Origin of the sequence: Pelomonas sp. Root1217, assembly GCF_001425705.1 — a bacterium.
Lineage (GTDB): Bacteria > Pseudomonadota > Gammaproteobacteria > Burkholderiales > Burkholderiaceae_C > Pelomonas.
Map to the genome: position 1 here is coordinate 281,548 of NZ_LMDC01000012.1, position 194,600 is coordinate 476,147.

At 66.1% G+C, this 194,600-nt stretch carries 189 protein-coding genes, 5 tRNA genes and 2 pseudogenes; 91 read left to right on the forward strand and 105 right to left on the reverse strand.

Annotation, left to right across the window (positions count from 1 at the left end; translation table 11 throughout):
- Nucleotides 1–29 precede the first annotated feature (29 nt).
- Entirely contained in the window at nucleotides 30–557 is a 528-nt protein-coding gene (locus ASC95_RS10180; RefSeq protein WP_082567671.1) for a DUF4124 domain-containing protein, read from the reverse strand.
- Between the two features lie 127 nt (nucleotides 558–684).
- On the opposite strand from ASC95_RS10180, the gene ASC95_RS10185 reads away from it, so the two are divergent.
- Nucleotides 685–2,175, forward strand: coding sequence for an SIR2 family protein (locus ASC95_RS10185; RefSeq protein WP_057297614.1), 1,491 nt, complete (start codon nucleotides 685–687; stop codon nucleotides 2,173–2,175).
- A gap of 1 nt (nucleotide 2,176) precedes the next feature.
- Nucleotides 2,177–2,653, forward strand: coding sequence for a TIR domain-containing protein (locus ASC95_RS10190; protein WP_057297615.1), 477 nt, complete (start codon nucleotides 2,177–2,179; stop codon nucleotides 2,651–2,653).
- 236 nt (nucleotides 2,654–2,889) lie between these two features.
- Here the strand turns inward: ASC95_RS10190 and ASC95_RS10195 are convergent, their stop codons facing one another.
- Together ASC95_RS10195 and ASC95_RS30520 are read right to left on the reverse strand one after the other, a co-directional pair.
- Nucleotides 2,890–3,126 carry a hypothetical protein gene (locus ASC95_RS10195; RefSeq protein ID WP_057297616.1) on the reverse strand — a complete coding sequence of 79 codons (237 nt, stop codon included), beginning with the start codon at nucleotides 3,124–3,126 and terminating at the stop codon, nucleotides 2,890–2,892.
- Nucleotides 3,123–3,308: a hypothetical protein gene (locus ASC95_RS30520; protein WP_157256079.1), complete on the reverse strand. Its 186-nt coding sequence runs from the start codon at nucleotides 3,306–3,308 to the stop codon at nucleotides 3,123–3,125. The genes ASC95_RS10195 and ASC95_RS30520 overlap by 4 nt, the downstream gene beginning before the upstream one ends.
- 215 nt (nucleotides 3,309–3,523) lie before the next feature.
- Here ASC95_RS30520 and ASC95_RS10200 point away from each other — a divergent pair, with 215 nt between their 5' ends.
- On the forward strand, nucleotides 3,524–3,799 hold the full coding sequence (locus ASC95_RS10200; protein ID WP_057297617.1) for a hypothetical protein: 276 nt from the start codon (nucleotides 3,524–3,526) through the stop codon (nucleotides 3,797–3,799).
- Between the two features lie 335 nt (nucleotides 3,800–4,134).
- Here ASC95_RS10200 and ASC95_RS10205 read toward each other — a convergent pair whose 3' ends face one another.
- Together ASC95_RS10205 and ASC95_RS10210 are read right to left on the reverse strand one after the other, a co-directional pair.
- On the reverse strand, nucleotides 4,135–4,392 hold the full coding sequence (locus ASC95_RS10205) for a hypothetical protein (protein WP_057297618.1): 258 nt from the start codon (nucleotides 4,390–4,392) through the stop codon (nucleotides 4,135–4,137).
- Entirely contained in the window at nucleotides 4,389–4,838 is a 450-nt protein-coding gene (locus tag ASC95_RS10210; protein ID WP_057297619.1) for a hypothetical protein, read from the reverse strand. The genes ASC95_RS10205 and ASC95_RS10210 overlap by 4 nt, the downstream gene beginning before the upstream one ends.
- 91 nt (nucleotides 4,839–4,929) lie before the next feature.
- Here ASC95_RS10210 and ASC95_RS10215 point away from each other — a divergent pair, with 91 nt between their 5' ends.
- The 6 genes from ASC95_RS10215 (at nucleotide 4,930) to ASC95_RS10240 (ending at nucleotide 10,610) form a co-directional block, all read left to right on the forward strand.
- Nucleotides 4,930–5,823, forward strand: coding sequence for a hypothetical protein (locus ASC95_RS10215; RefSeq protein WP_157256081.1), 894 nt, complete (start codon nucleotides 4,930–4,932; stop codon nucleotides 5,821–5,823).
- 47 nt (nucleotides 5,824–5,870) lie between these two features.
- The gene (locus ASC95_RS30525; protein WP_157256083.1) at nucleotides 5,871–6,170 is read left to right on the forward strand and encodes a hypothetical protein; all 300 of its coding nucleotides are present in this window, start codon (nucleotides 5,871–5,873) and stop codon (nucleotides 6,168–6,170) included.
- Between the two features lie 314 nt (nucleotides 6,171–6,484).
- The gene (locus ASC95_RS10225) at nucleotides 6,485–8,200 is read left to right on the forward strand and encodes a TaqI-like C-terminal specificity domain-containing protein (protein ID WP_082567672.1); all 1,716 of its coding nucleotides are present in this window, start codon (nucleotides 6,485–6,487) and stop codon (nucleotides 8,198–8,200) included.
- A gap of 3 nt (nucleotides 8,201–8,203) precedes the next feature.
- Nucleotides 8,204–8,974, forward strand: a complete 771-nt coding sequence (locus ASC95_RS10230; RefSeq protein ID WP_057297622.1) for a PaeR7I family type II restriction endonuclease — start codon at nucleotides 8,204–8,206, stop codon at nucleotides 8,972–8,974.
- A gap of 147 nt (nucleotides 8,975–9,121) precedes the next feature.
- Nucleotides 9,122–10,117: a PaeR7I family type II restriction endonuclease gene (locus ASC95_RS10235; RefSeq protein ID WP_082567785.1), complete on the forward strand. Its 996-nt coding sequence runs from the start codon at nucleotides 9,122–9,124 to the stop codon at nucleotides 10,115–10,117.
- A 262-nt stretch (nucleotides 10,118–10,379) separates the two neighbouring features.
- On the forward strand, nucleotides 10,380–10,610 hold the full coding sequence (locus ASC95_RS10240) for a hypothetical protein (RefSeq protein WP_157256085.1): 231 nt from the start codon (nucleotides 10,380–10,382) through the stop codon (nucleotides 10,608–10,610).
- Nucleotides 10,611–10,774: 164 nt separating this feature from the next.
- On the opposite strand, the gene ASC95_RS29885 is transcribed toward ASC95_RS10240, so the two are convergent.
- Nucleotides 10,775–11,182: a helix-turn-helix domain-containing protein gene (locus ASC95_RS29885; protein WP_082567786.1), complete on the reverse strand. Its 408-nt coding sequence runs from the start codon at nucleotides 11,180–11,182 to the stop codon at nucleotides 10,775–10,777.
- Between ASC95_RS29885 and ASC95_RS10245 the strand changes: the two genes are divergently transcribed.
- From ASC95_RS10245 to ASC95_RS31830, 4 genes are read left to right on the forward strand one after another with little or no spacing between them, the layout of a single operon-like run.
- The gene (locus ASC95_RS10245; protein WP_057297625.1) at nucleotides 11,175–11,771 is read left to right on the forward strand and encodes a hypothetical protein; all 597 of its coding nucleotides are present in this window, start codon (nucleotides 11,175–11,177) and stop codon (nucleotides 11,769–11,771) included. The genes ASC95_RS29885 and ASC95_RS10245 overlap by 8 nt on opposite strands.
- A 27-nt stretch (nucleotides 11,772–11,798) precedes the next feature.
- Entirely contained in the window at nucleotides 11,799–12,272 is a 474-nt protein-coding gene (locus ASC95_RS10250; protein ID WP_057297626.1) for an RNA polymerase sigma factor, read from the forward strand.
- 26 nt (nucleotides 12,273–12,298) lie between these two features.
- Entirely contained in the window at nucleotides 12,299–12,607 is a 309-nt protein-coding gene (locus ASC95_RS32475) for a DUF4880 domain-containing protein (RefSeq protein ID WP_369820603.1), read from the forward strand.
- A 60-nt stretch (nucleotides 12,608–12,667) separates the two neighbouring features.
- A complete protein-coding gene (locus tag ASC95_RS31830; RefSeq protein ID WP_057297627.1) occupies nucleotides 12,668–13,276 on the forward strand; it encodes a FecR family protein in 609 nt (202 codons plus the stop codon).
- 13 nt (nucleotides 13,277–13,289) lie between these two features.
- On the opposite strand, the gene ASC95_RS10260 is transcribed toward ASC95_RS31830, so the two are convergent.
- The 5 genes from ASC95_RS10260 to rtcR all read right to left on the reverse strand — a co-directional run bounded on the left by ASC95_RS10260 (nucleotide 13,290) and on the right by rtcR (nucleotide 22,205).
- Nucleotides 13,290–14,474, reverse strand: a complete 1,185-nt coding sequence (locus ASC95_RS10260) for a Wadjet anti-phage system protein JetD domain-containing protein (protein WP_057297628.1) — start codon at nucleotides 14,472–14,474, stop codon at nucleotides 13,290–13,292.
- A complete protein-coding gene (locus ASC95_RS10265) occupies nucleotides 14,471–18,106 on the reverse strand; it encodes an ATP-binding protein (protein ID WP_057297629.1) in 3,636 nt (1,211 codons plus the stop codon). Before ASC95_RS10265 ends, ASC95_RS10260 begins: the two co-directional genes overlap by 4 nt.
- A 1-nt stretch (nucleotide 18,107) precedes the next feature.
- Nucleotides 18,108–18,791 (reverse strand): DUF4194 domain-containing protein, encoded by a 684-nt coding sequence (locus ASC95_RS10270; protein ID WP_057297630.1) that lies wholly within the window; start codon nucleotides 18,789–18,791, stop codon nucleotides 18,108–18,110.
- Complete coding sequence (locus tag ASC95_RS10275) at nucleotides 18,788–20,215, reverse strand: Wadjet anti-phage system protein JetA family protein (protein WP_057297631.1); 1,428 nt, start codon at nucleotides 20,213–20,215, stop codon at nucleotides 18,788–18,790. Before ASC95_RS10275 ends, ASC95_RS10270 begins: the two co-directional genes overlap by 4 nt.
- A gap of 391 nt (nucleotides 20,216–20,606) precedes the next feature.
- Nucleotides 20,607–22,205 (reverse strand): RNA repair transcriptional activator RtcR, encoded by a 1,599-nt coding sequence (gene rtcR / locus ASC95_RS10280; protein ID WP_057297632.1) that lies wholly within the window; start codon nucleotides 22,203–22,205, stop codon nucleotides 20,607–20,609.
- A 206-nt stretch (nucleotides 22,206–22,411) separates the two neighbouring features.
- Between rtcR and ASC95_RS10285 the strand changes: the two genes are divergently transcribed.
- The 4 genes from ASC95_RS10285 (at nucleotide 22,412) to rtcA (ending at nucleotide 27,735) form a co-directional block, all read left to right on the forward strand.
- A complete protein-coding gene (locus tag ASC95_RS10285) occupies nucleotides 22,412–23,986 on the forward strand; it encodes an RNA-binding protein (RefSeq protein WP_057297633.1) in 1,575 nt (524 codons plus the stop codon).
- Nucleotides 23,987–24,644: 658 nt separating this feature from the next.
- Nucleotides 24,645–25,415, forward strand: a complete 771-nt coding sequence (locus ASC95_RS10290; RefSeq protein WP_057297634.1) for a hypothetical protein — start codon at nucleotides 24,645–24,647, stop codon at nucleotides 25,413–25,415.
- Nucleotides 25,416–25,428: 13 nt separating this feature from the next.
- The gene (locus tag ASC95_RS10295) at nucleotides 25,429–26,646 is read left to right on the forward strand and encodes an RtcB family protein (protein ID WP_057297635.1); all 1,218 of its coding nucleotides are present in this window, start codon (nucleotides 25,429–25,431) and stop codon (nucleotides 26,644–26,646) included.
- Nucleotides 26,647–26,697: 51 nt separating this feature from the next.
- Nucleotides 26,698–27,735: an RNA 3'-terminal phosphate cyclase gene (rtcA, locus tag ASC95_RS10300; RefSeq protein WP_057297636.1), complete on the forward strand. Its 1,038-nt coding sequence runs from the start codon at nucleotides 26,698–26,700 to the stop codon at nucleotides 27,733–27,735.
- A gap of 41 nt (nucleotides 27,736–27,776) precedes the next feature.
- Here rtcA and ASC95_RS10305 read toward each other — a convergent pair whose 3' ends face one another.
- Entirely contained in the window at nucleotides 27,777–28,139 is a 363-nt protein-coding gene (locus ASC95_RS10305; protein WP_057297637.1) for a hypothetical protein, read from the reverse strand.
- A gap of 548 nt (nucleotides 28,140–28,687) precedes the next feature.
- Between ASC95_RS10305 and ASC95_RS10310 the strand changes: the two genes are divergently transcribed.
- The 8 genes from ASC95_RS10310 (at nucleotide 28,688) to ASC95_RS10335 (ending at nucleotide 32,324) form a co-directional block, all read left to right on the forward strand.
- Nucleotides 28,688–28,764 (forward strand) — tRNA-Arg (locus ASC95_RS10310).
- An 8-nt stretch (nucleotides 28,765–28,772) separates the two neighbouring features.
- A tRNA-Glu gene (locus tag ASC95_RS30530) sits at nucleotides 28,773–28,847 on the forward strand.
- Between the two features lie 109 nt (nucleotides 28,848–28,956).
- Nucleotides 28,957–29,033, forward strand: a tRNA-Pro gene (locus tag ASC95_RS10315).
- An 11-nt stretch (nucleotides 29,034–29,044) separates the two neighbouring features.
- Nucleotides 29,045–29,120: transfer RNA gene (locus tag ASC95_RS10320), tRNA-Asp, on the forward strand.
- 31 nt (nucleotides 29,121–29,151) lie between these two features.
- A tRNA-His gene (locus ASC95_RS10325) sits at nucleotides 29,152–29,224 on the forward strand.
- A gap of 122 nt (nucleotides 29,225–29,346) precedes the next feature.
- A complete protein-coding gene (locus tag ASC95_RS10330) occupies nucleotides 29,347–29,907 on the forward strand; it encodes an HNH endonuclease (protein ID WP_057297638.1) in 561 nt (186 codons plus the stop codon).
- A gap of 274 nt (nucleotides 29,908–30,181) precedes the next feature.
- The gene (locus ASC95_RS29895) at nucleotides 30,182–30,424 is read left to right on the forward strand and encodes a hypothetical protein (protein WP_082567674.1); all 243 of its coding nucleotides are present in this window, start codon (nucleotides 30,182–30,184) and stop codon (nucleotides 30,422–30,424) included.
- Nucleotides 30,417–32,324 carry an AAA family ATPase gene (locus ASC95_RS10335; protein WP_057298322.1) on the forward strand — a complete coding sequence of 636 codons (1,908 nt, stop codon included), beginning with the start codon at nucleotides 30,417–30,419 and terminating at the stop codon, nucleotides 32,322–32,324. Before ASC95_RS29895 ends, ASC95_RS10335 begins: the two co-directional genes overlap by 8 nt.
- A 386-nt stretch (nucleotides 32,325–32,710) precedes the next feature.
- On the opposite strand, the gene ASC95_RS10345 is transcribed toward ASC95_RS10335, so the two are convergent.
- Entirely contained in the window at nucleotides 32,711–32,878 is a 168-nt protein-coding gene (locus tag ASC95_RS10345; RefSeq protein ID WP_157256087.1) for a hypothetical protein, read from the reverse strand.
- A 34-nt stretch (nucleotides 32,879–32,912) separates the two neighbouring features.
- Nucleotides 32,913–33,254 (reverse strand): hypothetical protein, encoded by a 342-nt coding sequence (locus tag ASC95_RS30535; RefSeq protein ID WP_157256089.1) that lies wholly within the window; start codon nucleotides 33,252–33,254, stop codon nucleotides 32,913–32,915.
- 598 nt (nucleotides 33,255–33,852) lie between these two features.
- Here ASC95_RS30535 and ASC95_RS10355 point away from each other — a divergent pair.
- Together ASC95_RS10355 and ASC95_RS10360 are read left to right on the forward strand one after the other, a co-directional pair.
- Nucleotides 33,853–34,731, forward strand: coding sequence for an RNA ligase family protein (locus tag ASC95_RS10355; RefSeq protein ID WP_057297642.1), 879 nt, complete (start codon nucleotides 33,853–33,855; stop codon nucleotides 34,729–34,731).
- Nucleotides 34,732–34,754: 23 nt separating this feature from the next.
- Complete coding sequence (locus ASC95_RS10360) at nucleotides 34,755–35,912, forward strand: AAA family ATPase (RefSeq protein ID WP_057298323.1); 1,158 nt, start codon at nucleotides 34,755–34,757, stop codon at nucleotides 35,910–35,912.
- Between the two features lie 365 nt (nucleotides 35,913–36,277).
- Here the strand turns inward: ASC95_RS10360 and ASC95_RS10365 are convergent, their stop codons facing one another.
- From ASC95_RS10365 to ASC95_RS10375, 3 genes are all read right to left on the reverse strand, one after another.
- Nucleotides 36,278–37,369 carry an oxidoreductase gene (locus ASC95_RS10365; RefSeq protein ID WP_057297643.1) on the reverse strand — a complete coding sequence of 364 codons (1,092 nt, stop codon included), beginning with the start codon at nucleotides 37,367–37,369 and terminating at the stop codon, nucleotides 36,278–36,280.
- Nucleotides 37,370–37,479: 110 nt separating this feature from the next.
- Complete coding sequence (locus ASC95_RS10370) at nucleotides 37,480–37,992, reverse strand: O-acetyl-ADP-ribose deacetylase (protein WP_057297644.1); 513 nt, start codon at nucleotides 37,990–37,992, stop codon at nucleotides 37,480–37,482.
- 36 nt (nucleotides 37,993–38,028) lie between these two features.
- Nucleotides 38,029–38,772, reverse strand: a complete 744-nt coding sequence (locus ASC95_RS10375; protein WP_057297645.1) for an NUDIX domain-containing protein — start codon at nucleotides 38,770–38,772, stop codon at nucleotides 38,029–38,031.
- Nucleotides 38,773–38,862: 90 nt separating this feature from the next.
- Here ASC95_RS10375 and ASC95_RS10380 point away from each other — a divergent pair, with 90 nt between their 5' ends.
- The 4 genes from ASC95_RS10380 to ASC95_RS10395 are packed head-to-tail and all read left to right on the forward strand — an operon-like array spanning nucleotide 38,863 to nucleotide 41,767.
- The gene (locus tag ASC95_RS10380) at nucleotides 38,863–39,915 is read left to right on the forward strand and encodes an SPFH domain-containing protein (protein WP_057297646.1); all 1,053 of its coding nucleotides are present in this window, start codon (nucleotides 38,863–38,865) and stop codon (nucleotides 39,913–39,915) included.
- 10 nt (nucleotides 39,916–39,925) lie between these two features.
- The gene (locus ASC95_RS10385) at nucleotides 39,926–40,831 is read left to right on the forward strand and encodes a sugar kinase (RefSeq protein ID WP_235537884.1); all 906 of its coding nucleotides are present in this window, start codon (nucleotides 39,926–39,928) and stop codon (nucleotides 40,829–40,831) included.
- A 19-nt stretch (nucleotides 40,832–40,850) separates the two neighbouring features.
- Nucleotides 40,851–41,402, forward strand: coding sequence for an RNA 2'-phosphotransferase (locus ASC95_RS10390; RefSeq protein WP_057297648.1), 552 nt, complete (start codon nucleotides 40,851–40,853; stop codon nucleotides 41,400–41,402).
- Nucleotides 41,399–41,767 (forward strand): hypothetical protein, encoded by a 369-nt coding sequence (locus ASC95_RS10395; protein ID WP_200960119.1) that lies wholly within the window; start codon nucleotides 41,399–41,401, stop codon nucleotides 41,765–41,767. Before ASC95_RS10390 ends, ASC95_RS10395 begins: the two co-directional genes overlap by 4 nt.
- Nucleotides 41,768–42,025: 258 nt before the next feature.
- Here ASC95_RS10395 and ASC95_RS10400 read toward each other — a convergent pair whose 3' ends face one another.
- Both ASC95_RS10400 and ASC95_RS10405 read right to left on the reverse strand, forming a co-directional pair.
- Complete coding sequence (locus ASC95_RS10400) at nucleotides 42,026–42,850, reverse strand: SOS response-associated peptidase (RefSeq protein WP_082567675.1); 825 nt, start codon at nucleotides 42,848–42,850, stop codon at nucleotides 42,026–42,028.
- Between the two features lie 57 nt (nucleotides 42,851–42,907).
- Entirely contained in the window at nucleotides 42,908–43,207 is a 300-nt protein-coding gene (locus tag ASC95_RS10405; protein WP_057297650.1) for a hypothetical protein, read from the reverse strand.
- 617 nt (nucleotides 43,208–43,824) lie between these two features.
- On the opposite strand from ASC95_RS10405, the gene ASC95_RS10410 reads away from it, so the two are divergent.
- Together ASC95_RS10410 and ASC95_RS10415 are read left to right on the forward strand one after the other, a co-directional pair.
- A complete protein-coding gene (locus ASC95_RS10410; RefSeq protein ID WP_057297651.1) occupies nucleotides 43,825–44,487 on the forward strand; it encodes a hypothetical protein in 663 nt (220 codons plus the stop codon).
- Entirely contained in the window at nucleotides 44,484–44,759 is a 276-nt protein-coding gene (locus ASC95_RS10415; RefSeq protein WP_057297652.1) for a hypothetical protein, read from the forward strand. The genes ASC95_RS10410 and ASC95_RS10415 overlap by 4 nt, the downstream gene beginning before the upstream one ends.
- Nucleotides 44,760–45,433: 674 nt before the next feature.
- On the opposite strand, the gene ASC95_RS10420 is transcribed toward ASC95_RS10415, so the two are convergent.
- A complete protein-coding gene (locus ASC95_RS10420; protein WP_157256095.1) occupies nucleotides 45,434–46,327 on the reverse strand; it encodes a hypothetical protein in 894 nt (297 codons plus the stop codon).
- 89 nt (nucleotides 46,328–46,416) lie between these two features.
- On the opposite strand from ASC95_RS10420, the gene ASC95_RS31840 reads away from it, so the two are divergent.
- Entirely contained in the window at nucleotides 46,417–46,827 is a 411-nt protein-coding gene (locus ASC95_RS31840; RefSeq protein WP_057297654.1) for a hypothetical protein, read from the forward strand.
- 319 nt (nucleotides 46,828–47,146) lie between these two features.
- Here the strand turns inward: ASC95_RS31840 and ASC95_RS10430 are convergent, their stop codons facing one another.
- The gene (locus tag ASC95_RS10430; RefSeq protein ID WP_057297655.1) at nucleotides 47,147–47,422 is read right to left on the reverse strand and encodes a hypothetical protein; all 276 of its coding nucleotides are present in this window, start codon (nucleotides 47,420–47,422) and stop codon (nucleotides 47,147–47,149) included.
- 222 nt (nucleotides 47,423–47,644) lie between these two features.
- Between ASC95_RS10430 and ASC95_RS10435 the strand changes: the two genes are divergently transcribed.
- The 4 genes from ASC95_RS10435 to ASC95_RS31145 all read left to right on the forward strand — a co-directional run bounded on the left by ASC95_RS10435 (nucleotide 47,645) and on the right by ASC95_RS31145 (nucleotide 50,969).
- The gene (locus tag ASC95_RS10435; protein ID WP_057297656.1) at nucleotides 47,645–47,824 is read left to right on the forward strand and encodes a hypothetical protein; all 180 of its coding nucleotides are present in this window, start codon (nucleotides 47,645–47,647) and stop codon (nucleotides 47,822–47,824) included.
- Between the two features lie 78 nt (nucleotides 47,825–47,902).
- Nucleotides 47,903–48,202: a hypothetical protein gene (locus tag ASC95_RS10440; RefSeq protein WP_157256098.1), complete on the forward strand. Its 300-nt coding sequence runs from the start codon at nucleotides 47,903–47,905 to the stop codon at nucleotides 48,200–48,202.
- A 398-nt stretch (nucleotides 48,203–48,600) separates the two neighbouring features.
- Entirely contained in the window at nucleotides 48,601–49,851 is a 1,251-nt protein-coding gene (locus tag ASC95_RS10445; RefSeq protein ID WP_057297658.1) for a CHASE2 domain-containing protein, read from the forward strand.
- A gap of 788 nt (nucleotides 49,852–50,639) precedes the next feature.
- Nucleotides 50,640–50,969 carry a hypothetical protein gene (locus ASC95_RS31145; protein WP_162250750.1) on the forward strand — a complete coding sequence of 110 codons (330 nt, stop codon included), beginning with the start codon at nucleotides 50,640–50,642 and terminating at the stop codon, nucleotides 50,967–50,969.
- A 337-nt stretch (nucleotides 50,970–51,306) separates the two neighbouring features.
- Here the strand turns inward: ASC95_RS31145 and ASC95_RS32480 are convergent, their stop codons facing one another.
- The 11 genes and pseudogenes from ASC95_RS32480 to ASC95_RS10485 all read right to left on the reverse strand — a co-directional run bounded on the left by ASC95_RS32480 (nucleotide 51,307) and on the right by ASC95_RS10485 (nucleotide 60,173).
- A complete protein-coding gene (locus tag ASC95_RS32480) occupies nucleotides 51,307–51,438 on the reverse strand; it encodes an energy transducer TonB (protein ID WP_162250751.1) in 132 nt (43 codons plus the stop codon).
- Between the two features lie 84 nt (nucleotides 51,439–51,522).
- Nucleotides 51,523–51,732, reverse strand: a complete 210-nt coding sequence (locus ASC95_RS10450) for a hypothetical protein (RefSeq protein ID WP_200960120.1) — start codon at nucleotides 51,730–51,732, stop codon at nucleotides 51,523–51,525.
- A gap of 11 nt (nucleotides 51,733–51,743) precedes the next feature.
- Nucleotides 51,744–51,896 (reverse strand): annotated as a pseudogene (locus tag ASC95_RS29905) (transposase domain-containing protein); the annotation flags it as partial.
- Between the two features lie 329 nt (nucleotides 51,897–52,225).
- The gene (locus ASC95_RS10455; RefSeq protein WP_157256107.1) at nucleotides 52,226–52,858 is read right to left on the reverse strand and encodes a hypothetical protein; all 633 of its coding nucleotides are present in this window, start codon (nucleotides 52,856–52,858) and stop codon (nucleotides 52,226–52,228) included.
- The gene (locus tag ASC95_RS10460) at nucleotides 52,855–53,370 is read right to left on the reverse strand and encodes a hypothetical protein (RefSeq protein WP_057297660.1); all 516 of its coding nucleotides are present in this window, start codon (nucleotides 53,368–53,370) and stop codon (nucleotides 52,855–52,857) included. The genes ASC95_RS10455 and ASC95_RS10460 overlap by 4 nt, the downstream gene beginning before the upstream one ends.
- Nucleotides 53,371–53,867: 497 nt before the next feature.
- Nucleotides 53,868–54,038 (reverse strand): annotated as a pseudogene (locus ASC95_RS29910) (transposase domain-containing protein); the annotation flags it as partial.
- A gap of 219 nt (nucleotides 54,039–54,257) precedes the next feature.
- The gene (locus ASC95_RS10465; protein ID WP_057297661.1) at nucleotides 54,258–54,503 is read right to left on the reverse strand and encodes a YkvA family protein; all 246 of its coding nucleotides are present in this window, start codon (nucleotides 54,501–54,503) and stop codon (nucleotides 54,258–54,260) included.
- Between the two features lie 97 nt (nucleotides 54,504–54,600).
- Nucleotides 54,601–56,055, reverse strand: a complete 1,455-nt coding sequence (locus ASC95_RS10470) for an RNB domain-containing ribonuclease (RefSeq protein ID WP_057297662.1) — start codon at nucleotides 56,053–56,055, stop codon at nucleotides 54,601–54,603.
- 405 nt (nucleotides 56,056–56,460) lie between these two features.
- Nucleotides 56,461–57,039, reverse strand: a complete 579-nt coding sequence (locus ASC95_RS10475) for a hypothetical protein (RefSeq protein WP_157256110.1) — start codon at nucleotides 57,037–57,039, stop codon at nucleotides 56,461–56,463.
- A 54-nt stretch (nucleotides 57,040–57,093) separates the two neighbouring features.
- Complete coding sequence (locus tag ASC95_RS10480) at nucleotides 57,094–59,514, reverse strand: hypothetical protein (RefSeq protein ID WP_157256113.1); 2,421 nt, start codon at nucleotides 59,512–59,514, stop codon at nucleotides 57,094–57,096.
- A gap of 392 nt (nucleotides 59,515–59,906) precedes the next feature.
- Nucleotides 59,907–60,173: a helix-turn-helix domain-containing protein gene (locus ASC95_RS10485; protein WP_057297665.1), complete on the reverse strand. Its 267-nt coding sequence runs from the start codon at nucleotides 60,171–60,173 to the stop codon at nucleotides 59,907–59,909.
- Between the two features lie 128 nt (nucleotides 60,174–60,301).
- Between ASC95_RS10485 and ASC95_RS31845 the strand changes: the two genes are divergently transcribed.
- Nucleotides 60,302–60,907, forward strand: a complete 606-nt coding sequence (locus ASC95_RS31845) for a transposase (RefSeq protein WP_057297666.1) — start codon at nucleotides 60,302–60,304, stop codon at nucleotides 60,905–60,907.
- 22 nt (nucleotides 60,908–60,929) lie between these two features.
- Entirely contained in the window at nucleotides 60,930–61,403 is a 474-nt protein-coding gene (locus ASC95_RS10495) for an RNA polymerase sigma factor (protein WP_057297667.1), read from the forward strand.
- Between the two features lie 80 nt (nucleotides 61,404–61,483).
- On the opposite strand, the gene ASC95_RS10500 is transcribed toward ASC95_RS10495, so the two are convergent.
- Nucleotides 61,484–62,221: a UPF0149 family protein gene (locus tag ASC95_RS10500; RefSeq protein ID WP_157256116.1), complete on the reverse strand. Its 738-nt coding sequence runs from the start codon at nucleotides 62,219–62,221 to the stop codon at nucleotides 61,484–61,486.
- 923 nt (nucleotides 62,222–63,144) lie between these two features.
- Here ASC95_RS10500 and ASC95_RS10505 point away from each other — a divergent pair.
- The 11 genes from ASC95_RS10505 to ASC95_RS10555 all read left to right on the forward strand — a co-directional run bounded on the left by ASC95_RS10505 (nucleotide 63,145) and on the right by ASC95_RS10555 (nucleotide 73,354).
- Nucleotides 63,145–65,166 (forward strand): type IV secretory system conjugative DNA transfer family protein, encoded by a 2,022-nt coding sequence (locus ASC95_RS10505; RefSeq protein WP_162250753.1) that lies wholly within the window; start codon nucleotides 63,145–63,147, stop codon nucleotides 65,164–65,166.
- 125 nt (nucleotides 65,167–65,291) lie between these two features.
- On the forward strand, nucleotides 65,292–65,909 hold the full coding sequence (locus tag ASC95_RS10510) for a hypothetical protein (RefSeq protein ID WP_235537885.1): 618 nt from the start codon (nucleotides 65,292–65,294) through the stop codon (nucleotides 65,907–65,909).
- Between the two features lie 2 nt (nucleotides 65,910–65,911).
- Nucleotides 65,912–66,901, forward strand: a complete 990-nt coding sequence (locus ASC95_RS10515; RefSeq protein ID WP_057297671.1) for a hypothetical protein — start codon at nucleotides 65,912–65,914, stop codon at nucleotides 66,899–66,901.
- Nucleotides 66,902–67,282: 381 nt separating this feature from the next.
- Complete coding sequence (locus ASC95_RS10520; protein ID WP_157256125.1) at nucleotides 67,283–68,170, forward strand: hypothetical protein; 888 nt, start codon at nucleotides 67,283–67,285, stop codon at nucleotides 68,168–68,170.
- A 15-nt stretch (nucleotides 68,171–68,185) separates the two neighbouring features.
- A complete protein-coding gene (locus tag ASC95_RS10525) occupies nucleotides 68,186–68,641 on the forward strand; it encodes a hypothetical protein (protein ID WP_057297673.1) in 456 nt (151 codons plus the stop codon).
- A 54-nt stretch (nucleotides 68,642–68,695) separates the two neighbouring features.
- Entirely contained in the window at nucleotides 68,696–68,968 is a 273-nt protein-coding gene (locus tag ASC95_RS10530) for a YlcI/YnfO family protein (RefSeq protein WP_057298325.1), read from the forward strand.
- Entirely contained in the window at nucleotides 68,965–69,279 is a 315-nt protein-coding gene (locus ASC95_RS10535) for a type II toxin-antitoxin system RelE/ParE family toxin (protein WP_057297674.1), read from the forward strand. Before ASC95_RS10530 ends, ASC95_RS10535 begins: the two co-directional genes overlap by 4 nt.
- A 629-nt stretch (nucleotides 69,280–69,908) precedes the next feature.
- Nucleotides 69,909–70,391, forward strand: a complete 483-nt coding sequence (locus tag ASC95_RS31355) for an H-NS family nucleoid-associated regulatory protein (RefSeq protein WP_057297675.1) — start codon at nucleotides 69,909–69,911, stop codon at nucleotides 70,389–70,391.
- 356 nt (nucleotides 70,392–70,747) lie between these two features.
- Entirely contained in the window at nucleotides 70,748–71,353 is a 606-nt protein-coding gene (locus ASC95_RS10545; protein ID WP_057297676.1) for a plasmid pRiA4b ORF-3 family protein, read from the forward strand.
- Between the two features lie 131 nt (nucleotides 71,354–71,484).
- Nucleotides 71,485–72,006 (forward strand): hypothetical protein, encoded by a 522-nt coding sequence (locus tag ASC95_RS10550; protein ID WP_057297677.1) that lies wholly within the window; start codon nucleotides 71,485–71,487, stop codon nucleotides 72,004–72,006.
- A 94-nt stretch (nucleotides 72,007–72,100) separates the two neighbouring features.
- Complete coding sequence (locus ASC95_RS10555) at nucleotides 72,101–73,354, forward strand: D-alanyl-D-alanine carboxypeptidase family protein (protein ID WP_082567680.1); 1,254 nt, start codon at nucleotides 72,101–72,103, stop codon at nucleotides 73,352–73,354.
- A 22-nt stretch (nucleotides 73,355–73,376) separates the two neighbouring features.
- Here ASC95_RS10555 and ASC95_RS10560 read toward each other — a convergent pair whose 3' ends face one another.
- From ASC95_RS10560 to ASC95_RS10570, 3 genes are all read right to left on the reverse strand, one after another.
- A complete protein-coding gene (locus ASC95_RS10560) occupies nucleotides 73,377–74,747 on the reverse strand; it encodes a HipA domain-containing protein (RefSeq protein ID WP_057297678.1) in 1,371 nt (456 codons plus the stop codon).
- A gap of 1 nt (nucleotide 74,748) precedes the next feature.
- Nucleotides 74,749–75,003, reverse strand: coding sequence for a helix-turn-helix domain-containing protein (locus ASC95_RS10565; RefSeq protein ID WP_057297679.1), 255 nt, complete (start codon nucleotides 75,001–75,003; stop codon nucleotides 74,749–74,751).
- Nucleotides 75,004–75,104: 101 nt separating this feature from the next.
- The gene (locus tag ASC95_RS10570) at nucleotides 75,105–75,878 is read right to left on the reverse strand and encodes a ThuA domain-containing protein (protein WP_057297680.1); all 774 of its coding nucleotides are present in this window, start codon (nucleotides 75,876–75,878) and stop codon (nucleotides 75,105–75,107) included.
- Nucleotides 75,879–75,986: 108 nt separating this feature from the next.
- Between ASC95_RS10570 and ASC95_RS10575 the strand changes: the two genes are divergently transcribed.
- Both ASC95_RS10575 and ASC95_RS10580 read left to right on the forward strand, forming a co-directional pair.
- Nucleotides 75,987–76,271 carry a helix-turn-helix domain-containing protein gene (locus ASC95_RS10575; protein WP_057297681.1) on the forward strand — a complete coding sequence of 95 codons (285 nt, stop codon included), beginning with the start codon at nucleotides 75,987–75,989 and terminating at the stop codon, nucleotides 76,269–76,271.
- Nucleotides 76,268–77,596 carry a type II toxin-antitoxin system HipA family toxin gene (locus ASC95_RS10580; RefSeq protein WP_057297682.1) on the forward strand — a complete coding sequence of 443 codons (1,329 nt, stop codon included), beginning with the start codon at nucleotides 76,268–76,270 and terminating at the stop codon, nucleotides 77,594–77,596. Before ASC95_RS10575 ends, ASC95_RS10580 begins: the two co-directional genes overlap by 4 nt.
- On the opposite strand, the gene ASC95_RS31850 is transcribed toward ASC95_RS10580, so the two are convergent.
- The 5 genes from ASC95_RS31850 to ASC95_RS10600 all read right to left on the reverse strand — a co-directional run bounded on the left by ASC95_RS31850 (nucleotide 77,593) and on the right by ASC95_RS10600 (nucleotide 80,922).
- Nucleotides 77,593–77,877 carry an alpha/beta hydrolase family protein gene (locus ASC95_RS31850; RefSeq protein ID WP_369820610.1) on the reverse strand — a complete coding sequence of 95 codons (285 nt, stop codon included), beginning with the start codon at nucleotides 77,875–77,877 and terminating at the stop codon, nucleotides 77,593–77,595. The genes ASC95_RS10580 and ASC95_RS31850 overlap by 4 nt on opposite strands.
- Nucleotides 77,878–77,893: 16 nt before the next feature.
- Nucleotides 77,894–78,031 carry a hypothetical protein gene (locus ASC95_RS31855; RefSeq protein ID WP_235537886.1) on the reverse strand — a complete coding sequence of 46 codons (138 nt, stop codon included), beginning with the start codon at nucleotides 78,029–78,031 and terminating at the stop codon, nucleotides 77,894–77,896.
- Nucleotides 78,028–78,966, reverse strand: a complete 939-nt coding sequence (locus ASC95_RS10590) for an alpha/beta hydrolase (protein ID WP_057298327.1) — start codon at nucleotides 78,964–78,966, stop codon at nucleotides 78,028–78,030. The genes ASC95_RS31855 and ASC95_RS10590 overlap by 4 nt, the downstream gene beginning before the upstream one ends.
- Nucleotides 78,967–79,010: 44 nt before the next feature.
- Nucleotides 79,011–79,892 carry a S9 family peptidase gene (locus tag ASC95_RS10595; RefSeq protein WP_057297684.1) on the reverse strand — a complete coding sequence of 294 codons (882 nt, stop codon included), beginning with the start codon at nucleotides 79,890–79,892 and terminating at the stop codon, nucleotides 79,011–79,013.
- Nucleotides 79,893–79,965: 73 nt separating this feature from the next.
- Nucleotides 79,966–80,922, reverse strand: coding sequence for a DMT family transporter (locus ASC95_RS10600; RefSeq protein ID WP_057297685.1), 957 nt, complete (start codon nucleotides 80,920–80,922; stop codon nucleotides 79,966–79,968).
- 132 nt (nucleotides 80,923–81,054) lie between these two features.
- On the opposite strand from ASC95_RS10600, the gene ASC95_RS10605 reads away from it, so the two are divergent.
- Both ASC95_RS10605 and ASC95_RS10610 read left to right on the forward strand, forming a co-directional pair.
- Complete coding sequence (locus ASC95_RS10605; RefSeq protein ID WP_057297686.1) at nucleotides 81,055–81,936, forward strand: LysR family transcriptional regulator; 882 nt, start codon at nucleotides 81,055–81,057, stop codon at nucleotides 81,934–81,936.
- A 168-nt stretch (nucleotides 81,937–82,104) separates the two neighbouring features.
- Entirely contained in the window at nucleotides 82,105–82,428 is a 324-nt protein-coding gene (locus tag ASC95_RS10610) for a hypothetical protein (protein WP_157256131.1), read from the forward strand.
- A 25-nt stretch (nucleotides 82,429–82,453) separates the two neighbouring features.
- On the opposite strand, the gene ASC95_RS10615 is transcribed toward ASC95_RS10610, so the two are convergent.
- Both ASC95_RS10615 and ASC95_RS10620 read right to left on the reverse strand, forming a co-directional pair.
- Nucleotides 82,454–83,488, reverse strand: coding sequence for a hypothetical protein (locus ASC95_RS10615; protein WP_057297688.1), 1,035 nt, complete (start codon nucleotides 83,486–83,488; stop codon nucleotides 82,454–82,456).
- A 113-nt stretch (nucleotides 83,489–83,601) separates the two neighbouring features.
- Complete coding sequence (locus ASC95_RS10620; protein ID WP_057297689.1) at nucleotides 83,602–84,297, reverse strand: hypothetical protein; 696 nt, start codon at nucleotides 84,295–84,297, stop codon at nucleotides 83,602–83,604.
- 184 nt (nucleotides 84,298–84,481) lie between these two features.
- Here ASC95_RS10620 and ASC95_RS10625 point away from each other — a divergent pair, with 184 nt between their 5' ends.
- Complete coding sequence (locus tag ASC95_RS10625) at nucleotides 84,482–85,852, forward strand: ethanolamine ammonia-lyase subunit EutB (protein WP_057297690.1); 1,371 nt, start codon at nucleotides 84,482–84,484, stop codon at nucleotides 85,850–85,852.
- Nucleotides 85,853–85,949: 97 nt separating this feature from the next.
- Nucleotides 85,950–86,741 carry an ethanolamine ammonia-lyase subunit EutC gene (eutC, locus tag ASC95_RS10630; RefSeq protein ID WP_057297691.1) on the forward strand — a complete coding sequence of 264 codons (792 nt, stop codon included), beginning with the start codon at nucleotides 85,950–85,952 and terminating at the stop codon, nucleotides 86,739–86,741.
- 12 nt (nucleotides 86,742–86,753) lie between these two features.
- Here the strand turns inward: eutC and ASC95_RS10635 are convergent, their stop codons facing one another.
- From ASC95_RS10635 to ASC95_RS10650, 4 genes are all read right to left on the reverse strand, one after another.
- On the reverse strand, nucleotides 86,754–86,948 hold the full coding sequence (locus tag ASC95_RS10635) for a hypothetical protein (RefSeq protein ID WP_057297692.1): 195 nt from the start codon (nucleotides 86,946–86,948) through the stop codon (nucleotides 86,754–86,756).
- Between the two features lie 71 nt (nucleotides 86,949–87,019).
- Complete coding sequence (locus tag ASC95_RS10640; RefSeq protein WP_057297693.1) at nucleotides 87,020–87,370, reverse strand: PRC-barrel domain-containing protein; 351 nt, start codon at nucleotides 87,368–87,370, stop codon at nucleotides 87,020–87,022.
- 408 nt (nucleotides 87,371–87,778) lie between these two features.
- The gene (locus ASC95_RS10645) at nucleotides 87,779–88,231 is read right to left on the reverse strand and encodes a RidA family protein (RefSeq protein WP_235537887.1); all 453 of its coding nucleotides are present in this window, start codon (nucleotides 88,229–88,231) and stop codon (nucleotides 87,779–87,781) included.
- Nucleotides 88,228–89,091: a PD40 domain-containing protein gene (locus ASC95_RS10650; RefSeq protein WP_057297694.1), complete on the reverse strand. Its 864-nt coding sequence runs from the start codon at nucleotides 89,089–89,091 to the stop codon at nucleotides 88,228–88,230. Before ASC95_RS10650 ends, ASC95_RS10645 begins: the two co-directional genes overlap by 4 nt.
- Nucleotides 89,092–89,476: 385 nt before the next feature.
- Between ASC95_RS10650 and ASC95_RS10655 the strand changes: the two genes are divergently transcribed.
- The 3 genes from ASC95_RS10655 (at nucleotide 89,477) to ASC95_RS10665 (ending at nucleotide 91,927) form a co-directional block, all read left to right on the forward strand.
- A complete protein-coding gene (locus ASC95_RS10655) occupies nucleotides 89,477–90,367 on the forward strand; it encodes a Ku protein (protein ID WP_057297695.1) in 891 nt (296 codons plus the stop codon).
- A 142-nt stretch (nucleotides 90,368–90,509) separates the two neighbouring features.
- The gene (locus tag ASC95_RS10660) at nucleotides 90,510–91,268 is read left to right on the forward strand and encodes a cytochrome c oxidase assembly protein (RefSeq protein ID WP_057297696.1); all 759 of its coding nucleotides are present in this window, start codon (nucleotides 90,510–90,512) and stop codon (nucleotides 91,266–91,268) included.
- The gene (locus ASC95_RS10665) at nucleotides 91,265–91,927 is read left to right on the forward strand and encodes a cytochrome b (protein ID WP_057297697.1); all 663 of its coding nucleotides are present in this window, start codon (nucleotides 91,265–91,267) and stop codon (nucleotides 91,925–91,927) included. The genes ASC95_RS10660 and ASC95_RS10665 overlap by 4 nt, the downstream gene beginning before the upstream one ends.
- Here ASC95_RS10665 and ASC95_RS10670 read toward each other — a convergent pair.
- Entirely contained in the window at nucleotides 91,851–92,531 is a 681-nt protein-coding gene (locus ASC95_RS10670) for a c-type cytochrome (RefSeq protein WP_157256134.1), read from the reverse strand. The two genes, ASC95_RS10665 and ASC95_RS10670, sit on opposite strands and share 77 nt — an antisense overlap.
- Between ASC95_RS10670 and ASC95_RS30560 the strand changes: the two genes are divergently transcribed.
- The 3 genes from ASC95_RS30560 to ASC95_RS10685 are packed head-to-tail and all read left to right on the forward strand — an operon-like array spanning nucleotide 92,521 to nucleotide 96,414.
- Complete coding sequence (locus ASC95_RS30560; protein WP_235537888.1) at nucleotides 92,521–92,883, forward strand: cytochrome c family protein; 363 nt, start codon at nucleotides 92,521–92,523, stop codon at nucleotides 92,881–92,883. The two genes, ASC95_RS10670 and ASC95_RS30560, sit on opposite strands and share 11 nt — an antisense overlap.
- On the forward strand, nucleotides 92,846–93,826 hold the full coding sequence (gene coxB, locus ASC95_RS10680; RefSeq protein ID WP_057297700.1) for a cytochrome c oxidase subunit II: 981 nt from the start codon (nucleotides 92,846–92,848) through the stop codon (nucleotides 93,824–93,826). The genes ASC95_RS30560 and coxB overlap by 38 nt, the downstream gene beginning before the upstream one ends.
- Nucleotides 93,823–96,414: a cbb3-type cytochrome c oxidase subunit I gene (locus ASC95_RS10685; RefSeq protein ID WP_057297701.1), complete on the forward strand. Its 2,592-nt coding sequence runs from the start codon at nucleotides 93,823–93,825 to the stop codon at nucleotides 96,412–96,414. The genes coxB and ASC95_RS10685 overlap by 4 nt, the downstream gene beginning before the upstream one ends.
- 22 nt (nucleotides 96,415–96,436) lie before the next feature.
- Here ASC95_RS10685 and ASC95_RS10690 read toward each other — a convergent pair whose 3' ends face one another.
- Nucleotides 96,437–97,447, reverse strand: a complete 1,011-nt coding sequence (locus tag ASC95_RS10690) for an NADP-dependent oxidoreductase (RefSeq protein WP_057297702.1) — start codon at nucleotides 97,445–97,447, stop codon at nucleotides 96,437–96,439.
- Nucleotides 97,444–98,679, reverse strand: a complete 1,236-nt coding sequence (locus ASC95_RS10695; protein ID WP_369820604.1) for an MFS transporter — start codon at nucleotides 98,677–98,679, stop codon at nucleotides 97,444–97,446. Before ASC95_RS10695 ends, ASC95_RS10690 begins: the two co-directional genes overlap by 4 nt.
- A gap of 76 nt (nucleotides 98,680–98,755) precedes the next feature.
- On the opposite strand from ASC95_RS10695, the gene ASC95_RS10700 reads away from it, so the two are divergent.
- Genes ASC95_RS10700 through ASC95_RS31360 form a run of 3 tightly spaced genes read left to right on the forward strand, consistent with a single transcriptional unit; the run spans nucleotide 98,756 to nucleotide 100,590 of the window.
- Nucleotides 98,756–99,718: an AraC family transcriptional regulator gene (locus ASC95_RS10700; protein ID WP_057297703.1), complete on the forward strand. Its 963-nt coding sequence runs from the start codon at nucleotides 98,756–98,758 to the stop codon at nucleotides 99,716–99,718.
- Between the two features lie 3 nt (nucleotides 99,719–99,721).
- Nucleotides 99,722–100,243 (forward strand): hypothetical protein, encoded by a 522-nt coding sequence (locus ASC95_RS10705; RefSeq protein ID WP_057297704.1) that lies wholly within the window; start codon nucleotides 99,722–99,724, stop codon nucleotides 100,241–100,243.
- 50 nt (nucleotides 100,244–100,293) lie between these two features.
- Nucleotides 100,294–100,590 (forward strand): hypothetical protein, encoded by a 297-nt coding sequence (locus tag ASC95_RS31360; RefSeq protein WP_057297705.1) that lies wholly within the window; start codon nucleotides 100,294–100,296, stop codon nucleotides 100,588–100,590.
- Here the strand turns inward: ASC95_RS31360 and ASC95_RS29915 are convergent.
- Nucleotides 100,543–102,072 (reverse strand): hypothetical protein, encoded by a 1,530-nt coding sequence (locus tag ASC95_RS29915; RefSeq protein WP_235537889.1) that lies wholly within the window; start codon nucleotides 102,070–102,072, stop codon nucleotides 100,543–100,545. The two genes, ASC95_RS31360 and ASC95_RS29915, sit on opposite strands and share 48 nt — an antisense overlap.
- Entirely contained in the window at nucleotides 102,053–102,619 is a 567-nt protein-coding gene (gene ssb / locus ASC95_RS10715; protein WP_056191367.1) for a single-stranded DNA-binding protein, read from the reverse strand. Before ssb ends, ASC95_RS29915 begins: the two co-directional genes overlap by 20 nt.
- A 156-nt stretch (nucleotides 102,620–102,775) precedes the next feature.
- Between ssb and ASC95_RS10720 the strand changes: the two genes are divergently transcribed.
- From ASC95_RS10720 to ASC95_RS10730, 3 genes are read left to right on the forward strand one after another with little or no spacing between them, the layout of a single operon-like run.
- Nucleotides 102,776–103,879 carry a sensor histidine kinase gene (locus tag ASC95_RS10720; protein WP_157256137.1) on the forward strand — a complete coding sequence of 368 codons (1,104 nt, stop codon included), beginning with the start codon at nucleotides 102,776–102,778 and terminating at the stop codon, nucleotides 103,877–103,879.
- Nucleotides 103,876–104,619, forward strand: a complete 744-nt coding sequence (locus tag ASC95_RS10725) for a LytTR family DNA-binding domain-containing protein (protein WP_057297707.1) — start codon at nucleotides 103,876–103,878, stop codon at nucleotides 104,617–104,619. The genes ASC95_RS10720 and ASC95_RS10725 overlap by 4 nt, the downstream gene beginning before the upstream one ends.
- Nucleotides 104,616–105,515, forward strand: coding sequence for a head GIN domain-containing protein (locus ASC95_RS10730; RefSeq protein ID WP_082567684.1), 900 nt, complete (start codon nucleotides 104,616–104,618; stop codon nucleotides 105,513–105,515). Before ASC95_RS10725 ends, ASC95_RS10730 begins: the two co-directional genes overlap by 4 nt.
- A gap of 54 nt (nucleotides 105,516–105,569) precedes the next feature.
- On the opposite strand, the gene ASC95_RS10735 is transcribed toward ASC95_RS10730, so the two are convergent.
- The 3 genes from ASC95_RS10735 to ASC95_RS10745 form a co-directional block, all read right to left on the reverse strand.
- Nucleotides 105,570–106,880: a type II toxin-antitoxin system HipA family toxin gene (locus ASC95_RS10735; protein ID WP_057297709.1), complete on the reverse strand. Its 1,311-nt coding sequence runs from the start codon at nucleotides 106,878–106,880 to the stop codon at nucleotides 105,570–105,572.
- Nucleotides 106,880–107,221 (reverse strand): helix-turn-helix domain-containing protein, encoded by a 342-nt coding sequence (locus ASC95_RS10740; protein ID WP_057297710.1) that lies wholly within the window; start codon nucleotides 107,219–107,221, stop codon nucleotides 106,880–106,882. The genes ASC95_RS10735 and ASC95_RS10740 overlap by 1 nt, the downstream gene beginning before the upstream one ends.
- A 206-nt stretch (nucleotides 107,222–107,427) precedes the next feature.
- Nucleotides 107,428–108,327 (reverse strand): PEP-CTERM sorting domain-containing protein, encoded by a 900-nt coding sequence (locus tag ASC95_RS10745; protein ID WP_057297711.1) that lies wholly within the window; start codon nucleotides 108,325–108,327, stop codon nucleotides 107,428–107,430.
- Between the two features lie 227 nt (nucleotides 108,328–108,554).
- Here ASC95_RS10745 and ASC95_RS10750 point away from each other — a divergent pair, with 227 nt between their 5' ends.
- From ASC95_RS10750 to ASC95_RS10760, 4 genes are all read left to right on the forward strand, one after another.
- On the forward strand, nucleotides 108,555–113,624 hold the full coding sequence (locus ASC95_RS10750; RefSeq protein WP_082567685.1) for an alpha-2-macroglobulin: 5,070 nt from the start codon (nucleotides 108,555–108,557) through the stop codon (nucleotides 113,622–113,624).
- 170 nt (nucleotides 113,625–113,794) lie between these two features.
- The gene (locus ASC95_RS30570) at nucleotides 113,795–114,958 is read left to right on the forward strand and encodes a hypothetical protein (protein WP_235537890.1); all 1,164 of its coding nucleotides are present in this window, start codon (nucleotides 113,795–113,797) and stop codon (nucleotides 114,956–114,958) included.
- A gap of 164 nt (nucleotides 114,959–115,122) precedes the next feature.
- A complete protein-coding gene (locus ASC95_RS10755) occupies nucleotides 115,123–115,347 on the forward strand; it encodes an AbrB/MazE/SpoVT family DNA-binding domain-containing protein (protein WP_057297712.1) in 225 nt (74 codons plus the stop codon).
- 15 nt (nucleotides 115,348–115,362) lie between these two features.
- The gene (locus ASC95_RS10760; protein ID WP_082567686.1) at nucleotides 115,363–115,767 is read left to right on the forward strand and encodes a PIN domain-containing protein; all 405 of its coding nucleotides are present in this window, start codon (nucleotides 115,363–115,365) and stop codon (nucleotides 115,765–115,767) included.
- 4 nt (nucleotides 115,768–115,771) lie between these two features.
- On the opposite strand, the gene ASC95_RS10765 is transcribed toward ASC95_RS10760, so the two are convergent.
- The 3 genes from ASC95_RS10765 to ASC95_RS10775 all read right to left on the reverse strand — a co-directional run bounded on the left by ASC95_RS10765 (nucleotide 115,772) and on the right by ASC95_RS10775 (nucleotide 119,243).
- A complete protein-coding gene (locus tag ASC95_RS10765; RefSeq protein WP_162250754.1) occupies nucleotides 115,772–116,776 on the reverse strand; it encodes a PEP-CTERM sorting domain-containing protein in 1,005 nt (334 codons plus the stop codon).
- Nucleotides 116,777–116,942: 166 nt separating this feature from the next.
- Nucleotides 116,943–117,917: a PEP-CTERM sorting domain-containing protein gene (locus ASC95_RS10770; protein ID WP_162250755.1), complete on the reverse strand. Its 975-nt coding sequence runs from the start codon at nucleotides 117,915–117,917 to the stop codon at nucleotides 116,943–116,945.
- Between the two features lie 222 nt (nucleotides 117,918–118,139).
- Nucleotides 118,140–119,243 carry an SRPBCC family protein gene (locus tag ASC95_RS10775; RefSeq protein ID WP_200960121.1) on the reverse strand — a complete coding sequence of 368 codons (1,104 nt, stop codon included), beginning with the start codon at nucleotides 119,241–119,243 and terminating at the stop codon, nucleotides 118,140–118,142.
- A gap of 75 nt (nucleotides 119,244–119,318) precedes the next feature.
- Between ASC95_RS10775 and ASC95_RS10780 the strand changes: the two genes are divergently transcribed.
- Nucleotides 119,319–119,699 carry a DUF5329 domain-containing protein gene (locus ASC95_RS10780; RefSeq protein ID WP_057297715.1) on the forward strand — a complete coding sequence of 127 codons (381 nt, stop codon included), beginning with the start codon at nucleotides 119,319–119,321 and terminating at the stop codon, nucleotides 119,697–119,699.
- A 28-nt stretch (nucleotides 119,700–119,727) separates the two neighbouring features.
- On the opposite strand, the gene ASC95_RS10785 is transcribed toward ASC95_RS10780, so the two are convergent.
- From ASC95_RS10785 to ASC95_RS10800, 4 genes are all read right to left on the reverse strand, one after another.
- Nucleotides 119,728–120,147, reverse strand: a complete 420-nt coding sequence (locus ASC95_RS10785) for a type II toxin-antitoxin system VapC family toxin (RefSeq protein WP_057297716.1) — start codon at nucleotides 120,145–120,147, stop codon at nucleotides 119,728–119,730.
- The gene (locus ASC95_RS10790; RefSeq protein WP_056192548.1) at nucleotides 120,144–120,431 is read right to left on the reverse strand and encodes a type II toxin-antitoxin system Phd/YefM family antitoxin; all 288 of its coding nucleotides are present in this window, start codon (nucleotides 120,429–120,431) and stop codon (nucleotides 120,144–120,146) included. Before ASC95_RS10790 ends, ASC95_RS10785 begins: the two co-directional genes overlap by 4 nt.
- Before the next feature lie 119 nt (nucleotides 120,432–120,550).
- Nucleotides 120,551–121,090 (reverse strand): PEP-CTERM sorting domain-containing protein, encoded by a 540-nt coding sequence (locus ASC95_RS10795; RefSeq protein ID WP_057297717.1) that lies wholly within the window; start codon nucleotides 121,088–121,090, stop codon nucleotides 120,551–120,553.
- A 20-nt stretch (nucleotides 121,091–121,110) separates the two neighbouring features.
- Entirely contained in the window at nucleotides 121,111–122,667 is a 1,557-nt protein-coding gene (locus tag ASC95_RS10800; RefSeq protein ID WP_057297718.1) for a DUF4331 domain-containing protein, read from the reverse strand.
- Nucleotides 122,668–122,804: 137 nt separating this feature from the next.
- Here ASC95_RS10800 and pbpC point away from each other — a divergent pair, with 137 nt between their 5' ends.
- From pbpC to ASC95_RS10815, 3 genes are read left to right on the forward strand one after another with little or no spacing between them, the layout of a single operon-like run.
- Nucleotides 122,805–125,138, forward strand: coding sequence for a penicillin-binding protein 1C (gene pbpC / locus ASC95_RS10805; protein WP_082567687.1), 2,334 nt, complete (start codon nucleotides 122,805–122,807; stop codon nucleotides 125,136–125,138).
- A 5-nt stretch (nucleotides 125,139–125,143) separates the two neighbouring features.
- Nucleotides 125,144–125,365 carry a SlyX family protein gene (locus ASC95_RS10810; RefSeq protein WP_057297719.1) on the forward strand — a complete coding sequence of 74 codons (222 nt, stop codon included), beginning with the start codon at nucleotides 125,144–125,146 and terminating at the stop codon, nucleotides 125,363–125,365.
- 56 nt (nucleotides 125,366–125,421) lie between these two features.
- Complete coding sequence (locus tag ASC95_RS10815; protein WP_157256146.1) at nucleotides 125,422–126,090, forward strand: hypothetical protein; 669 nt, start codon at nucleotides 125,422–125,424, stop codon at nucleotides 126,088–126,090.
- 37 nt (nucleotides 126,091–126,127) lie between these two features.
- Here ASC95_RS10815 and ASC95_RS10820 read toward each other — a convergent pair whose 3' ends face one another.
- Nucleotides 126,128–126,613 (reverse strand): cupin domain-containing protein, encoded by a 486-nt coding sequence (locus tag ASC95_RS10820; protein ID WP_057297721.1) that lies wholly within the window; start codon nucleotides 126,611–126,613, stop codon nucleotides 126,128–126,130.
- Between the two features lie 33 nt (nucleotides 126,614–126,646).
- Between ASC95_RS10820 and recQ the strand changes: the two genes are divergently transcribed.
- On the forward strand, nucleotides 126,647–128,536 hold the full coding sequence (recQ, locus tag ASC95_RS10825; RefSeq protein ID WP_057297722.1) for a DNA helicase RecQ: 1,890 nt from the start codon (nucleotides 126,647–126,649) through the stop codon (nucleotides 128,534–128,536).
- A gap of 9 nt (nucleotides 128,537–128,545) precedes the next feature.
- Here recQ and ASC95_RS10830 read toward each other — a convergent pair whose 3' ends face one another.
- The 3 genes from ASC95_RS10830 to ASC95_RS10840 all read right to left on the reverse strand — a co-directional run bounded on the left by ASC95_RS10830 (nucleotide 128,546) and on the right by ASC95_RS10840 (nucleotide 130,436).
- On the reverse strand, nucleotides 128,546–129,379 hold the full coding sequence (locus ASC95_RS10830) for a sterol desaturase family protein (protein ID WP_082567688.1): 834 nt from the start codon (nucleotides 129,377–129,379) through the stop codon (nucleotides 128,546–128,548).
- Nucleotides 129,380–129,395: 16 nt separating this feature from the next.
- Nucleotides 129,396–129,986 (reverse strand): hypothetical protein, encoded by a 591-nt coding sequence (locus ASC95_RS10835; protein WP_157256149.1) that lies wholly within the window; start codon nucleotides 129,984–129,986, stop codon nucleotides 129,396–129,398.
- Nucleotides 129,987–130,157: 171 nt separating this feature from the next.
- Complete coding sequence (locus tag ASC95_RS10840) at nucleotides 130,158–130,436, reverse strand: hypothetical protein (RefSeq protein WP_057297724.1); 279 nt, start codon at nucleotides 130,434–130,436, stop codon at nucleotides 130,158–130,160.
- A 206-nt stretch (nucleotides 130,437–130,642) separates the two neighbouring features.
- Here ASC95_RS10840 and ASC95_RS10845 point away from each other — a divergent pair, with 206 nt between their 5' ends.
- Entirely contained in the window at nucleotides 130,643–134,191 is a 3,549-nt protein-coding gene (locus ASC95_RS10845) for a Dyp-type peroxidase domain-containing protein (protein ID WP_057297725.1), read from the forward strand.
- Nucleotides 134,192–134,741: 550 nt separating this feature from the next.
- Here ASC95_RS10845 and ASC95_RS10850 read toward each other — a convergent pair.
- From ASC95_RS10850 to ASC95_RS10875, 6 genes are all read right to left on the reverse strand, one after another.
- Nucleotides 134,742–136,172, reverse strand: coding sequence for a polysaccharide lyase family 1 protein (locus ASC95_RS10850; protein WP_157256152.1), 1,431 nt, complete (start codon nucleotides 136,170–136,172; stop codon nucleotides 134,742–134,744).
- A 278-nt stretch (nucleotides 136,173–136,450) separates the two neighbouring features.
- Nucleotides 136,451–139,420: an AAA family ATPase gene (locus ASC95_RS10855; RefSeq protein WP_162250756.1), complete on the reverse strand. Its 2,970-nt coding sequence runs from the start codon at nucleotides 139,418–139,420 to the stop codon at nucleotides 136,451–136,453.
- Between the two features lie 96 nt (nucleotides 139,421–139,516).
- Nucleotides 139,517–140,767 carry a hypothetical protein gene (locus ASC95_RS10860; protein ID WP_057297727.1) on the reverse strand — a complete coding sequence of 417 codons (1,251 nt, stop codon included), beginning with the start codon at nucleotides 140,765–140,767 and terminating at the stop codon, nucleotides 139,517–139,519.
- 152 nt (nucleotides 140,768–140,919) lie between these two features.
- The gene (locus ASC95_RS10865) at nucleotides 140,920–141,144 is read right to left on the reverse strand and encodes a hypothetical protein (protein ID WP_057297728.1); all 225 of its coding nucleotides are present in this window, start codon (nucleotides 141,142–141,144) and stop codon (nucleotides 140,920–140,922) included.
- Between the two features lie 139 nt (nucleotides 141,145–141,283).
- A complete protein-coding gene (locus ASC95_RS10870; protein ID WP_057297729.1) occupies nucleotides 141,284–143,233 on the reverse strand; it encodes a S9 family peptidase in 1,950 nt (649 codons plus the stop codon).
- The gene (locus ASC95_RS10875; protein ID WP_057297730.1) at nucleotides 143,230–145,209 is read right to left on the reverse strand and encodes an alpha/beta fold hydrolase; all 1,980 of its coding nucleotides are present in this window, start codon (nucleotides 145,207–145,209) and stop codon (nucleotides 143,230–143,232) included. The genes ASC95_RS10870 and ASC95_RS10875 overlap by 4 nt, the downstream gene beginning before the upstream one ends.
- 71 nt (nucleotides 145,210–145,280) lie before the next feature.
- Between ASC95_RS10875 and uvrA the strand changes: the two genes are divergently transcribed.
- Nucleotides 145,281–148,193, forward strand: a complete 2,913-nt coding sequence (gene uvrA, locus ASC95_RS10880) for an excinuclease ABC subunit UvrA (protein ID WP_057297731.1) — start codon at nucleotides 145,281–145,283, stop codon at nucleotides 148,191–148,193.
- Here the strand turns inward: uvrA and ASC95_RS10885 are convergent, their stop codons facing one another.
- Entirely contained in the window at nucleotides 148,194–149,000 is an 807-nt protein-coding gene (locus ASC95_RS10885) for an MHFG family PEP-CTERM protein (RefSeq protein ID WP_235537891.1), read from the reverse strand.
- A 223-nt stretch (nucleotides 149,001–149,223) separates the two neighbouring features.
- Here ASC95_RS10885 and ASC95_RS10890 point away from each other — a divergent pair, with 223 nt between their 5' ends.
- On the forward strand, nucleotides 149,224–149,616 hold the full coding sequence (locus ASC95_RS10890; protein ID WP_057297733.1) for a two-component system response regulator: 393 nt from the start codon (nucleotides 149,224–149,226) through the stop codon (nucleotides 149,614–149,616).
- A 117-nt stretch (nucleotides 149,617–149,733) separates the two neighbouring features.
- On the opposite strand, the gene ASC95_RS10895 is transcribed toward ASC95_RS10890, so the two are convergent.
- From ASC95_RS10895 to ASC95_RS10925, 7 genes are all read right to left on the reverse strand, one after another.
- A complete protein-coding gene (locus ASC95_RS10895; protein WP_057297734.1) occupies nucleotides 149,734–150,171 on the reverse strand; it encodes an SWIB/MDM2 domain-containing protein in 438 nt (145 codons plus the stop codon).
- Nucleotides 150,172–150,393: 222 nt separating this feature from the next.
- Nucleotides 150,394–150,939: a cytochrome b/b6 domain-containing protein gene (locus tag ASC95_RS10900; protein ID WP_200960122.1), complete on the reverse strand. Its 546-nt coding sequence runs from the start codon at nucleotides 150,937–150,939 to the stop codon at nucleotides 150,394–150,396.
- 6 nt (nucleotides 150,940–150,945) lie between these two features.
- Complete coding sequence (locus ASC95_RS10905; RefSeq protein WP_057297735.1) at nucleotides 150,946–151,230, reverse strand: PepSY domain-containing protein; 285 nt, start codon at nucleotides 151,228–151,230, stop codon at nucleotides 150,946–150,948.
- A gap of 10 nt (nucleotides 151,231–151,240) precedes the next feature.
- Entirely contained in the window at nucleotides 151,241–152,368 is a 1,128-nt protein-coding gene (locus ASC95_RS10910) for an alpha-hydroxy acid oxidase (RefSeq protein ID WP_057297736.1), read from the reverse strand.
- Nucleotides 152,365–153,060, reverse strand: coding sequence for a Fe2+-dependent dioxygenase (locus ASC95_RS10915; RefSeq protein WP_057297737.1), 696 nt, complete (start codon nucleotides 153,058–153,060; stop codon nucleotides 152,365–152,367). Before ASC95_RS10915 ends, ASC95_RS10910 begins: the two co-directional genes overlap by 4 nt.
- A gap of 28 nt (nucleotides 153,061–153,088) precedes the next feature.
- Complete coding sequence (locus tag ASC95_RS10920; RefSeq protein WP_057297738.1) at nucleotides 153,089–155,404, reverse strand: TonB-dependent siderophore receptor; 2,316 nt, start codon at nucleotides 155,402–155,404, stop codon at nucleotides 153,089–153,091.
- 97 nt (nucleotides 155,405–155,501) lie between these two features.
- The gene (locus ASC95_RS10925; RefSeq protein ID WP_057297739.1) at nucleotides 155,502–156,152 is read right to left on the reverse strand and encodes an energy transducer TonB; all 651 of its coding nucleotides are present in this window, start codon (nucleotides 156,150–156,152) and stop codon (nucleotides 155,502–155,504) included.
- A 250-nt stretch (nucleotides 156,153–156,402) separates the two neighbouring features.
- Between ASC95_RS10925 and ASC95_RS10930 the strand changes: the two genes are divergently transcribed.
- On the forward strand, nucleotides 156,403–156,759 hold the full coding sequence (locus tag ASC95_RS10930) for a phage holin family protein (RefSeq protein ID WP_057298336.1): 357 nt from the start codon (nucleotides 156,403–156,405) through the stop codon (nucleotides 156,757–156,759).
- 185 nt (nucleotides 156,760–156,944) lie between these two features.
- Here ASC95_RS10930 and ASC95_RS10935 read toward each other — a convergent pair whose 3' ends face one another.
- Nucleotides 156,945–157,574: a TetR/AcrR family transcriptional regulator gene (locus ASC95_RS10935; protein ID WP_057297740.1), complete on the reverse strand. Its 630-nt coding sequence runs from the start codon at nucleotides 157,572–157,574 to the stop codon at nucleotides 156,945–156,947.
- Nucleotides 157,575–157,643: 69 nt separating this feature from the next.
- On the opposite strand from ASC95_RS10935, the gene ASC95_RS10940 reads away from it, so the two are divergent.
- A complete protein-coding gene (locus ASC95_RS10940) occupies nucleotides 157,644–158,276 on the forward strand; it encodes a glutathione binding-like protein (protein ID WP_057298337.1) in 633 nt (210 codons plus the stop codon).
- Here ASC95_RS10940 and ASC95_RS10945 read toward each other — a convergent pair.
- The gene (locus tag ASC95_RS10945; RefSeq protein WP_057297741.1) at nucleotides 158,273–159,865 is read right to left on the reverse strand and encodes a M48 family metalloprotease; all 1,593 of its coding nucleotides are present in this window, start codon (nucleotides 159,863–159,865) and stop codon (nucleotides 158,273–158,275) included. The genes ASC95_RS10940 and ASC95_RS10945 overlap by 4 nt on opposite strands.
- Nucleotides 159,866–159,939: 74 nt before the next feature.
- Between ASC95_RS10945 and moaC the strand changes: the two genes are divergently transcribed.
- Nucleotides 159,940–160,440: a cyclic pyranopterin monophosphate synthase MoaC gene (moaC, locus tag ASC95_RS10950; RefSeq protein WP_057297742.1), complete on the forward strand. Its 501-nt coding sequence runs from the start codon at nucleotides 159,940–159,942 to the stop codon at nucleotides 160,438–160,440.
- Here the strand turns inward: moaC and ASC95_RS10955 are convergent.
- From ASC95_RS10955 to recA, 15 genes are all read right to left on the reverse strand, one after another.
- On the reverse strand, nucleotides 160,432–162,282 hold the full coding sequence (locus tag ASC95_RS10955) for a PglL family O-oligosaccharyltransferase (protein ID WP_057297743.1): 1,851 nt from the start codon (nucleotides 162,280–162,282) through the stop codon (nucleotides 160,432–160,434). The two genes, moaC and ASC95_RS10955, sit on opposite strands and share 9 nt — an antisense overlap.
- Nucleotides 162,283–162,344: 62 nt before the next feature.
- Entirely contained in the window at nucleotides 162,345–164,075 is a 1,731-nt protein-coding gene (locus ASC95_RS10960) for a phosphoethanolamine transferase (RefSeq protein ID WP_057297744.1), read from the reverse strand.
- A gap of 40 nt (nucleotides 164,076–164,115) precedes the next feature.
- Complete coding sequence (locus ASC95_RS10965; RefSeq protein ID WP_057297745.1) at nucleotides 164,116–165,927, reverse strand: phosphoethanolamine transferase; 1,812 nt, start codon at nucleotides 165,925–165,927, stop codon at nucleotides 164,116–164,118.
- Nucleotides 165,928–166,014: 87 nt separating this feature from the next.
- The gene (locus ASC95_RS10970; protein WP_057297746.1) at nucleotides 166,015–166,500 is read right to left on the reverse strand and encodes a prepilin-type N-terminal cleavage/methylation domain-containing protein; all 486 of its coding nucleotides are present in this window, start codon (nucleotides 166,498–166,500) and stop codon (nucleotides 166,015–166,017) included.
- A 135-nt stretch (nucleotides 166,501–166,635) separates the two neighbouring features.
- On the reverse strand, nucleotides 166,636–168,243 hold the full coding sequence (locus ASC95_RS10975; RefSeq protein WP_057297747.1) for a phosphoethanolamine transferase: 1,608 nt from the start codon (nucleotides 168,241–168,243) through the stop codon (nucleotides 166,636–166,638).
- Between the two features lie 101 nt (nucleotides 168,244–168,344).
- Nucleotides 168,345–169,130: an MBL fold metallo-hydrolase gene (locus ASC95_RS10980; protein ID WP_057297748.1), complete on the reverse strand. Its 786-nt coding sequence runs from the start codon at nucleotides 169,128–169,130 to the stop codon at nucleotides 168,345–168,347.
- Between the two features lie 165 nt (nucleotides 169,131–169,295).
- On the reverse strand, nucleotides 169,296–169,946 hold the full coding sequence (locus ASC95_RS10985; RefSeq protein WP_057297749.1) for an FHA domain-containing protein: 651 nt from the start codon (nucleotides 169,944–169,946) through the stop codon (nucleotides 169,296–169,298).
- Nucleotides 169,947–169,998: 52 nt separating this feature from the next.
- A complete protein-coding gene (locus tag ASC95_RS10990) occupies nucleotides 169,999–170,796 on the reverse strand; it encodes a Stp1/IreP family PP2C-type Ser/Thr phosphatase (RefSeq protein ID WP_057297750.1) in 798 nt (265 codons plus the stop codon).
- Nucleotides 170,793–171,932 carry a serine/threonine-protein kinase gene (locus ASC95_RS10995; RefSeq protein ID WP_082567694.1) on the reverse strand — a complete coding sequence of 380 codons (1,140 nt, stop codon included), beginning with the start codon at nucleotides 171,930–171,932 and terminating at the stop codon, nucleotides 170,793–170,795. The genes ASC95_RS10990 and ASC95_RS10995 overlap by 4 nt, the downstream gene beginning before the upstream one ends.
- Before the next feature lie 10 nt (nucleotides 171,933–171,942).
- The gene (locus ASC95_RS11000) at nucleotides 171,943–172,638 is read right to left on the reverse strand and encodes a TerC family protein (protein WP_057297751.1); all 696 of its coding nucleotides are present in this window, start codon (nucleotides 172,636–172,638) and stop codon (nucleotides 171,943–171,945) included.
- Between the two features lie 70 nt (nucleotides 172,639–172,708).
- Nucleotides 172,709–173,602, reverse strand: a complete 894-nt coding sequence (sucD, locus tag ASC95_RS11005; protein WP_057297752.1) for a succinate--CoA ligase subunit alpha — start codon at nucleotides 173,600–173,602, stop codon at nucleotides 172,709–172,711.
- An 18-nt stretch (nucleotides 173,603–173,620) separates the two neighbouring features.
- Nucleotides 173,621–174,781, reverse strand: coding sequence for an ADP-forming succinate--CoA ligase subunit beta (sucC, locus tag ASC95_RS11010; protein ID WP_057297753.1), 1,161 nt, complete (start codon nucleotides 174,779–174,781; stop codon nucleotides 173,621–173,623).
- Nucleotides 174,782–174,806: 25 nt separating this feature from the next.
- Nucleotides 174,807–175,385, reverse strand: coding sequence for a DUF2889 domain-containing protein (locus tag ASC95_RS11015; protein WP_057297754.1), 579 nt, complete (start codon nucleotides 175,383–175,385; stop codon nucleotides 174,807–174,809).
- A 176-nt stretch (nucleotides 175,386–175,561) separates the two neighbouring features.
- Nucleotides 175,562–176,092 (reverse strand): RecX family transcriptional regulator, encoded by a 531-nt coding sequence (locus ASC95_RS11020; protein WP_057297755.1) that lies wholly within the window; start codon nucleotides 176,090–176,092, stop codon nucleotides 175,562–175,564.
- A gap of 17 nt (nucleotides 176,093–176,109) precedes the next feature.
- A complete protein-coding gene (gene recA, locus ASC95_RS11025; protein WP_057297756.1) occupies nucleotides 176,110–177,150 on the reverse strand; it encodes a recombinase RecA in 1,041 nt (346 codons plus the stop codon).
- 201 nt (nucleotides 177,151–177,351) lie between these two features.
- Here recA and ASC95_RS11030 point away from each other — a divergent pair, with 201 nt between their 5' ends.
- Both ASC95_RS11030 and ASC95_RS11035 read left to right on the forward strand, forming a co-directional pair.
- The gene (locus ASC95_RS11030) at nucleotides 177,352–178,023 is read left to right on the forward strand and encodes a response regulator transcription factor (protein WP_056191475.1); all 672 of its coding nucleotides are present in this window, start codon (nucleotides 177,352–177,354) and stop codon (nucleotides 178,021–178,023) included.
- Between the two features lie 96 nt (nucleotides 178,024–178,119).
- The gene (locus ASC95_RS11035) at nucleotides 178,120–179,571 is read left to right on the forward strand and encodes a sensor histidine kinase (RefSeq protein WP_057298339.1); all 1,452 of its coding nucleotides are present in this window, start codon (nucleotides 178,120–178,122) and stop codon (nucleotides 179,569–179,571) included.
- On the opposite strand, the gene rodA is transcribed toward ASC95_RS11035, so the two are convergent.
- From rodA to ASC95_RS11060, 5 genes are all read right to left on the reverse strand, one after another.
- Nucleotides 179,549–180,703: a rod shape-determining protein RodA gene (rodA, locus tag ASC95_RS11040; RefSeq protein WP_057297757.1), complete on the reverse strand. Its 1,155-nt coding sequence runs from the start codon at nucleotides 180,701–180,703 to the stop codon at nucleotides 179,549–179,551. The genes ASC95_RS11035 and rodA overlap by 23 nt on opposite strands.
- Complete coding sequence (mrdA, locus tag ASC95_RS11045) at nucleotides 180,700–182,694, reverse strand: penicillin-binding protein 2 (RefSeq protein ID WP_057297758.1); 1,995 nt, start codon at nucleotides 182,692–182,694, stop codon at nucleotides 180,700–180,702. Before mrdA ends, rodA begins: the two co-directional genes overlap by 4 nt.
- Nucleotides 182,695–182,697: 3 nt before the next feature.
- On the reverse strand, nucleotides 182,698–183,219 hold the full coding sequence (gene mreD, locus ASC95_RS11050) for a rod shape-determining protein MreD (protein WP_057297759.1): 522 nt from the start codon (nucleotides 183,217–183,219) through the stop codon (nucleotides 182,698–182,700).
- A gap of 100 nt (nucleotides 183,220–183,319) precedes the next feature.
- On the reverse strand, nucleotides 183,320–184,312 hold the full coding sequence (gene mreC, locus ASC95_RS11055; protein WP_082567696.1) for a rod shape-determining protein MreC: 993 nt from the start codon (nucleotides 184,310–184,312) through the stop codon (nucleotides 183,320–183,322).
- Nucleotides 184,313–184,345: 33 nt separating this feature from the next.
- Nucleotides 184,346–185,389 carry a rod shape-determining protein gene (locus ASC95_RS11060; RefSeq protein WP_056191483.1) on the reverse strand — a complete coding sequence of 348 codons (1,044 nt, stop codon included), beginning with the start codon at nucleotides 185,387–185,389 and terminating at the stop codon, nucleotides 184,346–184,348.
- 210 nt (nucleotides 185,390–185,599) lie between these two features.
- On the opposite strand from ASC95_RS11060, the gene gatC reads away from it, so the two are divergent.
- The 3 genes from gatC to gatB are packed head-to-tail and all read left to right on the forward strand — an operon-like array spanning nucleotide 185,600 to nucleotide 188,833.
- On the forward strand, nucleotides 185,600–185,899 hold the full coding sequence (gatC, locus tag ASC95_RS11065; protein ID WP_057297760.1) for an Asp-tRNA(Asn)/Glu-tRNA(Gln) amidotransferase subunit GatC: 300 nt from the start codon (nucleotides 185,600–185,602) through the stop codon (nucleotides 185,897–185,899).
- Entirely contained in the window at nucleotides 185,896–187,383 is a 1,488-nt protein-coding gene (gatA, locus tag ASC95_RS11070; RefSeq protein WP_057297761.1) for an Asp-tRNA(Asn)/Glu-tRNA(Gln) amidotransferase subunit GatA, read from the forward strand. The genes gatC and gatA overlap by 4 nt, the downstream gene beginning before the upstream one ends.
- Before the next feature lies 1 nt (nucleotide 187,384).
- The gene (gene gatB, locus ASC95_RS11075; protein ID WP_057297762.1) at nucleotides 187,385–188,833 is read left to right on the forward strand and encodes an Asp-tRNA(Asn)/Glu-tRNA(Gln) amidotransferase subunit GatB; all 1,449 of its coding nucleotides are present in this window, start codon (nucleotides 187,385–187,387) and stop codon (nucleotides 188,831–188,833) included.
- 24 nt (nucleotides 188,834–188,857) lie between these two features.
- Here the strand turns inward: gatB and ASC95_RS11080 are convergent, their stop codons facing one another.
- From ASC95_RS11080 to ASC95_RS11090, 3 genes are all read right to left on the reverse strand, one after another.
- Nucleotides 188,858–189,541 (reverse strand): hypothetical protein, encoded by a 684-nt coding sequence (locus ASC95_RS11080; protein ID WP_057297763.1) that lies wholly within the window; start codon nucleotides 189,539–189,541, stop codon nucleotides 188,858–188,860.
- Entirely contained in the window at nucleotides 189,541–190,221 is a 681-nt protein-coding gene (gene pyrE, locus ASC95_RS11085) for an orotate phosphoribosyltransferase (protein ID WP_057297764.1), read from the reverse strand. Before pyrE ends, ASC95_RS11080 begins: the two co-directional genes overlap by 1 nt.
- A gap of 109 nt (nucleotides 190,222–190,330) precedes the next feature.
- Nucleotides 190,331–192,649: a TonB-dependent receptor gene (locus ASC95_RS11090; RefSeq protein WP_057297765.1), complete on the reverse strand. Its 2,319-nt coding sequence runs from the start codon at nucleotides 192,647–192,649 to the stop codon at nucleotides 190,331–190,333.
- 181 nt (nucleotides 192,650–192,830) lie between these two features.
- Between ASC95_RS11090 and ASC95_RS11095 the strand changes: the two genes are divergently transcribed.
- Nucleotides 192,831–193,613 carry an exodeoxyribonuclease III gene (locus ASC95_RS11095; RefSeq protein WP_057297766.1) on the forward strand — a complete coding sequence of 261 codons (783 nt, stop codon included), beginning with the start codon at nucleotides 192,831–192,833 and terminating at the stop codon, nucleotides 193,611–193,613.
- Nucleotides 193,614–193,730: 117 nt separating this feature from the next.
- The coding region (locus ASC95_RS31150; protein WP_057297767.1) for a PKD domain-containing protein at nucleotides 193,731–194,600 on the forward strand (870 nt) is incomplete at its 3' end.

The window sequence follows — 194,600 nt, forward strand, 5'->3', positions numbered from 1 at the left end:
GGCTTGATTCTGAAAGATCGCAACACCGCTCAGTCCTTGGCCACATGTACGTGGATGATGGACTTCTCGCTCAGATCGAACTCACATACCGCCAGCTTGAAGCCCGTGTAGCCTCCATAGCTGTTCTTGCCGTTCACTTGCGCCGCATACCTGATGACCGAGCTGCCATCCATCTTGAAGGACGTGCCCTGACCCAGCCGCACAACATCCTTGATTTGAATGCTGTCGGGGTCTTTCCACAGCACGCCGCCCTTCAGCATCTGGATGCACTGCTGCTTGCGTTTCTCCAGTTCCTCGCCTTTCGGCGCTGGACCGACTGATGCCACGCCCACATTGACCGCTTGTGCCGCCTTGGCCGTCCCAGGGCAAGCGGTCTCCTGATAGGTCACGGTGCCATTTGCGTCAACGCACTTGTTCACCGCGTACGCGTTCATGGCGAGCACAAATGCCGCGGTGCCGACAGCTATTTTCTTCATAAGCCTCTCTCCCTGGTCGAGATGGTAGCCATCCGCGGCCCGGACTTTCCGCGAGCCCTGTTGGTCGACAAAGAGCGGCATGCCGGAGTTGATCGCTCCCGGAATGCAGGAACAAGGCGAAACGGAGCCCGCTATGGGCGCCTACCTACAAGCGGTGGTTGCAGGGCTATGCCCGCATGGCTGACACTGGCCGGTGGGGGGGCAGCGCGTGGCAAGTAGCAAGGGTCCGAAGAAGTTCACGCCGGATATCGAGGCGTTCATCGTCAGTTTCGCCGCGGACATCCGCGATGGCGCGGCCGCAATCTTTGCCGGGGCGGGGCTATCGGTCGAAAGCGGCTTCGTGAACTGGTCAGCGTTGCTGCGCGACATTGCCCACGAGCTTGGGCTCGACGTCGATCGCGAAACCAACCTGGTCGCGGTGGCGCAGTACCACCTCAATGAGCGTCGCAACCGCAGCCGGATCAACCAGAAGATCGTCGACGAGTTCAGCGCCGGCCACTCCATCAATGAAAGCCACGAGATCCTGGCGAGGCTGCCGATCGCGACGTACTGGACCACCAACTACGACGCGATGCTTGAGACCGCGCTCGCGGCAACCGGCAAGATTGTCGACGTCAAACATTCCGTGCCGCAGCTGAAGACCGTCAAGCGCGGGCGTTCGGTCATCCTCTACAAGATGCACGGTGACGCGTCGGACCCGGACAACGCGGTGCTGACGAAGGACGACTATGAAGGGTACTTTCGCGACCGGGAACCGTTCGTGGCGGCGCTGTCGGGCGACCTCGTCGCAAAAACGATGCTGTTCCTCGGCTTCAGCTTCACCGATCCGAACATCGACTATGTGCTGAGCCGCGTGCGAGTCGTGCTGCGCAGCGCCCCGAAGCAGCATTACTGCATCCTGAGGCGTGAGCAGCGCCGCACGGGCGAGAAGGTTGAGAACTTTCACTATCGTCAGCGCCAGCAGGACTATTTCGTGAAGGACCTGGCGCGTGTGGGCATTCACGCGCTGATGGTCGATGAGTATGGCGATGTGAAGCGCATCCTGCGGGCTGTCGAGGAGCGCTACCGCAACCGCAGCGTCTTCATCGCGGGCAGCGCCGCCGAATTTGATCCGTGGGACACGGACACGGCGAATCGCTTTCTCGAATCGCTTGCCAAGGCGCTCATCGGCAAGGGCATGGACATAGTCACCGGCTTCGGCCTCGGCGTCGGTCCTCCGATCATCGCAGGCGCCTACGGCGAGATCCTGCTTCACCCCGGCGCGCGCAGCTTGTCGCAGCTGCAGGCGCATCCGTTTCCGGCGGACACCGGCACCGCCCCTGCCCGGCTCGCGCTCTACCAGCAGCACCGCGAGCGGATGATCGGCGCGGCGGGCGTCATCGTCCTTGTCTTCGGCAACAAGCGGGACGGATCGGGTGCGCTGGTGCCGGCCGACGGCATGCGCGCCGAGCTGGAGATCGCGCGGGCGATGGGGCTGCACGTGATCGCTGCTGGCGCTACAGGCTGGGTGGCGAAGGAGATCGCGGCGGCGCTGTCGCCGCCGCCCGGCGCCACCGAGAGCTACAGGAAGGCCTTCCTGGCCGCCAACGACCCGAAGAGCAAGCCCGACCAGATCGTGCGGGCTATCGTGTCGATGATTGAGGAGTTCGCGAAATCAACTACTGCGGGCGGCCGTCCGCCTGCTAAGCGAGGGAAGTGACATGGCACGGAGAGTCTTCTTTAGTTTCCATTACGAGCGTGATGTGCGCCGCATCGTGCAGGTCCGTAATTCTTGGGTGGTCAGGCCCGGAGACGATGCGCAGCCCTTCTACGACAAGGCGGAGTTTGAGGAGGCGAAGAAACGCGCCGGCGGCATTGAGCAGTGGATCGAGGAGCAGTTGAAAGGCTGCTCCGTCACGGTGGTGCTCTTCGGGGCCGAGACCTACGAGCGCGACTGGGTCAAGCACGAGATCCTGCGCAGCTATCAACTCGGCAAGGGAATGCTTGCCATCGACCTCCAGGGCGTCAAGGACCCGCAGAAGGGAGTCGACGTACAGGGTCGCAATCCGCTTCTGCACTGGCAGGCCAACAATGTTCCGTTCACGCAGCTCTACAAGACCTATAGCTGGGTTCGCGACGACGGTTATCACAACATGCCGGCTTGGATTGAGGCTGCTGCCAAGACCGCAGGACGGTAGCGGTCGCCCTTGCCAACCGATTCGCGTCTGCTACACGGCAGAGCCGTGTTGAGCCGCCAGATCGAAACTTTGACATCTAGCGTAGTCTTGGAGCGAAGCTCAGTTTCGAACTGAAGGTCAATGCACTCTGCCCCTCCGGCCACGCCATCTGCAACGTGGCGTGCAGAGCCAGCTTATCGGGCATGACACTTTGACGATCAGCATGCTAGAGATAAGACTGCCGATAGGACTTTCTATCAAGCAGTCCCGTGGTCTTCTCCGCTCCTGGCGTTGAACTGGGCGACTGTGTCCTGCCATTCTTCCCAACCGCTGTCTTTGACTTCGACAGCGCAGAGAAATTCCAGCTCGAACCGCTTGGCCAGAGCCTCGCGCCTGAGCCGGGCTCGCTCTTCGACACGCTCGGCTTGAGCCTTGAACCGTCGAGGCATCTTCTCCAGCAGAGCCGCGAAGCCAACAGGTTTGTTGGGCTTCACAGCACCATCCTGCGAGGATCCATTTCGGTGCCTTCCCAAACTTCCTCGTCGGGTTTCGGGACAATGATGCGTCGGGCAGCCTCAGCTTCCCAAGCTCTAAGCTGGCTGACGGTGACGTGCATCAGGCCGGCGCTGGCCAGGCGGAATGGATCGGTAGAGGGCGGGGTTGTTTGGGCTGTCATGGCGGCTCCTGTTTCGATGACGCCAGTCTCCAAGTCAGCCGGCCGAGGGGGTATCGCCCTTTGGGGGCATCGAGGGGGGATGAGCCGATGCCTATCCCCCTCGCATCCCCCAAAAGGGGGAGGCTCCTCGCACAAATCCCCATTCAGGGCGATGGTCTGAACTTGGTGCGATCGAGACACTGACGACCGTCGAAAGCAGTCAACCCGGAGCCACCATGACAGCCATTGCCACCGTTGCCGCCCACCGCGCCATCCAGTTCCCTGGCCTCTTCACGCGCTCCGTCGACAAGATCCAACCGATCCAGCGCAATGTGCAGCGGACCTATGCCAACGAGGTCCGCGACAGCATCCTGCGCTGCACTCGCCAGATGGCCGGCGCGCACTCCCATAACCGGCGAGTGAAATTTCTTTCCGGCGTTGAGGTGCGCGAGATCAGCATGGCGGACTGGGTCAAGGCCAACGAGGAGTACCAGCCCGTCTGGTTCGGCTGAACTTCCGACGGCCGTAAACGCTCAGGAAACAGACAACGCCATGTCGCCAGAAGTCACCCGTCGTTGGAGTGGTTCGCGGACTCCGTGTTCTCGTCAGAGGCAGGGTCATCCTTGGCTCCAGGCGCAGGCAGGTTCGGTTTCTTTTCAGACCGCTGAGCGCCTCCTTGCTTGTTGTCGCTTTGGCCTGCGGCATCCGAGTCCACCGGATAGACCTGGCGTCTGCCAGGCTGAGGTTGAATCGGCTCATTTGCCATGCGGCCTCCAAAAGGCAAGTGGAAGCCCGGTTCGGCAATCGGCGCTCCTCCTGGCGCACGCAACCAGCTGGACAGCCTGTCCTAGAAGGGTACGTCCAGCAGTTCCACACCCAAGGCGTCAAGCAGCCGCTGTGAAAGGCCAGGGGCGCCGCAGTCGGAGACGTGCACGACAAGCCGACGCCACAACTCCCGAGGCCTGTAAGGCACGCCCAACGGTGGACTGCTGTAGAGGTAGCGCATCGGCTTGCCCGACTCGTCGACCATCACCGCCAGGTCAAAGTCGCCCCCACGGACCACACTGAGCGCGGCCTCGTTCACGTGCGTGTCGTCGTATTTCATCTGAACTCCGGTGCGCCCTGGCTGACCCAAGCGGGCTCGACGTTTGATTGCTGCTGCGATGCCCGCCTGATCTTCCCTATAGACGGTGGGAACCGCGCCTTGGCTCGGGCCTCCTGTTCATCGACAGGATCCCGAACGGGGTCGCACCACCACACCTGAGGAACAGGCTTGGGGCTCTTGGCGCAGAAGCCGTGGTCCTCGTAGCCCAACACCATGATTTGGCCGTCACGGATCTTGACCCGGGCCCGGTCGAGCTGGCGCCAACGCAGCTCAGGGCCGCCGCGGATGCCGAGCAGGGAGGCCGTCATGGGTCGGCGCTCGCCGTCCTCCGCCCAGCCGCGCATCACCGTCACCCACAGGCGTCCCCGCACAGGGTCGAGCGATTCAAGGTGTTGCTGTGGCAGCTTGCGCCCGTGCTGCCTCGTCTGAATTGCGTCCACCCACATGATGCCTGTTGCCCTCCTTCGGTTCGTGGCGGTTGAAGACTGTAGATATGTACAGTATTCTGACACCTCGCAACCGCTCTTGGAGCCGCTCATGGCAACCGACACATCCTGGCGCACGCTGTGGGAAATCAGAGAGCACAGCAAGCCGCTTCCGACGGCGTGGCACCGCTGCGGCTGGTGCATTCAATTCGAGTACGACGCTATCGACAACGAAGGCACGCCGGGATGGGTGCTCGGCGACGCGGAGATCTCAGAGAGCCGCGTCCTTGAGTTGTCCGAGGAGATGGGCGAGGAGGCATTCCGCGCGTTTGGTGGCGAACTGCATCGGCAGGCCAAGGAACTTTGGGCCGAACTCGGCTACACCAATGAATCCTCGCGGCGTAGCGCCATCCTGAGCGTCGACGACTGGCGACGGCAGTGGGTTCTCGATGTTGAAGAAGGTGCGCTAGCCCAGGCGGTGCACTCCTCCGGCCTAGGCATCACGATCTTTCCGGCGAAGGAAGCGGAGGATCGACATATCTGGCGTTCGATGGTTTCGGCTGACTATGAAGACGAGCGCCAACGGCTATTGTTTGAGCTTGGCCCCGAAGCCATGGCTGTGCTGGAAGCTCGGCTCTGCGAGGAGGCCTTGCGGCTTTGGCGCGAGTGTGGCCACGAGGATGATGGCCACTTTCAAGAAGGGCGGCTGTATGGCCCGCTGCCATGCAAGGTCGTGTCTTGGCGCTCGCAGTGGAAGGTGGGCGAGGACGAAGGCCTCGGGCTGCCGGATGCGTTGCACGCCAGCGGGCTCGCAATCAGCTACGTCTACACCGATGTCGATGAGGATCAAATGGGCTGGGTCGCCACGACGCCCAAGCCGTTCGCGGCTCGTGAGGCAGAGCTGCGCGCGGTGCTCGGTGACAGTGGAGTGAACCGGCTTTACAAGGAAGCTCGCCAGCTCTGGACTGAGCTGGGTTACCGCGATAACTCACCGGTGAAGCTGTAGGTCTAGCAGGCTCATCCTGTGAGCTGCCGTCTGGCCAACATTGCGCCATGACTGAAGCCTCCGAACACATCACCCCGCTCTCATCCACTCACGTCGATAACGGCATCCTGGGCCGCGTGCCTAGTGAGCACGTCGGAAGGCCCCAATGCTCGTTGCCCGATGCGGCACTGGTTCCTGACAATGAGGTTCGCGTTGAGGTGGACGCCGGCTGGCTCGGCCGCGTGCGGCTGACCTTCAGGAAGTACCGGTACACCCGCCCCAAGGGCAAGTTCTCGGCTGTGGCCTGGAGTTGCCGCCATGCGGAGCCGGTCGAACCCGACGCCCATGGCGCGGCTGAGGAAAACTGAGGACTCTCCGTACTTGGATGTAGGCTCGGCCGCGTTGACCTAGCCCATCCGGACAACCATGTGCTCCAACTACGAGCCCGTCACCAGGACGACCGCCTGATGGCGCACTTCGGTGTGTCCAGGCCGTCCGACGTTGAGCCGCCCGAGTCAGCGTTCCCCGGGCTGAAGGCCTTCTTCATCCGCGCTGAGGACAAGGCGGATCCTGACCGCCGCCAACAAGGGGAAGCCGTCCAACCGGTGATCTTGCGTGCGCTGGTTAAGCCGGGAGCGCCTTATCAGGCTGGGATAATGCCCAGGTCGCGTCAAAGGCTCCCATGACACCGTCCGAATTGCTGCTCGATCAACCGGCCCTCCCGGGAATGTGCCCCGTGACCGATGCGGTGGACGCGCTGGCCCGTAAGTCGGGCATCGAGGAGCGAGGCGCAATTTTCACTCGCCCGGAAGTGGTTGAGTTCATCCTCGACTTGGTCGGCTACGCACCAACCTCAGCCTTGTATCGCAAGACACTGTTGGAGCCGTCCTGCGGTCAGGGGGAATTCCTGATGGCCGCAGTTTCTCGTCTGCTGACTTCAGCGGCCGCGGCACGCAAGCGCGGGGTCAAGGTTCCCCCGCTGGACGACTGCATTAGGGCCGTCGAGCTCCATGTCGACACGCTCAAGCGTACCCGGGCGGGGCTGCTGGCGTTGATGAGGGAACGCGGAGTTGACGAGGCCGAAGCGGCGCAGCTCGCGGGCAAGTGGCTGATCCAAGGTGACTTTCTTCTGGAGCCGCTGCCCAAGGGCTTCGACTTCGTGATCGGCAACCCGCCCTACGTGCGGCAGGAGCTTATTCCGGAAGCGCTGCTCCGCGAATACCGCCGCCGCTATGCGACCCTTTACGACCGCGCCGATCTCTATATCCCTTTTATCGAGCGCAGCCTTGGCCTCCTAAACGATGGCGGGAAGTTCTCGTTCATCTGCGCCGATCGCTGGACGAAGAACAGGTATGGCGGCCCACTGCGCGCGATGGTGGCGCGCGACTTCCACTTGCAGGCCTACGTGGACATGGTCGACACGCCGGCATTCCACGTCGAGGTGGTCGCCTACCCTTCCATCACCATGATTGAAAAGGCGGCGCCCGGCCCAACGCTGGTAGCCGCCAGACCGCAGGTGGAGCCCAGGTATCTTCGGGACTTGGCCAAGGCCCTACGCGGCGACGTGAACGAGCTGCCGGCGACAGTGCACAAGCTCGACGACGTCACGAAGGGCGATGAGCCGTGGGTGCTTCAATTCTCAGACGCCCGAGAGCTGATACGGCGTATCGAACGTGACTTCCCGGCCCTGGAGGAGACCGGCTGCAAGGTGGGCATCGGCGTGGCGACTGGAGCCGACCGCGTCTACGTCGCCAAGTTCGACGAACTCGACATCGAACCGAGCCGCAAGCTTCCGCTAGCGATGACGCGCGACATCCTCACTGGCTATGTGGCGTGGCGGGGTTATGGCGTCGTAAACCCGTTCACCGATGAGGGGCCGCTTGTCGATCTCAAAGACTTCCCCAAGCTCGCTGCCTATCTCCAAGCACACAAGCCCGCGATCGCTGGCCGGCACGTGGCCAAGCGCGACGAGAAGCGTTGGTATCGCACGATCGACCGCATCACACCCTCGCTCGCCAGCCGACCGAAGCTGCTCATCCCGGACATTAAGGGCGAGGCCCAAGTCGTCTACGAAGAGGGGAAGCTTTATCCGCACCACAACCTCTACTACGTGGTTTCGGATACATGGGAATTGAAGGCGCTGCAAGGCGTCTTGCTGTCGAGCCTGACGCGGCTTTTTATCGCAACCTATTCGACGAAGATGCGAGGCGGCTTCCTACGGTTTCAGGCCCAGTATCTTCGTCGCATCAGGCTCCCCAGGTGGGAAAGCGTACCGAGCGCCCTGCGCTCGAAGCTCGCCAAGGCCGCGGAGGCGCTTGATGTCTTCGCGTGCGATGAGGCGGTGTCGGAGCTTTATGGGCTGACGCCGGACGAGAAGAAGATCATCACAGGGAGTTGAGCGATGGCGCTCGAGTTGGCGAACTACAAAGAACAGGCACGCGACGCGGTCAAGGCATTCTGGGGAAACCGGGAGGCAGCGCGGCGCAAGCAAGCCGAGACGGGAAACATCGACGCCGGCACGCGCGGCGCCGTCACGGCGGGGAAGAACCTCGACGGTTTCGTGGCGTTGATCCAAAGCCTCGTGAAGGCCAACGGCCTCGGACACGCGGAGATCCACATCAGCAAGGGCTTGGTGGTGCTACCAGGCTACTTCCGACCGACCAAGCAATGGGACTTGCTGGTGATGAACGGAAGACGCCTCGTCGCGGCGCTCGAGTTCAAGTCCATGGTGGGTAGCTTTGGCAACAACTACAACAACCGCACTGAGGAGGCTATAGGCACGGCGCATTGCCTGTGGACGGCCTACCGCGATGGGGCGCTCGGCGCCGAGCCTCAGCCGTTCCTTGGCTGGCTGATGGTGGTCGAGGACGCACCGGGCTCGCGAGCGCCTGTGCGCAATGACGAGCCGCATTTCAAGGTCTTTCCCGAGTTCAAGGAGGCCTCCTACTTGAAGCGCTACGACTTGCTGTGCCAGAAGCTGGTCAAGGAGAAGCTTTACTCGGCGACGGCGCTACTGGCGACGCCGGCCTCAGCTGCGACGACAGGTGAGTACCGAGATCTCTCGGCCCTCTCGAGCCTCGACAATTTCGTAACCTCGTTCGCTGGACACGTCGCCGCGGAAGCCGCGCGATCGCCAGCTCCGGTCAAGTCGGTGAACAGCAGTCTCTTCTAAATTGGTCGTTGGCCTCGACAAAGTGGTGATGCGCTGTGAACGGCGCCGCGAACTTGAGCGCGCATCATCAATTTTTCGCGTCCTTTGGATGCCTCCACAGAGTGTGGTGCAGGGCGCCGCATCTGCGCCACCTTGGAGCCGAGTAGCGTGACTGTCAACGTAGATGGATATGAGGACTGCGTGCGGCTGGCCGTCCGCGGATTTTGGACGGAGCGCGCCGAGGCAGCTGCGAAGGCCAAGGCAAAGAAGCAGGCGGCGGCGCTAGCTGCGGCGAATGGCGGCATGCCGACAACATCGCAGGAAGGTAAGCGAGCGACCGTGATCTCCGGCCAGCATCTGAGAGGGTTCGAGGAGCTGATTCGGCTGATCACGCGCACCAACGGATTGCCGAACGCGGAGATCATGGTGGGCTCGCAGCTCGTCACCTTGCCGGGCTTCTTCCGCCCGACCAAGCGTTGGGATGTCCTGGTCATGAACGGCAACCGCCTCCTTGCGGCGTTCGAGTTCAAGTCGCAGGTGGGCAGTATTTCGAACAACTACAACAATCGAACCGAAGAGGCGATCGGCTCCGCTCACTGCCTCGCGACCGCCGCGTACAAAGGCGCCCTGGGCGCCGACCTCATGCCGCCGTTCCTTGGATGGCTGATGATCGTGGACGACTCGAACGAATCGAACCATGTTCCCGACATCGCCGAGACGGACTTCAATGTCTTTCCCGAATTCGAAGGCACCTCGTATCTCGATAGGTATGACCTGTTCTGCCAGCGGCTGATTTCGGAAAAGCTCTATGACGTCGCGGCTGTGATCGCAACTCCCGAGACCGGTGGCGGCATCGACGGCCGGTTCATCGACGTCGCGCAAGTCCGATGCGAAAGGGCGAGTCCGGGATCTAAGACGCACTTGGGGCTGTTGCACTTCGTGGCCGCTTTCGCTGGACGCGTAGCTATCGAAGCTGCTCAGAATCCGAGTCCGCCGCCTAGGCCTCCGCGCCAGTCCCAGATCAAGGCGGCGATGGAGAAGGCCGCGAAAGAAGCCGAGAAGGCCAAGAAGAAAGTCGATAGGGCAACCAAGAAGGCGGAGCAGGACATTGCCAAGGCGGCGAAGGCGGCTGTCGCAGCCCGATCACAGCCTGACCTATTTTGATTCGTATGCGTGGCGTCACGGCCCTCTGATGTGCCGACGGCGTCATGACCACGATCGGCTGATTCTGCGCACCCGAGATGGGGCGCATCAGGCAGCGCTCATGTAGAGGCGTACCTGCTGATCGGTGATTCACGTACCTGGCACTGGATCGACCTCTTCCCGAGGCATGAATCCGCCAGTCTGAATCCCTCCAACTCGGCACTGCCGGCGGATCGGAGCCGATCACGGCTACGCCGTCATCGGCTCCGATCCGCCGGCCATCATGAATGTCGTTCAACCGGACAAGATGATTGTCGTCACCCAGCAAAACCTACAAGTTGGCCGGGATAGCTCAACGCTGGCTAAATACGCCGCCGACGGCTGGACCAAGAGCCCGTCCCTGAAGCAAGCGAAATGGGGCCTTGAACTCGCGCATGAGTGGAGAAGCCAGCGCCGACTGACCAGGTTCCCCTGGCAGGTGATCAATGGCAGCGCTTGCGGAGTGAGCGTCTAGCGACGCCTTCTTGACCCTGGCTCAGTCTTTTCGGTCGGCGCCAACACTCCTGGGTCTGGTGCAGCGCCGGGACGGCGCCGCTGGTAATTCGACGGTACTGCGCAGCAACCTGGCGGTGCGCGAACGCAAGAAGGGTGCGGCGCCCGGTTGCCGAGCGCAACTGGCTACTTTGATACACGGCCGCGAGACGGTCTCGACAAAGGCTTGGCTCTTTTTGGCGCCATAAGCACGGGCTGCTCGAATAGCGCCGCAGGCGCAACGTCCAATGCGGCCGCCAGCACGAGCAAAGCATCGAAGGTGGGATTCGCCGCCCCGGTTTCAAGGCGAGACATGTAGGTTCGAAAAAATCCTGTGCGATCTGCCAACTCTTCTTGCGTCAAGTCGCGAGCAACGCGTAACTCTTTAAGGCGCAGTCCGAAGGCAACGCGGGGAGTAGGTTTTTTCACAGCTTCATGCTGCTTTTTGTACACTAGCTCATACACACACCAATTCGTACATTTGAAGATGAGCGTTTGATGCTTAGAAACATGCAGCCGAGTCGGTGGCTGCTCACAGGAGCAAGCGATGAACATCTCTCCGATCAACGCCGAATCCCAACGCGAGCCGCTCTGCCGCTCGTACGTCTGCGCTGTATTCGATGTGCTCAGGCTACAGATTCAGAGTGAAGCCGGTCCGCGTCCCGTGCAACTGCTCTGGGCCGTTGGTGTCCTGTCGGACCATCTGCCGCACTACCTGGGCACCTGGCTCCTGCACGATCCTGAAGGTGCGTGGCGCGCCATCGCCGACGATCTGCACGACCGCGGCATCGACCGACTCCGCATCGTGTTCGCACCCGACCCGGTCGAAGCCCAAGCCGATTTGGCGCGGCACTACCGCAACCTCACCGTACTGCCAACGCCCGTCGAAGCCGTGATCGACTCGACCTTGTCCGGCCATGGCCAGTACATGAAGCGGGCGCTGGAAGTGGCGAACCCTCTGAGTCTTCGCCTGAAGCGAGCCGTGGCTCGCCACGGGCCCTTCGCCGAGGCGGCTGCCGCCGCAGAGCTTCTGCGTCGATCCGCCAGCAGCTACATCTACGCCAGCTGGACGGACCACCTTGAACCACCCATGCGCGTCCGGTGCGCGACGGCCTCCTGGCCGCCGGCTGCTACGGACGGCTGACCAGCCTCTCCGCGCGGTCTGAAACCCATGAACATCAAGAAGACCCTGGCCAGCATCCGGGCTGCCCTGCTGCGCCGCGGGAACTCGGCGCAGGACGCCGAGGACCTGATCCAGGAAGCCTGGGTGCGCCTGGCCGGATACCAGGGCGAACAGGTGGTGGAGCAGCCCGAGGCCTTCATGATGCGTACTGCGCTGAATCTCTCCATCGATGCTCACCGGGCCCGGATGACGCGGGGCGACGAAGTGCTCGTGGAGGAAGCGGTCATCATCGATCTCGCGCCCACGGCCGAGGATGCGATGCTCGCCAAGGAGCGCCTCGCGCGGCTCAGCGAGGGCCTTAGCCGGTTGAGCGAGACAACCCGGGCCATCCTGCTGGCCCATCGCCTGGACGGCCTGACCTATGGCGAGATCGCTCGGGCACGAGGCGTGAGCATCACCACCGTGCATTCGCACATAGCCAAGGCCACTCTCCAGCTCACCAGTTGGATGCAAGGCTGGTAGCGGTGCCAGCAGAGGGAGCGTCCGGGGTGCCGCGGACAGCGAGAACGACGCAACCGCAGCCGCTTGTCACGCCGGAGATCGCTGCCGAAGCTGCCGTCAGGGTGGCGCGCCTGCACGGGCCCGACCGGTCACCCGCCGTGGACCGCGCCTGCCTTGCGTGGCAGGTGCGCTCGGTGGTGCACCGCCTGGCCTTCGAGCGCTGTACCGACACCTGGCAGGACGTCCGAGGCGTCACCCTCAGCGGGTACGCCGCAGCCGTCGGTGCGGCGCGCCGTGCTGGCCTGTGCGGCGCTGGCCAGCGTCGCCTTGGTGGTGTGGCGGCCTTGGTCGTCTGACGACGCTTTTGAGACGGGCGTCGGTGAGCAGCGCGCTGTCATGCTGCCGGATGGCACCGCGTGACGCTGAACACGGCGACGCTTGTGCGCGTGACTTTGACCCACGCGAAACGCACCGTCCAGGTGAGTCGCGGCGAAGCCTTGTTCGAGATCGCCAAGGACGCAACTCGGCCATTCGTCGTGCAGGTGGCCGACGCGAACGTGACAGCCACTGGTACGACGTTCCTGGTTCGAGGCACGCCGCAGGCTCGCGACGAGGCATTCGGCGTCACGCTGATTGAAGGCCAGGTGATCGTGCGCCGATCCGGCGGCGCTGCGAATGGCCGCCAGGACGAGCAATTCGTGATGGCGCCGGGAGAGCGTCTGCCTGGCGGGAACGCAGGCAATCTGCCGGGCTTGCGGCTGGACCGGCCCAAGATCGAGAACCTCACCGCATGGAAGCGCGGGGAGGTGGTCCTTGACGACGTCCCGATGGCGGACGCGGTTGCAGAGATGAACCGCTACAGCAACCTGCCCGTCGGCATCGCCGACTTGGAAGTGATCGGCGCCTTGCGCGTCAGCGGCGTCATGCGCGCGGGTGACAGCGAGGCATTCGCGCACGCCGTTGCCAGCCTTCATGGCCTGAGCGTGCGAACAACTGGCGGCCGCATCGAGCTTCACGCCAAATAGGCGGACGGCCTTGTCAGCACAGCCCCTCAGCTCTCTGGAGGTTTGCAACGCCGTCGGGCCAGGACTCCTGATCGACGCATCGGTTCTTGTTTCGCAACGCCGGCAGCAGCACCTCGTCCGCGAACGGGCAGCCGGTGATGCCTGGATCCTGCTGCCGTTCCTTGCCGGCCTCGTCGGGCGCATGCCCTGAGTCGATCCTTGCTAGCAGCGCTTCGTAGCCCGGCCGCCATGCGGTGCAGGCAGGAAAACTCGCGCGCAGTTGCGCCAGGATGGCCAGGCCGGCGAAGTCAAGATCGCCGTAGAAGCTCACCGCGGGCGCGCCCAGTTGCCCATACAGCCAGTCCTCGAAGCGTTGGGCATCCGTGTCGGACACGCGACCGCGCCAGTACAGCGATGAGCCTGTGTGCTCGCGCAAGCGACGTGCCCCACTGCGAAAGCCTGCCGCGTACAGCAATGCAGCGCGCGCCCAGGCCGGCTGGCGGTGCCCTGCCATGCGCTCGAAGCTCACGCCGTTCTCGATGAACAGGACTTCTTCGCCCGTCCAGTCCCTGGGCAGGTCGACAAGCAGCTGGATCGGTGCCTCCAGAAACCGCCCTTCGTCAGCGCCCAGCAGTCGCAGCAGTTCCTCCCGCGCATCCAGTACCTTGCTGTGCCCGCGGAAATGCCGGGCCGACAACTCGCGCAGGTAAGGCGTTGTCTGCGCCGGGTGCCCCGCCAGGTCAGCGGCAAGTGCGTTCAGGAGGGCGGCACAGTCTCCTGGCTCCCGCCCCTCGAGGGCGGGCAGCGGGTTGCGCAGCAGATAGTCCAGCAATGCAGGCGCATCGGGCACGGCCAGCAATGTCGGCTGCTCGCGCAGCGCCTGCACCAGCACACGGCTCCAGCGCGGCGCGGCGGGCTCGAAGCCGCTCCACTCGGCCAGCGCCTGTGCATCGAGCAGCAACAACGCCGGCCTGCGATCGGCCAGCGTCTGGAAAGCCCGCGCCTTGTCCGCCTTCAGCCGAACCCAGCCGGTCGCGCCGAGGTCGTCCAGCAGCAGTTCCAGGTGTGCCAGCGCCTCTGGCGACGCCGCGCTGTGAAGTTCCGGCAGCTCAGTTGCGTCAAGCGCCAGAGAGACAGCCCGTCCGCCCTCGCTGCGCTCGGCCTTGCGCAGCAACGCATGGGCCAGGCGCAACTGGAGTGGGTGCGGCGGCGGCTTCATGCCGTCCGCTCTGCGTTCTGTTGGTCTTCGAAGGCCAGCGTCGCCTGGGCCCTGGCGGCCTGGGCATGCGCATCCCACAGCGCCGACAACGCCTCGCGCTTGAAGTCCTTCTCCTGGACCTCGCTGATGTGCACGACCTGACCGTCGGCTTCCGCTTCCAGCTTCGAGAAGGTGTATTCCTTGTCGAACTCGGGCTTGATCGCGCCGGACTTCGACGTGGGCATCGCCACGATCAGTTGCAGGCCCATGTTCTGCGCGAGAAAGCGCATCACGGCCCGCGAACGCGCCTCGTCCATCTTCGAGAAGGCCTCGTCGCTGAGCATCAGCCGCAGCGCCGGTGCGTTTGGCGCGCGGCCGAAATGCCCGAGCGCATGGGCCAGCACGGCGGCGCGGATCACGTAGAACGGCGTCTCCAGCTCGCCGCCGGAGCCGGTGCCCCAGGTGGACATCGGCGTGCGGTGGCCGCCGGCGATGCGGTGGATGTCGTAGCGGCGGTAGTTGCGATAGTCGGCCAGCTCCTTGAGCGCGCGCTCGGCGGCGATCTGGTCCTGCGACAGCAGCAGCCGCTTGATCTCCTGGGCCGTGGCGCGGTGCTCGGGCGAGAGCTGGGGGGCGTCGAAGATGGCAGTGCGGTCCTTCTCCAACTGGTCGACCACGCCGTCCAGCGCCTCGAAGAAGTCGTAGTAGTCCTTGTAGCGCGGTACCCAGTCCTGCACCACGTCGTAGGAATCCACCCCGAACTGGATCGCCTTGAGCTCCTGGCTGAGCTTGCGCAGCGTGTTGGAACCATCCTTCACGTCGCGCCTGACCTTGAAGCAGAAGTCGCTGGTGAAGACATGGTTGAAGGTGCCCTCGGCCTTCTCCAGCCGCGCAACGTTCTCGGCCAAGCCGATGCCATCTTGCCTGCGCATCTGCTCGCGCGCGGCCTGCTGCACGGCCAGCACCGACTGCAACACGGCCTCGATCTGCTCGACACTGCGCGGCGGCTCGGTCCAGCCGAAACGCTCTTCATCGGTGCGCGCGCCCGCCAGGTAGGTGGCGATGTGGTTGCGCAGCGTCTTGAGGCGGTCCGGCAGGTTCTCCGAGGCATTCGTCGCATGGTTCTGCAAGGTGGCAGCGCTGGGCAGGTCGGCTTCTCCAAGCGAGCGGGCCTCGTCCAGCAGTTGCAACTCGCTGGCCACCGCGCCGCCGGCGTCTGCAAAGCGGCTGATCCAGACCTGGGCCGTGACGATGTTCTGCGCCAGCTCGGGCAGCCGGCCCTCGAGGTCGCCAAGTGCCTTGAGCACCTGGCCGAGTTCCTTGTTCTGCACGCCGACCGCCTGCTGCTCGGCGTCCCACTGGGCCTGCTTTGCATCCAGGCGCTCGTGCAGCGCGTCGCGTCGCTGCTCCTGCGCCTCGATGCTGGAGGTGTCCAGCTGCTGCAGATGAAACTCGACGTCGACATGCCGCAGCCGTGTCTCCAGCGCCTCGCCCAGCGTTTGCGCCAGCGAGGCGGCGCTGCTCTGGCTGAACCAGCCCTGCACCGTCGTCAGCGACTGCGCCATGCTTTTGAGCCCCTGCAGCTCGGGCACCAGGGTATCGAGCCGCGCATTGACCCAGGCCAGCCGCCGCTTGCGGCTCTCGACGCCGAAGGCCAGCTCATGTTCGGCCGCCAGGCAAGCGAACATGCCGTAGGCACGGCTGCCCAGGCCCTGCTGCATCAGGCCTTGCGGCGTGCGGCGCAGTTCCGCTTCGCTGGCGACCTGGCGCACGCGCCCATACAGCGCCAGCAGGTAGGCCTTGGCCACCGGGTGCTCGCAGACCAGTTCACTGAGCAGGCTGCGCGGTGCAACGGCCATGCCACGCGTGTCCTCGATGGCCTTGGCGCCTTGCACGACCTTTGGCGAGCGGCGCGCGAAATGGCGCTTGACGAGCCGGATCGCGTCTTCCTCGAAGTCCGGTTCCACGATCAGCGCGAAGCGATCGCGTCCCATATAGCCTTCCACGGCAGCCTGCCAGGCGCTGCCCGGGCGCGGCTCGATCAACGCGGCCAGCAGGCGCGGCCGGCTCTCGGGCAGCTCAGCCTCCAGCAGCCTCAAGGCCCGCTGCACGTCGTCCGGCGCGGACGTGCGCCCCTCGAGCAGCTGCGCCTGCTCGGCGCGCAGGCCGGTCTGCTCGTCCAGCAGTTGGGACTGCTGCCTCAGCAGCTCGCTGCGCGCCGTCACCAGCGCGGACATCACGGTCGTCTCGTCGGCGCCGAGCAGCACCGCCTCCAGCGCCCGCAGCGCCTGATCCAGCGGCTCGAGCTCGAACGCGGCCAGCTCGTCCCCGAGCCGGGCATCGGTCAGCAGCGCCACGCGAGCCGGCTGCCACTGCTTCGTCGCCCGAAAGGCGGCCGAGCCCAGCCGCTGCACCGCTGCCTGCAGGGCCGGCAGCAGTGACAGGTCCAGCGCCAGCAGCTGGTTCACATGGTCCAGCACCTGATCCATCTGCCGGGCGGACTGCTGCACCCGGCTCCAGTCCTTGCGGAACTGTTCGGCGTACTGCGCCTCCAGCGTCGTCAGACGCTGCTTTTCCTGGGCGATGCCGCTTTGCGCCAGTTCGCCCTGCACCAGCGCCAATTCATGGTCGAGCGTCTTGCGCTCGAGGGCGATCGCGTCCAGGCGCCGCTGCGACTCGGTGGCGTGGCCCTGGAGCTGCGCGCGGCGGCGTTCGGTGCGCTCCCGCTCGGCCAGGGTGTCAAGCTGCATGCGCAGCGCATGGGCATTGAGCATCACGACGTGGCGGCGCAGCAGCGCCACAACATCGCCGGCCGCCTCGTCCACCAGTTTGAGCCGATCGATGTTCAGCTTCAGGCGCTCGGCGTCGGCCTTCAGCCGGGCGATCTCCTGCATGAGCTGGCGCATCTTGCCGACTTCCTGGCTGAAGTCGTGCGCGTCGAGAATCTCGTCGCGCACCAGTTCGTTGACGTTGCCGATCTCGCGGTAGGCCATGGCCTTGACGATCGCGCGGGCGCAGCGTGTGGCATCCGCCTCGGGGACGAACTTGCGGCCGAGCAGGTGGCCGTACAGATGCTGCAGATAGCTGTCCTTGCCTTCGAAGCGCATCAGCTGCTCGGCCTGCAGGCCCAGCCTCAGCTGCAGCTGGGCGTAGGCTTCCTTCAGCGGCAGAGGCCGAACGCGCCCTGGCACGGATTCGCCCGAAGACAGATGCGACAGCGTCAGACTCGCCCCGCGCAGCAGGTAGAACAGCGGCTTGCCGCCTTCGGCGCGGCCGCCGTCCACATGGGCCTCGACACCCAGCAGCGCGCTGAACGGCACGGCGTCCTTTTCCTGGTCCGACGGTTCGAAGCACAGCCCCACGTAGCTGGTCGAGCGCTGGCGCAGGAAGACGTCGCTGCCGCACTGGCCCAGCGCGTAGGCATGCAGGGTTCGCGGCTCCTTGCCGCCGCGACGGCCCTGGGTCGACTCGTTCTGCCCGGCATTGAAGTGAAAGACCCCTTGGCGGGCCGCCGTGAGCACGGCCTGGATGGCATCCAGCAGCGTGGACTTGCCCGAGCCGGATTCGCCGGTCAGCAGCGTGGCGTCGGCCAGCGGCCAGTCACGCGTCTCCAGCGTGCCCCAGTTGACAGTGATCAGTCGTTGCAGCCGCATGTCAGGCGTCCCCAGCGGCGACCGGCAAAGGCACGTCTTGCGCCTTGGTCTGCATCAGCTGGCGCACTTCAAGCAGCGCCTCGTCGCTGACGAAAGAAAGGATGGGCCGCAGCACGCCCAGCAGCATCTCCATCTGGCCGAACCCGGCATCGGCTTCCCGAAAGCGCACCAGCCGGTGCTTGCGCAGCTCGCGCAGCAATTGACCGCGCTCTGCCGCCGAGCCCGGCAGCGTCGTGCCCAGCAGCGACACCAGCGTCTGCGACAGCTCCTCCAGGCTGATGGCCAGCTCCTGGTTGACCAGTTCGCGCTTTCCGGTCAGTCCCTCGGTGTAGAGAAAGCGCAGGCCCAGCGCGGCGGCGACCATGTCCTTGGACAGCCGCGCGCGCAGTCGCTTGACGCCGTCCTCGTCTTCCTGGTCGTCGCCCGGCGGGTAGAGCCGCATCAGGTTGGCATCGACGTCATGCGTGAGCGTGAACCCCAGCACGTCAAACCATTCGCGCAGCAGTTCCTCGGCCAGCGTGGCGTCGTCATAGAGCGCCTGCTCCGGTTTGGAATAGTCGCGCCAGAGGATGCCGGCCGCCAGCAGGCGGTTGCAGATCTCGGCGAAGCGCCGGCGCGAGACATTGCCAGCGGTACGGTCGGCAAGGCGAGTCTCGAGCAGGGCGTGGAAGGTATCGGTGGTCATGTCTTTGGCAGGCGGCGCAGCTCGAAATCGTCTGCGATGAAGCTGGTTGTCTCGAAGCGTTCGTCGAGCTTCTTGACCTGCCAGCGCTGGCGTCCCTGCGCGGAGCGCGCCGCGCCCACGGCATGCAAGCTGGTCAGGACTTCGTCCGCGCGCCGCGCCGCGAGATCGGACAGGCGCAGCGACACGGCACCCGAGTGGCCCAGTTGCCGCAGCACCGCCTCCTCACTGATGACGAAAGCCTCGGCCTCGGCACGGCGCAGCGCCGCCTCGAGCCGGCTGTCCGCGCGGATCCGCCATTCGGTGTCGTCGCCCTCGAGCTGCTGGCGCTCGCGCTGCGTCCAGCGCAGGCCGCCGGCGGGCAACAGGCGCAGCTCGGTCGTGGCCAGGCGCCGGCCCAGCAGTTCGAGCCAGGCTTGCTTGCCCGCGGCGTCAGCAGCCTTGATGCCGTCCAGCGTGAGGCCCATCGGAGATTCCGCGCCGTAGTCCAGCGAGAGCGCCTGGCGCAGCAGGCTGGTGAAGCGGCGCACGTAGTTGTGCATCTCGCTGCGCAACATCGGCAGTTTCAGCTCGCAGGCCGCGTCGATCAGCTTTTCAATCCGCTGGCATAGCCACAGCGTGGCGCTGCGTCCGTTGCCGAGCACCGGCTCCAGCCAGTCGGCACGCTGGTGCAGTGCGGCGTCGGCGCGCTCGCGCTGCTCGGCGGGCCAGGCGCGAATCTGGTCCAGCAGCTCGATGATCTGGCCGCGGTGGCGGTCCACCGAATCGGCCACCAGCCGCACGGACATTTCCTTGCCGAAACGGCGCTCCAGAAAATCGTTGAACTCGTCCCAGGCCAGCTTCTGCGTCAGCGCCTCGCGGGTGAGGCTCTGCATCAGCGCGCGGAAGTACTCGATGTCGTCCTGCAGGTCCTGCACGACGCGGCTGGCGTAGTCGTGTGCGTCCAGCAACTCGTCTTCGTCATGGTTGTCCAGGAACGCCAGCAGCGCCTTGCGGGCCGAGCGCATATTGCGCTGGCGGGTCTTGTGGCGGGCGTTGTCCAGCTCGGCGAAGGTCTCGGCGAAGGCTTTGCCAGCACGGGTCAGCTTGAGCACCGGTTGCAGGTCGATGGGATCCTTGTAATCCTCCAGCCAGCCGTGCTCCTTCAGCGCACGTAGCAAGTTCAGCGCGTAGCCGCGCTCGGCCTCGGCATTCACCGCCTGGGCGGCGGAGAGTGCTCCCTCGCGGTAGGCTGGTTGGGCGATCACGCCCAGGCAGATCTCCAGCACCAGGTCCTTCGTCAGCGCCTGCGCGTAGTCGGCCTCCGGGCCATGCACGCGCTCGTGCAGGCCGCGCAAGACCGCAGCGCAGGCCTCGCGATCTGCCCAGGTCAGCGGGCGAAAAAAATGTTCACAAGCGCCGTGAAAGAAGATCGCCGACGCGGACATGGATGTCCTCCCCAATTCATGCGGCCTGCCGGATTGGCCTTTGTCCGGCGGCGCTGGTGCCGATTATCACGGCGAGGATGTTCCTGCCCCAGGGCGATACGCGGCGATACGCAGCCCAAGGAAAACTCCCTGCCGCGGCCCAATTGCAATGCTGCGAACTTGCGCACAAAGCGAACTTCGTGCTGCGACAAGAGCTTACGTCGCTCGGCCGATGCGAACTATTTCGACCGTCGAGGCCTCGCCAGCCCGTAGATCGTGGCGGGCCGACCTGGCCAAGCATGCGGCCTCGCCTGTGCCTCGACACGAACGTCTGCTGGTGCGTTGTCGATCCGAAGCGCTATCGCCGCGGCGACGAGTGCAGCGGGCTGATGACGGCCAAAGCGGCCGGCTCTCAGGAACGCACCATCTCCCACGTGAGCCCAAACTTCAGCAGATATTTGCGCAGCCGGTCTGCGTCGTTGATGACAGCGCGCTGCTTTCGCGATCGATCAAACAGCCGGCGGCCAGCATCGGACAGGGTTTGCGCCTGCCGGCAAACACTCACAACGGCCTCAAGCTGGAGACGATCAAAGAGATCCAGGTCCTCTGCCGTGCCTTCAGGCAGCAGTTCATCGAGCCGGACGTCCGACTGCCGAGAGTCGCCCGCGGGCTGCCACAGCCATTGAAGGCGCTGGATTTCGGCCTCGACCAGGCTGGTTGAAATTCGCCCACCATCCGCCAGCGTGGCCATCCGTGTCACGCTGGCCATCAGGTCGCGGAAGTTGCCGCTCCAGAGTGCGCCCGCGGATTTGGCGAACCGCAGATAGTCGGCCTTGGCCTCGGCATTGAATCGCACCGCTCGACCTGACTCTGCCACGTAGCGGGCAAGCAGGTGGTCGACATTGGGCTCAATGTCCTCGGGCCGCTGCGCGAGACCAGGCAGCGTGTAGGCCCAGAGGTTGATACGGGCGAACAGGTCCTCGCGAAAACGCCCCTGCGCGACATCGACGCGCAAGTCCCGGTTGGTGCCGGCGATCAGTTGGAAGTCGCTGCTAACCTCACGGTCGCTACCCATCGGGAAAAAGCGCTTCTCTTCCACCGCCTTGAGCAGCATGGCCTGCTCATCGAGGCCCAGCTCACCAATCTCATCGAGGAAGAGAACGCCCTGATGCGCCGTGCGCAACAGGCCAGCCCGGTCCGCCGCAGCACCGGTGAACGCGCCCTTCTTGTGGCCGAACAGCGTTGACGCTGCGCCGTCACCGCGCAGCGTGGCGCAGTTGACCTCGACGAAGTCGCCCTGGACCTGGTGACGCGATTTCTTGAGCTCGAACATGCGCCGCGCCAGGTGCGACTTGCCTGCGCCCGTCGGGCCGGTCAACAGGACGGGTGCCTGTGAGCGCACGGCCACTCGCTCGATTTCCTCGATGAGGGCATTGAAGCGCTTGTTGCGGGTGGGGATGCCACTTTTAAGGAACTCCAGCGCCTCCGCATGGGCTTGGCTGAAGCGCTGGGCCAGCACGTCGTACCGCGAAAGGTCCAGGTCGATCAGCGTGTAGCTGCCTGGGTTGTCCCGCTGCTGCTTCTTTGGCGGTGCCGTCTGCAAAAGCACGCCAGGGATGAAGCGCGACTCCACCATCAGGAACATGCAGATTTGCGCGACGTGCGTGCCAGTGGTGATGTGGGCCCAGTACTGCTCGTGGGCCGGATCGAAGCGGTAGCTTCGCGCCCAGTCATAGAGGGCGGCGTACATCACGCCGAAATCCCACGGGTCCCCTACGTCGAAGGGCACCAAATTGACGACCGTGTCTGGCGACACGTTGGCGATATCGCTCGCCAGGACATGGGCCAGCGCCTCGTGCTTCGTCGAGTAGAGGAGCTCCAGCCGGTCGATGACGGTGTCTTCGTGCTGCACCAGCGAGATCGTCGGACGCCATTTCTCCCAACGACCTGCACCCTGTCCCGAATCCAGCTGGGTGCCCATGAATCCGATGACGACGTTCTTCTTGGTCATATCTAAATTGATACCAGACTAGCCAATAGTCTAGTTCGTCTGGATTTCATCGCGGTCCCCCATTGAGTCGTGAGCCCCGCGAAAAAGTACTTTTGTATTGCTAATCAATAGCTTGCAAGTTTTCACCTCGGACAGACGAGGAGCTGGCACACCCGTTGCAATAAGGAGAGCGCGAACAACAAGTTAAATGCAACGAGGAGAACCTCATGGTCAACACGCAGCTCTTCCACACGATCAAAGGCGCCCTGCTGCCCGCAGCCACGGCGCGCAACGCTGAGCAGGCTCCGGCCTACGCCTTCAGCCCGCGTCATCAACTGGCGCAGCTGGCGGCCACGGGCTGCCTGAGCCAGACCTTCTACGCAAACGCCGAGGACCAACTCGACCAAGTTCTGGCGCTGACCCAGAAGCTCGAGCCCGTCTTCATTGCCAAGACCGCGATCTATGGTCGCCAGTCGGGCCACATGAAGGACATGCCGGCTTTGCTCGCGGCGAGCCTCGCCGTTCGCGACGTCGCGCTGCTGAGCCAGGTGTTCTCTCGCGTCGTCGACAACGGCAAGATGCTGCGCAACTTCGTGCAGATCCTGCGCAGTGGTGCCGTGGGCCGCAAGTCGCTGGGTTCCCGCCCGAAGAAGCTGGTTCAGCACTGGCTGCTGACGGCCTCCGAGAAGCAACTGTTGAACGCCGCGGTGGGCAACACGCCCTCGCTGGCGGACGTGGTCAAGATGGTTCACCCCAAGCCCGCTGAGGCATGGCGTGCCGCTTGGTTCGCATGGCTGATCGGCAAGCCGGTCGATGAAGCGGCACTGCCGCCCATCACCCAGGCGTTCGAACGCTTCAAGCGCGACATCGCCCAAGGCGTGGCCACCGAAGTGCCGGACGTGCCGTTCCAGATGCTGACCGCGCTGGAGCTGATCTCAGCGCAATGGGCGCAGATCGCTCGCTCGGGCTCGTGGCAGATGGTGCGTCAGAACCTGAACACCTTCGCCCGGCATGGCGTGTTCAACCTCCCCGGCATGGCCAACGCGGTGGCCGCCAAGCTGAGCGATGCGCAAGCCGTGGCCAAGGCACGGGTGATGCCGTACCAGCTGATGTCGGCCTTCATGGCGGCCGGCGAGTCGGTGCCTGCCCAGGTTCGCGATGCGTTGCAGGATGCGATGGAACTGGCTCTGGTCAACGTGCCCAGCCTGGCGGGTCGTGTCGTGGTGTGCCCTGACGTGTCGGGCTCAATGAGCTCGTCCGTGACCGGTTATCGCGGCTCGGCGACCTCCAGCGCGCGTTGCATCGACGTGGCTGCCCTGGTGGCTGCTGCGGTGCTGCGCAAGAACCCGCAGGCCCGTGTGCTGCCGTTCGAACAGGATGTGGTGAAGCTGTCGCTGAACGCTCGTGACTCGGTCATGACCAACGCCCAGGCGCTGGCCAAGATCGGTGGCGGCGGTACCAACTGCAGCGCGCCGCTGGCTCTGCTGAACCGCCAAGGTGCGGAGGTGGACCTGGTGATCCTGGTCTCGGACAACGAGTCCTGGGTCGACGCCAACCGGCGCGGTGCGACGCAGACCATGCGCGAGTGGGAAGTGCTGAAGCAGCGCAACCCGAAAGCGCGCCTGGTGTGCATCGACATCCAGCCGACGGCGACCACGCAGGCGGCCGAGCGGCACGACATCCTGAATGTCGGCGGCTTCTCGGATGCGGTGTTCACGATGGTGGCGAATTTCGCCGCCGGCAACATGGACGCCGAGCACTGGGTCGGTGAAATCGAAAAGGTGTCGTTGGCCGCCCAGTAGGGCCGCGACACAGGAAGTTGGACGGTGTCCCAGGCGAATGCCTGCAGGAGTACAGCACCTTTGGCCGCGCGGGCATGCAAGCCCGCAACGGAGAACCGGTAGGCCGCTCTTGCAACTCTTGTCGCCTGAGGCACCAACCTCACAACAGAACATGCGTCGTCGCGTGGCGAATGCAGGTGGGACTACATCCAAAACGTGTCTCACCGACTGTTTGTCGCCACGCGGGGGCCACCAGTTTTTGCGCGAATGCTGGCAGGACTACATCTGGAACGCCGGGGGTTCGAATCCTCAACCGGGAAACCGGTGTGGCAGTGTCTTGCCCCTCTTGTCGCGCTTTTTTGAGATGCCTTGCTGCGAATGCAGGTGGAACTACAGATAACGACTCTCGTGGTCGCGGGTTCGAGTCCCGCCGGTCCCAAATCAGGGGGACCGTAGCTCAGTGGTAGAGCACGACGTTTCACCAATCCTTGTCGCAGCGGGGCATCACCCGCTTTTGCGGTGAATGCAGATGGAACTACAGGTAGACGCACGCGGCGAAAGCTGCGTGCTCTGTGAGTGATCACAGAGCGCCCGGGTTCAAGTCCCGGTCCAGCAATGGATGGCGGAGCAAATGTTTCATCAAACCTAGTCACCCCTCTTCTTTGATCGACCAATCGTCATGAGCCTCGCAGCAATTGACCCGCAATCCGTGGATGCCGTCATCGCCGACGCCTACAAGGTGTTCGGTCGATACCGGGCGCCCACCGTGCAGCTCGACGCATGTCTCTGCTGCATGTGCCCCACGCTGGAGGAGCAAATGCGCAAGCTGCCTTTGCGCAGGCTCACCCGAGAGCATTTCTATGAGTACAACACCGCCGCCAAAGGCGAGGTGCAGCCCGTATGGGAGGTCCTGTACTTTCTGCCGCGACTGCTCGAGCTGATCGCTCATGGGGAAGACGTGCACCACTCCACCGAGCTCTACCTGGACCGCGTCGGCCGCTGCCCGCCGCAAACCTTCAATGAAGCTGAACGCGAAGTGCTCAATCGGTTCGCGATCAACTACTTCGCCGGCCATCTGGCATCCCGTGACCAGCGTCCGCTCGAAGACGCCTTGACCGTGCTGCTGATGTTCCATATCGGTGGGTTTGACCTGCCACCGCTACTGGACTATTGGCTGCATTGCCAGGACCCGTGGTCGACGGTGCACTATGTCGAAGCCGGTTACTGGCACTTCTGGGAGGACCGAGAGGTCACCAACGCCTTTGCGCAAGATCGCATCGAGTTTCGGCAGAGCATCCGCCAATGGATGCTGGCACCGGCTCACCGCAACATCTTCGCTGACAAGCTGATGCGCCCCGACTTTCTGAACCTGGTTGAGAACCAGCCCGACAGTGGACGCATGCCGTTCAAGCTCCTTGTCGATGCTGTCTTCGACAACCTGATCGAGTAAAGAGAACCAAACCATGAACTACAACATCGAACAACCCGAAGGCGGCGTGCCCATCAAGATGTGGACGCAAGGCGTCCCCGTGGAGCCCGAGGCCAAGCAGCAACTCGCCAACGCCGCCAAGCTGCCCATCGTGTTCAAGCACATCGCGGCTATGCCCGACGTGCACTTGGGCATCGGCGCAACCGTTGGCTCGGTGATTCCGACGCTGAAGGCCATCATCCCGGCCGCCGTGGGGGTGGACATCGGCTGCGGCATGATGGCCGCGAAGACCACGCTGCGCGCTGAAGACCTACCGGACAACCTCGGCCCGCTGCGCTCGGCCATCGAGAAGGCTGTGCCGCACGGCTCGGCGCCCAAGCACCGCGGCCGTGACCCCGGCAGCTGGGAGAACCCGCCCGAGACGGTGGACCAGATCTGGGCCACGCTGGTCGACGAGTTCAACGCGCTGTGCGAGCTGCACCCGCGCCTGAAGAACACGAACAACCGCAAGCACCTGGGCACGCTGGGAACGGGCAACCACTTCATCGAGGTGTGCCTCGACGAGGCTGGTTTCGTCTGGTTCATGCTGCACTCGGGCTCGCGTGGCGTGGGCAATGCCATCGGCACGCACTTCATCGAGCTGGCCAAGAAGGACGCGGAGCGCAACATGCGCAACCTGCCGGACAAGGACCTGGCCTACTTCGAGGAAGGCGCCCAGTACTTTGGCGACTATGTGCGCGGCGTGTCCTGGGCTCAGAAGTTCGCGATGAAGAACCGCGAAGTGATGATGACCAACCTGATCGCCACCGTGCGCTCGGTCATCGCCAAGCCCTTCGAAGCTCATGTCGAGGCGGTGAACTGCCACCACAACTATGTGCAGCAGGAGCGCCACTTCGGCCAGGATGTGTTCGTCACCCGCAAGGGCGCGGTGAGCGCCAAGCGCGGCGAGATGGGGATCATCCCGGGCAGCATGGGTGCGCGCAGCTACATCGTTCGTGGCCTGGGCAACCCGCAGAGCTTCGAGAGCTGCAGCCACGGTGCGGGTCGCGTGATGAGCCGTACCAAGGCCAAGAAGATGTTCACGGTCGAGGACCAGGTCAAGGCGACCGAGGGCGTCGAGTGCCGCAAGGACGCGGACGTCATCGACGAGATCCCGATGGCCTACAAGGACATCGATGCCGTCATGGCCGCGCAGAGCGACCTGGTGGAGGTGGTGCACACCCTGAAGCAGGTCGTGTGCGTGAAGGGATAGACGGATGGGGGCCCAGTGCCCTCACCCACATCAGAACAAGAAGAGAAGAACATGATCGAAATTGACGGCTCCGTCGGCGAGGGCGGAGGACAAATCCTGCGGACTTCGCTGGCCCTGTCCATGTGCACGGGCCAGCCCTTCGCGCTGAACAAGATCCGCGCTGGCCGCGCCAAGCCCGGCCTGATGCGCCAGCACCTGACCTGCGTGAACGCCGCGGCTGAGATCTGCGGCGCCGAGGTCCAGGGAGCTGAGCTGAATTCGCAATCGCTGAGCTTCACACCAGGCCAAGTGCGCGCGGGCGACTACACCTTCAATGTCGGCACGGCGGGCAGCTGCACGCTCGTGCTGCAGACCGTCTGGCCGGCATTGATGCTGGCCGATGAACCCAGCCAGTTGAAGCTCGGGGGCGGAACGCACAACCCCATGGCGCCACCCTTCCACTTCCTGGAGCGCAGCTATGCGCCGCTGCTGCGCAAGCTCGGCGCGGAGGTCGAACTCGAACTGCGTCGCCTGGGCTTCTACCCGGCCGGCGGAGGCGAGATCGAAGTCAAGATCTGGCCCGCCGGCGACCGGCTGCAGGCTTTCGATCTGAACGAACGGGGTGCCAGGCTTGAGGGCTACGCCGAATGCTTTGCGCCGGCGCTGCCGCGCTCGGTGGTCCGGCGCGAGCTGCAGCAACTGGGTGCGGACCTTGGCTGGAGTGACGAGCAGCTGCGCGAGGCAGCCAGCCGCCAGAACGAAGGGCCTGGCAATGCGCTTCTGGCGACGTTGGTGTACGAGAACGTCTGCGAGGTCGTCACCGGGTTTGGCGAGAAGGGCGTCAGCGCCGAGCAGGTCGCGCGCGACGTCGTGCGCGAGGTGCGGTCCTACCAAGTCAGTGACGCTGCGCTCGGGCCTCACCTGGCCGACCAGTGGGCACTGCCGCTGGCGCTTGCCGTGTGGCGGCGCGGGGGAGCGGCGTCATATACCTGCACGGAGCTGACGCCTCACGCGCTGACCAACTTCGAGACCATCAAGCTGTTCCTGCCGGTGAGGTTCTCGACGTCTGGATCAGGAAGCCGCTGGTCCGTCAGCGTCAAGGCTCGTTGAGAGCAGGCGGCGCGGCGGTCTTGAACCGCCCGTTGCACCGTTCAGCCAAAGCTCTTGAGCAACTGCTTCAGGCGCTTGCGGCCGTCGCTGTTCGTCTGGCGGTACGTGTTCAAGGCGAATGACAGGAACTGCTGCTCACCCGGCGTCAGCCCCGCCGGCTCCCGTTCGTCGTCGAGCCAGCCGGCCTCCTTGCCGCAATGCCGCTCGATCTGCCTGGCCAGCTTGTCGCCAATTGGCCTGGCGCCGCTTTTGGCCATCGACCAGGTCGCGCCGCTGACCTCGATCTTCAGGGCCCAGGCGGACTCCAGCCCCTTGGGCGGATCGCCCGCGGCGATGCGCTCTTCCGCAAACAACTGGAAGAGTGCAAGCGCATTGAGTCGTCGAAAGGTCGAGAGGCTGGCCACGGCGGGTGTTGTTAAAACACTTCACATCCATTCTAGGTGTCGAATCGCGTTGACGCGCCTGTGAACACTCTTCACAATCCATGCATTCGTTGATTCACCCACACCAGACGGTTCAATCATGCTTCGCACAGCCCACACCACCATCGCCAAGCGCCCCTACCCGGGCGAGATGGCCTTGTGCGTCGCTGCGCATCGCGATGAGGGCGCGCGCCACGACCGATTCGGTGATTCAACGCAACCGGGGAAAGCTCCAGCCCACTGAAGCTTTCAGACTCAAGGGATCTCGCGATCCCATGAAGCCCGGTCTCCTGCAGGAACCGGGCTTTTTGCTTTGCTCCTGCTGTTCAGTCCGATTCATCAGCCCCGCAGGCCTTGCCTGCAGGACGACGTGAATCCCGATGGACCCATCTCGGGTGTGCCCGTGCACAAGCACCGGCTGGCCCGGTGTGCATGTGTGCCGAGCACGTTCTGCAGACGGAGCCGGCATGCAGCGGTGAAGGCAAGTCACCCTTGCTTTGGTCGCGTGCGGACACAGCCGAGATGGCATCGCCTCGTTAGCTCAGTGGAGAAGAGCGCCGGCCTACGAAGCCGGAGGCCGGAGGTTCGACTCCTTCACGAGGCACCAAGTTCTATGTCCCGTTGGACTTCGGGTGAGGTCCTCGGCCCTTCAAGCCGAAGAGGCGGGTTCGACTCCCGCACGGGATGCCAGACCAGAAGCCTGTCGTCGAGCTCACGCTTCGACAGGCGCAAACCGGCCGCAACGATTGGGCGGCGTCGGAACCCGTCACCGACAACCTTTCGGAGCATCGAGAAGAAGCCGTGCGTGGCGCAACCAGGGAGCGCAACTGCTTTGGGAGCAGAGGGTTGCAGGTTCAAGTCCTGCCGCACGGACCAGTTGAAAGCACGTCGCCATAGCTCAGTTGGAAGAGCGCCGGTCTGTCGAACCGGAGGTCGCGGGATCGAGACCCGCTGGCGACGCCAGAGAAAAGATTAGCGCAGCGTGCGTTTGGGTGTGGCCGTCGCCTAGCGGTCGAAGGCTCAAGGTTGTGATCCTTGCATCGCCGGTTCGAATCCGGCCGGCCACCCCCAAGCGCATGCCACCCCACCCGGGGGCGTCGCATACACAGCCGTTCGAAAGGCGCGCGCCTCGCGGCACGCGAGATCGAACCAGGGAATTCCATCGTGCCAAGTCGAAAGGGAGGACGCCATGCACGACGTATTGCAGTTGGACATCACCGGCCTGCCCCAGGCCTGGATCTCGATCGAACAGGCGGCCGGCTATGTGGCCACCCGCTCTGTCGCCTGGTCTCTGGGCGACACGCCGGTCGCCGTATTGCGCGGCGGCATGAACGTTCGCACCGGCCGGCAGTCGGTGCTGGAAGTACCGGCCATCCTGGCGCTGCGTGGCAACTCGCGCCTGAACCTTTTCGACGTGACGCCCTGCTTCAGCAAAGCCAAGGTGATCCGGCGTGACCGACTGACCTGCGCCTACTGTGGCCGCCAGCAGGAACTGCGAGAGCTCACGGTCGACCACATCCTGCCGGCGTCTCGAGGCGGAGCGCTCAGCTGGATGAACACGGTCGCGGCCTGCCGCGCCTGCAATGCGTTGAAAGCCGACCGCACGCCAGAAGAGGCGCGCACGCCGCTGCTGTTCGCGCCCTATGTGCCCAGCCGCTTCGAGGACTTCCTGCTCAAGGGCAGGCGCATCCGGGCGGACGTGCATGAATGGCTGGCCGCACGACTGCCGAAGGAATCGCGCCTGAGCTGACTGAAAGGTCGGCTCAGACTGCGACTTGTTTTTCAAGGTGGCGACGCACGGTTGAGTGCGTCGCTCCCCATCATCGACACCTTGCCGAAGGCGCCTACGACAGCGCACGCAAGACGGAGATCACGCTTATGTCCTACCAGTCCATCTCGACGATCGACTGACCACGGTTCCCGAGCCCCGGCCGAGCCGTGTCCGTTCACAGATACGGCTTCGGCCCGCGCAGCGCTCGTCGCCCGCAGCCATGGAGCCGGGGCATCGCTTTTCGGAAACCGCAATGAGTGCACAACTCCGTTCCCGCGCCCTCCAGGAGGGGCGCGTCAAGGCCCTGCGCCGCATGAAACAGCCGATGACGCTGGTGCTTGAAACCAGCCCTGGTGCCCGCGATCCTGTCGCTCGCGCCCTCGGTCAACGTGGCCTGCGTGGCGCAGGCCAACACATCCAAAGCCGCGGTGCCCAGCGCCGTGCCGACCGCATGGCGCTCCAGGCGCTGGTCCGAAGAAAGGATTGGGATGAGTGAGTCCCAGAATGAACTGCGCGCGCAGCTGGCGCTGAGAAACCAGCAGCTGCAAGAGATCGCCGCCCAGCTCAAGACCGAGCTGTTCGGCATCGACGCCATCATCGACCGCGTCATTGATTCGGTGCGCGCCTGGTACGTTCTGCCCGGGCTCGTCTCACGGCCTGTCATCGTCTGCCTGTGGGGCCTGACCGGCACGGGCAAGACCCAACTGGTGCGCCGCCTGGCGCAGCTGCTGGGGTTCTATGACCGCTTCGTCGAGGTGCAGATGGACGGCTTCTCCAATGGAGCGGGCTGGCGCGGTGCTCAGAGCATCTCGGGCATGCTGGCGCAATCCGGCGTGCGAGAGGGCGAGCCGGGCATCCTGGCGCTTGACGAGTTCCAGCGTTTTCGCACCATCGACGGCAAGCGCAACGAGATGCGCGTCGAGCGTTACCAGGACGTCTGGGCACTGCTGTCCGACGGCCGCCTGCCGCCCGCGCTCTCGCTGCTGGGCGACATCGAGTCGTCCATCGCCGAGGCGGCGTTCGACGCCGAACGCGTCGATGCCGACGAAGCCAAGCACCGCTTCAAGCTGCGCAGCTGGGAGGCGCAGGAACTGCAGCGCAACCTCAAGCTCGACGAGCCGCTGCTGGAAATCATGGCCTGGACGCCTGAGCAGATCCAGCAGCGCCTGCATGCTTTCCGCGAAAGCGGCCAGCAGCAGTGGGACACCGACTACAGCCGCCTGCTCGTCTTCGTCTGCGGCAACCTCGACGAGATGTATGAGGACCTCGCCACCAGCGTGGACGACTGCGACAGTGATGCCGACACTTTCCACACCGTCACCGGCAAGCTGAGTGTCATCGACGTCAAGCAGGCGCTCAACAAGCGCTTCAAGCCCGAGCAGGTGGCACGCCTGGGCAACGAGCACGTGGTGTATCCATCGCTGTCGCGGCGGGCCTACGAGCAATTGATCGAACAGGGTTGCACTCGCTACGCCCGCGAGACCGGGGACCGCTGCGGCCTGCGCTTCGAGTTGGCCACCAGCGTGCGCGAGCAGATCTACGCCAACGCCGTCTTCCCGGCCCAAGGCACGCGGCCGCTCTTTTCGTCACTGCACGCCATCCTGGGCGCCGGCCTGGCCAAGGCGGCGCTGTGGGCCCTCGAACAGGGCGCAACCGCGGGCGACAGCGTCGGCCTGACGGCCGACGGCCGCAGTCTCATCGCGCACTGGCACGGTCAAACGCACGCCATCGCTGCGCCGTTCGAGATTAACCGTCTGCGCCAGCGCAGCAACGCCGACTTTCGTGCCCTGCTCGCTGTACACGAGGCCGGTCATGGCCTGGTCCATGCCCTGCTGTTCGGTCGTGCCCCGAGCGAGATCAAGATCCACGTCGCCAGTTTCGAGGGCGGCTACAACGCCTACACCTCGAGAAAGGTCTGGTCGCGTCACAACCTGCTGGATTCCATCTGCACCAGCCTCGCCGGCCGTGCTGCAGAGTTGCTCGTGTTCGGGCCGGAACTCAGCTCCAGTGGCGCCGAGAGCGACCTTCGCAAGGCGACCGAAACAGCCGCTCGCATGCTGCGCCACTTGGGCCATGGCTCACGCGTCGGTCGAAGCGACGTGTCCAGGGACAGTGACGACAACCTGTGCACGGACGTTGAGGCCACCAACGCGCCGATCGAGGCGCTGCTGCAGGCTGAGCATGACCGTGCGACGAGGCTGATGGAGGAGCACCGCGACGCGCTGCTGGCGCTGGTGGACGAGCTGATCAATCACGGTCAGGTCACGCCGGCACGGTTCGCCACCGTGGTCGGCCTGCCGTTGGGAATGCCCGAGGATGCATTGGATCCCTATGCCGACAGGCTGGCGTCGTTTCGGGAGGCGGGTGTTGAAACGAGGGGGCGGATGCGGGCGTAGAGCGACGACGCGCTTGCTGGCATTGATGCCGCCAAAGAGCTTCGCGCTGAGCGTTGACTGACGGCAAGCCGGCGTGCTCTGCGTGTTGCGTTGCCTACGTCTTCAAATGGGCGATGTGCGCGGCACAATTCCCGAACAACAAGCGGCCGCACAACGCAGGCGGCGCTCAGGGATGAAGAAATGGGCTTCTGGGTCTTCATCGGCATCTGGGTGACGCTCAACGTCGCCGCTACACGCGCCTTGCTACGTGCCGCGGCGGTGGGTTTTGAGCGCCCTGGCAGTCGCCTCATCGAGCACTACTTTGGAAGCGGCATAGCCGGTACCCCCGTCCAGCTCGCGGCGAAGCGAGATTGGTTCGAGCCAGGCGCTGGTCACGGGCCTTGCTGCTAGGCAGTCTTCTCGTTCACAAGCCGGAGGAACTCGGTCACCAGGCCGCTGACCTCCCGCTGCGCGAGAGCCCGCTCGTCGGGATCCTCGAGGCCGTGGAACGACGCATATCGCCCAGGGCCACCTTTTTCATGGCCGGCCGTCGTGCCGTCGTCGCAGAACTTCATTTCCGGATTCGTCAACGCCCTTCGCATGGGCACCTCATGTTGGCCTGAGGTGAGCTTGGCGGCAAACTCGGCCGCAATCGACCCTGGTGAGGCCTTGTAGTAGCGCAGGAGGTGGATGACGTCTGCGACGTCTTTTGTGCTCGTAGCGGTGCTCCATTGCCAGCGCTTTGAGGGTGACGAACGCAACGGCGTCGGCATGACGAACGGTCTCGACCGAGATGCGATCGCCGTCCGGCCGTTCGACGCGGAGTTCCTGCTCCAGGTACCAGTCGCTGGCGATCCCGGCGTAGGGGACGCGGCAGGCCGAGATCTCCTCGCCGTCCAGGGACTCCGCGCCCTTGCCGGCTGGATCGTCGGTGTTGACCAGGAACTCCACAACGATCCGCTCATCGTGGATATCGCGCGCCCACTATCTTCCGGTCAGGCGGCTGCTTGGAGGGGCGCTCAATGTCGATGAGCCAGGTGCGGTAGCGGAAGAGGAGCGTGTCCGAAGAGGATTCAAAGTAGTTGGCTAACTTATCTGCCAGCCCTCATTTGCTGCACAGCAAATATGGCCTCAATAGCTAACATCAAAGCTTCTGATCACCATGGAGGTCACCAGCCTTTCGACGGGGCTGCACAGCAGCATGGTGAGCTTGCCGGCATAAGAGGACCGCCAAGGGCTTCAAGTGGCTGTACCTGGACGGCCAGGGCCGCGTTGTCACGGCGACACGCTTCAACTTGCCTCGCCGCGGTGTCGTAAATAGACTGCGCGTCCTTCATTCACCTCCAGCCTTACGGAGCCAATCGTGTCCTGCAGCATCGCCGCCCTCTAAGCCGTCGACCGCCATCCGTCTCATGCCCGCCATGAGCTCGGCCGCTGCAGCCGTTCTCCGCGTCCCGCCCGCCCACGCCATGCCGGCGGCGGACGCCTAGCCCGTCAGGCACCGCGCACGCCCAGTCGTCGGTTCGTTCCATCGAACCAGGAGACGACCATGTCTGCGCACATCGGGTCGACGCCATCCGTCGACTCCCAAATCCATTGCCTGGAGATCCTGAAGTACCCCAGGACTCCGCACATCGAAGGCTCGCGCCTGCAAGCTGGCGACGAAGGTCAAGAGCACATCCGCCTCGCCACCCTCGCGGGGTGTCATGCCGTTGTCGAAGAGAAGCTCGACGGTGCCAACGTCGGCATCTCGTTCACCAGCGGCGGCGAAATGCTGTTGCAGTCCCGTGGCCACTATCTCGTCGGTGGCGGGCGTGAGCGGCAATTCGCGCCGTTCAAACTCTGGGCTAGCTCGCACGAATCTCGGCTGCTCGCGCTGCTCGAAGACCGCTATGTGATGTACGGCGAATGGCTGTATGCCAAGCATTCGGTCAGCTATGACCGCTTGCCGCATTGGTTCTGCGAGTTCGACATCTACGACCGGGTCGAGCAAGCTTTCCTCAGCACGCCGCGGCGTCACGAGATGCTTGCGGGCTCGCCCATCGTCAGTGTTCCGGTGCTGCAGGCAGGCTCGATGCCGCGCGACGTCAAGTCGCTGCGCGCGCTCGTGAGGCCGTCCCTCGCGAAGAGTGCGCAGTGGCGCAGTGCCTTCGAGCAAAGCGTGCGGCGCCAGGACCTGGACCAGGCGCTGGCCTGGCAGCAGACCGACAAGTCGGACCTGTCCGAAGGTCTGTACATCAAGGTGGAGGACGAGCGCCAGGTGCTGGGCCGATACAAGTGGGTGCGTCCGGACTTCGTTCAGACCATCCTCGATTCGGGCTCGCATCACAGCACGCGACCCGTGATCCCCAATGGGCTGGCGCCGGAGACTGACCTCTACGCGCCGGTGGCCACTGCTGGGTGGAATTGCTCATCGGCAGGAGCCTGAGAGGCCCCGAGAAGGAGAAGAACATGAACTACGAATTGATCCGTGCGCTGTGCCCCGTGGAGGCTGGCGCAGGCTACGACTGGACCGCCTGCTGCGAGGTCTTCCCACGCCTGCATGCGCTTGAGACCACGCCGCAGAGCCCGCGCTATCACGCCGAGGGCAATGTCGGCATCCACACTCGCATGGTGCTGGACGCGCTGCTGGAATGCGACCACTTCCGAGCTACCAGCGGCGCGCGGCGCGAGACCCTGTTCCTCGCTGCGCTGTTGCACGACCTGTGCAAGCCGGAAACCACGACCATCGATCCGGTGACCGGAGAGATCGGCCAGCCTGGCCACTCGCGCCGCGGAGCGGTCGACGTACGCGCGCTACTCTGGCGCGCGGGCGTGCCGTTCGAGCTGCGCGAGGCGGTCTGCCGCATCATCGCCGTGCATCAGGTGCCGTTCTTTGCCTTCGATTCGCGTCGCGGCGAATCGCCTGAGTTCATTGCACGGCGACTGTCGTGGAGCCTGGATTTGCCCGACCTGATCTGCGTGGCGCGCGCCGACATGCGGGGACGCATCTGCGCCGATCAACAGGCCCGGCTGGACGACATTGCGTTGTTTGAGCAACTTGCCCGTGAGGACGGATGCTGGGGCATCCCCAGGGCGGCAGCTTCAGCGCACACGCGGCTGACATATGCGCGTGGTTCGGCTGTGCATTTGGATACGCCGCTGTTCCAGGTGCCGGGATCGCAGGTCACGGTGCTCTGTGGGCTGCCGGCCTCGGGCAAGGACAGCTGGGCGGCGCGCCATGCTCGAGGTATCGAGATCGTGTCGTTCGACGACGCGAAGGCGGAACTCGGCCTGAAGCACGGCGAGAACGATGGCCTGGCGGCCCATCGCGCGGTCGACAAGGCAAAAGCGTTGCTGCGCCGACGGGAGCCCTTCGTCTGGAACGCCACGCATTTGAGCGAGCAGATGCGCAACAAGACGCTGGACCTGCTCTACGCCTACGACGCCCACGTGAGTCTGGTCTATCTCGAGGTGCCCGCCGACGCACTCTTCAGGAGAAACGCGCGCCGCGACACCACTCTCAAGCAAAGGGATCTCGAACGCATGTTGCACCGATGGGAGGTGCCACTACCCTGGGAGGCGCACGAGGTGCGCTATGTGGTCGAGGCTGACGGCCAGCGAGGCTGAGGCTGAGGCAGGCGGCACGGGGTTTCGCCGAACGCATGGCCACTTTGGGCTCGGCGTTGCACCACGGCAGACGCCTTTGTACCGCCCAGTGAACGCCTAGCCGGGCTGCGTGCGGATTTGGCTCCTGGGCCAGCCAATGCGTGAGGCATCGCCGGTCATGCCTCGCCCTGCTGGTTGACGGGCTTCGAGCCCCTGGTGTTTTGGGTGCAGCGGACAGTCGAGGAACCAGCCGTTCAATGGCCGGAGTTCATGAAAGCTGCCGTTCGGTCGCCGACACGCGAATCACTCAGCTCAGCCTAGAGTCGACACCGGGCCTCATGCGTACATCGGACGGCCTGCCTGCGGCCAATGCCCGAGGCGGCGCTTCAAGCAGCCGGATGCGTTGCACGTTGATCGCGGGCGTCCGCCGAGGTTTGAAAGGTCACTTCGCACCTCGTGCGAGCGCTGGCGATTCCCAGATCAAGCAGGCGCATCACATCCAACGCTTCTTCAGGTGGAACCGGATTGCTGCCATTGCCCAGTAAAAGATCTCGAATCTGGCGGTAGTACTCCGGGTATGCGCCTCGCTCAGTAGGAAACGCTCGCCGGACCAGCGTCGCACCTTCCAACATCACCAACTCGCCCTGGTCGGGATCGACGCCCCATTCCTGCAAGTTGCCGACCTGGGGCCGCAGTCCGGCTTTCAACGAATCCTCTTGTTGGTCGACGCCCCGTTTCACATAGCTTCCCTTCAGCCCGTGCAGCTCGATACGCGGGCCGGGAACGGCGGACACATTGCTTGCATGCAACGTGACCCTCAGACCATCGGCGTAGCGCAGTACCGCCTGGAAATGATCATCGATTTGCGCGCCAGGCCTCAACAGCGCGAGGTCCAACTGGATAGCGTCAGGCCGGCCGAAGTGCCGTAGCGCTTCATCAAGCAGGTGAGGGCCCAGGTCCATCCACAGTCCGCCGCCTTCTGCGGCGGCCTCCCGCCAGCGAACCCGGGGCTGCGGTCGATAGCGATCAAAATGCAAGCGTGCATGGCGAATGGGGCCAAGTACTTGGTCCTGTAGAAGCTGGCGCACGGTCAGCGCGGTACTGTCCCAACGCCTGTTGTGAAAAACGCTCAGGTGCCGGTCTTGCGCCTGCGCCAGGCAGACCAGCTCTTCTGCTTCGTCCGCGTTCGACGTGAACGGCTTGTCCACAACGACGTGCCTGCCGGCCAGCAGGGCCGCATGCGCCAGGGCGTGATGGGTGAGGTTGGGTGTGGCAATGACCACCAGGTCAACGTCAGCCGTTGCAATCAAGGCCGCGGCGTCACCGTAGACCTTCACGTCCGAACCAAGCGTTCGGTGGACCTTTGATGGGTCGCTGCTGCTGACTGCAGTCAACTCCAGACCAGGAACGGCTTGAATGAGAGGAGCGTGAAAGGTCTGGCTCGCATAGCCAAAGCCCAGTAGACCGACGCGAAGCATGTGGAGATCAGAGCCGATTTCGATCTGGCCATTTTGCCGCCTGCGATAGCCGGCGTTGACCAGGTGGATGTCGGCTTGCGCCAGAAGCTGCGCCTCGAACAGCGATCAGTTCAAAGCCCGAAATCCAACGCCGCTAGGTACACCGCCAGGTCTTGTTCAGAGAAACAGCAGACGGTGACCTCTGCAGGCAGATCGTTCTCGTGCAGCCATTGCCGAATGCATTGCACGGCGACCTTGGCGGCAAGTCGGATGGGGTAGCCATAGGCTCCCGTACTGATGCTTGGGAATGCGATGGACTGCAGACCTTGATCGCGTGCGATGGTCAGGCAGGCCACATAGCAGCTGCGAAGCAGATCCTCTTCACCTTTGGCGCCACCCTGCCAAACCGGGCCCACGGTGTGAATGATGTGCGACGCCGGCAATCGAAACCCCGGCGTTATCTTCGCCTGCCCCGTCTTGCATCCGCGCAGCTTCCGGCAAGCCTCGAGCAGCTCCGGGCCTGCGGTGCGATGAATGGCGCCGTCGACCCCGCCGCCACCCAGCAGCGATGAATTGGCTGCGTTGACGATGGCGTCAACGGCCAGGGTCGTGATGTTGGCTTGGATGGCGCGGATTTGCTTCACGGGATCGACTCCTCGAAGTCCATGGCGATTCGGAGGTCAGCCTTTGTTGCGCGGGCTGAAGGTGCGCGGGAAGGTCACGGGCGTAGAGCGGTCCTTCAGGCGGTAGCCCATCGGTGGCCGGTTGGATTCGCTCTCGACAAAGCCGACCTCCTCGAGGAAATCGGCCGCCAACATGCGCGTGCGAAAGCCGCTCTTGTCGACCGGGCGCCCGAGCACCACCTCGTATGTCCGCTGCAACTGGGGCAAGGTGAAAGGCTCTTGCAGCAGGAAGGCCGGCAGCGAGGTGTACTCGACCTTGCTGCGCAATCTCTCGACTGCCGCCAGCAGGATGTCCGAGTGGTCAAAGGCAAGCGCTGGCGCCTGGAGCAGCTCGTCCACATCGAACCACGCGACATCTGCCGCGTTGGCGCCCTTGGCCAGCTCGAGGTCCTGCACCGGGATCAAAGCAAAGTAGGCGTGCGTCGCCGACCAGCCTCGGGGGTCACGCGTGGCGCTGCCCCAACTGCCCAGCTGCTCCAGGTAAGGCGAGTCCACGCCCGTCTTCTGCAGCAGCTTGCGGCGCGCGCAGGCCAGCAAGTCTTCGTCCAGCTCGACATTCACGAAGCCGCCCGGCAGGGCCCATAGCCCCGGATGGGGCTCCGTCGTGTCGGAAGGGCGTTGGACGAGCAGGACCTTCAGTGCGTCTTTGAGCACCGTGAAGATGACGACGTCCACCGTGGTGTAGGGCCTGGGAAAGTCGTTGCCGGGCGCTGCGGCCCTGCGCGTTGTCTTGGTCGCCATCGGTCGAGTGCCTCTTGACGTTCCGGGATATAGGTTGTACTGTACACCTTATAAAGATGTATTGAACAACTTATTGGGAAAGGAAGAACCATGTTCGGTATCCGCTTCATCAAGTCGCAGCCCACCACACATCTGATGCAGTTCCGTGGCGGCAAGCTGGCGCGCCAAGGCGCAGGGCTGTCCTTCTACTACTACTCGCCGACGACGACGCTCGTCGCCGTGCCCGTGGCCAGCCATGACCGCCCTTTCATGCTGGACCTGGTGACGTCGGACTTCCAGAGCGTGACCGTGCAGGGGCAGGTGACCTATCGCATCAGCGAGCCGCAGCGCACTGCGGCCATGATGGACTTCTCATTGCGTGCGGACGGCAAGACCTATGCGTCCGAGGATCCGGCCCGTCTGGCGGATCGTGTGGCCCAGCAGGCCGAAGTCATCGTCCAGCAGGCCGTCCAGGCGCTGGACCTCAAGCAGGCCCTGAGGTCCTCGGCCTTGATCGCGCGCACAGCCCAGCGTGAGCTTGGCGTGCAGCCGGAGATCGAGGCGCTGGGCCTGGAGATCCTGGGCGTGTCCATCCTGAGCGTGAAGCCGACGCCCGACATCGCGCGAGCGCTGGAGGCGGAGGCGCGCGAGTCCAATCTGCGTGCGGCGGACGATGCGGTCTATTCGCGGCGCATGTCCGCCGTGGAGAAGGAACGTGCCATTCGCCAGAACGAACTGGATACAGAGATCGCCATCGAGCACAAGCGCCGCGAGATCAGCGAGACCAAGCTGGAGGCCAAGGCGGCCCTGATGCGTAAGGACAACGGCCTGCGCGCCGAGCAGATGGACGCGGACATCGAGCTTGAGGAGAGCCGCAAGGCCTTTGTGAGCGGCCAGGCGGCCAACAGCCGCACGCTCGCGGAGGCGGAGGCCCATCGCGTCGCCAGCGTCATGACGGCCCTGAGCCAGGCGGACACGCGCGTGGTGCAAGCCCTCGCGGCGGTGGGCATGCAGCCGGCCCAACTGATCGCGCAGGCCTTTGGTGGCATTGCCGAGAACGCTGAGCGCATCGGCCAGTTCAATATGGCGCCCGAGCTGCTTCAGGCGCTGCTGGGGCATACGGCCGTCGGATCGGATGGAGGCGAGCGTGGCCGCAGCCGGTGAACGCAAGGTCGTGCTGGTGACCCGCAAGACCCGGCTGGAGGAACTGATTGCCAGGTACCACACGCTGGGCCAGGCGCGCTTCTACATCGAGCACCTGGGCGCCGACTTCACGGACTACGTGCAGGAGAACCTGGCCTATGGCGAGAGCCTTCAGCGGATCAGCGCAACGCTGCGGGAATGGGGGCGCCATCAGGTGCTGGATCGGTCCCTGCTGCCGAACTTTATCTTCGCGCCGGACGACATCGTGATCGCGTTGGGGCAGGACGGCCTGGTTGCCAACACGATGAAGTACCTGGAGGGCCAGCCGTTGATCGGTGTGAATCCAGAACCCACGCGCTGGGACGGCTTGCTGCTGCCCTTCGAGCCTTGTCATCTCGACGCCTTGCTCAGGGACGTGGCGCAGGGACGGCGGCCGACCAAGGCAGTCACCATGGCGCAGGCCAGCCTGTCCGATGGCCAGATCCTGCGCGGGGTCAATGACTTGTTCATCGGACCGCGCAGCCACACCTCGGCGCTGTATGACATCGCGCTGGGCGACAGGCACGAGCAGCAGTCGTCATCGGGTGTCATCGTCTCGACCGGCTTGGGGTCCACGGCCTGGTTGAAGAGTGTCATGACGGGATCAATGGCATTGGCGGCAGCGGCCGGCGCCGGGAGTTCGGGCGCGTACAAGCCCATGGCCTGGGACGCCGATCGCTTGACGTTCGCGGTGCGGGAGCCGTTTCCGACACAGCGCACGCAGGCCAGCCTGGTCTACGGGCAGGTGACGAAATCAGCGCCACTGCGCCTGCGCTCCAGAATGCCCGAACACGGCGTGATCTTCTCTGACGGCATGGAGGCGGACTTCATCCGCTTCACCGCCGGCATGGAAGTGACGGTCAGCGTTGCGCCAACCCGAGGGATGTTGGTGACCTGACTCAAAAGAGACGAATGAAATGAACTCCAAATCTCAGCTGACAACCGTCAGCAAATTCCTCAGCCTGGTGCTGAGGCACGAGCCACACCGGATTGGTATTGCCCTCGATGAGGCTGGCTGGACGTCGGTCGATGAGTTGCTGCGCAAGGCAGCGGCGGCCGGATGCCCGTTCTCCCGCGCAACGCTGGAGGAGGTTGTCGCGAACAGCGACAAGCAGCGCTTCGCCTTCAGCGAGGACGGCCTGCACATCCGCGCCAACCAAGGCCACTCCATCGAGATCGATCTGGATCTGCCAGTCCTCGAACCGCCGGACATCCTGTTCCATGGCACCGCATCGCGGTTCGTCGAGTCGATTCTTAGCAGCGGGCTGGAGCGACGGGAGCGACACCATGTCCATCTGACGCAGCATCGTCAGACGGCGGTGTCGGTCGGGCAGCGCTATGGCGAACCCGTCATCCTGCGCATCGATGCCCAAGCGATGTTTGCCGAGGGCCACGAGTTCCGTTGTTCCGCCAACGGCGTCTGGCTGGTAGAAGCCGTTCCGACCAAGTTCATCCAGGTGGAGCCGTGATCGATACCGTCACCCTGTACCGACCCACCGGTCCCACGGAGCTTGCATTGGTCGAGGCCGCCGGCCATCGGCGTTGGCCGCCTCGGTTGCCCGACCAACCCATCTTCTATCCGGTGACCAACGAGGCGTATGCCGTCGAAATCGCCCGCGACTGGAACGTGGCAGCCAGCGGCGCCGGCTTCGTGACTCGCTTCGAGGTGCGCAAGACCTTCATGGACCGCTATGCCGTCCATCAAGTCGGGGCTGCACATCACACCGAGTGGTGGGTGCCGGCAGAAGAATTGGACGCCCTGAACGACAACATCGTCGGCACCATCGAGGTGATCCGACGTTTTCCCGAGAACAACAACGAAGACCGAACATGAAACTGGCTATTGCCCCCACCTCCAGCAGGCCACCGAATGGCCAGGAGAAGACGAGCACATCCTCGCCCACCACGACGACACCAGCGTTGTGGTCTATCGGGCCTACCGCCCGGCCAGCAGCGCCCAAGCAACAAGAGCACTTACGCGGTGGCCGACGTACAGGTCATGGTCTGACCGACCGTGGGTACGAAGCCCAGGACGAACCGCCTGCCAAGCGACCATCTGGTTGCTACGTCGCCTTTGGGCATCCCTTCTCTTTCATCCAAACAGATCGCCGTTTTCCGGCCCTTTGATCTCGGGCCCTTTGTCGGGCTTCGGCTTCGGCCGCTTACGTCTGGCGTTCAGCTCGCGAGCCGCGGGATCGGCTGCAGCCTCTCGCCACTCGTCAACAAACATGTCAGGCTCCGACTCCCAGTCGGCTGGCTCCGCCAGCGGCTTCCAAGGTGCTGGCGCCGGCTCGGCCTGAAGCAGATCCGCTGGGAACTGCCTGATGAAGTCGCCTGCCTTGTCGATGGGGCAATTCAGCCAAGCGTCCTGATCCTCCGGGCGCAGAAACACCGGCATCCTCTTCTCGTCGCCAGGCGGGTTGAAGCGGCTGAAGATTGCATGGCCGTCTGCGTTGACGGTCAGCATCGTGAAGGACAGGATCTCCTCCCCTTGCGGGCCAATCCACACGCCCCACAGGCCGGCCGCGCAAAGCGGATCGCCGTTGTTGCGCTTGACGGCCCATCGCACGGGGTCTCCAGTCTCGTAGCACCACTCGAAGCCCCTTTCGATGGGGATCATGCAGCGGTTACCGGCAAACCAGGCGGCCTTGAAGGCGCGCTTCTCGCGCATCGTCTCGGACTTGCAGTTGTATGTCTTGCGGCCGAAGGCCAGGTCCGGCGCAAACTCAGGCAGGTAGCCGAAGAAGCCGAGTTGGGCCTGCGCGACAACAAGCTCGGCCTTGTCTTCAGCGCGGATGAAGAAGGCCTTCAGCCCGGGAAACGCCGACTCGGGCGGTTCAACGTCTGACGGCCTGGACACACCGAAGTGCGCCATCAGGCGGTCGTCCATCGTGACGGGCTCGTAGTTTGAGCACATGGCTGTCCGGTCGGGCAAGGTCGGTGCAGCCAAGCCTAATCGAACTGCGGAAAGACTTTAGATTTCCGCTGAAGCCACCTGACCTGTTGGCGCGACGGACTCGGCGTGACGGCAACTCCAGGCCACAGCCGAGAACTTGCCCTTGGGGCGGGTGTACCGGTACTTCCTGAAGGTCAGCCGCACTCGGCCGAGCCAGCCGGCGTCCACCTCAACGCGAATCTCGTCGTCATGCACCACTGCCGCATCGGGCAGCAGGCATTGGGCCTTCCCGACGTACTCGCTAGGCACGCGGCCCAGGATGCCGTTGTCGACGAGCGTGGATGGGAGAGGGGTGATGTGTTCGGGGGCTTCAGTCATGGCGCAATGCTGCCCAAGCATCGGCTCACTGGATGAGCCAGCCGCGCCTAGAGCTTGACTGGAGAGTGGTCGAAATAGCCCAGCTCAGCCCACAGATTGCGAGCTTCCTTGTAGAGACGGTGCACCGCGCTGGCACCCAGTTCAGCGCGCAACCCTCGCCTCGCGAGCCTCGAAGGCCATAGGCGTCTTGGCGATCACCAGACAGAGAGCTACAAACTATTGGGACTGCTACTCCCGGCGCGGCTTCCGTTCGCTACAAATTTACCCCGCAATCACAGCCTTGAACGCGATCGACGCGATGCCCCAATCCGTGTAGACGTCATCAACATGGGTTCACGGACCGCTTCGCGTCACCGCGACCGAAGCAATTGACGAAGCCGTACCAACGTCGGTTCGGCGGCTCCCTGCGCCACGTTGGCGGCCAGGTCCGGCCAGACTGGCGCGGCGCTGGAGCCGCTGTACGAGCTGACAAGCGCTTCATCCTCAGTTGCCGTGTGGTGCACGCCGACGAGACGCCAGTGGCCCCGCTGGACCCGGCCGCGGGCAAGACGCGCAGGGCCTACGGTGAGTTTTGGGGACGGCAGGTACAAAGGAGCAGGAGCAGTTGAAAGCGATGCATGGACAACACGACCAAGGAATGGTTTGACCCCTCGACCGTCAAGGTCGAACGCACTGCGGACGTTGAAGGGTGGCAAACAGACGAAGAGCTTGTGCGACTGTCAGGAGCCCCCAAGGGCAGCGTTCTGCGCGTATCGGTCAACGACAAAGGCGCCATCGAGCTACGCGTGTCGAACCCATCCGTCCTTGGCGAGGACATGGTCAGAGTGCTGGTGCAAGAAGCGGATGGCTTTGCTTTTCACATTGTGAATGCGGTGTTTGTCCTCAAGGAGGAGCTGCTCGCCCGCGGGATTGGCCCTCGCAGCGTCACCATCGAGCTATTGCAGGCGAAAGCGTTGGGCTACATCACCCGCGTGAAAACGTGGGCGATTGGCAATCGTGCAACTTTCGAGGGAGAACCGCCCCTAAGGGGGTACTACGTGTGGCCGCTGATGGGCTTTGACGCTCCGGTGCCTGCCGAGTTGCTAACGCACCCAGGACTGCCACCGGCGCTGCCGGAACCACCCACACTGCAGGGTCTGTTTGAAACTGAGGCGGGCGAAGGGTTCTGGCTCAAGCACGGGGACTCTCTTTGGGTCGAATTCGACCTCCGTGAAGGATCAACGAGCTGGAAAAGGCTCGCTCGCTATACTTCAGAACGCAACATCGACGTGCAACCATGAGCGCACTGGACATTCTCCGCCGCATCACCAAGCCGATGACGGATGCCGAGTCGGTGGCGATGGTGCGCACGCAGTACGGCGTCGGCCGCGAGAACGTCAGCAATGGCGACTTGGTGGCCGTTCAACGAGCCAGGGAAGTGCTCGCTCGACGCACGGGCAAGAACACCACCGTTGCAGTCAACGCCATCAAGGTCAAGGGTGCTCGGAGCAAGGGCGTGACCGTTGGGGCGAAGGCCAAGCCTGGCATCAAAAAGCTTCGCGCAGCACGGTAACCACCGATTCGATTAAACCCAGAAGGGGCAGTTTGCGCTGCCCCTTCTTCCATATGAACCCGGCTCATCCGCCGTCGCTGGTCCAGCACCCGCAGTAGCGTCGGTCTGCCAACGTGTGGTCGCTTGGCAAGGACCCGTGGCCGTCATACTGGAAAGCGTCGAAGGCTCACCAGCCCCGGTGGCCACCTAAAGCGCCCCACTTATGGCCACCGGGGCAACTGGCGTCAGCCACTTCAGCTTCGATCCCACCGCCGTATGCGGCCGGACAAGTCACCTTGACGTCCGGTAGGCAGTCGTCGAGCTGGTGGCCCGTCAGACCGGGTGAGCGGCCAGCGTGTGTGCACGAACACCTTCGATCTCGTCGTCCCACGTGGCAAGGATCGTCGCCCCTGAGTCGACCCTGGAGGCATCGTCAGGATTTTTCACGCTGACGGGAAAGACATGGTCGCAGCCGGCGCACTTGAGCACCCAGCCGCCGGATTCGTTGGTGCCGCCAGGCCATCGACCGACCGAAATGTGGATGGCTTCTCACAGCTCGGGCACTTCACGACCTCATTGCGATGGACGACGTCCATATGGCTGCTCCCTCACGGCCTTGGTGGCCGCCATTGTTCACTCGAATGACGGATTTCATCATTCGTTGAAAACGGATTTTTGGTGAAAGCCAGGCGCGCCTAGAGCTTGACTGGAGAGTGGTCGAAATAGCCCAGCTCAGCCCACAGATTGCGAGCTTCCTTGTAGAGACGGTGCACCGCGCTGGCACCCAATTCAGCGCGCAACTCTGCCTCGCGAGCCTCGAAGGCCGTAGGCGTCTTGGCGACCCAGCCCATTTCGTCCTCGCCGATCTCGGTATAGACGTAGCTGATTGCGAGCCCGTTGGCGTGCAACGCGTCCGGCAGCCCGAGCCCTTCGTCTTCGCCCACCTTCCACTGCGAGCGCCAAGACACGACCTTGCAGGGCAACGAGCCATACGCGCGCTCGGCTGAAAAGGGGTCGTCATCCTTGTGCCCCCATTCGTGCCACAGCTGCAGAGCCTCCATGCAGAGCCGCGTCTCCAGCGCAGCCGAAGCCTCCGGACCAAGCCCCAGCTTCAAGCGCCGACGCTCATCTCCAAAGTCGTCCGACACCATCGAGCACCAGATATGCCGATCCTCCTCGTCCTTCACCGTGAAGACCGCGATGCCCAGACCGGACGAGTGCACCGCTTGCGCCAGCGCGTTTTCATCGACATCGAGAACCCACTGCTGGCGCCAGTCATCAGCGCTCAAGGCGGGCGCGCGACGTGAGGAATCGTTGGTGTAGCCAAGCTCGCCCCAAAGCGCCCTGGCCTGGCGATGTAGTTCGCGCCAGAACGCGCGGAACGCCTCTTCGCCCATCTCCTCGGACAGCTCAAGGACGCGACTCTCAGAAATCTCCGCATCGAATAGCACCCATCCAGGCGTCCCTGCGTTGTCGATGGCGTCGTATTCGAACTGAATGCACCACCCGCAGCGGTGCCAGGCCGTCGGCAGCGGCTTGCTGTCCTCCCTGATTTCCCATTGCGCGCGCCAGGAGGCATCGGTTTCCATGAGCGGCTCCGAGTTCGTTTGTGATGCCTCAGAATACTGTACAAATAAACAGCATTCAACACCGCCGATCTGGAAGGAAAACATACAGCATGTGGGTGGACGCAATTCAGACGAGGCAGCACGGGCGCAAGCTGCCGCAGGAATCGCTAGAAGCCCTGGTCCCGGTTCGCGGGCGCCTGTGGGTGACCGTAATGCGCGGTTGGGCCGAGAACGGCGAACGTCGGCCCATGACAGCGTCCCTGCTTGGCGTCCGCGGCGGCCCAGAGGTGCGCTGGCGCCAGCTCGACAGGGCCAGGGTCAAGATCCGTGACGGCCAAATCATGGTGCTGGGGTACGAGGACCACGGCTTCAGTGCCAAAAGCCCCAAGCCTGTTCCTCAGGTCTGGTGGTGCGATCCCGTTCGCGATCCTGTCGATGAGCAGGAGGGCAGAGCGAAAGCCAAATTCCCACCTACGTTAGGCAAGGCCAGACTCGCAGCGCTGAACTCGCCAGGCGGCTGACATGACCAGAGTTGGTTGCGCGCCCATCAGGAGGCGCGCCGATTGCCGAATGTCCCGTCCCTTGCCTTCAGGAGGCCTGATGCCAAACGAGCCGATTCAACCTCAGCCTGGGAGACGTCCGGTCTACCCAGTGGATTCAGACGCGGCAGACAAAAGCGGCCGCACGCGCGAGGGTGCTCAGCGTCCTGAAAAACAACCCGCTCTGCCTGCGCCTGGAGCCAAGGATGACCCAGCTTCAGATGAGAACACCAAGTCCGCGAACCATCCCAACGATGAGTAGCCTTTGGCAATAGAGGTTGGCGCCTGCTGGCCTGCCATCTCAGCCGAACCAGACGGGCTTGTACTCCTCGTTGGCCTTGACCCAGTCCTCCATGCTGATCTCGCGCACTTCGACGCCGGCAAGAAATTGGACGCGGCGGTTGTGAGACTGTGTGCCGCTCATCTGGCGGGTGCGACGCATGATGCTGTCGCGGACCTCGTTGGCGTAACTGCGCTGCACGTTGCGCTGGATCGGCTGGATCTTGTCGGCGGAGCACGTGAACAGGCCGGGGAACTGGATGGCGCGGTGGGCGGCAACGGTGGCGACGGCTTGCATGGCGGGCTCCGGGGTGACTGCATTCGATGACCGTCAGTGTCTCGACCGCAAGGAGTTCAGACCATCGCCATTAGTGGGGATCCGGGCGAAAGGTCTCCCCCTTTTGGGGGATACGGCTCGTCGAGCTCCCTCTTCAGGGCGATATCCGTTGAGCGCCGGCATTCAGACACTGGCAGCGCTATGCAACACACGCCACCCGCAGATAACCGAGGAGAGACCTCCATGCCCGTCGCTGACCGCCGCACCGTCGCCCGCGCTCACAACGAGCAATGGCCCGAGACCATGCGCGATGAGCTCAGGAAGCTTCAGTTCCTGCACGCTGTCGAGGTCGATGAAGTTGACGCCGACGCTTGGCAAGACATCTTCGAGTGCTTCGAGGGGCGCCACATCCGCTTCATCTGACCGCGCCGAGCTGAAGCGTTGCGCCTTACCGAGGCGCCGTAACCGAGTTCAATACCTGAGTGAAAGAACACCGTGGCCTTGTTCGAGTTCAACCGCAGTTTGGTTCCGGTGGCTGGCGTGGGCCAGTTGTCCTTCGAGCGGGCCCAAGGGCAGATATGCGCCCGCGATGGCGATAGGAAGCTGGTCATGAGCATCACCACCGGCCCCGGGTTCGGTCAGCGCCTGGCAACGGCGTTCGCCGACTATAGGAAGGCGACGCAAGAGCCGCATCGCCAAGGGGGAGTGAGTCACCGCTGGATCGAAAGCTCTTGCGCATTTGATGGCCGACCGTTGCAGGCGGATGCCGACGCCCGTTGTGCAGCGCAAGCGGAGGTGTAGTGGCTGCCCTGTTGACGCGCTTCCGGCAAGCGGCGACCGCTTTCAGCCTGTAGCCGCGGGTCGGCGACTTTCGGCTTTGGGCACATAGCTGCCGCATCGACGCTGGCCGTGAACGAGCAGCCGCTGCGAAGCTGACATGCCGATCCGTTCGCACGCGTTGGTAGCCGCCGGTGCTCATGAAGACTGGATCGCACGCTCGTAGCGCAGGACTGGGTGCTGACGTCCACTGGAATAGGCAGGCCCAATGCATCAATGTTGTGAAGGTCAAGGGACAACCGGCGCACGCCTCCATTGTTTTGCGGATGAGTCGGTAGAACTTCGATGGCGACGACGGCACCTTGATGCTACGTTGCCCAAACCAACAGCCGGCTCGGCAGAACATCCTGCGGGCGCCCCGTATGAAGCACCTGCTGATAGGAGTGTTCGCTGCGATCGCCTTGATCGGTTCAAAGGTTGCGTTAGAGACAACTGCCATTGGGCACTTGGCCGAAGCGCAGACCTACGGCCTGCTGATCCGCCTCCTGCCAACGTTTACCAAGGAAGGGCCTCCGGTTCAGGTCCTAGACGTCAGTCACCTGATTGGCCGCGTTGGCGAGGACGGACAAAAGCTGATTCCGACCCATCGAGAGCGCCTGTTCGATCTGCTTACGGTCATCGCTGAACAGCGGCCCCTCGCGATAGGCGTCGATGTCGACTTTTCGCCGACTCAGAAGGGCTGGGTAAGCGAGCAAGACCCAGACTTCTTTGAACGCTGCCAAGCGTTGGCCAAGAAATATGACACACCGATCTTTCTTGGCATCTATCGAACGCTTCGAGAGCAGCCCGAGGCATGGCTGGGAGTGTCTCAGTTCCAGTCTATGGCTGCGGGACTGTGGTTGCCGCGCTCGGCGGAACCGCGCCTGCCTGTCGCGTTCGCACCGATGCGTGCTGGCAAGACGCCCAGCACAGGAAGCGAAGGGGACGCTGAACAGTGGATTCCAAGTCTGGGCGCAGCGCTAGCTGGTGCGGTACTTGGGACAGCCAAGGGGCCACCCCTGATTCCCCCAAGCGCTGTTGAGCTGGAATCCTTGCAGCTGATCCCGATCAACTTTGGCGGCGCCACGTTGCAGGTTAGAAACACGATGGTGGACTACTCATTTCTCGATCAAATTGAGCGGGAGAGCCTGCGAAAGGTTACTCCCGCCGATGTGCGCAAGAACGCCGATCGAATTCGAAACCATGTGGTTCTCCTGGGCGATACAAGTCGCGAAGCGGGCGATAGGTTCCCAGTGCCGGTGGGCGAAGAGGACCGCAACGGTGTCTTCGTGCATGCGGCACTGGCTACCAGTCTCGTCGCACACCCGCTATACGAGTTCAAGCACAGCGTCCGTCTCGCCTTTGACGCAGCTCTGTCGTTCATCGTTATTGCCTTGGTACTCGTCCTTTCAGGCAGGGGGGCCGGAGCTGCCGAGCATGCCATCGAAGCACGCGTAGTCAGCTACGTTGTCATCGCAGTCCTCCTCCTCGGAGTGACATTCGTGCTGACGTTCCGAGTCGTATGGCTCGACTTTCTCTTGGTCGTGTTCTTTCTCGCAGTGCACCCCACAATCGAGACGCGACTTAAAAGAATTCTGAGCAGATTGCGATCAACCCGAATAGGTGCCGCATGAAAACGAGCAACCCGTCGAAGGCGCCGCGATCTGCGTGGCTGTGGATTTTGATTCCTACAGCAATAGGCACGCCAGCATTGGCCGACGTCAAAGGCAAGGTCATCGTCGTCACCAGAGGCTGCGCCATCAGAGTGGTGGATTCTCAACAGTCCAGACCACTGCAGCGCGGAGCGCCTATTGACCGCGGGGATCGGATCTCCTGCTCGGCAGGCGCGACACTGACGTTCGAGCAGCCCATCACCTCGGAACGTATTACGCTCAACGGACCGATCGTCTACTGGGTCCCATACCTTCCGATTCAACGCGAACTTTTGGAAGAGAACCGCGGCGGATCCGTCGCTGAGGCCGCCCGTCCCATCGACTTTGGATACGTTGCGTCTGCGCAATCAGAGGACGCGGTCCGGTTCGCCCAGATGGAGCCAGACCTACAACGCAGGCAAGGCATGCCGCTCGTGCATGGGCCATGGCCCGCGGTGGCGGAGATCGATAGTCTAGGTAAGGTGTTCCGATTCCAAGGCCGACAAGAAGTATCTTGGTCTCCGAGTGTCACTTGCCGAACTTCATTTGGTTCCGCTGCGATCTACGAATCACCCGACGATCTCACGCGAACGTTGCTGAGTCGCGTGGCACCCGAAACGAACCAGAACCTCCACCAATGGTTTAAGGAGTCTGGCTGTCTATCTGTCCCGAGAGAGCCTGCTTCGTCCTCCGCACTCAAGTTGGCAACCCGATACCAGATAGTGCCTCTCCAGGTCTTCTCTACCACTACTGAGAATCTGCCCCTGTCAATGAAATGGCTCCTGCCTGCGACAAAAGACGGTTCGTACGCGCGGAAGCTCACGCTGGCTCAAATGGCGCTGTTGAATGCAGACAGCGGCAAGCTAGTAGCGACAAGCGTAGGCTATTCGCTCGGACCGGAAATCGGCCGAGAATTAAAGAGCGGCCTGATGAAGGAGCAGTGCCGGTCCGATCGGGTCTGCACAAACACCGCTGATCTCACGAATGCACAAGCAGATGCTGTAGAGGCACTGCTGCAAGAACTTGCGAAGTCGCCCCCCAGTGTTGTCGCTCCCGCTAAGCCGAACTACAAGGACAGGGCGCCGGTAAATGAAAAGTAGTGAGCGCCGTATTGCTCCCAGCGGCCGCTCTGCAAAGCGGGCCGCTGACGCGACCGGCCCCTCGGGACGGCGCCTATTCAGAACAGCGGGGAAGTGAATTGCTTCGTAGACACCTTCTTCAAGGCGCGGCGGCGTAGGCGGCCTAGGGAAGCGGGCTGGCCCGATGCGGCGCAGTGGCAGCGGCTCAAGGCAGCGGTGGGCGGGCGGCTGGAGGCCGTTCAACCACTGATGGCGCCGTGCGCGTCGTATCCGTCCGGCCAAGTCATCTTGAGCGGCTGTTGTCGACAGTCGCGGCTCGACCCGGCAGCGCAGGCAGGCGGACGTCTTGTCCGACGCTTCAGTCCCATCTGTGGGTCACGAAGCACCCGCTGGCGGACGCCCCCGACGGGAACCGCCAGCTCCTCATCATGGCAACGGCTTGTTCGTCGAAGAGCTTCTTCGGGCTCGAATTAACGATTTCGACTTTCACGACAGCACCACGTTCAACGTCAGTGAGCGTCCGGTCAACCCATATTGATGGCGCTCGGATCAGTCGCTAGGCGAGTTGATCTCATCAGTTGTTTCGCCGGTGTCCGGTGTCGAAGTAGCTGGCGATGGCGCGGTCTAGCCGTTTGAGAAGCGCATTGAGCGTCTCGCCCTCACGCCGCACGAGCAGGGCGAGCGCGTTGCTGCCATCAGCAGCAGTAGCAGCGCACTCGACATCGCCGATGGCGCCGAGCGTGATCTCGCCGCCGTCTTCGATGAGCTCTTCTATGGCCTTCATCTGACTGAGACCTAGGCGCCCTGCGGCTGCCAGCGATGCGGCAGCAGCTCATCGAGCCGGCTGTTGAGATGCGTCGGCAAACGCTCGAGCACGTCGCGCAGGTAGGCCCAGGGATCGTGCCCATTCATGCGGGCCGACTGCACGAGGCTCATCACGACGGCAGCTACGGCCTGGTGGCTGCGGGGTGCATCGTGCCTGCTTGTACTGACGTCCAGAAGCGAACCGCTATCTACACGCGGGAGATCGCCGCCCTGGGAGCTTTGAAACGCGAGCACGAGGTTTATTGCTCGTCTCCAGCTGGAAGTCCCCGCGGAGGACATGCGGCCAGCCAAGCACTCACTACTTCATGCCGACGGCGCACGGTGATCACGAGGTAGTCAATGAGGGTGTCTTGATCGGCTGCCAGGTGACCCCGCCGGAAAAGTACCCCAGGCCGACTGCAGCAGGCCCAACCCCAGCAGGCCGGCGATGACTCCGATCCGCGCTGCCATGGTCAGTTCGCCGCCGCCGCCTGCATGGCGTCGAGGAAGGCGGGGTCCGAATACAGCTTCATCAGGAAGGCCTCAATGCCGGCCGGCAGCGCGTTCATCACGTCGCCGCAGCCGTTGACCGCGCCTGCCGAGACGGGAAAGCTGTGTACGCTCTTGACCGTGAACGGCGGCTTGCCTTGAACAGTGAAGGTCGCGTTGATGCTCCATTTGCCGCCGCCGAAGGAGGAGAAGTCGAACTCGTCCAGCGAGGCCTGAATGCGCGGCGCGTCGGGCTCGACGAGGCCGGAGGCCACCAGCTCCAGGTTGGCGGCGGCCTCCATCAGCGAGGCGAAGGGCGTCTTGTTGGGGCCATAGACCGGGAAGCTTGCCCGGCACAGCAGCATGGCCTTGTTGTTCTTCGCGGTGTCGAAGGCGACGAGCCGAGGCGCGGGGGCCTTGTCCTTCAGCCCCTTCAGGAAGGCCATGTTCTTTTCGGACGGCGCGTAGCCCGTGGCCATGTAGGTGCGGAAGGCTGGCACCACGACGTTGCGGCCGCCGGGCAGGGCGATGACGTCGTAGTCGGCTGCGGCTGCAAGCGGCGGAACGGTCAATGTGGCAAGCGCCGCCGTGGCCATCAGGGTGTGGGTCCGCTTCATTTCTTCACCGGCGCAAGCAGCCGCCCTTCGTTGAACAGGTTGTAGATGCGCGTGAACAGGCGATCCGTCATCGCCTTGCCGACCTGGTCCTTGTTGAAGTCCACAAACGTCTTGCCCTTCCAGACGACTTCGGAGGTCTTGACGTCCACCAGCTCCATCTCGACGTTCAGGTTCTGCATGCCGGAGGTCAGGTTGGCCTGGGCTTGGGGCGTCCAGATGCGCAGCGCATGCGTGGTGGCTGGCGCCATGCGGTCCTGGCCGGCCAGGCCGCAATAGGGCAGGCCCGATTCGATGATGGACGGCTTGCCGTAAGAGATCACCGCGTTCTGAAACTGCAGGGACAGTGCCTGCCCGAACGAGCGGAACATGCCCATGTCGACCTGGGTGTAGACGCAGGCGACCTGCTGCACGGCCTGCGGCTTGACCATCGTGGTCCAGTGCGTGCAGCCGGGCAGGGCCAGGCAGGCGGCCAGCAGCAGCGCCGTGGCGCTGGCTTTTCGAGGGGAATTCATCGGGGTCTTTGCGGCGAGGAAATCCCGCCAAACCCGTGAATCTAGCAGCCCGGCTGCCCAACCCCAGGCTCAGGGCTCGGCAGGCTGCGGCGCGTCCAGCGCTGCGAGAGCGCGTTGCAGCGCGTGCGAGCTGCAGCGTAAGCAATGGGATGGACGCCCCCACCCGTAGACGTAGACGGCATTGAGGTGCCACAGTGGATGTATCAGCAACCACTCGATTGGAAGGAGCGTCCACCATGGAGATCACGACGATCGGCCTTGATCTGGCCAAGAACGTTTTCTAGGTTCAGGGGGCAGTTAACTGGTTTGGTGGACACCATCCTGGCCGTTGGCGACGGGCCGTTCAAGAGTGAGTTCGCCGGACGCATACAAAGAAGAAGCAGATTGCGCATCGCATTCCTGTTTTTTAGCGGCCCAGAGGCCAACGAAGCGCTGCAGTCTGCCCGCCAGCAGTGCCCGAGGCAATGGTGGCAATTCACTTGCCATCTCGGGGCCACTTACCGCGCCTCGGCCTGTCGCGAGCGCCATTGCGGCGGCAACAACTCGGCGACCCGACTTGCCTGCTGCGTCGGCGGCCGCTCCAGCACATCGCGCAGGTAGGCATAGGGATCAAGCCCGTTGAGCTTGGCCGATTGGATGAGGCTCATCACCGCCGCAGCTGTTTTGCCGTAAGCGTCTGGCTAAGTCATGTTGACTTGGCTGGCTACCGGCGAGTAGCAGCGATGCCCACGAAGTGGCGCAGTCTCTTTGCCGGAGCTCGTGTCGCGCAGGTCTAGGGACAGTCTGCAAAACCCACTCCAGGACGTTCGATGGCTGAACTCGATAGCGTCAACACCGTCCTGACGCCGTCTACGGTTCTCCGCCTTCGATCACGGCAACGACGCCGGTCAAGCACGGTTCTCCAGCCGCTTCAGTAGGAAGCGAATCGCCAATGGCACCAGCACGACGTCGTCCATCAAACCCAGCACGGGAATAACATCGGGAATCAGGTCGATAGGCGACAGAACATAGAGCACGATGAGCGCGGTGCCGACTTTGAGCCAGGTTGGTGCCGAAGGCTGGCGCAAGGCGTACCAGAGCCGGCGAGCATCGCCCCTCACGACGGTCCAGTGCAAGGTCAGGCGTTTCAACAAGATGGAGCCTCCGGCTAACGGCGACTGACGCCGTGCCCGGCAGATGGTGCTCGTTCTCCTCGCCACAAGGGCGGCCAGGCGGCGTTACATCCGCAGCTCAGGCCACTGCCTCAAAGTCGATGTGGCCTTGCCGGGGGTCGACGGCGACCAAACGCACGCGCGTGGTGTCGCCCACATCGAGGCCTTCGAAGCCCCGCACGACCTTGCCTTCGACGAGCGGCTGGCGCAGGCGCACAAAGGTGCCCTTGGGCGCGACGCCCGTCACCACGGCCTCGAAGACCTCACCAATGCGCTGGTCGAGCAGGAAGGCGGCTGCAGCCTTGAGCACCTGGCGCTCGACCGCGTTGGCCTGACCTTGCTGCTCGGTGCAGTGCCGCGCGATGCCGTCGAGCGCCTCGACGGTGTACGGCGGCGGGTTGCCCGCGATTGCGGCCTTGACCAGTCGCTGCATGACCAGATCGGGAAAGCGCCGATTGGGCGCCGTGGTGTGTGCGTAGTCGTGGACGGCGAGGCCAAAGTGCCCCTGTCCCGGCCTGTCCGGCGCGGCGGCCAGGTACTCGCCAGCGCCGAGCAGTTTGACGACCGCCAGCGACAGATCCGCGAAGCCGGTCGGATCGGCCTCGCGTTGTCCGGAGAGAAAGCGGTCGAGCGCGGCGGCGTCCGGCTGGTCCGGCAGGCGGCCGCCGTGCGACGCGGCGAGCGCCTCGATGCGATCCCAACGCTGCGGCGCCCGCAGGAAGCGGCGCAGCGACGGAAAGCCATGCCCATCGAGAAACCTGGCAGTGGCTCCGTTCGCGGCAATCATGAGTTCAGCGATGAGGTCCTTCGCGCGGTTCTTCTGGTCGGCCCGCAGGTCGACCAGCCGGCCGTCGGCGAATACGGGGCGCGCCGACACGGTGGTCATGTTCAGGGCCCCATGCTCGTGGCGCCAGCGTGCCAGTCGTGACGCAAGCGCGTCGTGCAGGTGAAGCTGCTCCGCCAGGCGCGGCACCTTCGCGAGTTGCGGCAGCGGCGAAGACTCGTCCGCCAACCAAGCACTTACCGCTTCGTAGGCCAGCTTCGCGTGGTTGAGGACGACAGCTGCGTACAGCGATACTCCCGATACCGCGCCATCCTTCTCGACACGCATGTCAACCACCACGGCCAGACGCTCCTTGCCCTCGTGGAGCGAGCTCAAGTCGGTGGACAGCGCCTCTGGCAGCATCGGGTAGACCCCTGCGGCCGTATATACCGAGGTCGTGTTGTTCGCCGCATGCTCATCAAGCGCGCTGCCTGCAGGCACGAACGCCTCAACGTCGGCGATCGCGACGAGCAGTCGCAATGCTTCGTCCGGCAGCGATTCGGCCACGCTTAGCTGGTCGAGGTCGCGTGTGTCGTCGTTGTCGATAGAGAACCACGTGAGCGAACGCAAGTCGCGCACATCCCCATGGCGCTGCTGGCCGGCGCGACTGTTGTTCTGCGCCTCGGCGAGAGCCGCAGGCGAGAAGCGAAACTGGAAGCCACGTTGGCACATCGCTTCCTCGGCAAGGCGGCGCAGATCGTCAGCGGTCATGCGGGACGGGGCAATCGTGGCAGGAGGGCAGGACGCTGGATTGCAATGGTGTCGTCGACTGTAGCGGTGGTGGCGATTTCAGCGGCAGGCGCGGCGCGGAACCGACCCCGCTGATCGCAGGCGGCGGACCGCTTTGCAGCGGTTGCCGTCACCGGCGGTCGGCAGGCCGCCAGCTGCGCCATATATGGCTTCTTTGCCGGTGTTCATATGGTGTTTCTCCGATCCGACGCTGCGAAGGGTGTCTCTGGACTAGCTGCCGCGGCACCTTCAGCTTCTCGAGGGCTTTGGATACTTCTTCGAGACCTTCTGTCGCCTATTCTCCTTGTCCGGAGGCAGAAGCCAGAAGCCAAAACCAGCTACCAGCTTGGCGCCCCTGCCGCGGAAAAAGTGGCGTTTGCTTTGGCCCTACTTTGTCGAGGATGCCGGTGCTCCCGGCGGCCGCGACTCGGTGGTCCCGAGAATCGCCAGATGGCGCTTCTGAAGGGAATTCCCAACCTCTCGCAAGAAGGCCCTCGGGTCTTCACCGTTCCGCTCTAGAAATGCATAGCCGGTACGTTCAAGTTCGGCGGCGGCGGTTCGGTTGGCCTGCCACTTGCGCTGGAAGTCTCCGCTCGTCGAGACGGTCACAAGAAGCGCCGCTGAGACCGTCAGCAACGCAGCGATGTCACGCTTGAGCTTCTCTTCTGGAATGAATGATTCGACCTTGAGGACCAAACCAGCAAGCGCGCTGAGTACGGCGGCCCCCCAAGCGAAGCCCCAGTAGAGAGAGCTCCACAGGGCAGCAATTTGGCGGGTGTCCCGGTGGTTCTCAAGAATTGCCCGCGCCACAATCGCCGCGTCGACATCCGTTCGCTTGAGCATTGCCTCCATGGCATCGTCGAGGGCTCCACCTCGAAGCTGGTTGTCCATCTGATACAGGTAAACGGCTCCGCCAAATGCGACGATGGCGAGCAATGCGCCAACGAGTGTGTAGGTCCGCTTCACTTGTGTCCTTTCGGTGCGCGGCTAAAAGCCGCAGAGAGGGGCTGGCAGTTGCTACTACCTCGGGCGGCGGCGCCGGGGAAGATCAGGAGCAGGAACGGAGGCGGCGTCTGCGACCTGCTCAACCTTGTTCGAGGCCGCGACGAAGCGATAGTTTTCTTCGGCCTCAGCGATTTGTACCCTCGCACTCAACGCGCCACTGGCAGACAGGCACTGCATCAAGACGGTGTCATCGGAGTGCAGGGCCCAGCCGAGCGGTAGAGGCGGAGATTGGGAAAGGTTCTTGCACTCCGCGCGCGCCTTGACGGCGTCAGCACCAGGGAGGTCGCCGGAGGCACGGATTCTCCATGTCGGACCGTACTGTCCGCCTGCTGACAGGCATTCATCCGTACGCAGCGAATTTCTTCCCTTGCAAAGCTGCCGCGTGAGCTCGCCAGCCAACGAGTAGTTGAAGAGCGCGCTGGGATACAGCCTGGTCAGGAGTTGCGGCTCCATAGCGTTCAGCTCGTGCGCAGCATGACCCGCTCGGACCGCAAGGATGGTTTCTACCGGGCTGCTTACCCAACTGAGCCAGCGAGGGCGGAACAATGCTTCAAGTTCGTCGACCTCGAACCTGCATCGTGGCCTGAACTTGGCTCGATCGAGGGCTTCGCGGACGTCGCTACTCGCGGTGGACTCCCATCCTGCAGGGTCGACGCATGCGGAAGTCGGGTCGTTGGAAAAGTGAAGCACGTGTGTGGCGACCTGGCTCCGTGCCTCGAATGCTGCATTGAATGTCCGCTTCCTTCTCTGTGGCTCGTTGGCGACGACGACCGCCGGCCTCGGCTCAGGAACGTGCTGGCCCAGTATGTTCAGTGCATACCTCGTCATGGTTAGGCCGCTGTTGTCGAAATAGCCACCGTCGACGAGCATGCCCAATCGCGCGCTGCCAGGAATGGTCGGGAAACCTTCCGGCGTCTTGCCGTCGTTCATCTTCACGCGAATCCAGCGGGGCAGCGGCGCTTGGTCTGTGGCGAGGTAGTCGTGCACGTTCTCGAGGGACACCGCCACATCCGCCGTAGGCGAGAGAAACGGAAACCGGGCGCTCATCACCACTGAGTGCACGACGTTGGTCCGAATGAGGTCGGACTGCCGCAAGAGTCCGTTGACGAACTTGCGGTCGCCTCCTGGCATGCCGAAGTTGGTGTTTCCCATCGGTGCGAACGCACCCATGAGGACCTCGGTCGCGCCGAAGTACACCGTCGGCGGATGCTTCATCCTCTTGAAGCATAGATTGACCAATGGGCGAGCGAACAGATCTGCGTCGGCTCCTGCAATTTGTCGCCAGCGGTTCACTATCGTGGCTTCGAAGACGTCGTCACGGCGCGCTGAGAACCACAGAGGTCCGAAGAAGAGTCGAGGCGTGTCGAGAAACAGCAGTCCCGCGATGGCGGGTGACAGAAGGTCTGAGCTCAAGAACCTGTGGATGAGGCTGCGCCGCTCGATCAACGAATCCGTTGCCTCGACGGCCGCAAGCCATGTGGCGATGCCAAGGCTGCCTCCGGAGACACCCGACATGGTGGCGATCCTGTCTTCGAAGTTGGGGATCGTCTCCTCGAGGTTGGCCAGGCCCATGGCGGTCCAATAGGCTGCGCGAATCCCGCCCCCCTCGGCGCTGACGAAGAACATTGCCGGCACGCCTTCGGATCGCTTGGAGTCCTGAACCGCGTCGTCTGCCTGGTCTTGAAGGGCTCTCACCAGACTACGCTGTACATGAACGCACTTTCCATCTGACTCGTATTTCTCCACCGTCGAGGCGGTTGCCTTTTTCAGCAGTGGGTTTTCGGCGTCGGCGAGGGGCTGATAGACGACATTCGCCACAACCAGCGCGAGCGGAACCAGCGCCGCCAGCCTGGGAGATGGTGTGCAGTAAGGGAGGGCGATGAACAGGGCCGCGAAGAGGCTTGAGAGCGTGCTGAGCCCGAGCAAGGTGACGAATATCGGGCCCAGGTTCATTGCGCTCTCAGGCGCGCCGATGAGCATGAATGCGCCGAACAGAAGCGGTGCAGACGCGAGTGCCACCACGCCGACAGCCAGGAACAGTCGCCTTGTTCTGAGTCGCTCGAGCCTTGCCGACCAAGCGAGCGGATCGCCCCATGCTCTCCGTAGCACCAAAGCCTTGAGGACCATGAAGCCGCAGATGCCGAGCAGGGCGGCAACAACAAGAGCCACAAAGCTTGATGCCCTCCATGCCACCAACAGGATCGGCAGAGAGGAAAGGACGAACGCCCACACGATGTGCAAGGTGGCCAATCCCCGAACATCCGCCGGTTGCGAGACGCTTGCCGCAGATGAGTCGTTCTTAGGCGCCGCTTGCCCTTTGCCGCCGCGCCAGCTCAAGACCACCAGTGACGTCAGCAAGCAGGCAGAGAGTGTCGCGGCGAAAGCGAGGGCAACCGCCACCACCGTGCTCCAGCTGTACCACGCCGAGGCGGACATCTGCCAAGTGAGAGCTTGGCCCTGAGACGTCCCGAGAAACACGAAGAAGACCGCAGCGGAGGCCAACCATGGCCACAAAAGGACCGCGGGCCTCAGAACGCTTCTGAGCCATCTCCAGCGCTGCGCCAACCGTGGCCTAGCTGCATTGAGCGCATCTGCGATACCCATGGAGCGCCTCCCGATGTTGTGGCGATCGATGGTGCTTGGTGTTGACCTGCCCAGCAAGGCCGGCACTCATCAGCATTGATGAATGCATTCAGTCGCGGCTGGGAAGCGTCCTGGCCCAACCCAGCACCTCATCGAGGTTCAGTTGGAGGCTCGCATAGGCCGGGGTCAGCTTTTTGGTCGGCACCAACAGTCACGCACGCGCAGCCGTGATGATTTGCAATGTGCTATCCGAGCCGCGGTGGCGTATTCGCCTCAAGTCGTTGTTCAAACTTCTCGATGAAGTCTCGAAGCGACATGCCGATCGCGCAGACCCAACTGCGTAGCTCAAGTACGTCCAAGCGTCGAACGCCGCGCTCCACGCGACTGATGTGCGTCTGCTCCCAGTCGAGTCGGTTTGCAAGCTCCACCTGAGTCAACCCGGCCTCGACGCGGAGTTCGACAAGCAGCTCCCGAAGTAGCGCGTGATCTTGAGTGTGGAGGTTTTTCTGCATCGGCCGTCACGGAGCGGCCGACACATTGATCGCTGTGGAAAAATAGACGAAAACAGTCTATTCTGTCGGTGCGTGGCCTCACATTGCGCCCGCGGTGCGAGCGCCACCCACCCCATCAGGAGCAAGCGATGAACATCTCCCAGATCAACGCCGAGTCTCGATTCGAGGTGCTCTGCCGCTCGTACGTCTGCGCGGTGTTCGAGGTGCTCGAGTTCCACATCCAGAGCGATGCTGGCGTTCAAGCCACGCAACTCTTCTGGGCGGTCGGCGTCCTGGCCGACCACAAGTCTCACTACCTGGGCGCCTGGCACGTGCAAGACCCCAAAGACGCCGGGTGGCGCGCCATCGTCAGCGACCTTCAGGACCGCGGCGTCGAGCGGCTGCGCATCGTGATTGGCCCGGATCCCGTGGAGATCCGAGCCACGATGGCGCCTTGCTACCGTGACTGCGCTGTATTGCCGGCGTCTGCGGCACTTGCCCATCCGTTGATCGAATCGACGCTGGCGGGCCATCGCCAGTACGTCGAGCGCGCCCTTGAGGTCGCTAATTCTTTGAGCCTGCACCTGAAGCGGGCCGCAGATCGCCACGGCCCCTTCGCCGATGTGGCTGCCGCCGCAGCGCTGCTTCGTCTATCGGCCGACCGCTGCATCTGTCGCGACGGGCTGGATCCGTCTGTGCCCGTGCACGTCTGGCGCTCGACCGAGCCCATGGCGCCAACCGCGGCGGTCAACTGACCGGCCTTCTTCGGGGCAGGCCGTGAACATCAAGAAGGCCCTCGCCAGCATTCGTGCTGCCCTGTTGCGCCGCGGGAACTCGGCGCAAGACGCCGAGGACCTGGTCCAGGAAGCCTGGGTGCGCTTAGCCGGATACCAGCGCGAGCAGGTCGTGGTGCAGCCCGAGGCCTTCATGATGCGCACCGCGCTGAACCTGTCCATCGACGCCCACCGCGCCCGGGCGACGCGTGGCGACGAAGTGCTCGTGGAGGAAGCGGTCATCATCGATCTCGCGCCCACGGCCGAGGATTCGATGCTCGCCAAGGAGCGCCTCGCGCGGCTCAGCGAGGGTCTCAGCCGGTTGAGCGAGACGAGTCGGGCCATCCTGTTGGCCCATCGCCTGGACGGCCTGACCTACGGCGAGATCGCGCGGGCGCAAGGCGTGAGCGTCACCACCGTGCATACGCACATTGCCAAGGCCACCCTTCAGCTCACCAATTGGATGAAAGGCTGGTAGCTGTGTCGTCAGACGGAGCGCCCGGCGAGCCAGGCCCCATGTGCAACTCGATCTCAGCAACGTCTGAAGTCGGCCTCGGCCTAGTGCAGGTCAGCCACGGTGCCGCAGCACTTCTTGAACTTCTTCCCGCTACCGCACGGGCATGGTTCGTTGCGGCCCACCTTGGTCTGCATCGAGCGGGCCATCGTGCGTTCAGCGACAGCGCGCCTGAAGTGCAGCCAGTGCTCGTGCATGTCCAGAACGGCCTGCGGGATTTGCTGCGCCAACTCGGCCCGCATGGCCGGCGTCCTGGTCAGTTCGTCCTGATCTGCTCCGTACTCGTCTTCGCCGAGCAGGGCAATCGGTCTGAACTGGGCTTGTCCTTGGGGTGTTGACAGCAAAGCCTGCCAGTCATTCCAGCAAAGCCTCATGCCCTGGACAAAGCCGTAGGCCCATCCCTCTGCGTCGTCATACTCCCGCTCGTCACCGGTGTAGGTGGCGATTGACCAACGAGGTGTGATCTCGTTCGGGTCAGCCTCCAACCCGGCAATGATGCCGTTGAAGTGGCGCATGACCAGGCCGAGCACGTGGTTCAACCGCTCAATGGAATCCATCGGCGGCATCATCTCCGCGGTGCCCCAGATCTTGGGCAGCCACTGCCTGGGATGCAGCGTGATCGGACCAATCGCTATGGCGTGCAAAAAGCCATCCGCCATGTCCACGGTCATCCCTTCGTCCGTGTCCACCTCATAGAGCAGGAAGTGATCGAGCTCATCGAACTCGTCTTCGGACAACGGTGAAAAGGGGACGGGCATGACATGGGTCTGGGCTGCGAACACGCCCAAGATTCTCCCCGCAGTCACGCCGATGAGAGACCACGCTTGGATCACCTACGTCGTTGACCATGAGGGTGCAAGGGCAAGTTCTGTTGGCCGCTTGCGATCCGAATGTCGCCACTGCGGGGTACGGCCGGTCTTCTCATTCGCCATCGAATCCGGTGAACTTCGTGGCATCGACCTAGTCGCGCAGAGGCACGCCTATGGCGAGAGTCAAAGCATCAGTGTTGTCGATGGAAATGTTGATCGTGCCTCGCTCTACCCGACCGAGGTCGCCATGAGGGACGCCGGCGTCGCCCGCGGCCCGACGAATAGCGTTTATCGGCGTGACTCTTCCCCGCCGCTCGACCCCGGCGCAGATATTCCCCCGGGGCGAGCTGGCCATCGAACCTGTGCCGGGCGGCCATGCTGGCCTGCGCATGTTGGCGGTTGACGGACGGACCTCCGGCAGGTCGGTTTTAGGCGAGCGTCGCGGTGGTGCGAGGCGAAGGCGTTCGGTCCGGTATTGCCAGAGGGGGGCACGTCCATCTTGAAGGTCGCCTGCCGTACGGCGGCTCCCTGCCGACGTAAGCGAGGTCATTTGCAGACGTTTTTGCAACCAGATGAAACGGCGATTCTGCTCTGTTAGAGGGGCAGGACCGGCGGACGTTTGAGGCCCCGAAGTTTTCGCGTTGCGAGTTCAGTGATTTCCCGAGCGCACCTTGAGCGCCATCGGAATGCTGCTGCCAACGTTCGGCTTTCGATCCCTCAAGTGCCATCTGACGGCTGGTTGAGTGGTCTGCCGAGCCCTCGGGAACCGGTGGTGACGTGAATCAGCGCATCTGGACAGTTAGCCGTCCAAGGCCTGCAATCACCGCCGTGGTCATGACGCCGCGGATCCGCTGATCGAGCGGCGCTGTGTGCGTGTTATGGCCAGGGGAACTGACATGAACTCAACAGGCGATCGGGCCGACGAGCCGTTCGGCACAGAAGAACCCATCGCTGTACCGGCGCAAGCCGGCAGGTTCCCACGGCGTTTCAACTTCAGGGAGCACCTGATGGCAATTTGGTCAACCCATCGCAATCCTGCCCTATGTGCCCTTGGCGGCCTTGCCCTTGGCGCGCTGACCGCTGCAGCCATGTACGCGGCGGGCGTGTTGTTTCTGATGGCGAACCAGGCCGATCCAGCGCAGGCGGGCATCACCAGCATCTTCGACTACTGGAGGTGGTACGCGGACGAGCCGCAACAGCACGTGCGGCTCGTGTCCGCCACCGTCAGGTCGGCAGGCGCAGTTCTCGTGGTGCTTCAGGTCGCGTGGGCGGCCAGTTTCGTACCCTGGCGCCGCCTGCTCGAACTCTTGCGCCGCCAGCGCGTGGCGGCCAGGTTTGCCAGCGTGGCTGAGATCAGACGTGCGGGTCTCCTCGATCATGGAGGCGATCCCAGGCTCGTCGTAGGAACACACAGGGCCAACTGCTTGAGTCTGCCCGGTGGACAGCCGGTCATGTTGTTCGGTCCACCCCGCAGTGACAAAGGGGTGGGAATGGTGATCCCGAACCTGCTGTGCTGGGCCGACTCCGTGGTCGTGCTGGATATCGACGGCCGGTACTTCGATGTCACCGCGGGCTTTCGAGCGGGCGGCCAGCCCGTCTTCACGTTTTCTCCGTTCGACGAACAAGCGCGAAGCCATTGTTGGAATCCGCTGTCAGCCGTTCGCGATGACAAGGAGCACCGCGAGGCCGACCTGCGGGTCATCGCACAGGCGTTCTTCCCCAGCGTCGGTCAGGAAAGCTCAGACGCGTTTTATTACAAGATCGCTCGCAGTCTGTTTGTCAAGCTGGGCCTCATCCTGTTCGAGTCACCGGAGTTGCCGCGCACGATCGGAGAGATGCTCAGGCAAGCGTCTCGCCTGCGATCCCTGATGCTGTGGATGGCCAGGCAACGTCGCGAGGACGGCAGATCGTTGTCTCCAGAAGAAGCCGACATTCTGGCAACGGATTTCGATAACCCACAAGGCATTTGGTCGCACGTCGTCGCCACCTTCAAAGAAGCGCTGTGCATCTTCGGCGAGATGAGCGTGGATGCGGCCACCAGTGGCGACGACTTCCGGCTCGAGGATGTTCGGCGCCGCCGGATGTCAATCTACGTTCGTGTCCCGGCCGGGCGCCTCGGCAGCGCCAAGCCGTTGCTGAACCTGTTCTTCTCGCAACTTGTGGCTCTGAACACGCGGCAGGCTCCAGTGCAGGATCCGGCTTTGAAGTACCAATGCCTGGTTGTGAACCAGGCGTCCACCGCCCTGGGACGCGTTGAGTCCATCGCCTCGAAGGCCGCCGTTTTCGGCGACTACAACTTGACGCTCCTTACCGTCGCCCAGTCCATGTCCGAGCTGAGCGCCATGTACGGATGGGAAGAGGCGCGCCGGTTCGCGGCAAACCATGCGGTGCGGATCTTCTACGCGACGCTCCTGCGGGGTGATGCCCACGAGTACAGCGCCATGCTGGGTTGTCGCAGCCAAAAGGCGATGCCACTTGGCCTGGCCCGATGCGCGTCCAGACACTTGCGCAGCTTCTTCTTGCGCGATGAGCGCAGACCACGTCGACCGTTGCTGTTTCCCCAAGAGTTCAAGGAACTGGGCAGCGAGCTGTTGGTCTTGGTCACACAGAACTGCAGACCGGTGTTGGCACGCAAGATCCGCTATCACATTGACGCGGATCTGAATCAGCGGCTGCGACCGCCACCGATGGTCCCACGCCTGGACATGCAACGGCACATGGTGCGCGTTCGGCGTCGGAAGTCCGATGTGCGCGAGCCTGTCGATGAGCACTGCCCGGCCGGCAAAACCTCGGGTTCGCCTCTGGTTCGAGACCTCGCCGCGCTGTCGGCCCGCCTCGAGAAATCGCACGAGAAGGCGGCTCAGGACATCAGGACTGATCATCGCTTTGCAGAAGACGAGGGCATCACGAGGCACTGACGCGGCTCACGGTGGCGTTGGGGCTGGCGTCATTGCAGCCCTTGTCGGACGGGCCGCTCGAGCGACGTCAACGGTTGAGTGAAGAAATGGACAAGGTAACAAGCAACAGGGAACCGGAGCAACTCATGCTGTGGGACGCATTCACGGCATTGCCCGAAGGGGGCACGCCTGACCAAGAGCCGGAGCCTGGCGTGATTGAACGTCACAAGCTGCAGTTCGTCCTTGGCAGCCTGGGTCCGCGCCTGCGTGCGGAGGCGCGGCGGCAGCGGACCACGATGGCTGACATCGTTCGACGAGCCACGCTGAAAATGCTCGACGACATCCAGGGGCGGATGGACGCGGGGGGCATCGCGCAGCCCTTTGAGCATTCCGCGCGCAATGTGCACTTCCACCTTCACATGCCGCCAGCGTTCGCAACCGAGCTGACCGAACGGGCACGTGCAGCGTTCATGACGCGCGGCGAGTTCGTGTGGTCGTTGCTGAAAGGCATCTCTCCTCCTGCGCTGCCACTGGACCACGCGGCGGCGGTGCAGGCGCTGAGGAACTCCACGGATCGCCTGGCGGCGTTGTCTACCGACCTCAGTGAGTTGCTGCGCCTTTTCGCTAGGCAGACGCCGACCTCGGAGTCGCTGGCGTCACAGCAGGCGAACGTCAGGTCGCTCGACCACGAGGTCCGCAATCACCTGAGGACCGCTTCGGTGCTGATTGCCGAACTCAAGCCCTATCGAAGACCGAGGTGGTAGACATGGCTCGCAACATCGATGGTGTTCTGGTCCAGTGGGGCGACAGGCTGTTCTACCCCGGCAACCGTATCGTGAAGCCGGATCCGCCGCCTTACCTGAATCGACGGGCGGCCGTCATCCGCGGGCGCATCTCGGCGCTGGTGAGGCGTGCGCCGCAGGTGATCGTCAAGATCAGCGGGGGCGGCAAGGGCATGGTCGCGATCGCAGCGCATATGCGCTACATCACCCAGAGGGGCCGGCTGGGGTTCGAGGACGATCGTGGGACGATCCGTGAAGGCCGCGAGGCGCTGCGCGACCTGGTCGATCAGTGGCGCTACAGCGGCAGGTTCATCGCTGACGTTGAGACGCGTCGCGAAGCACTCAACCTTGTGCTGGCGCTGCGTGCTGGTACCGATGCCGACCTGTTGAAGGAGGCGGCGCGCGACTTCGCCAGGATCGAGTTCGCCGGGTACCGCTACGTCATGGTCCTTCACAAGCACCAGGCCAGTCCGCACGTGCACCTCTGCGTCAAACACGAATCGATTGCGGGCGAGCGCCTGAGTCATGGCATGGGGGACATCAAGCGCTGGCGTGAGACGTTTGCCGACAGGCTGCAGGCGTGGGGCGTCGACGCCAGCGCGACCCGCTCGGAAGTGCGTGGCGCGACGCGGCATTTCGATCCGGTGTGGCGCTTGAAGGCCAACGACGATGGACGCATGCGCGTCCGCAGCCCCGACACCAAGAACGGCAGATCCTTCCAGAAGCGCTGTGCGGACGCCATGTCGAGTTGGGCGAACATCCTTGCGGCGCTGCAGGACTCCGAACGGGACGATGACCGCAGGCTGGCCGTCCAGGTCGGTGAATTCCTTCGTGACACGCCCTTCATCAAGGCGCTGCTTCGGGATCGTCCGGAACTCATGCCGGAGACGAGCCGTGCTCGCGCGAATCGAGAGCCGAAGCGGACGCTGGAAATCCAGCCCCGGGTTCGTCCGGACGTGGAATGGGAGCGCTGAGCGGCAAGCGCCCCGCGGCCAGAGCGGGCGGGCACATCGCAGTCCTCCATGGGCGCGACCGACCGCTCCGCCCGCGTCGATCGCAAGCGACACCAAGGTCGGTACGGCGGCACTGGCCGGCGAAAACTGTCCGCGCACGCGTTGAGCGCGCGATGCCCGGACCGCGTGGCGGTTGCTCGTTTCGACGTGCAGCGCATCCCTTCGCCTGTTGCGGCACGTCGAGTTCGCCGCCTTCTGGTGCAGGGTTCTGCCTCGGGTGGTGGCGGCCTCATCAATTCTTGGGATGAGCCTTCCCCCCAGCGCCGCCGATCATTCGCCCCCTTTAGGCTCAAAGGGGAGTAAGACATGAGCGTGCCACTGCGTGCGATAGCAGCCTTCGCCGTGCTGGCGTTGGCCGGCTGCGCCAACTACAAAGCGATCACCAACTTCGCTGGCGAGACCACCAAGATGACGGGTGCCGTGCGGCAGGAGATCCAGCAGGTCGCCAAGCTGTGCAACGACGCCGCGGACGTGCGCGTTCTGCTGTCCGAATCAACGCCAACGGGCGATGTCGAAGCTGCCAAGGAACTCAAGAAGAGCTGTGGCTTGACGGGTGACGCCACCGTCGCGTTTCAAGACGTCACCGTCGACACCCTGGAGCTCTACGCCAGGACCCTGCTGGCGATGGTGGACGACAAGCAGTTCGAGGTTCGCAGTTCCATTCAGGGAACGGCCAAGAAGCTGGGCGCACTCAAGGACAAGGACGGCGCTTCGATCGTCAACCCCAAGAAGGTCACCGCTGTCGCCAGTGTGTTGTCGCTGCTCGCTGACGTCCTTGTGAAGGCCGAGCGTGAGGAAGGCATCCGGCGGCTGGTGGCCGCAGGGCCGGACCTCGTGGCCAACGCGCGCGTCTTGCGAAACTTCTTTGTCGACGAGGCCCAGCAGTCCAACTACGACGGCTGGCTGACCACGACCGCGCGCGTGTCGCGGGGCAGCGAGATCAGTGTGGGCATGGGAAAACCCATGGCCGTGGCGGAGCCCATCCGGACCGCGGAAATGCGCCGCCAGATCGGGGTGACTTCGAAGGCGATCGACTCCCGCCTGGCCAAGGCGGGCAAAGCCGGCGATGTGCCCACCAAGATCGTCGCCGCCATCGACGCCTGGATTGCCTCTGTGCCGGTGTTTCAGCAAGAGGCGCTCAAGTCGGACCCGCGGGCGCTGCTGAACCAGTTGGACGATTTCCGGACCAAGACACTTGAGGCGCGGGATGCCATCGAGGCGGGCTTTTAAGCATAGGAACAGAGCATGAGCACCGAAGCGAACAATGAATCCACAGCCACTTCCGGGCCTGGGCAGCAACTCATCGCGGTCGCCCAGGTCGGGGATCAGCTTGACGAAGCCTCGCTGGCCTCGTTGAGGACGTTCCTGAACGACCAGCTCGATGCGCTCAACGAGGAATTGGAGAAGGCGACCGCGCAGGACGTCATCGAGGCCATCCTGGCGGTGCAAGACCGCCTGGCAGCGAAAGCCACCGCGCTCACCGGCTTGAGCATCCTCTTGCAAGCAGGTGAAGCGAAGATCTCAGCGGAGCACATCAAGTCGGCGGTCGATGCGGCACAGCGGGTGATCGACAAGGTCAAGAGCGTCAAGGCCAAGCTGGCCAAGATCGGCGCCGTCATCGACTTCGCCGCAGCGGTGCTGACGGGCAACGGCAAGACGATCGTGGAAGGCGCGCAGACCTTGAAGGAAGCGCTGAAATAGGTGGAGCAGCCGAGCTGGGTTGAGGCCGTAGTGCGTTTGCACTACGAAGCGACCATGAAAGACGCTGTCATTCCCCAAGTCCGTGTCGAGTCCGAGCTGCGCGCCAGCCTCGACGCGGTGCTTCGTCCTGGCGAGACACTGACCGACTTCGTCGAGGTCGCTGTACGCAATGCCGTTGAGTACCGGCGCGTTCAGACTGACTTCGCTTCGCGTTGCGACGCATCGCTGGCCGAGTATGAGCGCACAGGTGTGTCCATCCCTGCCGCCCAGGTCATCGCCAAGCTCGAAGCCAAGCTGGCCAAGCGCCGCAAACAACTGGGCGGATGAGTTACGCCGTCGAATTCACGCAAGGCGCTGAAGACGATCTGCTGCGGCTCTACGACTTCCTGCTCAATCGCGCCGAAACGCTCGAAGAACTGGATGTGGCCGACGGGGCGGTCAAGGTCATCCGACAAGCCACACTGAGCCACCTGGCGACAACGCCGTACAGCTACCGCAGGGTCGGTGCCCGGTCGACGCTGCGCGAACTCATCATCCCGTTCGGCACCACCGGGTACATCCTGCGCTTTGAGATCTGCTCGCCCGAATTGGTGCTCGCGATCGGCGCACGCCATCAGCGCGAGGAAGACTTCTATTGACCTGTCCAGGCAACCCGCAGGCAAAGCGGTGCGTGGTGGATCGGACAAAAGCAGCCCCGCGACAACACTGAGAACGCCGAAGGTCGCGGCATGCCAGTACGGAAGGCTCGATGCGAGGCGAGCGCAGAGCCGCCGCCCACCGCTGTCGTCATGGTCCCCAACACGAACGTCACTGCCAGGTATGCAGGCTGCGCTGCTATCGCTGCGATATCGGCTGGTGTACTGGTGTCGCCGGGACAAAGGACCAGTACGGCGATGCCCGACACCGGTCCAGCGCAAGCATGGTGATGAGCCCAACCGCGAGGGCCCGCGCGCTGAGGCGAGGAAATGCCATTGAACTCTTGTCGGCTGACGTGAAGCGTCGCAGTGAACCAAACCAGCCGAGGATTGCGTTGCGAACTCTTCCGATGCCGGCCGGCCGTCGGATGCACTCGGTTGGTTGCGTAACTAGACATCAATCGGTTCGGAGATGTCCAGGGCATGGGACTCGCTTGGGTGGACTTCACGGTGTCCTCCTTTGCGCGGACAGATCGTTCCCTCTCGGATATCACCCCAGAGTTCCGTGAACTAAAGTTCAGTCGCAATGCGACTGAACTTCGCAGTTCTTGAACCCACTTAGGACCCAATCAATGGTCAAGTCACTTTCTTCCATCCTCAATCAAATCGAACGACTGCAGAAGGAGGCCGCCTCCATTCAGTCCGAGGTCATCGACAGGATCCAGAAGGAGATCACCAAGTACAGCCTCACGCCTGAGCAACTGTTTGGCCAGGCCACGGCTCGTCGGGCCGCAGTCGTCAAGCCGAAGCAAAAGGCCGCGCCGCTGGTGCGTGCGGCTAAGTTTGCCGACGGCGCCGGCAACACCTGGGGCGGTATGGGCAAGCGGCCCGAATGGCTGCGCCAGGCCCTGGAAGCTGGCAAGGCCTTGGAAGAGTTCCTGGTTGGAGGTGCGGGCGCGAAGGCCTCGTCTGCGACCAAGGTTGCCAAGCGGTCTGCCAAGAGGAAGTCAAGGACCGCTCCGGCGGTCACGGCGTCCTCGAAGAAGCGCGCTGTCGCGAAGAAGGCGTCTGGCCGCAAGCCGCGGGCCAAGCCGGCCGCATCGGCTGCCGCGTAAGCGGTTCAGTCCCCGACGGCGAAGCAGCCATCCGGTGAGCTAGCCCACTGAGCCACCGGACACGGTCCATCATTTGTCTCTGGGGATGGGAGCTTGGCTGTGAGCATGCCCAGGCGCACGGGGTCTGTGGAGGTCTGATCACCGCTCAGCGGCGCAGGTGGTGGTCGGTCCAAGACAAGGCGGCACTCGTTCGATGCACGTACAAGCCCCCTCAAGGGCGCGATGGAGCTTGCAGCCAAATTCACCTGCTGCGCCGCCCCGGTCGGCCGCGTTGACAAGATGCTGGCGCAAGGTGGTTCACCCGGGACGGACTGAACACGTTGGTTCGCGTTGCCGGCGGCTGATACGCTGCGCTGATGGCCACCCGCAAGACCACGATACGCAGGAAACCCACGCCCGCCTACGCCTACCGACTTCTGGTGAAACTGGAAGGCAGCGAGCCGGCGGTCTGGCGCCTGATCAACGTGCCCGGCCATATGACGCTGGCCGACCTGGACCGCGTCATTCAGGCAGCCATGGGCTGGACCAACAGTCACCTGCACCAGTTCGGTATCAACGGCACGCTCTACGGCATTCCGGATGACGAATGGCCAGACGCCATGCCCGTGTTGCCCGATGGCGGATACAGCCTCGACGAGGTGATAGGCACATCGACCGAGGGGTTTGCGTACCAGTACGACTTCGGCGACAGCTGGAATCATGACGTGACGGTGCAAGGCGTCGAAGTCGCCGATGAAATGCGCAACGGTTGGCCGATATGCCTGGCCGGTGCCAACGCTTGCCCGCCTGAGGATGTCGGCGGACTCAGCGGCTACGAGGACTTCCTGCAGGCCATGCGGGACCTGTCCCACCCGGAGCATGACGCCATGCGGCGATGGTATGGCGGTCCCTTCGATCCGAAGAGCTTCGACATCAATGCCGCCAACCGGGCTATCCGCGACTGGCTGCTCGACCTGCCCTGAATCGGATCGAGCGTAGTGAACGCAGCCATCAATAGGTGGATGCCGGCCATGTTGCCGCCGTGGCGCGTTTCAACATGGTGGGCGGTCGAGGCCGGCGGCCTGAGCGAGGCGGTATCGGCAAAATGGGGCCCATGCGCATCAAGCTGATCGAAGAGCTGCCCATGGCGACCAGCGCCGAGCTGTACCAGCTCAGCTGGGTCATCGAGCAACTGCTGGCCGACCCGCGACGCCTCGTGCAGGCACGCGCGCAGCTGCACACCGGCCAGCAGGTGCAGTACCTGCATTGGACAGACGGCAAGCTGCACTCGGGACGCGTCGTGGGCATGCACGGTGACCAAGTGGCCATCCATGATCCGGCCTACAGCAAGCCCTTCAAGGTGCACTATGGGGCGATACTCACCGAGCCTGGTGCCACCTCAACCGGCACGGGCCCGGCGTCAGCGCAGGCTCAGCCTGACAAGCCCCGCCCGCCGCCGGAGATCGCCGGTCGCGCAGACTTTCGTGTCGGCAACCGCGTGAGCTTCACCGATACGAACCTGCAGCACCGCGTGGGCTTGATCGTGCGCATCAATCAACACACCGCCACATTGGATAGCGACGGCCAGAAGTGGCGCGTTGCCTTCGGATTGCTCCGACATCTCGTTGACGTCTGATCGACAAGGCGCCCAGCAAGGTGCTCCGCCAACTGTTGCCCGTGATCTGATGGATCGCGTGCGACGCACTGAATTCTTTAGGAAGCCTCTCTCAATGACCCGCCAACTGCGCATTTCCCCTCTGCTCCCTTGCATTCTTGCAAGCTCGATCCTGATCGGCTTGGCGGGCGCCGCCAGCGCCGCGTCGCACGCCAAGCCCCATGCCGCAGCTCACAAGGCGAAGAAGGCGGCCGCGTCCACCGCGCCAGAGATGACCACCGACGCCAGCGGACAGTCGGTGCCGGTGCTCGAGAACAAGGCGTGGGTGCTGATGGACTTCAACACGGGCCAGCTGCTCGCGTCGTCCAACCCGGACGAACCGCTGCCGCCGGCGTCGCTCACCAAAATGATGACCAGCTACCTCGTCGAGCAGGGCCTCAAGAGCGGCAAGCTCAAGCCTGACGAGATGGTCACCATGAGCGAGAGCGCCTGGTGCCGCGGCGGCAAGGACGGCGACAGCTGCATGTTCGTGCCGCTCAACGAGAAGGCCTCCTTGATGGACATGCTGCGCGGCGTCGTCATCGCCAGTGGCAATGACGCCTCCAAGGCGCTGGCCGAACATGTCGGCGGCTCGGAGGCCGGCTTCGTCACCCTGATGAATGCCGAAGCCGCCAAGCTCGGCATGACGAAGACGCACTTTGCGAACGCCGCGGGCCTGCCCGACCCCAACAACAAGGCCTCGGCGAAAGACCTGGCCGTGCTGGCCGCAGCCATCATCCGCAACAGCGCCGAGTACTACCCGATCTACGCCGAGCGCGAGTTCACGTACAACAAGATCAAGCAGGGCAACCGCAATGCACTTCTGTACACCGACTCGACCGTCGACGGGCTCAAGACCGGGCACACGGAGGACGCCGGCTATTGCCTGACCGCCTCGTCCAAGCGCAATGGCATGCGCCTGATCTCGGTCATCATGAACGCGAACAGCAAGCAGGCCCGCGCCGACCAGACCCGGGTGTTGTTCAACTGGGGCTACGCCAATTTCGAGGAAGCCACGCCGGCCCAGGCGGGCGTGGCGCTGGCCAACGCCAAGGTGGTGTACGGCGTGGCCCCAGAGGTCGCAGCTGGCATTGCACAGCCATGGACTCTGGTGATCCCGAAGGGGCAAGGGGCCGCGGTCAAGACCGAGGTGTCGCTGAATCCGGGCCTGGAGGCGCCGATCGCCAAGGGTGCCGTCATCGGCAAGGTGGTCGCGGTGGCCAACGGCAAGCAGCTCGGCGAGATGCCGATCGTCGCGCTGGCCGATGTGGAGCGCGCCGGCTTCTTCTTGCGCATCAAACAGCGCATCGCCGGCTGGTTCTCGAAGTAGTGCGCGGCGGGGTGGTCAGGCGTCAGCCCGTTCCAGCGCCAAGCCGCGCTGCCATGTCGGCCAACCCCTTCAGCGCCTTGTCGAGCACCTGCTGCGAAAACCCCGGCGGGAGTTCTCGCTGTGCCTGCTCGATGACCCGCGGCGTGAGCGCCAGGATGCGCTCGACCAGCGGCTCTGCGGAGCCCAGCCCGCACAACTGAGCCGTGCTGTCGAAATGCCGCCGCTGGATCTCGAGGATCTTGCTGTGCCTGTTCTTGCCCTGCAGGCTCATGGCCAGCCTGGCTTTGTGCATGTTGATCTGGCTGGGCGCGGGGCCGGCCACCGGCCAGGCAGAAAGTACGTCGTAGAAGGGCGCCAGCCGGTAGCGGCCCTGCGGCAGGAGCTGGAGGCTGAAGTTCTTGGCGTGGCCGTCGATGGCCGCGAGCATCCAGAACAGGATCTGCGCGCTGATGAAGTTCTCCACGTCGGCCTGGGCGTTGGGGTTCACGCTCAGGCGCAGCTTGCCCGCGATCTCGACGATGCCTGGCCCGCCGTCGCGCTCGTACTTGGCCGTCGGTGGCAGCGCAAAGACCTGGCAGAAGTCTTCCTGCGGCAGGCGCAGCCACCAGGCGCCCTGGCCATCACCCGTGGCCGGCACCAGGCGCCGGTCGAAGCGTTCGACGATCAGCGGGCGGTGCTTGCCGAAGGTGGCGATCTGGGCCTGCGGCACGGGCAGGCCGTACAGGCCGAGCAGACGCAGGCACAACCACTCGTTGTCGACTGACGCCGTGAAGTCGATCTGCCGGCTCTGCCCGCCGATCAGTCCGAGGGGCAGCTTGAACAAATGCGTGGTGGGCGTGGCGCCTTGCGGCCGGCACCACTGGCCCTGGTGCCACAGCAGCGCGGTCTTGTCCTGCGCACCGGCGATGGAGATGCGGAACTCGGCGTCGCCGTCCGCGGCGGTGGCCATGCCGCCGGTCGGCGTCACGGCGCGGTCCAGGGCCTGTTCGACGCCGGCTTCGTCCAGCGGCTCGGCATCGATGCGCCGGACGTCGGGTGTCTCGGCGTTTACGGGCAGCAGCTGCAGCGCGCCGACGCAGTCGCGGCCAATCTCGGCCAACAGGTTGAAGGGGCTGGTGTCGGCCAGCCGGAAGCGTGACGCGATGCGCCGGCGGATGGGCTCGTGGTCGGGCAGCAGGTTGTCGAAGTAGCTGCCGACGGCCGTGGAGGTCAGCGGCACAGGCGCCAGCGGCAAGGGGAGGGACAGCGACAACGGCCGCGCCTCGGGCGCAGCCAGCCAGGCCGGGTCGTAGGCCAGCTCCATCGGCCCGCGCGTGGGGATGCGCCATTCGCCGACCCGAAGGCCGTTCATCCAGAGGGACAGCGCCTTGGCGTGTGAGGGACGACCAGCCATGTCACCACTGCGCCGCGGGGGCGTCTGCGGCAGGGCTGTCGGCGTTGGCGATGAAGATTTCCAGGCCCAGGGCCTGGGTCAGTTCGAACAAGCGCTGGACGGTCAGGGCGCCCAGGCCCGATTCGAGTTCGGAGAAGCGGTTCGCGCTCAGGCCCATCCGCGTGGCCAGTTCGCCTTGGGTGAGCCGGCGGGCCTTGCGGGTGGTCTTGAGCAACACAGCAAGCTGCTCGGGCGAGTGGACAAGGCGGTGCGTCATGGGGGCGAATCTCGATCTATTTTTGCGTTGTATCGATTTGGCCGATATAAGTCAAATATCGACTTTGCCGATAAAAAGAAAATATCGACGAAATCGATCTTTCAGGGCTTGGGTGATACGCCCAAACCCTTCGCCGCCCACCACACGCCGCCCCACAGGTGGTCCAGATACCGCCCGTCGCGGTACATCTCGCCGTTGTGCCCCAGCGCCGTGACGAACACGCGGCCCTTCTCGACCGCGTGCCACCAGCTCACCGGGTGGTCGGCGCCCATGCCGGTGGCGACCTGGCCGGGCCAGATCTTCTTGGGGTCGTACGTCCGCTCGTCCACCGCCAGCACGGGGTTGATCTTCACGCCGTGCGGGTTGCTGAACTCGTACCACTCGTCTGACCAGATCCACTTGTCCGGCAGGCCGAAGGTGGCGGGGTGGGAAGCGTCCACCTTGGTGACGACGGCCGTCTGCAGCATGGGGTGGATGACGAAGCAGCGGCCCACCAGCTTCTCGTACCACGGCCAGAGGCCCGGCTTGCTGATGATGGCGCGGTGCACGACGACGGCGTTGCCGCCCGCCTTCATGTAGCGCTCGAAGCCCGCCCGCTGGGCCTCGTTGAATTCCTCGCCGGAGCTGTTCAGCAGCACCACCGCCGCGTACTTGCTCAGGTCGCCCTCGAAGGCGCCGGGCTGGGCCGTCCAGGTCAAGTCAAAGGTGTGCAGCTTGGCCAGCTTCTCGAAGCTCTCGCGCGCCACCGGGATGTACTCGTAGTGGTACTTGGTGGGCATGGCCAGCACGAGGACGGCGAACTGCGTGTCGGCCGCCAGGGCCGGCGTGCTGGCCACGGCGGCGGCCACCGCGAGGGCGTTCAGGGTTTTCTTCATGGTGCGGCAGATTCTTCCAGCAAGCTGGGCAACGTTGCCATCGATCAATCGCTTGATGTTTACGTCAAGTTGGTGCAATATTTGCAGGAAAATTGACATAAATATCAAATGCAAACCCTCCAAGAGCTTGGTCAGTCCGTGGCCGGCCTGCGTTGGAAACTGAAGCTGAAGCAGGCCGAAGTTGCCGAGCGTGCGGGCATCAGCGCTGAATCGCTGTCGCGCTTCGAGCGCGGGCGCAGTGCGGAATTCGGGTCGCGCAAGCTGTTGGCCGTATTGGCCGTCCTGGGCGCCGAGCTTGATGTGATCCTCACGGGGCAGTCGGGCACGCTGGACGAACTGCGCCGCGAGCGTGCTGCGTCGCCTGGGCGCCGGACCGATGCCGAGCCCTCATGAAGCTCGCCGTCTCCGTGCTTGGCCGCGAGGTCGCCCTGCTGGAGCAGCAGGGCGACTTTCGCAGCGTCCTCGCCTATCACCCGCATGCGGCGGTGGACGACTTGGTCTCGCTGACCATGCCCGTGCGCACGGAGTCCTACGTCTGGGACGACCAGCTGCCGCCTGTCCTGCAGATGAACCTGCCCGAGGGCTATCTGCTGCAAGTGCTGCAAGAGCAGTTCGGCCCGCACGTAGGCGCCAGCCCGGTCGCGCTGCTGTCCGTCATCGGCCGCAACATGGTGGGCCGGCTGCAAGTGGCAGCTCCGGGTGCGACGCTGGATGAGCCGGCGCGACCTGTCGAGGTGGCCGACCTGCTGCGCGGCGACAACTCCGAAGAGGCCTTTGCCGAACTGGTGCGACAGCACGCGACCAGCGGCGTCTCGGGCGTGGTGCCCAAGTTCCTTGACGCGCAGCAGGAGGCAGCGCCTTTGGCCGCCCACCGCAAGGCCAGCGTCGTCACACGGCGCCACATCATCAAGGGCTCCAGCAGGCAGCTGCCCTTCGTCGCACTCAACGAGCATCTGTGCATGCAAGTGGCTGCCAGGCTGCTGCCCACGGCCCGGACCGAGGTGTCGGACGACGGGCAAGCCCTGGTCGTGCACCGCTTCGATGTGGACGAGCAAGGCCAGCCCCACTGGGGCATGGAAGATTTTTGCGCCCTGCTGGGGCTGCGCCCGGCCGCCAAGTACGACACCACCTGGGAGCGCATCGCCAAGGCTGTGCGCGACCACATCCCCGGCGAGCGGCGGCTGGCCACCTTCCGCCAGCTGGCCACGCTGTTGCTGCTCACCTACGCGCTGCGTAACGCCGACTGCCACGCCAAGAACCTCGCGCTGCTGTACACCTCGCGTGCCGACGTGCATTTGTCGCCCGCGTACGACCTGCTGACCACCAAGGTGTACGCGGGCTTCCAACACAACCCGCCGGGCATCGAGTTCATGGGCAAGAAGACCTGGACCCCGGGCAAGAACCTGCAGCGCTTCATTGCGGCCAACTTTGGCATTCAGCCCAAGGAGCAGCTTCAGATCGTCGAGGCCATCAGCGATGCGGTGGCCGGCGTCGGGCCGCTGGTGAGGCAGGCCATGGCGGACCATCCGGCCTTCAACGACATCGGCAAGCGCATGCTGATGGCCTGGGCCGAGGGCGTTGAAGGACTGCGGGAGCCGCGCAGCTATGCGGTGGGCGAGTGGAAATCGGGAGCCGCCTTCGAAGGCTTCTCGGCGCCGCCCAAGCTCGGGACGAACGCGAGCAAGATCGGCCGCTCGCCGTTGTTGGGCAAGCGTTAGAGCGCCGCCGACGCCCGCAACCAGCCGCCCAGCTGCCGCATGGCCGCGGGCGTGCGCGCCAGGCTGCGGTGGTTGGTGCCGGCGAGCTGATGCACGGTGACGGCCGCGCCGGCGCGCTGCAGGGCCTGCACGAGGGTGTGTGAATGCGCGTGCGGCACCTGGCGGTCGCGCTCGGCCAGCAGCACCAGCACCTCGCAGTTCAGCGCCCGCGCGGCGGCGACGCTGTCCAGCGGCGAGCGCAGCCAGGGCGTCAGCGGCGCGAGCAGCGGGTTGCGCCGCAGCCCGCGCGCAGGCTTTTCAGCGGCGTGACTTGGTGGGCATGGCCAGCACGAGGACGGCGAACTGGGTGTCGGCGGCCAGCGCGGGCGTGGCAGCGGCTGCGGCGCCCAGCATCGCGGCGGCAGCCAGCGCCTGGGTCTTCGTCTTGGTGCTCATCGCGCGGCCTCCTTGCCCAGCAGCCCGCGCATGCGCAGCCAGTCCTCTGCGCGCCGCGGCCAGGCCGACGCCGTGCCCAGGCCGTCGCGCATGCCGATGCCGTGGCCGCCCTGCTCGAAGAGGACCATCTCGGCCGGTACGCCGGCGCGCGTGAGCGCCTGGTAGTACAGGATGCTGTTCTGCACCGGCACGGACTTGTCGCCTTGCGTGTGCAGTAGCAGCGTGGGCGGCGTGGCGGACGTCACCTGCTGATCCACGGACAGCAGCGCCAGCAGCGCCGGGCTGGGCGCGTCGCCGAGCAGTGCGCGGCGCGAGCCGGCGTGGGCGGCGGGGTCGGCCATGGTGATGACGGGGTAGACGAGCACGGCGAAGTCCGGCCGGGCGCTGATGTTGTCCAGCCCGGCGCCGGTGCGGCCGTCGGCATGGTCGAACAGCGTGCTGGCGCTGGCCGCCAGGTGGCCGCCGGCGGAGCTGCCCATCACGCCGATGCGTCTGGGGTCGACACCGAACTCGGCCGCGCGCGAGCGCACCAGGCGGATGGCGCGCAGCACATCCTGCAGCGGCGCGGGGTGGCCCCACTCCTGCAGGCGGCTTTTGAGGATGAAGGTGGTGATGCCCAGCGTGCTCAGCCAGGCAGCGTACTGGTGCCCCTCGCGGTTGGCCGACAGGTAGCTGTAGCCGCCGCCCGGGCACAGGATCACGGCGGTGCCGTTGGGCCGGTCGACGGCGGGCGGCACAACGGCGAGCGTGGGCACCGACACGTTGGAGATGCTGCCGCCGGCTTCACGCTCGGGACCAAGGTCGCCGCGCGTGGCGGGGGCATCAGCCCGCACGGCGGCAGGCACGCCTTCAGGCCAGAGCGGCAGCACGGCCGGCGGGGCGGCGAGGGTCATCATGGGCAGCAAGGTCGACAAGAGCAACAGGCGGCGCTTCATGCCGGCGCAGTGTGCCAGCGCGCTGCCCGCTTGGCACAGGGCGCTCAGCAACGCTCAGCGCTGTGACGAAAACGCGGCTCCAGCAACCACCCGCCCAACTGCCGCATGGCCGCGGGCGTGCGCGCCAGGCTGCGGTGGTCGGTGCCGGCGAGCTGATGCACGGTGACGGCTGCGCCGGCGCGCTGCAGGGCCTGCACAAGGGTGTGGGAATGCGCATGCGGTACCTGGCGGTCCTGCTCGGCCAGCAGCACCAGCACGTCTGCACCCTTCACCGCAGTTGCGGCGGCGACGCTGTCCAGCGGCGAGCGCAGCCAGGGCGTCAGCGGCGCGAGCAGCAGGTTGCGCCGCAGCACCGCGCGCAGGCTCTTCAGCGGCGTGATCAGCGCGACGCTGGCCACCGGCCGGCCGGCTGCGGCCAGGCGGGCGGCGAGCTGCATGGCCACGCCGGTGCCCAGGCTGCGTCCGGCCAGGTGCAGGGCGGTTGACGGCAGTCCCAGCCGTGCCAGTCCCCAGGCCGCGGCGGCTTGCGCGTCGGCCACGCAGGCAGCTTCGCTCGGCCAGCCGCCACTCTCGCCCAGGCTGCGGTAGTTGAAGGCCAGCAACGCGCAGTCGTCGGGCAGCCAACCGGCGAGGTCGGGCGTCCAGGCGACGTGCTCGTTGCGCCCGCCGAACCACAGCAGCAGGCGGCTTGGTTGCGGGGCATCCACTGGCTGGGTCAGCCAGCCCTGCAGGCGCACGCCGCCGGGGCGGTCCAGCCAGACGGCTTCGTTGCGCCTGCGTGCCGCCGCCGGGCCGGGGTCGGTGCGGCGGATGACCCAGGTGCGGCCGAACAGCAATTTGCCCTGCAGGCCGATGAGGGCGGCCGGCAGGGCGAGCAGGAGAAGGAGGGCCCAGGTCCAGGGCAGGAGAGCAGTCAGCGGTGGCATGGGCGCGGGGAACCTCGGCGGCGTGGAACGCCGAGGCTAGGCCGCTTGGATGACAGCGTGGTGAGCACCGGCTTCAGCGTGTGCAAGGCGCCGCGTTGCCCAGGGCCACGCGCGGCGCCGGCGCTGCGGCGGCCCTGGGCGCCCAGACCGTCAGCGCCAGACCGATACCCACCAGCGCCGCGCCGGCGATCTCGTTGGCATGCGGCGCCTCACCCATCACGGCATGCACGGCGATGACCGACACCGGCACCATGTTCAGGAACAGCGTGCCCAGCGGCGCGCCAAGCTTCTTGACGCCGGCGTTAAAGGCCAGCACGGCCGCGACGGTGGGCACCAGGGCGATGTAGACGAGCTTCGGGCTCAGGTCCAGCAGCAACTCGGGCGACGGCGCCTGGGCCCAGCCGAGCAGCGTAGCCAGCAGCGCGACCAGCGCCAGCCCCGGCAGGGCGGCGATCGCTGTCAGCGCGGTGTACTCCAGCGGACTATGGTCGGGCACCTTGGCCATGGCGCGGGTGTAGAGCACCCAGCCCAGCGTGCCGGTCAGCGTGATCGCGTCGCCCAGCAGCATGCGGGCATTGATCTCGCCAGCCTGGCCCAGCAGGTTGGCCACGGTGGCAACGCCGGCGAGCGCAAGTGCTGCGCCGAGCAAGGCGCGCAGCGGCGGGCGTTGGCCGTCCAGCGCCCAGCGCAGCGCCATCGTCGTGAAGGGCATGGTGGCCATGATGACGGAGCCGTGCGAGGGCAGCGACAGGCGCAGGCCGTGGAAGACCATGATGCTGAACACGCCATAGCCGGCCAGGCCGACGAGGCTGTGGCGCAGGGCATGCCGGCGCAGCTTGGCCCAGGGCTGGTGGCCGGCGAACTGCACGAGCAGGGCCAGCACGGCGGTCGCCAGCGTGTAGCGGGAGAAGGTGAACCAGACGGGGTCCAGCTGGGCCACGACGGTCTTGCCGATCAGGAACAGGCTGCCCCAGGTGGAGGTGGCAAAGAGCAGGGCGGTGATGGCGCCGGGCCGGGTGTTGGCGGTCATGGAGGGTCTCCAGACGAATGTCGATGCCTTCACTCTCGGCGCCTGGCGCGAATTCATCCATTCGTTTCGGCCGACCGCCCCGTTCGGAAAATCCACACCCTGGCCATGCGCTGCATGTTCAGAATGCCGGCCATGGAGATCTACCAGCTCAAGACCTTTGTCGCCGTGGCCACCGAGGGCAACCTCACGCGCGCCGCGGAGCGCGTGTTCACCAGCCCGCCGGCCGTCAGCGCCCAGCTCAAGGCGCTGGAGGACGAGTTCGGCGTCAAGCTGTTCGAGCGCAGCGCCCGCGGCATGGCGCTGACGGCCGCCGGCGAGCGCCTGCTGGAGGAAGCGCGCCGCACGCTGGCCGCGGCGCAAGGCATGCAGGCGGCAGCCGCGCAGATCCGCGGCGAGGCGCGCGGCCAGGTGCGCATGGGCACGGTCAGCGACGCGGTAGCGCTGCGCCTGGGCGAGGTGTTCGTGCACCTGGCCGAGCACCATCCGGGGGTGCAGCTGCAACTGCAACAGATGGTGTCGCTGCGCGCCATTGCATCCGTGCGCCGCGGCGAGCTGGACTGCGCCTGCGTGCTGCACGAGCATGCCGAGATCGAGGGCCTGGAAGTACGGCGCCTGCAGGCCGCCGAGATCGTGCCCGTGGTGCCGCAGCGCCTGCTGATACACGGCGGCCTGCCGCCCGACCTGGCCGGCCTGGCCGCCCTGCCCTGGGTGACGACGCCGCCCGACTGCGGCCTGCGCAGCCATCAGGAAAGGCTGTTCAGCCAGGCCGGTGCCGTGCTGGAGGTGGGCCTGCAGGCCGACACCGAGGTGGCGGTGCGCAGCATGGTGGCGGCCGGCATGGGCGCCGGCATGGTGCGGCGCGACCAGGCGGCGCTGATGGAAGACGCCGGCCAGGCCCGCATCTGGCCAGGCTGGTCAGCGCCGACCTGGTTCTGCTGGATCAGCAGCCCGGCGGCACTGGCCGTGCCTGCCGTGGGGGCGGTGCGGGATGCGGTGGCGTTGACCTGGGTTTGAACGATCGCAGATCACGAGCACGCGGCGAGGCGCGACGTCGAGGCGACCCCCAAGGTCCACACGCCATCATGCGGAATCGTCCTACACCTCTAGGGCGGCAAATACCTATCCTCGCTGTCAGGCGGAGGTCCACAGGTGCCCTCCCCAAGTGGAAGCGGGGCGGTTGTAGTGCAAAACGGTATTCAGGGGTTCAGCGGGCTTTATCAGCAATGGGCCCAAGCTCAAGATGCGGTGAGTGAGTACGAGAGGCAGATCTTTCACCCGGATCATCAAATGACCGACCGTGAGCTGACCCACTTGCAAGCCCTGCGCAAAGACGCCGCAGACCAGTTGCGTGCGCTCATCGAAGACATGGACTGGCAACTGAGCCAGCTTCGTTCAAGTGGAAACTGGCCAGACGAGTCGTCGGCTGGCTTCGCCTCGTCGGGAGTGGCCGCCTCGCCAGCAACCTCGGACGGCAACGCCGGGGCTCAGGCAAACGCTGCGAACTGAGAGCTGTCTGCTGCGACCGAAGGCGTCAAGTCTTGGCAGCTGGCGTGCGCAACTGAGCGACTGCGGCCTCGAACTGCTGGGCAGCCTGCTTCAGCGCATCCAGCTCGGTGCTGGCACGCGCCAGTGCCTTCTGGGCCGCGTCACGGGCAGCGGCCTCGCCGCCAGCCGGCGCCGCGGCGATGGCACCCATACGGGTTTGAGCCTCGGTCAGCGCGCGGGCCAGCTGGTCGCGCAGCGCGTCCAGGCGGCTCGACAGGCCCTGCGCCTCATCCAGCTTCTGGCGCCTGGCCGGGTCGACGTCACCCTGTGCGTTGCGCAAGGCCTCAAAGGTCTCGCGGTCACTCTTGATGTGGGCGTCCAGCGCGCCGAGCTCGGTGGCCAGGGCCGCCTGCTGGCGCTGTGGAGCCGTGGGGTCGGCGGGCGTGCCCTCGTTGCGTGCACGCAGGCCGTCACCGGCACTCTTGCTGCCGAAGTAGAAGCCCACCACCGTCGTCAGCAGGGTGATGATGGCCGTGAGCAGCTGCTTTTGCCCGTCCATCGCGCTGGCCGAGGGGCGCGACTCCAGCGTGTAGAGGTTGAGCTTGGCATTGGCGCCGGCATCGGCGCCCGAGGCGGCGCGGCCGGGTGACGCGACGACGACAAGCAGCGAAGGCACCTGCTTGTAGCGCGTGATCTCATCCGCCAGCCGGGCGACCGGCACCTCGATCTGCTGCTCGAAGGGCTTGTCGCCGGGGCGGGGCATGCGGGCCTCTTCCTGCGCTTCGCTGAAGAACTTCAGGCCGAACACCGCGAACAGCACCATCACGCCCACGGCCAGCAGGGTGCGCACCGAGCCCGAGGGCAAACCGAAAGCCTCGTTGGCGTCGCTGAGGTTGAGGCCGCCGAAGACGATGGCCGTCAGCGTCAGCGCGGTGGCCATCAGCACCAGCAGGCCAACAAACCAGAGCGCGGAATCGTTCTTCGGGCTGGGCGCCAGCAAGGTGAGCGCCAGCACGGCGCAGATCGCCAGCAGCCCGATGACGCCCCATTTGACCCGCCGGGAAACTCTGACTTCGTCCATGGCCACCTCGCGCTGACTTGCAAGGCCGCGACGCTAGCCGTCATGGGCGTGCCCGGCATCCTCAGCTTTGCGGAGCCGGCGGTGGCGCCGCATGGCGCGGCGCGGTGATACGGCTACCGGGACCTGGGCTTGAAGCTGAAGCCAGATGCCGGCAAAACCAGCAAGGCCAGCAGCACCAGGGCCAGGCTCGCCGGTTCGGGCAGCGGCGTGGCCACGCCCTGGCCGCCCAGATAGAAGCTGCCGCCGCGGTCCCAGTCGTCGAAGGCGGCCTGGGTGTCAAAGCTGAAGTTCAGCGTGATGTCGTAGAGCACGCTGGCACCGGCGGCGATCTGGCCGAAGTCGAACAGCGGCACGATCCAGTCGGCCTGGGTGGCGATGCCGGCAGCCGTGCCGCCAGGCGTCCAGGGGTTGCCGATCCAGCTGTCGTTGCCCACGTCGGCGAGCTTCAGGTTGCCGGTGGCGCCGCCGATGCTGAGCTTGACGCCGCCGCCGACGAAGGCCTGGTCGGCATTGCTCCACGGCAGCGAGGTGGCCGCGCCACTGGACTCGTAGCTCCAGGCCCAGCCCAGGTACATGCCGAGGTGGGCGTTGGTGACGCCGGCGTTGGTGGCCACCTGGTCGTGATAGCTGACCGTGGCGGTGCGGGTTGCGGCGTTGGAGGCGTAGGTCCAGTTGTTGTCCAGCGTGCTGACCAGCGCGTTGGACTCGATCCAGGCCGGCGCGGCGCCGGCTGCTGCGGCCAGGCCCGCCAGCAGCCAACCGGCAAGACCTCGACGCAGCCAGATGGCCAGGGGAGCAGATACCTTCATGAAACCACCTCTTGTTGGAGTGCGGGGGTGGGCCATGCAAGTCGCGAGCCCAGATGGGAAACGCCAACGCCCACAGTCACTTGCCCGGCCGGGCTGCAGCGAGCCGTGAGGGTGGCGTCAAGTTTCCCGACAGCCGCTTCCGCCTTCGTCATGCAAGCGCCTCGACTGCGGGGCACACTGCGGCATGGGTTTTAACCACACGCTCGGCGGCGAACGCTTCAGCTTTGGCGACCTGCGCACCTTGCTCGCCAAAGCCAGCCCACGGCGCTCGGGGGACGAACTGGCCGGCGTGGCCGCGGCCAATGCACGCGAGCGGGTGGCGGCGCAGCTGGCCCTGGCGGATCTGCCGCTGACGGCCTTCCTGAACGAAGCCGTCGTGCCCTACGAGAGCGACGAGGTCACGCGGCTGATCGTCGACACGCATGACGCGGCTGCGTTCGCGCCGATCGCGCACCTGACGGTCGGCGGCCTGCGCGACGGGCTGCTGGCCGAGGCGATCGACCCGGCGCTGATCGCTCCCGGCCTCACGCCCGAGATGGTGGCCGCCGTCAGCAAGCTCTGCCGCGTGCAGGACCTGATGCTGATCGCGCACCGCTGCGAGGTCGTCACGCAGTTCCGCAGCACCATTGGCCTGCGCGGCCGGCTGGCCACGCGGCTGCAGCCCAACCACCCAACCGACGACGAGGCCGGTATCGCTGCCAGCCTGCTCGACGGCTTGCTGATGGGCGCGGGCGACGCGGTCATCGGCATCAACCCGGCGACGGACAACCTGCCGCAGGTGATGCGCCTGCTGCAGATGCTGGACGCCGTCATCACCCACCACGAGATTCCGACGCAGAGCTGCGTGCTGACGCATGTGACGACGACGCTCGAGGCCATGGCGCGCGGCGCGCCGGTGGACCTGGTGTTCCAGTCCATCGCCGGCACCGAGGGCGCCAACCGCGGCTTCGGCATCACGCTGGCGTTGCTGGAGGAAGCACGGCAGGCGGCGCTGGCGCTCAAGCGAGGCGGGCGCCACGTCATGTACTTCGAGACCGGCCAGGGCAGTGCGCTGTCCAGCGGCGCACATCATGGCTGCGACCAGCAGACGCTGGAGTGCCGCGCCTATGCCGTCGCACGGCGATTCGAGCCGCTGCTGGTCAACAGCGTCGTCGGCTTCATCGGCCCGGAATACCTGTTCGACGGCAAGCAGATCCAGCGCGCCGGCCTGGAGGACCATTGCTGTGGCAAGTTGCTGGGCCTGCCCATGGGTGTGGATGTGTGCTTCACCAACCACGCCGAGGCCGACGTCGATGATGTCGACAGCCTGCTGACCTTGCTTTGCGCGTCGGGCTGCAACTACATCATGGGCGTGCCGGGCTCCGACGACATCATGCTGGGGTACCAGAGCACGAGCTTTCATGATGCGCTGGCGATGCGGCGCCTGCTGGGCCTGCGGCCGGCGCCGGAGTTCGAGGCCTGGCTGCAGCGCATGGGCATCTTCGAGCACGGTGACGTGCCGCGGCTGGCGGCTGGGCTGCCAGCGCGTTTTGCGGCCTTGCTGGAGCAGACGTGAGCGCCGCGCCGGGCCGCCCCAAGCAAGCTCGCTCCTGCCTGGCGAACGCCTGGCCGCGCTGTCGGCCAGGCAAGGCCGCAGGCCTTAGGGTGCACCAGTGAGCGTCATCGAGCAACCCTGGGCCGGCCTGCGCCGCTACACGGCTGCGCGCATCGGCCTGGGCCGTGCGGGCGTCAGCGTGCCGACGGCAGCCCACCTGGCCTTCCAGCAGGCGCATGCCCAGGCGCGTGATGCGGTGCATGCGCCGCTGGACACCGAGGCGTTGTTGGCCCGGCTGCGCGCCTTGGGCGAAGCGCCGCTGCGTGTGCAAAGCCGCGCGACAGATCGGGCGAGCTATCTGCAGCGGCCCGACCTCGGCCGGCGGCTAGACGAGACCGATGTCCAGGTGCTGCAGCAGTTGAACGCACCGGCAAGCGACCTCGCCTTCGTGCTGGCGGACGGCTTGTCGGCGCTGGCCCTGCAGCGCCAGGCCCTGCCGTTGTTCACGGCGCTGCGCGAGCGGCTGTTGCGGGAGGGCGGCTGGACCTGGGCGCCGCCGGTTGTCGCGACGCAGGCTCGCGTGGCTCTTGGCGACGAGATCGGCGAATTGCTGCATGCGCGCTGTGTCGTGGTGCTGATCGGCGAGCGGCCGGGCCTGTCGGCGCCGGACAGCCTGGGCATTTACTTCAGCTGGGCGCCGCGCCTCGGGCTGCTCGACGCCGAGCGCAATTGCATCTCCAACGTCCGCCCCGAAGGCCTGGCGCCGCCAGTGGCCGCGGCCAAGCTGCATGCGCTGCTCGGGCAGGCACGAACCCGCCAGCTCAGCGGCGTGGGTTTGAAAGACGACATGGACGAACGCGCCCTGCCAGGCGCGGTCACTTCGCCGCTGATGCGGCTGCTTAGCGGCTAAGGTCTAAAGCGGCTAGCGGCCGTGCCTGGGCGTCATCGTGTCGATGCCCGCGCCCGGGTCTTCCTCACCGGCCACGGAATCGTCGAAGGCGCCGTTCTTCACATCGCGCGCGGGCCGCTGCTTGGCGGTGGGCCGTTCGATGTCGACGGGTGCCGGAACGGCGACGGGCTCCGGAGGAATCGGGGGTGTGCGAGTCGGGTCGGGCATGGTGGTCTCCTCGGTTCAATGAAAAGGGGCGGCAGTGCCGCCCCTTCGATCAGCAAGCGGCAAAGGCCTGCTTACATCCACCAGGTCGAGCCGTAGTAGTCATAGACCTTGCGGCCGTACTCGTCGTTGTAGGTGGGCGTTTCGTCGCTGGGGTAGCGCGGTGCGCGCTCCAGCTGGGCCTTGTCGACGTTGACGACATAGCCGTCCTTGCTGGTGTCGTACTTCAGCTGGTCCCATGGCAGGGGGTAGCGGTCGGTGCCCATGCCAAGGAAGCCGCCGAACTCCAGCGCCGCATAGCGCACCTGGCCGGACTTCTTGTCGATGACGAGGTCGTCAATGGAGCCGAGCTTGTCGCCGCTGGGGCTGTAGACCGTGGTGCCTTCGACCTTGGAGGAAGAAATGGTGGGGGTGACGCTGGCCATGATGGAACTCCTGGAAAGTTGAACACGAGTCACGGGGCAGGCTTTCGCCCGCTCCGCCAGGTGCTGTGCACCATGCGTTGAATATGCTTGTTATGGCGTGCGCTGGCAGTCGGGCTAGGCGCCCCGGCGCTGTAGGAATGAACCGACCGTGAAGTTGACGCGGGCCAAGATCTGCGAATAGGCGCCGATCGGTTTGGCCCGATGTTCGACCACGAGGTCTGAGAAATCCAGGCATGACTATTGGGCTCAGAGCTGGTGATCCAATCGTCTGCCCAACAAAGTAGGCAAAAGCTCCCTGGTTTGCCTGAAATTTTGGACAAATGACTGCAACCACGCTTTCCTTGCTTGATCGCCAGCTGTTGCTGCAACTGAGCGATCGGCACCGCCATGGCCGGCGCGTGCTGCAGGTCAGTCGGCCGCGATGGCCTCGATCTCCAGCAGCCAGTCGCTGTCGTAGATGCCGGCGATCAGCACCGTCAGCGCCGGACTGCGTGCGCCCAGCACTTCGCGGCGGATGGCCGAGTTCTCCAGGGCGTGTTTGCGGTCACCGAGATAGGTCGTGACCTTGACGAGATGGTCCAGCGTCATGCCGGCCGCGCGCAGCTGCGCGTCGATGTGGGCCCAGACGAGGCGGCATTGCGCGGCGAAGTCCTTCGGCACGGCGCCCGCCTTGTCGACCGGGATCTGGCCGCTGATGAAGAGCAGGCGCGACGGCGTCCGCAATTCCAGGGCCTGGGCATATCCGCCCGACGGGGCGGGTGCTTCGGCGGCATTGATGGCGCGGGTCTTGGCCATGGCGGCTCCTGCGGTGGATGTCGTTGTCACCAAGCCCAGGGCCAGGGTGCGGCGGGTGAGATTCATGGCCTGCTCCCGGGGCAGGCCGGCGGCCAGGAGGGATCGGCGCCGGCTTGCAAGTCGATGACGAAAAGCTCGCCCGAGCGCTTGCCGTCGGCCTGGGCAAACAGCAGCCTGTCGGACTTGGGCGACAGCAGCGGGCCGACCTGGAAGACATCAACGCGCGCCGGCACCCGCCCCAGGGGCCGCCAGCCGTTGCCGCTGCGCGCGAAGTGGTAGAGATGGGAGCGGCCCTCGCGGTCGGACACGACGACGGCCTGGCTGCCGTCGCGCGCCAGCTCCACCTCGTAGTCGTTGCTGGGCGTGTTCAGCGGCGCGCCCAGGTTGGCGACACGCCAGCCGCCGTCGGCCTGGGGCGTGGCCACGTAGACGTCGTTGCCGCCCAGGCCGCCGGGGCGGTCGGAGCCGAAAAAGAGGCGGCCGTCCGGCAGGCGGCGCGGCAGCAGCTCGGACTGCGCTGAGTTGATGGGCTCGGGCAGGCGGCGGGGCGCGCTCCAGCCGCCGCGGCCGTCGCTGTCGGCGACCCAGATGTCCAGGTCGTCGCCCCGCTTGCCGGGGAAGGGCCGGTTGGACACGAACCAGAGCTGACGGCCGTCGGCCGTGATGAAGGGGTCGGCCTCGCTTGTGGGCAGCGGCGCCGCGATGGCCAGGGGCGCGGCCTCGCTCCAGCCGGAAGCGCCGCAGTTCGACTGCATGAGGCGGTAGGCCGAGAACTGCGGATTCGCACGCATGAAGATCATCGTGCGGCCGTCGGGGGCGAAACTGGGCGAGGACTCGTACTGGTCGGTCGAGACGAGCTCGGGCGTCCATCGCGAGGGGGCGCTTGCGGCGGTGGCGGCAATGGCGAGGGCCAGCAGGGCCTTCATGGCGGTCTTTCGATGTCAGGTCGGTGGCAGTGTTGCGCCCACAAGACCGGTGTGACCTTCCGCATCGCGGATTCCGGGGACGCCGATCGGTCGGCGCAGACCTACAACCGGACAGTCCAGTCGCCGACGGCGCTGCCGCAGCGGGTCGCCCATAGTGTCGGGGTCACATTGGCCCGATTCCGAAATGCCGCCCCGACAGAGATTCCAGCAATTGACCGCGGCCGTTCTGGTCGCCGTGGCTGGCCTGACCGCCTGTCGCAAGGAGGTGCCGCCACCGCCAAGACCCGATGAGGTGCCCAGGCCCAAGGCGGCGGCCTCTTCGGCCTATGCCTTGCCCACCGCGTACGCGCGGTTTGGCCACTGAGGCAAGCACCGAGGCAAAGACATGGCAGGCCCCAGCGCCAATCCCCGCGCCATCTGGAAGGGCGCCATCTCCTTTGGCCTCGTGCACGTGCCTGTGTCCCTGCACAGCGCCACGCAGGAGCAGGAGATCGATTTCGACTGGCTGGACAAGCGCAGCATGGACCCGGTGGGCTACAAGCGCATCAACAAGCGCACCGGCAAGGAGATCGCCAAGGAGCACATCGTCAAGGGCGTCAAGCTCGAGGGCGACGAGTACGTGGTGCTGTCCGACGACGAGATCAAGGCCGCCTACCCCAAGCGCACGCAGACCATCCAGATCGAGAACTTCGTCAAGGCGGCGGACGTGTCCTTCGTCTACATCGAGAAGCCTTACTACCTCGCGCCGGATGGCCGGGCCGACCGCGTCTATGCGCTGCTGCGCGAAGCGCTGGAGAAAGCCGGTGTCATCGGCATCGCGAGCTTCGTGCTGCACAACAAGGAGCACCTCGCGGCGCTGATCCCGGCCGGCCCGGCGTTGATGCTGGGCGTGCTGCGCTGGGCCGAGGAGATCCGCTCGCCCGATGCGCTGGACCTGCCTAAGGTGGGAGCCACCGGTGCCGCGGGCGTCAAGCCGGCCGAGTTGAAGATGGCCCAGCAGCTCATCAGCCAGATGACTGCGGCCTGGAAGCCCGAGAAGTTCAAGGACGACTTCACGAGCGCCATCCATGAGCTGGTCAAGCGCAAGGCCAAGGCCGGCAAGACGGCGACCGTGCAGCCCTTCGAAGAGGCGCCGGACACGAGCAGCAGCAATGTCGTCGACCTGACCGAGCTGCTGAAGCAGAGCTTGGGCGGCAAGGCGCGCAAGGCCGAGAAGGCGCCGGCGAAGAAGGCGGCGGCCAAGCCCGCGGCCAAGCGCGGCAGCAAGGCCGCATGACGATGCGCCAGGGCTGAAGGGTCGTGGGCGGCGTCGGTGGCACGAGCTGCCGCAAAAGTTGCCGCAAAGCCTTGCGCTGCCGGCCACGAACGCGGGCAAGCCGTGTGCCCGTGCAGCTTTCTACTCGAAGCGGAAGACGACCATGGACGGCCGGTGGATTCCCTATTGCGGCGAGGCGCCCGGCCCGGACGCCTGGCTGAGCCGATGGAACCTCGACCCGGTGCTCGGCACGGGCCTCGTGCTGCTGGCGCTGGCGCTGTGGCGCCTGTCGGCAGCGCGGGCCGCAACGTCCGGACAGCTGCGCTGCCTGCGCTGTGCGTGGGCATTGACGGTCCTGCTTTACGTGTCACCGCTGTGCGCGCTGAGTTCGGCGTTCTTCACCGTCCGCGTGATCCATCACATCGCCCTGGTGCTGGCGATCGCACCCTTGGTGGCCATCGGGCTGGAACGCTGGCTGCGCCGCCTGCCCACACCGCTGTGGGCCTGCACCGCCCTCGCTGCCGTCGCCTTCTGGACCTGGCATGCGCCGGCGCCTTACGCAGCGGCCCTGGCGTCGGTGACCCTGTACGCGCTGATGCAGCTCACGCTGCTGGCCAGCGCGACGGCGTTCTGGGTCGCGGTGCGGCGCTCCGGCGCGGTCGCGGCGACGGGAGCCATCCTCGCCACGACGGTGCTCATGGGGCTGCTGGGTGCGCTGATCACGTTCGCCGCGCGGCCGCTGTATGCGCCGCACTTCGCGTCGACGCTGAGTTGGGGCGTCTCGCCGCTGCAGGACCAGCAGCTCGCCGGCATCGTGATGTGGGCGCCAGGCAGCATGGCCTACCTGGCCGCCGCGATGTGGATAGGCTGGCGCTGGATGGGCGCTGAACGTGCGCGCGGCCTGCGCGCCGAGCCGGCATGAGTCTCGTTGCCGCCATCGAATGGGCCGAGGGCCACCACCGGCGCGGCCTGTATTCGCCGATCGGCGTGGCCTTTCACTGGGTGATGGCAGCGTTGATGATCTTCCAGCTGGCCTATGGCTGGTACCTGGGTTGGCAGCCGGCGGGCGGCGACAAGTACATCGGCTACCAGACCCACACGGAGGTGGGACTGACGATCATGCTGCTGGGCACGCTGCGCTTTCTGTGGCGCAGCCAGATCGGCACGCCCGACAACGTCGACGAGGCATCGTTCTCGGGCCGGGCCAGCCATGTGCTGGAGGTCTGGTTCTACTTCAGCTTCTTCGCGCTGCCGATCAGCGGCTGGGTGATGTGGTCCACGCTGCCCAGCGACCTGCCGCTGTCGATCGCCGGCGTGATCCCCTTCCCCAACCTGCCTTTTGACCAGTTGTCCGAAGGACTGCGGCACAGCCTGATGCAGTGGGCCGCGACGGCGCATGCCTGGGTCGTCTGGATCACCGCGCTGGCCATTCCCGGCCACGCCGGCGCGGCCGTGCTGCATTACGTGGTCAAGCGCGACCGCGTGCTGCCTTCGATGTTCGACCTCAACGGGCCGCAGGCGCCGGGCGTAGCGGGATCAGCGCCAGATAAAGGCTCAGCTGATGAACCTCCTCGGGCTTGAGCCGTTGCGCCACGTTGAGCATTTCGTGGTTGCCGTCATTGCGCCGCTTGGACACCTGCCAGTCCTGCAACTGCTGGGCGAGGTAGAAGGCCGGCTGGGCGTGCAGCGGCGGCCCCTTCGCGCTGCCGATGCCTTCGCCGCCGTGGCACTGCTGGCAGGCCGCGGCGTACAGCGCCGGGGTCGTCGCGGCCACGGCTTGCCCGGTGGCGGGTGGCAAGGCCTTCGGCGGCAGGCCGGCGTAGTAGTTGGCCACCCGCACGCGTTCGTCGCTGTCCAGAAAGCGCGCCACATCGCGCATGACCTCGTGCGCGCGCAGACCCGCCGCGTAGTCTTCCATCTGCTTTTGCAGGTAGCCCGCCGGCAGGCTGGCCAGGCGCGGTGCGTCAAAGCCATTGCCCTCGCCGCGCGCGCCGTGGCAGCTCACGCAGGCGTAGCGCGCGCCGCCTTCGCCGCCGCTCATCGCGATGAGTTCGCCGCCGCGCCCCCAGCGGTCGTCGCTGGGCGCCATGCGGTCGGTGCAGGCGGCGGCCAGCAGCGTGAGGCTGATGAGAGTGAGAAGAGGCAGGTGGCGCATGGCGGCTGAATCATCGTCCTTGGCAAGCATCGTGCTCGCCTGTGCCTGCCTCGCCGCCTGCGATGGCCCGCCCGACCGCACGCCAACGCTGGGCGACGCGAACGCCGCACGCGGCCGCCAGCTTGTCGCCGACAAGGGCTGCGTGGCCTGCCACACCGTCCCCGGCGTGAAATGGCCGCGTGGAGGGCTCGGGCCGTCGCTGGAGAACTTCGGGCGCCAGAGCCTGATCGCAGGGCAATTGCCGAACCAGCCCGGCGTGTTGATGCAGTTCGTCCGCAACGCACCCGCGATGGTGCCCGGCACGGCCATGCCGGCCATTCCCATGTCCGACCAGGAAGCCCGCGATGTCACCGCCTACCTCCTCACGCTCAAGCCTCGCTGAGGCCCTGAGCGGCTGGCCGCCGCCGGTGCTCGACCCGCACGGGCCGTTCTCCAACTCGGTCACCACGCTGGCCTGGGTGCTGATCGCCCTCTTCACGCTGATCTTCCTGGGCGTGTGCGCGGCGATGTGGGTGGCGCTGTATGGCAGCGACGAGCTGCGCGCCCGGCTCGGCGGCGAGCGCGTCGTCAAGTGGTTCGGCCTGATCATCCCGGCCGGCGTGCTGTTGCTGCTGCTGGCCTGGGGCCTGACGCTGGTCTCCGGTATGTCCACCATCAAGGGTGACGAGCTGCGCATGCGCGTATCCGGCAACATCTACTGGTGGCGCGTGTCCTACCTCGATGAGGCGGGCCGCGAGATCCTCGCCGACGCCAACGAGCTGCACGTCCCGGTCGGTCGCCCGGTGGTCGTCGACATGGTCTCGGAGGACGTCATCCACAGCTTCTGGGTGCCCAAGCTGGGCGGCAAGATGGACATGATCCCGGGCCGCACCAACCGGCTCAAGCTGCAGGCCGACAAGGCGGGCGTCTACGGCGGGCAATGCGCCGAGTTCTGCGGCGGCGCGCATGCGCTGATGGGCTTCGTCGTCGTCGCGCATGAGGCCGCGGACTGGCAGCGGTGGCTGGATTCACGCCTGAAGCCGGCCCGCGAGAGCGATGTCAGCGTCGAGGCGTTGCGCGGCAAGCAGCTCTTCAACGAGGTTGGTTGCGCGGCCTGCCACCGTGTCGCCGGCACCGCGGCGCAAGGCGTGGCGGGCCCCGACCTGACCTTCGTTGGCGCGCGCCAGTCGCTGGGCGCCGGCATCCTGCCGAACACGCGTGCCACGCTGATCGGCTGGATCGGCGACAGCCAGTCGATCAAGCCGAACAACCGCATGCCCGCCTACCGCTCGTTGAAGGCGGCCGAGCTGAACGCACTGGCCAGCTACATGGAGTCGTTGAAGTGACGCAGCCCGCCAGCCCCGGCGTCGAAGGCGCCATCCACGCCGCGGCAGCCGAGCCGTCCGAGACGGGTTTCGACACGCGGCTCTACGCGCGCTTCCCGACGCAGGGCGGCCGGCCCGCGGGCGAGTTCGAGGCGCTGGAAAAGACCTGGGAAACGCCCACGGGCTGGCGCGCGCTCAGCGCCGTCAACAACAACTTCATCGGCTTCCTGTTCATCGCCACGGCCTTCGGCTTCTTCATCGCCGCGGGCATCCTGTCGCTGGTGATGCGCGTGCAGCTGGCCGCGCCGCTGGCCGGCGTCGTGCCGCAGGAGACCTACAACCAGCTGTTCACGATGCACGGCTCGGTGATGATGTTCCTGTTCGCCGTGCCGGCCGTGGAGGCCATCGCGGTGCTGCTGCTGCCGCAGATGCTGGCCGCGCGCGACCTGCCCTTTCCGCGGCTGTCGGCCTATTCGTACTGGGCCTATGCCATCGGCGGCGTGGTCTTCTTCGGCTCGGTCCTGTTCAGCCTGGCGCCGTCGGGCGGCTGGTTCATGTACCCGCCGCTGAGCTCGGGTGTCTACGCCAAGGGCATCAACGCCGACTTCTGGCTGCTGGGCATCGGCTTCATCGAGATCAGCGCGATCGCCGGCGCCATCGAACTCATCGTCGGCGTGCTGCGCACGCGCGCACCGGGCATGACGCTGGCCAAGATGCCGGTCTACGCCTGGGCCATCCTGATCTTCGGCGTCATGATCATCCTGGCCTTCCCGGCCATGATCATGGTGACCTTCCTGCTGGAGCTGGAGCGCGCCTTCAACTGGCCGCTGTTCGACGCCACGCGCGGCGGCGACCCGCTGCTCTACCAGCACCTGTTCTGGTTCTTCGGCCACCCCGACGTCTACATCATCTTCATCCCGGCCTCGGCCATGGTGTCGACCATGGTCGTCACCGTCGCGCAGAAGAAGCTGGTCGGCCACGAGCTCGTCGTGCTGGCGATGATCGCCACCGGCTTCATCAGCTTCGGCGTGTGGGCGCACCACATGTTCACGGTCGGCATGCCGGATCTGGCAGCGGGCTACTTCTCGGCCGCGTCGATGGCGGTGGCCGTTCCCGCGGGCGCCCAGGTGTTCGCATGGATCTGCACGCTCGCGTCGGGCCGTGTGCAGCGCAACGTGCCGTCGCTGTTCCTGGTCGGCGGCATCCTCATCTTCGTGATGGGCGGCTTGAGCGGCGTCATGGTGGGCATGGTCGCCTTCGACGGCCAGGCGCACGACACCTACTTCGTCGTCGCGCATTTCCACTACGTGCTGATTGGCGGCATGCTGTTCCCGCTGTTCGCCGGCTTCTATTACTGGACGCCGATGATCAACGGCCGGCAGCTGTCGGAGCGGCTCGGGCGCTGGGTGTTCTGGCTCAGCTTCGTCGGCGTGCACGTCTGCTTCCTGCCCATGCACCTGACCGGGCTGATGGGCATGCCGCGGCGCGTCAACACCTATCTGCCCGACCGGGCCTGGGACCTGCCCAACCTCATCTCCACCGTGGGCGCCTTCATCATGGCCGCGGGCGCGCTGCTGTTCCTCATCGATGCGGTCCGCTGCTACGTTCGTGGTGGCAGCGGCGGCAATGCCCGCAATGCCTTCCACGGGGGCACGCTGGAATGGCTGTCGGCGGGCAGCTACGGCGTGCGCTCCATCCCGGTGGTCAACGACCTGGAGCCGTTGTGGGCCGACCCCCAACTGGCCAACGACGCGCAAGCCGGGCGTTACTTCCTGCCCAACACGGCCACCGGCCAGCGCGAGACGCTCGTCACCAGCCCCTCGCGCGCCGAGCCGCAGTACGTGCAGATCATGCCGGGGCCGTCATGGTGGCCGCTGCTGTCGGCGCTGTTCACGGCCGGCTTCTTCCTGCTGCTGACCGTGAAGGCCATGACGTTGAGCGCCGTCTGCGGCGTGCTGACCGTGATCTGCCTGATGCGCTGGGTGTGGAGCAACGACCGGCATCTGCCGCCGCCGCAGAGCCAGGTCGACGCCGGTGCCAGCATCCTGCTGCCGACCTATGTGGCCGGCCCGCAGGCGCACGGCTGGTGGGCCGCGGTGCTGCTTGACATCGTGCTCGGGACGATCTTCCTGATGGCGATGTTCGGCTACCTCTACCTGTACGCCGCGCATCCCGACTGGTGGCTGCTCAAGGCGCCGCGCGGTGCGCTGGTGCCCGGCCTGTTGTTGCTGGGCGCGTCAGCGGGCCTGGCCTACGCAGCCCGGCCGCTGATGGCGAGGCTCAAGCGCGGCAGCGGCGCCAGCGCCGTGCTGATGGGCTTGAGCGCGGCATGCCTGGCCGCCGCGCTGGCCGTGGACGTGCTCGACTGGTGGCGCGCCGGGCTGCGTGGCGACGCCAGCGGCCAGGGCGCGACGGTCTACGCGATGCTGGCCTGGCACGGCAGCGTCGTGGCGGCCGTGGTGCTGGCGGCGTTCTTCTACGGGTTGCGCTGGATGCGCGGCCTGGCACCCCGCCCGGCCAACAAGACGCAGGAGGCGTTGCGCCTGCTGTTCATCTACGCCGCGCTGGAGGGTGCCGTGGGCCTGCTGCTGCCGCGGTTGCTGCCGTGAGGCGGCGCGTGAGTCTGCGCGCTCAAGCCACTTTCACCACCGTCTTGCCGAAATTGCCGCCCTGCAGCAGCCGCGCCAGCGCGGCCGGCGCCTGCTCCAGCCCGTCGACGATGTCCTCGCGCAGGGTGATGCGGCCCTCAGTCAGCCAGGCGCCCATCTCGCGGCGGAAGGCGTCGAAGCGCTCGCCGTAGTGGTCCAGGATGACGAAACCCTGCATGCGGATGCGCTTGCTCAGCAACGCGGCGACGAGGCCGGGCAGGCGGTCGGGGCCGGTGGGCGGGGCGGCGTCGTTGTAGTGCGAGATGAAGCCGCACACCGGCACGCGGGCATGCAGGTTGAGCAGCGGCAGCACGGCGTCGAACACCTCGCCGCCGACGTTTTCGAAATAGACGTCGATGCCTTGGGGGCAGGCCTCGACCAGCCGTGCGGCCAGGTCAGGGGCGTGTCGATCCAGGCAGGCGTCAAAGCCCAGCACCTCGACGGCATGGCGGCATTTGTCGGCGCCGCCGGCAATGCCCACGACGCGGGCGCCCTTGAGCTTGGCCAGCTGGCCGACGACCGCGCCGACCGCACCGGTGGCCGCGGCGACGACGACCGTTTCGCCCGGCTTGGGCTGGCCGATGTCCAGCAGCCCGACATAGGCCGTGAAGCCCGGCATGCCCAGGCCACCCAGCGCATGCGAAGGCTGGGCCACGTCGCCCAGGGCGAGCAGGTCGCTGCCGTCGGACAGCGCGTAGTCCTGCCAGCCGGCATTGGCCAGCACCAGCTCGCCGTCCTTGAAGCCCGGGTGGCGTGACGCCACGACGCGGCTGACCGTGCCGCCCACCATGACGCCGCCCAGCGGCACCGGAGGTGCGTAGCCCGGTCCGACCGGCGCCATCAGGTTGCGCATGTAGGGGTCGACGGACAGATACAGCGTGCGCAGCAGCACCTGGCCGTCGGCGGGTTCGGGCACCGGCTGCGTGTCGAGGTGGAAGTGCTCCGGCCCCGGCAGGCCTTGCGGGTAAGCGGCGAGGGTGAGGCGGCGGTTCATGCGGCCGCCTTCGCGGCCGGACGTGGGCCGTGACGCAAGGTCAAGAGCGTGCCCAGTGTCAGCGCCACCACAGCAAAGGCCGGGCCGCCCAGCGCGCCGATGCGGTCCACCAGCAGGCCGCCGCCGATGGCGCCGCTGGCGATCGCGATCTGAAAGCTCGCCACCAGCAGGCCGCCGGCGCCTTCGGCCTGGTCGGGCGCGGCCCGCACGATCCAGGTCTGAAAGCCTACCGGGAAGGCGCCGAAGGCAAAGCCCCACAGCGTGACGGCGATGGGCGTCACAGCGGGCGAGTTGCCGGCCACCAGCAGGCTCGCTGCCAGCGCCGCGATCAGCACGCCGCCGGCCACGATGGCATGCCGCTCGCTGCGCCCGGCCAGCCAGCCGCCGGCGAAGTTGCCGAAGAAGCCGCCGATGCCATAGCCCAGCAGCACGCCCGAGATGGCGCCGACCGACAGGTGCGTGACCTGCTCCATCAGCGGGCGGATGTAGGTGAAGCCGGCAAAGTGGCCCGAGATGACGAGCACCACGGCCAGCAGCGCCACGCGCACCGGCGGGCGGCGCAGCAGCTCGGCCAACACGCGCAGGTTGGGCTTGTCGCGCGGCGGCAGCGCCGGCAGCGTGGCCGCCTGCACGGCCAGCGTGACGAGGCTGACCCCGCCGGCCGCGATGAAAGCGCTGCGCCAGCCCCACACGTCGCCCATCCACGCCCCCACCGGCGCCGCGCAGACGGTGGCGACCGACACGCCGGTCAGGATGACCGACATCGCGCGGGCGAACAGGTTCTCGGGCACCAGGCGCATGGCCAGCGCCGCCGACATCGACCAGAAGCCGCCCAGCGCCACACCCAGCAGCACCCGTGCCACCAGCAGCCCTGCCAGGCTGCCGGCCGTGGCAGCCAGCGCGTTGGACAGCACCAGCAGGGCGCTCAACGCCAGCATGACGACGCGGCGGTCCAGCCGGCGCGTCAGCAGCGGCAGCGCCGGCGCGGCCACGGCGCCGACCAGCGCCGTGGCGGTGACCGCCTGGCCGGCCGCGCCGTCGCTGACGCCCAGGTCGGTGGCCATGGCCGTGAGCAGGCTGGCCGGCAGGAACTCGGCCATGACGAGGCCGAACACGCCCATCGCCAGCGAGGCGATGGCGGGCCACCGGGTGGCGGTGGGGACCGGAGCGGGCGCGGCGATGGCGCGGCCGTCCGGATCGATGGGGCAGGCAGTGCAGGAAGAGGAAGTCACGTCGGCAAGACCCTTTGTCAGCGAGGTCTGAATGCTAGGAATAGCCTGCCGGCGATTGAATGCCAGGAAAGCCGAGATGCTTGACTTTTCGTCCAGAGCCGAGGGGCGCGACACCCTGACCGAGATCCTGCTGGGCCTGCGCCTGGACGGCGTGGAGTACGGCCGCTGCGTCCTGCGCGCGCCATGGGCCGTGGCCTTCCCGGCGCAGCGCTCGGCGCGCTTCCACTTCGTCGGCCATGGCGGCTGCTGGCTGCGCACCGCCGCCACCGACTGGGTGCGGCTGAACGCTGGCGACGCGGTACTGCTGCCGCACGGCAGCTTTCATGTGCTGGCCAGCGCGCCCGACGTGCCGGCGGTGGACATCGACTCGCTGTCGCGTGTCGCCGTCTCGGACAACATCTATCTCGTCGGCGCTGAGCCCGGCTCCGCCGCGGCGGTGGTGGACGACGCCGCCGACGTGATGTTCTGCGGTGCGCTGCGCTTCAACCTCGACCCGCTGCACCCCCTCATCGCGATGATGCCGCCCGTCATGCTGGCCGGCGACCTGGCGAAAAAGGAAGCGACCGTGCCCGTGCTGCTGGATGCGATGGAGCGCGAGGTGGCGCTGGACCGCATCGGCGCCTGCGGCATCCTGGCCCGTCTGGCCGACGCGTTGGCGGCGAGCATCATCCGCGCCTGGGTGGAATGCGGCTGCAGCGACGCGACCGGCTGGATCGCCGCGGTGCGCTGCCCGAAGATCGGCAAGGTCGTCGCCGCCATCCACGCCGAGCCCGAGCGCGACTGGAGCCTGCCCGAGCTGGCCGACGTCATGGGCGCCTCACGCTCCAGCTTCGCCGACGCCTTCACGCGCACCATGGGCGAAAGCCCGGCCCGCTACGTCGCCAAGATCAAGATGTTCCAGGCCCGCAGATGGATCGCGCAGGACGGCATGCGCGTGGCCACGGCCGCGGACCGTCTCGGCTATGAGTCCGAGGCATCGTTCAGCCGGGCGTTCAAGCGGGTGATCGGGCATGCGCCGAGCGCGGCGCGGGGTGGGTGAGGCATGACTAAGGATTTCCTTGTTCAGACGCGCAGCCTCTACGCGGCCATCTTTGATGAGGCCTCGCCTGTCAACCGATCGGGCTTCTTGACCGAGATGCTTGCCGACGCGGGCAGGATGGCGCGTGAACAGGGGCGGGAAGACTTCGAGCGTCTGTTCATCTTCAACGACGCGCTGATGTCGTTGACGCGTCAAGGTCAGTTGTTGCCGTGGACCTTGCTGTTCGACGGTGTGTACAGGGTCGCGGTGGAGATGGGTGAGGTCGAGCCGCTGGCGGCACTCGCCGACGTAGGTTCCCCGACCACCAGTGTCGACCTGGTGTGTCCGAGCGGCCGTCTGGTCATCGCCTGCCTGAGCACCCTGGGCGAGGCGCATCAGCCTTTCATCGAGGTGCGGCCCGGCGTCCACCGCGTCATGCTCGAGCGGGACGAAGAGCAGGAGTTCCATCACATGTTGTTGGACACGCCGGCGGCGTACCCGGCCGACGAGGGACCGGATTGGCGCGTCGTCGTCGACAGCCAGTGAGATGCCAAGGCAGGCTCCTAAACTGCCTCCTCGCGTCGCCCTGAGTCCCGATGCCCACCACCGCCCTGCTCCTGCAACTCATCATCACCCTTGGCGTGGCCCGCGGCTGCGGCTGGCTGTTGCGTTATCTGGGTCAGCCCCAGGTGGTGGGTGAGATGGCCGCCGGCCTCGTGCTCGGCCCGGCGGTCATGGGCTTCTACGTTCCGGAGCTGCATGCCCAGCTGTTCGGCGCCATGCTGCCGCGCAACGACCGCCTGCTGCAGTCGGTGATGCAGCGCTTCGAGCCACTGTCCAGGCCATTAATTGTCGGATGCCTTTACCGATACTTGCTCGGGCGGCGTGGGTAGAGCAACTATTCCAGTCCCTTCTAAAAGTGCACTACGGCACTGGCTCGAATATTCACCGTCTGCTCCTTTTGCAAGGTATTGAATTGCTTGAAAAAGTTCAACAGTGGAAATTAATGCCGTTGAAGTTGACTCAGCCGCGGATATGCACTTGTCTGTGAACTGGACTTGCCGTTCTGCGGGAGGGGAAAGACGATAACCGTTCCCAAATAGAACCCCCTTAGCGGGTTTATCTATGTCATCTCTCTGGAGATCCTCATGGATGTTCATGGCAAGCTGTCGAAGCTTGTCTACATTAACTGCTTTGCTATCTTTACCTTCGGCTTCCCCGAGCAGCCTACCTTCACTGCATTCGAAGACAACGTCGAATTCTGACTGCGAATCTTTGTATGGTGCCGCATTAAATCCCAAGCATTGAAGCGCTTCCACAATTGCACGCTCAAGAGGCTGGCCCTTTTCGTATAAGAGGGCGCGAGCTTGTCCAGCGCCAGCAAGGCGCTCTTGTAATTCTTCTTTGTTTCGCTGAGCTTCCTCGACGAGACGTTCTGCAATCAATAGCTCAGATCGAAGCGCTTTCTCGGAAGCCAAAAAATAGGTGGGATCCGCCGCCCAATTTGGTTCCGGCGTGATGTCGGCGGAACCACGGAGGGCTTTGTCAAATGCGACGATGGCGCTAATTAACTTAATGGAGAATCTAATCGCGGAATCAGTCCAAGCTTGATCTTCATCCAAAAAGTCATCCGCGTAAAAATCTATATCCGGCAATAAAACCAGCGAACCTGTCGAGCTCTTGCTGCGAATGGTGGCTGCCACTGGTTTATCGCCGTTTTTAGTTGTAATTGACGTTCCCTCAATATATTGCGGCAATAAAACCTTATATTGCGACACTTGAGAAAACTCGGCCCAATACGGGGCCAATATCTCGGCGCCTAAAGGAGCCAGTTTCATCGCGTTGCCCGTTGCATTCACTGGTCTTATGCTGATTGGCAAGGTGGAATAGTTCGTGTAGGCGGTAACAACTTGCGTCGTCTTCTGATTCCGCCCGGTACCGGAATATTCTCTTTTACCTGTATCAATGTATATGTCCTGCACTGTTGGTAGGTAAACCACCACGGTCTTTCCCGCGTCAACTGCTTGCTTCATTTCTCTGCGCCAATGTTCGCAGCACTCCTTGAGCTGGAAGGATGCCGAGTCATCAAGGCTCGGTTTGCCTTGATAGTATTCAACGTCGTCTTCGTCCCAGAATTCATCGATCGACGGTCGAAATAGAACAATATCCCAATCTAAAAGGGATGCTCTTGACCTAAAAGGTTCATGTGTTGTATTGTCTCCCGCAAGTTCAAAGCCGATAGTTAATATAGGTTTTGCCATGGCTGTTAATTTTGAAGTTTCGCAACTCTTGTCGCAGTAAAAAGGGCCCGAGGCGCTCAACGCCACGGGCCCTTTTTGTGCAACGGTGGACGGCTTAGAACGGAATATCGTCATCCATATCATCAAACCCCGTCGCCGCTTTGGGCGCCGCTGCCGGCGCACGCGGAGCGGGCGGGCGCTGGGCCGCGGCCGGACGGGCTGCCGGGCGGGCACCGCCCTCATCGCCACCGCCACGGCTGTAACCGCCACCACCACCTTCGCCGCCACCAGCACCACGGCCGTAGCTGGCACCGCCACCGCCGCCTTCATCGCCACCGCCGGCACCGTCACGGCCGCCGAGCAGCTGCATCTCCTGGGCAATGATCTCGGTCGTGTAGGTGTCGCGGCCTTCCTTGTCCTGCCACTTGCGGGTCTTCAGGCGGCCTTCGACATAGAGGGGGCGGCCCTTCTTGACGTACTCGCCGACGATCTCGGCCAGGCGGTCGTTGAAGACGACGCGGTGCCATTCGGTCTCTTCCTGGCGCTCGCCGGATTCGCGGTTCTTCCAGTTGCGGGTGGTCGCCAGGCTGAGGGTGACCCAAGCGCCGCCGCTGGGGTTGTAGCGAACCTCGGGGTCTTTGCCGACGTTGCCGATGATGATGACTTTGTTGACGCTGGCCATGACGCTCGTCCGAATTCGATGGGGAAGGGGCGAATTATGCCGAGGGGCTCGCCCAAGGCCGTCAGCAACTCCACGTAGACCGCATCCCGCACCCCGGGGCCCGCACTTCGTCTCTCCACCCGCCGCCCGCCCGACGGCCCTCCCTAAGATGAAGCCATGAACTCCTCGGGCACCCCCTCCAGCAACCGCCGCACGAATGCGCGGATGTGGCTGGCCTACGCCGGCGCCTGCGCCCTGGCCTGGTGCCTGTTCGTGCTGGCCGGCAGCGAGTTCGACCGCGGCCTGGACCCGTTCTGGCTGGCCGTCTACCAGGCCACCACCATGCTGTGGGCGCCGATGCTGCTGGGCGTCGCCGTCTGGCCCGTCGCGCGCCGCCTGCATGGCACCGACGCCGGCCCGGCCGCGACCGCTCTGGCGCATGCGATGGCGGCGCTGTCGTTCTCGGCGCTTTGGCAGGCGGGCGAGTTCGCCGTCAACGCCGCCCTGTTTGGCACCGACCATGCCGGCGCCGTGCTGCTGGCCGGCCTGCTGTGGCGCTCGGTCTGGGGCTTCGTGGTCTACGCCACCATCGCTACCGCTTTCACGGCCGTGCTGCAGTCCCGCGCGGCGCGCTCGGCGGCCGTACATGCCGCCCAGGCCGAAAGCGCCCTGGCCAAGGCCGAGCTGTCGGCCATCAGCGGCAAGCTGAACCCGCATTTCCTGTTCAACACGCTGAACTCGCTGATCGCGCTGACCCGCAAGGACCCGGCCGCCGCCGAGGCCTCGCTGCTGAAGTTCTCCTCCATGCTGCGCTATGTGCTGGACACCAAGCGTGGCGCCGAAGACCGGGTCATGCTGTCCGACGAGATCGATTTCCTGCGCGACTACCTGGCGCTGGAAGCCCTGCGCCTGGGCCCGCGCCTGCGTGTGGACTGGGACCTGGAAGAGCGCGTGATGGCCGACGAGCTGCCGCCGCTGACCCTGCAGCCGCTGGTGGAGAACTCCATCCTGCATGCCGTGGCTACCCGCAAGGGCGGCGGCAAGGTGACCATCACCGCGCGCCGCAATGCGCTCAACTTCGGCCTGGACCTGGCTGTGGCCGATGACGGCCCGGGCTGCGAGCCCGAGGCCCTGGAACCCAAGCCCGGCCAGCGCCGCGGCGTGGGCCTGGCGGCGCTGAAGAAGCGCTTCGCCTTGGACTACGACGGCCAGGCCCGCCTGCGCATCCACACCGCTCCCGGCGCGGGATTTCGCGTCGACCTCTTCATTCCCCAGACATGAACACCACGACCGTCCTGATCGCCGAAGACGAACACCTGGCCGCCGAGGCGCTGGCCGACTGGGTCAAGGCCACGCCGGGCCTGCAGTTGGTGGCTGTCTGTGAAGACGGCGACGACGCGCTGGCCCAGATCCGCGCGCTCAAGCCCGCCCTGGTGCTGACCGACATCCAGATGCCAGGCCTGACGGGGTTGCAGGTGGTGCAGGCCCTGCAAGGCGAGGCCCACCAGCCGCGCATCATCTTCACGACGGCCTACGACCAGCACGCGCTGACGGCCTTCGAGCTGCATGCGGTGGATTACCTGCTCAAGCCCTTCTCGCGCGAGCGCTTCGACGAGGCCATCAGCCATGTGCTGCGGGACGCATCGCCCAGCCCGGCCGATGTGGCGCAGGCCTTGGGCGCGCCGGCCGATGCGCCGCTTACGCGCCTTTTGGTGCGCGACCAGGGCAAGATCTTCCCGCTGCAGGTGGACGCCATCGAGTGCCTGCGCTCCGACAACAAGTACACCGCCATCACCAGCAAGGGCCGCAGCTTCCTCGTGCGCCTGCCCATCGCCGACTTCGAGACGCGGCTGGACCCGGCGAAGTTCCTGCGCGTGCAGCGCGGCTGCATCGTCAACCTGGATTTCGTCGAGAGCATGACCCCGGACGAGAACTCGCAACTCGTCGTGCAGCTGCGTGACGGCACGCGCATCACGGCCAACCGCGAGGTGTCCAAGATGTTGAGGGAGCAGTCGCTATGAAGACCGCCACCTGGAAGAAGCGCTTCCTGCCAGCGTTGCTGCTGGCAGCCGTGGGCCTGGCGCAAGCCCAGTCCCACCCGCATCCGCATCCCACGCCAGCGACGCCCCCCACTCCCGCCACACCGGCGACACCAGCGACGCCGGCAACTCCGCCAACGCCGGCCACACCAGCAACGCCGGCCACTCCGCCAACGCCGGCGACGCCGGCTACTCCTGCGACGCCCCCGACGCCGGCCACTCCGGCCACCCCGGCAATGCCCGGCCGCATCTACGCTCCCGGCTCATTCGACCGCCTGGAGCTGGCCGGCGCGGCGCGTGTCATCCTCGTGCAGGGCGAGCGCGACCAGTGCTTCATCGCCGGCGACGCCGAGGTGCAGAAGAGCGTCGAGGTCGAGCTCGCGGACCGCCAGCTCGTCATTCGCCCGACCGGTGGCTGGAAGTTCTGGCACAGCCAAAAGCTGTTCGTGCAAGTGGAGATGCGCCAGCTCAAGGGGCTGTCACTGTCTGGGGCCAGCGACGTGCACGCGCCCTTGCCCCTGCGCACCGACCAGCTCAAGCTCTTCATCAGCGGCGCAGGCGTGGCGCGGCTGGACCAGCTGCAGGCCAAGCAGCTCACCTTTGTCATCTCCGGCGCTGGCGACGGCCAGTTGGGCGGCCGTGTCGACGACCTGGCACTGCAGATCTCCGGCAAGGGCAAGGTCGTGGCGGACAAGCTGCAGGCCCAGCGGGCGCGCGTCAACGTCAGCGGCATCGGCAATGTCGTGCTGTGGGTAACGGACGACCTCGCGGCCCACATCTCGGGCATCGGGTCGGTGGACTACTTCGGCAACCCTTCGGTGCAGCGCTCGGTGTCGGGCATGGGCTCGATCAGCGCCCGCGGTGAGAAGCGCAACTAGGGTTTTGACAAGCAGGCTTGGTGCCGCGAGCGCCGCGCCAGCCAGTGAGCTTCGCTACCGGATCGTTGACCGCCGAGGCTTGGCCGCGGGCATCGGAGGCGACATGGCAATCAGTGCATCTGCCCTGTACTCACTGTGAGCCGAGAAGGCGCCGGCCGTGACCTCAATGTCTGCGCTGGAAATGCCCGCTGCACGGGCAACGTCGCGCCACTGGTCGACCACGGTCGCCACCTCTTCGACGATGGCGCCTGCCTCGGCGTCTGTGAGCCGATAAAACGCAGCCGTCGACCGCACCGCGCGCATGCTCGGGCGGTTGTCGACATCGTCGATGTTGAGCACATGCTCCGCCTTGTCGACGTTCGGGTTGACATCGAAGGCAGGAGACAGCCTCCAGCCGTCTTTGCCGAGCAGGAACCCGTGATTGCGCAGGTGATCGTCTCGATTGCCGACGGCGACATTGAAAGCGACCCGACGGAACAGCTGCTTGAGGTCGCTGGCGACGTATGCAGGGTCTCCGCCGGCACTCAGGAATTGGGCGAGCTCAAGGTAGCTCGCGCCCTCACTCTGTTCCCGCCGGAGCAGCGTCATGGCGGATGCATAGAAATGCCGCTTGCCATTCGCGCGGTCGAATCGCTGGACGCAGAAGGTGTGGAACTCGCTGTTCAACCTGACCGCGCGGGCGGCTGGAACGCTGACGCCGGCCCTCTCGGCCATGGTGTGGACGGCGGCCTCCCAGGCGCCTACGTCTCGGTCATCGTCACGCGATGGGAATTTCCCGATCCAGAGCGAGCCGTCCTGCTCGGCGAAGTTCGCTTTCGGCCTGGCCCCGCCCAATGAAGCGCCTGGCGCCACCAGCACGGCCAGCCACCGACGCAGCGCGTCCAGATCGTCGATGCGCTTGCTCGTCAGTAACGTGGCCACCGCCTCGAGCTCGCGCAGGTTGGTCACCGGAGGTGCCGCCATCTTTTCAGCGCCGAGGAATTCATCGGTGCCCTCCAGGCGGAATCGCAGCCCGCCTTGACGCGTGAAATCCTGAACGCCGATCAGAAAGTCCCAGGCATAGAGATTCCGGGGCATTCGGCCTTCGTCCTTGGCCTGCAGAGCTTCTCGTCGCTTCAGGAGCGTTTGGCCCCAGCGGTCCGGGGACGAGTCCAGGAAGATGCCGAAGTTGCCCAGCTCTGGCTTCGGAAAGTAGGGCTGGTCGCCGAGAGACAAATCGGGGTCGACCGAAAAAGCCACCGGGTCTTTCAGCCAGTCCCGCTCGTAGACGAAACGGACCTGGCCGCGATCATGAGACAGGGTGCCTATACGCCGCGCGTCGTCAAGATCGCAGTCGAGCCAGACCTCCAGGTTCGAGCCGCTCATCAAGATCCTCTCGGCGGGGACGCGGGCATGGCGCCGCGCTTTCGAGCAGGCTTGGGCTCCAATGCCAGGTCTTGAAGCTTGCGGCCCACCTGGTCGTCGGCCGCGAGCGACTCAATGTCCTTCTCGAGGCCCAGTACGGCGAGCACCCTCAGATAGGTCCCAAGCGTCGCGCCCGGATCGCCAGCTTCCACGTTGTAAAGGGAGGAACGCGAGATGCCGGCCCGTAGCGCAACGGTCGTGGAGCTGAACTTGCGGCGCAGCCGCGCCAGGCGCAGCCGCTCGCCAAGAGCAGCGAGAAGACGCTGCTCCTGGGGGAAAACGACCGGCGGTTTGCTGGGCATTGGACAGGTAATCCGGTTCGAAAATGTCCACCATTATGAACATTTCCGCAGCCGTTTGTACAACATGGTGGATTGGTGCCATTCAGCACTCAAGCGTTGGGCATGACCTGGCGCCCGCAATGGCGCCTACCGCGTCGGGCTGCGGGTCGGGATCTGCAAAAGCCGGGTTCAAGCGAAGCAGCCAGCCATCCGGCTGGCAAACGCGACTACAGCGGGTGGGCTCGGGCGACGGACCGGCACCGCCACGCCGCCAGCAGGCCACCCAGGGACATCAGCCACAGCGAGGACGGCTCCGGCACCGGAGCAAAGGACTGGGCCCAGTTCAGCCCCGAGGGCGACGTGATCGTGAACAGCGACATGTCCGCCGGCACGTACAGGCCGGTGTTGGGGTCGAGCAGCGAGATCGCCGAGATGCCGTTCCAGTACGAAGAGTGGCCGAAATCGGCAGTGACCGAGGCTGCTTCGCTGGTGCTGCATTGCGGGTCGCTCAAGCAGTCGATCTTGCCCGCAGACACCGTCAGCCGCTCCGTGAAGGTGAAGGGCGTGCCCAGCGTGATGGTGATTTTGATGTTGTGGATGCCCGAGTAGTACAGCGGGCCGCCGGCCACGGCGCTGACGAAGTCGACTGGGAACCCGCCCGGGAATGCAGGGTCGGAGTGGGCGCCCCAGCTGCCGAGGAAACCGGCTCCGTTCAAAGAGAAGTTCACCGAGGAATAGCCGCCCCCGGTCGGGTCGATCATGCCTTGCAGCGTGACACCCATGGTGACGCGCGCCTGCGTACCGTTGAGACCGGCCGAGCTGATCGTGATGTCCTCCCCGTACGCGCCTTCGGCAAAGGCGGTGCCCAGGTGGTTGCCGGCGCCGGCGAAGCTGGAGGCGTAGAGCTTGATGACACCCAGGGCCACCGACGCATCAGCCGTGCCGCCGGCGCCGTTGCCGGCGGCCGATGACGAGGCGCTGAACGTGCCGCTGTCGAAATCGTCCACGGGCGGGTCGAATTGCGTGCCAAGCGCGCTGGCCGACGTCCTGGCGATGGTCGAGCCTGCGGATGCTGCGAAGGCGCAGCTAAGGGCGGTCAGGCCCACCAGAAGATGCCGGAATTTCATGAAGCCACTCCTTGACCGCCCGGCGAACTGCGGGCCGAGGCTTTTCTACGCCTGCGCTTGGGGAGGGTCAATCGATGCGGCGCCGATCCCCCTAGGACGGCGAGCTACCTATTGATGACGAGCCGCGTCGAACATGGTTCGATCAGCGCGCGCGGCGAGAAGAAACCTTCCGTGGACAGCCGCCGATCGCTGCCTAAACTCCTCGCCAAATTGCGGGGAGGAATTCCATGGTTGCGTGGAAGAAGGCCGTCACGGCCCTGGTGGGTGTGGTGGCGGTGGTGGGCGGTGGCTGGTGGGCGTCGCAAAGGCTCGGGCAACCGGCCCTGCCCAGCAGCGTCGAGATCGGCGGCGAGCAGGCGGCCTTTGCGCTGCTGGACTGCAAGGCCCGCCTCTTCGACGGCTCGCCGGCCATCGCGCTGAGCTTCACGCAGCCGCTGGACAGTAAGCAGGACTTCGGCGCCCTCGTCACCGCCCAGGAAGGCGCCGCCCCGACCACCACCGACGGCAAGAAGGTCGCGCCGCCCGACGCCAGCTTCAAGCCGGTGGCCGCCCGCTGGGTGCTGGGCGACAACCCGCGCGTGCTCTATCTGCCCTTCGTGACGCCGGACCGGAGCTTTCGCTTCGCGTTCAACGCCCAACTGGGCGCGCGCTCGGGCGCCAAGCTGGCGACGGCGCAGGCCTGCGAAGCGGTCAGCGAGGCCATGCCCGACGCCTACTACTTCGCCAGCCGCGGCCTGGTGCTGCCGGCCGGCCAGAACGGCGGCCTGCCGGTCGTGACCATCAACACGCCCGAAGTGGACGTGCAGTTCCTGCGCATCAAGCCCGCCTCGCTGCCGGCCTTCCTGGAGCAGGTCAGCGGCCGGCGCGAGCGCAACGCCAACTCCGGCGAGGAAGACGGCGAGGGCGGCTACTACTACGACGGCTACAGCGACAACCAGCGGCGTATGAAGGGCACCGTGGGCGGCTGGGTGCTGGACGAGCTGCGCGCCATGAGCGACAGCGTCTACCTCGGCCGCTTCACGACCGATGCGCGGCCCAACCGCCGCAACGTCAGCTTCCTGCCCGTGGAGGGCATCAAGGAGCTGCAGGAGCCGGGCATCTACGTGGCCATCATGAACCAGCCCGGCCGCTTCGGCTGGGACTACCAGGTCACGCACTACTACGTCACCGACATCGGCCTGCACCTGCGCCGGCATGCGGCGCAGACGGACGTGTTCGCCACCTCGCTGAAGAGCGGCAGCGCGCTGTCCGGCGTGGAGCTCAGCCTCGTCGACGAAGGCGGCAAGGCGCTGGCCCAGGCCCAGACCGACAGCGACGGCCATGCCGTGTTCACCGGCAGCAGCGACAAGGCCCGCGCCGTGCTGGCACGCCGCGGCAAGGAGATGTCGGTGCTGTCGCTGCGCGATGCGGCGCTGGACCTGAGCGAGTTCGACGCCACCGGCCACCCGTCGCGCAGCAACAAGCTCTTCGTCTACGCCGGCCGCGACCTGTACCGGCCGGGTGAGTCCTTCCAGGTGTCGGTGCTGGCGCGCGACGCCGACGGCAAGCCGCTGCCCAAGCCCTTGCCCATTACGCTGACGGTGAAGAAGCCCGACGGTAGCAAGCTCGCCGAGCAGCTGGTGCAACCCGGCAAGACCGGCACCGGCTACTACCAGCAGAGCATCACGCTGCCCGCCGATGCGCCCACCGGCGGCTGGACCATCCAGGCCCGCGTCGACCCCGGGGCCAAGCAGCCCGACACGCAATGGGCCTTCAAGGTCGAGGAGTTTCTGCCCGAGCGCATGAAGCTCACGCTGACGGCGCCCGAGGGCACGCTGACCGGCAGCGACGGCATCACGGTGCAGGCCCAGGGCGACTATCTCTACGGTGCACCCGCCGCGGGCAACCGGCTGCAGGGCAGCGCCTATTCCGAGCGCCTCCTGATGCCGCTGCCCACCAAGCTGCCGGGCTTCATCTTTGGCGACCTCGCCGACGACAAGGCCAGGAACCGGCAGGACCTGGAAGAGCAGGAGCTGGATGCCGAAGGCAAGGCCAGCATGGCCATCGCAACGGTGTTTGGCGAGCGCAAGTCGCCGATGCGCATCAAGGCCGCCTTCAGCCTGCTGGAGAGCGGCGGCCGGCCGGTCGTGCGCACGCTGGAGCGCAGCTGGTGGCCGGCGCCCGTGCTGGTCGGCGTGCGGCCGCTGTTCGATCGCAATGTGTCGCCCGAGAACGGCCTGGCGGAGTTCGAGCTGGCGCGCGTGGACGCGACCGGCGCCTTCAAGCCGGCCAAGGAAGTGCAGCTCAAGCTCATCTACGAGGAGCGCCAGTGGTATTGGCGTTATGACGACGGTCGCGGCTGGAACTCGGGCTTCAACGTCAACGAGGAACTGGTGGAGGCGCGCACGCTGGCGCTGACGCAGCGCACCAAGATCGCCTTGCCCGTGCGCTGGGGCCGCTACCGCCTGGAGGTGATGGACCCCGACACCGGCCTGGCGCTGCGCTACGGCTTCTATGCCGGCTATGGCGCGCAGGATGCCGACGACATGGGCAACCGGCCGGACCGCGTGCAGCTCAAGCTGCAGGGCGCGCCCTTCAAGCCGGGCGACGTCGCCAAGCTGGCCATCAAGCCGCCGCATGACGGCGAGGCCATCGTCACGGTGGAAGGCGACCGCGTGTTGTGGACCAAGCGCATCGGCGTGAAGGCCAGTGGCACGGATATCGACATCCCGGTCGATGCGAGCTGGGCGCGCCACGACCTCTATGTGACGGTCGCCGCCTTCCGCCCGGGCAGCCAGGGCGACAAGGTGACGCCGGCGCGGGCGCTCGGCCTGGTGCACCTGCCGCTCAACCGCGAAGACCGCAAGGCCAAGGTGGCGCTGACCGTGCCGGCCAAGACGCAGCCGTCGGTGCCGCTGCCCATCACCGTCAAGGTGCCGCAGCTCGCGGGCAAGCCGGCCATCGTCACCGTGTCCGCCGTGGATGTGGGCATCCTGAACATCACCAACTACAAGACGCCCGACCCGCAGGACTTCTTCTTCGGCAAGCACCGCTACGGTGCCGACATGCTGGACCTCTACGGCCGCCTGATCGAGAAGATGGAAGGCAACACGGCCAAGCAGCGCTTCGGCGGCGACGCCGGCAAGCGCGACACGCAGAGCATGCCGCGCAAGGTGCTGCTGGTGGACCTGTTCAGCGGGCCGGTGCAGCTCGATGCCAAGGGCGAAGCAACTGTCCAACTGAAGCTGCCGGACTTCAACGGCACGCTGCGGGTCATGGCGGTGGTGAGCAGCGCGGACAGCTACGGTTCGGCCCAGGCCGACACGGTGGTCGCCGCGCCGCTGGTGGCCGAGCTGAACATGCCGCGCTTCGTGTCGCCGGGCGACAAGGCGATCATCGCGCTGGACGTGACCAACCTCAGCGGAGCGCCGCAGGACGTCAAGGTGTCGGTCACGTCGAGCGGGCCGCTGAAGATCAGCGGCGGCGCCGACACGATCAAGCTGGCCGACAAGCAGCGCCAGATCCTGCGCTTCCAGGCAGAGGCGCTGGATGCCTGGGGGCTGGCGCCCATCGAGGTCAAGGTGAGCGCAGGGCCGTTGAGCCTCACGCGTGAGGCGGCACTGCAGGTGCAGCCCGTCACGCCGCTGGTGCGCGAGAGCCGGCGCATCCGCCTGGAGCCCGGCGCGACGCAGACGCTGGAGAAGACGCTGCTCGATGCCTTCTGGGCTGGTTCGGCCAGCGTGGCGATCAGCGTGTCCAACACGCCGCCCATCGACATCAAGGATCAGGTGCAGGGCCTGCTGATGTACCCCTATGGCTGCCTGGAGCAGACGACCTCCAGCGCGTATCCGCTGGTCTTCATCGACGATGAGGCGGCCAAGCGCTGGGGGCTCAAGCCCGTCTCGCGAGAGGAGCGCGCCAAACGGCTGGACAGCGCCTTCGCGCGGCTGGCCAGCATGCAGCAGCCCAAGGGCGGCTACGGCCTGTGGGCGTCCAGCAGCCCCTACGAGGGCTGGTTGAGCGCCTATGTGACCGGCTTCCTGCAGGACTCGCGCGACGCCGGCTTTGCCGTGCCCGAAGCCATGCTCAAGCGCTCGCTGGACAACCTGTTGGAGCAGTTCCAGCGCGCCCCGGCTCAGCAGACCACGCCGGCCAAGGAGCCCAAGCGCGACGACAAGGGCCGACTCGCCGACTGGCGCGACGCCGAGACCTTGCGCCTGTCGCACCAGCGCTTCGCTGAAGCCGCCCACGCCGGCTACATCCTGGCCCGCGAGCAGAAGGCGCCGCTGGCCACCCTGCGCACCCTGCATGACCAGTACCGCAGCCATGCGTTGTCGCTGCTGCCGCTGGTTCACCTGAGCATCGCGCTGAAGCTGATGGGCGACGAAGGTCGCGCCAAAGTGGCGCTGGATGACGCCATGACACGCGGTTACGGTTACCAGCCGGACGACCCGAACAACTATTGGGGCCAATGGCTGGGCGACTACGGCTCACGCGTGCGCGACCGGGCCCTGGCCTATGCGCTGCTGCTGCGTCACAAGGTCATGCACGAGAAGCGCGAGAACCTGCTGTTCGACCTGTCCGACGACTTCACCCGCCGCAACTACTACTCGACGCAGGAGCGCCTGGCCCTGTTCCTGGCTGTGCAAGCCGCGACCAATGGCGCCGGCAAGGACGACGGGTGGAAGACCTCGCTGACAGTCGGCGCCAAGGCCGACGCCTGGACCGGCAGCGGCGTCGGCCAGCAGAGTTTTGAGGTCGCCAAGCTCAAGTCCGGCATCGCGCTGAAGAACGACGGCACCGCGCCGCTCTACCTCGACGTGACGGCACAGGGCTACCCGACCAAGCCGCTGCCGCCGACGAGCGACCGCATCTCGGTGGAACGCGCGATGTTCACCACCGACGGCAAGCCGGTGACGGCGCGGCAGTTCACGACCGGCGAGATGTTCGTCGTGCGCCTGCGCGTGAAAGCCAGTCAGTCCATCAAGGACGGCCTGGTGGTGGACCGCATCCCGGCCGGCTTCGAGATCGAGAACCTGAATTTGAGCCAGGGTCCGAAGGCCGGCGAATTCACGGTGGAGGGCGTCAACATCGCCCAGGCGAATGCGAATGAGCGCATCGTCCACATGGAGTACCGCGACGACCGGTTCGTGGCTGCCGCCCAGCTGGGGCAGACGCTGGACGTCTTCTACCTCGTACGCGCCGTGACGCCGGGCAGGTACGTGGTGCCGGCGACGTTTGCGGAGGATATGTATCGGCCGGAGATCCGCGGCGTTGGCAAGGCGGAAGGGGAGATCACGGTGGTGGACAAGAAGTGAACTCGCGACCGAAAAACTTGAGTGTTATGCGGCGTCTTTTTGCGGCCGCCGCCGTGGGGTCGGTGTTGGCTGGTTGCGCACAAACTTCGAACGATTGGAGAAGGGCAGTGTGGCAAGCCTGCGAGGCGGAGCATGCTCAGCTGCCAACAAGAACAATGGCCGCTACGAGCTTGGTTGTCGAAGGCGCTGGCTTGGCAGAGACGCAAGTTTTTCAGCTGTTGTCTGAAAGACATCTTGAGTATGTTGAAGTGCGGGTCGCCCAAAAGGCCGAGGGAGGGAAGCGCATTGGTTGGCCCGACTGTTGTCGATTCAGTTGGCCTTGGGGCGATGCGAATTGGGCAACCCAAGCCTATGTGCGCCTGAGCCTCGGGAAAGTATCGGACGCCGCCTGCCGCCCTGAGTTGTCGGAAAGGTGGAAGGCCCCGCCCTTCATGCCCGACACCTGTCTGCTTGCTGAAGAAGTAACGCAACCCTCTGCCAGTGTTCGTTTGGACCAGAAGCCAGCAACCTCGCCGAGGGAATGGGGATGGTGGCGGCTCGCTGAGGTCGAAACCGGCAGGGTTCTGGCGCAACTAAGCTCCGATACAGTCAGAGGCGACGGCGCGGGCGGCCGTCGGCTGAAGCGAGATGGCGACACTTCGCCGCTCGACTGTAGGAACTCGCAATATGTACTCGTTGACATGTTGCGCAATCCAGTCCAAGAGACGCGGGCCGGGTCGCCACAGCTGATTTCCGAGGTCACCGTGCAGCCCAACATTAGCCTTGCGGAAATTCAGGGCCGGGCCAACGAGTGGCCGAAGCTCGATGTTTCCGGCCAGGTCGCATATCTCAGCGAAGAGCAGGATTGGGGAATATTTGGCTCCGAGATTCGGTTGCAAGAATGGGCTGCTCATGTCAAGAACGCCAAAGAAAGTCCAGGTCGAATTGCGCGCCATGGTTCGAGGTTGATCGATCTCAACAACGCAACGCTGACGCGTTTGAACACGGGGACTGAGGGGCATCTCAAATGGTGGACACATGCCGCGTTCAACGGGTTCTTCGTTGCGAAGCGGGAAGGGCCTGATGGCGAACGCCTCCTGGCTCGATTCGATCGCAATGGCAAGTTGGAATGGGTCGTGCGGATCGATGCTGGATCGGTGCCCCTGAGCCGCGCTGGGCGCGCGTTTGAATTTCAGGGGGCTATCGTTGAGGGCGAAGACCTTGTGTTGTACGACCGAGGGCGAACGATCCAACCCGGAGAGACGAGGCCGCCAAATGCAAAGAGCGTTGTCACCGCTTTTCGGATTCCGGTGAAGCGATTGCCTCCGATGGAAGGCCAGCCTCTGGCTCGATGATTGGCATCCGATGTGGCGGAAGCGGCATCTGGCTTCAGCCGCCCAGCCCGTGTTGGGGTTCGCGTTGCTCACCGCCAACCTAAGGCGGGGACTGCATCCAGGTGCCCAAGTCCTTGCTTGCCGCTCTCAATTCCTTACGATCCGCTTGTTCGAAAGGAATAGCCATGGCCGACGCCACCCTCACGGCCAAGGGCCAGACCACCATCCCCAAGGAAATTCGTGAGCGCCTGGGTCTTGAGCCCGGCGACAAGCTGACGTTCACGACGCTCAGCGACGGTACCGTGGTCATGCGCGCCAAGACGCGCCGCCTGCTCGACTTGGCCGGCAGCCTCACGCGGCCGGGCCAGCCGGTGGTCGGCGTGGACGCGATGAAGCCTTTCCGCGATTGACGCGCGGACCGCCCCTTGAACATCGCCATCGACACCGATGTCCTTGTGCGCTTGCTGGTGCGCGATGACGTGGCTCAGTTCAACGCCGCTACGCGCCTTGTCGAACAAGCTGAGGCAGCCGGCGAGCCGCTGCTGATCGCGCTTGGCGCACTGCTGGAAACTGAGTGGGTACTGCGCAGCCGGTACAAACTCGACAAGGCCGCGATTGCTGCAGCCTTCGCACAGCTGCTTGAGAGCGAAGGCGTAGCCTTCGAGCACGAGCCCACCGTCGAGGAGGCGCTCTACATCTGGACGCAACACCCGAGCGCCGACTTCGCTGACTGCCTGCTCAATGCCCGTGCAGCTCAGATGGGGCGGACGAGATTCGTGACCTTCGACGACGGCGCTGCGAAGTTGCCACGCGGCGAACTGCTGGCGTGAGAACTTAACCCGCGCAGCTCGACATTCCGCTCCTGCGCTGCCTCAGCCTCACCACCCCGACCAGCCCGCACAGCAGAAGGAGCCAGCTCGAGGGTTCCGGCACCTCCGTCGCGGGAAACGGCGCCGCGTAGTCGAAACCGGTGCTGGCGCTCAGCGCCGAGAAACCGGCGACGGGATTGCCGTTCGCATCGCGCACATCCTGGAAACCGCCCCAGGCCAGCGTGTGGCCAAAGTCCGCCTGGCCGACGGCTTGCGCCATGCCGCCGCGCGCCTGCGTGCCAAAGACCGAGGTACTGACCTCGCCTTCGATGCTGACCGACAGGGTCTGGCCGGCGGCAAAGCTCAGGCTCATCGCGTACACGCCGAGCGGATCGCCGCCGCAGCGGAACGACCCGCCGGCGAAGCTGCTGAGGCTGTTGCAGCCGCCCGAGAGCGACACGTCGCCCAGGATGCCGTTGGCACCGCTCACCACCATGCGTGCGGTCCAGTTGACGTACACCTCGGCGTTGCCCGGGATGGCCGGGTCCTGCGAGCCGGCAAGCTGGACAGCGCCGCTCAACAAGGCGTGCACCGAGAAGCTGGCCGTGCCTTGCAGGAAGCCGACTGCGCCGGGCGCGCTGATGGTGAAGCTGTCGCCGAAGCCACCGCTGGCCTTGGCGTGGGCACTGAAGGTGCTGAAGTAATACGGCTGGGCGTCCTCGATCAGGCCGCTGGCGTTGGCCAGCAGGTGGACCCCGCCCATGTCGGCGCTGGCTGTGGCGCGCGAAGACACCAGCGTATGGGCTTCGTAAGGTGCAACCGGGGGGATGGGATCGTAGGGAACCAGTCGCGAGCCTTGGTGCTCGGACTGGGCCAACACGGGCAGCTGGCCACTCACCATGTCCTTTTGCTCGCCGCCGGGGCCGGGGCTGCCGCTGGCCGACGTGCGCGCAACGAAGGTGGCGGCACTGGCCGGAAGGGCTGCACACAGGGCAGCAAGCAGCGGCCAGGCAAGGGCGGAACGACGCATGAGCACTCCTTCGATGACCCTGGCAGATGCGTCGGGATGGCGGAACATAGCCCAGGCGACGCCAACGTGCCTGCTCACGCCGCAGCCGTTCGAGGGGGTAGCCGCTGGTAATAGCTACGAGAGCGCGATGCGGTTGAAGCAGCCAGCGGCCGGACGCGGCCAACCGTCAGGCGCGTTGCGCCGCTCGGCGACGGGTCGTCCAGCAGATCCATCCCAAGCCGCCCAGCATCAACGCCAGGCTTTCCGGCTCCGGTACCGCGGAGACGGCCCGGCCGTAGTCAAAACCCGACTCGCTCGTGAATGACAGCGTGCCAAGGTAAGGGCTGCCGTCCTGCAGCGTCACGCCGGCCAGGCCCTTCCACTCGAGCGTGTTGCCGAAGTCCGCAATCGCGTTCATGGCGCCATTGCCTTGCTGAACGCCGGCGTTGGCCTCGGCGAGCATGGACAGGCTGAAGGTCGTCCCGGCCGGGCCTGGGTTCAGCCCCACCACCATCGAGAACTCGCTGAAGCCCAGGCCGGTCTCGGTATGGACGATGCTGATCTGGAAGGGGTTGCGGCTGACGATGGTCTTCTGCTCGGCCACGCTGCCCGCGGTGGCCAGCGAGACGTTCGGCCCGGACAGGCTGATCTGCCAGCTTGCCGTGGCACCGGCGCCGCCAAAGCCCAGGCCGGCGTTCGGGTCGCCGTTGGAGGCCGTCACGTTGCCGCCTGCATGCAGGGCGAACACCATCTGGATGGGATCGTTGCCCGTGGCGCTGACCGTGAAGCTGTCGGTCAGCGATGCGGTGGCGGTGGTGGAGACGCTGGTGGGTTCGCCCGGCTTGGCGAGCCGGCCGCTGAACGCGCTGGCGAAGGTGGAAATCTTGCCGTTGCCTGCGGTGGCGCTACCCGCGGTAGTCATGGGCGCCTTCGTGTAGTCGCCGGCGGCGGCGCTCAGCCGGTTGTTGCCTACGCCTGCGAAGTTGCGGGTGTTGGGTGTCGCCGTATCGCCGACCTGCCGGATGGTCACCGAGGCGCTGGCCGCCGCGGCGAAGGCGAAGTCGGAAATGACCAGCAACGCAGCACCGACGACAGCCCATCCGAGCGGCTCGGCGCGGCGGATGCGTGACAGCGGGCTCTTGGGCGGAATTTGTGCGGTCAACGTCGTCTCCATCAAGGTGAGTGGCTGCGCCGGTCAGACGGGCGCGGTTCGTTGCCGGCCCGGTCCACGACCAGGGTGGCTGGCGGCAATGCGGCGCATGTTGCGCACACAGCGTCTCCGCACCGTCTCCGTCGGTCGGCAGGTTGGGATGAACGCGGTGAACCCCCACGGTCGGCGCTTGCGGATGCACGACGACGGAGCCCAATTCGACGCCGGTCGGCCTCAAGCCCCCATCGCCCTCCCAAGGAGCCGATGAAAGTGATGCACCCCCTGCTCCCGCGTCGGCGAGTAGCGCCCGCGTTGGTAGAAGCGTGAGCGAAGACCCTGCTGCACCGTCATGACGACGGCCTCGTCCTCCATCTCGACGTGATCGAGCGCGCCGCCGGCGCCGCTGCCCAGCAGTCCCGGCTTCCAGACGTAGCTGCGAAAGCGCACGCGCGTCCTCGCCGGCCCGACCGGCAGCACCTGGTTCAGCGACAGGCCCCAGGGGTAGAAGTTCAGCATCAGGTTGGGAAACACCCACCAGTAGTAGGCGGCGATGCGTTGGCCGTACTCCGTGGCCTCGGGTGGCAGATCGAAGGCCGTCTCATCGGCCCGCGCCACCGCCAGCTGCAGGTTGCTCCAGTCGTGCAGCTCATGGCGGTACCGGCTGAGGTCCAGCGTCTGCGTCAGGTCCGGATGCACGAAGGGGATGTGCAGGCCTTCGAGGTAGTTCTCGACATAGAGCGCCCAGTGCGCGTCGAACTCGTAGTCGCGGCTGCGGCTGGCGTCCAGGCGAAAGTCCTGTAGCGGCAGCCAGTGCAGGCGCTGCATGGCCGGGCCGAAGAAGGCGTCGAAGCTGGCGAGCGGTTCCTCCAGCGCGACAAAGCCCTGGCCGCCCCAGTCCTGCAGCGGCAGCTGCGGCAGGTTGTCGCAGGGGCGGGGGAAGGCCAGCGCCTGCTGGAACTCGGGCATGAAGGTCATGCGGCCGTCCAGCTCGAAGCGACGCGAGTGATAGCCGCAGCGGATCTGCGCCGCGTCCTGGCAAGGCTGCTGCACGAGCAGGTTGCCGCGGTGGGTGCAGACGTTACTGAGGCAGCGCAACGCACCTGCCGCGTCGCGCGACAGCAGCAGGGGCTCGTTCAGGCTGCCTGGCAGCAGCGTCTCCGGCTGCAGGCTGCCCGGCGCCCGCACGCCCTGCAGGTCAGCAAGCCACTGCCAGCTGCGCGCGAGCACACGCTCGTACTGCAGGCGCTGCGCGGCGGGGTCGAGGTAGAAGGCCTTGTCCAGCGTCTCGGCGCGCGTGACGTCGGGGTGAACCTGCCAGCGTTGTTGCATGTCGCTCATGCACCGGTTTTACGCCCGCGGCGGCTGCAGCCGCGCGCGTGTTTGTCCTCGTGCGCAACCCGTAGCATTCGGGTCATGCGTACCGTTCTCGCCCTGCTGATGTCACTCGCCGCCGTCACCGCGACCGCCGCCCCGCTGCCGCCTGCCGCCCGCGCCGAGGTCGACGCGCTGCTGACGCGGCTGCAGGCCTCCGGCTGCGAGTTCAACCGCAACGGCAGCTGGTATGCCGGCGCCGAAGCCAAGGCCCACCTGCTGAAGAAGCTGGACTATCTGGAAGGCAAGGACATGGTACAGACGGCCGAGCAGTTCATCGAGCGCGGCGCGTCCACCAGCAGCACGAGCGGCAAGCCCTATCTGGTGCGCTGCGCCGGCAAGGCACCGGTGGAGAGCGCGCAGTGGCTGAAGGCCGAACTTCAGCAGGTGCGTGCGGCGCGGGCGGCGTCCAGCGCTCGCTAGCTCGTCGTCCGGCGAGATTCGACCGCTATCACCAGGGGTTCAGCACCGGGACCTTGGCGTGTTCGAACTCCGAAACGTCCCGCGTCACCACGGTGAGCCCGTGATGGGCTGCGGTGGCGGCAATGATCAGGTCGGGTTGGGAGAAGGTGTGCCCGGCCTTGCGCCCGGCGTCCACAAGCAGGCGCCACACCAGCATCACGTCTTCCGATACGGGCAGCACGCGGTGCTCGAACATCGGCCTCACCTTGTGCGTGAGCCAGGCGCCCAGTTCGGCACGGCGGCCGGCATCGGGGACTCGTTCGATGCCGAAGCGGATTTCCGCCAGCGTCACCGTGCTGATGTAGAGGTTCTCCAGCGCCTGCGCGGCCACGAACTCCAGCACGCGAAGCTCGGGCCGTGGCTTGCGCAGCTCGGAGATGACGTTGGTGTCCAGCAGGTAACCGGTCACAGCTCCACATCCCTCACGGGCATGGGCGAGCGGCTCACGTCGAGATCGACATCGCGCCACGGCGAGGCCTGCATGACCTCGATGAGGTCGCGCCCGGTGCGCTCACCCTGCAGGCGGCGAAAGTCTTGCAGGGTGATGACCACCACCTCGTCCCGGCCGTGCACGGTGACGTGTTGCGGCCCCTCGCTGTGGACGCGCCGCACCAGCTCGCTGAAGCGGGCTTTGGCGTCCTGCAATACCCAGTGCCTTGGGTTGGCTGGTCTTTCGGGTTTCGCTGGGTTCACGTTGCGCTTCAATTCTGGTCAGGTTGACCAGAATATATGGGTCAACGAGAAAGCTCAAGCCGTGCGTTTGCGCCGGCTCGTCCAGACAACGCGGCCGGCCCCAACCCTTGCCGCGCCGATCAGCGCCGCCGCCGGCGAGCCACCCCGATCAACAGCAGCCCGGCGCCCGCCAACGCAAAGCTGCCCGGCTCTGGCACCGAGCTGATGTTGTCGAGCGCAAAGCCGCCGCTGGCAGAGAAGCTGACCGACGTCAGGTTGGCCCAGCTGCTGTCGAACACCACGCTGCCCGGGTTGGCCAGGTCGACGCTGAGCGAGGCCACCTGCATGCCGCCCAGCAGGCCGACCAAAGCGAGAGTGCCTGGACCGAAGCCCAGGTCATATGCCGCGATGTCGAGCGACTGCAGCCCGAAGCCACCGCCGCCGAGCAGGCTGAGCATGAAGGGCGTCGTGTCGAAGCCGCCCACCATCGCGCCGTCCAGCGGCAGGAAGCTGGTGGCCGACCCGCTGATGACGAAGCCCGCCTCGCCGTAGGTGGCAATGCCGGTGTTGTTGTCGATGTCGATCACACCGGGGTTGTCGAAGGTGATGAGGCCGGCGTGTGCCGCCCCACCGCTGCACAGCGCGGCCGCGAGGGCCACGGCGCCGAGGAATCGATTCATGGCTTTGCTCCTGGAAGGGTTCACTTCGCGCCTGGCTTGGGCGTGTTGAGGTAAGGGAAGCCGGGCAGGAGCGGCACCACGGCCTGGTCAACGCCGTCGTGCAGCTCCAGCGAGGTGGCGCCCAGCGGTACCGAGGCGCGGGTGCAGGCCGCGCCGAACAGCGCGCCGCCGTTGTTCAGCCAGCACAGGCCGCCCATGACCGCGGCGAGGGACACGTCGACGATGTCGTCCTTGGGCCGGCGGCCATTCGGAAAGCCGGCCAGGTCGGGCGGGCTCTCGCCGTCGCGCAGCGTGCCGACGATGCCCAGGCGGTTCTGCATTGCAAACGGCCGTGGCGCTATTGCCGTGTTGAGTCGCAGCATCTCTGAGCCCACCACATTGGCTGGCTGGTTCACGCCGGGGATGCCGGTCAGGAAGGTGGTCACCAGGTCCAGGCGCGGCAGGTTGGTGGGCGCGGCGTTGCCGATGGGCAGCACGGCCGAGAGCAGCGCCGGCAGCGTCGGGTTGGTCACGTAGGTGGCGAACTGCCCGTCGCCCGTGGGCACCGAGGCGTTGAACCTGTCCTTGTCGGGCAGGCCGATGACGACCTCGTTGACCAGCGGCATGCCCAGCCGCGACACCTGCACCCAGCCGCCGCCGGTCTTCACGGCGGTGTCGTAGCCGCTGGGCGGCGTGGCGTTGACGATCTGGCTCTGGCGCACGCTGGCTGTCGTCCAGGCGCCGATGACGGTCTCGTTGCCTTGCGTGAGGCAGCTCTTGTGCACCTCCAGGGCCAGCGACGTGACGTTCTTGTCCTGGATGGAATTGGCGGCGGCGGCGTTGATCAGGCTGCGGTTGGTGATGACGCCAACGTCGGCATTGACGAGGTCGAAGATGGGGCCGAGATTGACCGCGAAGGCCTCGTGGCGCTGGCCGACAAAGACCTTGGCCGGGAAGCCGCAGCCGGGCAGGCTGACGCTGTAGATGTGCTGGGCCGCGTAGGCCGGGTAGTCGGCGATCGTCTTGGTGCCGATGTTGTCCACCGGCTTGTCGAACCAGGTGCCGCCGGCCGGGTTGGCTACCGGGCTGGCCGTGCCGGTGCGGCGGTCGCCGCGGATCAGGGTCAGGGCGAACTTCTCGTTGACGTTGAGGGCCGCGGCATTGGGCGCGCTCACCGTGCCGGCCTGGGTCAGCGGGATGGGCACGACCTGGTTGCCGATGGGCAGGGTGATGCCCTTGAGCGTGTTCATGAACCTGAACTGGAAGGTGAGGTCTTCCTTCGCATCACCGTTGTTGTCGACATGGATCTCGTAGATCGCGTTCGGGTCCAGCTTGAAGTAGTTGGGGCCGCCGTAGCCGTCCTGCAGCGGCAGGTAGTTGGCGATCAGCGTCACATAGCCGGCGCGCCCGCCGCTGCCGTTGGCGGCCACCCCTTCGTAGCTGTTGAACAGGTAGAAGTCGGTGCCATCGACGCGCGGCATGCCGCCAATCGACGGGGCCTCGCGGTGGCTGGAGGCGTGGGCCGGCAGGGCGGCCAGGCCGGCGATAACGCTGGCGGTGATGAGCGCTAGGGTCGGCGCGCGGGTGGGCAGCTTCATGGCATCTCCTGTTGGACGGGTCGTGGGTGGAACCGCAAACAGGTGGAAACAACCAGCGCTGCGGCCTTGTCTCTACGCAGCGCGTGCGGGCTGGATGCAATGCAAGCTAGGGGGGAGGTTCGGCTATCGTCTTCGGCATGCCGATGCGCATCACCCGTCGACACATTGAACTCACGCTTGCCGGCCTGCTCACCGCCGCGCTGGCGCTGGATCTCGCCTGCCCGCTGCCCCAGCCGGCCGCACAGTCGCCCACACTGACCGTCCTCGCGGCGGACGGCACGCCGCTGCGCGCCTGGCCCGGTGACGACGGCGCGCAGCGCCACCCGACGACGCCCGAGGCCGTGTCGCCCAACTATGTCGAGGCGCTGCTGCATTACGAGGACCGCTGGTTCCGCTGGCACCCCGGCGTGAACCCCGTGGCTCTGGTGCGCGCCGCCTGGCAGTGGGCGCGGCATGGGCGCATCGTGTCGGGCGGCTCCACGTTGACGATGCAGGTGGCCCGGCTGGTCGACGAAAAAGCCGCCGGACGCACCATCCCCGCCAAGCTGCGCCAGATCGCCCGCGCGCTGCAGCTGGAGCTGCATTGCAGCAAGCACGAGATCCTGTCCCTTTACTTGAACCTGGCGCCCATGGGCGGGCCGCTGGAGGGCGTGGAGACGGCCAGCCGCGCCTACCTCGGCAAGGGTGCGGCCGACTTGTCCAAGGCCGAGGCGGCCCTGCTGGTCGCGCTGCCACAGTCGCCCACGCGGCTGCGGCCGGACCGTGCCGTCGCCGCCGCGCAGACGGCGCGCGACAAGGTGCTGACGCGCATGCAGACGCTGGGCATCTGGAGTGCAGCCGACGTGGCCGATGCCAAGCTGGAGCGCGTCTTCGCGCCACCGTTGCGCGCCCGCTGGCTGGCGCCGCTCGCGGCCGAGCGGCTGCGCCAGGAAGCGAAGCATCACGGCGCGGCGCCCGCCATCATCCAGACCACGCTGGACGCCGGTCTGCAGGCTCGCCTGGAGCAACTGCTGACTGACCGGCTCAACAGCCTGCCCGACGCCGTCTCGCTGGCGGCCCTCGTCGTCGACAACCGCAGCCTCGAAGTGCGCGGCTATGTCGGCTCGGCCGATTTCACGGATGCGCGCCGAGGCGCCCATGTGGACATGGTGCGCGCCAAGCGCTCGCCAGGCTCCACGCTCAAGCCCTTCCTCTACGGCATGGCGCTGGACGAGGGGCTGATCCATTCCGAGAGTCTGCTGATCGACGCGCCGCAGAACTTCGGCGGCTATGCGCCGGGCAACTTCCAGGCGGACTTCTCCGGCCCGGTCAGCGTCAGCGAGGCTTTGCAGCGCTCGCTCAACGTGCCTGCCGTAGATCTGCTGGACCGCCTGGGCCCCGAGCGTTTTGCCGGCCGGCTGCGCCACGCGGGCCTGCGGCTGCGCATGCCGGCCAATGCGGCGCCCAATCTGAGCCTCATTCTGGGTGGTGGCAGCACCTCGCTGGAGGAGCTGGTGGGCGGCTACACGGCGCTGGCGCGCGGCGGCATCGCGGCCCGGCCGCGGTTGACGCCTGACGAGCCGCTGAAGGAAGCGCGGCTGATGAGCGAAGGCGCCGCCTTCATCGTGCGCGAGATCCTGGAGAACGGCGGTCGGCCGGGCTCGCCGTTTCGCGAGAGCGGCCAGCGCGTGGCCTGGAAGACCGGCACGTCCTTTGGCTTTCGCGACGCGTGGGCGCTGGGCGTGACGGACCGCTACACCTTCGGCGTGTGGATCGGCCGGCCCGACGGCACGCCCAACCCCGGCCACTTCGGCGCCAACTCGGCCGCACCGCTGCTGCGCGACCTGGCCGCGGCGCTGGGCCCGGACGAAGCCCGCCAGCAGCTCGCGCCGCGCCGCCGCCCTGACAGCGTGGTGGCCGTGCCCATCTGCTGGCCGATGGGCCTGGCGGAGTCAGCCACCGACCCCGCGCTGTGCCTGCAGCGCCGCACCGCCTGGACGCTGGACGGCGCTGTGCCGCCCACGCTGCCCGACCGGCTGCGGCCGGGGCCGCTGGCCGAGCCGGTTTGGGTGGCTGCGGGCCAGCGCGTGCAACCCGGTTGCGCGCCCGATGCCGAGCGTTTTGAGGCCGTGCGCTGGCCGGCGCTGCTCGGGCCTTTCCTGGACGCCGAACAGCGCCACCCATTGGAGCGCCTGGCCTGGCGACCCGGCTGCACCGGCCAACAGCTGTCGGCCAACCGGTTGCGCGTGGTGGGGCTGGAGCCGGGCACGGTGCTGCGCCCTGCACCGGGCCAGCGCGAGGTCGTGCTGAAGCTGCAGGCGATTGGCGCGCAGCAGGGGACGACCTGGCTGCTCGATGGCCAGTGGATGGCAGCCAGCGCCATTGCTTCCGCCGCGCAGATCTTGCGGGTCGAACGCGCAGGCGAACACCGGCTCACGGTGATGGACGGCCAGGGGCGTTGGGCGAAAGTGGACTTTCATCTGGCCCAATAGCGCCCATGGACAGCAACCTGCAAGCGCTTGAGAAGCGCATCACCGAGCTGGAGATCAAGGCCAGCTTTGCCGAAGACACGGTCGAGCAGCTCAACCAGGTGGTGGTGCGCCAGCAGGAGCAGATCGACCGGCTGGTGCGCGAGCTCGTCGAGCTGCGCAACCGGGCCACGGCGGCCGAGCCAAGCGAGTCCCGCACTCTGCGCGACGAGCTGCCGCCGCATTACTGATCGCTGGCACGAAGCCGCATGCAAGCAAGCGGCCACCACTATTTAGGGAGTGAATGATGAACAAGAAGGGATTTCTCGCGTGCCCTTTGATCGCAGCCTGCATGCTGCTTGCCGGCTGCTCGACGACCGCGCGGCTGGATACGCCGGAGGTGCCCTCATCGGCCGGAGCGTCGGCGCAGGATCTGCGCCCGGCGCCAGAGAAGACGAGCAAGATATTCAGTCTGCTGGTGACCAGCGAGGACTACGGCATCCGGCGCATTGGCGATGACTGGTATGAGCCGTCGCCGGTTCGGCTGTTGCAGGCCCGTGCTAACCAGCGGCGCAAAGCCAGCTCGCAGGATGCCAAGATCGTCGTGCACACGCTGGTGACCTATTCCAATCACGCGGCTTTCGGCAAGGCAGTGGCCCATGCCGCTGTCGTTGGTGGCACGTTAGGCGGCGTCATGGTGGGTGGCACCGAACCCGTGAAACCCAAGATTTCCACGACGCTGCTCGAGCGGGTCGCATTCGAGGCCTTGAACAGCAAGGAATATCAGCGCGGGCAGTTCACCACCGCGGAAAATCCGTCAGCCGTGCCGGTTTTCATTGTCTATATCGATGCCGAAATCGACGGTCAACGCCGGTTCACCCGGACGGTGATGCCCTCGCCCACGGGAAGCGCATTTGCCAAGGAGCTTCCCTTGGTGATGGAAACCGCGATCGCCGCCCATCTGGACAAGTATTGAAGGGCCGCCTGGTGATGTCGGTGCCGGGCGGCAACGTTCAAGGCTCGCCGTCCCAGTAGTCCAGCCCCGCTTCCTTGCGCTGCAGCAGCCGCAGCCCGGGTGCGAAGCTTCCCACCTTGCCCGAGTCCGGGTAGACGCAGATCTCCGGCTCCTTCTGGGTGCTGATGCTGATGTAGTGCAGCGGCGCGTCCGAGGTGTTGATGATGTGGTGCGGGTACTCGGGACCTGCCGGGATGTTGATGGTGTCGCCGGCCCGGATGGGCACCAGTTCGTCGGCCACGCGCAGCGTGCCCTCGCCCTGCAGGATGATGAACATCTCCTCCTCGGCGTAGTGGTAGTGGTAAGGGCAGCCCATCTGGCCAGGCGCCAGGATGTCGAAGCTGGCGCCCATCTGCTTGGCGGCGGTGCCCTTGGACAGCGACGTGGTCTCGGTGTCGTAGCGCGGCGGGCGGACAAAGCGCTCGCGCGGGGCTTCGTTGAAATTGCGGATCAGGGTCTGACGCAGTTCGGCGGGTGTGGGCATCGGGCTCTCCAAGGCTCCTGGGACAATCGCGGTGTGAATCCGCCCCTGCATCTTCCAAGCCCCACCGACGACCTGCAATCCGCAGCTCACCAGGTCCTGTCAGCAGTCTTCGGCTACACCGCCTTCCGCGGCCAGCAGGCCGACATCGTCCAGGAGGTGGCCGGCGGCGGTGATGCGCTGGTGCTGATGCCCACGGGCGGGGGAAAAAGCCTTTGCTACCAGGTGCCGGCCATCGTGCGCCACACCCGCCAGCAGGGCGTGGCCATCGTCGTCAGCCCGCTGATCGCGCTGATGCACGACCAGGTCGGCGCGCTGGAGGAGGCCGGCGTGCATGCCGCCTTCCTGAACTCCAGCCAGACTGGCGAGGAGGCCAGTCGCATCGAGCGCGAGATGATGAGCGGGCGGCTGACCCTGCTCTATGCCGCCCCCGAGCGGCTGACGACGCCGCGCTTCCTGGCCCAGCTGGCTTCGCTGCACGAACGCGGCCTGCTGTCGATGTTCGCCATCGACGAGGCTCACTGCGTCAGCCAGTGGGGGCATGACTTCCGCTCGGAATACCTGCAGCTGAGCTTGCTGCACGAGCGCTTCCCCGATGTGCCGCGCATCGCGCTGACCGCCACGGCCGACGACCTGACCCGCGCTGACATCATCCAGCGGCTGCAGCTGCAGGATGCGCGCGTCTTCATCAGCAGCTTCGACCGGCCCAACATCCGCTACCTGATCGCCGAGAAGACGGCCTCGCCGCGCGACCAGCTGCTGCGTTTCATCAACGACGAGCACGAGGGCGAGGCCGGCATCGTCTACTGCCAAAGCCGCAAGAAGGTGGACGAGACAGCGGTGTGGCTGGAGAGCGAAGGCATCAAGGCGCTGCCCTACCACGCTGGCCTGGACGCCGACGTGCGCCGCCGCCACCAGGACCGCTTCCTGCGCGAGGACGGCATCGTCATGGTGGCCACCATCGCCTTCGGCATGGGCATCGACAAGCCCGACGTGCGCTTCGTCGCCCACCTGGACCTGCCCAAGAACATCGAGAGCTACTACCAGGAGACCGGTCGCGCCGGCCGCGACGGCGCGCCGGCCGAGGCCTGGATGACCTATGGCCTGGCTGACGTCGTCAACCAGCGCCGCATGATCGACGACAGCCCGGCCGACGAGGTCTTCAAGCAGGGCCAGCGCGGCAAGCTGGATGCACTGCTGGCCCTGGCCGAGGCGACGGACTGCCGACGCGTGCGGCTGCTGGGCTACTTCGGCGAGGAAAGCACGCCTTGCGGCAACTGCGACAACTGCCTGAACCCGCCGCAGACCTGGGACGGCACGGAAGCGGCGCGCAAGCTGCTCTCCTGCATCTACCGCTTCCACCAGCGCGGCGAGCGCTTCGGCGCCGGCCACCTGATCGACGTGCTGCGCGGCAAGACGACCGACAAGACCAAGCAGTACGGCCACGAGAACCTGTCCACCTGGGCCTGCGGAGCCGACCTGTCCGAGCAGCAATGGCGGGCCGTGCTGCGCCAACTGATCTCGCTGGGCCATGTGGCCGCCGAGGGCGAGTTCAACACGCTGGCGCTGCAGGACAGTGCCCGGGCGGTGCTCAAGGGCGAGGTGGAGTTGCGCCTGCGTGAGGCCGAGGAAAAGAAGCCGCGTGGCAAGGCCAAGACATCACGCGGCGGCGCGAAACCCAAGGCCGATCCGGCGCTGGGCCTGGATGCCGAAGGCCATGAGCGCTTCGAGGCGCTGAAGGCCTGGCGCTCCGAGGTGGCCAAGGAGCATGGCCTGCCGGCCTATGTGATCTTCCAGAACACGACGTTGGCCGAGATGGCGCGCGTCATGCCCGGCGATCTCGTCGAGTTGGGCGAGATCAGCGGCGTGGGTGCCAAGAAGCTCGAGGCCTATGGCCGCGAGATCCTGCGGGTACTGGGCCGTTGAAGGCCCTTCTCAGCTCGGGCGCTTCCTGAACGGGCTGACCAGCTGCTTGCCCAGCGTCTCGGGCAGCTCTCGGTCGGCGCCGTACGACGCCGGGAACTGCTGCGCTGGCAGGTGGTAGGTGCCGAACAAGCGGTCAATCCACGGAAACAACGCCGCGTAGTTCTTGTTCAGCGTGCCCGGCATGTTGGCGTGATGCCAGTGATGAAACGCCGGCGTCACGACGATCTGCTCCAGCCAGCCCAGGCGCCACCTCAGGTTGGTGTGGATGAAGAACGCCCACAGCGTGGTGAGCGCCAGGTAGACGGCAACGGCCGCGTCCAGCCCGTCGTTGGATTGGCGAATGCCCAGCACGACGATGGGCACCGCCGACACGGCGCGGGCGAAGACCAGGTCCAGCGGGTGGGCGCGCGTGTTGACCAGCCAGTCGAGCGCCGTCGGGCTGTGATGCACGGCGTGCATGCGCCACAGCCATTCGTTCTCGTGCGACCAACGATGCGCCCAGTAGAACGCCACGTCGCCCAGCAGCACCATGGCGCCCACGCGCACCGCGAAGGGCAGGCTGGCGACCCAGGCATAAAAGCCTGCGGGCACGAGCCCGCTGACGAACCAGGCCAGGGCCACCGTCGCCATCACGGTCAGGAAGGGCGGCAGCAGGCCGCCCAGGAAGTAGTAGCCGATGTCCTGCGCCATGTCGCGGCGCAGGAAGCGCTGGGGGCGGATGGCAAACCGGCGCTCTAGCAGGCCGAAGACCACCGCCATCGCCAGCAGCCACGCGAGCAGCCCCAAGGCCTTGTGAGGCAGCGACGCCGCCAGCGCCTGCCACTGCTGCCAGATCTGGCTCAAGGGATGCGACGCGTGGCTAAGGTGCCTGCCGACGGCGCCGCAGCTTCAATGCACCCAGGGCCAGAAGTCCTGCCGCGAGCAGATGCTGGGCCGAGACTTCGGGCACTGCCGCGGCCGTCAACGCCACGCCGTCGAGATTGAGGATCTCCGGATAAGAGCCCGGCAGGAATTCAGCCGCGAAAGTCAGCGCCTGCACGGTGGCCGTCGCGGTGAACGTCATCGTCGACTGCACCCAGGTCTGCGCACTGGCCGAGGTGGCTTGCCCGGTCTGGATCTGCGAGCCGAACGTGACGCGCCATTGCTGCATCGCGCTGGGACTCAGGGAGGTGTGGTTGGACATCGAGTAGAAGCTCAGCTCGTAGCTGGCGCCGACCTGAAGCCCCGACAAGACCTGCGTGATGCCGCTCGCATTGAAGCGGGGCGCGAACGAGTCCAGGTCCTGGATGCCGAAGTAGGAACCGGCGTTCGGGCTGGGGTGGTTCTCGAAGGACTGCCACGATTCGCCGGTGGGCACCACGAGCGTCCACCCCGTGGGAGCCCCCGCGCCGGCGAAGTTCATCGAGCCGTTGGTGACCAGGTTGTCCGCGGCGTGGGCCGCGAAGGGCATGGCAAGGAGCCAAGCAAGATGTTTGAGCACCATCGCGGACCACCATCGTTGAGTGACGAGGAGGTGGACCGTATGCCGGCCTGGGTTGCGTCAGTATCCCTAGGCTCTCAGCTTTGGACGCGCATTCGGGGGGTGGGCGAGTCGTTCATTCGTCCACGTCCAAGCTCGATGTCAGCGGACGGCCGCGGCCACGTCGGCGCTGGCGACCTGAGTGCTGTCCGGCGTGCGGCGGCCTTCGATGACGACGCGGGGCAGCTGCGCAATCGTCGGCTCCGGAGTGCTCACGCCGCTGATGACCACGCGGTCCAGCTTGACGACTTCGGGCGCTTCGGCCGGCACGGTGAGCGTCATCCAGGTGGCGCCGGTCAGGGCGACCAGGGCAACGAGGATGGCGGCGCTGACGGCTTGCAGGCGGGTGCGGGCGGCGGTGGTGGTGCTGATGCGGTTCATGGTGGACTTCTTTCTCTCTGGTGTGCCGCCAGTGTGTTCTTGAGAGGTCGTTCGATCTAAGGGTTTGCGATAGGTTGCGACTTTTCGCGGATGAAATGCGTCCGGCAGGGATCAACGGAATCCCTCCTTAAACCTGAGGGCCGACCCTGTCCCCGGCGTCATGCGGTGCCGGGATACTTCTCCCCTAAAAGCAAGGGAGAAGAGCCATGGCACGGGGCAACGACGTTCAGCTCGGCGGCATCACCGACCTCAACTTGCTGGCTGACATCAAGCGCGGCTTTGTCGACGCGCTCGAGGTCGTCACCTATGTGGACCGCCTGCGCAGGGTGCTGAAGACGCTCAACGGCCTGCGCCTGGGCTCGCGCGAGTCCAGCTCGCCGGCCTCGCCCTATACCGACATCGTCGCCCGCTGGCGCATCGTCCATTCCTTCCGCTGGAGCATCCTTGACGGCAAGGACGGAGCGCCCGACCGGCTGCTGCTCAACGTCTGCTTCGACGGCGGCTGGGAGCCCTATATGCGGGTGATCTGGGACCAGCTCGGCTCGACGCTGGACCTGATGCTCTGCCACACCGAGGCCTACACGCTGTCGCGCGACTGCAGCTTCGAGACCTATGCGCGCTGGGTGCGCGATCATGAGATCTCGGCCGACTTCCTGTTCATCGCCTCCGGCCGCAGCGTCGGCGATGGCGAATACCTCGCCCGGCTGGAGGCGGCCCAGCGCGGCCGTGCCAACGAGCTGGAATTCAACCGCCTGCGCGCGCCGGCCTCCGGCGAGACGCCGCCGCTGCCCGCTGGCGACAAGGAGCGCTTCGCGATGGCGGCGCGCGGGCTGCTGCCGCTGGCGGGCCTGTACACGCTGCAGCGCTACTTCGGCGCCGACGCGCCCGACCGCGACTGCCTGCTGCGCGCCACTCACGACGTGCTGTTTGAGTTGCGCGAGCTGGACACGGGCCAACAGTTTCCCAAGGACGGCGGCAAGACCGCCGGCGGCCAGCTGCGCCAGCGCCATCACGAGATGCTGGCCTGGTTCGAGCAGCCGCTGCCCGAGCCCGAGATCAAGGCGCGCGAGCTGTCGCTGCTGCCGGGCGACCTGCAGTGCTGCCTGCTGAGCAAACCGCCCGGCAACCGGGGCGGCCTGGTGCTGCTGCGCGTGGCCCAGCCGGCCCAGGCTGTCGCCTGGCTCAGCACGGCGCCGGTGCAGCGTGACAACGAAGACGGCGCCCAGCTCGGCGTCTGGCGCCAGGTCGCGCTGACCCTGTCAGGCCTGAAGGCGCTGGGCGTTCCGGCTTCGCGCCTGGACCGCTTCCCGCAGGCCTTCAAGGAGGGCATGGCCGCGCGCGCCGGCCTGCTGGGCGATGTGCGCCACAACCATCCTTCGCACTGGGTGCTCGCGCCTCATGTCAACAAGATCGACCGCGTTGACCCCGCCAACGCCCATGTCCTCGTGCAGCTGCGCTTTACGGCCGCCGAGCCGGGCGAGAACTTCACGGCTGCTGACGACAAGCGCCTGAAGGAGTTGGCCGAGGCCTTGACCGTCAACACCGGCCTGGCGCTGATGGCCATCGAGCCCATGCGCAGCAATGCGGCCGACAAGGAGCACTTCGGCTTCAAGGACGGCATCAGCCAGCCCGTGCTGGCTGCCTCTACAACCGGCCAGCCCGTGCTCGGCGGCGAAGCTTCGGGCTCTTCCTGGGACGACCGGGTCAAGACTGGCGAGATCCTGCAGGGCTTCCCGACCGAGCGCGACAAGGGCTATGCCGTGCCCGAGCAGCCCGATGCGCTGCTGGATCGCGGCAGCTTCCTGGTGGTGCGCAAGCTGCGCCAATACACCGGCCGTTTCAGCAAGCGCACCTACCAGGAGGCCAGGAAGATCGGCCTGGACCATGAGCTGGTGCTCGCCAAGCTGATGGGCCGCTGGCAGGACGGCCGGCCGCTCGCGGCGCCCGAGGCATCCGGCAGCAGCAATGACTTCAACTTCGCCAAGGACGTGCAAGGCTCGGCCTGCCCCTTCCACGCCCACATCCGCCGCACCAACCCGCGCGACCTGGCCGGCACGGCCTTCTCCAGGAACCGCATGCCGCGCATCCTGCGCCGCGGCATGAGCTACGGCGCGCCGGTGCATGCCGATGCCCCGGACGACGAGGACCGCGGCCTCGTCTTCATGGCCTATAACGCCCACTTGGCCGAGCAGTTCGAGGTCGTGCAACGCTGGGTGGCCGGCGGCAATGCCAGCGGCGGCTATGCGGCACAAAGCGATCCCCTCCTGGGCGTTGTTGACGGCAACGGCGGCCCGCGCCTGTTCCCCTTCGAGCATGGCGGCAAGGCCTACGAGATCGACCTGGGCCCGGAGCCTTTCGTCACGCTGCAGTGGGGTGCCTATTTCTTCGTGCCGTCCGTTGCCGCGCTGAAATCCCTGCCCTGCCTGACCGAGCTGCCGCTGCCGCTGCCGCCTCCCACGCCGGTGCCCGAGCGCGCGCCCGACCTGCAGGACAAGGCGGCCATGCAACTCTGGCTGGAAGACACCAACACCCGCGATGCCGCCTGGGCCTGGGTGCGCGCCCAGCCTGGTGGCGTCGTCGACACGGCCTATGGCGTGCTGGTGGGCGCGCCCGAGCGCGTCTGCGAGGTGCTGAGGAACGCCCCCGACCGCTACTCCGTCAGCGGCTACGGCGAGCGCATGCACGACTCCATCGGCCTGGGCTTTCTGGGTCAGGACGAGAGCAGCGGTCATCGAGCACTGGCGCCCGTCATCAATGCGGCCATTGAGGCCTTCAGCGAGGCTGATTGCTATGCCACCGCCTACCAGGTCGCCAAGGCCGGCCTGGCGAAGCTGAAGGAAGAGGCCCATGGGCTACTGAACGCTTTTCCGGCTTCGCAGAAACCCAAGGACCTGCCCACCGACACGCCGCTGGACTTCGAGCGCTTGAGCGAGGGCGTGCTGGCCAAGCTTTGCCAGCTCTGGTTCGGCCAGCCTGACGGGCGCCACATCTGGGGCACCGAGTTCCATGCCGAGGCGCCGACTCAAGGAGCGGCCGCGCGTTGCCCGCGCGATCTCTTCAAGGTCTCGCGCCATGTCTTCGGCCCCTACCCGACCGAGGCGGTGCAGGCCGAGGGCCGCGCCGCCGGCCGCCGCTTCACGGCCGCCATCGAGGCCTGGCTGGCCGAACCCGGCACCGTGCTGCCGCCGTTGGCGCAGAAGATCGTCGCAGCTGCCCGAGCCCTGCCCGACGCCACGCCCGACCTGGCTGCATGCACGCTGGCCGGCGTCATGCTGGGCTTTCCGCCCACCACGCATGCCAACCTGATCACCGTGCTCGCCGCCTGGGTGCAGACGCGCAAGCTGTGGGAGCTGCAGCCGCTGTGGCACGAGGTCGCGCCCGATCCGCAGAACCAGATGCGCCCCTATGCCGAGGCCGTGGCTCGCTTGCGCCCGACCTTGGTCGCGACGCTGACCCGGCGCCCCACGCCCTTTCAGGTCTGGCGCAAGGCGCGCGTGGCGCACAAGCTGGGGCCTGTGGACGTTGAGGCTGGCCGCGTCGTTGTCGTGGGCCTGGGCTCGGCCACCCAGCAGGACCCGCTGCGCCACCACGTCGCCTTCGGCGGTGACTGCGCCGACCCCGAAGGCGCACCACCGCATGCTTGCTCGGGCTACGGCATGGGCATGGGCGTCATGCTGGGTGTGATTGCGGCGGTGCTGGATGCGGGGGTGCTGAGGTTCACCGGGGCGCCGACGGTGGTGGCGATGGGGGTTTAGACGTACTGACCTTTGCCCGCATTGCCGTAGAGGTGACGCATCGCGCCAGCATGCATGAACGCTGTCCGTCGTTGATCCATGTTGTGTACGAGCCCTGCACTGAATCCCGTCATGTGAGATGGTTGATCGAACCCGGGCGGACAGACCCATTCGTAGTGGCGTCGGGCGGCACAAGTCGCGGTTGACTCATCCTTGAACTCCCCTTCCCATTCGTAACACGCGGGTCGATCCGCCGTCTGTGGCAACCGCATGACTGCTCGATATGTACCGTTAGGCGTCTTGAAGATGCGGAACGGAGGTTTGTCCGTGATCATGAAATGCCTTTTGTCGCCCTGTTGAAAAGTAGGGCGCCTAGCAATTCTTCAGCCGCCATGCAAGAGGTTGTGTGGGCGTGACGCGGAATCGGTGCAGCGGTCTCGCGCCACGTCACCCTTGGCGCCACCCATCTTCCGGGGAGCCACCCTGGCCTGCAGCCTGGTTGGGGTAAGCGCAGCGAACCCCAACACCTGGCGCCATCCATTGTTGGGGTCTGCGACCCCAACCTACCCTGTCAGCAGCTGACCTTCGCCAACCCCGTCCCGGCCCCCGCCGCCGCTGGCAATTTCTGCTTCACGCAGGACGGCGCCTGCAGCGTGTAGCCGTAGGGAATGCCGAGCGGGAAGGTGGCGGTGCTGGCCCAGTCCGTCGCGTCCCGCGACGGTGAGGAGCCACTCGCCACCCAGGTGATGCCATAGGTCGCGAAGTCGGAAGGACTCGTGATGTTGTTGCCGCGCAGCTGCCAGTAGCCGATAGAGGGGCTGTCGCGCGAGGTCACGGGGTTTTGCGAGTTCTCGAACCAGTTGCCCTCGATCAGCGAGTAGCCGCCCATGCGGATGTTGGCGCCCGAGGTCAGCAGGCCGCTGTACAGGTTGTTGTACAGATGGGTATAGCCGGCGCGCTGCAGCGGCAGGCGCGAGCCCACGTCCTTGTAGTAGTTGTGGTGGAAGGTGATGAAGCGGTCGCTGGCGTCGCTGTCGCTGGAGCCGATCAGGCCGACCTTGTGGTGGTCGTGGATGTAGTTGTACGAGTAGGTGATGTGATGGGCGCCGGCCTTGTTGTCGACGAGGCCGTCGAACTCCAGGTCGCCCGCGCCGCTGCATTCCTTCAGGCTGCTGAACAGGGTGTTGTGGTCGATCCAGATGTAGCCCGGGATGCCGCCGCTCTGGCCTTCGATGCCGATGGCGTCGATGGAGCCCGGCAGCAGGCCGATGGTCATGTTGCGGATGATGATGTTCTGCGCCGCGGCCTTGATGGCCAGGCCGAAGTTGGCCGCCGAGCCGTTGGCGCCTTCGATGGTCACGTTGTTCTTGTTCTTGATTTCGACGATGGCGCCGGCGGGCTTTTGCCATTGGGCGCAGGCGTCGGGGATGGTGCCGAAGTCGAACGTGCCGGTGTAGCGCAGCACCAGGCCGGAGCTGCCGTCATAGGCATTGAGGGCGGCCTGCATCGCCGCGGCGGTGCTGACCGTCACCGCCGTCTTGGTTCCGCCGCCTGTCACGGTGCCGGCATAGCCGCCGCTGGCGCCGGCCGGGGCGGGTGCGGGCGTCGGAGCGGGTGAAGGGGCCGGCGTGGGAGCAGGTGTAGGCGCCGGTGTCGGTGCGGGGGTTGGAGCAGGTGTCGGCGCAGGCGTTGGCGCCGGCGACGCCACCGGGCCGATGGCGCATTTCTTGGTGATGCCGGGGTTGGGGTCGGAGCCGAAGGTGGCCGTCGTGCAGGCGATGTTGCCGCTGAGGTTCTTGATGACCCATTTGTCCTTGATGCCGTAGGACACGGCACGCGTGCTGGTGCCAACCTTGCACGTCTCGCCTTCGTCGGCGCATTTGGAGTAGCCCGAGGGCCAGTCGACGGCCTGCGCGGCCGAGGCGGCCAGCAGCAGCGACATGGCCGTGCCGGCGGTGCGGATGACGGGCAGGGGTGGGGGCGTGAGCTTTTTCGTGATCATGGTTTGTTTGTCTCCGGTCGTTGTGTGGGCGCGCGGTTTCCGTCCGGATGCGCGCAGCTGACCATCGCCAGGGCCGTGGAGTGGCCGCCGCGAAGGCTGTCGAGGCGAGGGAGGAAACCGGTGTCGACGTCAGGTCACTACCGGTCGATCCGCGCGCTGGGGCGCGGCGACGTCAGGTCGGTGCGGCATCGCCGCGCATCGCGAGGCAACTATGAAACAGCGTTCTGTTTTTATGGATACGTGGTTTCACGTAGCCGATGAGCGCGACTTTGCGGCACTCAGAGCTGCAAGGCCCGCTCCAGGAAGCCCGTCATGCCCAGGCGTTCGAACTCCCGCCCGGCGCGGTCCCGTGAGGCCTGCCAGCGGTCGTCCAGCCGCAGTTCGGCTTCCAGCAGCGCCGTGACGGCGGCTTCATGCGCCGAGTTGCGCTGCTCGCCAGCGCCGCGGGCCAGGCCGAGATAGCGTTTGGCGCGCTCGCTGTCCCCCATGCGTGCGGCCAGCCGGGCGGCGGCGCGGTAGGCCATGGCGCCGCCGATCCAGTCATGCTGGCGGCCGCGCTTGAGAGCCAGCGCGACGTGGTGGCGGGCCGCGCCCGCGTCGCCCTGGGTGGCCAGGATGTCGGCCAGCCAGCCGTGCTGGAAGCTGCTGTACAGGCCGCCGCCGCGTGGCGCCAGCCAGGCGGTGGCGTCCAGGATGTGCTGGCGCGCGGTCGGGTCGCCTTCCTGCATCCAGGCGCCATAGGCGCCGGCCGCGTGGCCCATGGCGCAGGTGAACATGCTGCGCACCTGGGCGCCGACGCGGTGGGCGACGAGGGCCGCCTCGCGGGCTTCGGCCCAGCGGCCCTGCCAGAGCAGCACGGCGGCGCGCCAGCCCTGGATGCTGGCCTCGACGGCATGGCTGCTGCCATCGAAGGGCGTCAGTGCCTCGGCAAAGATCTCGTGGGCCTGGTCGAAAAGGCCCTGGTCGGCCAGCACATAGGCGCGGCAGCACAGCGAGAAGGACAGGCCGATCTGGTTGACCGCGCTCTTGCGCGCCCGCGCCCGCTGGCGGGCGATGGCCAGGTCCAGCATGGGGAGGGCGTTGGCATAGTCGGCCGCGGCGGCCTGCAGCTGGCCCACGGTGCCGGGCAACTGCGCGAGCAGCGCATGGTCGCCGCAGTCCTGGGCCGTCTCGACCGCGGCGCGCGCATGGCGCAGGCTGTCGCGCGTCTCGCCCAGGGCGTAGCCCACATAGGACAGCCAGTATTCGGTGCGGGCGATGAGGCCCGGCTCGGATTCGGCCTGGGCCAGGGTGGCGGCATGCCGGAGCACGCGCAGATCGTCCTGGGAGGCGTCGAAGACGCAGGCCATGCCCAGGCGCTGGGCGATGCCAACCCAGCGGCGCCGGCGCTCTGCGTCGTCGGGAAGGAACTCCAGCGCGGCCAGGGCGGCGCGGAACTGCTTCTTGGCCCGGTCCAGCGCCGAGGCGGCCAGGGCCTGATCGCCGGCCGCTTCGGCATGGTGGGCGGCGGCAGGCCAGTCATTGGCGGCGGCGTCGTGATAGGCCAGCTGTTCGTGCAGGTCCTGGCCGCCGTGTTCGGCCAGCTCGACGCTGATGCGCCGGTGCAGGGCCTGGCGTTCGTGCAGGCCGGTGGCCTCGTAGACGACGTCGCGCGTGATGCCGTGCTTGAAGCGCAGGTGGCCGGGGCGTTGATCCGGGAAGATGAAATCCTGGGCGGCCAGGGCCTGCACGGCGGGATGCTGCTCACCGCAGCCGGACAGCGCCTGCAGCAGCCAAGACGGGATGACATTGCCGATGACGGCCGCCACGCGCACCAGCTGGGCCTGCTCGGGCGGCAGGCGGCCGACGCGGGATTCGACCAGCGCGGCCAGCCAGGCCGAGCTGCTCGGCCCGGCGACCAGGCCTTCACCCGTGTCGGCCGCGGCGTGGCAGAGCTCCTCGATGAAAAGGGGGTTGCCGCCGGCGTGGCGCTGCACCTCGGCGGCGATGAAGGGGTCGATCTGCGGCAGCAACTGCTGCACGGCGCGGGCGGCCTCGGTCTCGGTCAGCGGCGGCAGTTCGATGAGGTCGGCATCGCCGTCGTTGGCGCTGGGCAAGGCCGCCGTACTTGGGATGGGCCTGCTGGCTGTCAGCAGCAGCAGCGGCAGGCGCTCACGCTCGGCGGCGGCGCGCAGCCGGTGCAGCAGGCGCAGCGAGGCGTCGTCGGCCCATTGCAGATCGTCGATGAAGACGAGCTGGGGCATGCGCCGCGCCAGCGCGAGCAGCAAGGTCAGCAGGGCGTCGGCGCGCTGGCCGGGCTGGCTGTGCTGGGCGGCGAAGAGCTCGGGCGGCGCGTCGTGCGGGCCGCCGTCATGCATGTCCATGGCGCGCAGCATCTGCAAAAAGGGCTGCAGCGGCTCGGCGCTGAGGTAGCTCTCGCAATAGCCGCGGTGGATCTGGACGGCCTGGTCCTGGGCGTGGCGCAGGAACTCCTCGGTGAGCCGGGTCTTGCCCACGCCCGCGCCAGCGCGGATGCCCAGCCACAGCGTGCTGCCCTGCAGCGCGCGCGCGAGCGTGGCCTCCAGCGTTGCCAGCTCGCCACCGCGGCCGACGAAGGGGGCAAGGCCGCGGCGCATGCTGGCCTCGAAGCGCCGGCCCACCGGCGCGCGGCCGAACACACGGTAGGCCGCCAGCGGCGTCGCGCGGCCCCTGAGCTGCAGCGAGAAGCGCGGGCCGGTGTCGAAGAACTGGCTCTGCAGGCCCAGGCTGTCCTCGCTGGCGATGATCTCGTCACGCTTGGCGGCCTCGGACAGGCGGGCGGCGATGTTGGGTGCGTTGCCGAGCAGCTCGAAGCGGCCGCGCATCTGGTCGCCGTCGTTGACGAGGACGATGCCGGCGTGGATGCCGCTGTGCAGGGCCAGGCCGGGGAAGTCGGCGGGGCGTGGGCCGGGCGGCAGCAGCTCGCGCACGGCGGCATGCAGCTCCAGCGCGGCCTCGGTGGCGCGGCGGCCGTCGTCCTCGCGCACCTCGGGGTGGCCGAAGACGGCCAGCATGCCGTCGCCCTGGATGCGGGCGATGACGCCGCCGTGGTGGGGCACGATGCGTTCGTACAGCGCGCGCAAGCCCCCGAGCATGGCCGCATAGTGCTCGGCCTCCATCCACTCGGCCATGGCGGTAGAGCCGCTGAGGTCGGCGAACAGCAGGGTTAGCAGTCGGCGCTGGCCGACAGGCGCAGGAGGGGCAGCGAAGGACGCGGAGGACTCGGTCACGGCGCTGGTCATCCTAGCCGTTGCGCTTCGGGGCTGACCGCATGAACAGGCCGTTCTGGGGGCTCTGCTCTAGCTCTTGTCGCCTGCTGACCGTCGTCAACCTTGCAGCGGCACGAAATCCGTGTCCGCCACGGTGCGCGGCGCGTCCGGCGGCAGGTCTTCCTCGCGCAGGCCGAGGTAGATGGGCTCGCCGTTGCGACGGTGGATGTTGATCTTGGCGTTGTAGACGCGATGGATCAGCCCGTGCTTGTCGGCCATCTGATATTCGCTGATGCCCCACAGCCCGGTCGAGTCACGTCGACCGGTCAGGTAGCAAGCGATCTCGTCGACCTCGGAGCCGGCGAGTTTCAGGCCATTGAGGCTGCGCAGCGGCGCCCGCGTGCGCTCGACGAAGTCCAGGCTGTCGATGTGCACGTCCTCGCCGTTGACCTCGTCGTGCATCAGCGTGTTGAACTTGCCGACCAGGATCTGGCCAGGTTCGGCGCGCTCGATCATGCGGGCGAGCTCGATCGTGACCTGCCCGACCAAATAGCTGAAGGACGTCGGGTTGAGGCCTTCGGATTGGTAGAACTCGTAGTGCGAGCCGACGTGAAAGCAGGCGCGCAGCTTGGGCACCGATTCGGGGCGCGTCGCGCGCTCACGCGCCAGGGCGTTGTCGGCCAGGATGAACTGCATCAGCTGGTACAGCTCGACATTGGCCTCGACACCGCGCATGCGGTTCCAGATGTAGAAACCGTCGCCGGTCGTCGTGCGGGCGAAGTTGATGTTGATCTCACGGTCCAGCAGCTTGGCGTAGGCCGCATTGACCGAGCAGGACAGGCTGTTGAGCTGCACCACCTGCTGCAGCGGTGTCAGCAGCGAAAAACCGACCGCGTCGAACAGGATGACGGCGCGGTCCTCGACGAGGCGGATGCCGTAGCGCGCCGCGATGGCCGCGATCAGCGGCAGGCCCAGGCCCCGTTCGGGGTTGAAGGGAAGCTCGATGAGCTTGGGTACCACGCTCAGCGCGGCGGCCACGCTGTCGAAGGCCTGCTTTTCGAGGTGCTCCTGGTTGGACAGCAACTTGTCCAACAGCCTTGTGCGCCGCGTGACCTCGGTCAGCGGCGAGGTGCCGTCACCCAGCGTGTACTCGGTCAGCATCTGGTGCGGCGCGACCAGCACGCGCAGGCCGCGCGGCTCGGGGGTCCAGGCGTAGATCAGGTTGTCGCCCAGGCCCCACAGCGTGTAGAGCGCCTGGTCGAGCAGGATGATGTTGTCGCGCAGTGCGGTTTCGCTCAGGCCGGCCGGTGCTGGATAAGCCATGAAGCCATCCAGCCAGGACCGGCGTTTGCGCAGCTCTTCTTTCACAAGCAGGCTCCAATCAGAAGCCTGGATTGTCTTTCACAGACGCGTGATTTTTTCACGCCAAGCCGAGTCGTCGGCACAGCCTCGGCCGTCGGCCTGCTGCGCCGGCGACTCGGCTCGGTGTTCCTGGGTCATTTGAATCCTCATGCGGGGACTCAGGCGCGGCGGCCGGTCACGGTGACGCGCGGCAGCTGGGCGACTTCGCGGGCGGCATAACCAGTGATGACGACGCGCGGCAGCTGGGCAACTTCCCGTGTGGCCTTGCCGGCGATGACGACGCGCGGCAGCTTCTGGATTTCCTGCGGAGCGGCATTGGCGGCGAAGGCGGTGAAGGCGAAGGCAGCGACGGCGGCGGCTTGGATCAGGACGGTGGCTTTCATGATGCTTCCTTGTGGGGTTTCGCTCAGCGGGTTTGCTGTGTCGATGGAAGCAGTTTCGTCACTGGACCCAGGCGCCGCCATGGCGCTGCGATGAATCGCCAGGCGCGGGCCGCGAGCTGCGTGCGGCCGCGACAAACGGTCAGTTTTTCGGCGCGAGATGCGTGGCCAAGAAGGCTTCGATGCGCTGCATCAAGTCGTGCCGCTGGTCGGCGCGCAGGGCCCCGTGGCCGGCGTCCTCGTAGGCCACCCACTCGGGCGGCCGGCCCAGCGCGGTGAGCTTGTCGCGCAACGCCGTACCGTGGACCAGCGGCACGCGCGGGTCGTGTCCGCCGTAGGCCAGCAGCAGCGGCGCACGGATGTTTTCGGCTTGCGTCAGGGGCGAGTTGGCGTCCAGCATGGCTGCGTCGCTGCGGGTATCACCAATGGCCTGGGGAATCAGGTAGGTCAAGGCATCTGTGGACAGGAAGCTCCAGTGGCGGGATTCCAGGCGCGGCAGGTCCGTCGACGCGAAGGTCGCCACGGCGCAGGCCAGCTTGCCCGTCTTCTCGGCCCTGACCAGCCCCATCAATGCGGCGTAGCCGCCATAGCTGGCACCGACCATGCAAACCCGTTTCGGATCGGACAGGCCTTCCCGTTCGGCCCAGGCGAGCACGTCGTCCAGATCGTCCTGCATGGCTTGGCCCCATTGTTTGAAGCCGGCGCGCTCATGTCGTTGGCCGTAGCCAACGCTGCCGCGGAAATCGGCTTGCAGCACCAAGTAGCCGCGTGAGGCATAGAACTGCGATTCGGCGTCCCAGGGCCAGTGGTTGCCCCGGACCCACGGGCCTCCATGGACCAGCAGCACCGTGGGTGCCGGCGCCGCCGTCGCTACCATCGGCCGGGTGACCTGAACGGCCATCGGCAGCCCGTCCCGCGCGGAGACGGTGGCGATCTGAAGCGGGCTGCCTTCCGGCATCCAGGGCTTGCTGGCGGCCAGAGGCGTCAGGCGCCCGGCCGAGCGGTCGTAAAGGAAGTAGCGGGGCGGGCGCCTGTCGCTCTGCGAGGTCACGAGCACCGTCGTGACTGCAAGGCAGCGCGAGCACTGCAGGCGGTTGACGTTACCCGGAAGCTGCCGGTCGATGTCGGCCTGCGCGGCTGCCAGGTCGGCATTCAGCCATAGTGTGCGCGGGATATCGGTCTCGTAGTGGATGCCCACGGTCTCACCGCTGTCGCGGTCCAGCACCGGTTCGGGATCGATGTCGTAGGTGGGGGAGGCCAGCATCAGGGTGGTGGGCGCATCCGGCGCCAGGCTGTTCGCGCGGTGAAGCACCGCCCGCTGGGCCGGCCCACCGTCGGGCCGCAGCAGGTAGAGGTCGCCCTTTCGATCCACCCAGCGCGGGATGCGGCCCGGAGGCTCCAGCGGCTGGCTCGATACCGACCACGGCGTCACGTTGCCGGCATCGTCCCTGCGCACCACCTGCCACCGACCCTGTTCCAGCTCCTGGTAGCCGAACAACGGCCGGAACCTGGCATCCAGCACCCAGTTGACGATGCCCTTGGGAATGTTTTCCGTCAGCGGCTGGCGCTCGCCGGTCACGACGTTCAGGCGCATGCGCCAGTCGCGATGGGCCAGGATGACGTTGTCTGAGCCGTCGAGCGGGATGTCGCTGAGGGTCCACCAGCCGCCGAGCACGCGCGATGCCTTGGGCGCGCTCAGGCCCCGGCCGACACCGACGGCGTCGGCCCATTGCCGCAGGCCCGTCCCGTCGCGCCCAATGGTCCATAGCCCTGGCATGACGCGTTTGCTGTAAGGCTCGTCCTGTGAGCGGACGGTGAAGACGAGGCGCTGGTCGTTCACCCAATGCACGCTGGCGATGTCGACCTGGCCGAACGCCTGTATCGCGGTGGCCTCCGCTGGCCTGTCAGACGCAATGATGGCCAGCGCGGTCGTCTTGCTGGTCGTGTTCACGATGGCGGCGACATGGCGGCCGTCGGGCGAGAGCACCGGGCCCGAGAAGGCCGGTGCGCGCTGGAAGTCTTCGATGCTGGGCGGCGCAGCATGGACAAGCGCGGCGCTGCCGAGCAGGGCCAGCATGAGTGCTTTGATCATGGTTTGGCGGTTGCTCCGATATGGCGGCCCAGGAAGCGCTCGACGCGCCCCCAGAAATCTTCATTCGTCTTCAGGTTGAACCAGCCGTGGCCCTCGTCGGGATAGACGACCCACTCAAGCGGCTGGTCGGCCCGCAGCGCGGCCTTCATTTCGGTGCCGTGCTTCAGCGGCACACGCCGGTCCTCGCCGCCATAGGCCATCAGCAGAGGCATCTTGATTTCCTTGGCGCGCTGCAGCGGCGAGGTCCGGGCGATCTGTTCGCCGTCGGTCGCGACATCCGCCACCAGCCGCTTCATGCCGTACTGCCTCCACTCCTCGGAGAAGTCGCTCCAGTGGATGCTGTCCATCAGGCCGATGTCGGTCACGCCGACCCAGTTGACGGCGCACTTGAACAGGTCGCCCTGGGTGACGGCGCCCATCAGGGCCGCATAGCCGCCGTAGCTCGCGCCCATGATGCAGACGCGGGATGGGTCGATCCAGCCCTGCTTGTCGGCAAAGGCCACGGTGTCGGCCAGGTCGGTCTGCATGGCCAGGCCCCACTGCTTCCAGCCGGCATGGAAGAGTTGCCAGCCATAGCCGCTGCTGCCGCGGAACTCCGGCTCCAGCACGACATAGCCGCGGCTGGCCAAGAATTGGGCGTCCGGCTCCCAGGCCCAGTGCGTGCCGCGCACATAGGGGCCGCCGTGCACCAGCACGACGGCTGGGCGGCGCGCGGCGGGGCCGGGGGGCTGGGTGACCAGCAGCGGCAGCGTCAGGCCATCCCGCGCCTTGAACCGAACGACGTCGCGCTCGCCCATGTCTTTCATCTTGAGCCCGGGCTGCTCGGAGCCCAGCGACTGCAGGCTCTTGGTGGCGGGCTTGTAGATCCAGTAGCTCGTCGGCAGCCGGTCGGACAGCGCGCTGACGACGAGGAAGGGAGCGTCCAGGCAGCGGTCGCAGTCGATCAGGTTGACAAAGCCCGGCAGCTTGGCATCGATGTCGGCCTGGATGGCCTTCATCGAAGCGTCGATCCAGGCGGTGCCGAAAGCATCGGTTTCGTAGCGCACACCGAGCAGCTTCTTGGCGACGGGGTCGAAGATCAGGTGGCCGCGGTAGTCGTAGCCATCCAGCCGTACCAAGGGCTCGGGTTCGGGCTTGTTGGTTTGCGGATCGAGCTTGAAGAGGGCGGAGGTGCCACCGTGGCCGGCCGTGACGAGCACCAGGCCGTCGGGCCCGAACCAGTACGGCTCGAACTCCTGGCGGCGCTGAGCGTCGTCGTCGATCCAGAGCTTCCATTGGCCGTCGGCTTCGCGGCGGTAGATCTTGGCCCGGCCCTGGACGGTGGCCTCCACGGCGCGCGGCTCGCCGCGCCAGTCGACCAGCCACTCACCGACATGCTCAGGCGCACCCTGGCTCAGGTTCCTGACCTGGCCGGTTCGCGTGTCCAGACGTGACAGCTGCAACCCCATGCGGTCTGCCTCGTGGGACCAGGGCAGGCGCAACACCAGCACGTCGCTGCTGCCGTCGCGCAGGGTCTTGAAGAAGCGGAAGTTGGCGTCGAGCCGACGGTCGTTGATCAGCGTGCCGGTGGTGAAGGTGTACTGGTTGGCCTGGATCAACTGGCGGAATTCGCTGCCGTCGCGGTTCACCGCCCACAGCCCCGGGTTGTCCACCCGGCGTGCGCCATCCGGCGACTCGCTGGCCTGCAGCACCAGGCGGTCCTCGCTGACCCAGTCATGCTGATAGACGTCGGCGTCCCTGAAGCCCGCCACGACCTTGGCGGTTTCCATGGTCTGCAAGTCGATGACCGCCAGGAACATGCGGTCTTCCTTGCCTGAGGACTGCACGGCGAGGTAGCGGCCGCTCGGGCTCAGTTTTGGCGCGCGCAGCACCGGGCGCTTGAAGAAGGCCGTGGCGGGCGGCGGCTCGGCCACAGCCGGTCCGGCCACGCCCAGAATGGCCAGCGCCATCACCATGGCACGCAAGAACACAAACATCCCTGACTCCGGTTGTTGGGTGCGCCGCATTGTGGCCACCTATCATGGCCGGTTCCCTTGTGAAAACTGCCATGGCCCTCCCGGACTCGCCCCTCTCATTCGCCCCGCCCGAGTCGAAGTTCATCCGCGTGCGCGGTGCGCGCACGCACAACCTGAAGAACATCGACGTCGACCTGCCGCGGCATGCGCTGGTGGTCATCACGGGGCTGTCCGGCTCGGGCAAGTCGTCGCTCGCCTTCGACACGCTGTATGCCGAGGGCCAGCGGCGTTATGTCGAGAGCCTGTCCAGCTACGCGCGCCAGTTCCTGCAGCTGATGGACAAGCCCGACGTGGACATCATCGAGGGCCTGTCCCCGGCGATCTCCATCGAGCAGAAGGCCACTTCGCACAACCCACGCTCGACCGTCGGCACCGTCACCGAGATCCACGACTACCTGCGCCTGCTCTACGCCCGCGCCGGCACGCCCTTCTGCCCCGACCACGACCTGCCGCTGGAGGCGCAGTCGGTCAGCCAGATGGTCGACGCCGTGCTGGCCATGCCGGACGAAGCCAAGCTGATGCTGCTGGCGCCCGTGGTGCGCGACCGCAAGGGCGAGTTCGTCGAGCTGTTTGCCGATCTCCAGGCCCAGGGCTATGTGCGCTTTCGGGTCGATGGCGCCACCATCGAGGCGCCTGACATCCCGGCGCTGAAGAAGGCCGAGAAGCACGACATTGACGTCGTCATAGACCGCATCAAGCTGCGCCATGACGCTGCCGATTCGCTGCGCCAGCGCCTGGCCGAGAGCTTCGAGGCGGCGTTGCGCCTGGCCGACGGGCGGGCGCTGGTGATGAACATGGACAGCCAGCAGACGACGCTGTTTTCCAGCAAGTTCGCCTGCCCGGTCTGCTCCTACTCGCTGCCCGAGCTGGAGCCGCGGCTGTTCTCCTTCAACTCGCCCGTGGGCGCCTGCCCGAGCTGCGAGGGCCTGGGCCAGGTGACCGTGTTCGACCCGGACCGTGTCGTCGCCTTCCCGACGCTGAGCCTGGCCAGCGGCGCCGTCAAAGGCTGGGACCGTCGCAACCCCTACACCTTCTCGCTGCTTGAGTCGGTCGCCGCCCACTACAAGTTCGACGTCGAGGCGCCGTGGGAAAGCCTGCCGCCCAGCGCCCAGGACGTGCTGCTGCGCGGCTCGGGCACCGAGGACATCAGCTTCGTCTACCAGGCTGAGACGGCCGCAGGCAAGAAGCGCTCGGTCAAGCGCCAGCATCCCTTCGAAGGCATCCTGCCCAACCTGCAGCGCCGCTTCAAGGAGACCGACTCGGCCGCCGTGCGCGAGGACCTGGCCCGCTACATGGCCGCCAAGCCCTGCACGGCCTGCGAGGGTTCGCGGCTGCGCCGTGAAGCGCGGCATGTCGTGCTGCAGCCGGCCGATGCGCCGGCGGGCGTGCGCGGCCGGCCCATCTTCGAGGTCGAGCATTCGACGCTGCGCGAATGCCTGGACTACTTCGAGTCGCTCAAACTCAAGGGCAACAAGGCCGAGATCGGCGACAAGGTCATCCGCGAGATTGCGTCACGGCTGCGCTTCCTGAATGACGTCGGGCTCAACTATTTGAGCTTGGACCGCAGCGCCGACACCCTGTCCGGTGGCGAAGCCCAGCGCATCCGCCTCGCGTCGCAGATCGGCTCGGGCCTGACCGGCGTCATGTACGTGCTGGACGAGCCCAGCATCGGCCTGCACCAGCGCGACAACGACCGCCTGATCGCCACGCTGCGGCGACTGCGCGATCTCGGCAACTCGGTGCTGGTGGTGGAGCATGACGAGGACGCCATCCGCGCCGCCGACTGGGTGCTGGACCTCGGGCCCGGCGCGGGTGTGCATGGCGGCCAAGTGATGTCCCAGGGCACGCCCGAGCAGGTGGCGGCCGACCCGAACTCGCTGACCGGGCGGTATCTGAGCGGTGCCGTGCGCATCGAGGTGCCCGCGCAGCGCCACAAGCCGACCGGCGAAGCCCGGCTGCGCATCGTCAATGCCCGTGGCAACAACCTCAAGGGCGTGACGGTCGAGATCCCGGTGGGTCTGTTCACCTGCGTGACCGGTGTGTCCGGTTCGGGCAAGAGCACGCTGGTCAACGACACGCTGTACGCGGCCGTCGCCAAGAAGCTCTACAGCAGCCACGCCGACCCGGCGCCCTATGACGAGATCGAGGGCCTGGACGCCTTCGACAAGGTCATCAACGTCGACCAGAGCCCCATCGGCCGCACGCCGCGCTCCAACCCGGCCACCTACACGGGCCTGTTCACGCCCATCCGCGAGCTGTTCGCCGAGATGAACACCGCCCGCGAACGCGGCTACGGCCCGGGGCGCTTCAGCTTCAACGTCGCCGGTGGCCGTTGCGAGGCCTGCCAGGGCGACGGCGTGCTGAAGGTGGAGATGCACTTCCTGCCCGACGTCTACGTGCCCTGCGACGTCTGCCAGGGCCGGCGCTACAACCGCGAGACGCTGGAGGTGCTCTACAAGGGCAAGAACATCACCCAGGTGCTGAACATGACGGTGGAGGACGCCTTCGAGCTGTTCAACGCCGTGCCGGCGCTGGCGCGCAAGCTGCAGACGCTGCTGGACGTCGGCCTGGGCTATGTGAAGCTGGGCCAGAGCGCGACGACGCTGTCCGGCGGCGAGGCGCAGCGCGTCAAGCTGGCGCTGGAGCTGTCCAAGCGCGACACCGGCCGCACCCTCTACATCCTGGACGAGCCGACCACGGGCCTGCACTTCGCCGACATCGCGCTCTTGATGAAGGTGCTGCACCAGCTGCGCGACGCGGGCAACACCATCGTCGTCATCGAGCACAACCTGGACGTCATCAAGACGGCCGACTGGCTTATCGACATGGGACCGGAAGGCGGTGCCGGCGGCGGCACGCTGCTGGTGGCGGGCACGCCGGAGGACGTGGCGGCCTGCGAGGCCAGCCACACGGGGCGGTATCTGGCGCCGCTGCTAAGGCGCTGATCAACGGCGCCTTTGGCGCGCGCGGAAGATGATGACGAGCAAGCCCAGGGCAATCATGGCCCAGGTGCCGGGCTCAGGTACGGCGGGCGTGTGGGGCAGGTCGATCGGGCCATCAGCAGGTCGCACCGTGCCAGGCGGCAGGGCGGGCATGCCGAGGTTGACGAGGCCGGGGCCACCACCGCCAGGGCTGCCCACAGGGCCGCTGGTGCCGCCGCCTGCCAGCGCGCTACCGCCCTGTGCAGGCGAACTCGACAACGCCGACACGCCGGATGCGGTGGCAAAGCTGTCCGGCGCTGCGGCTGCGGGGCCGGCGCCCGGGGCCTCGAATTCCAGCGGCGCGGTTTCTTCGCCCGCGCGGGTCGACGAGGCGACGTTGCTGGCCTGCGCCGGTGCGACGGCGCTGGGCTTGTCCAGGCGGCGGATGCGGCTGACGTTGCGGCAGACGGTGGGCACCAGGATGCACTGGCCGTCCTCGCAATAGACGAGGCCGCGCTCCTGCGTGGTCGCCGTCCACTTGCTGCGCGTCACCGTTCGGCAGACGGCGCCGGGGCCGAAATGCATGTCGCGGATCTCGGGCGCGTAGTTCGCCTTGCCCGTGATGGCATCGCGCGCGATGACGGCAATGTCGTCATAGCTGCGTGCCTTCATGCGGGCCTTGAGCTTCTCGCGGGTCGCGGCAGGGATGTCCTGGTAGCGATCGACGGCCGCGACCACGTCGCCCATGAATGGGTTGACACCGGGGCGATCCCAGCTGCACTCGGGCAGTGTGGAGCCAGCGGAAACGGCAAGGGCGAGGGTGGCGATCAAGGACATCGGAAGGCCCGCAAAAGGGAAGCGCCCGAACCAGGGCGCATGTCCCTAGTATTAGGGAAGCCTAGGGTTTGTCCGCGTTGAAGACCCGCAAAGAGGGGGTGCCCGCAAAGTGAGATAAGTCACGCAAAGCCGTGGAAACGATTGCCGTGTCGGCTCGGCCGGACGCGCCGGACATTGCTGCTATCGTGCCTGCCGCTGTATCTGCCCCAACCCTCCCATGCCAGACCGCGCCGTGCCGCTGGTGCTTTACGTCGAAGACGACCGCATCCACCTGATCCTGATGGAGGAGGTGTTTCGGCTGCTGCCGGAAAGCTGGGAGCTGCGCATGGCAGAGACGGGCGCGGAGGCCTTGGCGGCCCTGGCCGAATGCCAGCCGGCGCTGGTGTTGGTCGACATGAACCTGCCCGACATGACCGGCCTTGAGCTACGCGAACGCGTGGCCGCGGACGCCAGCCTGGCCGACGCGTTGAGCGCTCGCTGGGTGGCGCTCTCGGCCGACAACCCGGGTGCCGTCGTGCGCGCCGCGCGCGCGGCGGGATTCGACGACTACTGGCTCAAACCCATCGACGTGCCGGTGTTGCAGGCCGGGTTGCACAAGCTGCTCGGCTAGGGTTGGCCCGCCGCTGTAATAGCAGCGAACCCGCTGTGCCACGGTCCGCTGATATGGACGAAAAAAAGCCCGGCGGAACCGGGCTCGTGTTGACGAGGCCGCTTGCGCGGCACCGCTTCACTTCAGATGGCTGTTGATCAGCTTGGTCATCTCGAACATGTCGGCCTTGGCCTTGCCGAAGATTTCCTTCAGCTTGGCGTCGGCGTTGATGACACGCTTCTGCAGCTCATCCTGCAGCTTGTTCTTCTTGATGTACTCCCAGACCTTCTTGGTCACGTCGGTGCGCGGCAGCGGGCTGGCGCCAACGATGGCCGCGAGAGCGGCGCTGGGGGTGAGGGCCTTCATGAAGGCGGCGTTGGGCGTGCGCTTCTTGGCGGGTGCTGCGGCCTTCTTGGCCGGAGCTGCCTTCTTCGCAGGAGCTGCGGCCTTTTTGGCCGGAGCTGCCTTCTTTGCTGCAGGCGCCTTTGCGGGCGCTGCTGCCTTCTTCGCCGGTGCTGCCTTCTTCGCTGGTGCCGCCGCCTTCTTCGCGGGCGCGGCCTTCTTCGCAGTTGCCATGTCGATTCACTCCATCAAAGGTTGTTGATGTGCCGGGGTCCGGGTGAAGGCCGCGTAAGCCTTCAATACTCTCTAGCACCCTGCGGCGGCGATGGTACTGCGCTCCCCAGGGGAAGAGAAGGCTTTCATAGAGGGGATGACCCGCAAAGGCCCATGAAATCGGCCCTTTGAGGCCTCGCTTGTCGCTAGGCCGCATCACTTGGGCCTTCGCGAGGCTTGCAGTCACTGCACGTCGTCGCTTTGCGGCGCGCGCTTCGTGCCGCTGAACATCGCGCCGACGAGGTTCTCGCGATGCCGCCAGCTCGTCAAAACGACACCGCCAAGATGGCTGATCACGAGGGCCGCGACGAGCCAAGCGAGCACCGCGTGTAGGTCCGACAGCCATTCGTAGCCCCACAGCCAGTCGGTCGTGTAGAGCCAGCCACTGAGCGTCAGCAAGGCGGCCGTGGACCACAGCGCCAGCACCATCCATCCGCCCAGCGGGTTATGGCCGATGTAGCGTGGCTCGCGACCGGCGCGCATCGCGCGGGCATAGGCCAGCACCGTGCGCGGGCGGTGCACGAACTGCGCAAGGCGCGCGTAGCCGCGGCCCACGAAGCCCCACACCAGCCGCAGCACCACGGCCGCGCCCGCGACGTAGCCGGCGGTGTGGTGCCAGGCGTCGAAGTGGCTGGGCGGCCAGTGCCCGCTGATCCACGCGGTCGCGACGGCGCTCGCGAGCGACCAGTGCAGCACGCGCACGAGCGCGTCCCATACGCGCACGCGCATGCCGAACTACTTCTTCTCGACGGGCTGCTCGCCCTCGGGGTAGACGCGCTCGAAGGTCTTGGGGTTGAAGAAGGCCTCGGCCTTCTTGCCGGCGCCGTCGAAGCCGTAGACCTCGTAGCAGCCGTTGTAGTTCTGGACCTTGCGGACCTTCCAGCCTTCGCCTTCCAGCTTCTTCTGCAGTTCCATCTGGGGCTTCTTTTCTTCCTTGGGCACGGCGGGGCAGGAGACATTGCCGTGGGCGAAGGCCGTCGAGGCGGTCAGCGCGAGAACGAGGGGGGCGAGGAATTTCATCGGGAGTCCTTCAACGGGGGGAAGAAAAGGGGCCGGGCCAGAGCAGCGCCGGGCCGGCGTCGGCGAGCGTCTTGCAGCCGGAGAGCGCCATGGCGATCTCGAGTTCGTCACGCAGCAGGCGCAGCGCATGCGCCACGCCCAGCGCACCGCTGGCGGCGAGGGCATGAACGTAGGGGCGGCCGAGCAGCACCGCGTTGGCGCCCAGCGCCATGGCCTTGAGCACGTCGGTGCCGCGGCGGATGCCGCCGTCGACGAGCAACGGCACGTTGGGGCCGAGGGCGGTGCGCAATGGCGGCAGCAGTTCGGCGGTGGGTGGCAGCGTGTCGAGCGTGCGGCCACCGTGGTTGGAGACGATGAAGCCGGTGACGCCGCGGGCCAGCGCCTCGCGGGCGTCGTCGGCATGCGTGACGCCCTTGAGCAGCAGCGGCAGCCGGCTCTCGGCGCGCAGCCAGTCGATCTCACGCCAGGTGGCGGCACGTGGCATCAGGCCGTCGAAGAGGGCACTCTGGCCGGGCTGCAGGTTCAGCGGCTTCTTGACACCGCCGAGGTTGACCGCGCGGATATCGTCGGGAAGTTGGAAGCCGATGCGGCGCTCACGGTCGCGCGCGCCGTGCACGGGCGCATCAACGGTCAGCACCAGGGCCTGGTAGCCGGTGGCTTCGATGCGCTGGAGCAGCGCACGCATGAAGTCGCGGTCGCCGCGCCAATAGAGCTGGAACCACAGCGGGCCGGCGGTCGCGTCGGCGAGCATCGGTGCGGCCACGGCGGCCATGTCGATGCTGGACTGGGCGCTGAGGACGAGCCCCGCTTCCTGGGCCGCGGCTGCGTGGGCGATGGCCAGTTCGCCGTCGGTGTGGAAGAGGCGCTGGTAGGCGATGGGCGCCAGCAGGATGGGGTGGCGCAGCTCGCGGCCCAGCAGGGTCACGCGGGTGTGGCCGTTGCTGAGGTCGCGCAGCACGCGGGGCTGCAACTTGATGGCGCCCCAGGCCGCGCGGTTGGCACGCAACGTGATCTCATCGGCGGCACCGCCGTTCAGATAGGCCCAGGCTGCCGCATCGACGCGGGCCTTGGCGTGCGATTCGAAATCTGCCAGGTTGGCGAGGCCGTCCGGCAACGACTCGATGCGAGGCGCAGTCACGTGTCGGCCCACATCCGCAAGAGGTTGTGATACGTGCCCGTCAGCTGCACCAGCTCGGGCGTTTCGCCGAGCTCGCCGCGCAGCTGCATCAGGCTCATGTCCATCTCGTAGAGCAGGCGGCGTTGGTCGTCGCCACGCACCATGCTCTCGATCCAGAAGAAGCTGGCCAGCCGTTCGCCGCGCGTGACGGGTTCGACGCGGTGCACGCTGGTGCCCGGGTAGATGACCATGTCGCCAGCTGCGAGCTTGACGCGCTGCTCGCCGAAGGCGTGCTCGATGACCAGCTCACCACCGTCGTAGTCCGCCGGTGCGCTCAGGAACAGGGTGCAGGAGATGTCGGTGCGCACGCGCTGCACGCCACCCGGCAAATAGCGCACGGCCTGGTCGACATGGCTGCCGTAGGCGTTGCTCACCCCGGCGTAGCGGTTGAACAGGGGCGGGAGCACGCGCTTGGGCAGCGTGGCGGAGAAGAACACCGGGTGCTTCTCCAGCGCCTGCAGCACCAGCGCCTGCAGCTCGCGGTGCTGTTCGCGACCGTTCTCGCTCAGCGGCTGCAGCTGTTCGTTGTTCTTGACCTGGGCGGCCTGGCGGCCGGCGGTGCTGCGGCCATCGGCCCAGGCAGCGATGGCCAGCAGTTCGCAGGCCCGGGCCACGCCGGCCGCGTCGAGGATCTGGGGGATCTTCAGCAGCATGGCAGGGCGCAGGCCTTTCGGGAGGAGGTCAGAACTTGTAGGTGCCGGTCAGCGCGACGACGCGGCCCTTGCCGGGCACGTAGTGCCCCGTGTAGAGCGTGTCGGCATAAAGCTTGTTGGCCACATTGTCGACGTTGAGGCGGAACAGCAGCTCGTCTTCGATGACGGTGTATTCGGCCATCAGGTTGGCGATGACGAACTTGGGCGCGTAGAAGTCGGGGTTGCGGTTGGGTTGCTGGCCGCTGCGCGCATTGACGCCGCCGCCGACACGCCATTGCGGCGTGATCTTGTAGGTCGTCCACAGGCTGCCGGAGTAGCGCGGCGTGAGCGACGGCCGGTCGCCCTGCAATTCGCCGCTGGTCGCCGACGAGATGTCGATGTTGGCGACCGGCATCCAGGTGAAGCTGCCGAAGACCTCCCACTCCGGCGTGATGCGGCCCGTGACATCGACGTCAATGCCTGCCGCGTGGCGCTTGCCCGACAGAGTGACGACGTCGGTGTTCAGCGGGTCGGTATTGCGCTCATGCAGCTTGGTGGCACGGAAGATGCCGAAGCGCGTCGTCAGCTTGCCGTCGGCCGAGTCGTACTGGCCGCCGAGTTCGATGTTGACCGACTTCTCGGGCGGGATGCCGGCGTTGGCGGGGCTCAGCGAATAGGTGTCGCCCGAGGTATTGAACGACGTGGCGCCCATCAGGTGGAAAGACAACTGGGCGTTCGGCTGGAACAGCACGGCGGCGCGCTTGCTCCACTCCGAGACGTTCATCTGATAGCTGTCGGTCGTCGAGCGGGTGATCTTGTCGTAGCCCGGCGTACCGGTGGCGTTGTAGCTGTAGTTGAGGGTGTCGTAGTCGCCCTTGAGCTTGTCGTAGCGCAGGCCGGCGAGCAGCTTCCAGTGCGGCGACAGCGACACCATGTCCTGCACGTAGGCGCCGGCAGAGCGGGAGGTGTATTCACTCGACTTCAAGGGCTGGCGGCGCGACTCGTCGATGCTGGCACCGTCGTCGGGACGGCCGGCCAGCGTGTTGGGCTTGGTGAGGCCCAGTGCGGCGTAGAAGGCCGCGCGCTGGGCGGCCGTCAAGCCGGGGCTGTCGTTGTAGACCTGCTTCTTTTCCTGAGCGAAATCCACGCCCGTCATGACGTGGTGCTCCATGCCGGCGGCCTTGAACTTGGCACTCAGGTCGCTCTGCACGGTGATGGTCTGCAGATCCTGGATCTTCAGCTGGGTGCCGCGGGCCAGCACGGTGTTGGGGCCGAAGGTCGCCAGTGACGCGGCAATGCCGCCCGGCTGCAGGGTCGCGGCCGCGAAGCGCACCGTGCCGGCGCGCTGGTCACGCGTATAGGACGCATAGCGCGCCTTGGTGACGAGCTCGACGTTGGGGCTGAAGCGGTGCGTGTGCGAGCCCATCACGTAGTTGGCCGTGCCCCTGTTGCGGTCGCTGGCCAGCCCGAAGTAGGCAGTCGGTTGCAGCGGCAGCAGCGTCGTCGCGCTCACGGGTGCGGTCGGCGTCGGTCTGATCCACGGCATGCCGTAGTTCATGCCGTTGTTGTTGTCCAGCGCGTACAGCGTGAGGGCGAACTCGTCGTCCTCACCGATGCCCGTGCGCAACGAGCCGGCCAGGCCGGCCTTGTTGATCATGTTGCCCGAGCCGTCGTTGTCGGCGCGGTTGACCAGGGTGCCGATGCGCCAGGCCGTCGTCTCGCCGCTGCGTTTGTTGAAGTCGCCGGTGACGCGCAGGCCGCCGTGGCTGTAGGCGCCGACGTTGATCTCGTTCTGGTCGGCCAGCACGGCCTGCTTGGTGACCTGGTTGACCGCGCCGCCGCTGGAGCCGCGGCCGAACATCAGTGCGCCGGAGCCGCGCAGCAGCTCGACCTTGTCGAGGAAGAAGGTGTCGCGGTCGTAGAAGGCCGGGTCGCGCATGCCGTCGATGAAGATGTCACCGGTGCTTTGCAACGAGATGCCGTGGATCTTGATGTCCTCCTCGCCTCCCTCGGCAGCCTGGAAGGTGATGCCGGCGGTGTTCTTCAGCACTTCCTTGACGTTGTCGAGATTGCGGTCGTCGATGAGCTTCTCGGTGACGATGGTCAGGGACTGCGGGATGTCGCGGATGTCCTGCTTGCCCTTGCCGATGCGGGTTTCGGTGGCCTGGTAGCCGTCCTTGCCTTGCGGCTCGGCGGTGGCCTTGGCGCGCACGGTGGGCAGCACGCTTTCTTCCTTGGCCGGCGGCTTCTGAGCGGGGGAGGTCTGGGCCAGCGTGGCGGTCGCCAGGCCGAAGCCGGCGGCCAGTGCGCCCAGGGGTAGCAGCGCTTGTTTCTTCGACTTGTTCGATTTGTTCTTGCGGGACATGGATTGCTCCGGGGAATCGTGTTGAATGGGCATGGCTTTGCCCACAGCGGCGCAAAGCGCCGCCCACGGCATGGCTACTCAGGGAAAGGAGGCGGGGTCAGCGGTCGACTTCGTAGGACATCGGCGCGATGACCTCCCACTCGACGGGCTGACCGTTCTCGGTGTACGGCGCGAAGCGGGCGCTGCGCATGTCCTGCAGCGCCTGCTCGTCCAGGCGAGCGAAACCCGAGGACTTCGCCAGGGTGATCTCACGCGGCTGGCCGCGCACATCAACGATGACGCGCAGGTGCACGACGCCGGACTCGCGCAGCCGCTTGGACATCAGCGGCACCGTCATGCGCGGCTCTTTCAGATAGCGCACCGCGCTGGCGGGAATCTGCTTGATCTGGGGTGCGGGCGGCGGCGTAATTAGAATGACGGGCGTTGGCGCCGCCTGCACCGGAGCAACCATCGGTGGCGGCGGCGGCAGGGCCGCAACGACGGGAGAGGGCGCGGGCGCCGTGGCGACGGCGATCAGCGGCGGGTCCACCATCGTCAGCGCCGGCGCCTTCAGCTCCGGCATCGCCACCGGAGGCGGCGGCAGCGGCTTGGGCGGCTCGGCCGGCGCCACCAGGCGCACAACGACGGGCGCCACGCGTGCCACCGTGCGGCGCAGATCCTGCACTTGGCTCAAGCCCCACAGCCCCAGCAGATGCAGCGCGGCAATGCCCACCAGCAACAGGCGCCGGCTGCGCGAGGGGCGCGCCATCTCGGCAAAGCTCGGCCGCGGTTGCGGCACTCGCAACGGCAGCACCGCCGCCGGCCGCGATGGGACGGCGACCGGCGCGGGCGGGGCCGTATGGGAGGCTACAAAGGCGAGGGCGGGCTTCACGAGCGAGGCAGGACCGTGTTCGATGGAAAAATCTTAACACGAATGCGAACGATTCCTATTTGATGCGGCGTCGCGATGCTGCAGTCACGCGACACCGCCGTGGCGATGGACCGATATGCTCGCGGCCATGACCAAGATCCTCGTCCGTTGGCTGCTGCTCGCTGGCGCCCTGCTGTTGGTGGCTCACCTCTACCCCGGCGTCATCGTCAAGAGCTTCACGTCGGCGCTGATCGCGGCTTTCGTGCTCGGGCTGCTGAACACGCTGCTGCGGCCCATCCTCGTGCTGCTGACGCTGCCGGTGACGGTGCTCAGCCTGGGCCTGTTCCTCTTCATCATCAACGCGCTGATGTTCTGGATGGCCGCCACGGTGCTGGATGGCCTGGCCGTGACGGGCTTTGCCGCCGCGCTGATCGGCTCGCTGATCTACAGCCTGTGCGGCATGGTCATTGACGTCGTCGTCGAACGCGTCTTCCCTAGCGACTGAGACGGGGCCCCTCGCCCAGCCTCTCCTTGCTGAACGCCGGCGAGTCCAGTCGGTCCCCCAGGGGACGGCGATGCTTGCCAGATCGACCGGCAAGCACATCGCCCTAGGCGGGCCGGCTCGGGAGCGGCCCAGCGCTCGGCCCGCAAATTCCGGGTGCCGCAAACGCGAAATCGATCACTGACGCGTCAGCGGCAGACAAAGTCCAGGCTCGCGGCTGCGAAGGCGGCCAGTTCCTCGCGGGGATCGCCAGCGCGGGCGCGCAGCGCCATCGAATGCAGCACGGCCGATGCGAGCTGAGCGCGCATCGCCACATCGGTGCCGGGCGGCAGTTCGCCGTCGTTCACCGCCTGCTGCAGCCGCGCCTCGAAAGCAGTGTTGAAACCGCGCAGCGAATCACCGAGCTGCTGGCGAATGACTTCGTCCCGCGGCGCCTCGGTGGCCGCCGTGCCAATCAGCAGGCAACCCCGCGCGGCCTCATCGGGCGGGTAGTAGAGCTGCAGCGCCAACTCGTAGACGCGCAGCAGGCCCTGGCGCAGCGAACGGTCCGCCAACGCCGCGCCTATGGCGGCATTGGACTGCTCGGTATAGAGGTGCAGCGCCTGCAGATAGAGGGCGTGCTTGTCGCCGAAGGCGCCATACAGGCTGGGCCGGTTCAGGCCCGTGGCATGGCTCAGGTCGTCCAGCGACGTTGCCGCATAGCCGCGCTGCCAGAAGGCCAGCGTGGCCTGTGCAAGCGTGGCATCGGTGTCGAAACTGCGCGGCCGCCCGCGAGGGCGCGAGGCCGGCTTGGCCTCATCTCCAGATTTTTGTACCACGGTGCATGAAATTCATTGACGACAGTGAATTCTATTCAATACAGTACAAAAACACTGTTGGAGATCTTGATGGAGCTGTTCTTTTCCCCCATGGCCTGTTCGCTGGCGAGCCGCACGGTGCTGTACGAAGTGGGTGCCGATGCGCGCTTCACGCAGGTGGACGGCAAGGCCAAGCGCACACTGGACGGCCGCGACTACTGGCAGGTCAACCCGATGGGCCAGGTGCCGGCGCTGCGCACCCCGGAGGGCTGGCTGTTGAGCGAGAACGCCGCGGTGCTGCAATACCTGGCCGAGGCCTTCCCGGCGGCCGGCCTGCTACCGGCCGAGGCGGATGCACGCGCCCGTGTGCGGCAATGGCTGGGCTTCATCGGCACCGAGCTGCACAAGGCTGTTTTCGTGCCGCTGCTCGATGCCAAGGCCAGCGCCGAAGTGAAGGCCTATTCGATGGACAAGGCGGCGCTGCGCTTGGGCGTCCTGCAGGCGCATCTGCAGCAGCACGAATACCTGGAGGGCCACTACGGCATCGCCGACATCTACCTCGCCGTCGTATTGAACTGGGCGCCCTATGCCGGCGTGGACTTGGGCGGATGGCCCGCGGTCAAGGCCTATCACCGCCGTATCGGCCAGCGCGAGGCGGTGGCGCGGGCGCTGCGCGAGGAGTTCGCGCTGTACCAGGAAGAGCAGCGTTTGCAGGCCGCTTAATTTGGCAGTTCGACGTCCGGCGGGATGTAGCGGCCGCGGTACATCTCGCCCAGGAGCGACTGGCGCTCATAGACCAGGGCGCGCAGCCGGGCGTCGATGACGGAGGCCTCGACCTGATCGGCGTCCGGCCCGCGTGATTGGCGCAGGCCCGAGCGCATGCGATCGATGGCACCGTTCAAGTCGCCGGCGGCGGCATGCACCTCGGCCTGGGCGCGCACGGCCCGCAGCGGCTGACCGAGCTTCTGCCAGATGAGTGCAAGCTGGGCCCAGGCCAGGGAGTCCCGCGGCTCCAGGCTGACATGGGTCTGCAGTGCGTCCGCGGCCTCGCGCAGGGCCGGCGACCCCGGGCCGGCCGCCAGCGCCAAGCCGACGCGCTGCATCAGCATGGGGCGGGATTTTTCGCCTGACAGCGTGTCCAGCGCGGCGATGCCTTCCATCGGGCGGCCGCGGGCCTGGGCGAGCTCGGCACGCAGGTAGGTCAGTTGCCGGCTGGCCGCTACCGTCTCGGCGGGGCTGGGGTTGACGAGTTGCAACGTCACCTCGGCACTGCGCAACGTGGCCTCAGCGCGGTCGAAGTTGCGCAGCTTGATCGACGCCAGCGCTGCGGCATAGCGCGCCCCGAGCTGCTCGTAGCCGCCGCTCTCGCGGATGTTGCGGGCGCCGGCGTCATAGTTCTCCAGCACCTTCCAGGCCTCGACGCGCGGATCCATCAGCACCCGGGAGCGGGCCGCCATCAGCGCGTGCTCGGCGAGGCCCCGCGGTCGCGCAAAGGGCTCGAGCGCCAGGCGCGTGCGTGCGTCGCCGATGCGCTCGCTCGTCAGGGGGTGGGAGCGCAGATAGGGAAAGGCGCCGTTGTCCATCAGGTGGTAGGCCTGCTCCATGCGCTCGAACATGCTGACCATGCCGCTGCCCGCGAAACCGGCCTCGACGAGCACGTTGAAGCCCACGCGGTCGGCCTCGCGCTCCATGTCGCGCGAGAAATTCAGCGACAGCTGCGTGGCCGCCGCCTGGCCACCGACGATGCCGGCATTGGCCAGGTCGATGTTGCCGCGCGACGCGGCCAGCACGCCCAGCAGCAGGCCCGCGATGGCGACCATGCTGTTCTTGGAGTCACCGGCAATGCGGCGTGCGATGTGGCGCTGCGTCACGTGCGAGATCTCGTGCGCCAGCACCGAGGCCAGTTCGTCACGAGACACCGTCATTGCGATGAGCCCCAGGTGGGTGCCAACGAAGCCGCCCGGCAGCGCGAAGGCGTTGACGCTCTTGTCCTCGACGAGGAAGCTTTCCCAGGCGAAGCGGGTCTGGATGTCTTCGCCGATATGGCCGAGCTTGCGCGACGCGGCCACCAGCGGCTCGAAGATGCCGGCCATGTACTCCTGCAGGATGGGGTCCTGCACGCACGCAGGGTCGATGCGGATCATGCGCATGTAGCGCTCGCCGAGCTGCCGCTCGGCCACGACATCGAGATCCTGCGAGACCGAGTCTCCCAGGGCGGGCAGGTTGACCTGGGCCTGGATCGGGCTGGTGGTGATGAGGCAGGCGGCCGCGAGCAGGGTCAGCAGGGCGCGGGAAGCAGGGGACTTCTTCATCGAACAGAGACTCCGGCCGGCGGGAGCCGGCTGCCTATGATGCCTGCAACTCGGTTTCCTGAATGTTTCTTGGCATGACAAACCCACTGACCCACTTTGATGCCCAGGGCCAGGCCCACATGGTGGATGTGTCGGCAAAGGCCGAGACCCACCGCGTCGCGGTCGCGGCCGGCGAAATCCGCATGCAGCCGGCGACCTTCGCATTGATCGCCAGCGGCACGGCCCGAAAGGGCGACGTGCTCGGCGTGGCGCGCATCGCCGCCATCCAAGGCGCCAAGCGTTGTTCGGACCTCGTGCCGCTGTGCCACCCGTTGCCCGTCACGCGCGTCAAGATCGAGTTCGATCTCGACGAAGCCGGCAGCCGCGTGCTGTGCCGCGCCCAGGTCGAGACGCTGGGCCGCACCGGCGTCGAGATGGAAGCGCTGTGCGCCGTGCAAGTGGGCCTGCTGACCGTCTACGACATGTGCAAGGCGGCGGATCGGGGTATGGTCATCGGCAACGTGCGGGTGCTGGAGAAGCAGGGTGGCAAGAGCGGCGATTGGCGCGCCGCTGATTCTCCGGTTCCTTCAGCGTAGCGTCCGCCAGTCGATGACGCCCGATGCCGGCTGGCATTGCGGCATGGTCGGTGCCGAGGCGGCGATCTCGCAGTTGGCGAACCAGTTGTCCCCGGTCGGGTTGCGGAACTCACGCAGGCGGTCGGCGAGGAAGCGCGCGCCCTCCAGGTCGCCGGTCTTCTCCAGTGACAGCGACCAGTGCATCAGCAACCGCGTGTCGATCAGGTTGAAGGCAGTTCGGCGTGCGGCGGCCAGAGCAAGCGGGCCGGGAGGTTGGCTGGTGGCCGCCGCATAGTCGGCCTGATGGCTGAAGAAAATCGAGCGCTGGCCGTTCGCGATGCGTTCGTTCAGCGGCACCGAGTCCTCGCTCGGCATGTAGATGGCGACGACGCGTTGGTAGTCCAAAACCGCGAAGGCGCTGCCAGCGATCAGCAGGGCACCGATGACTTGCCAGGGCGCCGTAGCTGCCGACGTGGAAGGTGCATCGGCCGATAGCACGAGGCCGAGGGCGAAGCAGGCCGGCAGCAGGAAATAGGCATACCAGAGCGGGTACTCGACCAAGCTGTGCAGGGCGATGGCGAGCACGATCATCAAGGCGGCACGGCGCAAGGATGAGTCGTCGTCATGCGTCGACGGAGTGCGCCAGATTTCCCAGGCTCCCCATGCCAACAGCATGGCGCCCAGGATGGACCCATGCACTTCGAACTTCTTGAAAGCGCCGAAGGCCAGCGCCAGCAATACGACCGAAATCGACAGCGGCAGATAGCTTTCCCTGCCGAAGGCGGCGTGCCAGCCCTTCACAACGGCCCAGGCCAGCAACAACAACACGGCGCCGGCCCAGGGCAGACCCATCTCGACGGCCAGCTGCGACGCGATGTTGTGCGTGTGGTCGAAGAAGGCGATGGGCCGGTCCGGGAAGGGCGTCAGGCTCCATGCGAAGTTGAACTCGCCCCAGCCAACGCCCAGCAGCGGATTGGCCGTCGTCAGTGCCCAGGCGTCGCGCAGGATCGCCAGCCGTGACGGTGAGCCCGCACCCTCCGACAGCCGGGAGGCCGCACGGAAGGCATGGCCGCTTTCGGCCGACCACACAGACATGCCCCACCAGCTGACGCCCAGCATCAGCGGCGTGGCCAGCAGGCACAACCGCGCACTGCGCGACAACTTTCGATCCACCACGCCCCACACGGCCAGCAGCGCGATGCCAGCGTAACCGGTGCGTGAGGCGCTGAGCACGACCGTGAAGACGAAGGCAAGCAGCAGTGGCGCCAGTGCCATCCGCCAGCCGCGCTTCTCGGTGATGAAGACAGCGGCGATGGACGACCACATCATCAGGCTGGCCAGGTGGTTGGGTTGGCGCAGGTTGCCCACCGCGCTGCCGACCACGCCGGAGCGTGCGATGAAGGTGCCGTCGGCTGCCGCCGGCAGGAAGACCTGCACGATGCACACGACGACCGTCAGCAGGCCCGTGGCCAGCAGACCCCAGCAGAAAGCCTCGGCGGCGAGCAGGCGGGCCGAGGTCGACAACCCCTGGGCCACGAGCAGCACAGCCAGGCCGGCACCGATGATGGCCGTGGCGCCCAGCCCCAGCGACGGCGGCAGGCCGCGCCACACGACGGAACTCATGGGTGCCACCAGCAGCAGCGCCAGCGCCATGGCGGCGGGGCTCTTCAGGCCGGCGCGCCAGCCCGGCGTGGACCGGGCCCACAACAGCAGCGCCAGGCCCCAGCCAGCGAGGGCGAGCAACTGGTTGTAGAGGGTGGCTGCCGGCGTCTGGTTGAAGGCGAGGAGGGGGGGCAGAGCGGCGGCGAGGAAGAGGCCGGAATTCGCGGCCGCAGCGGTGTGGTGAGGTGTCGCGGATGACATGGGCGCGGATGATGGCACGGGCACGGGCATGTCCAAGGCCTGGCGTTCGGGGGCGCAGGCGCTCAGTCGCAGGCGTTGAGCGGCTTGCAGGCTTTGGGCCAATCGACAGCGTCCTGCAAACGCCGGAGTTCGGCCGAACCCGCGATGCGAAATTGCAACTGCTGGACCGGAACCGGGCGAAAGGCCGGGGAGGTGAGGTCGCGGCGCGGGTCCTGCGCAGGGAACTCGATGCCCAGCATGGAAGCGGTGGTGTAGAACACGGCGTCCTGGCTGACAACCTGCCCCGTACGCGCACCGAGGGCCTGCCACTGTGCGGCGTGCGCTGTCTTGAATGCGGGATTGGCCCAGACGAGCAGCGGGATGTGAAGCTCGCTGACGTTGAAATCCCTGAAGCCATGGGTGACGCGGCCCTCCATGGCCATGAGCGCCTCGCCGTGGTCGGGGATGTAAGTCACCGTCACCTCACCGGGCAGCCGCGAGGCGCGCCGGATGATCTGGCTCAGGAGAAAGTCGGTGTGCAGGATGGTGTCGTCGTAGGCATCCGCCGCTGTCCCGCCGGACGTCTCCGCCCGGATCGCTGCTCGCACCGCCGCACGGTCGCGCCCAGAGAAGTGAAAACCATCGTCCGGCAGGCGCAGCGTGTAGTCCCAATGGCTGCCGTAGGTGTGCATCACGATGAACTTGTGTGGATGCTCGTCGCGCAGCACGTCGTCCAGCGGCGTGAGCAGCACGTCGTCCGGCGTTGCGTGGTTGTCGCTCCAGTTGCCCATGTCCGCCGGTTGGCGCCAGACCTGCGGCCGCGGGCGGAAGATCTTGTAGAGCGCGATGTTCTGATTGGACAGCCAGGCGGTGAAGTAGCCCGCCTCGTTGGCGAGGTCGATCAACGTGCCGCGGATGGATTGCGGCGAATAGGCCGCTGGCGCAATGCCTGTCATCAGCATTGGCACCGCGAGCAAGGTGAGGTTGCCGGTTGAATAGGTGCGTTTGAACGCCAGTAAACCGTCCAGATGCTCCAGTTCCGGCGTGGTCTGGCGTGCGTAGCCAAAGATGTGAAACCGGTCCGCCCGCGCCGATTCACCGATGACCAGGATGTGCGTGCGCGGCGTGGCGGATACGGCGTTTGCGATGGCCCCATAGGGCTCAGGCTTCTCAAACAGCCCCAAAGCGTGCGCATTGCCCTCCAATCCGCCAACGATGCTGATGAGGCCGCCGAGGGGATAGCTCGACGTGAGATAGCTGTGCACGTTCTCGCCGACGTCGACCCCAATGCCGCGCGGGCCCTTGGACGGCATCCAGAGCAGCAGCACGAGCAGTGGGATCGACAGCCATCGCACGGCGTTGCGCAACGACACCGGAATGGGATTGGATCCGAGGCAGACCGCCTGCACGGCATACACCGCGAGCACCGCGACGCTGAGCGACAGCGGTACTTGCAGGCTGAACAGTTGCACGAAGCCCCTGACCTCCGCAGGCGAGGACGTCAGCAGCACGGCGAATGCGTTTTCGTCAGGCGGCGCCGAGAAGTTCAACACATACCAAACGAACAATGGCGACAAGGCCAGCAGCGGCAGATGCAGCAGGAACAACGTTCGCCAGGTCTTCACCACCAAGACAGGCAATGCCAACACCAGCACGGAGAGCAGCAGGCCGTAGACCGGAGCCCAAGGGCCGAGGCGTGCAGCGCCGCTCGCGAAGGCCAGCACCAACGGCGGCGTCAACAGCAGAGCGCCATTGAGCGCTCCCATCCACAGGTGCCGGGCGCGCTTGTGCATCAGCGACGTTTTCTGAACCATGCCGGTTGTCGGTAGGAACAAGCCTTGTGCATGCAGACGATCACTGGCTCGCAGAACCGACGTCGCAGCCCCGGGTACTGACGTCCCGGTCGAAGTCGCCGAAGTGAGTAACTTGGCGCGGTGCGGCTTGGCGCCGTTCGGCGCCCATGTCCTGGTGCGCATGCGGCGCCGATGTTTCAAAGCCCGCCATGCCAGTCAGCGTCGGGAATACGGCCATTGCGCTGAAAGGCTGTGTCTGTCGAGCGCTGAGCCGTGCCCACCGCTGCGCGGCAACGGCGCGCCAAGACGGGGAAGCCCACATCACCATGGGAATGCGGTAGTTCGCGACTGCGGAAAAGCCATGCCCGGCCCTGCCGCATTGCCCATCGAACAGCGTCTCTCCATGGTCGGCCGCGTAGAGCAGGGTTGCCTCAACTCCCTGGGCATCCAGTGCGGCGATCGCACGGTCAAGGAAGAAGTCGGTGTAGAGGACGCTGTTGTCATAGGCATTGCGCAGCTTCTCTTGCTGGGCAGGCTGCCATATATCCGGCCTTTCTTCAGCGCTGTAGCTGGGCTGGAACCGGGCGAATTCCGCCGGATAGCGATGCGCATAGTGCAGATGGCTGCCCAACGTGTGCAGGACGATGAACTGCTTCTTCTCGGGGCGGGATAGCACTTTCTCGAGCAACGGCAGTAGCTCCGCATCAAACGCGCCGGGGCCGCGGTAGTCGGCACCGTTGATGTAGTGGCGTTCGTCTGCCTCGTTGGCGAGCACCGAAACAGGCGTCTCGTGGGATCCGGCGCTGCCTTGGCTGCTGAGCCAATAGGTGCGAAAGCCCGCCTGCTTGAACGCAGTCACCACCGAGGGCTCCGGCGTCGGGGCGAGCATGGATTGCGGCGGACGCCGCGTCAACATCAACGGCACCGCCTCGCGCGTTGCGGATGCGGCACTGACGACATCCGAGAAAGCGAGCAGGCCCTCGCGGCGAGCGAGATGCGGCGTCGTGTCTCGCGTCGAGCCGAAGATACCCCAGCGATCCAGGCGGCCGGTCTCGCCAATCACCAGCACATGCACCTGGCGGTTTGATGCATGGGCGTCCGGTACAGCGCGCACCGCAAAGTCGTGTTTGCTGGCCTGCGCCAGATGCTCAGCCATCGCATGGCGATGCTGCAGGTAACGGTGGAATCGTTGTGGCAGGCCCCATGGATAGAGACTTTCCAACAATCCCAGCACGCCTTCTCCGCGCGGGGATAGCTCGAAGCGAATGTAACTGGCCGCGCCCCGCTCGTCCTTCTCCATCCGGGCGTCGAAATCGGCATCTTGCTGAAGGACGGCGGCCTGGGCGGTCAACAGCAGAACACCGCCTGCGAGAACCCAATATCGCGAGCGATGGCGCCACAGGAGATTTGCCCGCAGCACCTTGCAGGCCGCCCAGGTGACCCAGGCCAGCAGGGACAGGCCGGACGCTACAACCACCAGCCACCCAGCGCCTATCCACGCGCTCGCCTCGGCAAGGTCCGTTTCCGCGATCACGCCATAGACATGAGCGCCCGACGGCAGGCCGAAGTGATGCAAGTAGAAGGCTTCGGCGGGCCCGAGCAGGGCGGAGGGCGCCAGCAGCCACAAGCACCAGCGAAGCCGCCCCACGGCCGCTGCCAGCAACAAGCTGAGCAGCAGATGCACAAACAAGGGTGTCGTGCGCCCCCAGAGTTCGCCGGGTGCCCCCCCGCCCTCGGCGGCCATCCAGGGCGTAGACAGCGCCTGCAGGGCAGGCAAGCTGCTCAACAAGAACAGGCCGGCCAGCGCCACCCAGCCCACGCGTTGCACGCGCAGGTCGTTGGAGAGTGTCGATACGGCGGCGACTTCACGCACAGGGGGATTTCCGCAGGCCGCCATGACAAAGAGGGGGCCATGCCCCCTCCTGCTTGCGTCGCCGGTTGCCCGGCTCGATCAGGCCGATCAGGTGCCGGTGGCTGCGTTGTTCTTCGTCAGCGCATTCAGCAGCGTGGCGTTGGTGATGCCGGTAGTCTCAGCCTTCCACGTCACGGCGGTCGTATTGGCCGTGGGAGTGAAAGTGATCACCTTGTCGCCCAGGTCCGAGCCCACCACCGAAGCGGCGGCCAGCGTCACGGTAATGACGCCGGCGGCGCTCGTCACGGATTTCACTTCGGTGGCCAGCTTGCCACCGTTGCTGGAGACGTCCGCAGGAACGCCGTTGGCACCAGGGCCACAGGCGGCAAAGGTCGCGTCGCCGGTCTCCTGGGTGCACAGGGCGATGGCCGCTTTCCACGGATCGGCTGCGGTGATGGCATTGCCGAGCTTGGCTTTGGCCGTGTAGTCCTTGTATTGCGGGATGGCCACGGCAGCCAGGATGCCGATGATGGCCACGACGATCATCAGTTCGATCAGGGTGAAGCCTTGTTGGGCGCGTTGCTTGATGTTCATGTGCAAACTCCGTGAGGGAAAGAGTGTTGAGGGACGCAATCTTTAAAGCAGAGGGCGTGCCAACTGATTTCGCCCCATTTGCCGTGATATTCAGCACGACCCGCTGCGTCAGGCTGGATGGACTGACGCTTTTCGTCAGTTGTTGTGACGCAAGTTGTCACTCGCCATGGGCTGGGATGACTCTTCCTGCTGCTGACGGACGATGGGCGGCTTGCAGGCGGGCCCCTGTTCGCGTCGCAGCAACTCATCAAAATCCCACCGGGTCGTGACTGTCGGTCCGTACAGCGTCCTGGCGGCCTCGTGCCATGCAGGATTGGCCAAGCCGGGACGCTGCGCGTGGTCGTCCCAGTCGACGCCAGCCAACTCGAGCAGCGTCGGGAACACGTCTCGATGACTGATCCGCTGCTCGCGCCTTTCCGACAAGGCTTTCAGCCCGCTCACATTGAGCCGCGCATAGGCCGCGTTGGACCAAACCAGAAGGGGAACTCGGGTGTTCCAGGACGACGGAGCTCCCAGTGCGTGCATGAAACGCTGGCGCTGGTCGTCGAAAAGGTCTTCCCCATGGTCCGACGTGTAGAGCAACAAGACGGGGCGATCTTGCTTGGCCAGCGCGGCCAGCGCGCGATTCAGGAACGCATCGAGCTCGACCACGGTGTTGTCGTAGGAGTTGACAGCCGCCGCCTTGTTTTCGGCACCGGGATGGCCTGGCACGCCGATGTCCGCCAGTGTCGGGCGAAAGACCGCTGAGTTGGCGCCATAGCGCTCTTCATAGGGGAAGTGGCTGCCGATCATGTGCAGCGTGATGAACTGCCGCGGACCGCCCTGCTTGAGAAAGGATTCGAACGGCGCCAACAGCGCGGTGTCGCGGCGCAGATGGAAGTTGTAGTCGTTGTCGGAATGGTCGGAAACATTGGCACGTTCGCTGAGCTCGCTGCGCTCCTGGTTTGACAACCACGCCGTGGTGAAGCCCGCTTCCGAGAAGGTCTGCACCATGGATGCGGTACCTTGTGGCCCCGTCATGCCGACCAGGTTGCGAACCGCCACGTGGGTGTAGTGCGCCGTCGATGCCACGTCACAGAACACGATAAGGTCATCGGCTATGCGGCGAAGATTGGGTGTCGTGTCGCGTGCGTAGCCGTAAAGGCTCAGATGGTCGGCACGAACGCTTTCCCCGATCACCAGAACGACGGTCAACGGTTGGTTATCCCATCCCGGTTGCGCCCGGCCGTGTACCGAGACACCCGGGCTCACGGCCGACGCGTTCCAGACGCGCCGGGCAGACACGGCGACGTTGATGGGGTAGACGAGACTGGCGGTCTCGCCATCGAATGCAGACGGCCAGTGCGCGGTTTGTGGCAACGCCTGGCGCAAGGCCAGCGAAACCATCGTGAACATGAGCAAGCCAGCCAGCCAGCGTTTGCGCGTTTCGGCGCCGGCTCGCGTCGGCCGGACCCGCCATGCCAGCAGCCCGTAACCCAGCGAGACGATCAACCAGGCAACGAGCCAGCCCCAACCGAAAGACTTGAGCAGTTCCCAGCTGCGTGCCGGCGCCGTATGCAGCGCGGCGATGAGCAAGGCGTCGCCCGGTACGGTGCCAAAGCGCGCAAGGACGTAGGCATACGGAGGCAGCAACGCGGCCACCGGCCAGGCGGCCAGCAAGAGCCTGCGGGTCGACCCGCAGGCGACCCAGGCCAGCGCCAAGCTCCACGCCGTCAACAGCAGCACGGCAAGCCGCTCGGACATCACCAGGTTGTGATCCGAACCAAAGACGACGTAAAGGCTGGGGGATCCGAGCAATGCGACCAGGCCGCCAGCGACCCAGAGGTCGGTCCAGTTTCGCCGCTTCAGAGCTGCATCTCCTGCCCCGCCTCCAGCGCGCTGATCCGATGCGGGCTGTTCAAGCTTTGCACGCCCTGCATGACGGCTTCGACCTCGCCCGGCTTGATGTGGGTGATACGCACGTCAACGCTGCCGGCCAGATGCGTCAATTCGCGGCCCAACTCCGCCGGGTGAAGATGCTGGCTGACGTGGGCGACCTCGGCCTCGTCGTCGCTGAAGGCGGTCTCGATGACGAGATGGGACAGGCGCAGGCCAGCCAGGCGCTGCCAGAGCGCCGGATTGGGGCCGGTATCACCGGTGAAGACCCAATGGGCATGGTCGCTCTCTACGCCAGCATCGACGGCGAAGCCGACGGCCGGCACGGTGTGGGCTGCCGGCAGCACTTCGATGAAGCGGCCGCCCAGGTCGATGCGGTCGCCGATCTGGAAGGGATGCAGGCTGAGCACTGGCGCCTCGCGGCTGGGCAGGACGGTGAAATCGGGCCAGATCACGCCGTTGAAGATGTGCTGGCGCAGGGCGGCCAGCGTCTCGGGCAGGCCGTGGACCCGGATGGGCGGACGGCCTGTTGCGGCGCGCAGGCGCAGCACCGCGTCAGCCAGCAACGGGATGCCAAGCACATGATCCAGATGGGAATGGCTGAGCAGGATGTGATCGACGGCGGCCAGGGCATCCAGCGGCAGGTCACCCACGCCGGTACCGGCGTCGATGAGGACATCGTCGTCCAGCAGGAAGGCAGTGGTCTTGTAGCCGGCGGCAATGGCGCCGGAGCAGCCCAGGACGCGGATGTTCATGCGGTGCGTGGCTCGGAATGGGTGGCTCGCGTCAGGCGAGGCCGAGCCAAGAATGTACGCACCCGCCCCGCGGGTCGGACGGTCGGATTACCGAGTTGGGGGTGTCGCTATCGTGAGGAAGTCACAGCAGCCGCAAAGCTTGCGGCCGGCCGGGACCTCGGGCGATCAACCCTGGATGAACTGCATCTGCGTGCCCGCCAGCTCGATCAGGTCGCCGGTGCGCAATGCAATCGATTCGCCCGTCAGCGGGATGCCGTTGACGCTGGGACGCTGGCCGCCTTCGACATGGGCAAAGACATAGCCGGTGGGGCGCTTGGTGATGGAGGCGACCTGCACGCCGGGCTTGCCAAGCGTGGTGACGACCTTGGTCAGCGCGACCTCGCGGCCCGCGGCGGCGCCGGTCAGCACCTTGATGGAGGCCGGGCCGATGACGGCCGCGCCCAGCGAGCCGAAGTTGGAACCCAGGCCCAGGTTCGGCGGCGCGCCAGACCCGGGCTTGAGGATCATGGTCTTTTCGTAGTCGCCGCCATCGTTGAGCAGGAACTTGATCTTGTACTTGCCGATCTCGACGGTGTCGTTGTCGGCCAGCAGCTGCTTCTTGATCGCCTTGCCGTTGATGTAGGTGCCGTTGGTGGAATTGAGGTCTTCAATGAAGACGTCGGCGCCGACCATCTGCAGCACGGCGTGTTCGCCGCTGACCGCGAGATTGTCGATGACGATGTCGTTGTAGGGACGTCGACCGAGGGTGGTCTTGTCCTTGGTGATCTGCACCTCCTTGATCACGACGCCGTCGAGCGAAACCACCAGTTTGCCCATTTATGACCTCAAGTTCTGTTGTACGTGCCCTGACTTTGCATGGGGTCGCAAGTCAGTTGCCGCCGCGTCGACCGAAGGGCCACCAGCCCCGTCCTTCGGTACGTTGGCGTCCTTGTGCGCGGGCCAGGATGAGCGCGATGTTATCGCGACCGCCGCTGTCATTGGCTGCGTTGATCAGTGCGCGGGCTGCCTCGGGCAATGCCGGATTGCCGTTGAGCAGGTTCGCGAGGCTGTCGTCGTCGAGCATGTCGGACAGGCCGTCGGAGCACAACAGGTAGGTATCGCCCGGCTGAACCTCGTGCAGATGCAACTCCATCAGCACCGTGTCCTCGACGCCGACAGCCCGCGTGACGAGGTTCTTGTTGCTGGAGAACGCGGCTTCTTCGACGGTCAACAGCCCGGCGTCGATCTGCTCCTGCAGCAGCGAATGGTCGCGCGTGATCTGCGTCAGGCGACCGGCGCGCAGCCGGTAGGCGCGCGAGTCGCCCACGTGGCCCAGCAGCAGACCTTCGGGGCGAAAGACGCCCAGCACGAGCGTTGTGCCCATGCCGGCATAGCGCGGGTTGGTGTTGGCGGCGTTGAAGATGGCGCGGTTGGCGTTGTCCACGCAGATGTCCATGGCGCGCTTGACCTCGCCGGCCCGGGCCTCGCGGCCGGCGTCCTTGAGCCAGCGGCCGAGTTCGGAGCTGACGAAGCTGGTCAACATCTGGCTGGCCACCTCGCCGGCGTTGTAGCCGCCCATGCCGTCGGCCAGCACGGCCAGGCCGGCGGCCTCGTCGAGGGCGACCGAATCCTCGTTGTTGTCGCGCGCACGTCCCACGTCGGTGGCGCTGAAGAACTCCAGGGTCATGAGGCTTGCGGTGGCTCGTGGGGCTCGGCAGAGGAGCGAGGATTCTGCCCTGCTTCCTCGGGCGCCAAGCGCAGTGTTTGTGCGAAGGCAGCATCCTGGGGGGAGGCCGCTGCGGCCGTTTCGGGCGCGGCGGGCTCGGCCTGCAGGCCGAGCACGAGCACGGCATCGAGATCACGAGCCATCTGCTCGCCGTCGGCGTAGCGCAGCTCCGGGCGCTTCTCCAGCGCCAGGGCCAGCACCAGCGCGAGGGCTTCGGGCAGACTGGGCCGATGGATGCGGACATCGGGCGCTGGCTCGGTCGCAATTTGTTGCATCAGCCGCGCCATGGATTCGCTCTGGTGGGGCAGTGCGCCACTGAGCAATTGGTAGAGCAGCACGCCCAGGGAATAGAGGTCGCTGCGGCCGTCCACCGTCAGGCCGGCAAGTTGCTCCGGAGACATGAAGGACGGCGTGCCCAGCACGAGGCCGGTGCGGGTGCGGCTGCCGTCGCCCACGCGGGCAATGCCGAAGTCCATCAGCTTCAGGCTGCCGTTGATGCGGTCCAGCATCACATTGGCGGGCTTGATGTCGCGGTGCACCACGCCTTGGCTGTGGGCATAGGCCAGGGCCCGCGCCAGCCGCGCGCCGATCTGCACGACTTCGCGGGCGGGCAGCAGCTGGCCGGCCTTGGTGAAGCTGCTCAGGTCGCGGCCGAGCACATATTCGAGGGCGATCCAGGCGTCAGCGCCGTCCTGGCCGGCGTCGACGACCTGCAGGATGTCCGGGTGCTCGAGCTGGCCGGCCGCCCGCGCCTCGCGCATGAAGCGCTCGCGCACATCCGCCAAGTCTTCGGCCGAGAATTCGCGGCTGAGTGCGAGTCGCTTGATGGCGACCTGGCGACCCGTGGAGCGTTGCGTGGCCTTGTAGACCACGGCCATCGCGCCGCGGCCGATCTCGGCGCCGAGTTCGAAATCGCGCAGGTCGGGGGGCGGCTGTGCGGCCTTGATCTGCGACGTGGACGCGCCGGGGGCCTGCGTCTGCTGCACGGTCGGCAGGGCCGACGGATCGCCGTGCGGCGAGTCGGCAGGGACAGACGCCCGGCCGATGAGGCGCTGCCAAAAGCCGCCCGCCTTGCCGGATTTGCCGCCGCTTGCCATGCGGTCGATCTTAGGCGGCCTCGCGCTTGCCGCGGCGGGCCAGTGCCATGCCGATGCCAACGACCAGGAGCGCGCAGCTGATGCTGACCGCGTAATCCAGGCCATGCAGATGGGTTTCGAACCACCCGTGCACGGCGGCGTCGGTCGTCGCCATCTCGCCAGCCACAAAGCCCAGCAGGGCCGCGCCGAGCGTGATGATGACGGGGAAGCGTTCCATCAACTTCAACAGCAGCGTGCTGCCGAAGATGATGAGGGGAATGGACAGGCCCAGGCCGATGATGAGCAGCATCAGCCGGGCGCCCTCGGGCGCGCTGTTGGCGGCCGCCGCGACGGCGATGACATTGTCCAGGCTCATGACAAGGTCCGCGACCAGGATGGTGCGGATGGCCACCCAGACGCTGCTGCTGGCGTGGACCTCGGCGTCGCCGTCATTGTCGGCCAGCAGCTGGATGCCGATCCACAGCAGCAGCACGGCGCCGATCAGCTTCAGCCAGGGCAACTGCAGTAACTGCACCGCGAACAGCGTCAGCACGACGCGCAGCAGGATGGCCGCGCCGCTGCCGAAGATGATGGCGCGCTTTTGCTGGCTGGGCGGCAGGTTGCGCGAGGCGAGCGCGATGACGACGGCGTTGTCGCCGGACAGCAGGATGTTGACCCAGATGATCTTCAGCAGTGCGATGAAGAAGGCGGCGTTCAGCAGGTCCATATCGTTGCGGGTGGCAGGCAAAAAAAAACCGCCGGTCGAACCCGGCGGCTGATGTGGGGTCGAGACCCGATTACAGCAGGGCTTTCAGCAGCTTGGCCATCTCCGACGGGTTGCGCGTGACGGTGAAGCCGCACTCTTCCATGATGGCGAGCTTGGCGTCCGCCGTGTCGGCACCACCGGAGATCAGCGCGCCGGCGTGGCCCATGCGCTTGCCGGGGGGCGCCGTAACGCCGGCGATGAAGCCGACGATGGGCTTCTTCATGTTGGCCTTGCACCAGCGCGCGGCTTCCGCCTCGTCGGGGCCGCCGATCTCGCCGATCATGATGACGGCGTCGGTGTCCGGGTCGTCGTTGAAGGCCTTCATCACGTCGATGTGCTTCAAGCCGTTGATCGGGTCGCCGCCGATGCCCACGGCCGACGACTGGCCCAGGCCGATCTCGGTCAGCTGGGCCACGGCTTCATAGGTCAGCGTGCCCGAGCGCGAGACGACGCCGATGCGGCCTTTGCGGTGGATGTGGCCGGGCATGATGCCGATCTTGATTTCTTCCGGGGTGATCAGGCCGGGGCAGTTGGGGCCGAGCAGCAGCGTGCGCTTGCCGCCGGCGGCTTCCTTGGCCTTCATCTTGTTGCGCACTTCCAGCATGTCCCGGACGGGGATGCCTTCGGTGATGCAGATCGCCAGGTCCAGGTCGGCCTCGACGGCTTCCCAGATGGCGGCCGCAGCGCCGGCGGGCGGCACGTAGATGACCGACACGGTCGCGCCGGTCTGGCTGGCTGCTTCCTTGACGGTCGCGTAGATGGGAATCTCGCTGAACTTTTCGCCGGCCTTCTTGGGATTCACGCCCGCCACGAAGGCGTTCTTGCCATTGGCATAGGCCTGGCAGCCCAGCGTGTGGAACTGGCCGGTCTTGCCGGTGATGCCCTGGGTGATGACCTTGGTGTCTTTGTTGATGTAGATCGACATGTCTTGTTCTCCTGGGCTTTAAGCGACGGCGGCGACGATCTTGGTGGCCGCTTCGGCCATCGTGTCGGCCGCGATGATGGGCAGGCCGGATTCGGCCAGCATCTTCTTGCCCAGTTCTTCGTTGGTGCCCTTCATGCGCACGACCAGCGGCACGGACAGGTTCACGGCCTTGCAGGCGGTGATGACGCCCTCGGCGATGGTGTCGCACTTCATGATGCCGCCGAAGATGTTGACCAGGATGCCCTTCACGCTCTTGTTCTTCAGCATGATCTTGAAGGCCTCGGTGACCTTCTCGGCCGTGGCGCCGCCGCCGACGTCCAGGAAGTTGGCCGGTTCGCCGCCGAACAGTTTGATGGTGTCCATGGTGGCCATGGCCAAGCCGGCGCCGTTGACCAGGCAGCCAATGTTGCCGTCCAGAGAGATGTAGGCCAGGTCGAACTTGCTGGCTTCGACTTCCGCCGGGTCTTCTTCGTCCAGGTCGCGGTAGGCGACGATCTCGGGGTGGCGGAACAGCGCGTTGGCGTCGAAGTTGAACTTCGCGTCCAGGGCCATCAGATTGCCCTTGCTGTCGCGGTTCAGCGGGTTGATTTCCACCAGCGACGCGTCGGTGTCCATGTAGCACTTGTAGAGCTTGGCGAACACGTCGACGGCCTGATCGACCGTGTGGCCTTGCATGCCGATGGCGGCGGCGATCTTCCTGGACTGGTCAGCGGTGATGCCGGTCAGCGGGTCGATGATCTCGGTGATGATCTTTTCGGGCGTGCTGTGGGCCACCTCTTCGATGTCCATGCCGCCTTCGCTGGAGGCGATGAAGGCGACGGCCTGGGTGGCTCGGTCGGTCACCAGGGAGATGTAGAACTCCTTGCCGATGTCGGCACCGTCCTCGATGTAGAGGCGGCGGACCTTCTGGCCCTCGGGGCCGGTCTGGTGGGTCTTGAGCTGCATGCCCAGGATGCCTTCGGCCTTTTCCTTCAGGTCGTCGATGCTCTTGGCAACCTTGACGCCACCGCCCTTGCCACGGCCGCCGGCGTGGATCTGAGCCTTGACCACCCAAACCGGGCCGCCCAGCTTCTGAGCGGCTTCAACGGCCTCCTGCACGGTGAAGGCCGGGATGCCGCGCGGCACCGGCACGCCGAACTGGCGCAGGATTTCTTTGCCCTGGTATTCGTGGATTTTCATGGCTGGGTCTCTCGGGTCGGGGAAGTCAGGATTCGGAAGTGGCCGGCTCGGCAACGGGTTGTTGATGCCAGCGCGGATAGAACTTGGCAACGGTGGCGCCATCGCGTTTGAGCGCGTGGCAGCGGTCGAGTTGGAAGGGCGGGTTGCCGGCAGCGTCGCCTTCACGCGTGTCGATGACCGAGCCGGCCATCGCCTGGATAACGGCGGTCGGCAGGATCTGGCAGAGTTCAGTCAGGTGCGTGCAGCCGCGCGTGCTGCCCAAACGCTCGCCCACCGCCTGCCTGAAGCCCTTCATCAGGTTCAGGCCGACGAGGCGGGCATAGGCATTGCCATGTTGGTCACAAGCATTGGGATAGGGCATCCACCGCGTGTCGGAACTTGCTGCGGTGATGGTCAGCGTCGCGTCCACGGTCAGATGCAGGTGCATTTCGTGGATAGGCTGCCCGGCCTTGCGCGGCACACCCGCCAGCGGCACGTCGTGCGTCTTGGTGTCGGTCAGGCTGGCTTCGACGTCGAACAAGCCGTCATCGCGCGCGAACACCTGCACATCGAGGGCGCGGCGATGCAGCGGGCGGCGCGTGACGGACGGGTGGGCGGCTGGCATGAAACGGGGGAATGGCGAATCACCCCGGCCGATGCCGGGACGGGGTCGGCCCGGTTTTTGCAGCGCTCTGCCAGAGGGGCAAAGGGGCTTGTAACCGGGTGAACCCTCGTTTTTGGGGCAGGCGGCAATGTAGCACGGAGGGTGAAAACTCCCCTGCGCGCTCGGTCAAGCGGCCCTTAGGCCCTCAGCAAGCGGCGCACCACTTCGGGGGCAAAACCGCGCGCTAGCAGGAAACGCGTCTGGCGCGCCCGCTCGGTCACTTCCCGCGATGGTTCCGCGCCGAAACGTTTCAGCCAGACCTCGCGAGCCCGCTCCAGCTCGGTCGCACGCAGCGCCGACTGCTGTTCGGCGCCCAGCCTCAAGCCGTGCTGGGCCAACTCCTGCTGAATGCGCTGGGCGCCGAAACGGCTGGCACGCACGTGCAAGCGAGACTCGACAAAGCGTGTTTCATCAAGGTAACCCTCGGCGGCAAGCGCGTCGAGGAGGGCATCGACTGCTGCCTCGCCGGCTTGCGCCGCGCCTTCGTCGTCGAAGGCCTCGGACGGTTCGCCTTCTTCCGAAGCAGGCGCCGTGGCCGATCGCGCGCGCTCCTGCCGTTGCCGCTCGATGCGTAACAGCTTGCGCCTGAGTTCGGTGCGGCTGTGCTCGCGCTGGGCCAACAGGCCAATGGCGCGGGACTTCAGCGACAGCGGCGCCCGGGTCGCCATGCGAGAGCCCCGAGGGCTTATTCGCCAGCTGCCGCCTCGGTCAGCGGCGCGACCCCCAGGGATTCGCGGATCTTGTTCTCGATCTCGCGTGCCACATCGGGGTTCTCGCGCAAAAACTCGCGGGCGTTGTCCTTGCCCTGGCCGATCTTCTCGCCTTGGTAGGCGTACCAGGAGCCGGACTTCTCGACGACCTTGGCAACCACACCCATGTCGACGATCTCGCCCTCGCGGCTGATGCCTTCGCCGTAGAGGATGTCGAACTCGGCGGTCTTGAACGGCGGGCTGACCTTGTTCTTGACGACCTTGACCTTGGTCTCGGAGCCGATGACCTCCTCGCCCTTCTTGATCGAGCCGATGCGGCGGATGTCCAGGCGCACGGAGGCGTAGAACTTCAGCGCATTGCCGCCGGTGGTCGTTTCGGGCGAGCCGAACATGACGCCGATCTTCATGCGGATCTGGTTGATGAAGATGACCATGCAGTTGGTCTTCTTGATCGTGGCGGTCAGCTTGCGCAGCGCCTGGCTCATCAGGCGGGCCTGCAGGCCGGGCAGGCTGTCACCCATCTCGCCTTCGAGTTCGGCCTTGGGGGTGAGTGCTGCGACTGAGTCGATGACGATCAGGTCCACCGAGCCTGAGCGCACCAGCGCGTCGACGATCTCGAGGGCCTGCTCGCCGGTGTCGGGCTGGCTGATCAGCAGTTCCTGCAGGTTGACGCCGAGCTTCTGGGCATACTGGATGTCCAGCGCGTGCTCGGCGTCGATGAAGGCGCAGGTGCCGGCGAGCTTTTGCATCTCGGCGATGACCTGCAGCGTCAGCGTCGTCTTGCCGGAGGACTCGGGGCCGTAGATCTCGACGACACGGCCACGCGGCAGGCCGCCGACGCCCAGGGCGATGTCCAGGCCCAGGGAGCCGGTGGAGACGACCTGGATGTCTTCGATGACCTCGCCTTCACCGAGCCGCATGATGGAACCCTTGCCGAACTGCTTTTCGATCTGGGCGAGGGCGGCCTGCAGGGCCTTGGCTTTTTCGGTGTTCAGGGCTTTGACGGGGGCGTCCATGCGAATCTCCGTAGGGAATGGGCTGAATTATGGGGCAAGCTGTGGGTTTGTACAGTGGTTTGTCCCCCGATCCGCGGCAGCGAGCGGCTCAGGATTGTGGACATCTTCGCCGCCAGGTGGCTCATGACGTGAGCCAGCCTTGCGCTGCCGCAAGCCGCCGACGTCGCGGTCGCACATAACATCGGCGCAGGAGACAAGAAAATGCGCATCCTGATTGCGGAAGACGACCAAGTGCTGGCCGATGGCTTGCTGCGGGCCTTGCGCGCCTCTGGCTATGCCGTCGACCGGGTCAGTTCTGGCACCGAGGCCGACTCGGCGTTGGCGACGCATGAGTTCGACCTCGTCATCCTCGACCTTGGTCTGCCGCGCCTGCACGGCCTCGAGGTGCTGCGCAAGCTGCGGGCGCGCGGCTCGACGATGCCGGTGCTGATCCTGACCGCGGCGGACAGCGTCGAGCAGCGCGTCAAGGGGCTGGACCTGGGCGCCGATGACTACATGGCCAAGCCCTTCTCATTGCAGGAGCTTGAGGCGCGTGTGCGGGCGCTGACGCGCCGCGGCCTGGGCACGGCGAGCAGCCTCATCAAGCATGGACCGCTGACGTTTGATGCCACCGGCCGTGTGGCCTACATCAACGAGCAGATGCTGGAGTTGTCGGCGCGCGAGCTGTCGCTGCTGGAAGTGCTGCTGCAACGCGCCGGGCGGCTGGTCAGCAAGGACCAGCTCGTCGAGCGGCTGTGCGAGTGGGGTGAAGAAGTCAGCAACAACGCCATCGAGGTCTACATCCACCGCTTGCGCAAGAAGATCGAGCAGGGCCCGATCCGCATCGCCACCGTGCGCGGCCTCGGCTATTGCCTCGAGAAAATCAACTCTTAAATGCCCAAGGACGGCGCCAGCCCGCAACAGGGCTCGCTGGTTCGAGCGGGCGCCCCTGCTCCGCAGGGCTCGCTGTTCGGCGAGATCCTCGATTGGATGCTCGCCCCGCTGCTGCTGATCTGGCCGATCAGCGTGGCCCTGACCTGGCTGGTGGCCCAGGGCATCGCCAGCCGCCCCTACGACCGCGAGCTGGGCGAGATGGCACGCAGCCTGGGCCTGCAGGTCGCCGCGGAGTCGGCTCCCGCCAAGAGCAAGGACCGCTATGCCCTCGCGCCCGAGGCCGCGGCGCTGCTGCGCGCGGACGCGTCGGACACAGTCTTCTACCAGGTGCTGGGCCTGCGCGGCGAGCTGCTGAGCGGTGACGCGACCCTGCCGGTGCCGAGCGAGGACGCGCCCGTCGTGCCGTGGGAGCTGCACTTCCGCGACGACGAGGTCGGCACGGACGCGGTTCGCGTGGCCTATCTGTGGATTTCGCCCGAGGGCCAGGCCGGCTCGACGAAGACGATGCTGGTGCAGGTGGCCGAGACCCTGGGCAAGCGCGCGCGACTGACCAACGAGATCATCAAGGGCGTCATCCTGCCGCAGTTCGTCATCCTGCCGCTGGCCGTCCTGCTCGTCTGGCTGGCGCTTGCGCGCGGCATCTCGCCGCTCAACGAGCTGCAGCGCCGCATCCGTTCGCGCGAGGCCTCCGACCTGTCGCCCATCGACGAGCAGCGCGTGCCGGACGAGGTCGCACCGCTGGTGCAGGCCATCAATGACCTGCTGGCGCGGCTGGACTCGTCGATGAGCCGGCAGAAGCATTTCCTGGCCGACGCCGCCCATCAGCTGAAGACGCCGCTGGCCGGGCTGCGCACCCAGGCCGAGCTGATCCAGCGCGAGATCGACGCGGGCCGCGCCTCGCCGGAGGAGTTGAAGCGCTCGCTCGCCCAGATCGCCCGCGCCAGCGAGCGCGCCGCCCACATGGTCAATCAGCTGCTGGCCATGGCGCGTGCCGAGGACGCCGAGCAGGCCATGAAGCGCGAGCCGGTCGACCTGGCCTCGATCGCCATAGACACGGTGCGCGACTTCGTGCCGCGGGCGCTGGAGCGGCGCATCGACCTCGGCTACGACGGGGTCGTGCCGGATGACAGCCGGCTGCGCGTGAACGGCCAGGCGGTGCTGCTGGGCGAGCTGATCCGCAACCTGGTCGACAACGCGCTGCTGTACACGCCGGCAGGCGGGCTGGTCACGGTGCGCGTCGTCGAGGACCCGTTTGGCCAGGTCGTCGTGCTGCAGGTGGAGGACACGGGGCCGGGCATCGCACCGGCCGAGCGCGAGAAGGTCTTCGAACCCTTCTACCGCTCGCTCGGCAGCGGCGTCGAGGGCTCGGGCCTGGGCCTGGCCATCGTGCGAGAGATCGTGCAGCAGCACGAGGCCGAGCTGACGCTGGACGACACGCGGGTGCGCCGCGCGGCGGGCGGCGAATCGCCCGACGGCCAGGGACCGGGGGCGCGGTTCACGATCCGTTTCCCCGCTCAGGCGCCGGCTATGTCTTCACCAGCTTCTTGACGCGCGCAATCGACAGCAGCAACCCCAGCGACAGTCCCAGCGTCACCATCGCCGTGCCGCCATAGCTGACGAAGGGCAGCGGCACGCCCACCACCGGCAGGATGCCGCTGACCATGCCCATGTTGACGAAGACATAGGTGAAGAAGCTCAGCGTCACCGCACCCGCCATCAGCCGGGTGAAGAGGGTCGGCGCGTCGGACGCGATCATCAGCCCGCGCAGAATCAGCGCCGTGAAGCCGGCCAGCAGCGCCAGCGCGCCCATCAGGCCGAATTCCTCGCCAAAGGCCGCGAAGATGAAGTCGGTGGTGCGCTCAGGGATGAACTCCAGGTGGGTCTGCGTGCCCTGCATGAAGCCCTTGCCCGTCATGCCGCCGGAGCCGATGGCGATCTCGCCCTGGATGATGTGAAAGCCCTTGCCCAGCGGGTCCTTGGACGGGTCCAGCAGCGTGCAGATGCGGTGCTTCTGGTACTCCTTGAGCACCGGCCATTTCAGGTCGGGCTGGCAGATGGCGTCCTCGCTGAGCACCAGCGCCGTCGCCGCAGCGGCGCCCAGCACCAGGGCCGGCACGATGAGCTTCCACGGCAGGCCGGCGAAGAAGATCACGTAAAGGCCCGCGGCCAGCACCAGGATGCCGGTGCCGAGATCCGGCTGCTTGGCGATCAGCAAAAAGGGCACGAGCAGCAATGCGAAGGCGGCGATGAAGTCGGGCCAGCGCAGCAGGCCCTCGCGCTTCTGGAACCACCAGGCCAGCATCAGTGGCGTCGCGAGCTTGAGCAGCTCGGACGGCTGGATCTGCGTGACGCCGATGCTGAGCCAGCGCGTGGCCCCCTTCTTCGTGACACCAAAGAGAGCGGTCGCGATCAGCAGCATCACGCCGATCGTGTACAGCGGGATGGCCAGGGCCATCAGCTTTTGCGGCGGCACCTGGGCGACGATGAACATCAGCCCCAGTGCCAGCACCATGTTGCGGGCATGGTCGGCAAACCGCGTGCCATGGTCATAGCCGGCCGAGTACATGCATAGCAGGCCCCAGCCGCACATCCACAGCACGGCGAGCAGCAGCGGGATGTCGAAGCCGATCAGCCAGGGCCGCAGGCGTTGCCACAGGGGCGGGCGTTCGATGACCGTCATTTCGAGGCTCCCGAGGCCGGTGCGGCCGCCGACGCGGCCTGGCCCGGCAGCAGCGGCACGTCGGCCACGTTGCGCGGCTTGCCGACCGGCGCGAAGGACTGACCCTTCTGTGTCAGCGCGATGTCTTCCTCGCTGGGATAGATGCCGGCCAATAGATAGTCGAACACCCGGCGCGCGATCGGCGCAGCCGACATCGAGCCGAAGCCGGCGTTCTCGACGATGACGGCCAGCGCCACGCGCGGCTGCTCCACCGGCGCGAAGGCGACGTACAGCGAATGGTCGCGCTTGCGCTCGTCAGCCTTGATGCTGCTGTACTTCTCGCCGGCTCTCAGGCCAATGGCCTGCGCCGTGCCGGTCTTGCCGCCGCTCTGATAGGGCGCATTCAGGAACGCCAGGCGAGAGGTTCCTTCCAGCGTCACGCCGTTCATCGCGTTCTGGATGATGGCGACGTCCGACGGCTTGAGCGGCAGGGGCGGCAGCGCGTCGCTGGCGACGCGGCGCTGCTCGTGCTTGACCACATCTTCGATCTCGCGCACCAGCCGCGGCTTGTAGCGCTGGCCGCCGGAGGCGATGGTCGAGTAGGCCGTGGCCATCTGCAGCATGGTGAAGTTGTTGTAGCCCTGGCCGATGCCCAGCGAAATCGTCTCGCCGGGGAACCACTTCTGGTTGGCCGGGCTCTTGGCGAAGTAGCGGCGCTTCCAGTCCTGCGAGGGCAGCACGCCGGTGACCTCGCCCTGCACGTCGATCTCGGTCTTGCGGCCCAGGCCGAAGGGCTCCAGCTGGTCGTGGATCAGGTCCACGCCCATCTCGTTGGCCAGGCTGTAGAAGTAGACGTTGGACGAGGTCACGATGGCCAGGCGCATGTCCTTGGGACCGGCGCGGTCGGTCTCAGGGCTGCCGAAGTTGCGGCCGCCGAAGCTGTAGGTCAGGTTGTCCATGATGACCGTGCGCGGATCGCGCTTGCCGCTGTTCAGCGCGGCCATGGCCATCAGCGGCTTGAAGGTGGAGCCCGGGGGGTAGGTGCCGCGCAGGGCCCGGTTGAGCAGCGGCTTGTCGATGTCCTCGTTGAGGTCGCGCCAGGAGTCGGCGTCGATGCCGTCGACGAAGAGGTTGGGGTCGAAGCTGGGCTTGGAAACAAAGGCCAGCACCTCGCCGTTGCGCGGATCGATGGCCACCAGCGCGCCGCGCCGTTCGCCAAACAACTGCTCCACCAGCGCCTGCAGCTTGATGTCGATGGACAGGTTCAGCGTGTTGCCGGGGGTGGGCGGCTTGTGGGCCAGGCGCCGCACGACACGGCCACCGGCGCTGGTCTCGACCTGCTCGAAGCCCGTCGTGCCATGCAGTTCCTTCTCGTAGGCCTGCTCCAGCCCGAGCTTGCCGATGTACTCGGTGCCGCGGTAGTTGGCGAGGTCTTCCTCCTCCCAGTCGTCCATGGCCTTCTTCTCGGCCTGGTTGATGCGGCCGATGTAGCCGATCAGGTGGGCGCCTACCTCGCCCAGCGGGTAGGAGCGGAACAGCCGCGCCTTGATTTCCACGCCCGGGAAGCGAAAGCGCTGGGCCGTGAAGCGCGCGACCTCTTCGTCCGTCAGCTTGGTACGGATGGGCAGGGAGTCGGTGTGCTTGGTCTCTTCCAGCAGCCGCTTGAAGCGGCGCTTGTCGCGAGCCTGGACCTCGATGACCTGGCCGAGCGCCTCGATGGTGGCGTCCAGGTCGACGACCTTCTCGGGGTTGATCTCCAGCGTGTAGGCCGAGTAGTTGCTCGCCAGCACGACGCCGTTGCGGTCCTTGATGAGGCCGCGGTTGGGAACGATGGGCACGACGGCGATGCGGTTGGACTCGGCGCGTTCGGCAAAGCTGTCGTACTGCACCACCTGCAGCCACAGCAGGCGAGCCACCAGCAGGCCGAAGCAGAACAGCACAAAGGCGCCGGCCGCCAGCACGCGCAGGCGAAAGCGTGACAGCTCCTGGTGGAGGTTCTTGAGGACGACCACGGTTCAGAGTGGCCGGTGAGCGTCGCGGTCGGGCGCCCGACGTTGAGGCGCCAGCAGCAGGAGGCTCGCCACGGGCCACAGTGCCGCCTCGAAGACCGGCGCCAGCAACACGCCCCAGCCCGGCCACATGCCACCGATGATCATCCGCACGATCAGCGCCAGCGCGTGGGCGCCGAAGAACAGCGGCAGCACCTGCACGGCCTGGGCGCCCAGCGGGAACCAGGGCAGGCGGCGGTGCAGCGTGATGGCGCCGAAACTCAGGCCGCTGTAGGCCAGCGCATGCTGCCCGAGCAGGGCGCCGTCGTGCACGTCCATGGCCAGGCCGAAGATGAAGGCCCACAGCACGCCGACGCGCCGGGGCTGGTGCACGCCCCAGAACACGAGCACGACGGCCAGTACGTCAGGCGAGGCCGCCAGCCGGCCGGCCGGCACCATGTCGATCATCATCGCGACGATCAGCGTGAAGCCGATGAACCAGGGGTTGGCCGGCAGAAGCAGCTGGTCGGCAGCGCGCGGCATGATCATGACGCGCTCCCTTCAGGCCGCGCGCCGGGCCGTCCCAAGCAAGGCCTGGCCCCCTCGGGGGGCCGACGCAGCGCGGCGGGGGGCTGACGTCTCAGCATGATCATTGGGAGGCTCCCGAGGCCTTGGCGGCAGCTTTTTCGGCGCGTTCGGCCTTCTTGGCGGCGCGCACGGCGGCCTTGGTGGCCGCGGCGGAGGCGGCTTCATCGGCGGCGGCCGCTTCGGCTTCCTTCTTGGCAGGCAGATGGCGGTCCTGCGGCAGCAGGATGAGGACGTGGCGGGCGCTGTCGGGCTGGGCGATGGGCGCCAGCAGCACCTGGGCGAAGCTGGAATCGCCGCGCCGCTCGACGACGCTGACCTTGGCGACCGGCAGGCCCGGCGGATAGAGGCCGTCCAGGCCCGAGGTCGTCATCAGGTCGCCGACCTTGATGTCCGCGTTCGCGGCCAGGAAACGCAATTCCATGCCCGATCCGTCGGCGCGGCCGGCGGCGGCATTGCGCATCTGCGTGCGGGCGTTCAGCAGGGGGATGGCCGCCTCCTTGTCGGTCAACAGCGTGACCTCGGCCGACAGTGGGTAGACGCGCGTCACCTGCCCCAGCACGCCGGCCTCATTGATGACCGGCGAACCCGCCACCACGCCCAGCGTGGCACCCCGGTCGATGACGACACGGCGTGAAAAGGGGTCGGGCGCTTCGAACAGCACCTCGGCAGGCATCGAGGGCGCATTCAGCGAGGGCTTGAGGCCGAGCAGCTTGCGCAGATGGTCGTTCTCGGCTTCCAGCGCCTGGGCGCGCGACAGGCGCTCGGCCTGTGCGCTGAGCTGCCGCCTGGCCTGGTCCTCGGCTTCCATGGCGCGCTTGGTGCCGCGCAGGTAGTCGCCGGCCGTCTCCCAGGCGTCCACCGGCGTCAGCAGCAGGCGCTGCACCGGGTGCAGCACCAGCGCATAGGCGGCGCGCACCGGCTGCATGAGCTTGAAACGCGCGTCCGCCACCATCAGCAGCAGCGCGAGCGCCGAACACAGCGCGAGCTTGGTCAGCGCCGACGGACCCTGGCGGAAGAACGGCGGTGGCGTGCGGTCTAAGGTGCCGAGAGGCATGGCGCGCCGGGCGGCGTCTCTGGAAGTGGGAGCTTATTCAGACGTGAAGATCGAACCCAGGCGCTCCATGCGCTCCAGGGCCATGCCGCAACCGCGCACGACGCAGGTCAGCGGGTCTTCGGCCACCAGCACCGGCAGGCCGGTTTCCTCGCCCAGCAGGCGGTCCAGGTCGCGCAGCAGCGCGCCGCCACCGGTCAGCATCATGCCGCGCTCAGCGATGTCGGCGCCCAGCTCGGGCGGCGTCTGCTCCAGCGCGTTCTTCACCGCGGAGACGATCTGGTTGAGGGGGTCGGTCAGGGCTTCCAGGATCTCGTTGGACGAGATCGTGAAGCTGCGCGGCACGCCTTCGGAGAGGTTGCGGCCCTTGACCTCCATCTCCTTGACCTCGGAGCCCGGGAAGGCGCTGCCGATGTTCTTCTTGATGGCTTCGGCCGTGGGCTCGCCGATCAACATGCCGTAGTTGCGGCGGATGTAGTTGATGATGGCCTCGTCGAACTTGTCGCCGCCGACGCGCACCGAGCCCTTGTAGACCATGCCGCCCAGCGAAATGACACCGACTTCCGTGGTGCCGCCGCCGATGTCGACGACCATGGAGCCCGACGCCTCGGCCACCGGCAGGCCGGCACCGATCGCGGCGGCCATGGGTTCCTCGATCAGGTAGACCTCGCTGGCACCGGCACCCAGCGCGCTCTCGCGGATCGCACGGCGCTCGACCTGGGTCGAACCACAGGGCACGCAGATGATGATCCTCGGACTCGGCTTGAACGTCTTCGAGTCGTGGACCATCTTGATGAACTGCTTGAGCATCTGCTCGGTGACGGTGAAGTCGGCGATGACGCCGTCCTTCATCGGCCGGATGGCCTCGATGTTGCCGGGCACCTTGCCGAGCATGGCCTTGGCCTCGCGGCCGACGGCCTGGATGGTCTTCTTGCCGTTGGGGCCGCCCTCGTGGCGGATCGACACCACGGAGGGTTCGTCGAGGACGATGCCCTTGCCACGCACGTAGATCAGGGTGTTGGCGGTGCCGAGGTCGATGGCGAGGTCGGTCGAGAAATAGCGACGCAGGGAGGCGAACATGGTGGGCGCAAAGAGCCTCGCCTGCGGGGCGTGGCTGGGGAAAACGGGGGTCTGGAAAGCCAAGAGGCCGCCCGGCCGGCGACAAAATTCGTCGCAGAAAGGGCAGCCCCGAAGGCCATGAAGATGGGCGGCGATAATAACCGAACCCCTTCGTTTTGAGCCCGCCGCCACTGGGTTTTCGGCTCAATCCTTACACCTGAAAACGCACCCATGAGCCTCACCCACGAAGACGTGAGCCGCATCGCCCATCTGGCCCGGCTCGAACTGCAGCCGGCCGAGTCCGAGGCCCTGCTGGGCAATCTGAACGACTTCTTCAAGATCGTGGACCAGATGAGTGCCGTGGACACCGCCGGCGTCGAGCCGCTGTACACGCCGCTGTCGGCCATCCGGCAGGTGCAATTGCGCCTGCGCGACGACGTCGTTACCGAAAGCAATCAGCGCGAACTGAACCAGCGCAGCGCCCCGGCCGTCGAGGACGGCCTCTTCCTCGTTCCCAAGGTCATCGAATGAAGCCCGTTCACGACATGGGCGTGGCCGAGCTGGCCAGCGCCCTGAAAAGCCGTGCCCTGTCCAGCCGCGAGGTGACGCAAGGCTTGCTGGAGCGCGTTGCCGCCCACGCCAGCCTGGGCGCCTTCCTGCACATTGACGCCGATGGTGCGCTGGCCCGTGCGGCTGCCGCTGACGCGGTGCTGGCGTCCGGCAATGCTGCTGCGCTGACCGGCGTGCCGATTGCGCACAAGGACATCTACGTCACGGCCGACATGCCAACAACTGCGGGCTCCAGGATTCTGGCCGGCTACCGCAGCCCCTTCGACGCCACTGTCGTCGCGCGGCTGAACGCCGCCGGCGCAGTGAGTCTGGGCAAGCTGAACTGCGACGAATTTGCGATGGGGTCCGCCAACGAGAACAGCGCCTATGGCCCTGCGCACAACCCCTGGGACGTCAGCCGCGTGCCGGGCGGCTCGTCCGGCGGCTCCGCCGTCGCCGTGGCCGCACGCCTGGTGCCCGGCACGACCGGCACCGACACCGGTGGCTCCATCCGCCAGCCGGCCAGCTTCACCGGCATTACCGGCATCAAGCCGACCTATGGCGTGTGCTCTCGCTACGGAATGATTGCCTTCGCCTCCAGCCTGGACCAAGCCGGCCCCATGGCCCGTTCGGCCGAGGACTGCGCGCTGTTGTTGTCCGCAATGAGCGGCTTCGACGAGCGCGACGCGACCAGCGTGCAGCAAGGTCCCCAGGACTTCCATGCGCAGATGCTGGCGGGCCGGGAGGGTGCCAGCCCGACCAAGCCGCTGGTGGGCCTGCGTGTCGGCCTGCCCAAGGAGTTTTTCCCGGCCGGCCTGTCTGCCGACGTCAATGCCGCCGTGCGCGCCGGTTTGGCTGAACTGGAGAAGCTCGGGGCCACGCTGGTGGAAGTGAGCCTGCCGCGTACCGAACTGGCCATTCCCGTCTACTACATCATCGCGCCGGCCGAGGCGAGCTCCAATTTGAGTCGCTTCGATGGCGTCAAGTTTGGTCATCGCGCTGCCAAGTACGACGATCTCCTCGATATGTACAAGAAGACGCGCGCTGAAGGCTTCGGCCCCGAGGTCAAGCGCCGGATCATGATAGGCAGCTATGTGCTCTCACACGGCTACTACGACGCCTACTATCTGCAGGCGCAAAAGCTGCGCCGCATGATTGCGGACGACTTCCAGCAGTGCTTTGCGCAGTGCGACCTGATTGCCGGCCCGGTGGCGCCGACCGTCGCCTGGAAGCATGGCGAGGGCAAGGACGACCCGACCCGGGCGTATCTCGCCGACATCTTCACGCTGCCCGGCTCGCTGGCCGGCCTGCCCGGCATGAGTGTGCCGGTAGGCACGGGCGAAGGCGGCATGCCGGTCGGCCTGCAGCTTATCGGCAACTACTTCAAGGAAGGGCAGCTGCTGCACACCGCGCACGCCCTCCAGCAGGCGACCGACTGGCATCTTGCCGCGCCCGCAGGAATCTAATATGTCCACTTCCAAGCTCATCCGTGGTTATGAGGTCGTCATTGGCCTCGAAAACCACGTCCAGCTCTCAACGCAGAGCAAGATCTTCAGCGGCAGCTCGACCGCTTTCGGTGCGGCGCCCAACACGCAGGCGTCGCCGGTGGACCTGGCGCTGCCCGGCACACTGCCGGTGCTGAACCGCGCGGCCGTCGAGCGCGCCATCCGCTTCGGCCTGGCGGTCGGCGCCAAGGTCGCGCCGTTGTCCATCTTTGCCCGCAAGAACTACTTCTACCCCGACCTGCCCAAGGGCTACCAGATCAGCCAGTTCGAGATCCCGGTGGTGCAGGGCGGCGCGGTCGAGTTCTTCGTCGGTGACGTCAAGCACAAGGTCAACCTGACTCGTGCCCACCTGGAAGAAGACGCGGGCAAGAGCCTGCACGAGGACTATCACGGCCAGTCGGGCATCGACCTGAACCGCGCCGGCACGCCGTTGCTGGAGATCGTCTCCGAGCCCGACATGCGTTCGGCCGCGGAGGCGGTCGAATACGCCAAGACGCTGCATGCGCTGGTGATGTGGCTGGGCATCTGCGACGGCAACATGCAGGAAGGCTCGTTCCGCTGCGACGTCAACGTGTCGGTGCGCAAGCCAGGCAATCCTTACGGCACCCGCCGCGAGATCAAGAACCTGAACAGCTTCCGCTTCCTCGTCGACGCGGTGAACTACGAGGTCAACTGGCAGATCGACGAGATCGAGGATGGCCGCAAGATCCAGCAGGCGACGATCCTTTACAACCCGGACACGGGTGAGACCCGTGCGATGCGCAGCAAGGAAGACTCGGCCGACTACCGCTACTTCCCCGACCCCGACCTGCCGCCGCTGGTCATCGCGCCGGAGTGGGTGGAGCGCGTGAAGGGCGAGATGCCCGAGCTGCCGGGCGTGATGGCGGCCCGCTTCGAGAGCGTCGACGGCCTGCCGGCCTATGACGCGACGATGATGACGCAGAGCCTGGCGACGGCGCGCTACTACGAGGCCGCGAAGGCCGCGGGTGCGACGCCCAAGCTGGCAGCCAACTGGATCATGGGCGAGGTGTCGCGCCGGCTGAATGCCGAAGGGCGCGAGATCGACGCCGCGCCGGTGGGCCCCGAACTGCTCGCGAAGCTCATCGGCCGAATCACCGATGGCACGATCGCCAACAACTCTGCCAAGAAGGTTTTTGAAGCCTTGTGGAGCGGCGAAGGTACGGATGTTGACGCGGTAATCGACGCCAAGGACCTCAGGCCGTCGAATGACACCGGCGCCATCGAAGCCATCCTCGACGAGGTGCTCGCGGCCAACCAGAAGTCGGTGGACGAGTACCGCGCCGGCAAGGACAAGGCTTTCAACGCGCTGGTCGGCCAGGCGATGAAGGCGACCAAGGGCAAGGCCAACCCCGCCCTGGTCAATGAACTGCTGAAGAAGAAGCTCGGCTAGGTCAGGGTTTGCCTGAGGCTGAACTCAGCGCTTGGGCGTCGTCGCCGGTGCCGTCGGCTGCAGTTCGCCCAGCGGCGGCAGCGAGCCCGGCGTGGCGCCGGCCCAGAGCTTCTTCAGCCGGGCGAGCTCGGCGTCGAAGGTCTTGTTGATGCGCACGAGTTCGGCCTTCTGGTTCTCGATGAGAACCTGCTGAGCCTCGATGCTCGCGTCATTGGCGTCCAGCATCTGCTTGAGCTTGGCCGGCAGCGGGCGGCCCTTGTAGAACTCGGCCTCGTCGAGCAGGGGCTTGCGTTCGATGCCCAGGTCCTTAATGCGGCGCTCGGACATGCGCATGGCCTTGTTGGAGTCGTCCAGCGCGGCGTTGCGGGCGCGCTGGTGGGCGGCCTCGGTGGGATAGCGCAGCATCAGCGTGCGGTCGCGGCGGATGGCGTCCAACTGGGCAATGCGTTCCGCCGCGGCGCGGCGGTCCGCGGCCTCCTTGGCGGCGCGCTCCTCGGGGCTGAGGAAGGGCGGCAGCGTCGTGCGCTGCGAGCCGTCGGGGTTGAGCACGCGCTGTTCGCGCGTCGTGCACTCCGGGATGGGGCGGTCGCCCGTCAGCTTGCGGCCATCGGCCGTCGTGCAGGTGTAGATGCCCTTGGCGGGCGTGACGTCCTGCGCCAGCGCGGTGCTGGCGACGAACAATCCGGCAACGACGGGCAGAACGCGCATCAGACCCCGTAACGCTCTCGGTAGGCCAGCACGGCCGGGCGATGGGCGGCCAGCTCCGGCGCGCCTTCGAGAAAGGCCAACAGGTCGGCAAGACCCGCCACGGCGACGACCGGCAGGCCGTAGCGCTGTTGTACCTGCTGCACGGCCGATTGCGGGCTGTCGACGCCGCCTTCGGCTGCCTTCTCCTGACGGTCCAGCGCAATGCTCACGCCACAGGGTGTGGCACCGGCGGCCTCGATCATCTGGATGGATTCACGCACCGAGGTGCCGGCAGAAATGACGTCGTCGATGATCAGCACGCGGCCCTGGACGGGCGCGCCGACGAGCGTGCCGCCCTCGCCATGGTCCTTGGCTTCCTTGCGGTTGTAGGCGAACGGCACGTTGTGGCCGCGGCGCGCCAGCTCTATGGATACGGCGGCCGCCAGCGTGATGCCTTTGTAGGCCGGGCCGAAGATCATGTCGAACCGCAGGCCCGAGGCCATCAGCCGCTCGGCGTAGAAGCCGGCCAGTCGCCCCAGCTTGGCGCCGTCGTCGAACAAGCCGGCGTTGAAGAAATAGGGGCTGAGACGGCCGGCCTTGGTCTTGAACTCGCCAAAGCGCAGCACGCCAGCCTCGACTGCAAAGGCGACAAAGGACTGGGCGAGAGGATCGTCGACGGACGGGGTGGGCGCGGCTGACATGTGACAAAGATTCTAGGGGTCAAAAAAACAGGCCCGACCCCTAGAAGGGGCCGGGCCGTCGATGGTTTTCACCAAGTCGCGGGCGGGGCCCGCATGACGTCTTACGGGGTCAGAAAGAAGCCTTGAACTGAACGCCGTAACTGCGCGGCTCGTTGACGATGCCGGTCAGGTTGTCGAAGTCGATGGCGGCGACGACCTGGCGGTGGTTGGTGATGTTGCGCGAGTAGGCCGCAACTTCATACTTGCCGTTGCTCCAGCCGTAGCCCACGCGCAGGCCGCCTTCGAGGGCCGACTTGGCCTTGTACTCGACGGCCTCGTACAGGAACATGTTGTATTTGTCCTTGTAGGCCCAGTCGGTCAGCACGGTCAGCTCGCCGGCGCCGATCTCGGTGCTGTACTTGAGCGTCCAGTTCCAGGTGACCTTGGGTGCACGTGGCAGCGGGTTGCCATTGATGCTGACCGTGCCAGCCAGCGGGCCGGCCGGGTCGAGCACCGTGCAACCGGTGTTGGCTTCCAGGAACTGGAAGTTGGCATTGCCGCAGGGCTGCACGAAGAGGTTGGCGTCCTTGATCTTGGTGTCGTTGTACGAGAAGCCCAGCGTCGTGCGCCAGTCGCGCGCGATGATGGCCTGGGCGTCCAGCTCGAAGCCCTGGCCCTCGGCCTTGGCGGCGTTGACGAGGCGGTTCTGGTTGGTGGAGCCCGAGCCGGCCGTCAGCTGCATGTCCTTGACGCGGTACTTGAACACCGTGCCGCTGATGCGGGCGGTGTTGTCCAGCAGGTCGGCCTTGAAGCCTGCCTCGACGGACAGCACCTTCTCGGAGTTCGCCACCGAGATCGAGTCGCCAAAGAGCACGCGGCCCTGGATGGACGGTGCGCGGTAGCCGGTGGCGACGCGCGCGAACACGCTGGTGGACTTGTCGAGGTTGTAGTTGGCGCCGAAGTCCCAGCTCCAGTTCGTGGACTTGGGGTGGGTGTAGAACGGGCCGATGATGTCGACGTTGTTGGCCTTGCCCGGCGTCCAGGTGCGCACGGCGTCAAAGTCCTTCTTGTCGTCGGTGTAGCGCAGGCCGGCGGTGAGCTTGAAATCCGGCGTGACGGCGTACTTCACATTGCCGAAGGCCGCCCAGGACTTGGCTTCCTGGTGCTGCACGGCATAGCCGTTTTGCGGGTCACCCGCGGCGAAGCTGTCGAAGTTGAAGCTGTCGACCTGCAGCTTCTCGTTGAAGTAGTACAGGCCGGCGATCCACTGGAACGGCGCGCTGGTGTTGGACTGCAGGCGGAATTCCTGGGTCGTCTGGCGCAGGTAGGGGATGCCGTCGGCCGTCTGCGCGTCGAAGGGGATGACGGACGGATAGGGCGTGGCCGAGCCGGAGGGGTAGTACTTCGGGCCGTCCGGGATGCCGCAGAAGCGGCAGCCGAAACCGCCGTCCACGTCGCCGCGGCTGTAGAACTTGGCGCGGTCGTGCGCGGTGATGGAGTAGAGCGACACGCCGTCGAAATCCCAGCGCAGGCGGGCGCTGACCTCGCTGGACTTCAGCGTCTGCGAGTTGTAGCCGTCGCTGGGGTAGGAGCTGTCGTCGTAGCCGTCGACGAGGTCATTGGTGCCGCGCTTCATGATGTTGGCGCGGAAAGTCGTTGCCGTGCCCTTGAAGTCGCGGGCCTGGACCTTGAAAAGACCCTCGAAGTTGCCGCTCTTGTAGAGGGCCTGCAGACGCAGCGCCTTGTCGTTGTAGCCTTCAAGGTCGGACGTCGCGCTGGTCACCGGGTTGTGGACGCGGTCACTCTGGCGCTGGGCCAGGCCAGCCACGCGCAGCTGCAGGTCTTCGTTCACCGGCACGTTGACGGCCGTCTCGAGGTTGACGGCGCTCCAGCGGCCGAAGCCGATGTTGGCGTAACCTTCCAGGCGCTTGGTGGGCCTGGCCGAATCGAATTTCATGACGCCGGCCGGCGAGTTGCGGCCGAACAGCGTGCCCTGCGGGCCGCGCAGCAGTTCCACCTGTGCCATGTCGAAGACCGGGAAGCCCTTGAGCGCGATGCTTTCCTGCACGACATCGTCATAGACCAAGCCCACGGGCTGGGACGCGTTCATGTCGAAGTCGGTATTGCCCAGGCCGCGCACGTAAAAGCGCGGGAAGGTGCGGCCGTAGTCGGACTCGATGTTCAGGCTCGGCACCTTGCCAGACAAGGCGCGGACGTCCTGGCCGCTGGCGTTGTAGGTGTCCAGATCCTCGGACTTGATCGCCGAGATCGACAGCGGCACTTCCTTCAGGTTCTCGGCCCGGCGGCTGCCGGTGACGATGACGGCTTCGAGCTGGCTCACGTCCTTCTTGGCTTCGGCTGCCGGCGTGGCTTGCGCCAGGGCCACCATCGGGAAGGCCGTGCTCAGCGCCAGCGCGAGCAGGGTCGGTGAAAGGCTGTGTTTGGGCATGAGAAATCCTCGGGTTGACGGGTTCGCGGGGCAAGCGGGTAAAGAAATGGGCGCTCGCGGCGCCTCTGATTCCTACTGGATCGTAAAGATCACATGACGGTTCCGTGATGAAAGCGTGCCGCTGTGTTGTGCATTTGCTGCACTGCGATACTTCTCCAGGTCAAACCCTCTCCCTAATCCGATGCGCTTCATCACCGCCAACCTCAACGGCGTGCGTTCCGCCGCCAGCAAGGGCTTCTTCGACTGGCTCGACAAGCAGCAGGCCGATGCCGTCGGCGTGCAGGAGCTCAAGGCGCAGGCGGATGTCGTGGAAGCCAAGTTCCGCAGCTGCGACCTGCTCAATGGCCATTTCCATTACGCCGAGAAAAAGGGCTACTCGGGCGTGGGCCTGTACACCAAGGAAGAGCCCAGCGACCTGATCACGGGCTTGGCGATGCCCGAGTTCGACTGCGAGGGCCGCTGGGTCGAGAAGCGTTTCGACAAGCCCGGCCGCAAGCTCAGCCTCATCAGCGTCTACTTCCCCAGCGGCACCAGCGGCGAGGAGCGCCAGGCGGTCAAGTACCGCTTTCTGGCGGCGCTCTACCCGCATCTGCAGGCGTTGAAGGCCGAGCGCGAGTTCATTCTCGTGGCCGACGTCAATATCGCGCACAAGGAGATCGACCTGAAGAATTGGCGTGGCAACCAGAAGAACAGCGGCTTCCTGCCCGAGGAGCGCGCCTGGTTGACGCGGCTCTTCGACGAAGGCGGCGTGGTCGACGTCTTTCGCACCCTCAACGACAAGGCCGAGCAATACACCTGGTGGAGCGCCCGCGGCGCCGCGCGCGCCAACAACGTCGGGTGGCGGCTGGACTACCACCTCGCCACGCCCGGCCTCGCGGCACTGGCCCGGCGGGAGGCCATCTACACGGGGCAAATGTTCAGCGACCACGCGCCGCTGACGGTGGATTACGACTTTGTGCTGTAGTCCGCCCTGTCGTATACGGCAGCCGCACAGGCGGTTTGACTCATAGGGTTTTCGCGGAATTCCAGCTGTATCGCGGTCTATGCTGCGGCCAAGCGTGATTCCAGAGAGATTTACATGATGAGCCGGCTCGTGAAACAGCTCTTTGCTGCGCTACTGTTTTTGTCTCTCGCGGCATGCGGCGGCGGAGGTAGTGACGAGGTCGGCGGCGGCAGCGGCCCCACGCATACGCCCCCCACGGCCACGATCGCCAACGTCCAGCCGGCGCTGGCCGGCGCCACCATCACGCTCGACGGTAGCGGCAGCACAGCAGCGGCTGGCCTGACCCTCAGCTACAACTGGGTGCTGACCAGCAAGCCCACAGGCAGCGTGGCGAGCCTGCAGAACGCCAGCTCGGCCAAGCCCAGCCTCAGCACTGACCTCCCCGGCGACTACCTGCTCACGCTCACCGTCAACGATGGACAACTGAGCAGCACCCCCAGCACGCGGACCGTCACAGTGCTGCAGGCCTTCTCCATCCAGACCTCGCCCGAGGAACCTCTATCCGGAACGGTCACGTTCTCACTGTCCGGATACACGCCTGGCATTCAGATGGCCTGGTACCTTGATCAGGCCCTGATCGCTTCGGGGGCCTCCGTGTCCTGGGACTCGACGAAGGTGGCCAATGGATCGCATGTGGTCACCGCGTGGCTGGAGGTGGAAGGCAAGATCTCTGAGATCCGCCGCACGGTCGAGGTTGCCAACTCCCCGATTTCTCTCAGCGCTTCCACCACAGGCTCCGGTCCTGGTTCCTCCGACAGCGCATTCACTCGGCTGAACGTTTCTGCCAGTTCGCCCGGCGGCATCACCAGCGTGGCTGCAAGTCTTGACGGCAAGCCTCTCGGCGTCTTGACCAGCATGAACGCCTGCACTGGCAGAACTTGCAGCGTGCCCAACGTCTATCAATTCGTCATCGAGAACAAGACGATCATTTCGGGCGAGCACGTTGCC

Excerpts from the sequence above, each read along its gene's own strand:
- ASC95_RS10730 (WP_082567684.1), top strand. The coding sequence starts at position 104,616 with ATGAAGACCGCCACCTGGAAGAAGCGCTTCCTGCCAGCGTTGCTGCTG.
- ASC95_RS30525 (WP_157256083.1), top strand. The coding sequence starts at position 5,871 with ATGACTGAAGCCTCCGAACACATCACCCCGCTCTCATCCACTCACGTC.
- gatA (WP_057297761.1), top strand. The coding sequence starts at position 185,896 with ATGAAGCCCGTTCACGACATGGGCGTGGCCGAGCTGGCCAGCGCCCTG.
- ASC95_RS10800 (WP_057297718.1), bottom strand. The coding sequence starts at position 122,667 with ATGAAGCTGCCCACCCGCGCGCCGACCCTAGCGCTCATCACCGCCAGC.
- ASC95_RS10535 (WP_057297674.1), top strand. The coding sequence starts at position 68,965 with ATGAGTTACGCCGTCGAATTCACGCAAGGCGCTGAAGACGATCTGCTG.
- ASC95_RS10550 (WP_057297677.1), top strand. The coding sequence starts at position 71,485 with ATGCGCATCAAGCTGATCGAAGAGCTGCCCATGGCGACCAGCGCCGAG.
- ASC95_RS10355 (WP_057297642.1), top strand. The coding sequence starts at position 33,853 with ATGTCTGCGCACATCGGGTCGACGCCATCCGTCGACTCCCAAATCCAT.
- ASC95_RS10565 (WP_057297679.1), bottom strand. The coding sequence starts at position 75,003 with ATGACGCACCGCCTTGTCCACTCGCCCGAGCAGCTTGCTGTGTTGCTC.
- ASC95_RS10940 (WP_057298337.1), top strand. The coding sequence starts at position 157,644 with ATGGAGCTGTTCTTTTCCCCCATGGCCTGTTCGCTGGCGAGCCGCACG.
- ASC95_RS10345 (WP_157256087.1), bottom strand. The coding sequence starts at position 32,878 with ATGAAGTTCTGCGACGACGGCACGACGGCCGGCCATGAAAAAGGTGGC.
- ASC95_RS31145 (WP_162250750.1), top strand. The coding sequence starts at position 50,640 with ATGAAATGGCTCCTGCCTGCGACAAAAGACGGTTCGTACGCGCGGAAG.
- ASC95_RS10870 (WP_057297729.1), bottom strand. The coding sequence starts at position 143,233 with ATGATCAAAGCACTCATGCTGGCCCTGCTCGGCAGCGCCGCGCTTGTC.
- ASC95_RS31845 (WP_057297666.1), top strand. The coding sequence starts at position 60,302 with ATGAACATCTCCCAGATCAACGCCGAGTCTCGATTCGAGGTGCTCTGC.
- coxB (WP_057297700.1), top strand. The coding sequence starts at position 92,846 with ATGTCACCGCCTACCTCCTCACGCTCAAGCCTCGCTGAGGCCCTGAGC.
- ASC95_RS10765 (WP_162250754.1), bottom strand. The coding sequence starts at position 116,776 with ATGCGTCGTTCCGCCCTTGCCTGGCCGCTGCTTGCTGCCCTGTGTGCA.
- ASC95_RS10650 (WP_057297694.1), bottom strand. The coding sequence starts at position 89,091 with ATGAAGGCCCTGCTGGCCCTCGCCATTGCCGCCACCGCCGCAAGCGCC.
- ASC95_RS10895 (WP_057297734.1), bottom strand. The coding sequence starts at position 150,171 with ATGGCAACTGCGAAGAAGGCCGCGCCCGCGAAGAAGGCGGCGGCACCA.
- ASC95_RS10905 (WP_057297735.1), bottom strand. The coding sequence starts at position 151,230 with ATGAAATTCCTCGCCCCCCTCGTTCTCGCGCTGACCGCCTCGACGGCC.
- ASC95_RS10245 (WP_057297625.1), top strand. The coding sequence starts at position 11,175 with ATGAACATCTCTCCGATCAACGCCGAATCCCAACGCGAGCCGCTCTGC.
- ASC95_RS10450 (WP_200960120.1), bottom strand. The coding sequence starts at position 51,732 with ATGAAGGCCATAGAAGAGCTCATCGAAGACGGCGGCGAGATCACGCTC.
- ASC95_RS10665 (WP_057297697.1), top strand. The coding sequence starts at position 91,265 with ATGAGTCTCGTTGCCGCCATCGAATGGGCCGAGGGCCACCACCGGCGC.
- ASC95_RS10460 (WP_057297660.1), bottom strand. The coding sequence starts at position 53,370 with ATGAATTCCCCTCGAAAAGCCAGCGCCACGGCGCTGCTGCTGGCCGCC.
- ASC95_RS10580 (WP_057297682.1), top strand. The coding sequence starts at position 76,268 with ATGAAGCTCGCCGTCTCCGTGCTTGGCCGCGAGGTCGCCCTGCTGGAG.
- ASC95_RS10840 (WP_057297724.1), bottom strand. The coding sequence starts at position 130,436 with ATGAACCGCATCAGCACCACCACCGCCGCCCGCACCCGCCTGCAAGCC.
- ASC95_RS11000 (WP_057297751.1), bottom strand. The coding sequence starts at position 172,638 with ATGGACCTGCTGAACGCCGCCTTCTTCATCGCACTGCTGAAGATCATC.
- ASC95_RS10975 (WP_057297747.1), bottom strand. The coding sequence starts at position 168,243 with ATGTCCGAGCGGCTTGCCGTGCTGCTGTTGACGGCGTGGAGCTTGGCG.
- ASC95_RS10890 (WP_057297733.1), top strand. The coding sequence starts at position 149,224 with ATGCCAGACCGCGCCGTGCCGCTGGTGCTTTACGTCGAAGACGACCGC.
- ASC95_RS10430 (WP_057297655.1), bottom strand. The coding sequence starts at position 47,422 with ATGCAAGCCGTCGCCACCGTTGCCGCCCACCGCGCCATCCAGTTCCCC.
- ASC95_RS10970 (WP_057297746.1), bottom strand. The coding sequence starts at position 166,500 with ATGAACATCAAGCAACGCGCCCAACAAGGCTTCACCCTGATCGAACTG.
- ASC95_RS10180 (WP_082567671.1), bottom strand. The coding sequence starts at position 557 with ATGCCGCTCTTTGTCGACCAACAGGGCTCGCGGAAAGTCCGGGCCGCG.
- ASC95_RS10900 (WP_200960122.1), bottom strand. The coding sequence starts at position 150,939 with ATGCGCGTGCGCGTATGGGACGCGCTCGTGCGCGTGCTGCACTGGTCG.
- ASC95_RS31855 (WP_235537886.1), bottom strand. The coding sequence starts at position 78,031 with ATGAGCACCAAGACGAAGACCCAGGCGCTGGCTGCCGCCGCGATGCTG.
- ASC95_RS10445 (WP_057297658.1), top strand. The coding sequence starts at position 48,601 with ATGAAGCACCTGCTGATAGGAGTGTTCGCTGCGATCGCCTTGATCGGT.
- rtcA (WP_057297636.1), top strand. The coding sequence starts at position 26,698 with ATGATCGAAATTGACGGCTCCGTCGGCGAGGGCGGAGGACAAATCCTG.
- ASC95_RS10865 (WP_057297728.1), bottom strand. The coding sequence starts at position 141,144 with ATGAAAGCCACCGTCCTGATCCAAGCCGCCGCCGTCGCTGCCTTCGCC.
- ASC95_RS10410 (WP_057297651.1), top strand. The coding sequence starts at position 43,825 with ATGGACAACACGACCAAGGAATGGTTTGACCCCTCGACCGTCAAGGTC.
- ASC95_RS10360 (WP_057298323.1), top strand. The coding sequence starts at position 34,755 with ATGAACTACGAATTGATCCGTGCGCTGTGCCCCGTGGAGGCTGGCGCA.
- pbpC (WP_082567687.1), top strand. The coding sequence starts at position 122,805 with ATGCCGATGCGCATCACCCGTCGACACATTGAACTCACGCTTGCCGGC.
- ASC95_RS10190 (WP_057297615.1), top strand. The coding sequence starts at position 2,177 with ATGGCACGGAGAGTCTTCTTTAGTTTCCATTACGAGCGTGATGTGCGC.
- ASC95_RS10990 (WP_057297750.1), bottom strand. The coding sequence starts at position 170,796 with ATGACCCTGGAGTTCTTCAGCGCCACCGACGTGGGACGTGCGCGCGAC.
- pyrE (WP_057297764.1), bottom strand. The coding sequence starts at position 190,221 with ATGTCAGCCGCGCCCACCCCGTCCGTCGACGATCCTCTCGCCCAGTCC.
- ASC95_RS10995 (WP_082567694.1), bottom strand. The coding sequence starts at position 171,932 with ATGGCAAGCGGCGGCAAATCCGGCAAGGCGGGCGGCTTTTGGCAGCGC.
- rodA (WP_057297757.1), bottom strand. The coding sequence starts at position 180,703 with ATGACGGTCATCGAACGCCCGCCCCTGTGGCAACGCCTGCGGCCCTGG.
- ASC95_RS11080 (WP_057297763.1), bottom strand. The coding sequence starts at position 189,541 with ATGCGCGTTCTGCCCGTCGTTGCCGGATTGTTCGTCGCCAGCACCGCG.
- ASC95_RS10945 (WP_057297741.1), bottom strand. The coding sequence starts at position 159,865 with ATGAAGAAGTCCCCTGCTTCCCGCGCCCTGCTGACCCTGCTCGCGGCC.
- ASC95_RS10525 (WP_057297673.1), top strand. The coding sequence starts at position 68,186 with ATGAGCACCGAAGCGAACAATGAATCCACAGCCACTTCCGGGCCTGGG.
- ASC95_RS11095 (WP_057297766.1), top strand. The coding sequence starts at position 192,831 with ATGCGCTTCATCACCGCCAACCTCAACGGCGTGCGTTCCGCCGCCAGC.
- recA (WP_057297756.1), bottom strand. The coding sequence starts at position 177,150 with ATGGACGCCCCCGTCAAAGCCCTGAACACCGAAAAAGCCAAGGCCCTG.
- ASC95_RS10835 (WP_157256149.1), bottom strand. The coding sequence starts at position 129,986 with ATGCCCTTCGCGGCCCACGCCGCGGACAACCTGGTCACCAACGGCTCG.
- ASC95_RS10365 (WP_057297643.1), bottom strand. The coding sequence starts at position 37,369 with ATGCTTCGCGTCGGTCTACTGGGCTTTGGCTATGCGAGCCAGACCTTT.
- ASC95_RS10275 (WP_057297631.1), bottom strand. The coding sequence starts at position 20,215 with ATGTCCGCGTCGGCGATCTTCTTTCACGGCGCTTGTGAACATTTTTTT.
- ASC95_RS10640 (WP_057297693.1), bottom strand. The coding sequence starts at position 87,370 with ATGGCCAGCGTCACCCCCACCATTTCTTCCTCCAAGGTCGAAGGCACC.
- ASC95_RS10775 (WP_200960121.1), bottom strand. The coding sequence starts at position 119,243 with ATGAGCGACATGCAACAACGCTGGCAGGTTCACCCCGACGTCACGCGC.
- ASC95_RS10930 (WP_057298336.1), top strand. The coding sequence starts at position 156,403 with ATGACCAAGATCCTCGTCCGTTGGCTGCTGCTCGCTGGCGCCCTGCTG.
- ASC95_RS10405 (WP_057297650.1), bottom strand. The coding sequence starts at position 43,207 with ATGACTGAAGCCCCCGAACACATCACCCCTCTCCCATCCACGCTCGTC.
- ASC95_RS30520 (WP_157256079.1), bottom strand. The coding sequence starts at position 3,308 with ATGACAGCCCAAACAACCCCGCCCTCTACCGATCCATTCCGCCTGGCC.
- ASC95_RS31840 (WP_057297654.1), top strand. The coding sequence starts at position 46,417 with ATGTGGGTGGACGCAATTCAGACGAGGCAGCACGGGCGCAAGCTGCCG.
- ASC95_RS10575 (WP_057297681.1), top strand. The coding sequence starts at position 75,987 with ATGCAAACCCTCCAAGAGCTTGGTCAGTCCGTGGCCGGCCTGCGTTGG.
- ASC95_RS29895 (WP_082567674.1), top strand. The coding sequence starts at position 30,182 with ATGAGTGCACAACTCCGTTCCCGCGCCCTCCAGGAGGGGCGCGTCAAG.
- ASC95_RS10750 (WP_082567685.1), top strand. The coding sequence starts at position 108,555 with ATGGTTGCGTGGAAGAAGGCCGTCACGGCCCTGGTGGGTGTGGTGGCG.
- ASC95_RS10390 (WP_057297648.1), top strand. The coding sequence starts at position 40,851 with ATGAACTCCAAATCTCAGCTGACAACCGTCAGCAAATTCCTCAGCCTG.
- ASC95_RS10725 (WP_057297707.1), top strand. The coding sequence starts at position 103,876 with ATGAACACCACGACCGTCCTGATCGCCGAAGACGAACACCTGGCCGCC.
- ASC95_RS11020 (WP_057297755.1), bottom strand. The coding sequence starts at position 176,092 with ATGGCGACCCGGGCGCCGCTGTCGCTGAAGTCCCGCGCCATTGGCCTG.
- ASC95_RS10985 (WP_057297749.1), bottom strand. The coding sequence starts at position 169,946 with ATGGGCAAACTGGTGGTTTCGCTCGACGGCGTCGTGATCAAGGAGGTG.
- uvrA (WP_057297731.1), top strand. The coding sequence starts at position 145,281 with ATGGCCCTCCCGGACTCGCCCCTCTCATTCGCCCCGCCCGAGTCGAAG.
- sucD (WP_057297752.1), bottom strand. The coding sequence starts at position 173,602 with ATGTCGATCTACATCAACAAAGACACCAAGGTCATCACCCAGGGCATC.
- ASC95_RS10240 (WP_157256085.1), top strand. The coding sequence starts at position 10,380 with ATGAATGTCGTTCAACCGGACAAGATGATTGTCGTCACCCAGCAAAAC.
- ASC95_RS10265 (WP_057297629.1), bottom strand. The coding sequence starts at position 18,106 with ATGCGGCTGCAACGACTGATCACTGTCAACTGGGGCACGCTGGAGACG.
- ASC95_RS10955 (WP_057297743.1), bottom strand. The coding sequence starts at position 162,282 with ATGTCATCCGCGACACCTCACCACACCGCTGCGGCCGCGAATTCCGGC.
- ASC95_RS10215 (WP_157256081.1), top strand. The coding sequence starts at position 4,930 with ATGGCAACCGACACATCCTGGCGCACGCTGTGGGAAATCAGAGAGCAC.
- ASC95_RS11060 (WP_056191483.1), bottom strand. The coding sequence starts at position 185,389 with ATGTTCGCCTCCCTGCGTCGCTATTTCTCGACCGACCTCGCCATCGAC.
- ASC95_RS10670 (WP_157256134.1), bottom strand. The coding sequence starts at position 92,531 with ATGCTTGCCAAGGACGATGATTCAGCCGCCATGCGCCACCTGCCTCTT.
- ASC95_RS10290 (WP_057297634.1), top strand. The coding sequence starts at position 24,645 with ATGAGCCTCGCAGCAATTGACCCGCAATCCGTGGATGCCGTCATCGCC.
- ASC95_RS10845 (WP_057297725.1), top strand. The coding sequence starts at position 130,643 with ATGGCACGGGGCAACGACGTTCAGCTCGGCGGCATCACCGACCTCAAC.
- ASC95_RS10485 (WP_057297665.1), bottom strand. The coding sequence starts at position 60,173 with ATGCAGAAAAACCTCCACACTCAAGATCACGCGCTACTTCGGGAGCTG.
- ASC95_RS10925 (WP_057297739.1), bottom strand. The coding sequence starts at position 156,152 with ATGGCGCGCCCCTCGCGCAGCCGGCGCCTGTTGCTGGTGGGCATTGCC.
- ASC95_RS10625 (WP_057297690.1), top strand. The coding sequence starts at position 84,482 with ATGGGTTTTAACCACACGCTCGGCGGCGAACGCTTCAGCTTTGGCGAC.
- ASC95_RS10555 (WP_082567680.1), top strand. The coding sequence starts at position 72,101 with ATGACCCGCCAACTGCGCATTTCCCCTCTGCTCCCTTGCATTCTTGCA.
- ASC95_RS10250 (WP_057297626.1), top strand. The coding sequence starts at position 11,799 with ATGAACATCAAGAAGACCCTGGCCAGCATCCGGGCTGCCCTGCTGCGC.
- ASC95_RS10875 (WP_057297730.1), bottom strand. The coding sequence starts at position 145,209 with ATGTTTGTGTTCTTGCGTGCCATGGTGATGGCGCTGGCCATTCTGGGC.
- ASC95_RS10560 (WP_057297678.1), bottom strand. The coding sequence starts at position 74,747 with ATGGCTGGTCGTCCCTCACACGCCAAGGCGCTGTCCCTCTGGATGAAC.
- ASC95_RS10745 (WP_057297711.1), bottom strand. The coding sequence starts at position 108,327 with ATGAAATTCCGGCATCTTCTGGTGGGCCTGACCGCCCTTAGCTGCGCC.
- ASC95_RS29885 (WP_082567786.1), bottom strand. The coding sequence starts at position 11,182 with ATGTTCATCGCTTGCTCCTGTGAGCAGCCACCGACTCGGCTGCATGTT.
- rtcR (WP_057297632.1), bottom strand. The coding sequence starts at position 22,205 with ATGACCAAGAAGAACGTCGTCATCGGATTCATGGGCACCCAGCTGGAT.
- ASC95_RS10200 (WP_057297617.1), top strand. The coding sequence starts at position 3,524 with ATGACAGCCATTGCCACCGTTGCCGCCCACCGCGCCATCCAGTTCCCT.
- ASC95_RS10435 (WP_057297656.1), top strand. The coding sequence starts at position 47,645 with ATGCCCGTCGCTGACCGCCGCACCGTCGCCCGCGCTCACAACGAGCAA.
- ssb (WP_056191367.1), bottom strand. The coding sequence starts at position 102,619 with ATGGCCAGCGTCAACAAAGTCATCATCATCGGCAACGTCGGCAAAGAC.
- ASC95_RS10330 (WP_057297638.1), top strand. The coding sequence starts at position 29,347 with ATGCACGACGTATTGCAGTTGGACATCACCGGCCTGCCCCAGGCCTGG.
- ASC95_RS10420 (WP_157256095.1), bottom strand. The coding sequence starts at position 46,327 with ATGGAAACCGATGCCTCCTGGCGCGCGCAATGGGAAATCAGGGAGGAC.
- ASC95_RS10335 (WP_057298322.1), top strand. The coding sequence starts at position 30,417 with ATGAGTGAGTCCCAGAATGAACTGCGCGCGCAGCTGGCGCTGAGAAAC.
- ASC95_RS10210 (WP_057297619.1), bottom strand. The coding sequence starts at position 4,838 with ATGTGGGTGGACGCAATTCAGACGAGGCAGCACGGGCGCAAGCTGCCA.
- ASC95_RS10645 (WP_235537887.1), bottom strand. The coding sequence starts at position 88,231 with ATGAATCTCACCCGCCGCACCCTGGCCCTGGGCTTGGTGACAACGACA.
- ASC95_RS10230 (WP_057297622.1), top strand. The coding sequence starts at position 8,204 with ATGGCGCTCGAGTTGGCGAACTACAAAGAACAGGCACGCGACGCGGTC.
- ASC95_RS10285 (WP_057297633.1), top strand. The coding sequence starts at position 22,412 with ATGGTCAACACGCAGCTCTTCCACACGATCAAAGGCGCCCTGCTGCCC.
- ASC95_RS10375 (WP_057297645.1), bottom strand. The coding sequence starts at position 38,772 with ATGGCGACCAAGACAACGCGCAGGGCCGCAGCGCCCGGCAACGACTTT.
- ASC95_RS10850 (WP_157256152.1), bottom strand. The coding sequence starts at position 136,172 with ATGATCACGAAAAAGCTCACGCCCCCACCCCTGCCCGTCATCCGCACC.
- ASC95_RS10480 (WP_157256113.1), bottom strand. The coding sequence starts at position 59,514 with ATGTCCGCCTCGGCGTGGTACAGCTGGAGCACGGTGGTGGCGGTTGCC.
- ASC95_RS10795 (WP_057297717.1), bottom strand. The coding sequence starts at position 121,090 with ATGAATCGATTCCTCGGCGCCGTGGCCCTCGCGGCCGCGCTGTGCAGC.
- ASC95_RS10260 (WP_057297628.1), bottom strand. The coding sequence starts at position 14,474 with ATGAAGCCGCCGCCGCACCCACTCCAGTTGCGCCTGGCCCATGCGTTG.
- ASC95_RS10545 (WP_057297676.1), top strand. The coding sequence starts at position 70,748 with ATGGCCACCCGCAAGACCACGATACGCAGGAAACCCACGCCCGCCTAC.
- ASC95_RS31360 (WP_057297705.1), top strand. The coding sequence starts at position 100,294 with ATGCCCACCACCGCCCTGCTCCTGCAACTCATCATCACCCTTGGCGTG.
- ASC95_RS10690 (WP_057297702.1), bottom strand. The coding sequence starts at position 97,447 with ATGAACCGCCGCCTCACCCTCGCCGCTTACCCGCAAGGCCTGCCGGGG.
- ASC95_RS10415 (WP_057297652.1), top strand. The coding sequence starts at position 44,484 with ATGAGCGCACTGGACATTCTCCGCCGCATCACCAAGCCGATGACGGAT.
- ASC95_RS10455 (WP_157256107.1), bottom strand. The coding sequence starts at position 52,858 with ATGAAGCGGACCCACACCCTGATGGCCACGGCGGCGCTTGCCACATTG.
- ASC95_RS10620 (WP_057297689.1), bottom strand. The coding sequence starts at position 84,297 with ATGAAGGTATCTGCTCCCCTGGCCATCTGGCTGCGTCGAGGTCTTGCC.
- ASC95_RS10655 (WP_057297695.1), top strand. The coding sequence starts at position 89,477 with ATGGCAGGCCCCAGCGCCAATCCCCGCGCCATCTGGAAGGGCGCCATC.
- ASC95_RS10635 (WP_057297692.1), bottom strand. The coding sequence starts at position 86,948 with ATGCCCGACCCGACTCGCACACCCCCGATTCCTCCGGAGCCCGTCGCC.
- ASC95_RS10920 (WP_057297738.1), bottom strand. The coding sequence starts at position 155,404 with ATGTCCCGCAAGAACAAATCGAACAAGTCGAAGAAACAAGCGCTGCTA.
- moaC (WP_057297742.1), top strand. The coding sequence starts at position 159,940 with ATGACAAACCCACTGACCCACTTTGATGCCCAGGGCCAGGCCCACATG.
- ASC95_RS10605 (WP_057297686.1), top strand. The coding sequence starts at position 81,055 with ATGGAGATCTACCAGCTCAAGACCTTTGTCGCCGTGGCCACCGAGGGC.
- ASC95_RS10600 (WP_057297685.1), bottom strand. The coding sequence starts at position 80,922 with ATGACCGCCAACACCCGGCCCGGCGCCATCACCGCCCTGCTCTTTGCC.
- ASC95_RS10660 (WP_057297696.1), top strand. The coding sequence starts at position 90,510 with ATGGACGGCCGGTGGATTCCCTATTGCGGCGAGGCGCCCGGCCCGGAC.
- ASC95_RS10205 (WP_057297618.1), bottom strand. The coding sequence starts at position 4,392 with ATGAAATACGACGACACGCACGTGAACGAGGCCGCGCTCAGTGTGGTC.
- ASC95_RS10810 (WP_057297719.1), top strand. The coding sequence starts at position 125,144 with ATGGACAGCAACCTGCAAGCGCTTGAGAAGCGCATCACCGAGCTGGAG.
- ASC95_RS10980 (WP_057297748.1), bottom strand. The coding sequence starts at position 169,130 with ATGAACATCCGCGTCCTGGGCTGCTCCGGCGCCATTGCCGCCGGCTAC.
- ASC95_RS10505 (WP_162250753.1), top strand. The coding sequence starts at position 63,145 with ATGAACTCAACAGGCGATCGGGCCGACGAGCCGTTCGGCACAGAAGAA.
- ASC95_RS10915 (WP_057297737.1), bottom strand. The coding sequence starts at position 153,060 with ATGCTGCTGAAGATCCCCCAGATCCTCGACGCGGCCGGCGTGGCCCGG.
- ASC95_RS10755 (WP_057297712.1), top strand. The coding sequence starts at position 115,123 with ATGGCCGACGCCACCCTCACGGCCAAGGGCCAGACCACCATCCCCAAG.
- ASC95_RS10700 (WP_057297703.1), top strand. The coding sequence starts at position 98,756 with ATGCTTGACTTTTCGTCCAGAGCCGAGGGGCGCGACACCCTGACCGAG.
- ASC95_RS10530 (WP_057298325.1), top strand. The coding sequence starts at position 68,696 with ATGAAAGACGCTGTCATTCCCCAAGTCCGTGTCGAGTCCGAGCTGCGC.
- ASC95_RS10510 (WP_235537885.1), top strand. The coding sequence starts at position 65,292 with ATGCTGTGGGACGCATTCACGGCATTGCCCGAAGGGGGCACGCCTGAC.
- mreD (WP_057297759.1), bottom strand. The coding sequence starts at position 183,219 with ATGATCATGCCGCGCGCTGCCGACCAGCTGCTTCTGCCGGCCAACCCC.
- ASC95_RS10470 (WP_057297662.1), bottom strand. The coding sequence starts at position 56,055 with ATGACCGCTGACGATCTGCGCCGCCTTGCCGAGGAAGCGATGTGCCAA.
- ASC95_RS11035 (WP_057298339.1), top strand. The coding sequence starts at position 178,120 with ATGCTCGCCCCGCTGCTGCTGATCTGGCCGATCAGCGTGGCCCTGACC.
- gatB (WP_057297762.1), top strand. The coding sequence starts at position 187,385 with ATGTCCACTTCCAAGCTCATCCGTGGTTATGAGGTCGTCATTGGCCTC.
- ASC95_RS10380 (WP_057297646.1), top strand. The coding sequence starts at position 38,863 with ATGTTCGGTATCCGCTTCATCAAGTCGCAGCCCACCACACATCTGATG.
- ASC95_RS29915 (WP_235537889.1), bottom strand. The coding sequence starts at position 102,072 with ATGACGATATTCCGTTCTAAGCCGTCCACCGTTGCACAAAAAGGGCCC.
- ASC95_RS10705 (WP_057297704.1), top strand. The coding sequence starts at position 99,722 with ATGACTAAGGATTTCCTTGTTCAGACGCGCAGCCTCTACGCGGCCATC.
- ASC95_RS10740 (WP_057297710.1), bottom strand. The coding sequence starts at position 107,221 with ATGCCCAGCAAACCGCCGGTCGTTTTCCCCCAGGAGCAGCGTCTTCTC.
- ASC95_RS10595 (WP_057297684.1), bottom strand. The coding sequence starts at position 79,892 with ATGCCACCGCTGACTGCTCTCCTGCCCTGGACCTGGGCCCTCCTTCTC.
- ASC95_RS10295 (WP_057297635.1), top strand. The coding sequence starts at position 25,429 with ATGAACTACAACATCGAACAACCCGAAGGCGGCGTGCCCATCAAGATG.
- ASC95_RS10820 (WP_057297721.1), bottom strand. The coding sequence starts at position 126,613 with ATGCCCACACCCGCCGAACTGCGTCAGACCCTGATCCGCAATTTCAAC.
- ASC95_RS10720 (WP_157256137.1), top strand. The coding sequence starts at position 102,776 with ATGAACTCCTCGGGCACCCCCTCCAGCAACCGCCGCACGAATGCGCGG.
- ASC95_RS11030 (WP_056191475.1), top strand. The coding sequence starts at position 177,352 with ATGCGCATCCTGATTGCGGAAGACGACCAAGTGCTGGCCGATGGCTTG.
- ASC95_RS10590 (WP_057298327.1), bottom strand. The coding sequence starts at position 78,966 with ATGAAGCGCCGCCTGTTGCTCTTGTCGACCTTGCTGCCCATGATGACC.
- ASC95_RS31355 (WP_057297675.1), top strand. The coding sequence starts at position 69,909 with ATGGTCAAGTCACTTTCTTCCATCCTCAATCAAATCGAACGACTGCAG.
- ASC95_RS10960 (WP_057297744.1), bottom strand. The coding sequence starts at position 164,075 with ATGGTTCAGAAAACGTCGCTGATGCACAAGCGCGCCCGGCACCTGTGG.
- ASC95_RS10270 (WP_057297630.1), bottom strand. The coding sequence starts at position 18,791 with ATGACCACCGATACCTTCCACGCCCTGCTCGAGACTCGCCTTGCCGAC.
- ASC95_RS11090 (WP_057297765.1), bottom strand. The coding sequence starts at position 192,649 with ATGCCCAAACACAGCCTTTCACCGACCCTGCTCGCGCTGGCGCTGAGC.
- ASC95_RS10225 (WP_082567672.1), top strand. The coding sequence starts at position 6,485 with ATGACACCGTCCGAATTGCTGCTCGATCAACCGGCCCTCCCGGGAATG.
- ASC95_RS10515 (WP_057297671.1), top strand. The coding sequence starts at position 65,912 with ATGGCTCGCAACATCGATGGTGTTCTGGTCCAGTGGGGCGACAGGCTG.
- ASC95_RS10815 (WP_157256146.1), top strand. The coding sequence starts at position 125,422 with ATGAACAAGAAGGGATTTCTCGCGTGCCCTTTGATCGCAGCCTGCATG.
- ASC95_RS10400 (WP_082567675.1), bottom strand. The coding sequence starts at position 42,850 with ATGTGCTCAAACTACGAGCCCGTCACGATGGACGACCGCCTGATGGCG.
- ASC95_RS10780 (WP_057297715.1), top strand. The coding sequence starts at position 119,319 with ATGCGTACCGTTCTCGCCCTGCTGATGTCACTCGCCGCCGTCACCGCG.
- ASC95_RS10615 (WP_057297688.1), bottom strand. The coding sequence starts at position 83,488 with ATGGACGAAGTCAGAGTTTCCCGGCGGGTCAAATGGGGCGTCATCGGG.
- gatC (WP_057297760.1), top strand. The coding sequence starts at position 185,600 with ATGAGCCTCACCCACGAAGACGTGAGCCGCATCGCCCATCTGGCCCGG.
- ASC95_RS10735 (WP_057297709.1), bottom strand. The coding sequence starts at position 106,880 with ATGAGCGGCTCGAACCTGGAGGTCTGGCTCGACTGCGATCTTGACGAC.
- ASC95_RS10570 (WP_057297680.1), bottom strand. The coding sequence starts at position 75,878 with ATGAAGAAAACCCTGAACGCCCTCGCGGTGGCCGCCGCCGTGGCCAGC.
- mreC (WP_082567696.1), bottom strand. The coding sequence starts at position 184,312 with ATGCCTCTCGGCACCTTAGACCGCACGCCACCGCCGTTCTTCCGCCAG.
- ASC95_RS11015 (WP_057297754.1), bottom strand. The coding sequence starts at position 175,385 with ATGCCAGCCGCCCACCCGTCCGTCACGCGCCGCCCGCTGCATCGCCGC.
- sucC (WP_057297753.1), bottom strand. The coding sequence starts at position 174,781 with ATGAAAATCCACGAATACCAGGGCAAAGAAATCCTGCGCCAGTTCGGC.